The sequence below is a fragment of the Enterobacteriaceae bacterium ESL0689 genome, assembly GCA_029433525.1.
GTDB lineage: Bacteria > Pseudomonadota > Gammaproteobacteria > Enterobacterales > Enterobacteriaceae > JAQTIF01.
Genome location: JAQTIF010000001.1, coordinates 1 through 230,686, shown reverse-complemented (window position 1 = coordinate 230,686; position 230,686 = coordinate 1). Strand labels below are relative to the sequence as shown.

Annotated in this window: 228 protein-coding genes, 5 tRNA genes, 3 rRNA genes and 8 pseudogenes; 126 read left to right on the top strand and 118 right to left on the bottom strand. The window is 48.9% G+C overall.

Annotated elements, in window-relative coordinates; genetic code table 11:
- Window positions 1-341: 341 nt before the first annotated feature.
- Together PT300_01220 and PT300_01215 are read left to right on the top strand one after the other, a co-directional pair.
- A tRNA-Leu gene (locus tag PT300_01220) sits at window positions 342-426 on the top strand.
- A 200-nt stretch (window positions 427-626) separates the two neighbouring features.
- Entirely contained in the window at window positions 627-1,895 is a 1,269-nt protein-coding gene (locus tag PT300_01215) for an integrase arm-type DNA-binding domain-containing protein (GenBank protein MDF7679314.1), read from the top strand.
- Between the two features lie 52 nt (window positions 1,896-1,947).
- Here the strand turns inward: PT300_01215 and PT300_01210 are convergent, their stop codons facing one another.
- The 3 genes from PT300_01210 to PT300_01200 form a co-directional block, all read right to left on the bottom strand.
- Window positions 1,948-2,187 carry a hypothetical protein gene (locus PT300_01210; protein ID MDF7679313.1) on the bottom strand — a complete coding sequence of 80 codons (240 nt, stop codon included), beginning with the start codon at window positions 2,185-2,187 and terminating at the stop codon, window positions 1,948-1,950.
- A 182-nt stretch (window positions 2,188-2,369) separates the two neighbouring features.
- Window positions 2,370-3,602 (bottom strand): DNA (cytosine-5-)-methyltransferase, encoded by a 1,233-nt coding sequence (dcm, locus tag PT300_01205; GenBank protein ID MDF7679312.1) that lies wholly within the window; start codon window positions 3,600-3,602, stop codon window positions 2,370-2,372.
- Between the two features lie 80 nt (window positions 3,603-3,682).
- Window positions 3,683-4,402, bottom strand: coding sequence for an Eco47II family restriction endonuclease (locus tag PT300_01200; protein ID MDF7679311.1), 720 nt, complete (start codon window positions 4,400-4,402; stop codon window positions 3,683-3,685).
- A gap of 1,150 nt (window positions 4,403-5,552) precedes the next feature.
- Between PT300_01200 and PT300_01195 the strand changes: the two genes are divergently transcribed.
- On the top strand, window positions 5,553-7,379 hold the full coding sequence (locus tag PT300_01195; GenBank protein MDF7679310.1) for an ATP-binding protein: 1,827 nt from the start codon (window positions 5,553-5,555) through the stop codon (window positions 7,377-7,379).
- A gap of 185 nt (window positions 7,380-7,564) precedes the next feature.
- Here the strand turns inward: PT300_01195 and PT300_01190 are convergent, their stop codons facing one another.
- Both PT300_01190 and PT300_01185 read right to left on the bottom strand, forming a co-directional pair.
- Entirely contained in the window at window positions 7,565-8,146 is a 582-nt protein-coding gene (locus PT300_01190) for an inovirus Gp2 family protein (GenBank protein ID MDF7679309.1), read from the bottom strand.
- Window positions 8,147-8,926: 780 nt separating this feature from the next.
- Complete coding sequence (locus tag PT300_01185) at window positions 8,927-9,136, bottom strand: AlpA family transcriptional regulator (protein ID MDF7679308.1); 210 nt, start codon at window positions 9,134-9,136, stop codon at window positions 8,927-8,929.
- Window positions 9,137-9,708: 572 nt separating this feature from the next.
- Between PT300_01185 and PT300_01180 the strand changes: the two genes are divergently transcribed.
- From PT300_01180 to PT300_01080, 21 genes and pseudogenes are all read left to right on the top strand, one after another.
- Window positions 9,709-10,530, top strand: coding sequence for a hypothetical protein (locus tag PT300_01180; protein MDF7679307.1), 822 nt, complete (start codon window positions 9,709-9,711; stop codon window positions 10,528-10,530).
- A 73-nt stretch (window positions 10,531-10,603) separates the two neighbouring features.
- Window positions 10,604-11,485: a 50S ribosome-binding GTPase gene (locus tag PT300_01175; GenBank protein ID MDF7679306.1), complete on the top strand. Its 882-nt coding sequence runs from the start codon at window positions 10,604-10,606 to the stop codon at window positions 11,483-11,485.
- Window positions 11,486-11,792: 307 nt separating this feature from the next.
- The gene (locus PT300_01170; GenBank protein MDF7679305.1) at window positions 11,793-12,344 is read left to right on the top strand and encodes a hypothetical protein; all 552 of its coding nucleotides are present in this window, start codon (window positions 11,793-11,795) and stop codon (window positions 12,342-12,344) included.
- 3 nt (window positions 12,345-12,347) lie between these two features.
- Window positions 12,348-12,863 carry a hypothetical protein gene (locus PT300_01165; protein MDF7679304.1) on the top strand — a complete coding sequence of 172 codons (516 nt, stop codon included), beginning with the start codon at window positions 12,348-12,350 and terminating at the stop codon, window positions 12,861-12,863.
- A gap of 156 nt (window positions 12,864-13,019) precedes the next feature.
- Window positions 13,020-13,361, top strand: coding sequence for a TA system toxin CbtA family protein (locus tag PT300_01160; protein ID MDF7679303.1), 342 nt, complete (start codon window positions 13,020-13,022; stop codon window positions 13,359-13,361).
- Between the two features lie 114 nt (window positions 13,362-13,475).
- Window positions 13,476-14,309 carry a DUF4942 domain-containing protein gene (locus PT300_01155; GenBank protein MDF7679302.1) on the top strand — a complete coding sequence of 278 codons (834 nt, stop codon included), beginning with the start codon at window positions 13,476-13,478 and terminating at the stop codon, window positions 14,307-14,309.
- A gap of 76 nt (window positions 14,310-14,385) precedes the next feature.
- Window positions 14,386-14,634, top strand: coding sequence for a ribbon-helix-helix domain-containing protein (locus PT300_01150; protein ID MDF7679301.1), 249 nt, complete (start codon window positions 14,386-14,388; stop codon window positions 14,632-14,634).
- Window positions 14,635-14,637: 3 nt separating this feature from the next.
- Entirely contained in the window at window positions 14,638-14,913 is a 276-nt protein-coding gene (locus tag PT300_01145) for a type II toxin-antitoxin system RelE/ParE family toxin (protein ID MDF7679300.1), read from the top strand.
- Between the two features lie 118 nt (window positions 14,914-15,031).
- Window positions 15,032-15,820, top strand: a complete 789-nt coding sequence (locus tag PT300_01140; protein MDF7679299.1) for a helix-turn-helix domain-containing protein — start codon at window positions 15,032-15,034, stop codon at window positions 15,818-15,820.
- 294 nt (window positions 15,821-16,114) lie between these two features.
- Window positions 16,115-16,195: pseudogene (locus PT300_01135) on the top strand (DUF4102 domain-containing protein).
- Complete coding sequence (locus tag PT300_01130; GenBank protein MDF7679298.1) at window positions 16,179-17,732, top strand: hypothetical protein; 1,554 nt, start codon at window positions 16,179-16,181, stop codon at window positions 17,730-17,732. Before PT300_01135 ends, PT300_01130 begins: the two are co-directional and overlap by 17 nt.
- Window positions 17,729-18,148 carry a DUF935 family protein gene (locus tag PT300_01125; protein ID MDF7679297.1) on the top strand — a complete coding sequence of 140 codons (420 nt, stop codon included), beginning with the start codon at window positions 17,729-17,731 and terminating at the stop codon, window positions 18,146-18,148. Before PT300_01130 ends, PT300_01125 begins: the two co-directional genes overlap by 4 nt.
- Window positions 18,135-19,499 (top strand): PBECR2 nuclease fold domain-containing protein, encoded by a 1,365-nt coding sequence (locus PT300_01120; protein ID MDF7679296.1) that lies wholly within the window; start codon window positions 18,135-18,137, stop codon window positions 19,497-19,499. The genes PT300_01125 and PT300_01120 overlap by 14 nt, the downstream gene beginning before the upstream one ends.
- Before the next feature lie 14 nt (window positions 19,500-19,513).
- A complete protein-coding gene (locus PT300_01115; protein MDF7679295.1) occupies window positions 19,514-20,005 on the top strand; it encodes a phage virion morphogenesis protein in 492 nt (163 codons plus the stop codon).
- 226 nt (window positions 20,006-20,231) lie between these two features.
- A complete protein-coding gene (locus PT300_01110) occupies window positions 20,232-20,891 on the top strand; it encodes a hypothetical protein (GenBank protein ID MDF7679294.1) in 660 nt (219 codons plus the stop codon).
- Window positions 20,892-21,042: 151 nt separating this feature from the next.
- Window positions 21,043-21,285, top strand: coding sequence for a YhdT family protein (locus PT300_01105; protein MDF7679293.1), 243 nt, complete (start codon window positions 21,043-21,045; stop codon window positions 21,283-21,285).
- Window positions 21,275-22,726, top strand: a complete 1,452-nt coding sequence (gene panF / locus PT300_01100) for a sodium/pantothenate symporter (protein ID MDF7679292.1) — start codon at window positions 21,275-21,277, stop codon at window positions 22,724-22,726. The genes PT300_01105 and panF overlap by 11 nt, the downstream gene beginning before the upstream one ends.
- Window positions 22,727-22,737: 11 nt before the next feature.
- Complete coding sequence (gene prmA, locus PT300_01095) at window positions 22,738-23,619, top strand: 50S ribosomal protein L11 methyltransferase (protein ID MDF7679291.1); 882 nt, start codon at window positions 22,738-22,740, stop codon at window positions 23,617-23,619.
- 345 nt (window positions 23,620-23,964) lie between these two features.
- Window positions 23,965-24,930, top strand: a complete 966-nt coding sequence (dusB, locus tag PT300_01090; protein MDF7679290.1) for a tRNA dihydrouridine synthase DusB — start codon at window positions 23,965-23,967, stop codon at window positions 24,928-24,930.
- A gap of 23 nt (window positions 24,931-24,953) precedes the next feature.
- Entirely contained in the window at window positions 24,954-25,250 is a 297-nt protein-coding gene (gene fis / locus PT300_01085; protein ID MDF7679289.1) for a DNA-binding transcriptional regulator Fis, read from the top strand.
- A 188-nt stretch (window positions 25,251-25,438) separates the two neighbouring features.
- Window positions 25,439-26,086, top strand: a complete 648-nt coding sequence (locus PT300_01080; protein MDF7679288.1) for an HAD-IB family hydrolase — start codon at window positions 25,439-25,441, stop codon at window positions 26,084-26,086.
- A 226-nt stretch (window positions 26,087-26,312) separates the two neighbouring features.
- On the opposite strand, the gene accC is transcribed toward PT300_01080, so the two are convergent.
- The 3 genes from accC to aroQ are packed head-to-tail and all read right to left on the bottom strand — an operon-like array spanning window position 26,313 to window position 28,610.
- A complete protein-coding gene (accC, locus tag PT300_01075) occupies window positions 26,313-27,662 on the bottom strand; it encodes an acetyl-CoA carboxylase biotin carboxylase subunit (protein ID MDF7679287.1) in 1,350 nt (449 codons plus the stop codon).
- 10 nt (window positions 27,663-27,672) lie between these two features.
- Complete coding sequence (gene accB, locus PT300_01070) at window positions 27,673-28,134, bottom strand: acetyl-CoA carboxylase biotin carboxyl carrier protein (protein MDF7679286.1); 462 nt, start codon at window positions 28,132-28,134, stop codon at window positions 27,673-27,675.
- Between the two features lie 23 nt (window positions 28,135-28,157).
- Complete coding sequence (aroQ, locus tag PT300_01065) at window positions 28,158-28,610, bottom strand: type II 3-dehydroquinate dehydratase (GenBank protein ID MDF7679285.1); 453 nt, start codon at window positions 28,608-28,610, stop codon at window positions 28,158-28,160.
- Window positions 28,611-29,345: 735 nt separating this feature from the next.
- Here aroQ and mreB point away from each other — a divergent pair.
- The 7 genes from mreB (at window position 29,346) to tldD (ending at window position 39,476) form a co-directional block, all read left to right on the top strand.
- Complete coding sequence (gene mreB, locus PT300_01060) at window positions 29,346-30,389, top strand: rod shape-determining protein MreB (protein MDF7679284.1); 1,044 nt, start codon at window positions 29,346-29,348, stop codon at window positions 30,387-30,389.
- 70 nt (window positions 30,390-30,459) lie between these two features.
- Window positions 30,460-31,446 (top strand): rod shape-determining protein MreC, encoded by a 987-nt coding sequence (mreC, locus tag PT300_01055; protein MDF7679283.1) that lies wholly within the window; start codon window positions 30,460-30,462, stop codon window positions 31,444-31,446.
- A complete protein-coding gene (gene mreD / locus PT300_01050) occupies window positions 31,446-31,934 on the top strand; it encodes a rod shape-determining protein MreD (GenBank protein MDF7679282.1) in 489 nt (162 codons plus the stop codon). Before mreC ends, mreD begins: the two co-directional genes overlap by 1 nt.
- 8 nt (window positions 31,935-31,942) lie before the next feature.
- Window positions 31,943-32,524, top strand: a complete 582-nt coding sequence (locus tag PT300_01045) for a Maf family protein (GenBank protein MDF7679281.1) — start codon at window positions 31,943-31,945, stop codon at window positions 32,522-32,524.
- A 2-nt stretch (window positions 32,525-32,526) separates the two neighbouring features.
- Window positions 32,527-33,996 (top strand): ribonuclease G, encoded by a 1,470-nt coding sequence (gene rng / locus PT300_01040; GenBank protein MDF7679280.1) that lies wholly within the window; start codon window positions 32,527-32,529, stop codon window positions 33,994-33,996.
- A gap of 94 nt (window positions 33,997-34,090) precedes the next feature.
- On the top strand, window positions 34,091-37,864 hold the full coding sequence (gene yhdP, locus PT300_01035; GenBank protein MDF7679279.1) for an AsmA2 domain-containing protein YhdP: 3,774 nt from the start codon (window positions 34,091-34,093) through the stop codon (window positions 37,862-37,864).
- A 166-nt stretch (window positions 37,865-38,030) separates the two neighbouring features.
- Window positions 38,031-39,476 carry a metalloprotease TldD gene (tldD, locus tag PT300_01030; GenBank protein MDF7679278.1) on the top strand — a complete coding sequence of 482 codons (1,446 nt, stop codon included), beginning with the start codon at window positions 38,031-38,033 and terminating at the stop codon, window positions 39,474-39,476.
- 81 nt (window positions 39,477-39,557) lie between these two features.
- On the opposite strand, the gene argR is transcribed toward tldD, so the two are convergent.
- Window positions 39,558-40,028, bottom strand: coding sequence for a transcriptional regulator ArgR (gene argR, locus PT300_01025; protein MDF7679277.1), 471 nt, complete (start codon window positions 40,026-40,028; stop codon window positions 39,558-39,560).
- A gap of 386 nt (window positions 40,029-40,414) precedes the next feature.
- On the opposite strand from argR, the gene mdh reads away from it, so the two are divergent.
- Window positions 40,415-41,353 carry a malate dehydrogenase gene (gene mdh, locus PT300_01020; protein ID MDF7679276.1) on the top strand — a complete coding sequence of 313 codons (939 nt, stop codon included), beginning with the start codon at window positions 40,415-40,417 and terminating at the stop codon, window positions 41,351-41,353.
- Window positions 41,354-41,400: 47 nt separating this feature from the next.
- Here mdh and degS read toward each other — a convergent pair whose 3' ends face one another.
- Together degS and zapG are read right to left on the bottom strand one after the other, a co-directional pair.
- Entirely contained in the window at window positions 41,401-42,462 is a 1,062-nt protein-coding gene (gene degS / locus PT300_01015; protein MDF7679275.1) for an outer membrane-stress sensor serine endopeptidase DegS, read from the bottom strand.
- Window positions 42,463-42,596: 134 nt separating this feature from the next.
- Window positions 42,597-42,995 carry a Z-ring associated protein ZapG gene (gene zapG / locus PT300_01010; GenBank protein MDF7679274.1) on the bottom strand — a complete coding sequence of 133 codons (399 nt, stop codon included), beginning with the start codon at window positions 42,993-42,995 and terminating at the stop codon, window positions 42,597-42,599.
- 411 nt (window positions 42,996-43,406) lie between these two features.
- Here zapG and rplM point away from each other — a divergent pair, with 411 nt between their 5' ends.
- The 4 genes from rplM to sspB all read left to right on the top strand — a co-directional run bounded on the left by rplM (window position 43,407) and on the right by sspB (window position 45,672).
- The gene (rplM, locus tag PT300_01005; GenBank protein ID MDF7679273.1) at window positions 43,407-43,835 is read left to right on the top strand and encodes a 50S ribosomal protein L13; all 429 of its coding nucleotides are present in this window, start codon (window positions 43,407-43,409) and stop codon (window positions 43,833-43,835) included.
- 15 nt (window positions 43,836-43,850) lie between these two features.
- A complete protein-coding gene (gene rpsI / locus PT300_01000) occupies window positions 43,851-44,243 on the top strand; it encodes a 30S ribosomal protein S9 (protein MDF7679272.1) in 393 nt (130 codons plus the stop codon).
- Between the two features lie 307 nt (window positions 44,244-44,550).
- On the top strand, window positions 44,551-45,189 hold the full coding sequence (gene sspA, locus PT300_00995; GenBank protein ID MDF7679271.1) for a stringent starvation protein SspA: 639 nt from the start codon (window positions 44,551-44,553) through the stop codon (window positions 45,187-45,189).
- 3 nt (window positions 45,190-45,192) lie between these two features.
- Window positions 45,193-45,672, top strand: a complete 480-nt coding sequence (sspB, locus tag PT300_00990) for a ClpXP protease specificity-enhancing factor (GenBank protein MDF7679270.1) — start codon at window positions 45,193-45,195, stop codon at window positions 45,670-45,672.
- 55 nt (window positions 45,673-45,727) lie between these two features.
- Here the strand turns inward: sspB and PT300_00985 are convergent, their stop codons facing one another.
- Together PT300_00985 and gltB are read right to left on the bottom strand one after the other, a co-directional pair.
- Window positions 45,728-47,146, bottom strand: coding sequence for an FAD-dependent oxidoreductase (locus PT300_00985; GenBank protein MDF7679269.1), 1,419 nt, complete (start codon window positions 47,144-47,146; stop codon window positions 45,728-45,730).
- 9 nt (window positions 47,147-47,155) lie between these two features.
- Complete coding sequence (gene gltB, locus PT300_00980; GenBank protein MDF7679268.1) at window positions 47,156-51,616, bottom strand: glutamate synthase large subunit; 4,461 nt, start codon at window positions 51,614-51,616, stop codon at window positions 47,156-47,158.
- 789 nt (window positions 51,617-52,405) lie between these two features.
- Here gltB and arcB point away from each other — a divergent pair.
- The gene (gene arcB / locus PT300_00975; GenBank protein ID MDF7679267.1) at window positions 52,406-54,757 is read left to right on the top strand and encodes an aerobic respiration two-component sensor histidine kinase ArcB; all 2,352 of its coding nucleotides are present in this window, start codon (window positions 52,406-52,408) and stop codon (window positions 54,755-54,757) included.
- A gap of 371 nt (window positions 54,758-55,128) precedes the next feature.
- Here the strand turns inward: arcB and npr are convergent, their stop codons facing one another.
- From npr to PT300_00925, 10 genes are all read right to left on the bottom strand, one after another.
- Window positions 55,129-55,401, bottom strand: coding sequence for a PTS phosphocarrier protein NPr (gene npr / locus PT300_00970; protein MDF7679266.1), 273 nt, complete (start codon window positions 55,399-55,401; stop codon window positions 55,129-55,131).
- The gene (gene rapZ / locus PT300_00965; protein MDF7679265.1) at window positions 55,398-56,252 is read right to left on the bottom strand and encodes an RNase adapter RapZ; all 855 of its coding nucleotides are present in this window, start codon (window positions 56,250-56,252) and stop codon (window positions 55,398-55,400) included. Before rapZ ends, npr begins: the two co-directional genes overlap by 4 nt.
- 44 nt (window positions 56,253-56,296) lie before the next feature.
- Window positions 56,297-56,785 carry a PTS IIA-like nitrogen regulatory protein PtsN gene (gene ptsN, locus PT300_00960; GenBank protein MDF7679264.1) on the bottom strand — a complete coding sequence of 163 codons (489 nt, stop codon included), beginning with the start codon at window positions 56,783-56,785 and terminating at the stop codon, window positions 56,297-56,299.
- Window positions 56,786-56,870: 85 nt separating this feature from the next.
- Window positions 56,871-58,304 (bottom strand): RNA polymerase factor sigma-54, encoded by a 1,434-nt coding sequence (gene rpoN, locus PT300_00955; GenBank protein MDF7679263.1) that lies wholly within the window; start codon window positions 58,302-58,304, stop codon window positions 56,871-56,873.
- A gap of 47 nt (window positions 58,305-58,351) precedes the next feature.
- On the bottom strand, window positions 58,352-59,077 hold the full coding sequence (gene lptB / locus PT300_00950) for an LPS export ABC transporter ATP-binding protein (protein ID MDF7679262.1): 726 nt from the start codon (window positions 59,075-59,077) through the stop codon (window positions 58,352-58,354).
- 6 nt (window positions 59,078-59,083) lie between these two features.
- Window positions 59,084-59,629: a lipopolysaccharide ABC transporter substrate-binding protein LptA gene (gene lptA / locus PT300_00945; GenBank protein ID MDF7679261.1), complete on the bottom strand. Its 546-nt coding sequence runs from the start codon at window positions 59,627-59,629 to the stop codon at window positions 59,084-59,086.
- On the bottom strand, window positions 59,598-60,173 hold the full coding sequence (gene lptC, locus PT300_00940; GenBank protein MDF7679260.1) for an LPS export ABC transporter periplasmic protein LptC: 576 nt from the start codon (window positions 60,171-60,173) through the stop codon (window positions 59,598-59,600). The genes lptA and lptC overlap by 32 nt, the downstream gene beginning before the upstream one ends.
- Window positions 60,170-60,736 (bottom strand): 3-deoxy-manno-octulosonate-8-phosphatase KdsC, encoded by a 567-nt coding sequence (gene kdsC / locus PT300_00935; GenBank protein ID MDF7679259.1) that lies wholly within the window; start codon window positions 60,734-60,736, stop codon window positions 60,170-60,172. Before kdsC ends, lptC begins: the two co-directional genes overlap by 4 nt.
- Window positions 60,737-60,750: 14 nt before the next feature.
- Window positions 60,751-61,737 carry an arabinose-5-phosphate isomerase KdsD gene (gene kdsD, locus PT300_00930; GenBank protein ID MDF7679258.1) on the bottom strand — a complete coding sequence of 329 codons (987 nt, stop codon included), beginning with the start codon at window positions 61,735-61,737 and terminating at the stop codon, window positions 60,751-60,753.
- Window positions 61,738-61,756: 19 nt separating this feature from the next.
- Window positions 61,757-62,731, bottom strand: coding sequence for a calcium/sodium antiporter (locus PT300_00925; protein ID MDF7679257.1), 975 nt, complete (start codon window positions 62,729-62,731; stop codon window positions 61,757-61,759).
- A gap of 333 nt (window positions 62,732-63,064) precedes the next feature.
- Between PT300_00925 and mlaF the strand changes: the two genes are divergently transcribed.
- The 7 genes and pseudogenes from mlaF to murA all read left to right on the top strand — a co-directional run bounded on the left by mlaF (window position 63,065) and on the right by murA (window position 67,876).
- Window positions 63,065-63,877, top strand: coding sequence for a phospholipid ABC transporter ATP-binding protein MlaF (mlaF, locus tag PT300_00920; protein ID MDF7679256.1), 813 nt, complete (start codon window positions 63,065-63,067; stop codon window positions 63,875-63,877).
- A 6-nt stretch (window positions 63,878-63,883) separates the two neighbouring features.
- Complete coding sequence (gene mlaE / locus PT300_00915; GenBank protein ID MDF7679255.1) at window positions 63,884-64,666, top strand: lipid asymmetry maintenance ABC transporter permease subunit MlaE; 783 nt, start codon at window positions 63,884-63,886, stop codon at window positions 64,664-64,666.
- Between the two features lie 4 nt (window positions 64,667-64,670).
- Window positions 64,671-65,150: pseudogene (gene mlaD / locus PT300_00910) on the top strand (outer membrane lipid asymmetry maintenance protein MlaD).
- A gap of 94 nt (window positions 65,151-65,244) precedes the next feature.
- Window positions 65,245-65,880, top strand: a complete 636-nt coding sequence (gene mlaC, locus PT300_00905) for a phospholipid-binding protein MlaC (GenBank protein ID MDF7679254.1) — start codon at window positions 65,245-65,247, stop codon at window positions 65,878-65,880.
- Complete coding sequence (mlaB, locus tag PT300_00900; GenBank protein MDF7679253.1) at window positions 65,880-66,170, top strand: lipid asymmetry maintenance protein MlaB; 291 nt, start codon at window positions 65,880-65,882, stop codon at window positions 66,168-66,170. The genes mlaC and mlaB overlap by 1 nt, the downstream gene beginning before the upstream one ends.
- A gap of 136 nt (window positions 66,171-66,306) precedes the next feature.
- On the top strand, window positions 66,307-66,561 hold the full coding sequence (gene ibaG / locus PT300_00895) for a BolA family iron metabolism protein IbaG (protein MDF7679252.1): 255 nt from the start codon (window positions 66,307-66,309) through the stop codon (window positions 66,559-66,561).
- Window positions 66,562-66,616: 55 nt separating this feature from the next.
- On the top strand, window positions 66,617-67,876 hold the full coding sequence (gene murA, locus PT300_00890) for a UDP-N-acetylglucosamine 1-carboxyvinyltransferase (GenBank protein ID MDF7679251.1): 1,260 nt from the start codon (window positions 66,617-66,619) through the stop codon (window positions 67,874-67,876).
- 182 nt (window positions 67,877-68,058) lie between these two features.
- On the opposite strand, the gene sfsB is transcribed toward murA, so the two are convergent.
- Together sfsB and ispB are read right to left on the bottom strand one after the other, a co-directional pair.
- The gene (gene sfsB, locus PT300_00885) at window positions 68,059-68,325 is read right to left on the bottom strand and encodes a DNA-binding transcriptional regulator SfsB (protein ID MDF7679250.1); all 267 of its coding nucleotides are present in this window, start codon (window positions 68,323-68,325) and stop codon (window positions 68,059-68,061) included.
- A gap of 198 nt (window positions 68,326-68,523) precedes the next feature.
- Window positions 68,524-69,495, bottom strand: coding sequence for an octaprenyl diphosphate synthase (gene ispB, locus PT300_00880; GenBank protein MDF7679249.1), 972 nt, complete (start codon window positions 69,493-69,495; stop codon window positions 68,524-68,526).
- Window positions 69,496-69,759: 264 nt separating this feature from the next.
- On the opposite strand from ispB, the gene rplU reads away from it, so the two are divergent.
- From rplU to cgtA, 4 genes are all read left to right on the top strand, one after another.
- Entirely contained in the window at window positions 69,760-70,071 is a 312-nt protein-coding gene (rplU, locus tag PT300_00875; protein MDF7679248.1) for a 50S ribosomal protein L21, read from the top strand.
- A 19-nt stretch (window positions 70,072-70,090) separates the two neighbouring features.
- A complete protein-coding gene (gene rpmA / locus PT300_00870; protein MDF7679247.1) occupies window positions 70,091-70,348 on the top strand; it encodes a 50S ribosomal protein L27 in 258 nt (85 codons plus the stop codon).
- 94 nt (window positions 70,349-70,442) lie between these two features.
- Window positions 70,443-71,420, top strand: a complete 978-nt coding sequence (locus PT300_00865; protein ID MDF7679246.1) for a DMT family transporter — start codon at window positions 70,443-70,445, stop codon at window positions 71,418-71,420.
- The gene (gene cgtA / locus PT300_00860) at window positions 71,417-72,580 is read left to right on the top strand and encodes an Obg family GTPase CgtA (protein MDF7679245.1); all 1,164 of its coding nucleotides are present in this window, start codon (window positions 71,417-71,419) and stop codon (window positions 72,578-72,580) included. The genes PT300_00865 and cgtA overlap by 4 nt, the downstream gene beginning before the upstream one ends.
- 53 nt (window positions 72,581-72,633) lie before the next feature.
- On the opposite strand, the gene dacB is transcribed toward cgtA, so the two are convergent.
- Window positions 72,634-74,067 carry a serine-type D-Ala-D-Ala carboxypeptidase gene (gene dacB / locus PT300_00855; GenBank protein MDF7679244.1) on the bottom strand — a complete coding sequence of 478 codons (1,434 nt, stop codon included), beginning with the start codon at window positions 74,065-74,067 and terminating at the stop codon, window positions 72,634-72,636.
- A 236-nt stretch (window positions 74,068-74,303) separates the two neighbouring features.
- Here dacB and greA point away from each other — a divergent pair, with 236 nt between their 5' ends.
- Window positions 74,304-74,780 carry a transcription elongation factor GreA gene (gene greA, locus PT300_00850; protein ID MDF7679243.1) on the top strand — a complete coding sequence of 159 codons (477 nt, stop codon included), beginning with the start codon at window positions 74,304-74,306 and terminating at the stop codon, window positions 74,778-74,780.
- A 147-nt stretch (window positions 74,781-74,927) separates the two neighbouring features.
- On the opposite strand, the gene yhbY is transcribed toward greA, so the two are convergent.
- Entirely contained in the window at window positions 74,928-75,221 is a 294-nt protein-coding gene (yhbY, locus tag PT300_00845) for a ribosome assembly RNA-binding protein YhbY (GenBank protein ID MDF7679242.1), read from the bottom strand.
- A gap of 123 nt (window positions 75,222-75,344) precedes the next feature.
- On the opposite strand from yhbY, the gene rlmE reads away from it, so the two are divergent.
- From rlmE to PT300_00815, 6 genes are all read left to right on the top strand, one after another.
- Window positions 75,345-75,974 (top strand): 23S rRNA (uridine(2552)-2'-O)-methyltransferase RlmE, encoded by a 630-nt coding sequence (rlmE, locus tag PT300_00840; GenBank protein MDF7679241.1) that lies wholly within the window; start codon window positions 75,345-75,347, stop codon window positions 75,972-75,974.
- A gap of 99 nt (window positions 75,975-76,073) precedes the next feature.
- Window positions 76,074-77,990 (top strand): ATP-dependent zinc metalloprotease FtsH, encoded by a 1,917-nt coding sequence (gene ftsH, locus PT300_00835; protein ID MDF7679240.1) that lies wholly within the window; start codon window positions 76,074-76,076, stop codon window positions 77,988-77,990.
- A gap of 102 nt (window positions 77,991-78,092) precedes the next feature.
- Window positions 78,093-78,941, top strand: a complete 849-nt coding sequence (gene folP, locus PT300_00830) for a dihydropteroate synthase (GenBank protein ID MDF7679239.1) — start codon at window positions 78,093-78,095, stop codon at window positions 78,939-78,941.
- Window positions 78,934-80,283, top strand: coding sequence for a phosphoglucosamine mutase (gene glmM / locus PT300_00825; GenBank protein ID MDF7679238.1), 1,350 nt, complete (start codon window positions 78,934-78,936; stop codon window positions 80,281-80,283). The genes folP and glmM overlap by 8 nt, the downstream gene beginning before the upstream one ends.
- 193 nt (window positions 80,284-80,476) lie before the next feature.
- A complete protein-coding gene (gene secG, locus PT300_00820; GenBank protein ID MDF7679237.1) occupies window positions 80,477-80,806 on the top strand; it encodes a preprotein translocase subunit SecG in 330 nt (109 codons plus the stop codon).
- 13 nt (window positions 80,807-80,819) lie between these two features.
- A tRNA-Leu gene (locus PT300_00815) sits at window positions 80,820-80,906 on the top strand.
- Window positions 80,907-81,136: 230 nt separating this feature from the next.
- On the opposite strand, the gene PT300_00810 is transcribed toward PT300_00815, so the two are convergent.
- Window positions 81,137-81,997, bottom strand: a complete 861-nt coding sequence (locus PT300_00810; protein MDF7679236.1) for a glycosyltransferase family A protein — start codon at window positions 81,995-81,997, stop codon at window positions 81,137-81,139.
- A 697-nt stretch (window positions 81,998-82,694) separates the two neighbouring features.
- Here PT300_00810 and eutS point away from each other — a divergent pair.
- The 17 genes from eutS to eutR all read left to right on the top strand — a co-directional run bounded on the left by eutS (window position 82,695) and on the right by eutR (window position 97,491).
- Window positions 82,695-83,030: an ethanolamine utilization microcompartment protein EutS gene (gene eutS, locus PT300_00805; protein MDF7679235.1), complete on the top strand. Its 336-nt coding sequence runs from the start codon at window positions 82,695-82,697 to the stop codon at window positions 83,028-83,030.
- A gap of 12 nt (window positions 83,031-83,042) precedes the next feature.
- Complete coding sequence (eutP, locus tag PT300_00800) at window positions 83,043-83,522, top strand: ethanolamine utilization acetate kinase EutP (GenBank protein MDF7679234.1); 480 nt, start codon at window positions 83,043-83,045, stop codon at window positions 83,520-83,522.
- Entirely contained in the window at window positions 83,500-84,195 is a 696-nt protein-coding gene (gene eutQ / locus PT300_00795) for an ethanolamine utilization acetate kinase EutQ (GenBank protein MDF7679233.1), read from the top strand. The genes eutP and eutQ overlap by 23 nt, the downstream gene beginning before the upstream one ends.
- Window positions 84,196-84,204: 9 nt before the next feature.
- A complete protein-coding gene (gene eutT / locus PT300_00790; protein MDF7679232.1) occupies window positions 84,205-85,008 on the top strand; it encodes an ethanolamine utilization cob(I)yrinic acid a,c-diamide adenosyltransferase EutT in 804 nt (267 codons plus the stop codon).
- Window positions 85,005-85,994: a phosphate acetyltransferase gene (pta, locus tag PT300_00785; GenBank protein MDF7679231.1), complete on the top strand. Its 990-nt coding sequence runs from the start codon at window positions 85,005-85,007 to the stop codon at window positions 85,992-85,994. The genes eutT and pta overlap by 4 nt, the downstream gene beginning before the upstream one ends.
- A 67-nt stretch (window positions 85,995-86,061) precedes the next feature.
- Window positions 86,062-86,352: an ethanolamine utilization microcompartment protein EutM gene (eutM, locus tag PT300_00780; protein MDF7679230.1), complete on the top strand. Its 291-nt coding sequence runs from the start codon at window positions 86,062-86,064 to the stop codon at window positions 86,350-86,352.
- 70 nt (window positions 86,353-86,422) lie between these two features.
- Window positions 86,423-86,713 carry an ethanolamine utilization microcompartment protein EutN gene (gene eutN, locus PT300_00775; GenBank protein ID MDF7679229.1) on the top strand — a complete coding sequence of 97 codons (291 nt, stop codon included), beginning with the start codon at window positions 86,423-86,425 and terminating at the stop codon, window positions 86,711-86,713.
- 11 nt (window positions 86,714-86,724) lie between these two features.
- Window positions 86,725-88,128, top strand: coding sequence for an aldehyde dehydrogenase EutE (locus PT300_00770; GenBank protein ID MDF7679228.1), 1,404 nt, complete (start codon window positions 86,725-86,727; stop codon window positions 88,126-88,128).
- 14 nt (window positions 88,129-88,142) lie between these two features.
- A complete protein-coding gene (gene eutJ / locus PT300_00765; protein MDF7679227.1) occupies window positions 88,143-88,982 on the top strand; it encodes an ethanolamine utilization protein EutJ in 840 nt (279 codons plus the stop codon).
- Entirely contained in the window at window positions 88,972-90,159 is a 1,188-nt protein-coding gene (gene eutG / locus PT300_00760) for an ethanolamine utilization ethanol dehydrogenase EutG (GenBank protein MDF7679226.1), read from the top strand. Before eutJ ends, eutG begins: the two co-directional genes overlap by 11 nt.
- A 32-nt stretch (window positions 90,160-90,191) precedes the next feature.
- Entirely contained in the window at window positions 90,192-91,427 is a 1,236-nt protein-coding gene (gene eutH, locus PT300_00755) for an ethanolamine utilization protein EutH (protein ID MDF7679225.1), read from the top strand.
- Entirely contained in the window at window positions 91,424-92,827 is a 1,404-nt protein-coding gene (gene eutA / locus PT300_00750) for an ethanolamine ammonia-lyase reactivating factor EutA (protein MDF7679224.1), read from the top strand. The genes eutH and eutA overlap by 4 nt, the downstream gene beginning before the upstream one ends.
- A gap of 11 nt (window positions 92,828-92,838) precedes the next feature.
- Window positions 92,839-94,200 (top strand): ethanolamine ammonia-lyase subunit EutB, encoded by a 1,362-nt coding sequence (locus PT300_00745; GenBank protein MDF7679223.1) that lies wholly within the window; start codon window positions 92,839-92,841, stop codon window positions 94,198-94,200.
- A 20-nt stretch (window positions 94,201-94,220) separates the two neighbouring features.
- Window positions 94,221-95,144, top strand: a complete 924-nt coding sequence (gene eutC / locus PT300_00740) for an ethanolamine ammonia-lyase subunit EutC (protein MDF7679222.1) — start codon at window positions 94,221-94,223, stop codon at window positions 95,142-95,144.
- Between the two features lie 9 nt (window positions 95,145-95,153).
- On the top strand, window positions 95,154-95,813 hold the full coding sequence (gene eutL, locus PT300_00735; protein ID MDF7679221.1) for an ethanolamine utilization microcompartment protein EutL: 660 nt from the start codon (window positions 95,154-95,156) through the stop codon (window positions 95,811-95,813).
- Between the two features lie 11 nt (window positions 95,814-95,824).
- A complete protein-coding gene (locus PT300_00730) occupies window positions 95,825-96,391 on the top strand; it encodes an ethanolamine utilization microcompartment protein EutK (GenBank protein MDF7679220.1) in 567 nt (188 codons plus the stop codon).
- A 47-nt stretch (window positions 96,392-96,438) separates the two neighbouring features.
- Entirely contained in the window at window positions 96,439-97,491 is a 1,053-nt protein-coding gene (eutR, locus tag PT300_00725) for an HTH-type transcriptional regulator EutR (GenBank protein ID MDF7679219.1), read from the top strand.
- A 254-nt stretch (window positions 97,492-97,745) separates the two neighbouring features.
- Here the strand turns inward: eutR and PT300_00720 are convergent.
- The 8 genes and pseudogenes from PT300_00720 to yqjA all read right to left on the bottom strand — a co-directional run bounded on the left by PT300_00720 (window position 97,746) and on the right by yqjA (window position 102,600).
- Window positions 97,746-98,129, bottom strand: a pseudogene (locus PT300_00720) (DUF805 domain-containing protein).
- Between the two features lie 547 nt (window positions 98,130-98,676).
- Window positions 98,677-99,063 (bottom strand): DUF805 domain-containing protein, encoded by a 387-nt coding sequence (locus tag PT300_00715; protein MDF7679218.1) that lies wholly within the window; start codon window positions 99,061-99,063, stop codon window positions 98,677-98,679.
- A gap of 533 nt (window positions 99,064-99,596) precedes the next feature.
- Window positions 99,597-99,983, bottom strand: coding sequence for a DUF805 domain-containing protein (locus PT300_00710; GenBank protein MDF7679217.1), 387 nt, complete (start codon window positions 99,981-99,983; stop codon window positions 99,597-99,599).
- Window positions 99,984-100,159: 176 nt separating this feature from the next.
- Entirely contained in the window at window positions 100,160-100,447 is a 288-nt protein-coding gene (locus tag PT300_00705) for a YqjK-like family protein (protein MDF7679216.1), read from the bottom strand.
- The gene (locus PT300_00700) at window positions 100,444-100,842 is read right to left on the bottom strand and encodes a phage holin family protein (GenBank protein MDF7679215.1); all 399 of its coding nucleotides are present in this window, start codon (window positions 100,840-100,842) and stop codon (window positions 100,444-100,446) included. Before PT300_00700 ends, PT300_00705 begins: the two co-directional genes overlap by 4 nt.
- A 2-nt stretch (window positions 100,843-100,844) precedes the next feature.
- Window positions 100,845-101,150: a YqjD family protein gene (locus PT300_00695; GenBank protein ID MDF7679214.1), complete on the bottom strand. Its 306-nt coding sequence runs from the start codon at window positions 101,148-101,150 to the stop codon at window positions 100,845-100,847.
- Between the two features lie 45 nt (window positions 101,151-101,195).
- Window positions 101,196-101,507, bottom strand: a complete 312-nt coding sequence (locus PT300_00690; GenBank protein MDF7679213.1) for a DUF1090 domain-containing protein — start codon at window positions 101,505-101,507, stop codon at window positions 101,196-101,198.
- A 430-nt stretch (window positions 101,508-101,937) separates the two neighbouring features.
- Window positions 101,938-102,600, bottom strand: coding sequence for a DedA family general envelope maintenance protein YqjA (yqjA, locus tag PT300_00685; GenBank protein MDF7679212.1), 663 nt, complete (start codon window positions 102,598-102,600; stop codon window positions 101,938-101,940).
- Window positions 102,601-103,194: 594 nt separating this feature from the next.
- On the opposite strand from yqjA, the gene rlmG reads away from it, so the two are divergent.
- On the top strand, window positions 103,195-104,325 hold the full coding sequence (gene rlmG / locus PT300_00680; protein ID MDF7679211.1) for a 23S rRNA (guanine(1835)-N(2))-methyltransferase RlmG: 1,131 nt from the start codon (window positions 103,195-103,197) through the stop codon (window positions 104,323-104,325).
- A gap of 203 nt (window positions 104,326-104,528) precedes the next feature.
- Here the strand turns inward: rlmG and PT300_00675 are convergent, their stop codons facing one another.
- Together PT300_00675 and PT300_00670 are read right to left on the bottom strand one after the other, a co-directional pair.
- Complete coding sequence (locus PT300_00675) at window positions 104,529-105,857, bottom strand: OprD family outer membrane porin (GenBank protein MDF7679210.1); 1,329 nt, start codon at window positions 105,855-105,857, stop codon at window positions 104,529-104,531.
- A gap of 59 nt (window positions 105,858-105,916) precedes the next feature.
- Window positions 105,917-106,693, bottom strand: a complete 777-nt coding sequence (locus PT300_00670) for a phosphoglycerate mutase family protein (protein MDF7679209.1) — start codon at window positions 106,691-106,693, stop codon at window positions 105,917-105,919.
- A 481-nt stretch (window positions 106,694-107,174) separates the two neighbouring features.
- Here PT300_00670 and surE point away from each other — a divergent pair, with 481 nt between their 5' ends.
- Window positions 107,175-108,053 carry a 5'/3'-nucleotidase SurE gene (gene surE / locus PT300_00665; protein MDF7679208.1) on the top strand — a complete coding sequence of 293 codons (879 nt, stop codon included), beginning with the start codon at window positions 107,175-107,177 and terminating at the stop codon, window positions 108,051-108,053.
- Window positions 108,054-108,227: 174 nt separating this feature from the next.
- Here surE and PT300_00660 read toward each other — a convergent pair whose 3' ends face one another.
- A complete protein-coding gene (locus PT300_00660; GenBank protein ID MDF7679207.1) occupies window positions 108,228-109,349 on the bottom strand; it encodes a cupin domain-containing protein in 1,122 nt (373 codons plus the stop codon).
- Between the two features lie 449 nt (window positions 109,350-109,798).
- On the opposite strand from PT300_00660, the gene PT300_00655 reads away from it, so the two are divergent.
- The 4 genes from PT300_00655 (at window position 109,799) to rrf (ending at window position 114,901) form a co-directional block, all read left to right on the top strand.
- Window positions 109,799-111,339, top strand: a 16S ribosomal RNA gene (locus tag PT300_00655).
- 84 nt (window positions 111,340-111,423) lie between these two features.
- Window positions 111,424-111,499 (top strand) — tRNA-Glu (locus tag PT300_00650).
- A 182-nt stretch (window positions 111,500-111,681) separates the two neighbouring features.
- Window positions 111,682-114,684, top strand: a 23S ribosomal RNA gene (locus PT300_00645).
- Window positions 114,685-114,785: 101 nt separating this feature from the next.
- A 5S ribosomal RNA gene (gene rrf / locus PT300_00640) occupies window positions 114,786-114,901 on the top strand.
- The 16S, 23S and 5S rRNA genes sit together here with 1 tRNA gene alongside, the layout of an rRNA operon.
- A gap of 126 nt (window positions 114,902-115,027) precedes the next feature.
- Here rrf and PT300_00635 read toward each other — a convergent pair.
- From PT300_00635 to PT300_00600, 8 genes and pseudogenes are all read right to left on the bottom strand, one after another.
- Window positions 115,028-115,147 (bottom strand): annotated as a pseudogene (locus PT300_00635) (tRNA (adenosine(37)-N6)-threonylcarbamoyltransferase complex transferase subunit TsaD).
- Between the two features lie 679 nt (window positions 115,148-115,826).
- On the bottom strand, window positions 115,827-116,786 hold the full coding sequence (gene yjiA, locus PT300_00630) for a GTPase (GenBank protein ID MDF7679206.1): 960 nt from the start codon (window positions 116,784-116,786) through the stop codon (window positions 115,827-115,829).
- 11 nt (window positions 116,787-116,797) lie between these two features.
- A complete protein-coding gene (locus tag PT300_00625) occupies window positions 116,798-117,001 on the bottom strand; it encodes a YbdD/YjiX family protein (GenBank protein ID MDF7679205.1) in 204 nt (67 codons plus the stop codon).
- Window positions 117,002-117,227: 226 nt separating this feature from the next.
- Window positions 117,228-119,378, bottom strand: a complete 2,151-nt coding sequence (locus tag PT300_00620) for a carbon starvation CstA family protein (GenBank protein ID MDF7679204.1) — start codon at window positions 119,376-119,378, stop codon at window positions 117,228-117,230.
- A 324-nt stretch (window positions 119,379-119,702) separates the two neighbouring features.
- On the bottom strand, window positions 119,703-120,440 hold the full coding sequence (gene dnaC, locus PT300_00615; GenBank protein ID MDF7679203.1) for a DNA replication protein DnaC: 738 nt from the start codon (window positions 120,438-120,440) through the stop codon (window positions 119,703-119,705).
- A 2-nt stretch (window positions 120,441-120,442) separates the two neighbouring features.
- On the bottom strand, window positions 120,443-120,982 hold the full coding sequence (gene dnaT, locus PT300_00610; GenBank protein MDF7679202.1) for a primosomal protein DnaT: 540 nt from the start codon (window positions 120,980-120,982) through the stop codon (window positions 120,443-120,445).
- An 83-nt stretch (window positions 120,983-121,065) separates the two neighbouring features.
- A complete protein-coding gene (locus PT300_00605; protein ID MDF7679201.1) occupies window positions 121,066-121,539 on the bottom strand; it encodes a threonine/serine exporter in 474 nt (157 codons plus the stop codon).
- Window positions 121,530-122,306, bottom strand: a complete 777-nt coding sequence (locus PT300_00600; protein ID MDF7679200.1) for a threonine/serine exporter ThrE family protein — start codon at window positions 122,304-122,306, stop codon at window positions 121,530-121,532. Before PT300_00600 ends, PT300_00605 begins: the two co-directional genes overlap by 10 nt.
- A 439-nt stretch (window positions 122,307-122,745) precedes the next feature.
- Here PT300_00600 and PT300_00595 point away from each other — a divergent pair, with 439 nt between their 5' ends.
- Window positions 122,746-123,429, top strand: coding sequence for a LuxR C-terminal-related transcriptional regulator (locus tag PT300_00595; GenBank protein MDF7679199.1), 684 nt, complete (start codon window positions 122,746-122,748; stop codon window positions 123,427-123,429).
- A 90-nt stretch (window positions 123,430-123,519) separates the two neighbouring features.
- Here PT300_00595 and PT300_00590 read toward each other — a convergent pair whose 3' ends face one another.
- The 4 genes from PT300_00590 to rsmC all read right to left on the bottom strand — a co-directional run bounded on the left by PT300_00590 (window position 123,520) and on the right by rsmC (window position 126,517).
- Window positions 123,520-124,572, bottom strand: a complete 1,053-nt coding sequence (locus tag PT300_00590) for a GGDEF domain-containing protein (protein ID MDF7679198.1) — start codon at window positions 124,570-124,572, stop codon at window positions 123,520-123,522.
- A 569-nt stretch (window positions 124,573-125,141) separates the two neighbouring features.
- A tRNA-Leu gene (locus PT300_00585) sits at window positions 125,142-125,228 on the bottom strand.
- 28 nt (window positions 125,229-125,256) lie between these two features.
- A tRNA-Leu gene (locus tag PT300_00580) sits at window positions 125,257-125,343 on the bottom strand.
- A gap of 145 nt (window positions 125,344-125,488) precedes the next feature.
- The gene (gene rsmC, locus PT300_00575; protein ID MDF7679197.1) at window positions 125,489-126,517 is read right to left on the bottom strand and encodes a 16S rRNA (guanine(1207)-N(2))-methyltransferase RsmC; all 1,029 of its coding nucleotides are present in this window, start codon (window positions 126,515-126,517) and stop codon (window positions 125,489-125,491) included.
- A gap of 121 nt (window positions 126,518-126,638) precedes the next feature.
- On the opposite strand from rsmC, the gene PT300_00570 reads away from it, so the two are divergent.
- The 17 genes from PT300_00570 (at window position 126,639) to PT300_00490 (ending at window position 142,268) form a co-directional block, all read left to right on the top strand.
- Window positions 126,639-127,052, top strand: a complete 414-nt coding sequence (locus PT300_00570) for a DNA polymerase III subunit psi (GenBank protein ID MDF7679196.1) — start codon at window positions 126,639-126,641, stop codon at window positions 127,050-127,052.
- The gene (rimI, locus tag PT300_00565) at window positions 127,021-127,467 is read left to right on the top strand and encodes a ribosomal protein S18-alanine N-acetyltransferase (GenBank protein MDF7679195.1); all 447 of its coding nucleotides are present in this window, start codon (window positions 127,021-127,023) and stop codon (window positions 127,465-127,467) included. Before PT300_00570 ends, rimI begins: the two co-directional genes overlap by 32 nt.
- Window positions 127,468-127,497: 30 nt before the next feature.
- Window positions 127,498-128,178, top strand: coding sequence for a pyrimidine 5'-nucleotidase (gene yjjG / locus PT300_00560; GenBank protein ID MDF7679194.1), 681 nt, complete (start codon window positions 127,498-127,500; stop codon window positions 128,176-128,178).
- Between the two features lie 130 nt (window positions 128,179-128,308).
- Window positions 128,309-129,898 carry a peptide chain release factor 3 gene (gene prfC, locus PT300_00555; protein MDF7679193.1) on the top strand — a complete coding sequence of 530 codons (1,590 nt, stop codon included), beginning with the start codon at window positions 128,309-128,311 and terminating at the stop codon, window positions 129,896-129,898.
- 59 nt (window positions 129,899-129,957) lie between these two features.
- Entirely contained in the window at window positions 129,958-130,737 is a 780-nt protein-coding gene (locus tag PT300_00550; protein ID MDF7679192.1) for a TatD family hydrolase, read from the top strand.
- A 380-nt stretch (window positions 130,738-131,117) separates the two neighbouring features.
- Complete coding sequence (gene deoC / locus PT300_00545; protein MDF7679191.1) at window positions 131,118-131,897, top strand: deoxyribose-phosphate aldolase; 780 nt, start codon at window positions 131,118-131,120, stop codon at window positions 131,895-131,897.
- A gap of 57 nt (window positions 131,898-131,954) precedes the next feature.
- Entirely contained in the window at window positions 131,955-133,277 is a 1,323-nt protein-coding gene (gene deoA / locus PT300_00540) for a thymidine phosphorylase (GenBank protein MDF7679190.1), read from the top strand.
- A 63-nt stretch (window positions 133,278-133,340) separates the two neighbouring features.
- Window positions 133,341-134,564, top strand: a complete 1,224-nt coding sequence (deoB, locus tag PT300_00535; protein MDF7679189.1) for a phosphopentomutase — start codon at window positions 133,341-133,343, stop codon at window positions 134,562-134,564.
- A gap of 55 nt (window positions 134,565-134,619) precedes the next feature.
- On the top strand, window positions 134,620-135,339 hold the full coding sequence (deoD, locus tag PT300_00530; protein ID MDF7679188.1) for a purine-nucleoside phosphorylase: 720 nt from the start codon (window positions 134,620-134,622) through the stop codon (window positions 135,337-135,339).
- Window positions 135,340-135,818: 479 nt separating this feature from the next.
- Window positions 135,819-136,727: a sulfate adenylyltransferase subunit CysD gene (cysD, locus tag PT300_00525; protein MDF7679187.1), complete on the top strand. Its 909-nt coding sequence runs from the start codon at window positions 135,819-135,821 to the stop codon at window positions 136,725-136,727.
- A gap of 9 nt (window positions 136,728-136,736) precedes the next feature.
- Window positions 136,737-138,161 (top strand): sulfate adenylyltransferase subunit CysN, encoded by a 1,425-nt coding sequence (cysN, locus tag PT300_00520; protein MDF7679186.1) that lies wholly within the window; start codon window positions 136,737-136,739, stop codon window positions 138,159-138,161.
- Window positions 138,161-138,766: an adenylyl-sulfate kinase gene (gene cysC, locus PT300_00515; protein MDF7679185.1), complete on the top strand. Its 606-nt coding sequence runs from the start codon at window positions 138,161-138,163 to the stop codon at window positions 138,764-138,766. The genes cysN and cysC overlap by 1 nt, the downstream gene beginning before the upstream one ends.
- Window positions 138,767-138,961: 195 nt before the next feature.
- Window positions 138,962-139,285 carry a cell division protein FtsB gene (ftsB, locus tag PT300_00510; protein ID MDF7679184.1) on the top strand — a complete coding sequence of 108 codons (324 nt, stop codon included), beginning with the start codon at window positions 138,962-138,964 and terminating at the stop codon, window positions 139,283-139,285.
- Between the two features lie 19 nt (window positions 139,286-139,304).
- Complete coding sequence (gene ispD / locus PT300_00505) at window positions 139,305-140,018, top strand: 2-C-methyl-D-erythritol 4-phosphate cytidylyltransferase (protein ID MDF7679183.1); 714 nt, start codon at window positions 139,305-139,307, stop codon at window positions 140,016-140,018.
- Complete coding sequence (ispF, locus tag PT300_00500; GenBank protein MDF7679182.1) at window positions 140,018-140,497, top strand: 2-C-methyl-D-erythritol 2,4-cyclodiphosphate synthase; 480 nt, start codon at window positions 140,018-140,020, stop codon at window positions 140,495-140,497. The genes ispD and ispF overlap by 1 nt, the downstream gene beginning before the upstream one ends.
- The gene (gene truD / locus PT300_00495) at window positions 140,494-141,543 is read left to right on the top strand and encodes a tRNA pseudouridine(13) synthase TruD (protein ID MDF7679181.1); all 1,050 of its coding nucleotides are present in this window, start codon (window positions 140,494-140,496) and stop codon (window positions 141,541-141,543) included. The genes ispF and truD overlap by 4 nt, the downstream gene beginning before the upstream one ends.
- Window positions 141,544-141,641: 98 nt before the next feature.
- The gene (locus PT300_00490) at window positions 141,642-142,268 is read left to right on the top strand and encodes a protein-L-isoaspartate(D-aspartate) O-methyltransferase (protein ID MDF7679180.1); all 627 of its coding nucleotides are present in this window, start codon (window positions 141,642-141,644) and stop codon (window positions 142,266-142,268) included.
- A 109-nt stretch (window positions 142,269-142,377) separates the two neighbouring features.
- On the opposite strand, the gene PT300_00485 is transcribed toward PT300_00490, so the two are convergent.
- A complete protein-coding gene (locus PT300_00485; GenBank protein ID MDF7679179.1) occupies window positions 142,378-142,512 on the bottom strand; it encodes a peptidase in 135 nt (44 codons plus the stop codon).
- Between PT300_00485 and nlpD the strand changes: the two genes are divergently transcribed.
- Window positions 142,454-143,569 carry a murein hydrolase activator NlpD gene (nlpD, locus tag PT300_00480; protein ID MDF7679178.1) on the top strand — a complete coding sequence of 372 codons (1,116 nt, stop codon included), beginning with the start codon at window positions 142,454-142,456 and terminating at the stop codon, window positions 143,567-143,569. The genes PT300_00485 and nlpD overlap by 59 nt on opposite strands.
- 156 nt (window positions 143,570-143,725) lie before the next feature.
- Window positions 143,726-144,718, top strand: coding sequence for an RNA polymerase sigma factor RpoS (gene rpoS / locus PT300_00475; GenBank protein ID MDF7679177.1), 993 nt, complete (start codon window positions 143,726-143,728; stop codon window positions 144,716-144,718).
- Window positions 144,719-144,929: 211 nt separating this feature from the next.
- Here the strand turns inward: rpoS and mutS are convergent, their stop codons facing one another.
- The 7 genes from mutS to PT300_00440 form a co-directional block, all read right to left on the bottom strand.
- On the bottom strand, window positions 144,930-147,497 hold the full coding sequence (gene mutS, locus PT300_00470) for a DNA mismatch repair protein MutS (protein MDF7679176.1): 2,568 nt from the start codon (window positions 147,495-147,497) through the stop codon (window positions 144,930-144,932).
- 767 nt (window positions 147,498-148,264) lie between these two features.
- The gene (locus PT300_00465) at window positions 148,265-148,612 is read right to left on the bottom strand and encodes a DUF1493 family protein (GenBank protein MDF7679175.1); all 348 of its coding nucleotides are present in this window, start codon (window positions 148,610-148,612) and stop codon (window positions 148,265-148,267) included.
- Window positions 148,597-149,046 carry a hypothetical protein gene (locus PT300_00460; GenBank protein ID MDF7679174.1) on the bottom strand — a complete coding sequence of 150 codons (450 nt, stop codon included), beginning with the start codon at window positions 149,044-149,046 and terminating at the stop codon, window positions 148,597-148,599. Before PT300_00460 ends, PT300_00465 begins: the two co-directional genes overlap by 16 nt.
- Before the next feature lie 156 nt (window positions 149,047-149,202).
- On the bottom strand, window positions 149,203-149,535 hold the full coding sequence (locus PT300_00455) for a DUF1493 family protein (GenBank protein MDF7679173.1): 333 nt from the start codon (window positions 149,533-149,535) through the stop codon (window positions 149,203-149,205).
- Window positions 149,536-149,608: 73 nt separating this feature from the next.
- Window positions 149,609-150,100, bottom strand: coding sequence for a type VI secretion system tube protein TssD (tssD, locus tag PT300_00450; GenBank protein ID MDF7679172.1), 492 nt, complete (start codon window positions 150,098-150,100; stop codon window positions 149,609-149,611).
- Between the two features lies 1 nt (window position 150,101).
- Window positions 150,102-150,371 carry a hypothetical protein gene (locus PT300_00445; protein ID MDF7679171.1) on the bottom strand — a complete coding sequence of 90 codons (270 nt, stop codon included), beginning with the start codon at window positions 150,369-150,371 and terminating at the stop codon, window positions 150,102-150,104.
- Window positions 150,349-150,867 (bottom strand): DUF2778 domain-containing protein, encoded by a 519-nt coding sequence (locus tag PT300_00440; protein MDF7679170.1) that lies wholly within the window; start codon window positions 150,865-150,867, stop codon window positions 150,349-150,351. Before PT300_00440 ends, PT300_00445 begins: the two co-directional genes overlap by 23 nt.
- A 930-nt stretch (window positions 150,868-151,797) precedes the next feature.
- Between PT300_00440 and PT300_00435 the strand changes: the two genes are divergently transcribed.
- From PT300_00435 to PT300_00415, 5 genes are all read left to right on the top strand, one after another.
- Window positions 151,798-152,184, top strand: coding sequence for an ectoine synthase (locus tag PT300_00435; protein MDF7679169.1), 387 nt, complete (start codon window positions 151,798-151,800; stop codon window positions 152,182-152,184).
- Window positions 152,185-152,220: 36 nt separating this feature from the next.
- Complete coding sequence (locus PT300_00430) at window positions 152,221-153,849, top strand: electron-transfer flavoprotein:ubiquinone oxidoreductase (protein ID MDF7679168.1); 1,629 nt, start codon at window positions 152,221-152,223, stop codon at window positions 153,847-153,849.
- Between the two features lie 16 nt (window positions 153,850-153,865).
- Entirely contained in the window at window positions 153,866-154,579 is a 714-nt protein-coding gene (locus PT300_00425; protein ID MDF7679167.1) for a hypothetical protein, read from the top strand.
- Window positions 154,576-155,508: an electron transfer flavoprotein subunit alpha/FixB family protein gene (locus PT300_00420; protein MDF7679166.1), complete on the top strand. Its 933-nt coding sequence runs from the start codon at window positions 154,576-154,578 to the stop codon at window positions 155,506-155,508. The genes PT300_00425 and PT300_00420 overlap by 4 nt, the downstream gene beginning before the upstream one ends.
- Before the next feature lie 664 nt (window positions 155,509-156,172).
- On the top strand, window positions 156,173-156,904 hold the full coding sequence (locus PT300_00415) for a response regulator transcription factor (protein ID MDF7679165.1): 732 nt from the start codon (window positions 156,173-156,175) through the stop codon (window positions 156,902-156,904).
- On the opposite strand, the gene PT300_00410 is transcribed toward PT300_00415, so the two are convergent.
- The 4 genes from PT300_00410 to PT300_00395 all read right to left on the bottom strand — a co-directional run bounded on the left by PT300_00410 (window position 156,871) and on the right by PT300_00395 (window position 161,661).
- Window positions 156,871-157,854, bottom strand: a complete 984-nt coding sequence (locus tag PT300_00410; GenBank protein ID MDF7679164.1) for a UbiD family decarboxylase — start codon at window positions 157,852-157,854, stop codon at window positions 156,871-156,873. The genes PT300_00415 and PT300_00410 overlap by 34 nt on opposite strands.
- Window positions 157,829-158,287 (bottom strand): hypothetical protein, encoded by a 459-nt coding sequence (locus tag PT300_00405; GenBank protein ID MDF7679163.1) that lies wholly within the window; start codon window positions 158,285-158,287, stop codon window positions 157,829-157,831. Before PT300_00405 ends, PT300_00410 begins: the two co-directional genes overlap by 26 nt.
- On the bottom strand, window positions 158,274-160,697 hold the full coding sequence (locus tag PT300_00400) for an MMPL family transporter (protein ID MDF7679162.1): 2,424 nt from the start codon (window positions 160,695-160,697) through the stop codon (window positions 158,274-158,276). Before PT300_00400 ends, PT300_00405 begins: the two co-directional genes overlap by 14 nt.
- A 79-nt stretch (window positions 160,698-160,776) precedes the next feature.
- Window positions 160,777-161,661, bottom strand: a complete 885-nt coding sequence (locus PT300_00395) for an outer membrane lipoprotein-sorting protein (GenBank protein ID MDF7679161.1) — start codon at window positions 161,659-161,661, stop codon at window positions 160,777-160,779.
- Between the two features lie 420 nt (window positions 161,662-162,081).
- Here PT300_00395 and PT300_00390 point away from each other — a divergent pair, with 420 nt between their 5' ends.
- The 4 genes from PT300_00390 to PT300_00375 are packed head-to-tail and all read left to right on the top strand — an operon-like array spanning window position 162,082 to window position 165,656.
- A complete protein-coding gene (locus PT300_00390; protein MDF7679160.1) occupies window positions 162,082-162,732 on the top strand; it encodes a hypothetical protein in 651 nt (216 codons plus the stop codon).
- Window positions 162,729-163,523 (top strand): tryptophan synthase subunit alpha, encoded by a 795-nt coding sequence (trpA, locus tag PT300_00385; protein MDF7679159.1) that lies wholly within the window; start codon window positions 162,729-162,731, stop codon window positions 163,521-163,523. The genes PT300_00390 and trpA overlap by 4 nt, the downstream gene beginning before the upstream one ends.
- Entirely contained in the window at window positions 163,516-164,370 is an 855-nt protein-coding gene (locus PT300_00380; GenBank protein ID MDF7679158.1) for an AfsA-related hotdog domain-containing protein, read from the top strand. Before trpA ends, PT300_00380 begins: the two co-directional genes overlap by 8 nt.
- Window positions 164,367-165,656: an NAD(P)/FAD-dependent oxidoreductase gene (locus PT300_00375; protein ID MDF7679157.1), complete on the top strand. Its 1,290-nt coding sequence runs from the start codon at window positions 164,367-164,369 to the stop codon at window positions 165,654-165,656. Before PT300_00380 ends, PT300_00375 begins: the two co-directional genes overlap by 4 nt.
- 125 nt (window positions 165,657-165,781) lie before the next feature.
- Here the strand turns inward: PT300_00375 and PT300_00370 are convergent, their stop codons facing one another.
- The 7 genes from PT300_00370 to PT300_00340 are packed head-to-tail and all read right to left on the bottom strand — an operon-like array spanning window position 165,782 to window position 172,377.
- Window positions 165,782-166,528: a transglutaminase family protein gene (locus PT300_00370; protein ID MDF7679156.1), complete on the bottom strand. Its 747-nt coding sequence runs from the start codon at window positions 166,526-166,528 to the stop codon at window positions 165,782-165,784.
- A 16-nt stretch (window positions 166,529-166,544) separates the two neighbouring features.
- Window positions 166,545-167,843 carry a HAMP domain-containing sensor histidine kinase gene (locus tag PT300_00365; GenBank protein ID MDF7679155.1) on the bottom strand — a complete coding sequence of 433 codons (1,299 nt, stop codon included), beginning with the start codon at window positions 167,841-167,843 and terminating at the stop codon, window positions 166,545-166,547.
- Window positions 167,844-168,104: a hypothetical protein gene (locus tag PT300_00360; protein ID MDF7679154.1), complete on the bottom strand. Its 261-nt coding sequence runs from the start codon at window positions 168,102-168,104 to the stop codon at window positions 167,844-167,846. It abuts the gene before it with no gap.
- 17 nt (window positions 168,105-168,121) lie between these two features.
- Complete coding sequence (locus tag PT300_00355; GenBank protein MDF7679153.1) at window positions 168,122-169,441, bottom strand: hypothetical protein; 1,320 nt, start codon at window positions 169,439-169,441, stop codon at window positions 168,122-168,124.
- Window positions 169,441-170,226 (bottom strand): outer membrane lipoprotein-sorting protein, encoded by a 786-nt coding sequence (locus PT300_00350; protein ID MDF7679152.1) that lies wholly within the window; start codon window positions 170,224-170,226, stop codon window positions 169,441-169,443. Before PT300_00350 ends, PT300_00355 begins: the two co-directional genes overlap by 1 nt.
- Window positions 170,227-170,242: 16 nt before the next feature.
- Window positions 170,243-171,631, bottom strand: a complete 1,389-nt coding sequence (locus PT300_00345) for an FtsX-like permease family protein (GenBank protein ID MDF7679151.1) — start codon at window positions 171,629-171,631, stop codon at window positions 170,243-170,245.
- Window positions 171,628-172,377: an ABC transporter ATP-binding protein gene (locus PT300_00340; GenBank protein MDF7679150.1), complete on the bottom strand. Its 750-nt coding sequence runs from the start codon at window positions 172,375-172,377 to the stop codon at window positions 171,628-171,630. Before PT300_00340 ends, PT300_00345 begins: the two co-directional genes overlap by 4 nt.
- A gap of 458 nt (window positions 172,378-172,835) precedes the next feature.
- On the opposite strand from PT300_00340, the gene PT300_00335 reads away from it, so the two are divergent.
- From PT300_00335 to PT300_00260, 16 genes are all read left to right on the top strand, one after another.
- On the top strand, window positions 172,836-173,765 hold the full coding sequence (locus PT300_00335; GenBank protein ID MDF7679149.1) for a beta-ketoacyl synthase N-terminal-like domain-containing protein: 930 nt from the start codon (window positions 172,836-172,838) through the stop codon (window positions 173,763-173,765).
- 19 nt (window positions 173,766-173,784) lie between these two features.
- A complete protein-coding gene (locus tag PT300_00330) occupies window positions 173,785-174,981 on the top strand; it encodes a beta-ketoacyl-[acyl-carrier-protein] synthase family protein (protein MDF7679148.1) in 1,197 nt (398 codons plus the stop codon).
- A 7-nt stretch (window positions 174,982-174,988) separates the two neighbouring features.
- A complete protein-coding gene (locus PT300_00325) occupies window positions 174,989-176,140 on the top strand; it encodes an acyl-CoA dehydrogenase family protein (protein MDF7679147.1) in 1,152 nt (383 codons plus the stop codon).
- A gap of 2 nt (window positions 176,141-176,142) precedes the next feature.
- On the top strand, window positions 176,143-177,645 hold the full coding sequence (locus tag PT300_00320; GenBank protein MDF7679146.1) for an AMP-binding protein: 1,503 nt from the start codon (window positions 176,143-176,145) through the stop codon (window positions 177,643-177,645).
- 41 nt (window positions 177,646-177,686) lie between these two features.
- On the top strand, window positions 177,687-177,947 hold the full coding sequence (locus PT300_00315) for an acyl carrier protein (GenBank protein ID MDF7679145.1): 261 nt from the start codon (window positions 177,687-177,689) through the stop codon (window positions 177,945-177,947).
- 30 nt (window positions 177,948-177,977) lie between these two features.
- Window positions 177,978-179,030 (top strand): anthranilate phosphoribosyltransferase, encoded by a 1,053-nt coding sequence (trpD, locus tag PT300_00310; GenBank protein MDF7679144.1) that lies wholly within the window; start codon window positions 177,978-177,980, stop codon window positions 179,028-179,030.
- Complete coding sequence (locus PT300_00305; GenBank protein MDF7679143.1) at window positions 179,027-179,743, top strand: hypothetical protein; 717 nt, start codon at window positions 179,027-179,029, stop codon at window positions 179,741-179,743. The genes trpD and PT300_00305 overlap by 4 nt, the downstream gene beginning before the upstream one ends.
- On the top strand, window positions 179,731-180,471 hold the full coding sequence (locus PT300_00300; protein ID MDF7679142.1) for a MipA/OmpV family protein: 741 nt from the start codon (window positions 179,731-179,733) through the stop codon (window positions 180,469-180,471). The genes PT300_00305 and PT300_00300 overlap by 13 nt, the downstream gene beginning before the upstream one ends.
- Window positions 180,472-181,496: 1,025 nt before the next feature.
- Window positions 181,497-182,156 (top strand): hypothetical protein, encoded by a 660-nt coding sequence (locus PT300_00295; GenBank protein MDF7679141.1) that lies wholly within the window; start codon window positions 181,497-181,499, stop codon window positions 182,154-182,156.
- 215 nt (window positions 182,157-182,371) lie between these two features.
- Window positions 182,372-183,745, top strand: a complete 1,374-nt coding sequence (locus PT300_00290; protein ID MDF7679140.1) for a serine/threonine-protein kinase — start codon at window positions 182,372-182,374, stop codon at window positions 183,743-183,745.
- A 207-nt stretch (window positions 183,746-183,952) separates the two neighbouring features.
- Window positions 183,953-187,177: a molybdopterin-dependent oxidoreductase gene (locus PT300_00285; GenBank protein MDF7679139.1), complete on the top strand. Its 3,225-nt coding sequence runs from the start codon at window positions 183,953-183,955 to the stop codon at window positions 187,175-187,177.
- A gap of 2 nt (window positions 187,178-187,179) precedes the next feature.
- A complete protein-coding gene (locus tag PT300_00280) occupies window positions 187,180-187,635 on the top strand; it encodes a (2Fe-2S)-binding protein (GenBank protein ID MDF7679138.1) in 456 nt (151 codons plus the stop codon).
- A gap of 57 nt (window positions 187,636-187,692) precedes the next feature.
- Window positions 187,693-188,298, top strand: coding sequence for an NTP transferase domain-containing protein (locus tag PT300_00275; GenBank protein ID MDF7679137.1), 606 nt, complete (start codon window positions 187,693-187,695; stop codon window positions 188,296-188,298).
- A 340-nt stretch (window positions 188,299-188,638) separates the two neighbouring features.
- Window positions 188,639-189,364 carry a hypothetical protein gene (locus PT300_00270; protein MDF7679136.1) on the top strand — a complete coding sequence of 242 codons (726 nt, stop codon included), beginning with the start codon at window positions 188,639-188,641 and terminating at the stop codon, window positions 189,362-189,364.
- 458 nt (window positions 189,365-189,822) lie between these two features.
- The gene (locus PT300_00265) at window positions 189,823-189,957 is read left to right on the top strand and encodes a hypothetical protein (protein MDF7679135.1); all 135 of its coding nucleotides are present in this window, start codon (window positions 189,823-189,825) and stop codon (window positions 189,955-189,957) included.
- Window positions 189,958-189,966: 9 nt separating this feature from the next.
- Entirely contained in the window at window positions 189,967-190,128 is a 162-nt protein-coding gene (locus tag PT300_00260; GenBank protein MDF7679134.1) for a hypothetical protein, read from the top strand.
- 94 nt (window positions 190,129-190,222) lie between these two features.
- Here the strand turns inward: PT300_00260 and htpG are convergent, their stop codons facing one another.
- From htpG to PT300_00245, 3 genes are all read right to left on the bottom strand, one after another.
- Complete coding sequence (gene htpG / locus PT300_00255) at window positions 190,223-192,097, bottom strand: molecular chaperone HtpG (GenBank protein MDF7679133.1); 1,875 nt, start codon at window positions 192,095-192,097, stop codon at window positions 190,223-190,225.
- Window positions 192,098-192,440: 343 nt separating this feature from the next.
- Complete coding sequence (locus PT300_00250; GenBank protein ID MDF7679132.1) at window positions 192,441-193,364, bottom strand: IS5 family transposase; 924 nt, start codon at window positions 193,362-193,364, stop codon at window positions 192,441-192,443.
- Window positions 193,365-193,428: 64 nt separating this feature from the next.
- Window positions 193,429-194,183 (bottom strand): IS5 family transposase gene (locus PT300_00245; GenBank protein MDF7679131.1). Its coding sequence is split into 2 segments (ribosomal slippage): window positions 193,429-193,830 and window positions 193,833-194,183, totalling 753 coding nucleotides; the frame shifts between segments, so codons are not numbered across the junction.
- Window positions 194,184-194,475: 292 nt separating this feature from the next.
- On the opposite strand from PT300_00245, the gene PT300_00240 reads away from it, so the two are divergent.
- Both PT300_00240 and PT300_00235 read left to right on the top strand, forming a co-directional pair.
- On the top strand, window positions 194,476-194,814 hold the full coding sequence (locus PT300_00240) for a hypothetical protein (protein MDF7679130.1): 339 nt from the start codon (window positions 194,476-194,478) through the stop codon (window positions 194,812-194,814).
- Window positions 194,801-195,028: an antitoxin VbhA family protein gene (locus PT300_00235; protein ID MDF7679129.1), complete on the top strand. Its 228-nt coding sequence runs from the start codon at window positions 194,801-194,803 to the stop codon at window positions 195,026-195,028. Before PT300_00240 ends, PT300_00235 begins: the two co-directional genes overlap by 14 nt.
- Window positions 195,029-195,230: 202 nt before the next feature.
- On the opposite strand, the gene PT300_00230 is transcribed toward PT300_00235, so the two are convergent.
- The 5 genes from PT300_00230 to PT300_00210 all read right to left on the bottom strand — a co-directional run bounded on the left by PT300_00230 (window position 195,231) and on the right by PT300_00210 (window position 200,046).
- Window positions 195,231-196,217, bottom strand: coding sequence for an aldo/keto reductase (locus tag PT300_00230; protein ID MDF7679128.1), 987 nt, complete (start codon window positions 196,215-196,217; stop codon window positions 195,231-195,233).
- 25 nt (window positions 196,218-196,242) lie between these two features.
- On the bottom strand, window positions 196,243-197,271 hold the full coding sequence (locus PT300_00225; protein ID MDF7679127.1) for an alpha/beta hydrolase: 1,029 nt from the start codon (window positions 197,269-197,271) through the stop codon (window positions 196,243-196,245).
- A gap of 16 nt (window positions 197,272-197,287) precedes the next feature.
- Complete coding sequence (locus tag PT300_00220; protein MDF7679126.1) at window positions 197,288-198,334, bottom strand: NAD(P)-dependent alcohol dehydrogenase; 1,047 nt, start codon at window positions 198,332-198,334, stop codon at window positions 197,288-197,290.
- Window positions 198,335-198,350: 16 nt separating this feature from the next.
- Window positions 198,351-199,568 (bottom strand): MFS transporter, encoded by a 1,218-nt coding sequence (locus tag PT300_00215; GenBank protein ID MDF7679125.1) that lies wholly within the window; start codon window positions 199,566-199,568, stop codon window positions 198,351-198,353.
- Between the two features lie 127 nt (window positions 199,569-199,695).
- Complete coding sequence (locus PT300_00210) at window positions 199,696-200,046, bottom strand: cyclophilin-like fold protein (protein MDF7679124.1); 351 nt, start codon at window positions 200,044-200,046, stop codon at window positions 199,696-199,698.
- Window positions 200,047-200,273: 227 nt separating this feature from the next.
- On the opposite strand from PT300_00210, the gene PT300_00205 reads away from it, so the two are divergent.
- A complete protein-coding gene (locus PT300_00205; GenBank protein ID MDF7679123.1) occupies window positions 200,274-201,173 on the top strand; it encodes a LysR family transcriptional regulator in 900 nt (299 codons plus the stop codon).
- A 140-nt stretch (window positions 201,174-201,313) separates the two neighbouring features.
- Here PT300_00205 and PT300_00200 read toward each other — a convergent pair whose 3' ends face one another.
- From PT300_00200 to PT300_00005, 40 genes and pseudogenes are all read right to left on the bottom strand, one after another.
- A complete protein-coding gene (locus PT300_00200; protein MDF7679122.1) occupies window positions 201,314-201,526 on the bottom strand; it encodes a hypothetical protein in 213 nt (70 codons plus the stop codon).
- Window positions 201,527-201,595: 69 nt separating this feature from the next.
- A pseudogene (gene trbL / locus PT300_00195) lies at window positions 201,596-202,990 on the bottom strand (P-type conjugative transfer protein TrbL).
- A gap of 245 nt (window positions 202,991-203,235) precedes the next feature.
- Window positions 203,236-204,159, bottom strand: a pseudogene (locus PT300_00190) (IS5 family transposase).
- A 1,088-nt stretch (window positions 204,160-205,247) separates the two neighbouring features.
- Entirely contained in the window at window positions 205,248-205,991 is a 744-nt protein-coding gene (locus tag PT300_00185) for a hypothetical protein (GenBank protein ID MDF7679121.1), read from the bottom strand.
- A gap of 61 nt (window positions 205,992-206,052) precedes the next feature.
- Window positions 206,053-206,625 carry a BRO family protein gene (locus PT300_00180; protein ID MDF7679120.1) on the bottom strand — a complete coding sequence of 191 codons (573 nt, stop codon included), beginning with the start codon at window positions 206,623-206,625 and terminating at the stop codon, window positions 206,053-206,055.
- 521 nt (window positions 206,626-207,146) lie between these two features.
- The gene (locus PT300_00175) at window positions 207,147-208,190 is read right to left on the bottom strand and encodes an acyltransferase (GenBank protein ID MDF7679119.1); all 1,044 of its coding nucleotides are present in this window, start codon (window positions 208,188-208,190) and stop codon (window positions 207,147-207,149) included.
- A gap of 33 nt (window positions 208,191-208,223) precedes the next feature.
- Window positions 208,224-208,442 carry a hypothetical protein gene (locus PT300_00170; protein MDF7679118.1) on the bottom strand — a complete coding sequence of 73 codons (219 nt, stop codon included), beginning with the start codon at window positions 208,440-208,442 and terminating at the stop codon, window positions 208,224-208,226.
- A gap of 2 nt (window positions 208,443-208,444) precedes the next feature.
- Entirely contained in the window at window positions 208,445-209,629 is a 1,185-nt protein-coding gene (locus tag PT300_00165) for a hypothetical protein (protein MDF7679117.1), read from the bottom strand.
- Window positions 209,616-210,272: a DUF2612 domain-containing protein gene (locus tag PT300_00160; protein MDF7679116.1), complete on the bottom strand. Its 657-nt coding sequence runs from the start codon at window positions 210,270-210,272 to the stop codon at window positions 209,616-209,618. Before PT300_00160 ends, PT300_00165 begins: the two co-directional genes overlap by 14 nt.
- On the bottom strand, window positions 210,265-211,389 hold the full coding sequence (locus PT300_00155) for a baseplate J/gp47 family protein (protein ID MDF7679115.1): 1,125 nt from the start codon (window positions 211,387-211,389) through the stop codon (window positions 210,265-210,267). Before PT300_00155 ends, PT300_00160 begins: the two co-directional genes overlap by 8 nt.
- A gap of 105 nt (window positions 211,390-211,494) precedes the next feature.
- Window positions 211,495-211,734, bottom strand: coding sequence for a hypothetical protein (locus tag PT300_00150; protein MDF7679114.1), 240 nt, complete (start codon window positions 211,732-211,734; stop codon window positions 211,495-211,497).
- Window positions 211,734-211,979, bottom strand: a complete 246-nt coding sequence (locus tag PT300_00145) for a hypothetical protein (GenBank protein MDF7679113.1) — start codon at window positions 211,977-211,979, stop codon at window positions 211,734-211,736. Before PT300_00145 ends, PT300_00150 begins: the two co-directional genes overlap by 1 nt.
- A complete protein-coding gene (locus tag PT300_00140; protein ID MDF7679112.1) occupies window positions 211,966-212,394 on the bottom strand; it encodes a Gp138 family membrane-puncturing spike protein in 429 nt (142 codons plus the stop codon). The genes PT300_00145 and PT300_00140 overlap by 14 nt, the downstream gene beginning before the upstream one ends.
- Window positions 212,394-213,224 (bottom strand): hypothetical protein, encoded by an 831-nt coding sequence (locus PT300_00135; protein MDF7679111.1) that lies wholly within the window; start codon window positions 213,222-213,224, stop codon window positions 212,394-212,396. The genes PT300_00140 and PT300_00135 overlap by 1 nt, the downstream gene beginning before the upstream one ends.
- Complete coding sequence (locus PT300_00130) at window positions 213,193-213,537, bottom strand: hypothetical protein (protein ID MDF7679110.1); 345 nt, start codon at window positions 213,535-213,537, stop codon at window positions 213,193-213,195. The genes PT300_00135 and PT300_00130 overlap by 32 nt, the downstream gene beginning before the upstream one ends.
- Before the next feature lie 3 nt (window positions 213,538-213,540).
- Window positions 213,541-213,771 carry a hypothetical protein gene (locus tag PT300_00125; GenBank protein MDF7679109.1) on the bottom strand — a complete coding sequence of 77 codons (231 nt, stop codon included), beginning with the start codon at window positions 213,769-213,771 and terminating at the stop codon, window positions 213,541-213,543.
- Window positions 213,768-213,977 carry a hypothetical protein gene (locus PT300_00120; GenBank protein ID MDF7679108.1) on the bottom strand — a complete coding sequence of 70 codons (210 nt, stop codon included), beginning with the start codon at window positions 213,975-213,977 and terminating at the stop codon, window positions 213,768-213,770. The genes PT300_00125 and PT300_00120 overlap by 4 nt, the downstream gene beginning before the upstream one ends.
- Before the next feature lie 4 nt (window positions 213,978-213,981).
- The gene (locus tag PT300_00115) at window positions 213,982-214,290 is read right to left on the bottom strand and encodes a hypothetical protein (GenBank protein ID MDF7679107.1); all 309 of its coding nucleotides are present in this window, start codon (window positions 214,288-214,290) and stop codon (window positions 213,982-213,984) included.
- A 31-nt stretch (window positions 214,291-214,321) separates the two neighbouring features.
- Window positions 214,322-216,121, bottom strand: a complete 1,800-nt coding sequence (locus PT300_00110) for a hypothetical protein (protein MDF7679106.1) — start codon at window positions 216,119-216,121, stop codon at window positions 214,322-214,324.
- Between the two features lie 144 nt (window positions 216,122-216,265).
- On the bottom strand, window positions 216,266-216,661 hold the full coding sequence (locus tag PT300_00105; protein MDF7679105.1) for a putative phage tail assembly chaperone: 396 nt from the start codon (window positions 216,659-216,661) through the stop codon (window positions 216,266-216,268).
- Entirely contained in the window at window positions 216,654-217,091 is a 438-nt protein-coding gene (locus PT300_00100) for a DUF3277 family protein (protein ID MDF7679104.1), read from the bottom strand. Before PT300_00100 ends, PT300_00105 begins: the two co-directional genes overlap by 8 nt.
- A 12-nt stretch (window positions 217,092-217,103) precedes the next feature.
- Window positions 217,104-218,615, bottom strand: coding sequence for a DUF3383 domain-containing protein (locus tag PT300_00095; GenBank protein ID MDF7679103.1), 1,512 nt, complete (start codon window positions 218,613-218,615; stop codon window positions 217,104-217,106).
- 2 nt (window positions 218,616-218,617) lie between these two features.
- Entirely contained in the window at window positions 218,618-219,112 is a 495-nt protein-coding gene (locus PT300_00090; protein ID MDF7679102.1) for a hypothetical protein, read from the bottom strand.
- Window positions 219,036-219,371 (bottom strand): hypothetical protein, encoded by a 336-nt coding sequence (locus tag PT300_00085; protein MDF7679101.1) that lies wholly within the window; start codon window positions 219,369-219,371, stop codon window positions 219,036-219,038. Before PT300_00085 ends, PT300_00090 begins: the two co-directional genes overlap by 77 nt.
- A complete protein-coding gene (locus PT300_00080; protein MDF7679100.1) occupies window positions 219,371-219,835 on the bottom strand; it encodes a hypothetical protein in 465 nt (154 codons plus the stop codon). Before PT300_00080 ends, PT300_00085 begins: the two co-directional genes overlap by 1 nt.
- Window positions 219,835-220,197: a DUF4054 domain-containing protein gene (locus PT300_00075; GenBank protein ID MDF7679099.1), complete on the bottom strand. Its 363-nt coding sequence runs from the start codon at window positions 220,195-220,197 to the stop codon at window positions 219,835-219,837. The genes PT300_00080 and PT300_00075 overlap by 1 nt, the downstream gene beginning before the upstream one ends.
- A gap of 14 nt (window positions 220,198-220,211) precedes the next feature.
- On the bottom strand, window positions 220,212-221,180 hold the full coding sequence (locus PT300_00070; protein MDF7679098.1) for a DUF2184 domain-containing protein: 969 nt from the start codon (window positions 221,178-221,180) through the stop codon (window positions 220,212-220,214).
- Between the two features lie 3 nt (window positions 221,181-221,183).
- On the bottom strand, window positions 221,184-221,675 hold the full coding sequence (locus PT300_00065; protein MDF7679097.1) for a hypothetical protein: 492 nt from the start codon (window positions 221,673-221,675) through the stop codon (window positions 221,184-221,186).
- Between the two features lie 2 nt (window positions 221,676-221,677).
- A complete protein-coding gene (locus PT300_00060) occupies window positions 221,678-222,862 on the bottom strand; it encodes a DUF2213 domain-containing protein (GenBank protein MDF7679096.1) in 1,185 nt (394 codons plus the stop codon).
- Window positions 222,829-223,506, bottom strand: a complete 678-nt coding sequence (locus tag PT300_00055) for a phage minor head protein (protein ID MDF7679095.1) — start codon at window positions 223,504-223,506, stop codon at window positions 222,829-222,831. Before PT300_00055 ends, PT300_00060 begins: the two co-directional genes overlap by 34 nt.
- 83 nt (window positions 223,507-223,589) lie before the next feature.
- Window positions 223,590-224,980 (bottom strand): annotated as a pseudogene (locus PT300_00050) (DUF1073 domain-containing protein).
- Complete coding sequence (gene terL, locus PT300_00045) at window positions 224,980-226,398, bottom strand: phage terminase large subunit (GenBank protein MDF7679094.1); 1,419 nt, start codon at window positions 226,396-226,398, stop codon at window positions 224,980-224,982. Before terL ends, PT300_00050 begins: the two are co-directional and overlap by 1 nt.
- Window positions 226,364-227,350 (bottom strand): terminase small subunit, encoded by a 987-nt coding sequence (locus PT300_00040; GenBank protein MDF7679093.1) that lies wholly within the window; start codon window positions 227,348-227,350, stop codon window positions 226,364-226,366. The genes terL and PT300_00040 overlap by 35 nt, the downstream gene beginning before the upstream one ends.
- Before the next feature lie 28 nt (window positions 227,351-227,378).
- Entirely contained in the window at window positions 227,379-227,597 is a 219-nt protein-coding gene (locus PT300_00035) for a hypothetical protein (protein MDF7679092.1), read from the bottom strand.
- A 49-nt stretch (window positions 227,598-227,646) separates the two neighbouring features.
- Window positions 227,647-228,174 carry a hypothetical protein gene (locus PT300_00030; protein MDF7679091.1) on the bottom strand — a complete coding sequence of 176 codons (528 nt, stop codon included), beginning with the start codon at window positions 228,172-228,174 and terminating at the stop codon, window positions 227,647-227,649.
- A gap of 249 nt (window positions 228,175-228,423) precedes the next feature.
- Entirely contained in the window at window positions 228,424-228,651 is a 228-nt protein-coding gene (locus tag PT300_00025) for a P22AR C-terminal domain-containing protein (GenBank protein MDF7679090.1), read from the bottom strand.
- A gap of 112 nt (window positions 228,652-228,763) precedes the next feature.
- A pseudogene (locus PT300_00020) lies at window positions 228,764-229,081 on the bottom strand (antA/AntB antirepressor family protein).
- Between the two features lie 457 nt (window positions 229,082-229,538).
- Window positions 229,539-229,967, bottom strand: a complete 429-nt coding sequence (locus tag PT300_00015) for a lysis protein (GenBank protein MDF7679089.1) — start codon at window positions 229,965-229,967, stop codon at window positions 229,539-229,541.
- Window positions 229,968-230,006: 39 nt separating this feature from the next.
- Complete coding sequence (locus tag PT300_00010) at window positions 230,007-230,207, bottom strand: hypothetical protein (protein ID MDF7679088.1); 201 nt, start codon at window positions 230,205-230,207, stop codon at window positions 230,007-230,009.
- A gap of 18 nt (window positions 230,208-230,225) precedes the next feature.
- Window positions 230,226-230,684 carry a lysozyme gene (locus tag PT300_00005; GenBank protein MDF7679087.1) on the bottom strand — a complete coding sequence of 153 codons (459 nt, stop codon included), beginning with the start codon at window positions 230,682-230,684 and terminating at the stop codon, window positions 230,226-230,228.
- Window positions 230,685-230,686 lie beyond the last annotated feature (2 nt).

Genomic DNA, 230,686 nt, shown 5'->3' with positions numbered 1-230,686 from the left:
TTCTCATGTCATACGCAAACGTTATCGTAGTGGTACAATTTAGTAATATTTTTATAAAAATGACAAGCTGTTTCTTACGTGAACAGCGGATGTGTCGATATAAATGGCTAAGAAGTATCTGATGTACGATGTTTACTGCTATTGATGAGACCGGATCAAAATCATGTTGCGTGTGAATATGTGTGCCGGAGGAGGTCGCTGAAAAGCCAAAACCGGGCTGTCAGCCCCTCAGGGAAAACATGACGCTGCTTTTTTAGACACTTAATACAACTTCTTCTTCCGGCCACTTGCATGGCAGCCAGCGACAGGTATAATCCACAGCGTTTCCGTACCCCTTCTGTGCCGAAGTGGCGAAATCGGTAGACGCAGTTGATTCAAAATCAACCGTAGCAATACGTGCCGGTTCGAGTCCGGCCTTCGGCACCATAAGTATGTAAATGGATCTCAATTGAGGTCTTTTTTTATGTCTAAAATCCGCGCCACACAAGGCTTTCCACGATTTTCTCCTCAACTGAAGTCAACCTAACTCAACCCACATCAACAAGCTTGTGAGTATACTAATGAGTATATTTGTCGATTCGATATTGCTTGTATACTCACGATGTACCAATGGAAGGAGAACCATTATGGCTCTAACGGATACTAAAGTTCGTTCTGCGAAACCTGAGGAGAAAGAGTATTCACTTGTTGACGGCGACGGCATGCTCTTGCTTGTAAAACCTAACGGCTCCAAGTATTGGCGATTTCGTTTCCGTTTTGGTGGTAAACAACATTTAATGGCGTTCGGCGTTTACCCAGATGTTTCGCTGGCTGATGCCAGGAAGAAAAGGGAAGAGGCCAGAAAGTTGGTAGCTGCTGGTATCGATCCTCGTGAGCATAAACGAGCTGTGAAAGAAGAGCAGGCGAAAGAGATTATTACTTTCGAGAAGGTTGCCAGAGAGTGGCTCACTACCAATCAGAAATGGTCTGAAGACCATGCGAAGCGTGTGCAGAAAAGCCTGGAGGACAATATTTTTCCAACGATTGGCGCACGTAATATTGCAGAGCTGGGTACCCGCGATCTGTTAATTCCTATTAAAGCCGTGGAGATGTCTGGACGTCTTGAGGTGGCTTCACGCCTTCAACAGCGCACCACTGCTATCATGCGTTATGCAGTGCAAAGCGGTCTAATAGAATACAATCCGGCGCAAGAGATGGCGGGGGCGGTAGCTTCCAGTAATCGGAAGCATCGTCCGGCGCTGGAGTTAAAGCGCATCCCTGAATTACTTCAAAAAATAGATGACTACACCGGTAGGCCGCTAACCCGTTGGGCAACCGAACTCACTCTACTTATCTTTATTCGATCCAGTGAAATGCGTTTTGCTCGCTGGTCAGAGATCGATTTTAAAACGTCAATGTGGACCATTCCGCCTGTGCGAGAACCTATTCCTGGAGTGAAACATTCTCAGCGAGGATCAAAGATGCGTACACCTCATCTGGTGCCGCTTTCAAAGCAGGCGCTGGCGATCCTGAAGCAGATAAAACAGTTCTGCGGAGAACACGAGCTGATTTTTATTGGCGATCACGATCCGCGTAAACCCATGAGTGAGAACACGGTGAATAGTGCGCTGCGGGTGATGGGCTATGACACTAAAGTTGAGGTTTGTGGTCACGGTTTTCGTACGATGGCTTGTAGTTCATTAATTGAGTCAGGCCTATGGTCGAAGGATGCGGTAGAACGGCAGATGAGTCATATGGAACGCAATTCGGTGAGGGCGGCGTATATCCATAAAGCGGAACATCTGGATGAGCGCAAGTTGATGCTGCAATGGTGGGCTGACTTTCTTGATGCTAACCGAGAGGAAACAATTAGCCCGTTTGATTATGCAAAAATCAATAACCCGATAATTGATTGAATGCCAGCAAGCAGCCTCAGTATATAGCCAACGTTAATTTCATCGCGATGAATCAACGAGATTTAGAACTCCATGTATTAAAGAATATAGACTTTCTCTTTTCTGAAGTGCTTTTTACCTTGTCTTGGATATCAAGGTATTTACTCGTAAAGTCTGCCTGCGTCTGGTTCGACAATGTTTTAGCCGCATCGTTAAAATAGGAAAAGCTTTCGAGGACATTTTTCAAAAGCATCACATCGCGGAATGCCGTTACAACCGCCAGTTGTGCCTCTTCATCCGGTAAACCGTCCACGCTTTCTACTGTTGGGGTCAGCGTTAACAGGCGATGATAATCATTGAAGTACTTGGTGCGTGAAGATTATAAATTTGAAATTTATTTCGGATATCTATCGTAAGAACAATTTAGGAATGAATCTAATGAACCCAGTATAAGGTAAGAATGTAAGGGTAGGCTATGAAGCCTACCCTGTATGGTTATTTTTTATTTATTTTTTCTAAAAGATGTACAACGGATTTACCAACGGCAAATGATAGATTAACAGGAACAGCATTCCCTATTTGCTTATATTTCGCTGACATTGGACCTTCAAATACCCAGTCATCGGGGAAGGTCTGTATTCTTGCGTACTCACGCACTGTTAATGGTCGTGTTTCTTCCGGGTGACAACGCTCTGTTTGTTTCTGTGCTGGGGCACATGTTAAAGTGAGGCTTGGTTCATCCCAAGACAAGCGACGAGCCATACCAGTTTTACCACCGCCTAAATAAAAACTCTTGAGCATGTATTCTTTTTGGATATCTTCTGGAAGGTCTCTCCAGTACCCACCCGGAGGAACCATGCTTAGAATCTCGGCTTTTCTTTTAGGGTATTTTTGCCCCTCAGATTCTGGCACATCGGTATCGTACAGCTCTCCCTTTTTTAAGGCATCTTTAAGAGTTAAGATTTTATTGTAAGATGAAGGCCACTCATAATCTATGTCATTAGCAAGATCATTTCTTACAGCCACTATAATCAAACGCTCGCGTTTTTGTGGCACTTTATAGAAAATAGCCTTAAGTACCCTTGGCTCAAATAAAGTGTAGCCCAAGTCTGTGATAATATTTTTTATAGTATCTAAAGTTCGCCCATCATCATGATTTAGCAATCCACGTACATTCTCTGCTAAAAGAACTTTCGGATTGATTTCTTTCACGGCTCTGGCGAACTCAAAGAAAAGGGTACCTCGTGTATCTTCAAAACCAAGTTTTTTGCCTGCATAAGAGAATGCTTGGCAAGGGAAACCGCCAGCCAGTACGTCAACGGTATCCCTATAAGGGGTGAAATCTACTTGACTCACATCACCTTCAACCACATTCCATTCAGGTCTATTTTTCCGTAGCGTCTTACAAGCATGGGAATCAATTTCATTTAGTAAAACAGATTTTAAACCTGCTTTTTCCAAACCTAAAGCCATACCTCCTGCGCCAGCAAATAATTCTAATATAGTATAATTATTATTGCAGGTTTTAGGCTCATCAGACCACTGACTTTTAAATAAAAACTGAGCTTGCTCAAAATGTTTAAGTTGATCTTTTCTATAAAAACGATAGTTGTTCTCGTCATTTCGTTGAGAAATTAATTTTCCAGCAGTGTCCCAACGCCTTAAAGTTTCTTTTGACACACCCAAAATGTCTGCAACTTCTGAAAGTGAAAACTCTTCCTTTAACATACTTAGTAACCATGCCAACATTAGTCATGGTTACTACTGTATGGATTTACACTGGCGTTGTCAAACGTTGATCATGGTTATCAGCCGTAAGCGAGACCAAAATACTTAATAAAAGAATCTTTATCAGTGATGGAGAAGCCTTTCTGCCCGAGACGTTCGTTCAAAACATACTCAATTGCGTGAGGAAGAGCATTATAAAGTTCTTGCAGAGCATCCGGTCTGCCCGTTACGAGCTCATAGAAGCTCGCGCCATCAATGATTCGAATGTTAGGATTCGAAGGGCATAGAGTACCGCTGCCTTTATTGGAGGGGGTAAAAGGGATGTTAGACCTGACAGGTTTGCGAGGGATTATATTAACAAAGTAAGCGCAGTAATCCTTAAAACGGCTATGTTTAGGTGATACCAGTTCATCTAAGCCTTTATACTTGTCAGCTAAGTCCCCGCCAGTAACCGTTGAGTATTTATTCTTCACCTCGGCAATGATTCTTCTCTCTTCGTTGAGGAGATCAACGATGCCCCCAATTCCCATGTCCTGCCATCCATCAACATGGCCGAGGATTTTTTGGTGAAACGTACCAACATGATTCTGAATGGTTTTCTGACGTTGCCGTGCAAGTTCGGAGTTTCGCCACTCTTCATGGGATGAGAAACCCGGAGCTTCAAAAAGCGCGCCAAAAGGGTCAATCACATTGCTGTTAAAAGTCTTCTCAGCAGCGTCTTTTTTCTTTTTAGCTTTAGTTAATAAGGTTTCAACTTCGCTAAAAAGATCTTCATCACTGATATATTCAAGTAATTCCATGGCTTTCTCTCCATCATTCTTTATAATTCAATGACCTGTTTGTGTAGTAACCTTTGGAAACTATTGCTGTTACGGCTAATTACGCAGCAGCTCTCAAAAACATCATTGGAGCAAGTCTTCCCATCATAACGATTGCGGACATAGATGAGAACGATCAATAGGCATTTAAATGATAGAAAGGGCGGATGTTTGCTGCGGCGGGCTCTGAATGGCTTGTGCTAAGGATTCTAACAATATCAACTTGTTACAAGAATAGAGGTTTTACCCGACTGCCCACAGTATTAGATACAACCTCAGTTATTAATGTCGGTTTGAGACCCTGACCCCAAATATGCTCCAGTCATAATCAGGAATTACCGGCTTCAGTCTGGCTGCGTATTCTGGCAACCGGCAGATTTCTTGGCAAATTCGGACGGGGTCATCCATCCCAGTGCAGAAGTGGGACGCTCCTGATTGTAGTGCATGTGCCAGGCTTCGATTTTGCACCGTGCACCCTCCAGGGACATAAACCAGTTCTCGTTCAGACATTCCTGCCGTAGCCTGTCGTTGAACGACTTCACCGTGGCATTGTTCGTAGGTGTTCCCGGTCGTGAGAAGTTTATACGGATCCTTCGTTCATACACCCACTTGTCCAGCATATTTCCTGCAAATTTAGATCCATTATCGGTTTTCAGCAATTGGGGTAAAGGAAGTTATGAGCGCAATGGTGTTCAGCATCTCTGCAACCTTCGTTGAGCGCAGATTCTGGCTCACGCAGATCCCCAGACATTCCCATGTGTAGAGATCAATGATCGTCAGTAGACGTAACCGACGCCCGTCAAATAAGGCGTAAGAGACACAGTCCATGCCAAGACATGATTCGGATATCGGCGATGCGTTGCTGCCAGAAACGGGCGTATGTATAACTCATTAAAATGGACCCCGATGGGTTATCGTTCATAACCACTACCGGTGCCGTTAAAAAACTTTCGTAAAGCCTGTCGTTGCAATGCCATACCAGATTGCCTGGTATCGAACGAAAACCACGGCTCCCTGCGATATTAGCCAATGAGTTCCGAAGATAAATCAAACCATCATCAATAAAAATATTCACCTGCCCGGTAAAATAGCAGTTAGTTCAACTGAGCGGTTCCATCAAAAGGGAAAAGACATGCGACTGAAAAGTATGGCAGTTAAAAATTTTCGCTGTTATGCAAACGAAGTAAGCGTTGAGTTTGATGACCTGACTACCTTTGTCGGACGTAACGACATTGGCAAATCGACAATTCTTGAAGCGCTGGAGATCTTCTTCAACAACAGATTGGTATCTATCGAAAAAGGCGATGCATGTATTCACAGCGGGCAGGACAATGTGGAGATCACCTGCGAATTTATCGAACTTCCGCCTTCCCTCACGCTTGATTCTGGCGCGGAAACTGCCCTCCAGGAAGAGTTTCTGCTGACGGGAAACGGCTCACTGAAAATCCGTAAGATCTTTAACTGCTGTAACAAAAAGCCGACTGCCGAGATTTTTGTCATTGCAAACCATCCCACGGCCGCTGGTTTTGAGAACCTTCTGGAACTGAAGGAAAAAGAACTTCAGGCCATGGTGAAAGAGCTTGACCTCGATGTTTCGCTTAAGGGGAATCCCGGAATGCGAAAAGCCATATGGGCGGTCTCAACAGATCTGCAATTGATGGAAACGCTACTTCCCGTCAGCAAAGCCAAAGAGGACACAAAGCGTATCTGGGAGCAAATCGAGAGCTGGTTACCCATGTTTGCACTTTTCCAGAGCGACAGAAGCAGCCGGGATTCCGACGATGAAGTACAAAGCCCGATGAAAGCCGCCATTACGGCTGCACTGGCGGAAGTCCAGGACGACATCGCCAGGATCCAGTTGAAGGTTCAGCAAAAGGCAGAAGAGATTGCCCTAAACACACATGAAGCGCTGAAGAGCATTGAGCCAGGCCTGGCAAGCGAGCTAACCCCTGAATTTACCCCTCCCACACCGGCAAAATGGCAGGGACTGTTCTCTGTTGGTCTGAACACTGACGGAGGAATCCCGCTGAATAAGCGTGGCAGTGGTGTCCGTCGTCTGGTGCTGGTGAGCTTTTTTAAAGCCGAAGCGGAACGACGTCTGAAATCCAGTAATCGTCGCAGTATCATCTACGCCATTGAAGAGCCCGAAACCTCGCAGCACCCTAATTACCAGCGGATCCTGATTGAGTCATTTAAATCGCTGTCCCTCGAAACCGGCTGCCAGGTTATCCTTACCACGCACAGTCCTGGATTTGCTGCAGAGCTGCCGGGTGAAAGCATTCGCTTTGTCTCCCGTGATGCCGCTACCGGGCAACCGACCATTCAGGCTGGTGCTGATGTTTTCGGCATCGTCACGGATACGCTGGGCGTCACACCAGACAACCGGGTCAGACTGCTGTTCTGTGTCGAAGGACCAACCGATGTCGCCGCCTTTAAGGCTCTCAGTAAAGCGTTGCACGCAGAAGACAACACGCTTCCCGATCTGGAGAATGATGAACGTGTGGCGTTTATCGTACTGGGTGGCGGAACGCTCAAGCACTGGGTCAATGAAAATTATCTACGCGCCCTGAATCGCAGGGAAATTCATATCTACGATCGTGATGTTCCTGCTTATGCCGAAGCAGTCAATGCCGTTAATGCACGTGCCAACGGATGCTGGGCAGCACAGACGCTGAAACATGAAGTCGAAAGTTATCTTCATCCCGAAGCCATTCACGAAGCGTTTGGGGTGATGATCGCTGTCACCGACCATCCTGTCGGTGGTAAAGCTACCCCTAAAGTGTTTGCAGAAGCCTATTCGCTGGCTCAGGGCTTTGATGGTGTGATGAAAGATAACCTTGCCAAGGCACGTCTGGCAGAACGGGCGTTTCCTTTGATGACTGCCGCCCATATACACGAACGCGATCCTGAGGGAGAAGTTGTCGGATGGATGCGGAGGATACGTGACATGCTTCAGTGATGCCGAGACACCCAGATAGCGCTTTCTGTTCTACGATTGGCTGCATCCAGCGATAACCCGGATAGCACACTGCACCACCCCGATCCTTTCCCGGGACAAACGGTGTGCCTCCCAACATGGAGAATGATTAACTGGTAACGTCTTCATCCATTTGATTAAATGTCTCCATTCAGTGTAGAACTGGTTCACCTGACACTTCCCCCGAATGAACGTTCTTCCTTGCTGTAAACTTTGGTACGCTCTTTGGCAAAGTATTCCAGGTGGCTCCGTAAATTCAGAAACTGTTGCCCATAGCGATCCACACGAAGACGCTCCAGATAATGTGGCTTATTGATGAAGGAAACCAGCGTCCTGTACTCAGGAAATTCGAGCAGCCCCAGAGCACTTAGCCATGCCTCGCAGATGTAACTCCCGAGGTTATGGTCTTCTTTCGAATAATTCCCTAATCCATTAAACGTATCTTTGTTGACGAATATCGCCATGTGGTAATGGGATTTGCCGCTGGTTCCCACCTCACGTACCCAGACGTGTCTTAGGTCAGTTGGGCAAACCTGATGGCCTTCCCGCTTGCGTCGTTTCTGATGGGCTGTGATACGGGCTCTCAGCGACCCAGTTACTCGTTCCATCAATCCTGAACTCAGATCAGGGGCACTAGCAATACTGTCGCTTGTATCACGATGCTCAGGCAGTCTGAGTACGAAGGTGAATACGGATGTCCTGGCATGGGCTGTTATAGCGAAGTTGATAATATCCGTAATACGATTCATATAGCCCGGATTGATTTCCCCAAATTTAAGGTTAGTCATAAGTATTACTCCTTTTGCGTTTTTCTCAGGCGAGCGAAGCCTCTGCCAGAGCGAATGGCAGTAATGAATACGTTGGTTTTTTGATATTTATGCCTTTCCTAGGTAGGGGGTGTTATTTTTCCGTTATTATCCCATGGCGGTTATAACTGATGGTGCACAGCAATGGTTTCTATTTTTGAAGTGTGTCTTTCATTTTTTTTGATATTTAAATATTTTTTTTGAGAGTATTTTAATATATCAAAGTTGAATTAATGTATGTATCTAAAATAAATAAAGTCCTTACATTAATTCAGTTGCTTTACGCTAAATTAGTCATGGCTACATATTTAACGCTAAAATAAAATGCACTCTCTAAAATACATTGTCAATCACTTTTTATATCCGCCCACATATCTACCTGCATATGCCATTAGCTTGCTTGACTATGATTTAATATATTAAATCCCCTTATGTATGAATCTCTTTGTATATATTAATCACTTTATATGTTAATTCCTTTGTATATATAATATATATACTGTGCAATGGGTGGTGATTGATATATACCAAAGCCTTTTCTTATGCGGGGTTTTATATTACAGGTGTTCAGAATTTACTCCAGGATTAGCAATTCAGAACATAAATGAGAATCTGATAATCAGGACATTCGGAAGTGCTCATGGACAACGTCTTTTTTATCCATTTTTGCTTCTGCCAGGCCACCAGGAGCTAAGCCTTGCTTCCATTCTTTTACAACCATGCTCAGTTACCCCGGGAGTCTGCTATGCGCTGCTGCACCCAGGCTTCCACTTCGCTCTTTAGCCAGCGAGAGCTGCGACCCAGTTTGATTGGCTTAGGGAACAGACCTTCACTGATGAGTTTGTAGAACCATTTGTCTGTCATTTCGGTATAGGTGGTGATGAATGCCATATCGACAAGCTGGTCGTTCAGCAGAGCTGGTGATGTATTCATGTGGATATCTCCTTTACGTTGAATGTGAAAAGGAGGAATGACTGGTTTTCATTGTTGTGTGGCAGCCTTCCTCAGGGGATGGAAGGCCGTGTAAAAAATTAATGAAGCTGGTTGTTACCCACTTTCCTCCGTCGCGTAAGAGATGGATAAAACGTCACTTCTTTGACCCGGAGCAGATGACATGCCATAGCGATCCATTGGGTATGGCAGGCAGCGTCTGAGAAGATTGTTGTCGCAGTAATTTTTAACTAACTTCCGGTTCCGTGAGATTCTCAAGGTAAAAAGTACCTTCTGACTAGAGGGGGACTGGTAGATTTCTGAAACGACCGCATTTTAGTTAGCGCTATGAATTTTAACGTTAAAACAAAAAGTAACCTACTTTTATAAGTCACTTTTAAATTTAAGCAAATGCGATAAATGCCCTAAAATTATTAAATTTAGGGTACTTCTAATTTTTTAATTATTATCAAATTAAGGTAAATTAGTTGTGCGATGGTGATGGGGGAACTTCCGGAGCAGGAAGGTAAACCAAAAGGCAAATGCAGAGAAATCAGGAACAGCCTGGGGGATGTATGGCGTATAAATACAAAGCAACGATGTACTATTCTGATGAGGAGACTGAAGCGTTTCTTCGTGACAAAGCTGTGAAGTCGAATGGGAAAAAAAGTACGTCTCATTATCTTTACTCTCTGGTCACAAAAGAGAGAGAAAATCTGATGGCTAATAATGACATCAAAAATAAACCCGTTCCGGTTCGGCTTTTTCCCGAACATGTTAATTCAAAAGAATTTAGTGTGAATGGTTCGGTTGAGTTTTTCGGGCTGTCTGATGTATTTCACCCTCATAAAGGAGAAAGTTCTCTGATACGGAAAAACCAAAAAGCTTTGATGGAAACAATTGACGATAAAATTCTTGAACACGTTGCTAATCATTTTAGCAACCATGGTCACGAAGTTAACGATAAGTCGTTTCGGATTGTGCTGAAGACATATGTGGCGTGTTATTACTGTAATATTAACATTGTACCCGGATTGTACTCCGGAACGTTTACTGCTACGTGCAGGATGATCACTGTCAGCAGGAATGAATGGGACAAATATGGCGGGGTGCTGGATTTTGAAAACGTACGCTATATAAAATACGAAGCTGTAGCTAAAGCAGAGCGAAGAATACCCAGAGGCCTCTGTAAGATCGCTGAATCACTCAGGACGGATACAACCGGGGCTTTTTTTATACCGGTGCTAACTTTACAAAAAAACTTTCCTGGGGAGACGTTAGCTGAACCTGTGATGATCAAAGGTGTTGATCTTTCTTTTGGTAAAGAACGTCTGAAGTTTAAAACCATGAATGAAAGTCAGAAGAAAAGGCATCTGATGAAACCTCAATACAATTGATTGAGTTGTAAATTATTTCAGGCCTATATTACTCCTGTGATATTGAAAAAAATTCTTTTATCACAGGTGAAATATGAACAATGAATCCTCTAAAATAATGCCACTACAGCAACTCCTTTCGCAGTTGCCTGCTGATGCGACAGAAAAGATATGCCGTCAACTCAGCCGTATCATAAGTTATGAACCCTGTATCGGACTGATGGGAAAAAGTGGCGCAGGGAAATCCAGCCTCTGCAATACACTGTTCAGTCCACCTCCCGCCAGGGTTGATGCCATCAGCAGCTGCACCCGCACCGTTCAGCGCTATAGGGTCACTCACGGCACACATACGCTGACCCTGGTAGATTTTCCTGGTATTGGCGAAACTCCTGAGCTGGACAGTCTTTACCGTCGCCTGTATCAGGCATGGTCCGGCAGACTGGACCTGATTGTCTGGGTACTCAAAGCCGATGAGCGGGCCTGGAACGAGGATATACGCTGTTACCGCGAGTTACTCCGCAGCGGAGCAGTACCGGAGCGCTTTATGTTTGTACTCAGCCAGGCGGACAAAATGGAGCCCTGCCGGGAATGGGATGGGCAGAATCACCGGCCCTCGCAGCAGCAGCAACATAACCTGCAGGCCAAAACCCGACTAGCCGAAACCCTTTTCGTTACTGCCCACCCGGTCGTTGCCGTCTCTGCTGCAGAGCACTACAACCTGCATCACTGGGTGGAGGCCCTGATACTGGCGTTACCGGTACACAGCGGCAGCGCTGTTTCCCGACATCTTCACCCCGAACTTCGGACCGACACGGTTAGGGAGACAGCGCGTGAGGGATTTGTCCGCGTGACCGGGGAGATATTTGATGAAGCTGTGAACACCCTGAAGACTTCCGGGATGCTGGTTCGCTATCTCCACCAGCTCCGCCACCGGTTGCTGACTATTGCCCGCGCCGTCTGGCATCTCCTGTTCTGATTTTATCGTGTCTTTTATCGGCACATGTTCGATCTGTTTCGACGATCGAAATGAAAGCCAGTAATAGATATTGGCTATCAAATAAACTTTATTGATCGTCGTATTCGATATAAAATAACGATCGGTAATCAATTATCGATCTGAATTAACGATTATCACGCCAGAAAGTTAGGCAGTACGATCTGCGCTGAAAATAACTCGCAGCCTCTTCCTTAACCATTCCAGTAAGTTGTTTATAAAGGAGTCTTTCCATGTTTTTGTTCGTCACTGTCTTCAATGAGGAAATAACATTCCGGGGGGAAATGGGATGAAATCCTATCCGTTGCTTCGTGCAGACCTGTTCGCTTGGTGCCTGGCGGTTGTTCTCCCGATCCTCTGGTTTGTCCTGGTTCTGAATTTTCCGCAGGCTCTCGCGCTTGTCATTTATTTGGTCATTGCCTTGGTCTGGGTGTTGCTGGACCGTACTAACCTGGTGAAACAGGGCATTTCGCCGCCATCCTTTATCTGGTTCTGGTTCCCGGTGGTGTATCTCCGTCAGCGTGACCAGATGCAGGATAAACCCTGGCGACTGATGCAGGTCTGGTTGTTATGTACTGCCCTGTCGTTTGCGGGATTAGATCTCCTTAACCGGCAGTCAGGTACGGAAAATCTGGCGCAGAATGCCTGTGCCGTCGTGACGAAAATCCTGCATAAAGAGGGGAGTGATGAGCGCTGTATCCGCGTGACGGATATGCATGAAGAGGTCAGCGGTCGTTTCTGGCAGGCGCAGGCATTGCTGAATACCGGTGTAAAGGAGCCCGTGACCATTGAGGTCAGGGGCCGGGATATTTATGTCGTTTTACCCGAAGCGGGGGAGTAAAAGATGGAACGTGTCAAAAGTATTACTTGTAATTTGCTGTTAAACATAGTGATTTTATTTGCGGTCACGTCAGAAGTGTCTGCCGCCACATCGGACAAGTTGCGTCAGGCGCATTATCAGCGCTGTGCCAAACCGGTGTTTTACGCGCAGACCACAAACCACAAAAAGGAGGTGGAGATTTGTATTGTCACCCCGTCGGTTTCATATTCGTTCGGTAAGGTGGGGGCAAAAAGCAAAGAGATGGATATCACCGTCCCGGCGCAGGCAACCACTTACGCGTACCAGAGCAATCATGTCATCAGTATTCAGGATTTTACGGTCAGAAATGGGGATACAACCTATCAGGTTTCAGCGGGTTCGAATGATTCAGGGGAGCCTTTTGCATCGCTTTACGTATATAAAGGCACTCCGGAGACTGGAAAGCTGCTGGCCGAAATCAAACTCGACCCGAATACGGTAGCCAACAATATCAGCCATTCTCTGGCGAATGATGGGGTCGTTCAGGCAGACAGCCTGTGATAATCCGGACCTCTCTGGACAGTTATTCCTAGCTCGTCCGGTTACAAAGGAATGATCCCGAACCCAGGCTCACATAACCGACGCCTCTCTCTTCATCGTCATTTACCCCACTCAACACTGACCGATTTTAGCCTCACCCTTAACGAGAACAACCCCATGAAAACTTTACCTGCATCAACTCTGCGGGCGGCTAAGCCATGCCCGACGCCCGTAGTTGTCTGGCAAACGCTACTTACGCGCCTGCTGGAGCAACACTATGGCCTGACGCTGAACGACACGCCGTTCAGTGATGAGAACGTTATTCAGGAGCATATCAACGCCGGTATTACGCTGGCTGATGCCGTTAACTTTCTGGTGGAAAAGTACGAACTGGTTCGTATCGATCGCAGAGGATTTAGCAGGCAGGAACAATCGCCTTATCTGCGGGCTGTAGACATTTTGCGGGCGCGACAGGCAACGGGTCTGTTGCGGCGAAGTCATCATCCTTCGACGCGCTGAATCTTGCGAGCCTCCTTCCCGAATTACATTCCCGATCTGTCTTCCTTATTTACTCATTGCATAATGCGCCCGCCACTCCCGGCAGGCGCGTTTGCTTTTATACGGACAAAAATCATGCAAACAGAAGCTGAAGTTTTAACCGACCATAATGAGCTGATTTGTTCAACCAGTATTGAACGCATTGTTACAGGACGTGATGCTGCGCTGAGCCTGATAGAAATCCTGATCCAGGAGCTTGATGATATCTCACGGCTAACCTCCAGCATCGGTGGTGATGTGGCGGAGCATTGGGCGATGCGACAGGGCCATTCCTTTGACTGCTGGCTGATGCAACCAGTAGATAAAGCGATGCCGGTGATTACCCACAATATCGATCGCAGTATCTGGCGCGATCTCATGCTGAAGTCCGGGATGTTGACCTTGATGGATGCCGAAGCCCGCAGCCAGTGGGCTAAAAACCTCGAAGAGGGCGATCTTCCGGCCATCAGTGAAGCCAACATCCTGAGTACCTTTGAACAACTCCACCACAATAAACAGGATGTTTTCGAACGTGGGATTATCAACGTATTCAAAGGACTAAGCTGGGACTATAAAACCAACAATCCCTGTTGTTTCGGTAAGAAGATCATCATCAACAATCTGGTGAAGCACGACCGATGGGGCTACAGCCTGAATTGGGGTTGGCGGCGCGATCAGTTAGCCGATCTGGAACGGATGCTCTACTTGCTGGATGGTAAAACCATTCCTGATAACCGGCATGATGTCTCCATTCGGTTTATGGACTTTGTGCGCGATAATCCGCATCAGCAGGTTTTCGAAGACGATTTTTTCACCATTCGCTACTTTCAGAAGGGCAGTGGGCATATCACTTTTAAACGCCGGGATCTGGTGGAGAAGATGAATGATATCGTGGCGAAGCACTTTCCGGGGATGTTGCCTGCGAAATGAGATGTGATGTTTTTATAGGCACCTCTATGCTAATCTTAATAGGAGTTATTAAATGTTATTAACGGAGATAATCCCTATGGGTTCGCTTACTAAACAAACCATCAGCGCACAGATACCCGTTGAATTGGCTGCTGCTGTTGAGAATCTAGCAATTGAGTTAGATCGTTCTAAAAGCTGGATTATTAAGGAAGCGTTGACCAGTATGCTGGCCGAAAGAGAACGGCGTCACCAGAGCATCCAGGCCGGTCTTGCCGATGTGGATGCCGGGCGCGTGGTGAGCCACTCGGACATGGTGGATTTTGCTAATCGCTTAAAGAAATCCTGATAAATGGAAATTTACTGGACGCTTAAAGCTCAGGATGACCTGGAGCGTATCTACCGTTTCGCCCTTCAGTATAGCCGCCAGCACGCCGATGACGTTTTGGATCGTCTGATTACTGGTTGTGCTGGTCTTACAGCGCATCCGGCAATTGGCGTACAGCAGACTCGGTATGAACCTCGGGAAGTCCGAAAAGTATTATTCGATGATTACGAGGTTCACTACGAAATTCGTGACAATGACATATATATCGTGGATCTATGGCATACCAGAGAAGAACGATGAAAAGATGCTCTTCACATTAGCGAGTATTTGCCACTGACTAAAAACTCATTTTTGTGTTTTTTACTCTTTATTGTGTTTTAATGATATCCATTACTTCTTGGTAAGTGGGGAGGGCATCATGCAAAACAAAATCAAAGAACTTCGTACTCAACTATCAATCACTCAGCGTGAATTGGCGGATATGGTTGGTACCAGCCAACAGCAGATCCAGCGTATAGAGACAGGGAAAGTTGCGGCCAAGTTAGGACTGGCGCAGGCGATAAGCGCTGTTTTAAAGAAACCATTGAATGCAGTTTTTCCTGGTAACGATACTTTATTGCAAAAAGTGCGTAATCAAAGTAGCCGTAGTGATGATGATCTGGAAAGCATCGCCGCTAGTGGTATTGAAATGGATGGCTGCATTTGGACGGTGAAACTCTGGTTACGAGGGCAGCAAGATTATTTGCTGTTACCCATTTCCCCGGCTGATAAGCGTCGTTTTTACTCATACTTTCAGGAAAAAGCAGCGCCTGATTATGAGCATTTCTTTGTTTTCGACTCTGAACAGCATCGTTATGCCTTAAATGCCCGAGAGGTGATTTTCCACCAATTCTTGTTTGATGGTTTTCCACCTATCCCTGATGAAGAGGCAAATGAAGAAAGATATGGGAATGTCCATATCACCATGGTGAATGGTGGTCCGGTTATTGAGCTTTACTGTGAGCCAGATGAGTCTGAGGACGAAAGTGATGGCGATATCGGTCAGTTGAATGCATTTTTTGACATTCTTGAATCAGAGCCGGAATCAACCGAGCGGTATCAGTTAACCGACATAGATGGGGAAGATGCTTTTATCCGTATTGGTTCTATTGCTATGGTGCGAGTCGCGCTTGACGCGTTAGAACCTGTGGAAGATGATGAGGAGTAATTTTAAGGTACACGAACTTTCAGAGAATCGCGTTGAGTATACATGTGAGTATATATGGCGGTTCTCTTATTTTTTAATTTCAATTATTTCAGTTGGTTACGTCGAGAATCGCGGTGCGGCCTTCGCACCATAAGTAAGTAGATAGACGTCCAGTGACGTCTTTTTTTATGTCTTAAATCCAGTCCCTACAAGGATTTGCGGTGTATTGAGGTGTTTTAACGTCCATTGCAATCCTCACCCACAAGGGGGCATAATCGGGGGCACGTCACTTCGATTAGGATTTGTGCCCCCAAAATGAAACTCAATGCCCGCCAGATAGAGACTGCAAAACCAAAGGATAAAGCCTATAAGATGGCTGATGGTATGGGGCTGTATTCTCGCTATCCCCAAAGGTCGTCGTACCGGCATTACATTTGCCTGGGGGCTGAACTCCACCCTGATTGCTGGCGCACAGAAAACAGCAGGCGGCGACAATGTCTACTATATCGGCGATACCAAAGAGAAAGGGTTGGAATTTATTGGTTATGTGGCTAAATTCGCCAGAGTTATTGCTGAGCAGCAGGCACAGGAAGTCTCTGCAATTGAAGAGTTTTTATTTGAAGATCAGGATGAAAAGGGAAACACCCGACAAATAACCTCTTACCGTGTGCGTTTTGCCAGTGGATTCCAGGTTGTTGCACTGTCGTCCCGTCCGGCCAATATTCGTGGTCTGCAGGGCGTGGTCATTATTGATGAGGCGGCGTTTCATCAGGACGTGCAGGGCGTACTGGACGCCGCAACAGCGCTGCTGATCTGGGGTGGGCGGATTGTGGTAATCAGCTCTGAAAACGGTAAAAATAACCCATTTCATCAGTTTTGCAACGATATTGAGGCTGGTCGTTACGGTAACGACGCGGTGGTGTTGCGGATCACTTTTGATGATGCAGTAACAAATGGCCTGTATGAGCGGGTCTGCGCCATGAAAGGTGAGCCAGCGACAATTGCAGGTAAAGAGGCCTGGTATAACCGAATCCGTAACGCCTACGGCCCCCGTAAAGCAGCAATGCGTGAGGAGCTGGACGCCATTCCCCGTGACGGTAACGGGATCTGTATTCCTGGTGTCTGGATCGAGCGGGCTATGCCCGAATCCCGCCCGGTCATTCGCCTCGCTCTCGAAGACGACTTTATTAATCTGACAGAAGCAGAACGAGCAGCGTGGGGCAGTGACTGGATTGAGCGTGAACTGCAACCGGTCATGATACAGACACTCAATCCGACATTGCGGCATGTTTTCGGCATGGATTTCGCTCGTCATCGCCACTTTTCGGCAGTTGTTCCTGTAGCGCTTACACAAAACCTTGCCCGCGATGTGCCATTTATTCTGGAGCTGAACAATGTCCCGTCAGCACTCCAGCAGCAGATCCTGTTCTGGCTCATTGACCACCTCCCTCGTCAGTCGGGTGGTGCAATAGATGCAACAGGTCCTGGAATGGTACTGGCAGAATATGTCGCTGATCGTTACGGTCGCCCACGTATTGCAGAAATTACACTGAATCGCCAGTGGTATGGCGTCTGGATGCCGAAATTTACCGGTCTGTTTGAGGATGGACTGATTACATTGCCACGAGATGAAAATGTGGCGCAGGATCTGCGGGTAGTGGAAATGATTGACGGTGTTCCTATGGTCGCCAGGCTGGAGAAAAAAGATCTGAAAGACCCGGAACTGGTACGCCACGGTGATACTGCAATTGCGGGTTGTCTGGCAAATTATGCCGCCCTCAATCTAGCCTGCGAGATAGCATTTCAGTCCACTGGCAAACGTGACATTTTCCGCGTACTGACTGGTTTTGACAGTACCAGCAGTGCTGGCGAACTGACTAACACCGGGTTTGGCACGGTACGGGGTATAAACGATTTTGGAGGCTATCTGTGAGCATTCTGGGGACACTCAAATCAGCACTGAACCGTAAACTCCCCCGGCCACAGCTCGGCCGGGAGCTGGCCAGTACCGGTGACGATCGTGATATCACCCGCCCGTGGACGCCAGTCACTCAGTTTGGCACGGCCTCTTTTGCTGAAGCAGCACCGAAGACTGACACCGATCCGGTGGCACAAATGTTGGAACGTCTGAACAACGAATTACAGCCAGCAACCGACAGCTGGATAGAGCAAATCCATAACCTGGTTAATCGGGTGCAGTCCCTGGAACAACTGCGTGATGAACTGATCACGCTGCTGCCGGAAATGACGCTGGATGATTATGCGGCAGCGCTGGCACAGGCCCTGTCTGCTGCACAGCTGGCCGGGCGTACTGATATCACCGGGGAGGCGGCACGTGACCACCGCTGATCTGAACTATGGCTCTCTGCCGTTCTCCGAACAGATCGAATTTTTCCGCCGCAAACTGGCACTGCCCACTACCGGCTGGACGGATATCTACAACGCCGAACATGACTGGGCGTTTGTGGTGGCCGGTGCTAACCGTAATGACTTGGTCACCGATTTGCAGCAGGCGGTAGATAATTTTATTGCTGAGGGACGTACTCTGGAGGAGTTCCGACAGCAGTTTTCTACTATCGTGGATAAATATGGCTGGAGCTATAACGGTGGGTTTGGCTGGCGTACTCGTGTGATTTATGACACCAATTTACGCAGTAGCTATCAGGCTGGTCGTTACGCGCAGCTGCTGGTATCCCGTGACACGTTGCCCTACTGGGAATATATCCACAGTGATGCTGTCGAACATCCGCGCGAACTACATCTGTTCTGGGATGGCCTGCTGCTGCGCTGGAATAATCCGTGGTGGGAAGCACATTTTCCGCCTAATGCGTGGGGCTGCCAGTGTACTGTTCGCGGTCGCTCAGAGGCGTGGCTGAAACGTCATAATCGTAAAATTGATACCGCTCCGGAAACCGTACTGGAAGAGCGAACTATCGGTCAGCGTAGCGTTAACGGCCCCCGCAGTGTACAGGTGCCGGAGGGGATTGACCCCTCATTTGAGCACGCGCCTGGGCGCTCAAGACTAAACAGTCAGGTTCCAGCGCCCCGTGGTGCTGAGCCGCTCAGTGGTAATCTGTCCAGCCTGAGCAGTACTGGCGTGCCGGGAGTTCCTTATCAGCTACCCGTTGATGCATTGCCCCCGCCACGCACAGCCAGCGCAGATCGCCTGTTGCCAACCGGATTAACCGACCGGGAATACGCTACCCGGTTTTTGTCAGAGTTCGGGGCGACACTGGATCAGCCGGTGGTTTACCGGGATGTGGTGGGTGAGCCGCTGGTTATTGGCTCGGAGCTGTTCACAGCCCGTAAAACAGGCCAGCTTAAAATCAGTAAACGCGGGCGCGAGCGATTTCTGGCACTGCTGGCCGACACCATCCGTCAGCCTGACGAAATCTGGACGCGGCTGGAATGGAATATGGTACTTAAAAAGGCGATTATCCGCCGCCGCTATATCGCCCGGTTTGATGTTGAGGGAAAAAGCACACCGGCACTGGCTGTGTTTGAATCAGGTACAGATGGCTGGTCAGGTGTTACTACCTTTGCCCCTGACAGGAAGGATACCTGGAGTCGTTACGGATGGGTATCCGGGTTTACCGGCGATCAGCTGAGAAATAACCCCGACCGCCGCCACAGCCGGGATACGTTGCGCGTGGGAGTGGAGGTCCTGGCGGAGACTGCCCGCGCAATCCGTTTAACCTGATAATAGGACAAAAAATGAGTGGAGTCACGATAACCGTGGCGTTCAGTGCCCAGGCCGCACTGGACAGCCTGGCAAAAATGGCTCGTCAGTTATCCAGTCCCACGGTACTACTGAGTGAACTGGGTGAGGAGTTACTGGATATCCACGCCGAACGTTTTCGCAATCAAACCGCGCCGGATGGTACGCCGTGGGCAGCACTGCAACCCTGGTATAAAGAACAGAAATCACGTAATCAGGAAAAAATCCTGACGCTGGACGGTTATCTGAGTAGCACGCTGCGCTGGCAAATCAACACAGGTACGCTGTTGTTTGGCACAGATCGCCCTTACGGTGCTATTCACCAGTTTGGCGGAACTATCAAGCCGAAAACCGCTGGTGCGCTTAACGTAGGGGGACGTCTGGTGAAACAGGTAACTATCCCGGCACGCCCCTGGCTAGGAGTCACTGGCCGGGATGAAAAACGTTTGCTGGATATTGCCCGTGACTGGCTGAGTACAGAAAAATAATAAACCGCCTGCAGGCCATTCTGTGCGTTTTCGCCAGGTAAAAGCAGTAAACTGTCGCTACTGGGGACCGCAGGGCTATTATAATAGTTTTTAATACGCTTCCCGGCGCTGTTTCGATCCTTTCCCGCTTCACAATTGCGTTTTATTATCTGCCCGTGGGCAGATTACCCTCAGACCACTCATCCGCATAATGAGCATTATTGATCAACCAGAAATAATGCTCGCTATGACTATGCATACCCCAGCAGCCACACTCCCGGTTTTTGCGCCTGGTACTCACACTGCAATGGATGGCAGGACAATTACGTTCAGCGCTGAAAACTGTATCGACCTGGCTGCCAGCTACGATCCGGCTCTGGCTGAAGCGCCATTCGTTATCGGTCATCCACAGTTGACCGCGCCAGCCTGGGGCTGGGCCGCGCGTTTCGAGTTTCGCGATGGCCTCCTCTGGGCTGCGCCAAAACAGGTCAATCCGGCATTTGCCGAGGCGTTTAATGCTGGCAGCTATAAAAAACGCTCGTTGTCATTTTATCTGCCGGATTCCCCTGGTAACCCCAAACCCGGTCACTACTATCCCCGTCATGTTGGTTTTCTCGGTGCGGTACCACCGGGCGTAAAAGGACTGCCTGATGTGCAGTTTGCTGAAGCAGGCGGCGAGAACGGCCCGCTGGAATTTGCCCTGCCGTGGGAGAGTGACAATCTGGCCAGCCTGTTCCAGGCACTGCGTGACTGGCTGATTCAGGAAAAAAATATCGAGCAGGCTGACAAAATTATTCCCCGCTGGCGTATCCAGTCGATCCTCGACTCTGTCACCGGGAGCAACTCATTAAAAGAGCGGCTGATCGCGTGGCGGCAAGGGCTACAGATAGCGTCAAAGGCTCCGTAGCTATCCGCGCAGTCAGGATTGTTGATATAAAATACAACACGGTATTTCAGCGTCATAACCCAGATATTTTTTCCATCAGATTATTTTCTCTGTTAAACAAGTTACCGTAGAATCGTCGGTTTATGCATCCCCATAAAGGAAGCCATTTTCCGTGGATATTCGATTTATTCAGGCACACAAAGAAGCGCGTTGGGCGCTATGGCTAACACTGCTTTATCTCGCCGCCTGGCTGGTGGCGGCTTATCTTCCCGATAATCAACCGGGTATCACCGGCCTGCCTCACTGGTTTGAGCTGGCTTGTTTGCTGATACCGCTGCTATTTATCCTGTTGTGCTGGACGATGGTGCGTTTTTTCTTTCGCGATATCTCGCTGGAGGAGAATGATGCAGCTTGAAATTATCGCCGTGCTAATCGCCTATCTCTGCGCGGTTTTCGGCCTGTCGGTTTATGCCATGCGTCAACGTACCCACGGGCATTTCCTGAGTGAATATTTCCTCGGCAGTCGCTCCATGGGTGGGATCGTACTGGCGATGACGCTCACCACTACTTATATCAGTGCCAGTTCGTTTATCGGTGGGCCAGGGGCGGCCTATAAATATGGACTGGGCTGGGTGCTGCTGGCCATGATCCAGTTGCCGACTATCTGGCTGTCTTTAGGGGTGTTGGGGAAAAAATTCGCCATTCTTTCCCGTCGCTATAACGCCATTACGCTCAATGATATGCTTCAGGCACGCTATCAGAATCGGGCAGTGGTCTGGGTAGCCAGCATCAGTTTGCTGATCGCTTTCATCGGCGCTATTGCGGTTCAGTTTATCGGCGGTGCCCGCTTGCTGGAGACAGCGGCAGGTATTCGGTATGAGAACGGATTGTTGATCTTCGGCATCACTATCGCGCTGTATACCGCCTTTGGCGGTTTCCGTGCCAGCGTGCTAAATGACACCATGCAGGGCGTGGTGATGTTGATTGGCACGGTGGTTCTCCTTGCGGGTATCGTACATGCGGCTGGTGGCCTGTCTCATGCCGTAGAGACGCTACAGCAAATCAATCCACAACTGGTATCACCACAAGGCGCTGATGGCCTCCTTACTCCCACCTTTATGACCTCCTTCTGGGTTCTGGTGTGCTTCGGCGTTATTGGTTTACCCCATACTGCAGTACGTTGTATTTCCTATAAAGACAGTAAAGCTGTTCATCGCGGGATCATCATCGGCACTATCGTGGTGGGGTTGTTAATGTTCGGTATGCATCTGGCGGGTGCCCTGGGGCGGGCGGTTGTGCCTGATCTAACGATCCCCGATCAGGTGATCCCAACGTTAATGATACGTGTTCTGCCCCCCTGGGCTGCAGGTCTGTTTCTGGCAGCGCCGATGGCAGCCATTATGTCGAATGTAAACGCCCATTTATTACAGGCATCGGCAACGATCATTAAAGATCTCTGGCTGAATATCCAGCCGGAGCAAAAAAATAATGAGCAGAAACTAAAGTGGATTTCAACCATCACGACACTGTTACTGGGGATCTTGATGATGCTCGCGGCATGGCGGCCACCAGAAATGATCATCTGGCTCAATTTACTGGCTTTCGGTGGCCTGGAAGCGGTATTTTTATGGCCACTGGTATTAGGTTTATACTGGGAGCGTGCCAATGCCGCTGGCGCACTCAGCGCGATGTTAACCGGCGGTGTGTTATATACCGTGCTGGCGACGTTTAATATTCAGTATCTGGGTTTTCATCCGATCATTCCTGCCCTGTTACTCAGTCTGCTGGCGTTTGTTGCAGGTAACCGTTTTGGTCATTCTGCTGCGCCATCTTCCATACTGACGACGAATAAATAGAGAATTTTGCTATGCCGTGGATCCAACTCAAACTCAATACCACCCGTGAATATGCGGATAATCTTAGCGATGCATTAATGGAGGCAGGTGCTGTTGCTATCACTTTTCAGGATAGTCAGGATACGCCGGTCTTCGAACCGCTACCAGGCGAAACACGCCTGTGGGGAGAAACGACGGTGATTGGCCTGTTCGATGCGGAAAGCGATATGCATGACGTTATCGCCATGCTGGAACAACATCCGTTACTGGAGCGTGATTTCGCCTGTAAAATTGAGCAGTTAGAAGATAAAGACTGGGAACGTGAATGGATGGATAATTTTCATCCCATGCGTTTTGGCGCACGACTGTGGGTTTGCCCGGGCTGGTGCGAGGTTCCCGATAAAAACGCCGTCAATGTCATGCTTGATCCTGGACTGGCGTTTGGCACCGGGACACATCCGACAACTTCACTCTGCCTGCAATGGCTGGATAGTCTGGACTTGACCGGCAAGACGATTATCGATTTTGGTTGTGGTTCTGGCATTCTGGCGATTGCCGCCCTGAAACTGGGGGCGGCGCGGGCGATTGGTATCGATATCGACCCCCAGGCCATTCAGGCAAGTCGCGATAACGCTGATCGCAATGGTGTTTCGGATCGTCTGACGCTCTATTTATCCCCTGACCAGCCTGACACGCTCAGCGCCGATATCGTGGTCGCCAATATTCTTGCTGGCCCATTACGTGAGTTAGCCCCGTTAATCAGCGTATTGCCTGTTTCCGGTGGCCTGCTGGGCCTGTCTGGGATTCTCGCCACGCAGGCAGAAAATGTCTGTGCCGCTTATGCCGATCACTTTATCCTTGACCCGATCGTGGAAAAAGAAGAGTGGTGCCGGATCACCGGTCAAAGGCGATAATCATCACATGCGGCGCTAAGCCGCATGTGACTTTCATCATGTCTGAAAACAGAAAAGAGGGTGCAGAATGTACTTATTTTTCACGCTAAAACCAGCATATTATATCGTATTGACCCCTTTTCATCTCAGATAAAATCGAAAAAGTGGACGATTTTATCGATAAATTCAGAATAAATTAAAAACAATAACACATTGATTAATATGTTTATTTTATCAATAACGCCGCTGAATTTTCCAAATTTATCACTCATAACAGAAGATTGTTCAAAGTTTGTCCTTTCATCTCGGATAAAAAATGCGTAATATACGCCGCCTTGCAGTCACAGTATGGTCATTTCTTAATTCATGCATATTGGACACTATCAGCTTAGAAATTGCCTGCTGGCAGCCCCTATGGCGGGGATTACTGACAGGCCATTCCGCACCCTGTGTTATAAGATGGGCGCGGCGTTGACTGTTTCTGAGATGCTGTCGGCTAACCCGCAACTTCGGGAAAGCGATAAGTCTCGTTTGCGGATGGTGCATGTCGATGAGCCCGGTATTCGTACCGTTCAAATTGCCGGTAGCATACCGGAAGAGATGGCCGCAGTCGCCCGCATTAATGTGGAAAGTGGTGCCCAGATTATTGATATTAATATGGGATGCCCGGCGAAAAAGGTGAATCGTAAGCTCGCGGGTTCAGCGCTCTTGCAATACCCCGAACAGGTGAAATTAATCCTGACGGCGGTCGTCAAGGCGGTGAATGTTCCGGTGACGCTCAAGATTCGCACCGGCTGGGAGCCGGCGCACCGTAACTGTGTAGAAATTGCCCAGCTGGCCGAAGCGTGTGGTATTCAGGCGTTGACGGTTCACGGACGCACCCGCGCCTGTTTGTTCAACGGAGACGCTGAATATGACAGCATTCGGGCAGTTAAGCAGAAAGTTTCCATTCCGGTTATCGCGAATGGTGACATTACTGACCCGCTAAAAGCCAGAGCTGTACTAGACTATACAGGGGCTGATGCCTTGATGATAGGCCGTGCAGCTCAGGGAAGACCCTGGATCTTTCGGGAAATCCAGCATTATCTGGACACTGGGGAGCGACTTCCTCCGCTGCCGCTGGCAGAGGTGAAGCGCTTGCTTTGTGCACACATTCGGGAATTGCATGACTTTTATGGCCAGGCAAAAGGATACCGGATTGCCCGCAAACACGTCGCCTGGTATCTCCAGGAGCACGCCCCCGATGACCAGTTTCGGCGCTCATTCAACGCTATAGAAAATGCCAGCGAACAGCTGGAGGCGTTGGAAGCATACTTCGAAAATCTTACGTAAAGAAATAAAGAGCTGACAGAACTATGTTCGAACAACGCGTAAATTCTGACGTACTGACCGTTTCTACCGTTAACTCTCAGGACCAGGTAACTCAAAAACCCCTACGTGACTCGGTTAAACAGGCACTGAAGAACTATTTTGCTCAATTAAATGGTCAGGATGTGAATGATCTTTATGAGCTGGTACTGGCTGAAGTTGAACAGCCCCTGTTGGACATGGTGATGCAATACACCCGTGGCAACCAGACCCGTGCTGCCCTGATGATGGGTATCAACCGTGGCACACTGCGTAAAAAACTGAAAAAATATGGCATGAACTGATCGTTATCAGTTAACCATTGAGGATCAATGCGCTTTTTCTGTAAAAAGCGCATTTTTTGTTCATTCATATCCCCACGACCTGATCCACCAAAAATCTGCCAGCATTCGCGTAATGACAGCAGGCGGTTAGTGATATAATGTTACGCTTTAACCATGTCCACAATGCCTGGCTGAGACCACAGATCATCATGAGCAATTCCCTACACCCAATACTTTCTGTATTCGATTTCGACGGCACGCTCACCCGACATGACAGTTTTATTCCCTTCCTCTATTTTGCCTTTGGCAAGCGTATCTTTGTACGCCGTATGATGACGATGGTCTACCCGACATGGCATTGCATGCGCCACAAGATGACGCGGGATGAGTTAAAAGAGAGACTAATTACCACTTTTTTGCGTGATGTTGAAGAGCAGTGGGTGGCCGAAAAAGCGCGCCTGTTTTGTCAGTCGCACTGGCAGCAGTTAATGCGTCCTTCTGGCCTGGTGGCGGTGGCAAATGAAATCACATCGGGGGCGGAGGTCACTTTATGTTCTGCATCACCGGAAATTGTGCTCAAACCCTTTGCCGACAAACTGGCGATCAATCTGCTTGGCACGCGGCTGGAAACGATCGAAGGAAGACTTACCGGCCGTATCAGTGGCGAGAATTGCCGCTGCCAGCAGAAAATTAACCGGCTGGAAAAAAAGTATGGCTCACTCAGTGATTATCATCTACGGGCATGGGGAGATACGCGGGGTGATTATGAACTCCTGGCGGCAGCGGCTGAACCACACTGGCGACATTTTCACGCAGGCTGGCAACGGGGAAAATGTCCACCGGAACTGAGTCGATAAGCTGAGGGGAAGCCCATTCCCGCGCCTGAGCCGTAAAACCGGGGATGGTAATAAATACGTCACGCGTCCGGCCAGCGCGCTCGGTAACTCCTGAAAAACCTGATCAAGGCGATCATCCGGGCCAGTATTTGATGATCAGCCGATAAAAAAACGCCGGATTTTAAAAAATCCGGCGTTAAGTTATTTTACTATTCTGATGTCAGCGCGATCGCCTGTGTGATAGCAATCACTTCTCCTGCATACCGAGTTTTTTCTCCAGATAGTGAATATTGGTGCCACCATGCTGGAAGTTTTCGTCGTTCATGATGCGGATCTGAAGATCAATGTTGGTACTGATGCCATCAATAATAAGTTCCTGAAGCGCATTTTTCATCCGTGCTATCGCGACGTCACGGTTTTCACCATAACAAATCAGTTTACCAATCATGGAGTCATAGTAAGGCGGAACCGTGTAGCCCACGTAAATATGGGACTCCCAGCGTACACCAAACCCTCCTGGTGCATGAAAGCGGGTAATTTTGCCGGGACTTGGCAGGAAAGTATGGGGATCTTCGGCGTTGATACGGCATTCTACCGCGTGCCCATGTACCTGAATATCTTCTTGCTTAATCGACAGCGGCTGGCCTGCGGCAATGCGCAATTGCTCTTTGATCAGATCAACGCCGGTGATCATTTCGGTGATCGGGTGCTCTACCTGAATACGGGTATTCATTTCAATGAAATAGAATTCACCGTTTTCAAACAGAAACTCAAATGTCCCCGCACCACGATAACCAATATCGACGCAAGCCTTAGCGCAGCGCTCGCCAATGTAGCGGCGCATTTCTGGTGTAATGCCCGGCGCGGGTGCCTCTTCGACGACTTTTTGATGGCGGCGCTGCATGGAGCAATCACGTTCTGCCAGATAGATAGCGTTACCCTGACCGTCTGCCAGCACCTGGACCTCAATATGGCGCGGATTTTCGAGGTATTTTTCCATGTAAACCATATCATTGCCGAAAGCCGCTTTCGCTTCGGCCTGGGTCATTGATATGGCTTGTTCCAGTTCGGCATCGCTACGCACGACACGCATCCCGCGGCCACCACCGCCCCCAGACGCCTTGATAATAACCGGGTAACCGATGCGTTTCGCATGGGCGCGGTTAATGTCCATATCGTCACCTAATGGGCCATCCGAACCCGGTACACAAGGCACCCCGGCTTTTTTCATCGCGTTAATAGCTGAAACTTTATCGCCCATCAGATGGATGGTCTCGGCTTTCGGGCCGATAAAGATAAAACCTGAACGCTCGACCTGTTCAGCAAAATTGGCATTCTCCGAGAGAAAACCGTATCCCGGGTGAATAGCGGCCGCGCCCGTGATTTCAGCGGCGCTGATGAGGGCGGGAATGTTCAGGTAACTTTTCGCCGAGGGTGGCGGGCCAATACAGACCGTCTCGTCCGCCAGCAATACGTGTTTTAAATCGCGATCCGCCGTAGAGTGCACAGCAACGGTTTTGATGCCCAGTTCTTTACAGGCACGCAGGATGCGCAGTGCAATCTCGCCACGGTTAGCGATAACAATTTTATCCAGCATGTTTGCCTCGTTATTCGATGACGACCAGAGGTTCATCAAACTCTACGGGTTGGCCATTTTCGATCAGGATAGCTTTCACCACACCGGCTTTGTCAGTTTCGATTTGGTTCATCATTTTCATCGCTTCAACGATACATAACGTATCACCGACTTCCACTTTCTGGCCGACTTCAACAAACGCTTTCGCGTCCGGACTCGGCGTGCGATAGAACGTACCAACCATCGGGGAACGTACCATATGACCACTGATTTCTGCTTTTTCTGCCTCTGCTGCCGGAGTGGCGGGTGCCGCTGCTGCCGGTGTCTGAACTGGGGCAACAGGTGCCGCATAAGCTTGTTGCATGACCGGATAGCTCGCAACGGGGGCAGTACGGCTGATGCGTACAGACTCTTCTCCTTCAGAAATTTCCAGTTCGGAGATGCCTGATTCTTCAACCAGCTCGATCAGTTTTTTTATCTTACGAATATCCATGAGTGGGTTCCGTACTCTTTTGTTTAATATAATTGTGACAGACGTTGTACTGCTGTCTGTAAAGCGTATGAATAACCGTCCGCTCCCAATCCGCAGATGACGCCTGAGGCGATATCCGACAGATAAGAGTGGTGGCGGAAGGGTTCGCGTGCGTGGATGTTACTTAAGTGGATCTCAATAAATGGAATACTCACAGCCAGTAACGCATCACGGATGGCGACGCTGGTGTGTGTCAATCCGCCCGGATTAATCAGGATATAGTCTATGGTATCTTTAGCCTGATGAATTCGGTCGATAAGTGCAAACTCCGCGTTAGATTGCAGGTGATCCAGCATGACGTTAAGCGCCGTCGCTTCTTGATTCAGGCGATCAATAATCTCAGCGAGGGTCAGGGAACCATACTTTTCAGGTTCGCGCGTCCCCAGCATGTTAAGATTAGGGCCGTTTAAAAGCAAAATGCGAAACTTATCAGCCATTGTGTAGCTATCTCCTGCCATTATCAGGTAAAAAAATAAAATATACCTTTGGGGCACGCTTGTCACCTCTCCTGAAACAGAAAAGCCGATCCAGGAAATTCAGCGGCGCACATTATAACGATTTCGTAGCAATTGGCAGCTAAATAGTCATTTTATTCTGAAAGATTGTTCACTACTACTGCGAAAAGTGCGATACCGGATAAATCCGCAGGCAACGGATACCGCGGGAACCTCTGATCGCAGCGATAAATTATTCTGGAACTTATCACGGTAAACCTTTGTCATTTTATCGGTGGCCCGACAATCTGGCGTCAATAACGCCTGCTGAGCCAGGCGCTAAGTCAGGGGCAGATGCTGTCATCATGTCGTGACCTTAAAGCGTGAATTAACACAAGGTGAAAAAATATTTGCAAAGATATGTGGTTTAATCTGCCGTTTAGCGTTATTTCACGTAGAATAACAGAGAAAATCGTGGATGACAGGCGGGTTGGGCTGCCTGTCGGATGATCACCATGTAAACGCCAGTGAATGACCTTTGATGGGTTATCAATACAAATTCGGAGTGCTCTTAATGATTCCGCTACTGAATAGCCCAATAAAGTTTGTAGCGAAGGAAATGAGCTGCACTAATTTTCACCGTGGCAGATGATTTTTGCGCCTTGTTGCTGCTGCGTGTGGTTGGTAAAGTAAGCGGACTTTTTATTTCCGCCCCAGCTTTCAGGATTATCCCTTAGTATGTTAAAAAAATTTCGTGGCATGTTTTCCAATGACCTGTCTATTGACCTGGGTACTGCGAATACCCTTATTTATGTAAAAGGGCAAGGCATCGTATTGAATGAACCTTCTGTGGTTGCTATCCGTCAGGATCGTGCGGGTTCGCCGAAAAGCGTTGCTGCTGTGGGCCATGAAGCAAAACAGATGCTTGGACGTACACCAGGCAATATCGCGGCGATCCGTCCGATGAAAGACGGTGTGATTGCTGACTTTTTTGTGACCGAAAAAATGCTTCAGCACTTTATCAAGCAGGTGCATAGCAATAGTTTTATGCGTCCAAGTCCCCGTGTCCTTGTGTGTGTGCCGGTGGGTGCCACTCAGGTTGAGCGTCGCGCGATCCGTGAATCAGCGCAAGGGGCAGGGGCGCGGGACGTTTTTCTGATTGAAGAGCCGATGGCGGCTGCAATTGGTGCGGGACTGCCGGTTTCTGAAGCCACCGGGTCTATGGTGGTCGATATCGGTGGCGGCACCACGGAAGTGGCGGTGATCTCCCTGAATGGTGTGGTCTACTCCTCTTCGGTACGTATCGGTGGTGACCGTTTTGACGAAGCGGTGATTAATTACGTCCGTCGTAATTATGGCTCACTTATCGGTGAAGCAACGGCGGAACGTATCAAACATGAGATTGGCTCTGCCTATCCGGGTGATGAAGTCTTTGAGATCGAAGTGCGCGGGCGCAACCTGGCTGAAGGGGTTCCTCGCGGTTTTACACTGAACTCGAACGAAATTCTGGAAGCACTGCAGGAACCGCTGACCGGTATTGTGAGTGCGGTGATGGTTGCGCTAGAGCAGTGCCCGCCAGAACTGGCTTCTGATATTTCTGAACGCGGTATGGTTCTCACTGGCGGTGGGGCGCTGTTGCGTAATCTTGATCGCCTGTTGATGGAAGAGACGGGTATTCCTGTTGTCGTGGCAGATGACCCACTGACCTGTGTTGCGCGTGGTGGTGGTAAGGCGCTGGAAATGATCGATATGCATGGCGGCGATTTATTTAGCGAAGAGTAGTCAGTCAAAGATGAAGGGTAGCCCTAAAAGCTACCCGTAATTTTCACTGACACGAGAATACGCATAACTTATGAAGCCCATTTTTAGCCGTGGTCCATCACTACAGATCCGCCTTATTCTGGCGATTATAGTGGCGATTGCTGTGATTATTGCTGACAGCCGTCTGGGAATGTTCAGCCAAATCCGCACGTATATGGATACTGCTGTTAGTCCTTTTTATTTTCTCGCCAATGGCCCTCGTGAGCTACTCGATAAAGCCTCGCAAACGCTGGCATCGCATGAACAACTGGAACGTGAAAATCGTGCCTTGCATAAAGAATTGCTGCTGAAAAATAGTGAATTACTGATGTCAGAGCAGTACAAGCAAGAGAACGTGCGATTACGCGAACTGCTGGGCTCGCCACTGCGTCAGGATGAGCAGAAAATGGTCACCCAGGTGATTTCACGGGCGAACGATCCCTATAGTAATCAGGTGGTCATTGATAAAGGCAGCATCAACGGTGTGTATGAAGGCCAGCCTGTCATTAGTGATAAAGGTGTTGTCGGGCAGGTGGTAGCTGTTGCGAAAATGACCAGTCGCGTCCTGCTTATCTGCGACACCACACATGCGTTGCCGATTCAGGTATTGCGTAATGATATTCGTGTTATCGCTGCGGGAAGTGGCTGTAGCGATGATTTGCTACTGGAGCACCTGCCTGCTAACACCGATATTCGGGTCGGCGATGTGCTGGTGACTTCCGGGCTCGGTGGTCGTTTTCCGGAGGGGTATCCTGTCGCAGTCGTGTCTGCGGTGAAACTGGATGCCCAGCGTGCCTATACAGTTATTCAGGCGCGCCCAATGGCCGGTTTACAGCGTTTACGTTATTTGCTGTTACTGTGGAGTGTTGATCGTAACGGTGCCAGGCCGATGGCACCCGCAGACGTTCATAGGGTTGCTAATGAGCGCCTGATGCAGATGATGCCACAAGTGCTGCCAGCGCCTGATGAAACAGGGCCGCACATGCCAGCATCTGAAACCAATATGATACCCTCTACTTCTGCCGGAGGGGCACCCTAATGGCAAGTTATCGTAGCCAGGGAGGCTGGCTTATCTGGCTTTCATTTATTATTGCATTCGTACTGCAGGTGATGCCCTGGCCAGCTGATTTCACGGTTTTTCGACCTGACTGGGTATTTCTGATCCTGCTTTACTGGATCCTCGCTTTACCGCACCGAATTAATGTCGGAATGGGCTTTTTCATGGGCGCTATTCTCGATCTGATCAGCGGTTCGACCCTTGGGGTGCGTGCCTTGTCATTCAGTATCGTTGCCTATCTGGTTGCCCTGAAGCATCAGTTGTTCCGCAATCTGGCACTCTGGCAGCAGGCACTGGTGGTCATGATGTTATCGTTGATCATGAATCTGGTTATTTTCTGGGCGGGATTTTTAGTGGCGAATGCGACGTTTCGTCCGGAAGTGTTCTGGAGTAGTGTCATCAACGGTGTGCTCTGGCCGTGGTTATTTTTACTGATGCATAAGATTTGTCAGAAAATTACGGTGCAATAAAATTGATGATGATCACGCTCTACCTCGCTTCTGGCTCGCCTCGTCGGCGGGAGTTACTGACTCAGTTAGGGTGTTGTTTTGAGCGCCTGGTGATTGATGTTAAAGAGCAGCGTCAGCCGCTGGAGCCAGCGAGGGATTATGTCGTGCGTCTGGCGCGTGAAAAAGCACAGACGGGGGTGATGCTGGCCGAACGTGACTTACCCGTACTGGGTGCCGATACCATTGTGGTGATTGAGGGTGATGTGCTGGAAAAGCCGGGTGATGCGGCGCGGGCGGCAGAAATGTTACGTCGGCTTTCCGGCAAGACACATCAGGTAATGACGGCGGTCGCTCTGGCAGATAGACAGCAGATGCTGGATTGTCTGGTGGTCACTGAGGTGACGTTTCGCTCGCTGACTGAACAGGAGATCGCTGAATATATCGCCACGGGCGAACCCATGGATAAAGCCGGAAGCTATGGTATCCAGGGAGCAGGTGGCCGTTTCGTCAGTAAGATTGATGGTAGTTATCACGCAGTCGTTGGCTTGCCACTGGCAGAGACAGAAGCGTTATTGCGCCAGTTTCATTCATTGCGTGCAGAAAAGGGATAATGATGACGGCTGAATTATTAGTGAATGTAACCCCATCAGAGACGCGCGTGGCCTATATTTATGGCGGTATTCTGCAGGAAATTCATATTGAGCGCGAATCACGCCGGGGGCTGGTAGGCAATATCTACAAAGGCCGGGTCAGCCGTGTCCTGCCGGGAATGCAGGCGGCTTTTGTCGATATTGGTCTCGATAAGGCGGCGTTTCTGCATGCGTCCGATATTATGCCGCATACGGAGTGTGTTGCCGGAGAAGAGCGCAAGCAGTTTGTGGTGCGCAATATTTCTGAGCTGGTTCGTCAGGGGCAGGATCTGGTGGTACAGGTAGTAAAAGATCCGCTCGGCACGAAAGGGGCGCGTCTGACAACGGATATTACCTTACCTTCCCGCTATCTGGTATTTATGCCCGGAGCCTCTCATGTTGGCGTATCACAACGAATTGAAAGTGAAGCGGAACGTCAACGGCTGAAAAAAGTGGTGGCAGATTATTGTGATGAACAGGGCGGGTTTATCATCCGTACTGCCGCTGAGGGTGTCCATGAGCGGGAACTGGCTTCTGATACGGCTTATCTGAAGCGTGTCTGGACAAAAGTGATGGAGCGTAAACGACGCCATAAGACCCGCTGTCAGCTTTATGGCGAACTGGCGTTAGCGCAGCGGGTATTGCGTGATTTTTCTGATGCCCATTTTGATCGCATTCGTATCGATTCACGTCTGACCTACGAAGCATTGATTGAGTTTACCGCTGAATATATGCCGGAAGTGACCAGTAAGCTGGAGTATCACAATGGACATCAGCCCATTTTTGATCTCTATGATATTGAAAATGAAATTCAGCGCGCTCTGGAACGAAAAGTTGAGCTAAAGTCGGGGGGGTATCTGGTTATCGATCAAACGGAGGCCATGACGACCATCGATATCAATACCGGGGCGTTTGTCGGACACCGTAATCTCGATGATACTATTTTTAATACCAATATTGAGGCTACTCAGGCGATAGCCCGTCAGTTACGACTGCGTAATCTGGGGGGAATTATTATTATTGATTTTATCGATATGAATAATGAAGATCATCGCCGTCGGGTATTACATTCCCTCGAACAGGCACTGAGCAAAGATCGGGTAAAAACCAGTATTAATGGTTTTTCTCAGCTTGGTCTGGTGGAGATGACCCGTAAACGTACCCGTGAAAGCGTAGAACATGTACTCTGTAACGAGTGCCCTGTTTGCCACGGCAGGGGAACGGTGAAGTCCGTTGAAACGGTGTGCTATGAAATTATGCGCGAAATTGTGCGTGTCCATCATGCTTATGACTCGGATCACTTTCTGGTCTATGCTTCTCCTGCTGTTGCTGAAACCCTGAAGGGGGAAGAGTCGCATGCCCTGGCAGAGGTGGAAATTTTTGTCGGTAAACAGGTTAAGGTGCAAATTGCCCCCCTGTATAATCAAGAGCAATTTGATGTCGTTATGATGTAGTCATCATGTCGTTGCTCTGGTATTGGGTCACATAGCAGCGTTGTCTCTGGCATAAAGGCGACAAGAGGCAATCTGGCGAGGCAAGGAGAGAAGCGTGAGGCGACTGGGCAGAATATTATTACTGGCCACAGTAACGTTAACCGTGATTGTTGCACTGCTGATGAGTGCTCTGCACCTCATATTGCCGCAGCTGGACACATGGCGTCCACAACTGCTGGCAACGATCTCCGGACGTTCGGGGATGCCTGTCAACGCATCACAGCTGAAGGCCCACTGGGAAAACGCGGGCCCTGTCCTTGATGTTCACGATGTGACAGTTGGCCTGGAAGAAGGGGGGCAGCTTTCGGCTAAACGGGTCACTCTGGCACTGGATATCTGGCAAAGCTTGCTACATATGCGCTGGCAATTTCGTGACCTCACCTTCTGGCAGCTTAATGCTCATATTAATACCCCCATGCAGGTCAGTGATAGCAATAATGATCTGGAAACGGATCAGATCAGTGATCTTTTTCTACGTCAGTTTCATCGTTTTACCTTGCGTGATAGCCAGTTGAGTTTTCTGACACTCTCCGGTCAACGTGCGGAGTTAACCGTGCCACAGCTGCGGTGGCTGAATGGTGACAAACGTCATCGTGCAGAAGGTGAGCTAAGCCTTACCAGCTTCAATGGTCAGCATGGCACCATGCAGGTGCGGATGGATCTGCGTGACGAAAATGGGCTGTTGAACGAGGGAAACATCTGGCTACAGGCGAACGATATTGATGTTAAGCCATGGCTGAACCGCTGGACTCAGGATCATATCGCGTTACAGAACGCACGCTTTAGCCTTGAAGGCTGGCTGACGATCGACAAAGGAGATATTGCCAGTGGTGACCTTCTGCTGAAACAAGGCGGCGCCAGCTGGCGGGGAGACCATCAGATTCATCAGTTATCGGTCGATAATCTGATAGCCCATATTTTTCGCGCCGGTCAGGGCTGGGGCGTACGAATCCCCGATACCCGAATTACGCTGGATGGTGATGGCTGGCCGCAGGGGGCATTAGTGATCGCATGGCTCCCTTCCGGGGAGAGCGGCACGGCGGTTTCTCATGATGAGTTACGGGTTCGTGCCAGCCATCTTGAACTGAACCGACTGAGCAGTTTGCAACCGATTGCCGATAAGCTGCTGCCTGAGTTGAGTCAGATCTGGCGTACCACGCAGCCGGGAGGAAAAATAGATCTGCTGGCGATGGATATTCCCCTGCAGGCACCGCAGGCGCTCCGTTTTCAGGGACGCTGGCATGATTTCTCCTGGCAGCAATGGAAGCTGTTACCTGGCGCTGAACATGTTTCAGGAGAGATTGCCGGAAGCCTGGAAAGCGGCACTCTGCATGTCAGCATGAGTGATGCGAAAATGCCTTATGCCACGGTTTTCCGTGCGCCACTGGAAATTGCCAGCGGTGATGCCACGCTGAACTGGGTGAAAAATGAACATGGCTTTATGCTTGATGGACGCAATATCGATATTCAGGCGACGGGCGTGCGAACCCATGGTGGATTCCGTTATTTACAACCGGTGGGGGATGCGCCGTGGCTGAGCATTCTGGCCGGTATTAGCACCAATGATGGCGGTCAGGCATGGCGTTATTTTCCGGAAAATTTAATGGGCAAAGAGCTGGTTGATTATCTCAGTAGCGCGATCAAAGGCGGCCAGTCTACCGATGCTACCCTGGTTTACGGTGGCAACCCGCAGCAGTTTCCCTATCTGCATAATGAAGGCCAGTTTGAAGTCGCTGTGCCCTTATCAAATGGGACTTTTGCTTTTCAGCCGGACTGGCCAGCATTAACTGATCTGAATATCAATCTGGATTTCGTTAACAACGGCATGTGGATAAAAGCGGATAAGGTGATGCTGGGCAATGTCAGTGCCCATCATCTTAATCTGGCGCTTCCGGATTATGCGCAAGGAAAACTGTTTATTGATGCCGATATACAGGGAGCCGGAAAGGATGTGGGCTCTTACTTTCAGCAGACACCGCTGAAAACTTCACTCGGCGCGGCGCTTAATGAACTGCAGCTGGATGGCGATGTGAATGCTCGCTTACATCTTGATATTCCAACCAATGGTCAGTTGACGACCGCGACAGGTGATGTCGACCTGCAAAATAACACGTTGTTTATCAAACCGGTTGATATCACGCTGAAAAACCTCAGCGGTAAATTTCGTTTTACCAATGGTGAGCTACAAAGTGAAACGATGAGCGCCAGCTGGTTTAATCAACCGCTGCAGCTTGATTTTTCTACCACCGAAGGTGAGAAATCCTATCAGGTTAATGTCGCCATGAATGCTGACTGGCAACCATCGCATACCGGTCTGTTACCCAAAGAGATCAATCATACGGTCAACGGTCATCTCTTATGGGATGGTAACGTGGCGATTGCGCTACCGTATCACGGTGATATGAGCTACGTGATCGATATTAATGGTGATCTGAAAAATGTAAGCAGTCACTTACCTTCTCCGTTGAATAAACGGGCAGGCCAGCCTTTGCCGATCAAAATCAATGTTACCGGCGGGGAGAAAAAGTTTAATTTAACTGCAACGATGGGGAGCGAAACGCACATTAACAGCCGCTGGTTGCTGAAGCACAGGCTGATGCTGGAAAGGGCGATTGTCACCGCAGGGAGTAAAAAGCAAGCGCCATTACCGGCGGCGGGTATTGAAATCAATATGCCGCCAATCGACGGTATGGCATGGCTGCCACTATTGCAGCAGAGTGCGGCCAGTAACACTGACAGCAAAGTTATCTTTCCGCAACGTATCACTTTCCATACCCCGTTACTGACACTTGGCGGACAACACTGGAATAATCTGCGACTGGTGAGTCAGGAAGAGAACAGCGACCTGCGCATTACTGCCCGTGCGCAGGAGATGAATGCGGAGCTGACAATACGTCAACATGCCCCCTGGCTGGCGGTGATTCACTATCTGTATTATAACCCGACGTCATTACAAGACAGTGATAAGAACACGGATCATACTGCGGAAAGCCACATCAGTTTTCATGGCTGGCCGGATCTACAACTCCGCTGCGCCGAATGCTGGCTATGGGGACAAAAATATGGGCGCATCGAGGGCGATTTTTCGATTAAAGGCGATACCCTGGCGTTGAGCAATGGGCTGATAGATACCGGATTTGGCCGCCTGAGTGCCGAGGGGGAATGGTCTAATGTGCCGGGTCATCAGCGTACCGCTTTGAAAGGAAAACTCTATGGCAGTAAAACGGATACGCTGGCGAGCTTCTTCGCGATATCTGCACCGGTAAAAGGTGCCCCATTCGATATCCGTTATGATTTAAGCTGGCGTGCGCCGCCGTGGCAACCGGATATCCGATCGCTCAATGGGATACTACAAAGCCATCTTGGCAAAGGGGAGTTTACTGACTTCAGCAGTGGGCATGCCGGGCAGCTACTGCGTTTGTTAAGTGCCGACGCCCTGTTGCGCAAACTGCGTTTCGATTTTAATGATACCTTTAGCGAAGGTTTCTATTTCGATTCGATTCACAGTACCGCCCACCTGAAAGAAGGTGTGATGAATACCGATGACACGCTGGTGGACGGCCTGGAGGCCGATATTGCCATTAAAGGCACGATTGATCTTGCGCGCAGTCAGCTTGACTTACAGGCGGTGGTCGCGCCAGAGATCTCAGCGACTGTCGGGGTGGCAACGGCTTTTGTTATTAATCCAATAGCAGGGGCGGCCGTTTTTGCTGCCAGCAAGGTACTGGGGCCATTGTGGCATAAAGTTTCTATCTTGCGCTATCACATTACCGGGCCGCTTGATCAGCCACGGATTAATGAGCTGCCGCCTCAGTCGAATGGTGCTTGACGGGGGCTGCAAACCCGGTATATCTGTTATTCTCCAGACGGCTGGGGTGCAGAAATACCGTTGACAGGTCAGCGGCGATGTTATCATGTGCTGCCGTGATGCAACCTGAATAATTCTAACCTTTTCCTTTCCGCTGGATAAGCGGTCATTAATGAGTAGCATAACAATGAGTCTGAAGCGGGTAAGCGAACAATTACTGGCGGTAAATGGCCTGAATCATCAGGATCTGTTTGCCATTCTTGGGCAACTGACCGAGCGTCGTGTGGATTATGGCGATCTCTATTTCCAGTCGCGATATCACGAATCCTGGGGGCTGGAAGACAGCATCATTAAAGAAGGTTCGTACAACATTGATCAGGGTGTTGGGGTACGTGCTGTCAGCGGAGAGAAAACCGGTTTTGCTTACGCGGATCAAATCAGCCTCCAGGCGCTCGAACAGAGTGCTCAGGCGGCACGCACGATTGTCCGGGATAAGGGTGAGGGACTGGTACACGCCCTGGGCCCGGTAGAACATAACCTGTTGTATAGCCATAGCGATCCCTTATCCAGCATGAGTCGTGAAGAAAAACTGGATATCTTACGCCGTGTGGATAAGGTCGCTCGCGCCGCTGATCAGCGCGTCCAGCGTGTTTCTGCCAGTCTGAGTGGCATTTATGAGTTAATACTGGTGGCGGCAACAGATGGCACCCTGGCGGCTGATATTCGGCCACTGGTACGCTTGTCTATCAGTGTGCTGGTGGAAGAGAAAGGTAAGCGTGAACACGGTTCCAGTGGGGGAGGCGGTCGCTTTGGTTATGATTATTTCCTTATGCCTGAAAATGGAGAGGTTCGTGCCGATGCCTGGGCGAAAGAAGCCGTGCGTATCGCGCTGGTCAATTTGTCTGCTGTAGCCGCACCCGCAGGTACGCTGCCAGTGGTGCTCGGTGCTGGCTGGCCAGGGGTATTACTGCATGAAGCGGTTGGTCACGGCCTCGAAGGTGATTTCAACCGTCGTGGCACATCCGTATTCAGTGGTCATATGGGTGAGCAGGTGACCTCTGCGCTGTGTACCATCGTCGATGATGGTACGATAGCGGATCGTCGTGGCTCGCTGGCCATTGATGATGAAGGCACACCGGGACAATATAACGTATTGATTGAAAATGGCATTCTCAAAGGTTATATGCAGGATAAGCTCAATGCGCGTTTAATGGGTGTCGCGCCAACAGGGAATGGCCGCCGTGAGTCTTATGCCCATTTACCGATGCCACGAATGACAAATACCTATATGCTGGGCGGGAAATCTACGCCGCAGGAGATTATTGAATCGGTGGATTATGGCATCTATGCGCCCAACTTTGCCGGTGGTCAGGTCGATATTACCTCCGGGAAGTTTGTATTCTCGACCGCAGAAGCCTATCTGATCGAAAAAGGCCGCATCACGACGGCGGTAAAAGGCGCGACACTGATTGGCTCCGGCATTGAAACCATGCAACAGGTTTCGATGGTGGGTAATGATCTGATGCTGGATAAAGGGGTCGGGATGTGCGGCAAAGAGGGACAGAGTGTCCCGGTGGGCGTGGGTCAGCCGACACTGAAGGTAGATAAGCTTACGATTGGCGGAACAGCCTGACCCAGCGATCCATTTTGCTTCCCGCCGCCATTTTCTGAATCAAAAGCTGCGCCCTCTGGTGGTCACCAGAGGGCGAGGCATTCAGAGCTCCTGATCAAACAGGACAAGGATCGTGTCGTACAGATCTTTGACAGTATAATCCTGAGTGGGTGTGGTAAAGATGGTATCATCGCCAGCAATGCTGCCAAGAATACCTTCGGCTTTACCCAGCGAGTCAAGAAGACGCGCAATGAGCTGGGCAGCGCCTGGGCTGGTATGGATCACCACCACCGCATGGTTATAGTCGATATCCAGCACCAGATTTCGCAGCGGACTTGATGTCGTCGGGACACCGGGTTCAGCCGGCAGGCAATAGACCATTTCCATTTTGGCATTACGGGTACGTACTGCGCCCGATTTGGTGAGCATACGAGATATCTTGGATTGATTGATATTATCGAACCCTTGTTCCTGCAATGCCTGAACGATCTCGCTTTGGGAGCTGAATTTTTCTTCTTTAAGCAGTAGTTTAAATGCTTTAACCAGCTTTTCTTGCTTTGTCGAACTGCGCATAGGTTATCCGGATAATAAGAATAAAAACATTATCATAATGCATAAAAATGAATTTTTATGCAATGCCTGCTGACAGGCTCGTGGTTTATAATATTGTTAATTAAGTTTTTTTAGATAATTATTCTGATACGAACCCTGTGCTTATCACAGTATATAAAAAATGCTAAGGGTAAATTAAGTGCCATTATAGGGTATTGTTTGGTGGAATGAACCGGTTGCCCTGGAACGAATAATAGGGGTTGATACTCCGTTTTATTGGGCGATTAATTGCAGGGGAAACAGGTTGCTGAGATCTTGACCTCCCTGATCCTGTTGTTCGGACATATACGCTAAGATTTTGCCCCGGGGGAGTAAACGACAATATTACTCATAATAAGGAGCTTAGAATGAAAGTTGCAGTCCTTGGCGCGGCTGGCGGGATTGGTCAGGCACTTGCCCTGTTACTTAAGACCCAATTACCTTCAGGCTCAGAACTTTCGCTATACGATATCGCACCGATCACGCCAGGCATCGCGGTGGATCTTAGCCATATTCCTGGTGATGTAAAAATCAGGGGGTTTTGCGGTGAAGATGCCACTCCGGCACTGGCAGGCGCTGATGTGGTATTGATTTCTGCGGGTATCGCCCGCAAGCCGGGTATGGATCGTGCTGATCTCTTTAATATCAACGCTGGGATCGTTAAGAATCTGATACAACAGATTGCAAAAACCTGTCCACAAGCCTGTATTGCTGTCATTACCAACCCAGTGAATACGATGGTAGCTATTGCCGCAGAGGTGTTGAAGAAAGCGGGGGTTTACAACAAAAATAAACTGTTTGGTGTCACGACATTAGACGTGATTCGTGCGCAAACATTTGTTGCTGAGCTGAAAGGACGACCAGCTAATAGTATCTCTGTGCCCGTGATTGGCGGCCATTCCGGGGTGACGATTCTGCCATTATTATCCCAGGTGGCCGGAGTGAGTTTCAGTGAACAGGAAGTGGCTGATTTGACGAAGCGGATTCAGAATGCCGGTACTGAGGTGGTGGAGGCCAAAGCAGGAGGGGGATCGGCAACATTGTCGATGGCACAGGCGGCAGCTCACTTTACTTTATCTTTAGTACAGGCACTGCAGGGGAAGAAAGGCGTTATCGAGTATGCCTATGTGGAAGGTGATGGGCGCTACGCACGTTTCTTCTCACAACCCTTATTGTTAGGGAAAAAGGGGATAGAAGAGCGCCGACCGATTGGCAAACTTAGCGCCTTTGAGCAACAGGCGCTGGAAAATATGCAGGATACCCTGCAAAAAGACATCGCGATGGGTGAAAAATTTATTGACCAATAAGGTGTATTCAATCAACAACCGGCGTTTTTCTTCGGTTGTTGATTGAGTTAATTGGTCATCGGGTACTCCTGAACCGTGACATGGAGCAGGATTTTTTTGTCGTTGCGAATGATGACTATCGGAATTTCTGAACCAGGACGAATTTCTGCCACCTGATCCATCGTTTCGAGGGCAGAAACGGCGGGCTTGTTATTGACTGAAATAATCACATCGCTGGCGCGGATACCGGCGTGAGCCGCGGGCCCATCGGGGGTGACATCATTGACGACAATCCCCTGCAATGGGTTAATGCCACTGTTTCCCTGTATATGCTGCGGTATCATCTCGCGTCCACTGATACCGATATAGCCACGAATAACCCGCCCGTCGCGAATTAGTTTGTTCATGATTTTGGTCGCCAGCTGGAAGGGAATAGCAAAGCCGATACCTTCTGGTGTTTCGCCGTCATTGCTTTTATCAAAGGAGAGCGTGTTGATTCCCATCAGTTCACCGAGTGAATTGATCAATGCACCGCCGGAATTACCGTGGTTAATTGAGGCATCTGTTTGCAGGAAATTTTGTCGCCCGGTGGTGTTCAGACCGGAACGACCCGTGGCGCTGATGATCCCCTGAGTGATTGTCTGTCCGAGATTATAGGGATTACCAATCGCCAGGACGACATCGCCAATACGAGGTATTCGCGCCGGATTAATCGGAATAACGGGTAAACTGGTATTCGCGTTAATTTTTAATACCGCCAGATCAGTCAGGGTATCTGAACCGACCAGCAGCGCTTCAAAGATATGACCGTCTTGCAGGGCAACGATAATTTGATCTGCATCGTTAATCACATGTTTATTGGTCAGAATGTATCCACGCTGATCCATAATCACACCTGAACCGAGCGTCAATTGATTGTGACTGGTGCCGGAAAGCGCCCGGTTATAAACGTTGACGACCGCAGGTGCTGCGCGATGAACGGCTGTGTTATAGCTTACGGGAGACTCATGGGTACTATCATAGCTGACGGGCTGTGACGAACCTGATTGATACAATGAGGGGATCGCCGCCAGAAGCACCATGCCAGCAAGCAAACCGATGAGCGCAGAACGTAAAAGCTTTCCAGGCATGATCGAGATATCGTTGATGAATAAATGCCAGACAGCATAACATGAGTTACGCTGTCATCGTACTGCCAGCGCGCTCTGATCGTATCACGGGCGCAGCCTTGCGCCCGAATGACAGGTGGGCAGATCGTGAATGATCAGTCGCGTTTGGCATCGCCACGTAACAAGCCTGATGCGCCTTCAGAATAGTCGCGAGGCATCTGTACCGGGGCTTGATCGTTCCCTGCTTCTGAGTCTGCCAGATGGTGACGGAATGGATTGGCATCCGCCATTGTCTCAGGTAATAAATTACTGGAGCTTTTTGCCATATGTTGATACAGCTGGCGATAGTCATCGGCCATATTATCCAGCAGTTCTGCGCTACGGGCAAAATGACTGATCAACTCTTTACGATAACCTTCAAGCTCGTTTTTGTTCTTTTCCAGTTCACACTGTAGCGCCTGTTGCTGGCGTAGTTTTCGATTACCGAAACGCATAGCGACGGCACCGATAATGATACCGACAACTAACCCGGCTAGCGCATATTCCCAGGTCATGTCATTCTCCTGTTGTTTTGTGGTTTTGTAGGGTGCGGCTGTAAACTGTTGGCCAGCGTTGATAGTGTCACTATACCCTAAATCATTCAAGTTGCGTCGGGTAAAATGCGGCTCACACCGGTGTTGTCACGATATCCTGATTACAGGGCGGCTGTCACAATCAGCCGAAAAAGTCGGTCTTTGTGATGATTATAGTGAGATACACATATTGCATAAAGATGTCGATCTTTATCCCTGACTTCTCTATAATCTTGCGACCCCGCGTTACGAGAAGGTTTTTTCCCAAACTTTCTATGTGTCGGCATTGGCTATTCGAAGGGGTAGGTTTGCCGGACTCTGTCGTGTGAACCTCAATTGACTCAGCGTTTGGGTGTTCACCAACGTGTAACTTATTATTTGGGTAAGCTTTTAATGAAAACTTTTACAGCTAAACCAGAAACCGTAAAACGCGACTGGTATGTTGTTGACGCGACTGGTAAAACACTAGGGCGTCTTGCCACTGAACTGGCTCGTCGTCTGCGTGGCAAACATAAAGCAGAATATACGCCGCATGTTGATACCGGCGATTATATTATTGTATTAAATGCGGAAAAGATCGCGGTTACCGGCAACAAGCGTGAAGATAAGATGTATTATCACCACACTGGCCATATCGGTGGTATCAAAGAAGCGACTTTTGCAGAGATGATTGCCCGCCGTCCTGAGCGTGTGATTGAAATCGCGGTTAAAGGCATGTTGCCAAAAGGGCCCCTGGGTCGTGCTATGTATCGTAAACTGAAAGTTTACGCAGGTAATGAGCACAACCATGCGGCACAGCAACCGCAAGTTCTTGACATCTAATCGGGATTACAGGCAATGGCTGAAAATCAATACTACGGCACTGGTCGCCGCAAAAGTTCTACCGCTCGTGTGTTTATTAAACCGGGCAATGGTAAAATCGTTATTAACCAGCGTTCGCTGGAGCAGTACTTTGGTCGTGAAACGGCGCGTATGGTCGTTCGTCAGCCACTGGAACTGATCGAAATGGTCGAAAAGCTGGATTTGTACATCACGGTAAAAGGTGGTGGTATCTCTGGTCAGGCAGGGGCGATTCGTCACGGAATTACTCGCGCTTTGATGGCATATGATGAGTCTCTGCGTAGCGAACTGCGCAAAGCGGGCTTTGTTACTCGTGATGCTCGTCAGGTTGAACGTAAGAAAGTCGGTCTGCGTAAAGCTCGCCGTCGTCCACAGTTCTCCAAACGTTAATTTTTTTATCTCGATAAAATGGTTAGCGAAAAAACCCGCTCTGGCGGGTTTTTTTATGGGTGAATCACTGTTATTTATAATAAAACTGTCTGTTATTACTACATTTTTAGTATTTCCGTCATCCCTTCACCACAATGCTGCCCGGATCTGGTAAACTAACCGCTAATTTTATTGATGCTCAATGGCGGATGATCGTTTTTTTTGGTCGCAAGCAGAGTGATCTTCCGTGAATGGGTTTTTTTATATCTGATCAGCCACCTGTGTGGCGGGTAACGGTACAAAATTTTAAATATACCTGGAGGTTTTCATGGCTGTCGCTGCCAACAAACGTTCGGTAATGACGCTATTTTCTGGTCCGGTTGATATCTATAGTCATCAGGTTCGTATCGTGCTGGCAGAAAAAGGTGTTAGTTTTGAGATAGAACATGTGGAGAAGGGAAACCTGCCGCAGGATCTGATTGACCTCAATCCGAATCAAAGCGTGCCAACTCTGGTGGATCGCGAGCTCACGTTATGGGAGTCCCGTATCATCATGGAGTATCTGGATGAGCGTTTCCCGCATCCCCCTCTGATGCCTGTTTATCCTGTGGCACGCGGAGAAAGCCGACTGTATATGCAGCGTATCGAAAAAGACTGGTATTCGCTGATGAGTGTCATTGAGAATGGAACCTCCGCACAGGCCGATGCGGCACGTAAACAGTTACGTGAAGAGCTGCAGGCGATTGCGCCTATTTTTACCCAGAAACCCTATTTCCTGAGTGATGAATTTAGTCTGGTTGATTGCTATCTTGCACCATTACTGTGGCGTTTGCCGGTTCTCGGCATTGAAATAACGGGCGCTGGCGTGAAAGAGCTGAAAGGTTATATGACTCGCGTATTTGAACGTGAGGCTTTCCTTGCTTCTTTAACTGAAGCCGAGCGAGAAATGCGTCTTGGCAGGGGTTAATGAATGGATGCACAGTTAATACCGCGTCGTCCCTATTTACTCAGGGCGTTCTATGAATGGTTGATGGATAACCGGCTCACGCCACACCTGGTTGTGGATGTGACACAGCCCAATGTGCAGGTTCCGATGGAATATGCGAGCAATGGGCAAATTGTACTCAATATTGCGCCGGGTGCAGTGGCCAACCTGAAGCTGATGAATGAGCTGGTGTGTTTCGATACCCGTTTTGGCGGCATTCCGCGTAGTGTCTATGTTCCTATGGCCGCGGTGCTGGCGATTTATGCCCGTGAAAACGGTGCCGGGATGATGTTTGAGCCGGAAGCGGCCTATGATGAGGCGCTCGCTTCATTCGAGGATGATAGCTCACCGTCAGAGGGAGAAAGCGAAACCGTAATCTCGGTGATTGAAGGCGATAAGCCCGATGATCCTGATGATACACCGCCACCACGTGGTGGACGCCCCTCACTGCGTGTCGTGAAGTAAAAACGATCGTGGTGTCTTTTTCTGGCCCGGATAACGTGTTATCCGGGCCAATGTTTTATATTTCCAGGTAGTTCAGGATGCCGTGAGCCGCTTTGCGTCCTTCGGCAATCGCGGTGACGACCAAATCGGAACCACGCACGATATCACCGCCAGCAAATATTTGCCGGTTGCTGGTCTGGAAGGGGTTTTCGCTGTTTTCTGGTGCGATAATATGTCCCTGTTGATCCAGATCCACATGGTATTCGTCCAGCCACGCCATATTGTGCGGCCGGAAGCCAAATGCCATGACAATGGCATCGGCTGGGATCACATGTTCAGAACCCGCAATGATTTCTGCACGCCGACGACCTTTTGCATCAGGTAAGCCCAGTTCAGTCCGTGCCATTTTTATGCCGCATACGTGGCCGCTGGCATTGATTTCAACCGCCAGTGGCTGAACATTAAACTGAAACTCGGCTCCTTCATCGCGGGCATTTTTGACTTCCCGTTTAGAACCTGGCATGTTTTCTTCATCACGGCGATAGGCGCAAATAACCCGCGATGCCCCCTGACGTATTGAGGTACGAACGCAATCCATTGCCGTATCCCCGCCACCAAGCACCACCACCTGCTTACCTGCCATATTGATATAGGGTTGATCGGCTGTTTCACTGAATCCCATCAGTTGTCGGGTGTTGGCGATTAAAAACGGTAAAGCATCAAAAACACCGCTGGCGTCTTCATTAGTCAGTCCGCCGTGCATAGACTGATAGGTTCCGACGCCAAGAAAGAGTGCGTCGTACTCTTTTAGCAGCGCATCAGGCAAAATATCACGACCCACTTCGCAATTGAGTCTGAACTCAATCCCCATGCTGGTGAAAATCTCGCGGCGGCGAGTCATGATATTTTTTTCCAGCTTGAACGCCGGAATACCGAAAGTCAGCAAACCGCCTATTTCCGGATGACGATCGAAGACAACCGTTTTAACCCCATTACGGGTCAGTACATCAGCACAGGCTAACCCCGCCGGGCCTGCGCCGATAATAGCGACTTTTTTACCCGTTGCTGTCACACCAGCAAGGTTGGGACGCCAGCCCATTTCGAATGCTTTGTCATTGATATAACGTTCAATATTGCCAATCGTGACAGCGCCAAACTCGTCGCTCAGCGTGCAGGAACCTTCACACAGCCGATCCTGTGGACAAACACGTCCGCAAATTTCCGGCAATGTATTGGTCTGATGTGACAGCTCGGCAGCCTCAAAAATACGTCCTTCATTGGCCAGCTTCAGCCAGCCGGGGATGTAGTTATGAACCGGGCATTTCCATTCACAATAGGGGTTGCCACAGGAGAGACAACGATCGGCCTGGGCTTTGGCCTGGCCTTCTGAGAATGATTCATAAATTTCTGTAAATTCTACTTTTCTGCTCTTCAGCGGTTTTTTGGGCGGATCAACACGCTGTAAGTCGATAAATTGATATACGTTCTGGCTCATCTGAGTTCCTTACTGCGCCTGTATACGCAGCTCTGCAGAGCTACGACTACGATGACCTAATAGCGCTTTGACATCGCTGGATTTGGGTTTGATCAGGGCGAATTTTGTGGAAAAATCCGGCCAGTTAGCGAGGATCTCTTCACCACGGGACGAACCCGTAAGCTGTACGTGTTCTGTGATCAGCCCCCGCAGATGCTCTTCATGGATCGCGAGCGTGGCAATATCCAGAACCTCGACTAATTCAGGATTGACCCGTTTGCGGAAATCACCATCTTCATTCAGCACATAGGCAAATCCACCCGTCATTCCGGCACCAAAATTAACACCGGTTTTACCGAGAACACAGACAATGCCTCCTGTCATATATTCACAGCCGTTATCACCAATGCCTTCTACCACCGTGATGGCACCGGAATTACGTACGGCAAAACGTTCACCTGCCCGACCGGCGGCATATAAGCGGCCACCCGTTGCGCCATACAGGCAGGTGTTACCAATAATGCTGGCCTCATGGCTGCAGAAGGAGGAACCCACCGGCGGACGAATGGCGATCAGGCCACCCGTCATGCCTTTACCGACGTAGTCATTGGCGTCGCCGATCAGATGTAATTCTACACCGCCAGCATTCCACACCCCGAAGCTTTGCCCGGCAGTACCGGTAAAATGCACGATAACAGGATCTGCCGCCAGCCCCTGATCACCGTGGGTGCGGGCGATATAGCCAGAAAGTGATGCCCCTACTGAACGGTCAGTATTGCGGATATCGAACCAGAATGTTTTGCTCTGTCGGCGATCAACGAAGGGTTTCGCTTGCTGCAAAAGTTGTGCATTCAGTTCGCCTTTATCAAACGGCGGATTGCTTTCTGTACAGTACAAGGTCTGGCCGGGTTCAGGCGCCACCGTTTCCAGCAGTGGGCTGAGATCCAGCTTTTGCTGTTTCGCGGTGAAACCGTCCAGTGTTTTGAGCAAGTCAGTGCGACCAATCAGATCCACCAGACGTGTCACTCCCAGTTGCGCCATGATTTCACGAGTTTCGCGGGCGAGAAATTCAAAGTAATGGCTGACTTTAAATGGCAAACCGTGATAGTGCTCATTGCGCAGCTTTTCATCCTGGGTTGCGACACCGGTAGCGCAGTTATTGAGATGACAAATTCGCAGATACTTGCAACCGAGCGCAATCATCGGGCCAGTGCCAAAGCCAAAACTTTCTGCCCCCAGGATCGCCGCTTTAATGATATCAAGACCGGTTTTCAGGCCACCATCCACTTGCAGGCGTACTTTATGCCGCAGCCCATTGGCGACCAGTGCTTGTTGTGTTTCAACAAGTCCCAGCTCCCACGGACATCCTGCGTACTTCACTGAGGTCAGCGGGCTGGCACCAGTGCCACCGTCATAGCCAGAGATAGTGATAAGATCAGCATACGCTTTGGCGACACCGGTCGCGATTGTCCCGACTCCGGGTTCGGAAACCAGCTTGACAGAGATCATGGCGGCTGGGTTGACCTGCTTGAGATCAAAAATAAGTTGTGCCAGATCCTCGATAGAGTAAATATCGTGGTGCGGTGGCGGGGAAATCAAGGTCACTCCAGGCACGGAATAGCGGAGTTTAGCGATATAAGGCGTCACTTTATCGCCCGGTAATTGCCCACCTTCGCCCGGCTTGGCACCCTGCGCGACTTTGATTTGAATAACATCGGCGTTCACCAGGAAAGCGGGCGTGACACCGAATCGACCCGAAGCAACCTGTTTTATCCGCGATACTTTTTTGGTGCCATAGCGCGCCGGATCTTCACCGCCCTCACCGGAGTTAGAAAATCCCCCGAGACTATTCATAGCCTCGGCCAGTGATTCATGTGCTTCCGGACTTAATGCACCAATCGACATCGCGGCGGTATCAAAACGTTTGAATAATTCCTGCGCTGACTCCACCTGGTCGATATCGATCGCCTCATCGCCGGGGTTCAGCACCAGTAAATCGCGTAACATGGCGGGTAAGCGCTCATTAACGTGTTGCGCGTAGCGCTGATAGTCCTGGTACTCACCGCTTTGCACGGCTTTTTGCAGAGTACGTACAATATCCGGGTTGTAGGCGTGATACTCACCACCGTACACATATTTTAATAACCCTCCCTGCGACAAAGGGTGGCGTACCCGCCAGGCGCGTCGGGAGAGATTAAGCAGATCCTGCTGAAAATCCTCAAATCCAGCGCCGCCAATACGGCTGACGACGCCCTGAAAGCACAAATCGGAAACTTCACGATGCAAACCGACCGCTTCGAACAGCTTAGAGCAACGATAGGAGGAAATCGTCGATATGCCCATTTTGGACATGATCTTATACAGACCTTTGTTGATACCGTTGCGGTAATTCAGCATCACGGTACGATAATCTTTATTAATCGCCTTGCTATCGACCAGTTTCGCCAGTGTCTCATAAGCCAGGTAAGGGTAGATGGCTGTCGCACCAAAACCCAATAACACGGCGAAGTGGTGTGGATCGCGGGCACTGGCGGTTTCGACAATGATATTGGCGTCACAACGCAGGTTTTTATCGACCAGCCGCGTCTGAATAGCGCCGACCGCCATCGGAGCCGGAACCGGCAGCCGATCGCTGGAGATGTTACGATCAGACAGCACCAGCAGAACCGTGCCGTTACGCACCATTTCTTCGGCCGTATCACACAGTGCTTTTACGGTTTCGGCGAGGGTGGTCTCGCTGGCGTCAAAGGTAATATCCAGGCGATCAGCACGGTAATAGACCTCTTCGATAGTGGTCAATTGCTTGAAATCGGAATACAGCAAAACCGGTGATTTGAAGCTCAGACGATGCGCCTGGCCCTCTGCTTCACAGAACACATTCATTTCCCGGCCGATACTGGTAGCCAGTGACATCACATGGGCCTCACGCAGCGGATCGATCGGCGGGTTGGTTACCTGAGCAAACTGCTGACGGAAGTAATCATAAATGATCCGTGGTTGACTGGAGAGCACCGCAAAAGGGGTGTCATCTCCCATGGAACCTACCGCTTCCTGACCGTTTTCGCCCAGCACACGCAGTACCGAATCCAGCTCTTCCGTGCTGTAGTTAAATTGTTTCTGGTAACTGGCGAGGGTATCGTCATCCAGCTGGCGATGACCGATCTCTTCATCTGGCAGATCTTCGAGTGGTATCAGGCGACGAACATTCTTCTCCATCCACTCTTTATAAGGATGGCGGCTTTTCAGGTCGTCATCGGTTTCTGTGGAGTGCAAAATGCGGCCAACACGGGTGTCGATGACCATCAGTTCTCCTGGCCCGACACGACCTTTCTCAATCACTTCATCAGGCTGATAATCCCAGATACCAATTTCAGAGGCACAGGTGATCAGTTTATCTTTGGTGATGACATAACGCGCTGGCCGTAATCCATTACGGTCAAGATTACAGGCAGCAAAGCGACCATCGGACATCACGATCCCTGCCGGGCCATCCCACGGCTCCATATGCATGGAGTTAAAATCAAAGAAAGCACGTAGTTCCGGGTCCATATCAGGGTTATTCTGCCAGGCAGGAGGAACCAGCAAGCGCATGGCTCGTATAATATCCATACCGCCTGCCAGAAGAAGATCCAGCATGTTATCCATTGAGCTGGAATCCGAACCGGTTTCATTGATAAATGGCGCGGCATCATGCAGATCCGGAATTAACGGCGTCTGGAATTTATAGGTTCGTGCGCGTGCCCACTGTCGGTTACCGGTGATGGTGTTAATTTCGCCGTTATGTGCCAGATAACGGAAGGGCTGAGCCAGGGGCCAGCGTGGTACGGTATTAGTAGAAAAACGCTGGTGAAACAGGCAGATCGCAGACTCCAGACGCAGATCAGCCAGATCGAGATAAAAACGTGGTAAGTCGGCGGGCATACACAGGCCCTTATAGACATTAACCAGGTTTGACAGACTGCATACATAGAAATCTTTATCGTCCAGCAGGCGTTTTTCTATTCGGCGGCGAGCAACAAATAAACGGCGCTCCATATCACGTGGTCGCCAGCCTGCCGGGGCGTTAATAAAAATTTGCTCAATCTGTGGCTGTGAGGAGAGGGCGATTTCACCCAGCACATCGGCGTTGATCGGGACTTCACGCCAGCCAACGATAGACAGGGTTTCTCGTTGCAATTCTTCTTCAATAATACGGCGAGCGGTGGCTGCCAGTTCAGGATCTTTATTCAGAAACAGCATCCCGACAGCGTAATTTTTGGCTAAGCGCCAGCCATGATCTTGCGCGATGAGATGGAAGAAACGATCAGGTTTCTGCAACAGCAAGCCACAACCATCGCCGGTTTTACCATCTGCCAGGATCGCACCACGGTGTTGCATACGAGACAGCGCGTGTATTGCAGTGCGAACGACTTTATGACTGGGTTCGCCTTCTATGTGGGCGATCAGGCCGAAACCACAGTTATCTCTCTCAAGAGATTTATCATACAGCATATTCGTAGACCTCCCCAGGTTTCGATAGGCTTCCTCTTTGACAGTGATTGTATCCGGGCGCAGAAAGAACGTAGCGACAGGCTGAGCTGTGCATTCATCTCTCTGGCATCCTTTTTTATATCAATCAGCAAGTTTAATAGCTTGCTGTCAGAGGAAATTTTAATAACGGCATAAAATAATGAGCAGAGTACCCATTGAGAAAGCTTCCAGTACAGAGTCAAGTTATCGGGAATCCATACTGACGTCAAATGGTCGCTTTATTGATAAAAACCGGACAATCATGAATTTAACCGGAAATGTGGGAGGAGGGTGGAGTGGTGGTACGGTGTGGATAGCAAATCATTACATATAAATACTGATTATATCAATTTTATTAGGTTATTTATCTAAAAAATAAATTAATTATGGAATATAAAACCAGTGATTATTTTAAACAATATAAAAGCACTTCCCAGGTGAGATATAAGAAAAAGTCATCACAATCTTTGTTAGTAAAGACGGGTTTATTTTTGATGACGATCAGTCAGTCCATCAGCCGGTTAATTTAGCGCCTGGTGGGCCAGGCGCTTATTCAGCTTATGGTGAGCGGCGTCTAAAATAAATCAATATATTAGCGGCAGATTTGGCAGCAGCAGAGTAAAAAGATGTATAAACTGACGTTACATTGAGATGTCGTGAGTGGTGTTCACTGCCAGTGAGATTCAAATCCATGCCTGTTTTTTGTGCAGTTTACCATCTGTGGCGCAATAAGAATCATGGCGTGACACTACGGGCGTAAAGGAATCCTTTATGAAGCAAGTCAGATTGTTGGCACAGTACTATGTTGATCTGATGACAAAGCTTGGGCTGGTGCGTTTTTCTATGTTACTGGCGCTGGCGCTGGTGGTACTGGCCATTATTGTCCAGATGGCAGTGACGATGGTGCTGCATGGCAAGGTTGATAGTATCGATATGATTCGTTCTATTTTCTTTGGCTTATTGATCACGCCCTGGGTCATTTACTTTTTATCGGTGGTAGTTGAGCAACTGGAGGAGGCTCGACAGCATCTTGCCCGGGTGGTGGAAAAACTGGAAGAGATGCGTAAGCGCGATAACCAGCTCAATGTTCAGCTTAAATATAATATCGCACAGCTTAATCAGGAGATGAGTGATCGTGAAAAAGCGGAGGCTGAAAGAGAAGCCACGCTGAATCAACTGCAGAGTGAGATCAAAGAGCGTGAAAAAACACAAATTAAGCTGGAGCAACAATCTTCCTTTCTGCGTTCTTTTCTCGATGCGTCTCCCGATTTGGTTTTCTACCGTAATGAATTAAGTGAATTTTCTGGCTGTAATCGAGCCGTCGAACGGTTAACCGGAAAAAGCCGGAAGCAGCTTATGCACCTTAAGCCAGAGGATATTTACAGCCAGGAGGTGGCGGAGAAAGTGCTGGAAACTGACCAGAAAGTTTTTCGCTATAACATATCGCTCACTTATGAACAGTGGATAGAGGGCCCGAAGGGATCGAAGAGCTGCTTTGAAATCCGCAAAATTCCATACTATGACTGGATTGGTGAGTGTCGTGGTTTGATGGGGTTTGGTCGTGATATCACCGAACGTAAGCGTTATCATGAGGCGCTGGAACGCGCCAGTCGCGATAAGACCACTTTCATCTCGACGATTAGCCATGAACTGCGTACCCCACTGAATGGTATCGTCGGGCTAAGCCGCATTTTGCTGGATACTGAACTCAGTAGTGAGCAAAAGAAATACCTCCAGACCATTCATATATCAGCGGTCACTCTTGGTAATATCTTCAATGATATCATTGATATGGATAAGCTTGAACGACGTAAAGTGCAACTGGATAACCAGCCGGTTAACTTTACCGATTTTCTTACCGATCTGGAAAATCTTGCGGGTCTGCAGGCACAGCAAAAAAGGTTGTCTTTTGTGATGCAACCCATACAGCCCTTACCACATAAAGTGATGACCGATGCCACCCGTCTGCGGCAAATCTTATGGAACCTGATCGGTAATGCGGTGAAATTTACGCCGCAAGGCGGAAAAGTGACGGTCAGCGTTAGCTATGATAACCAACATGGTCAATTACATTTCGTGATTGAAGATTCTGGCATCGGCATTCCAGTCGATGAACAGGAAAAGATATTCTCGATGTATTATCAGGTAAAAGACAGCGAGGGGAGAAAATCCGCGACCGGAACCGGCATCGGCCTGGCGGTATCGCGACGGCTGGCTCGTAATATGGGCGGCGATATTGATGTGAGCAGCCAGCCCGGTCATGGATCGACATTTATCCTGACGGTTGATGCGCCAGCGGTGGTAGAGGAAGTCGAGACAGTGCCAGAGGACGAGGTTACTCCTCTCCCCGCGCTGCATGTATTATTGGTTGAAGATATTGAGCTTAATGTCCTGGTTGCGTGTTCAGTGCTGGAGAAACTAGGGAACAGCGTGGATGTCGCCATGAGCGGTAAGGAAGCGCTGAAGATGTTCAGACCAGGTGAATATGATCTGGTGTTACTGGATATTCAGCTACCGGATATGACAGGGCTGGATATTGCTCGCTATCTGAAACAACACTTTGCCGCTGATAAGTTACCGCCACTGGTCGCGCTGACCGCTAATGTACCGAAGGATAAAAAAGAGTATCTCGATGCCGGGATGAGTGATGTATTGAATAAACCGCTCTCGGTGTCCGCGTTAACGACAATTATCAAAAAATTCTGGGATGTGGCTGACACCCCCGCCGGGTTAAAGGATAACACCTCCGGTATAACAGCCAGTCAGTCGGCGGCGGCACTGAATATTCCGATGCTTGAGCAGTATATCGATCTGGTCGGGCCAAAACTTATCCATGATGGCCTGGTGGTGTTTGAGAAGATGATGCCTGATTATCTGTCGGTACTGGAATCCCATCTGGTGGCACATGATGATAAAGGTATTGCTGATAGCGGACATAAAATTAAAGGTGCCGCAGGCTCTATCGGCCTGAGTCATATTCAGCAACTGGGGCAACTGATCCAGAATGCTGACCTGCCAGCGTGGGCAGATAAAGTACCTCAATGGGTTGAAGAGATAAAATCGACGTGGCAGCAGGATGTGGCGACATTAAAGAGGTGGGTTGCTACCGCAGAGAAAAAATGACCCCGGATAAACCGGGGTGCGCGAATACAGCGCCAACACCAGGGAATATATTTTTGCCACATTTTATGGCGATGTTGTACTGTGAGCCTGACAACTAAAAGACGGTAAGTCTTGTTCCATGAGAGCGGTTTTACTTGCCTTTTGCCCCTGAACAAAACCCAGGATCTTTGCGTAGCGTATTGCATATATACTGCGATTTCTCCGCACTATCAGTGTTCAAACACAGACGGAGGACGCTTTATGAAGCACGCTGTTAGCTAGCTATACATTAATATAGCAAATATTAAATTATTTGTTATGTGAATTAGTAAAAATATGAAGAAATATGTGGAAATTTCTTGTTTGGCTCGGCAGAACAGGATGGTAATACGCTAATCTTCACCAAAACCGGTATGAAATAGCGTAATAACGGCAGCCAGTGCTTCGGTTTCCTGTCGGCCACTGGCCTCGATTTCTATCTGTTGCCCTTTGGCAGAATCGAGCATCAGCAAGGCAATGATGCTATCCGTTTCGGCTTGTATGCCTGCCTGGTTGCGTAATAAAACGCTGGCATCATAATTTTGCATAATATCGAACAACTTCATCGCCGCGCGGGCATGGAAACCTGATTTATTGGTAATTTCAACACGCTGTCTGATCGTCATGAGGGATGCTTTTCCAGCGTGCGATGGCGTGACTGTACATTTTTACTGCGTGAACGGAAATAATCAGCAAGCTGTTCAGCAATATAGACAGAACGGTGTTTGCCACCGGTACAGCCAATCGCGACAGTTAAATAGCTACGGTTATTGGTTTCCAGCATCGGTAACCATAATTCAAGATAGTTACGGGTCTGGTAAATAAAATTGTGAACTTCGGTATGTCGGCTAAGAAAATCGGCGACCGGTTGATCCAGCCCGGTCATCGGACGTAACTGTGGGTCCCAGTGTGGATTGGGTAAAAAACGGACATCGAAAACATAATCAGCATCAATCGGGATACCATGCTTAAAGCCGAAAGATTCGAACACGATAGTCAATTCCCGTTCGTGTTTACCGGACAGACGGATACGCAACATCTCAGCCAGTTCATGTACTGACATCTCTGAAGTATCAATGATCAGATCCGCGCGCGATCGGAGCGGTTCCAGCAGATGACTCTCTTCATCAATCGCGTGCTCAAGTGAGAGGTTTTTATTTGACAGCGGGTGCAAACGGCGGGTGTCACTGTAACGACGGATTAGTGTGCTGCGGTTAGCATCGAGAAACAGCAGCTGTGGAGAAAAGGTCGCAGGGAGCTTGCTCATCGCCTGCTCAAACAGTTCGGGTGATTCTGGCATGTTACGGACATCAATACTGACGGCAGCAGGAACATCCCTGTCCGCCAGGGTTGTGGCCAGATCAGGTAACAGAATGACGGGCAGATTATCGACACAGTAGAACCCCATATCCTCAAGGGCCCGCAGGGCGACAGATTTACCAGAACCTGATCGACCACTGACAATCATCAGTACCATGTATTGTTCTCCTTAACCACGATAGAAGGGAAGCATTTCCTCGGTTATGTCTCATTGCTGTTTCCTGCAGCAATGATGATCTCATATAATTCGCCATCGCTTTGCGCAGCGCGCAGACGGCGGCAAATATTTTTATCAGTCAGTTGCTGGGTCACCAGCGAAAGTGTATGCCGATGGGCCTGGACCCGATCGACAGGAACCAGAAGCGCAAACAGCAGATCGACGGCCTGGTTGTCGAGCGCATCAAAAGCGATCGGCGTTGCTAACTGAATAAAAACACCGATAGTTCGCAGTGTATCCTCATCCAGTTTACCATGTGGAATGGCAATACCGTTACCAATGCCCGTGGTTCCCATTCTTTCACGGCTGAGGAGCGCTTCAAATACCACTTGTGGCGACAAGTTTAGCTGTTTTGCTGCCAGCCCACTGATAATTTCCAGTGTCCGTTTTTTGCTCTGGCAGTGAACCTGGCTGAGGGTACATTCTCTGCTCAGAATGTGACTGAGTTGCAGGGGGGAATCGTTATTTATCATCATTTCACCTGGGTCTTATCACCTGTCAACGTCAGCAGGTTGCTGAATTTTATCATGATGGTTGTGCCGGGACTTCATTCCTGCTCTAGCGTAGTTTTTTTCGCTGGTTAGAGGGAGGAATAGATAACGACTCCCGGTATTTGGCAATCGTGCGACGTGCGACGATGATCCCCTTTTCAGACAATAAGTGGGTGAGTTTACTGTCACTGAGGGGTTTTGTCGGATTCTCAGCGGTGATTAATTTTCTGATCAGCGCACGGATGGCGGTTGACGACACCTCCCCACCATTTTCAGTATTCACATGGCTGGAGAAGAAATACTTTAACTCAAAAATACCACGCGGACTATGCAGATATTTCTGGCTGGTCACCCGGGAGATAGTCGACTCATGCATATCGATGGCCTGAGCGACATCAGCCAGCACCATTGGTTTCATAAACTCTTCGCCGTGCCCGAAGAAGGCCTGTTGTTGCTCGACAATATAGCGACTGACACGCAGCAGGGTATCATTGCGGGCTTCCAGACTCTTGATCAGCCAGCGTGCCTCCTGCAAATTATGGCGAATAAACTGACTATCGGTATCATGACGGGCCCCCTTGTTCATGGCGGCATACTGTTGGTTAATGGTCAGATGAGGCACGCTATCGGCATTTAACTCAACCCCCCAGTGATCGCCTATTTTACGCACCAGGACATCAGGAATAACATATTCAGCTCTGTTGCTTTGAATCGATTGACCCGGGCGGGGATCGAGCGACTGGATCAGTTTGCAGGCCGCTTTCAGCCCCTCTTCTTTGAGTCGGGTGACGCGCATCAGGGTGCGGAAATCATGATGCGCCAGCAGATCAAGATGATCAGCGATAATAAGGCGGGCTTCTTCCAGCCACGGTGTCTGCTGGTCATATTGTGAAAGCTGTACCAGCAAGCAATCGCGCAAATCCTTTGCGGCGACACCGACAGGATCGAAGCGCTGAACTCGCTTGAGTACCACTTCTATCTCTTCGGGGTCGATATCGTCATCATGCATGCATTCGACAATCTCTTGTAGCGAGATAGTGAGGTAGCCATTGTCATCGACGGCGTCAATGATCGCGGCGGCGATAGCGCGATCTGTCTCGGTGAAGGGGGCTAGATTGAGTTGCCACATCAGATAATCCTGCAGCGTTTGCGTAGTCTCTCCCTGATAGACGGGTAACTCATCGTACTGATAATCCACGCTGTTTCCTGATGGCGTCCCGGCGGTATAGACTTCGTCCCAGCTCGCATCAAGGGGTAAGTCTTCAGGTAATTCTTGTTTCTCAAATGCTTCTACGATCTCCAGCGAATCAGGGTCCTCAGGCTCGCTGGCTTCTACTTCATCATGAATATCGGTTTGCTCAAGCAATGGGTTACTTTCCAGTGCTTGCTGGAGTTCCTGGCGCAGCTCTAACGTTGATAGTTGCAGTAAACGTATCGCTTGCTGCAACTGTGGTGTCATAGCAAGCTGTTGGCTGAGCTTTAATTGCAATCCTTGTTTTATATTCAGGACTCCTCTCTCCGGTGAAAATGACAGTCACGTTTACCTTGTCAGAGTCTGAAATCTTCCCCAAGGTATACGCGCTTAACTTGTTCATTGCTCAGTATCTCTTGCGGTGTACCATGAGCGATGAGATGTCCGGCATTGACTATATAGGCGCGTTCGCAGACCGCCAGGGTTTCTCTCACATTATGATCCGTTATCAGTACACCCAGCCCACTATCCCGCAGATGCTCAATAATATGTTTGATATCGATAACAGAAATGGGATCAACACCGGCAAATGGCTCATCAAGTAAGATAAATTTTGGATTTGCCGCCAGTGCACGGGCAATTTCGACCCGACGACGTTCACCACCGGAAAGTGACTGGCTAAGATGGTCACGCAAATGATCGATGTGAAACTCCTCCATTAACTCCTGCGCACGATCAGCGCGCTGTTCACGGCTGAGATCATCGCGGATCTGTAAAATAGCCATCAGATTATCGTACACGCTCAGACGCTGAAAAATAGATTTTTCTTGCGGTAAATAGCCGATCCCGCGCCGGGCCCGGGCGTGTAATGGCAACAGACTGATATCTTCATCATCGATGATAATATTACCCGCGTCGCGTGGCACAATGCCAACAACCATATAGAACGTGGTTGTTTTTCCTGCACCATTGGGGCCGAGCAGACCGACAATTTCACCTGATTTGACGGTCAGGCTGACATTCTCGACAACCCGGCGACCTTTATAGGCTTTGGCGAGATTTTTGACAGTTAATATAGCCATAGCAAATTAGTGACCTTTCTGGGGATGCTGCGCGGTTTTGTCCTGGAGTTGCCCGGGAACCAGCACCGTTTTCACGCGTTGTCCTTTGCTGCTGAATGCCTGCATTTTTTGCTCTTTGACCAGGTAGGTAATTTTATCCCCCTGGATATTGCTATCAAGCTGATCAAGATAGGCATTGCCGAGAAGCACGACGAAATCATTTTGTAATTCATAATGCATTTTATCAGCGCGTCCCTTGACTGGTTTACCGTTATCCTGCATCTGATAGAAGGTGGCAGGATGACCATAGCCGTCAATCACCTCTTTGCCTTGATCACCGCCAGGACGGGTCACCACGACTTTATCGGCATTGACTTTGATCGTCCCCTGGGTGACGACCACATTGCCGGTAAATGTTACAACGTTGCCTTGCATATCCAGCGATTGTTGATCCGATTCGATATGAATCGGTTGTTCGGTATCACCCGTGATGGCCAGCACTGGCCAGCCAGCAGTCAGCAAGGCGCTGGCAAGTACCACTTTAAGGCTGAGTTTGTGTATTCTGAATTTCATAGGAAGTTTTCACTTTTTCAATCAGCTCGGCCGTTTTGCTGCGTAAATTTCCACGCATTTTCAGGCCACTGGAATTAAATGTTGTTCCATATAATGTGACGACATCATCGGAGGTCACATCAAATGTCACCAGATTTATCAAGGCATTATCGGTTGTTATTTTGCGCAGTTGAGAATCGATAGTCAGTGCTTTCACCTCAACATGCCCGTAAAGATACAGCATACGATCTTTGGTCAATTTGGCTTTATCTGCTCTGACAGACCAGTCGGGTTCTTTATTGACGTTATACAAGGTCATTATCGGATGTGTGAACCACGACAGTTCCTGTGCAGAGAAATAAGCCACATGATCCGCAACCAGACGATAACTCAGAGCGCCTTCCGGATTATAAACAACGGTATCGGTGTGTTCGCTGGTATACGTCGGAGCATCTGACTGGATCTGAAGTTGAAAGGGCGCATTCGTCTCTGTCAGATTCAGACCAACCAGAATCAGCGCCACCAGCGATAATAAAATAATAACCCAGCGTCTGGTTTTACTCATATTGATAGCCCTGTGGCCTCATCCAGTTTGCCCTGTGCTAATAATAACAAATCACACACTTCGCGTACCGCTCCACGACCCCCATTAATATGGGTGACATAATCGGCGCGTGGTAACAGTAGCGGGTGTGCGTCTGCGACGGCAACGCTCAGTCCGGTTTCTGCCATGACGGGCCAGTCGATCAGATCATCACCAATATACGCCGCTTCTTGCGGAGAAAGCGCAAGGGTCTTTAATAAGTCGTGAAAAGCCTGGCGTTTATCAGACTGCCCCTGATACAGATGACGAATGCCCAGCGTCTGGCAGCGGTCTTCAATCAGTCTGCCGCTTCTGCCGGTAATAATGGCCACTTCAATACCGGATGTCAGTGCGCAACGGAGTCCGTAACCATCACGGACATGAAATGCTTTCAGTTCTTCTCCTTGATTCCCCATATAGATGAGGCCATCGGACAGGACGCCGTCAACATCGAGAATCAATAGACGGATCTTCAGGGCGCGCGCGAAGACATCAGCACTGACGGGCCCATAACAGGTCACCCAGGGGGCACCAGCATTATTCATCATCTTATCCTTATTTATACTACACCTGCGCGCAGGAGATCATGCATATGTACCACACCTGACAGACGGTCACCCTCGGCGACTAACACACAGGTGATGTGGCGGGATTGCATCAGATTCAGCGCATCAACGGCGAGCAGAGTGGGTTGTATGCGAACGCCTCCCGGCGTCATGACATCGGCTATACGGGCATGACGCATATCAATGTTGGTGTCGAAAACACGACGTAAGTCGCCATCAGTAAAAATCCCGATAATATTCATATCATCATCGCAGATGGCCGTCATACCTAAATTTTTACGGGTGATCTCCAGCAGCGCATCACGCAGAGTCGCCTGGGTATCGACATGAGGGATTTCATCACCGGTATGCATAATATCATTGACCCGCAGCAGTAACTTTCGCCCCAGTGCGCCGCCGGGGTGAGACAGGGCGAAATCTTCAGCGGTGAAGCCGCGTGCTTCCAGTAACGCAACCGCCAGTGCGTCCCCCATGACCAGCGCAGCCGTCGTACTGGAAGTCGGTGCTAATCCTAACGGGCACGCTTCTTTGGGGACTTTTACGCACAGGTGAATATCTGCCGCACGTGCCATACTGCTTTCAGTACGTCCGGTAATACAGATGAGCGGAATATGCTGGCGCTTTAATACCGGAATCAACGCCAGAATCTCGTTCGATTCGCCGGAATTGGATAGTGCGATAACAATATCTTTCGGCGTGACCATGCCTAAGTCACCGTGGGAAGCTTCGCCGGGATGAACGAAAAATGAAGGCGTTCCTGTGCTGGCAAAAGTCGCCGCCATTTTTCGCCCAATATGACCCGATTTTCCCATCCCCATGATGACCGTTTTGCCATGACAGTGGTAGATTCGATCGCAGGCACGGGTGAAGTTATCATCAATATATTGATCGAGTTGCGCCAGACTTTCACGTTCAATTTTCAGCACTTCTCGCCCTGCCTGCTGAAAATCAAAGCGCGGTGATAACTCTTTGTTTGACATTGTATTATCCTTGATTCATTCAACGAATGAGCGGTGCTGCCCAGTACAACATTGCTAGCCAAATCACAAAACCGCCAATCAGTAATGCGCCAGCGAGACGGCCTGGTGGTTGTTTGCGACGCCAGCATAGCAGGATGAATATCACGCTGACCAATAGCATAACCGTGTAATCACGGATAAATGCTTCGGGTGCGAATGTACCAGGAGAAATTAATGCCGGTAAACCGAGAACCAGAGCAATATTAATAATATTCGCCCCAATAATGTTACCGATAGCGATATCATATTCCCCTTTTCGCGCCCCTGCTATTGTCGTCGCCAGTTCTGGTAAGCTGGTGCCAATTGCCACTATCGTCAGGCCAACGGTCAGTTCACTGATCATAAAATAGTTTGCCAGTACGGTCACATTATCTACCACCATTTTTGTCGCGACTGGCATGATTATCAGGGCGGCCCCCAGCCAGAGTAGTGCGACAGAAAGCGACCCCTCCCGGGGAAGTTCTGCTATCTGTTCCTCAGTCAGGCGATCGCTCGTCTGATATTTTGTCTGACCGGCGAGTTTTATCGCAGACAGCAGCCACAGGATGGCGATGGCCAGTAAACACAAGCCATCTGTGAGCGACAATTGCTCATCATACAGGACAAAACCGGCCAGCAAACTGGCCAGTAACATGAATAATAATTCGCGACGCAGAATATCAGAATGTACGGTAAGCGGGTGAAGTAAGGCTGCACAACCGAGAATCAATAAAATATTGGTAATATTTGATCCCATCGCGGTGCCGATCGCAAGATCGATCTGCCCATGTAAAGAGGCGGCCGCAGAGATGATAATGGCGGGCAGACTGGTACCGATACTGACGACGGTCATACCAATAATTAAAGAGGGAATGCCGATCATACGACAAAGTATTGCCGAGGCGTAAACCAGGCGGTCAGCACTGTAGGCTACCAGCAATAAGCCAATTATTAACAGAGCTGTCGCTAAAAGCATTTAACGTCCTTTTTTCAGGTATAATCATTGTTTTGCTGCGCTGATTTATGGGTAGCGTCATCTGTCTTTAATTTTGACTTTATGTTTGTCAAAAGTAAAACAAATGCCAGCTTTCGCTAACTTCAACAGCTAATATTCTGTAAAAATACGACTTTTGTCCTCAGATTAAACAAGGCATCATGCTTAATGCCTGACCAATCAGGCTATTTTACTTGCCATTTTGGTGGTAGGAAGTGTCCGAAATTCCTTGTACGCTGCGGTTTCTCCGTGCTGTCCGTATCCAGACAGGATGTGCCGGAAACGCCTGATAGGATATACAGTAAGGATGATTTTATGAGTCAAACTTTGATGAATTTAGTCGAAGTCAGCAATATGACCTTTTCGCGCGCTGAACGAGTGATCTTCGACGATATTTCGCTCGCTGTGCCACGCGGTAAAATCACGGCAATCATGGGACCATCGGGGATTGGAAAAACCACATTATTGCGTCTGATAGGTGGACAAATTACCCCCGATAAAGGCGAGATCCTGTTTGATGGTGAAAACGTGCCACAGATGTCACGCTCGCGTTTATATACTGTGCGTAAACGGATGAGCATGTTATTTCAGTCGGGGGCGCTATTTACCGATATGGACGTTTTCAGCAATGTCGCTTATCCACTGCGTGAACATACCCGATTGCCTGATGCATTACTACAGACAACGGTGATGATGAAGCTCGAAGCTGTCGGTCTGCGGGGTGCCGCCAGATTAATGCCTGCCGAACTCTCTGGCGGTATGGCACGCCGTGCAGCACTGGCACGGGCGATTGCGCTGGAACCTGATCTGATTATGTTCGATGAGCCTTTTGTCGGCCAGGACCCGATCACTATGGGGGTGTTAGTCAAACTGATTTCAGAGCTGAATAACACACTGGGTGTCACCTGTATCGTGGTATCACATGATGTACCCGAAGTACTGAGTATCGCCGATAATGCCTATATTATCGCCGACAAAAAAGTGGTCGCTCACGGCAGTGCCCAGTCATTGCGCGAAAACAGTGATCCCCGGGTTCGCCAGTTCATTAATGGTATTGCCGACGGCCCGGTGCCGTTTCGCTATCCGGCGGATGACTATTATCATGATTTATTAGGCATAGGGAGTTAGCAATTCATGTTGTTAAATACGCTGGCTGCATTCGGGCATCAGGGGATGAAAACGACGGCAGCATTTGGGCGCGCCGGATTGATGCTTTTCAACGCCCTGGCTGGCAAACCGGCATTGCGCAGGCATGCCCCCCTGCTGATACAACAGCTTTATAATGTTGGCGTGTTATCGATGCTGATTATCATCGTATCGGGCTTGTTTATCGGCATGGTGCTGGGGCTACAGGGGTATATGATATTAACTACCTATGGCGCAGAGAGCAGTCTGGGAATGCTGGTCGCGCTGGCTTTACTGCGTGAGTTAGGGCCGGTGGTCGCCGCATTATTGTTTGCCGGACGCGCAGGGTCGGCATTAACGGCTGAAATTGGCCTGATGCGGGCGACGGAACAGCTTTCCAGTATGGAGATGATGGCGGTCGATCCCTTACGTCGTGTTATCTCTCCCCGCTTTTGGGCCGGGGTTATCTCATTGCCATTATTGACGATTATTTTTGTCGCTGTCGGGATCTGGGGAGGCGCGCTGATTGGTGTTGACTGGAAGGGCATCGACAGTGGTTTTTTCTGGGCCGCGATGCAAAATGCGGTTGAATGGCGACTGGATCTGGTGAACTGTCTGATTAAGAGCCTGGTATTTGCCATCACAGTGACCTGGATTGCGTTATTTAATGGTTATGATGCGATCCCGACTTCAGCCGGAATTAGTCGGGCAACAACACGCACGGTGGTGCATGCGTCACTGGCGGTACTGGCGCTGGATTTTGTGTTAACTGCACTGATGTTTGGGAATTGAATTCATGCAAACGAAAAAAAGTGAAATCTGGGTGGGACTGTTTTTACTGATTGCCTTACTGGCGGCGCTGTTTGTCTGCCTGAAAGCGGCCAATATAACCTCTTTACATACTGAGCCGACATATCGTGTCTATGCGACCTTTGATAATATCGGTGGTTTAAAGGTGCGCTCGCCGGTACGTGTTGGTGGTGTGGTGATTGGCCGGGTGGCGGATATTACTCTCGATACAAAAACTTATCTGCCACGGGTAACGCTGGATATCGATAAAAATTACAACCATATTCCTGATTCCAGCTCTCTGGCGATACGAACTTCGGGTTTGTTGGGAGAGCAATATCTGGCGCTGAATATCGGTTTTGATGACCCTGATTTAGGGACGGCAACCCTGAAAGAGGGCGGCACAATTCAGGACACCAAATCGGCGTTAGTGCTGGAAGATCTGATTGGTCAGTTCCTTTATAGCAGTAAGGGTAGTGACAATAAAAAGGATGCTGGCGATCCTGCCGTAGCCGAAAATCATGCTGATGTGCGGTAATTTGTCACTATAAACAACGGATTAATATCAAGAGAAATATATTATGTTTAAACAGTTACTGATGATCGCCATGCTGGTCATTGCGCCGTTAGCGACGGTGAGTGCAGAAGAACAATCGAATCCCTATACGCTGATGGATAATGCGGCGCAGAAAACGTTTGATCGTCTGAAAAACGAACAGCCTAAAATTCATGCTAACCCCGATTATTTGCGTGACATAGTTGATCAGGAACTACTGCCCTATGTACATGTAAAATACGCCGGTGCCCTGGTACTGGGGCGTTATTACAAAGAGGCCACCCCGGCACAGCGGGATGCTTACTTCAGTGCTTTTCATGCGTATCTGACGCAGGCCTATGGGCAGGCATTAGCCATGTATCATGGACAAACGTATCAGATTGCCCCGGAAAAACCGCTGGGAGAGGCGACGATTATCCCTATTCGTGTGACGATTATCGATCCCAATGGGCGTCCACCGGTACGTCTGGACTTTCAGTGGCGTAAAAATAGCCAGAACGGAACCTGGCAGGCTTACGATATGATTGCTGAAGGTGTGAGTATGATAACCACCAAGCAGAATGAATGGAGCGACCTGCTACGTACTAAAGGTATTGATGGGCTGACTGCGCAACTAAAAGAGATTGCTAAACAGCCCATTACACTGGAACAGAACAAATAATGGTCGGACAACTGAACTGGGTTCACGATCAAGGACGCCTTATCTTACAGGGAGAGCTGGATCAGAACCTGTTAGTTCCCTTGTGGGAAGCCAGAGAGCAGGCAACGGATGGCGTATCGGTCATTGACCTGAGCGGATTAACGCGCATAGACACGGCCGGACTGGCATTGCTGGTACATTTCATCGTCTTAATTCGTCGTCAGGGTAGAGAGGTGAAATTTACCGGTAAGAGTGAAAAAATGCAGACACTGATTGATCTCTACCATCTTCCTGCTGATTTGATTCCTTAATATTTCAGTACGTTATTGTTAAAGTAACCCTCAAAGCCCCGTCAGGATGATTGCCGGGGTTTTTTGCTGGTTTAAGACCGCGCGACTTTCCTCTAAGATGTGGGGCTATTTTCATCAGCAGATAAAATTCGATCCTATGGAAAATAATGAAATTCAGACCGTATTAATGAATGCCCTGCCGCTTCAGGAAGTCCACGTCTCAGGCGATGGTAGTCATTTTCAGGTTATTGCAGTGGGTGATATGTTCGCCGACATGAGCCGGGTGAAGAAGCAGCAGGCGATCTATGCACCATTAATGGAATATATTGCTGATAACCGTATTCATGCCTTATCGATCAAAGCATTTACCCCGCAGGAATGGGCGCGGGATCGCAAATTACAGGGTTTTTAAATTGCCGGAGCGATCTCCCGCAATAACGATGAATTTTTAATAGAGAACAGAATCAATGGATAAATTCCGTGTTCAGGGGCCAACTCGCCTTCAGGGTGAGGTGACTATTTCGGGTGCTAAAAATGCCGCTCTGCCTATCCTGTTTGCCACATTACTCGCAGATGAGCCTGTGGAAATCCAGAATGTCCCCAAACTTAAGGATATCGACACCACGATGAAGCTACTGAGCCAGCTGGGTGCCAAAGTGAAGCGCAATGGTTCAGTATGGATTGATGCCAGCCAGGTCAATGTATTCTGTGCACCCTACGATCTGGTAAAAACGATGCGTGCATCTATCTGGGCACTGGGCCCACTGGTCGCCCGCTTTGGTCAGGGGCAGGTGTCACTGCCTGGAGGGTGCGCGATTGGCGCTCGCCCGGTTGATCTGCATATCAGTGGCCTCGAACAACTTGGTGCAGAAATTAAGCTGGAAGAAGGGTATGTGAAAGCCTTTGTCAACGGACGTCTTAAAGGCGCACATATCGTTATGGATAAGGTTAGCGTGGGGGCAACGGTCACGATTATGAGTGCCGCGACCTTAGCGCAAGGCCATACCACGATTGAAAATGCCGCGCGGGAACCGGAAATTATCGATACGGCGAACTTTCTCAATACCCTGGGTGCGAAGATTACAGGTCAGGGGACAGATCGCATTACGATTGAAGGTGTCGAACGGTTGGGCGGTGGCGTTTATCGGGTTCTGCCAGATCGTATTGAAACCGGTACTTTTCTGGTGGCGGCGGCCATTTCGGGTGGCAAAGTGCTTTGTCGCCATGCGCAGCCCGATACGCTGGATGTCGTGCTGGCGAAGCTACGTGAAGCGGGAGCGGACATTGCCACCGGACAGGACTGGATTAGCCTCGATATGCATGGCAATCGTCCGCAGGCTGTCAATGTGCGTACTGCACCGCATCCGGGTTTTCCCACCGATATGCAAGCGCAATTTACTCTGCTCAATCTCGTCGCCGAAGGTACTGGCGTGATTACTGAAACGATTTTCGAAAACCGGTTTATGCATATACCGGAACTGATCCGCATGGGCGCACATGCAGAAATTGAAAGCAATACGGCAATTTGTCATGGCGTCCCCCGGCTTTCTGGCGCGCAAGTCATGGCGACCGATTTGCGGGCATCAGCAAGCCTGGTACTGGCGGGATGTATCGCTGAGGGAACGACGATAGTTGATCGTATTTATCATATTGATCGTGGTTATGAGCATATTGAGGATAAATTACGCGCCCTGGGTGCACAGATTGAACGTGTAGCGGGCGAATAAATAGTCGCCTTTGTGAAGTGCGATAACAGATATTTATCCACCGATTGCCCGCTGTCGTCTTTCTGAGGATCTGACTAGCAACACCAGGATCGTGAGAGCTGGAAATCCCCGGTCATATAGCTATCTATGTGACCGGGGGATTCAGGATGCCAGTAATAACAGAATATACTGGCGGTGTTATATCACTTTTTTTTGGGGCGAATTTTCTGTGTTCTGTCAATAAACTGGCGGGTAACAGGATCATAGTAACGTGATGGCCAGATAGTCCACGGGGTCGTTTCCAGTGCGTTAGCAATGATTAATTCGCCTTTTGGCCACGGTCTGGTTAATGCATTGGCCAGAGTTGAAGAACTTAAGCCGTTTCGGCGTGATTCTGCGGCAAGTGATGTTCCTTTTTTATGCAATCCGGCAATGATATCCGCTGGATGCCAGTCGATAAGCTCATCCATAACTTCTCCCGGTGATAAATATTCCAACTTGTTCCTGGAGTGAGATTAGATAGAATAAATATTCTGGAATCTTCCTTTAAGTTCCAGTAAAGGCATAATATATTTAATATGTATAATAATGCAATGGTTATTAATCAGAATCGGTAAATTTTTTTCTGGAGCATTCCCGCATTTCTGCGGGAACGATGAGAGAAAGGGTTAATGATCGCGCTGTACTGCGATATGGGCGAGTTCAATCAGTGCTTCACGCCAGGGGGAGTCCGCTAACACCCGCAGGGAAGCGATGGCTTTATCGGCTTCTTCTTCTGCGCGTTGACGTGTCCACGTCAGCGAGCCACAATCTTCCATCATCTGTAAAACTTCCTTCAGCAAATGGCGGCCATTACCCTGCTCAATGGCACTGCGGATCATCGCGGCCTGTTCCGCTGTACCGTGATGCATCGCATGGAGTAATGGTAGTGTGGGCTTACCTTCGCTCAGATCATCACCGGTATTTTTACCGAGGCGGCTACCGTCTGAACTGTAATCCAGTAAGTCGTCAATAAGCTGAAATGCGGTTCCTAAGTAGCGGCCGTAATCCTGCAATGCTTTTTCTTGTTCGGCGGTACAACCGGCCAGAATACCAGCACATTGTGATGCGGCTTCAAACAAGCGGGCAGTTTTGCTGTAAATAACCCGCATATAGTTCTCTTCTGTAATATCCGGATCATGGACATTCATTAACTGCAGCACTTCACCTTCCGCAATGACATTAACCGCTTCTGACATCACCTCCAGTACCGGTAATGATCCGAGATGGGTCATCATCTGGAATGAGCGGGTATAGATAAAGTCGCCAACCAGCACGCTGGCCGCGTTGCCAAACGCGGCATTCGCGGTGGCTTTTCCGCGACGCATATCGGATTCATCGACAACATCGTCATGCAGCAACGTCGCGGTATGGATAAATTCAATCAGTGCGGCAAGGGTAGTGTGAGCCTTCCCACTGTAGCCGACAGCCCGGGCAGCAAGCACAGCAATCAATGGGCGAATACGCTTACCTCCCCCACTGATGATATAATATCCTAACTGATTGATAAGCTGGACATCTGAGTTAAGCTGTTCAAGGATTAGTGCATTAACATCCGCCATATCCTGCGCAGTCAATTCATTGATTTGTTCTAAATTCATCGCAAAAACCAGGTTACATGTCCTATTACCGCAAATCCAGGTCGGTTTACAGAAGGATTAAGAGCGTAATGAAAAAGAGGTTATGATTGTACTGGAAAATTACCATAGATAAACGCTGGCGTGATAATTGTATTTTTTTTCTGCGTTGATGATGGATCGCACTTGTCAAAGGCGGATGTTTTGCGTAATATTCGCGCCCTATTATGAATATTTTATAGTGCACTCTGAATCATACAAAAGAGGTGCACGGAAGCGGAGTTTTATATGTACGCGGTTTTCCAAAGTGGTGGTAAACAACACCGAGTAAGCGAAGGTCAGACCATTCGCCTGGAAAAGCTGGACATCGCAACTGGCGAATCTGTTGAGTTTGCTGAAGTTCTGATGATCGCAAATGGTGAAGAAATTAAAATCGGCGCACCTTTTGTTGAAGGCGGCGTGATCAAGGCTGAAGTTGTTGCTCACGGTCGCGGCGAAAAGATTAAAATTGTTAAGTTTCGTCGTCGTAAACACTATCGTAAGCAGCAGGGTCATCGTCAGTGGTTCACTGATGTGAAGATTACTGGTATTAGCGCCTGAGATTAGCGGAGAGATTTAAATGGCACATAAAAAGGCTGGTGGCTCAACTCGTAACGGTCGCGACTCGCAAGCGAAACGTCTTGGTGTTAAGCGGTTTGGTGGTGAAGCTGTTTTAGCGGGCACCATTATTGTTCGTCAGCGTGGTACTAAATTCCACCCGGGAACGAATGTCGGTTGTGGTCGTGATCATACCTTGTTTGCTAAAGCAGACGGTAAAGTAAAATTCGAAGTAAAAGGCGAGAAAAATCGTAAATATATCAGTATTATTACTGAATAATTTTTCATCGTCCGGTAATGGATTGAAGCCCTGCAACCTGTTGCGGGGCTTTTTACATTAAAATTCCGGATATTTTTCTGCAGGGAACAGGGGTATGAAACAGCAGGCCAGTATCGGTATTCTTCTCGCGCTTATCACCGCGATGTTCTGGGGAGCATTACCGATTGCCATGAAGCAGATACTTGACGTGATGACACCATCAACAGTGGTGTTTTATCGTTTTTTGATGGCCAGTATTGGGCTGGGTACTATTCTGGTTATCAAAGGTAAACTACCGCCGCTGGCGCTGTTTAGTAAACCGCGCTGGTTTATGTTGCTGGCTATTGCCACGGGCGGGTTATTTGGTAATTTCCTCCTGTTTAGCTCCTCCCTGCAATATCTCAGTCCCACAGCTGCTCAGGTGATCGGCCAGTTGTCTCCGGTCGGTATGATGGTCGCCAGTGTCCTTATTCTCAAAGAGAAAATGCGCGCGACACAACTTGTGGGAGCACTGATGTTAATTTGTGGGCTGGTGATGTTTTTTAACACCAGTCTGATTGAAATTTTTACTCGTCTGACGGATTACACATGGGGTGTTATCTTCGGTATAGGTGCGGCCGCAGTATGGGTGAGCTATGGTGTTGCACAGAAGGTTTTATTACGCCGCCTGGCATCGCAACAAATCCTCTTTTTGCTCTACACTTTATGTGCGATAGCGTTATTTCCACTGGCAACAGTGTCGCAGGTATGGGCGTTAAATAGCTGGCAATGGGTATGTTTAATTTTCTGTGGATTAAATACCCTGGTGGCCTATGGCGCACTCGCTGAAGCGATGGCTCGCTGGCAGGCTGCACAGGTGAGTGCCTTAATCACCTTAACGCCGTTGTTCACGCTGCTTTTTTCAGATTTATTATCACTGGCCTGGCCTGACATTTTCGCCAGACCAATGCTAAACCTGTTAAGTTATCTCGGTGCGTTTGTCGTGGTTGCGGGTGCGATGTATTCTGCCATTGGTCATCGTTTTTTCAGGCGCCAGCGTAAAGCCGTTGTGCCATGTTCCGCTCAGGCGAATGATTTACGGAGAGTAAAATGAAGTTTGTTGATGAAGCAACAATCCTGGTTGTCGCGGGCGATGGCGGTAATGGGTGTGTCAGTTTTCGCCGCGAAAAATATATCCCCAAAGGGGGGCCGGATGGCGGTGATGGTGGTGATGGGGGCGATGTCTGGCTGCAAGCCGATGAAAACCTCAATACCCTGATTGACTATCGTTTTGAAAAAGCGTTCCGTGCAGAGCGTGGACAGAATGGTCAAAGTCGTGACTGTACCGGTAAGCGCGGAAAAGATATTTCGGTAAAAGTCCCGGTAGGAACCCGTGTTATCGATCAGGGAACCGGTGAAGTCATGGGTGACATGACCCGGCATGGTCAACGTTTGCTGGTGGCCAAAGGTGGCTGGCATGGACTGGGCAATACCCGTTTTAAATCATCCGTTAATCGTACACCACGACAAAAAACGATGGGGACACCCGGTGATAAGCGCGATCTGCAACTGGAGCTGATGTTACTGGCAGATGTTGGAATGCTAGGGATGCCGAACGCCGGAAAATCAACGTTTATTCGCGCCGTTTCGGCAGCAAAGCCTAAAGTAGCCGATTATCCGTTTACTACCCTGGTACCGAGTCTGGGTGTCGTGCGAATGGATAACGAAAAAAGTTTCGTTATTGCTGATATTCCGGGGCTTATCGCCGGTGCCGCAGAAGGTGCAGGACTGGGGATCCGTTTCCTGAAACATCTTGAGCGTTGCCGTGTGCTTTTGCATCTTATTGATATTGAGCCGATGGATGGTTCTGACCCAGTAGAAAACGCACGTATTATTATCAGTGAACTGGAAAAATACAGCGAGAAACTGGCTGAAAAACCACGCTGGCTGGTCTTCAATAAGGCGGATTTGCTGGATAAATCAGAAGTGGAAGCAAAAGCGAAATCTATCGCTGAAGCACTGGGCTGGGAAGATAAATACTATCTGATTTCAGCGGCCAGCCAGCAGGGTGTGCAATCACTGTGCTGGGATGTGATGACCTTCATTAGCGAAAATCCGCTTGTGTCAGAGGAAGAGGAAAAACAGTCGGAAAAAGTGGAATTTATGTGGGACGACTATCATCGTCAACAGCTTGATGGCGTCGATGACGACGCGCTGGATGATGACTGGGATGAGGATGACGAAGAAGGCGTTGAGTTTATCTATAAGCGTTGACTCAGACTTCTTCTCATTTACTCAGGGTGCCGCAGCAACGCGGCACTCTAACCTTAATGATTCTGATACAAATCTTTATAGAGGCGGCTTTCAAAACGCGCCAGTGGAACCCGACGATTACGTTGATCGCTGGGGGAAACAGCATAACCAGACAAATATTGCACAAAAGCAAATTGCTGACCGCTGGCGGTGGTCATAAAACCTGCCAGATTATAGACGCCCTGTAACGATCCTGTTTTGGCTGATACTTTCCCATCCACATCGGCCAGGTGCAGACCGGCACGGTATTGTAGCGAACCATCGTGGCCTGCCAGGGGCAGCATGGTGATAAAATGGAGTTCGCTATCATGTTGAGCAATATATTGCAGCACTTGCATCATCATTGCTGGTGTAATCAGGTTATGGCGTGACAGACCTGAACCATCGGCAATGAAGGCATTCCCCAAATCAATCCCCGTCTGCTGACGCAGGATCTGTCTGACTGCATCGGAACCGGCACGCCAGGTTCCAGGAACACCAAAGCGAACATGACCGAGGGTACGAAAAAGAGCATCGGCGATCATATTGTCAGATTTCTTTAACATCACGCGCAAGAGATCGCGCAATGGCAAGGATTGGGTGGACGCCAAAACTTTCCATGGTGGGTTGACTTGCGTCTGACGTAATAACTTACCGCTAAAGGTGATTTTGGCCTGAGACAGTTCTGATTTCAGGATCATTCCGGCATAGCTGGCACCATCCTGAACAGCAAAGGCGAGAGGTAAGGGTTCGCTACGCTGTGGCAGGCAGCCGGTCAATGTATAGCTATTGAGATAACCTGGCACCACATCAAGCTCACAATATTGTGTCTCTGCAGCGCCTTGAGCCAGCGTCCGGACCTGGCTAAACAGCGTCACGGGATAATAAGAAGCGACGCGCACAGAGGCCAGTTCGCCAGGTTTTTGAGCGCTGTATAGCGAAACAGAAAAGCAATTGCGATCGATGATCGCTGCCGCAGGTGGCGCACTAAAACATTGGGTCAGATCGTTCCACGGCCAGCCAGGCGCTTTATCGTGGCTGGCGAATACCGAAGTATCAACCAGTAAGTTTCCTTCGATATGCTGAATGCCCGACTTTTTCAGTGAGGCCACCAGATTACGAATATCCTGACGTTTGAGCGTCGGATCGCCGCTCAAACGCGCAATCAGATCACCTTTTAGTACGCCGTCATTAATATTCCCTTTGCTCTCTAGGGTGGTAACGAAATAAAAGTCCGGCCCGAGTTGTAGCAGTGCTGCCAGCGCGGTGATGACTTTCTGCGTACTGGCGGGTAGAGCCATTTCCTGGCTATGATAGTCTATCTCCGGCGTTCGGGCACCGACCTTCTGTGCGATAAAAGCCAGATTCGCTCCCGCAGGGAGTTGGTCAATGTATTGATCGATGTTCGCCGCGTGTGTATTAAGCGTTATAATGGTGGTTAATGCTATGATAAATCTGGAAAATCGCATAATTTCGAGCTAACAACCTGAAACGGGAGCGTCATACTAAAGCGCGATACCCTGTAAAGTAAACGATGACCCACTGTGATCTTCAGAGTAAAATGGGGATCAAATTAAAAATTACTACTGACCTGGGAAGAAATTTCCGGGATTGTTTTCTTTTTTGCGTCGATCCTGTCTGGATCTCGAGCGGTTATGTCGCAGTCATTCCCGCTCAGTGAAGGAACGATAAATGAGGTATAACCATGCAATCAATTCCGATGACCTTACGTGGCGCTGAAAAATTGCGCGAAGAACTGGATCACCTTAAGTCTGTACGTCGTCCAGCGATTATTGCTGCTATTGCTGAAGCGCGTGAGCATGGTGATTTAAAAGAAAATGCAGAATATCATGCGGCTCGTGAACAACAGGGTTTTTGTGAAGGGCGAATTAAAGATATCGAAGCGAAACTCTCAAACGCGCAAATTATTGATATTACTAAGCTGCCGAACAATGGCCGGGTGATTTTTGGCGCCACTGTCAGTATATTGAATCTCGAGACGGATGAAGAGCAAACTTATCGTATTGTGGGTGATGATGAAGCTGATTTTAAACATAATCTGATTTCTGTGAACTCGCCGATTGCCCGTGGACTGATAGGGAAAGAACAGGAAGATGTTGTCACTATTCATACCCCTGGTGGCGATGTTGAGTATGAAATTACGCAGGTCGAATATCTTTAATTGCGACTGCCTGGTTGAATTGTAAAGAAAAGAAAAAGGCCGCCTGGCGGCCTTTTATCATTATTCAGGGCATGGCATGTTGCGCATCTGTTCGGCAGAAAAATTCTTTTGGCATAAAATAGAGTTATGTCAAAATTCAGAATGTTTTTAGCGTGGCAGAGTGATTTTACGTTCTTTAGCCGGACGGTACAGAACCAGCGTTTTACCGATGACCTGTACATTGCTGGCACCCGTTTCGTGTATGATAGTTTCCACGATCAGGTTTTTCGCTTCTCGATCTTCTGATGCGATTTTGACTTTGATCAGTTCGTGGTGTTCTAACGCTTGTTCGATCTCGGCCAGTACGCCCTCAGTCAAGCCATTGTTACCAAGCAGAACGACCGGCTTGAGTGAATGTGCCAGACCTTTCAGGTGCTGTTTTTGTTTAGTACTCAGATTCATCGTATTTTTTGCTTATATTGGGATTGAAAATGGTCCATTCTACCGCCATCTTCCCTGTATCGCCAAATTGCCGTGCCGATTCTTTCGTCACAAAATATGATGAGTTTGCAATGGGAATGTTAAATGACAGGTAAAAAGCGTTCAGCCAGCTCAAGTCGCTGGCTTCATGAACACTTTAGCGATAAATATGTACAACAGGCACAGAAGCAGGGATTGCGTTCTCGCGCCTGGTTTAAACTGGATGAAATACAACAAAGTGACAAAATCTTCAGACCGGGAATGACGGTGGTTGATCTCGGTGCGGCACCTGGTGGCTGGTCACAATATGCGGTGACTCAGATTGGTAGTGGTGGTCGTATCATTGCTTGTGATCTTTTACCTATGGATCCTATCGTTGGTGTGGATTTTCTTCAGGGTGATTTTCGTGATGAACTTGTCCTGAAAGCGTTACTTGAGCGCGTCAGTGACAGTCGGGTGCAGGTCGTGATGTCTGATATGGCACCTAATATGTGTGGAACCCCGGCAGTGGATATTCCACGGGCTATGTATCTGGTAGAACTGGCGTTCGAAATGGCACGTAATGTTTTAGCGCCAGGAGGCAGTTTTGTAGTAAAGGTGTTTCAGGGGGAAGGTTTCGATGAGTATCTAAAAGGAATCCGCGCCCTGTTTACGAAGGTTAAAATTCGTAAGCCAGACTCTTCGCGCGCGCGTTCGCGTGAAGTATATATTGTAGCGACCGGGCGTAAATCATAACCGGGGTCTTGCAAACGAAAGTTTAAAAGAGACTGGATATAGAGTATCCTGACGCTGTTTTTAACACAGTTGTAATAAGAGGTTAATCCCTTGAGTGACATGGCGAAAAACCTAATTCTCTGGCTGGTCATTGCCGTCGTGCTGATGTCAGTATTCCAGAGCTTTGGGCCCAGCGAGTCTAATAGCCGGAAGGTCGATTATTCTACTTTCCTGCAAGAGGTCAACCAGGATCAAGTTAGCGAAGCGCGTATCAACGGGCGTGAGATTAACGTTACCCGGAAAGACAGTAACCGTTACACGACTTACATTCCGATTAAAGATCCGAAGCTACTCGATAACCTGTTGACGAAAAACGTCAAAGTGGTGGGTGAGCCGCCAGAAGAACACAGCATATTGACTTCTATTTTTATCTCCTGGTTCCCGATGCTATTGCTGATTGGGGTCTGGGTCTTCTTTATGCGCCAGATGCAGGGCGGTGGTAAGGGGGCGATGTCCTTTGGGAAAAGCAAAGCGCGGATGTTGACCGAAGATCAGATTAAAACCACATTTGCCGATGTCGCGGGTTGTGATGAAGCGAAAGAAGAAGTGGGAGAACTGGTTGAATACCTGCGTGAACCGGGCCGTTTCCAGAAGTTAGGCGGTAAAATTCCGAAAGGCGTATTGATGGTAGGCCCGCCAGGTACCGGGAAAACATTGCTGGCGAAAGCGATTGCCGGTGAAGCGAAAGTGCCATTCTTTACCATTTCTGGTTCTGATTTTGTCGAGATGTTTGTCGGTGTCGGGGCATCCCGTGTGCGCGACATGTTTGAGCAGGCTAAGAAAGCCGCACCCTGCATTATTTTTATCGATGAAATCGATGCCGTAGGCCGTCAGCGTGGTGCTGGTCTCGGTGGTGGACATGATGAACGTGAACAGACGCTCAATCAGATGCTGGTTGAAATGGATGGTTTCGAAGGAAACGAAGGTATCATTGTTATTGCCGCCACAAACCGTCCGGATGTGCTCGATCCCGCCTTATTACGTCCTGGTCGTTTTGACCGCCAGGTTGTGGTGGGGCTGCCCGATGTCCGTGGCCGTGAACAAATTCTCAAAGTCCATATGCGCCGTGTACCGTTAGCGACAGATATTGATGCGGCGATTATTGCCCGTGGTACGCCTGGTTTTTCTGGTGCTGATCTGGCTAATCTGGTCAACGAAGCTGCCCTGTTTGCTGCGCGTGGTAATAAGCGCGTGGTATCGATGGTCGAGTTCGAAAAAGCGAAAGATAAAATCATGATGGGTGCGGAGCGGCGCTCAATGGTGATGACCGAAGCGCAGAAAGAATCTACCGCTTACCATGAAGCGGGACATGCCATTATTGGTCGTCTGGTACCGGAACATGATCCGGTGCATAAAGTGACGATTATTCCGCGTGGCCGCGCACTGGGTGTGACATTCTTCCTGCCAGAAGGTGATGCGATTAGTGCCAGCCGTCAGAAACTGGAAAGTCAGATTTCAACGCTTTATGGCGGTCGTCTGGCCGAAGAGATTATCTACGGTGTCGAGCATGTTTCCACTGGGGCGTCGAACGATATTAAAGTGGCGACTAACCTGGCGCGTAATATGGTAACCCAGTGGGGATTTTCTGAAAAACTTGGCCCGTTATTGTATGCCGAAGAAGAGGGTGAGGTTTTCCTGGGGCGTAGCGTCGCAAAAGCGAAACATATGTCTGATGAGACAGCACGGATTATCGATCAGGAAGTCAAATCCGTGATTGAGCGTAATTACGCGCGTGCGCGTCAGATCCTCAACGACAATATGGATATTTTGCATGCGATGAAAGATGCGCTCATGAAATATGAAACGATTGATGCGCCGCAAATTGATGATTTAATGGCGCGTCGTGAAGTTCGTCCCCCCGCAGGCTGGGAAGAATCTGATAACAGCAATAGCACGGGTCATAATGGTACTCCGGGAGCATCGAGTTCCGTTAATGAACCGCAAGCTTCCAATACGAGTAATACTCTATCGTCGTAACCAAGAGATTGCGTTAACGATAATAGATTTCGAAAGCCCTGGGATATCCGTTATCTCAGGGTTTTATTTCATTTAACTTTTTCCTGATTCAGGAATATCATGATGAAGCTGACTGCTCAGGGTGTGATCCTCGATCTTTCTTATCCCCAGGTGATGGGGATCCTCAATGTAACCCCAGACTCCTTTTCCGATGGTGGCCAGCATAATTCACTGGCAGACGCTATCAGACATGCTAATCAGATGATAAATGCTGGTGCGACAATCATTGACGTTGGTGGTGAATCGACCCGACCGGGAGCGTCGGAAGTCAGTGTTGAAGAAGAACTGGAGCGCGTGATCCCTGTAGTGGAAGCACTTGCGCAACGTTTTGAAGTCTGGATTTCCGTTGACACATCAAAGCCAGCGGTGATTCGTGAGTCAGCGCGGGCGGGGGCACATATTATTAATGATATCCGCTCGTTGACGGAGCCTGGTGCGCTGGAAGCGGCTGTACAGGCTGACCTGCCAGTATGCTTAATGCATATGCAAGGTCAACCCAGAACTATGCAGGAGGCACCGAAATATGACAATATTATTGCTGATGTTAATCGTTTTTTCATTCATCATATTACCCGTTGTGAACAAGCCGGCATCACAAAAGATAAATTGTTGCTCGATCCGGGATTTGGTTTCGGCAAAAATCTTACCCATAATTATGAGCTGCTTGCCCGGCTTGCTGAGTTTCACCATTTTGGGCTCCCACTGTTAGTGGGGATGTCACGTAAATCGATGATTGGTCAACTGCTCAATGTCGGACCCGGGGAGCGCCTCAGTGGCAGTCTGGCATGCGCTGTCATTGCCGCGATGCAAGGCGCGCAGATTATTCGTGTCCATGATGTCAAAGAAACGGCAGAGGCGTTACGTGTCGTAGAAGCGACGCTGAATGCAAGGGAAAACAAACGTTATGAATAATCGAAAATATTTTGGTACAGATGGTATTCGTGGCCGGGTAGGTGAGATGCCAATCACCCCGGAATTTGTACTCAAACTGGGCTGGGCGGCGGGCAAAGTCCTGGCTCGTCATGGTTCGCGCAAAATTATCATCGGAAAAGATACCCGTATCTCTGGCTATATGCTGGAGTCGGCGCTGGAAGCGGGGCTGGCGGCAGCCGGACTGTCGGCGGCCTTTACAGGCCCCATGCCAACGCCCGCAATAGCTTACCTGACCCGGGCTTTTCGGGCTGAGGCCGGGATTGTCATATCGGCCTCGCATAATCCATTTTATGATAATGGCATCAAGTTTTTCTCTACTGAAGGCACAAAGTTACCCGATCATGTCGAAGAAGCGATTGAAGCTGAAATGGCGAAAGATCTGACTTGTGTTGATTCCGCTGAACTAGGTAAGGCGAGCCGCATTGTCGATGCGGCGGGTCGTTATATTGAATTTTGCAAAGGCACGTTTCCGAGCGAGTTGAGCCTTAACGCGCTGAAAGTGGTTGTTGACTGTGCGAATGGTGCAACTTATCACATCGCGCCGAATGTATTCCGCGAGCTGGGTGCTCAGGTTATCGCGATGAGCTGTGAACCCAATGGTCTGAATATCAATGAAGAAGTGGGTGCCACCGATGTCCGAGCTTTGCAGGCACGGGTGGTCGCAGAAAAAGCAGATTTGGGTATCGCGTATGATGGCGATGGTGATCGCGTGATTATGGTCGATCATCTGGGTAATAAAGTCGATGGTGATCAGATCCTCTATATCATCGCCCATGAAGCATTACGACATGGACAGTTGCGGGGAGGCGTGGTAGGGACACTGATGAGCAATATGGGGCTTGAGCTGTCGCTGAAACAACTGGGCATTCCGTTTGCCAGGGCGAAAGTCGGCGATCGCTATGTTCTGGAGATGATGCAGGAAAAAGGCTGGCGTATTGGTGCAGAAAATTCTGGTCATGTTATTTTGCTGGATAAAACCACGACTGGAGATGGCATTGTTGCCAGTCTGCAAGTGGTGGCGGCAATGGTACGTAACCAGCTCAGTCTGAATGTATTGTGTCGCGACATGAAAATGTTGCCGCAAACGCTGGTCAATGTCCGTTTTACCGAAGATTGTGGTAACCCTCTGGCGCATGAAAATGTCCAGGCAGTGACCGCTGAGGTAGAGGCGGCCTTAGGCGAGCGTGGTCGTGTCTTGTTGCGTAAATCAGGTACTGAGCCACTTATTCGGGTCATGGTTGAAGGTGAGGATCAAGAGCAGGTGCATGATTTCGCTCATCGTATCGCAGAGGCGGTTAAACAGCTGGGGCTTAAGGGATAAAAAGAACGCAGAGACGCTCTTTTTGCTGTTTTTTTATGCGGTTGATACAATGTGTTAAGTTTGCGCTTGCGAAGGTTATTCGCTTTAGTTAGTATTCACACCCGCTTCAGTGGGAAACGGGAACGTCGAAATATCCCGCTTTACTGGTTGACGTAACGGGTGTGCGGTAAATCTGCAAATATACAGGTTAATTATGCAAGATGCTCTTTTAGTAGTTTTCCTTATTGTATCAATCTGCCTTATTGGGCTGATTTTGCTACAACAAGGTAAAGGCGCTGATATGGGAGCCTCCTTTGGCGCTGGTGCATCAGGTACGTTGTTTGGTTCCAGCGGTTCGGGTAACTTCATGACCCGTATGACGGCAGTCCTGGCAGCTCTGTTTTTTATTATTAGCCTGGTGCTGGGTAATTTAAACGGCAACAAAACCAGTAAAGGAAGTGAGTGGGATAATCTGAGCGCGCCGAAAGCGGAGCAAACTCAATCTGCGACACCGGCACAGCCGGCCAGCGATATCCCGCGTTAATAAGTTTATCTATGCCGTGGTGGTGGAATTGGTAGACACGCTACCTTGAGGTGGTAGTGCCCGATTGGGCTTACGGGTTCAAGTCCCGTCCTCGGTACCAGTATTTGAACAATGGACGCCTTTTGGCGTCCATTGTTGTATCTGGCTCTTCATCAGCCGTGATCTGCCTTGCGTTTAGGCGCTCAATTTTATCGTGGACAGGCAGAAAACCGCTCTTTTTCACTGATCTCTTTCCGTTTATTTCTCACGCGCTATTGATGACGCAGTAACTGAAACGTCTGGCGGTTCAGGTTATTAGCACTGATTCTGCCAGCAGAACAGCGCAGCTGGTTATTTTGCAGCAAAAGGATTTAGCCAGCGCCACCACCAGAGAAGACGCCATAAACGATTTACTTTTGGCAATTTAACCGGTTTCCGGTTATTTCTTGATAATGTTATCCAGTCAAAATTTAAAAAAATTCGGCTATGTCCATATTCTTCGCCAAATAAGGCACACTCATCATGTTTACGTTGATCCACCGAAGTATTGAAAGTCAAATCTCTTTTAAGACTGTGATAGGCTTTTTTGCGATCCAGATCACGCTCATAGCACCAGACAGATGCAGGAAGATATCGCTGTTGTGAACCATGATATTTATGAAATTTCACAAATCGATAATCCTCCCCACCGTAATGACCACAATACTCTTCATCATAACCCCAGAAACGCATAAATCGCGCCCGACTCATAAAGAATGCATTGGCATGACCTTTATAGATTTCTCCCTGCTGATTTTTACGGCGAAATTTATAAAACCTTCTGCCTGGTTGCGAAGTATTAATAAGGTATTGTAATGTTTCCGGGGGATAGCCATGATCAAGGTCTGTGATAAGTATTTTGTCTGATTTCGCATAAGTCACGCCTAAGTTGCGGGCACCTCCTTGATTCCACGGAATATCAGTGGTGATTTTTAACCACTGGTAATTTAAATTTAATGCCGGGATCTCATATTCTAATGGTGAACAATCATCGATAATAATAAACTCAATAGCATCAAGAATATCGCTTGGGTATTTTTCATATTCATGAAGTAATGATAAAACAGAATCGATAGATTGCTGGTTACAATAAAAATGAGTAACATAGGAAAGTTTGATATGCGATTTATCAAAAGTGTTGCGCAACGAGATAAGTTCTTTTGGTGATGTCATCATTTTTTCAATTCAATTACTCGTGAAAAGATCTGAAGTTAATACTAAGTCACGTACTGTCAATAAGAATAACATGTATTGAGTAAAGTATTATATCAAAAATGGTTACATAGGGAATAGTATAACATAGCTATAGCACTGGTGAATAGAGTAGGAGACTATTAGCAAAGCAGAAGATGTTTTTTCATGATGTTAACCAAAAGCTAATATTTTTTCCAGTAAGTCATTTAAAATGCTAGGTTGTTTTATGTGCAGATAATGGAAAATAGTGATAACGATGTTCTCAGAGGAAGGTGGGATCGTCAGAATAAGAATGGTTGAGAGGGGAAGAACAGCCATATTATTCGGTAATTGATGGTAATCTAATATATAAGATTGTTTTATGCTAATAAACTATTTATACTTAATAAGTTAATAAGTTTTTTATAGAAAACAAGTTTAATTAATATTAAGTAGGCTATATTTTATTCAGGCTAAGTAAGGTTCTTTTTTATCTGAATGAATCTATATGCTGGATCACTATTTTAACAATCAGTATAATCTTTTTTCACTTCATTCAAGTCATCAGCATAACTTTAAATATTTATGCATTCTTCGTGATCTACTTCAAAATTTTGCACAGCATGCCGAAATTTGTTATTTATTTTAGTAAAAGGTTGTCACGATAAGAGATAGTTTCACTATGAGGCGGTAGGTAATGGATAAAGAACGCATCATTCAGGAGTTTGTGCCAGGAAAACAAGTCACTTTGGCTCATCTTATTGCACATCCCGGGGAAGAACTCGCGAAAAAGATTGGCGTCCCTGATGCGGGTGCTATTGGCATTATGACATTAACGCCTGGCGAAACGGCAATGATTGCGGGAGATCTGGCCATGAAAGCGGCTGATGTCCATATCGGTTTTCTCGATAGATTTAGCGGTGCATTAGTGATCTATGGTTCTGTCGGTGCAGTAGAAGAAGCGTTATCACAGACAGTCAGTGGGCTCGGACATCTATTAAATTTTACTTTATGCGATCTCACGAAAAGCTAAGCCGGAATAACCATGAAACGTATTGCCTTTGTCGGTACAGTAGGTGCTGGAAAAACAACGCTTTTTAATGCATTACAAGGAAATTATACCCTTGCTAAAAAAACACAGGCGGTAGAGTTTAATGATAATGGCGATATAGATACACCGGGTGAATATTTCAGCCATCCCCGCTGGTATCACGCTTTAATCACGACGCTACAGGATGTTGATACGCTGATTTATGTACATGCGGCAAATGATAAAGAAAGTCATTTGCCAGCAGGATTGCTGGATATCGGTGCCAGTAAACGACATATCGCCGTTATTAGTAAAACAGACATGCCTGATGCCGATGTTGCTGCCACTCGACAGTTACTCTATGACATGGGATTTCAGGAACCTATTTTCGCGATTAATAGCCAGGATCCGCAAAGTGTGCAGCAATTGATGGATTATCTGGCAGTACTCACCCAACAGGAGGAAGGGGCAGGTGAAGAAACTCATTACAGCTAACGATATTCGTGCAGCCCATGCACGTGGTGAACAGGAAATGTCAGTTGTTCTGCGCACCAGTATCATTACTCCGGAAGCGCGCGAAGTGGCGGAGCTACTGGGATTCACTATTCACGAATGCGATGAGTCTGCGCCATCAACTGCGACTGCGGCGCAAGACAGCAAAACAGACGCACAACGTATCCGTGAAACCATCATCGCACAGTTGCCTGAAGGCAAGTTTACCGAAAGCCTGGTGGCACAACTGATGGATAAAGTGATGCAGGAGAAAAAATCACTTGAACAGCAAGGTGATATGAAACCGAGCTTTCAATCTGTCACCGGTAAAGGTGGGGTAAAAGTGATTGATGGCAGTAGCGTTAAATTTGGTCGTTTTGAAGGCGCGCAGCCGCATTGTGTGGGGCTGACAGATGTGGTCACGGACCAGGATGGCAGCAGTATGGCTGCAGGTTTTATGCAGTGGGAGAACGCCTTTTTCCCGTGGACGCTGAATTACGACGAAATAGATATGGTACTCGAGGGTGAATTACATGTGCGCCATAACGGAGAGACCATGATTGCCAAAGCGGGCGATGTCATGTTTATTCCGAAAGGCTCCAGTATTGAATTTGGCACACCGTCGAAAGTACGTTTTTTATATGTTGCCTGGCCTGCGAACTGGCAATCCTGCTAAGGCGGTCGTATGAAGGATTTCATTACCGAAACATGGCTCAGAGCGAATCATACGCTTAGCGAAGGGTCTGAGATCCATCTCCCGGCTGACGCTCGCCTGACACCTTCCGCCAGGGAGTTGCTGGAAAGCCGTCATCTGCGCGTCAAGTTTCTTGATGAACAAGGAAGAATGTTTATTGATGATGAGCAGCATCATCCTCATCCGGTACACGGTTTGACCAGTAGCGATACGCACCCTAAAGCTTGCTGCGAATTGTGCCGCCAGGAAGTGGTGAAGAAACCTGACACGCTGACCCATCTGACGGCCAGTAAAATGGTGGCCAAAAGTGATCCGCGCCTCGGCTTTCGTGCCGCTCTTGACAGTACTATTGCTATGGCGGTGTGGCTACAAGTCGAACTGGATGAAACCTGGCAACCGTGGCTGGAGGATGTGCGTTCTCGTTTGGGAAATATTATGCGTGCAGATGCGGTCAATGAGCCTTTATCAGAGCAGTCTATCGTCGGGCTGAGTGAGGATGATCTCCATCGGCTTTCCCATCAGCCTCTGCGCTATCTCGATCACGATCATCTGGTGCCGGAAGCGCGTCATGGCCGTGTTGCTGCATTGCTTAACCTGTTACGTGTAAAAGTGCGTGAAACGGAAACGATCGCCGCTCAGGTCTTTATCAATGCCAGTTTTGAAGTTCTGCGGCCAGATATTTTGCAAGCGCTTAACCGTCTTTCCAGCACGGTTTATGTGATGATGATCTTAAGTGTCGCTAAGCACCCTCTCACCGTCAGCCAGATTCAGCAACGATTAGGGAGTGAAAAGTGATCATTGAACGAGCGAGAGAACTGGCATTACGTGCGCCTGCACGCGTGGTTTTTCCCGATGCGCTGGATATCCGGGTGCTGAAAGCCGCACATTATCTGCAACAAAATGGTCTGGCACATCCTATCCTGGTGGCCAGCCCGTTTGCGCTACGGCAGTTTGCGCTTAGCCATCATATTGCGCTGGATGGTATACAGGTCATCGACCCACAAAGCCATCTGCCATTGCGTGAAGAGTTTGCCCGTCGCTGGCATGAACGCGCGGGTGAGAAAACCCCAGCCGATGCGCTGGAAAAATTAAACGACCCGCTGATGTTTGCGGCCGCGATGGTGAGTGCTGGCAATGCGGATGTCTGTATTGCTGGTAACCTCTCCTCAACCGCCAATGTCTTGCGAGCTGGATTACATATCATCGGATTACAGCCGGGATGTAAAACACTGTCGTCAATTTTTCTGATGTTGCCACAGCATGGTGGTCAGGCGCTGGGTTTCTCGGATTGCAGTGTGGTACCGCAGCCGACGGTGGCACAGCTGGCTGATATTGCGATTGCCAGTGCCGACACCTGGCAGGCGATCACTGGTGAAGTACCTCGTGTTGCGATGCTGTCATTTTCCACCAAAGGCAGCGCCCGTCACCCTTGTGTCGCTAATGTTCAGCAGGCGACTGACATGGTACGCGAACGTGCACCACAGTTGATCGTCGATGGTGAACTGCAATTCGACGCCGCGTTCGTCCCGGATGTTGCGGCACAAAAAGCACCGGGCAGTCCGTTGCAGGGGCAGGCGAACGTCATGATTTTTCCGTCGCTGGAGGCGGGAAACATTGGTTATAAAATCGCTCAGCGTCTGGGTGGCTATCGTGCTATTGGGCCTCTGGTTCAGGGGCTTGCTGCACCACTCCATGATCTTTCCAGAGGCTGTAGCGCAGAAGATATTATTGAACTGGCGTTGGTGGCAGCAGTGCCGCGTCAGACTAACGCGAGCCATTAATATGACTCGCACACACTGGTTGTAACGGTCCCGTTCTGGACCCCTTTGACTGAATGAGGAAAACACAATGGAAGCATTAGGAATGATTGAAACCCGGGGCCTTGTTGCACTGATTGAGGCCTCTGATGCGATGGTGAAAGCTGCGCGCGTGAAGCTGGTTGGCGTGAAGCAAATTGGCGGTGGCTTGGTTACCGCGATGGTTCGTGGTGATGTGGCAGCCTGTAAAGCCGCGACCGATGCGGGTGCGGCTGCTGCACAGCGTATTGGTGAGCTGGTTTCTGTCCATGTTATCCCGCGTCCGCATGGTGATCTGGAAGAAGTTTTCCCGATCAGCTTTAAAGGTGACAGCAACCTTTAATGAAAAGTGTGGGTCGGATAGCACGTCCGACCCACGGAATGACAGCAACGCTTAACCCAGAGAGGCGGGGATGAAACTGGCCGTCGTCACAGGACAAATCGTCTGTACCGTCCGTCATCAGGGCCTGGTGCATGACAAATTGCTGATGGTAGAAATGATTAATGCTCAGGGAAAGCCGGACGGACAATGTGCCGTGGCAATCGACAGCATTGGGGCGGGCACAGGAGAGTGGGTCCTGTTAGTGAGTGGCAGTTCCGCACGTCATGCTTCTTACGGTGGTGAACCTTCTCCCATTGACTTGTGTGTGATTGGCATTGTCGATGAAGTGGTGGCTGGTAATAAAGTAGTATTTCATAAATAGGGTATGAGAGCATGAATCAACAGGATATTGAACAGGTTGTCAAAGCAGTCTTGCTAAAGATGAAGGAAGGCAGTCAGCCGGGTAATACCGTTCATGAAATGGGTGTTTTCACCTCCCTGGATGACGCCGTCGCGGCAGCCAAAGCTGCGCAGAAGGAGTTGAAGAGCGTCGCGATGCGCCAGCGTGTTATTCACGCGATTCGTGAAGCAGGTGAAAAACACGCCAGGGAATTAGCGGAACTTGCCGTATCAGAAACCGGCATGGGTCGCGTTGAAGACAAACTCGCGAAAAATATTGCTCAGTCACGGGGTACACCAGGTGTAGAGTGCCTCTCTCCCCAGGTACTGACAGGGGATAATGGTCTGACACTGATCGAAAATGCACCGTGGGGTGTCGTGGCATCAGTGACACCATCAACAAATCCGGCGGCGACGGTCATTAATAATGCGATTAGTATGATTGCAGCCGGTAACAGTGTTATTTTCGCTCCCCATCCAGCAGCAAAACACGTATCACATCGGGTAATCGGTCTGCTCAACCAGGCGATTGTTGCGGCCGGTGGCCCGGAAAATCTGTTGGTGACTGTGGCTAATCCGAATATCGAAACAGCGCAACGTCTGTTCCAGTACCCCGGTATCGGTTTGCTGGTCGTCACAGGCGGTGAGGCTGTCGTCGACTCAGCACGTAAACACACCAACAAACGTCTGATTGCTGCCGGAGCCGGTAATCCTCCTGTGGTCGTTGATGAAACCGCTGATTTGCCTCGTGCCGCACAATCTATTGTTAAAGGTGCTTCTTTCGATAACAACATCATTTGTGCTGATGAGAAAGTGCTGATTGTGGTTGATAGTGTTGCCGATGAACTGATGCGCCTGATGGAAGGTCAGCATGCGGTCAAACTGACGGCGGCACAAGCTGAACAGCTTCAGCCGATGTTGCTGAAGAAGATTGATGAACATGGTAAAGGAACGGTTAGCCGGGACTGGGTAGGACGTGATGCCAGCAAAATTGCTGCGGCGATTGGCCTGAAAGTACCGGAACAGACACGTCTGTTGTTCGTCGAAGTCCCCGCTACTCATCCATTTGCTGTGACCGAAATGATGATGCCGGTGCTACCAGTGGTGCGTGCGGCCAACGTTGACGAAGCGATCGCGCTGGCAGTTAAGCTGGAAAACGGTTGTCACCACACCGCGGCGATGCATTCACGCAATGTTGAAAATATGAATCAGATGGCGAATGCGGTAGATACCACGATTTTCGTTAAAAACGGCCCCTGCATTGCCGGGCTTGGGCTGGGTGGTGAAGGCTGGACCACGATGACTATCTCGACGCCAACCGGTGAAGGGGTAACCAGCGCCCGCACATTTGTGCGTTTGCGGCGTTGTGTACTGGTTGATGCATTTCGCATTGTGTAGGGAGTCAGAAAACGATGATGCATGATGCACAACAGTGGCTCACGCCGAGACTGCAAAAATCAGCTGATCTGTGTAATCAATCGCCAGTTAGCAGTGAATCACCGCTGTGGCTGGGAATTGACTTAGGTACCTGCAATGTCGTGTCGATGGTTATCGACCAGGAGAGCCAGCCCGTCGCGGTCTGTCTGGACAGGGCAGATGTTGTGCGTGATGGTATTGTCTGGGATTTTTTCGGTGCGGTCACCCTTGTGCGTCATCATCTCGATACTCTCGAACAGCAGCTTGGCCACCGCTTTACTCATGCCGCGACCTCGTTTCCACCGGGAACGGATCCCCGTATTTCGATCAATGTCCTTGAGTCTGCTGGGCTGACGGTCAGTCATGTCCTTGATGAACCGACAGCGGTCGCCGATTTACTGGAACTGGATAATGCGGGAGTCGTGGATATTGGTGGCGGAACCACGGGCATTGCCATTGTTAAGCAGGGCAAGGTGACCTATTCGGCGGACGAAGCCACCGGTGGCCACCATATTTCTTTGACCCTGGCCGGGAGCCGTGGTGTTCAGTTAGAAGAAGCAGAACTGTATAAACGCAGTCATGCGCAAGAGATCTGGCCGGTAGTGAAGCCGGTTTATGAAAAGATGGCAGATATTGTTGCCTGTCATATTGCTGATCACGCGATCACCAGTTTATGGCTGGCGGGCGGCTCCTGTATGCAGCCGGGAGTGGGCGAATTATTTCGTCAGCGCTTCCCGCAATTGCAGGTATATCTGCCACAGCACAGTTTGTTTATGACGCCGTTGGCGATAGCCAATAGCGGGAAAGAAAAGGCGGAGGGAATCCATGCAAGTTGATCTGCAGACAGCGCTCTTTCAGGCGTTTGATACCCTGAATTTACAGCGGGTGAAAACATTCAGTGTACCACCGGTAACGCTGTCTGGTTTAGGCGCGATAAGCACTTGCGGGCGAGAAGCTCAGGCACGTGGTGTTAAGCATTTATTTGTCATGGTTGACAGTTTTCTGCATCAGGCTGGCATGACTGCGCCGCTGGAGCGTAGCCTGGCAGCCAGTGGTGTCGCGGTAACCATCTGGCCTTGCCCGGTGGGAGAACCCTGTATTACCGACGTATGTGCGGCGGTGGCTCAGGCGCGGGAATCACAATCTGACGGTGTGCTGGCATTGGGTGGGGGTTCAGTCCTGGATGTGGCAAAAGCGGTTGCTTTGCTGGTGGCTAACCCGGATGAAGTGCTGGGTAACGTCACCGAGCAGAGTGTGTTGCGTCCACGGCTGCCATTGATTGCCGTACCGACAACGGCTGGAACGGGATCGGAAACGACGAACGTGGCCGTGATTATCGATACCGCCAATGGACGTAAACATGTTCTGGCTCATGCCTCATTAATGCCCGATGTAGCGATCCTTGACGCCGAATTGACGGTCGGAGTTCCTCCGCATGTGACGGCGATGACCGGTATTGATGCACTGACGCACTCCATCGAAGCCTATAGCGCACTCAATGCCACCCCTTTTACTGATAGCCTGGCGATAGGGGCAATAACCTTGATCGGCAAATGGTTACCGAAGGCGGTGGGTTATGGTCATGATCTCGCCGCACGGGAAAATATGTTACTGGCTTCCTGTATGGCCGGGATGGCATTTTCTAACGCCGGGCTGGGTTTGTGTCATGCAATGGCTCATCAGCTGGGGGCAGGATTACATGTTCCTCATGGTCAGGCGAATGCCATGTTGTTGCCAACCGTCATGGGCTTTAATCGTATGGTTCGGCATGAGCGTTTCCGGGATATAGGGCTGGCACTGGCTGGCAGACATATTGACGATGCTGACACTATCACGGTGGTGAGCGATTTGATCGCCGAGGTGGACTTGACTAAACGCCCAGCAGATGCGGGAGCAAAGCCTGAATATTACGGCACATGGGCACAGGCCGCGCTGGAAGATATTTGTCTGCGCAGCAATCCACGAACCGCCCGCCAGGAACAGATTATCGAGTTGTATACCGCGGCACAATAAATTATGTCATTCCGGTGACAGGGAGAGAAAGTATGGGCATTAATCAAATCATCATGTATATCATGATGTTCTTTATGTTAATTGCCGCCGTAGACAGGATCCTGTCGCAATTCGGTGGTTCAGCACGTTTCCTTGGTAAGATCGGTAAGAGTATTGAAGGCTCCGGTGGCCAGTTCGAAGAGGGCTTTATGGCGATGGGAGCGCTGGGTCTGGCGATGGTGGGTATGACCGCGCTGGCCCCCGTGCTGGCACATCTTCTTGGCCCTGTCATTATTCCGCTGTATGAGATGCTGGGGGCTAACCCATCCATGTTTGCCGGGACTCTGCTGGCATGTGATATGGGCGGCTTCTTCCTCGCCAAAGAGCTGGCGGGTGGCGATATCGCCGCATGGCTCTATTCCGGTCTTATTCTGGGGGCGATGATGGGGCCAACGATCGTGTTCTCTATCCCTGTCGCGCTGGGTATTATCGAGCCTTCTGATCGCCGCTATCTTGCGATTGGCGTCCTCGCCGGAATTGTTACCATCCCGATCGGCTGTATCGCTGGCGGATTAATCGCTATGTATACTGGCGTCGAGGTTAACGGACAGCCCGTCGATTTCACGCTGTCGATGATCCTGGTGAACATGATCCCGGTGATTATTGTGGCGGTACTGGTGGCGCTGGGGCTGAAGTTTATGCCTGAGAAAATGATCAATGGCTTCCAGATTTTCGCCAAATTCCTGGTTGCATTGATCACACTGGGTCTGGCAGCAGCAGTGATCAAGTACCTGTTAGGCTGGGATCTTATCCCTGGTCTTGACCCGATCTTCATGTCGGAAGGCGATAAGCCCGGTGAAACCATGCGTGCTATCGAGGTTATCGGCTCTATCTCCTGTGTGCTTCTCGGTGCCTATCCGATGGTATTGCTGTTAACCCGCTGGTTTGAAAAACCGCTGATGCACGTCGGTGGATTACTGAAAATCAACAACATTGCCGCTGGTGGTATCGTTGCGACTCTGGCCAATAACATTCCGATGTTTGGCATGATGAAGCAGATGGATACCCGTGGCAAAGTGATTAACTGTGCCTTCGCCGTATCAGCCGCTTTTGCCTTCGGTGACCATTTAGGTTTTGCCGCCGCTAACATGAATGCCATGATCTTCCCGATGATTGTCGGCAAGTTGATCGGTGGTGTGACAGCGATTGGCGTAGCCATCATGATGGTGCCAAAAGAAGAAGTGACGACGAACGTCGCGCTTGAAAAAGAAGCGGAGGCTCGCCCGTGAATACTCGCCAGCTACTCAGCGTTGGTATTGATATTGGCACCACCACCACACAGGTGATCTTCTCGCGCCTCGAACTGGTGAACCGTGCGGCAGTATCGCAGGTGCCACGTTATGAATTCGTGAAACGTGAAATTAGCTGGCAAAGCCCGGTGTTCTTTACGCCTGTCGATATACAGGGTGGGTTAAAAGAGGCTGAACTCAAAGCGCTGATCCTGGCGCAGTATCAGGCCGCGGGTATCGCACCGGAATCGGTGGACTCGGGGGCGATCATCATTACCGGTGAAAGCGCTAAAACCCGTAATGCCCGCCCGGCCGTGATGACACTTTCCCAGTCACTGGGTGATTTTGTTGTCGCCAGCGCCGGGCCAAACCTGGAATCGGTGATCGCGGGTTATGGTGCCGGAGCGCAGACGTTGTCAGCACAAAACATGTCGAAGGTACTGAATATCGATATTGGTGGCGGCACCTCTAACTATGCGCTGTTTGATGCGGGTAAGGTCAGTGGTACGGCTTGCCTCAATGTGGGGGGGCGCTTACTGGAAACCGACAGTCAGGGGCATGTGGTTTATGCCCACGCGCCTGGACAGATGATTGTTGATGAGGTTTTCAGCGTCGGAACCGATGCCCGTCAGCTGACGCCAGCACAGTTACTGCAGGTGGCGCGGCGGATGGCCGATCTTATCGTCGAAGTTATCGAAGGCACACTTTCCCCCCTGGCGCAGAAACTAATGCAAACCGGCTTACTGCCAGCCGGCGTAAAACCGGATGTGATCACCCTGTCTGGGGGGGTGGGGGAGTGTTATCGCAATCAACCCGCTGATCCTTTTTGCTTTTCTGATCTCGGGCCGCTATTAGCCACGACGCTGCATGAGCATCCACGTCTGCGTGCCATGAACGTGCAATTTCCGGCACAGACCGTGCGTGCCACCGTCATTGGTGCCGGGGCGCATACCTTATCGTTATCAGGAAGCACCATCTGGCTGGACAGTGTGACGTTGCCGTTACGCAATCTCCCGGTCGCGATAGCGCAGGATGACAGCGATCTGGTCGAAGGCTGGTATCAGGCACTGATGCAGCTTGATTTAGATCCACGTACTGACGCCTATGTCCTCGCGCTACCGGCGGCGTTACCGGTACGTTATGCCACTGTGCTCACTGTTATTGATGCGCTACTTGCTTTCGTGGCACGGTTTCCAAACCCACATCCTTTACTGGTGGTGGCGGAACAGGACTTTGGTAAAACACTGGGCATGTTGTTACGCCCGCAATTACAACAACTCTCGCTGGCGGTGATCGATGAGGTTGTCGTCCATGCGGGAGACTATATCGACATTGGTGCACCTCTTTTCAGTGGAACAGTGGTGCCGGTGACGGTGAAATCACTTGCATTTCCTTCCTGAGGGAACGACTTATGAAATTAAAGACCACATTGTTTGGCAATGTTTATCAATTTAAGGATGTTAAAGAGGTGCTGGCAAAAGCCAACGAGCATCGTTCGGGAGATGTACTGGCAGGCGTTGCGGCACAAAGCTCACAGGAGCGTGTTGCGGCGAAACAAGTGTTGTCAGAAATGACGATAGCGGATATTCGCAACAATCCGGTTATTGCTTATGAAGATGACTGCATCACTCGCCTGATTCAGGATGACATTAACGAAACATCTTATAATGGTGTCAAGAACTGGACTATCAGCGAACTGCGAGAATATATCCTGAGTGATGAGACCACCAATGAAGATATCTCTTTCCTGCGTAAGGGGTTAACCTCTGAAGTGGTGGCTGCGGTGGCTAAGATTTGCTCTAATGCGGATCTTATCTATGGGGCTAAAAAAATGCCGATCGTGAAAAGAGCCAATACCACGATCGGTATTCCCGGAACCTTTAGCTGCCGTTTACAGCCGAATGATACCCGTGATGATGTACAAAGCATCGCCGCGCAAATTTATGAAGGGCTCTCTTACGGTGTCGGTGATGCGGTGATTGGTGTCAACCCGGTCACCGATGATGTGGAGAACTTAACCCGCGTCCTCGATACCGTTTATGGCATTATCGATAAATTTAAAATCCCGACTCAGGGATGTGTGCTGGCCCACGTGACCACGCAGATGGAAGCTATCCGCCGTGGTGCGCATGGTGGCCTGATTTTCCAGAGTATTTGTGGTAGTGAAAAAGGGCTCAGAGAGTTCGGTGTGGAATTGGCGATGCTGGATGATGCCAGAGCTGTTGGTGCGGAATATAACCGTATCGCCGGAGAAAACTGCCTTTATTTTGAAACCGGGCAGGGTTCTGCGCTTTCCGCCGGGGCGAACTTCGGCGCGGATCAGGTAACAATGGAAGCGCGTAACTACGGTCTGGCGCGCCATTATGATCCGTTCCTGGTCAATACCGTCGTAGGTTTTATTGGACCGGAATATCTCTATAACGACCGCCAGATTATCCGTGCCGGTCTGGAAGATCACTTCATGGGCAAGCTGAGCGGCATCTCTATGGGCTGTGACTGCTGCTATACCAACCACGCGGATGCTGACCAGAATCTGAACGAAAACCTGATGATTCTGCTGGCAACGGCCGGTTGCAACTACATTATGGGCATGCCACTTGGCGACGATATTATGCTCAACTATCAGACTACCGCTTTCCACGATACGGCTACTGTACGCCAGTTATTGAATTTGCGTCCATCGCCTGAGTTTGAACGCTGGCTGGAGAAGATGGGCATTATGTCAAATGGTCGTCTGACCAAACAGGCGGGTGATCCGTCACTGTTCTTTTGATGACGCGGGGATGATAAATAATGGATCAAAAACAGATTGAAGATATTGTACGCAATGTGATGGCGTCGATGGGACAATCACCAGCGCAGAGTTCCGCAGAGCCGACAACATCCTGTGAGAAAAAACAGTGTGCCGCCCCTGCTGCTTCCGCTTCGGCTGCGGGTAGTTCTGCGGTTGAAAGTTGTTCTTTAGATTTAGGCTCCGCAGAGGCAAAAGCCTGGATTGGTGTCGAAAATCCACATCGTGCCGAAGTATTAACCGAGTTGCGCCGTTCTACGGCAGCGCGTGTTTGTACCGGTCGTGCCGGGCCGCGTCCACGTACTCAGGCATTGTTACGTTTTCTCGCCGATCACTCGCGTTCGAAAGATACCGTGCTAAAAGAAGTGCCGGCAGAGTGGATCAAAGCCCAGGGATTGCTGGAAGTACAGTCAGAAATTAATAGCAAAAATCTCTACCTGACCCGTCCTGACATGGGGCGCAGCCTGAGTAAGGAAGCGATCGAAACATTAAAATCGCAATGCACCATGAATCCGGATGTCCAGGTCGTGATATCTGATGGTCTGTCTACCGATGCGATTACAGCGAATTATGAAGAAATTCTGCCTCCTCTGCTGGCGGGTCTGAAACAAACCGGACTGAAAGTGGGTAAGCCGTTTTTCGTTCGCTATGGCCGGGTGAAAATTGAGGACCAGATCGGTGAGATCCTCGGTGCGAAAGTGGTGATCCTGTTGGTCGGTGAACGTCCAGGGCTGGGACAATCGGAAAGCTTGTCCTGCTATGCCGTGTACTCACCTCAAGTCGCGACGACAGTGGAAGCAGATCGTACCTGCATTTCCAACATCCACCGTGGCGGTACGCCACCGGTAGAAGCGGCAGGCGTTATTGTGGATTTGGCCAAACGGATGCTGGAACAGAAAGCGTCCGGCATTAATATGACCCGTTAAGGAGACATCATGCCAGCTTTAGATTTAATTCGTCCTTCAGTGAGCGCAATGCGTGTGATTGCCTCTGTAAATGACGGATTTGCTCGTGAACTTAAATTGCCGTCGCATATTCGCAGCCTCGGCCTGATTACTGCAGATTCTGATGATGTCACCTATATTGCCGCCGATGAAGCGACAAAACAGGCGATGGTTGAAGTGGTGTATGGTCGTTCTCTGTATGCGGGAGCATCGCACTCGCCGTCACCAACATCAGGTGAAGTGTTGATTATGTTAGGTGGTCCTAATCCGGCAGAAGTGCGTGCTGGTCTGGATGCGATGGTGGCTCATATTGAAGCGGGTGCCGCATTTCAGTGGGCGAACGATGCGGAAGATACCGCATTTCTGGCGCATGTGGTTTCACGTACCGGATCTTATCTCTCTTCCGCTTCCGGTATTGCGCTGGGCGATCCGATCGCTTATCTGGTTGCGCCGCCACTGGAAGCAACCTATGGCATTGATGCCGCAATGAAAGCAGCGGATGTGCAGCTGGTAAGCTATGTGCCACCACCGTCAGAAACGAACTACTCGGCAGCCTTTTTAACCGGTAGTCAGGCCGCCTGTAAAGCAGCCTGCAATGCCTTTACTGATGCTGTTCTGGACATCGCACGTAATCCTGTACAGCGTGCGTAACGGAGGTCGCAATGATCAATGCACTGGGATTACTGGAAGTAGATGGAATGGTCGCGGCTGTGGATGCCTCCGATGCGATGCTGAAAGCAGCCAGTGTGCGCCTGCTCAGCTATGAAGTGCTCGATCCGGGACGGTTGACGCTAATAGTAGAAGGTGACCTGGCGGCATGTCGCGCGGCACTGGATGCGGGATCGGCCGCAGCACAACGTACCGGCCGGGTTATTAGTCGCGTAGAGATTGGTCGCCCGGAAGATGACACCCAGTGGCTGATCGGCGGTTTTCAGCGTGAGTCAAAGCAGCCAGAGCCGGAGAAACAACCGGATACTGCCCTCGTTAGTCCGATGCTGGGCTCCAGTAGTGCGACACCGGAGCCCAGCACGATAACCGAGGAAAGTGGCATGCCTGAATCACATGAAGCGTTACTGGCATTGCTGGCATCAGTACGACAGGGTATGACGGCAGGCGAGGTATCAGCCCACTTTGGCTGGTCACTGGAGCACGCTAAAAATATCCTGAAACAGCTTTTCACAGATGGAGTATTGCGCAAACGCAGTAGTCGTTATCGTTTAAGAAATTAATGAACCGGAGAGCCGGATGTCTGGCCAGGCATCCGGCGTAATAGATTGTGAACAAGACATGCACAGTAAATTTGCACCATCTTTATCATCAGACATTACCTGAAAATGTAAAACTGACACCTAAGATAGAAGGAGATAATGTTCATCAGCGAAAAACGACGGATGTCTATGAACATGCGCTGACAATTACCGCCTGGCAGCAGCTGTATGATCAGCTACATCCTGGCAATTTTAATGGTGAATTCACGGAAATTCTGCTTGATGGTATTCAGATTTTCCGTGAGTTTACCAGTCTGGCTCTACGCCAGTCCTGTCTGGTATGGCCGAATTCCTTCTGGTTTGGTATTCCGGCAACCTGCAGCCAGTCAGGTGTTATTAACTCTCAGTGTCTTGGTCGTACTGAAATCGCAGTCCGGCCGGGCGGAACGGAATTCGAACTGAATACACCGGATGATTACACTATCCTGGGGGTCGTGATCTCAAAGGATGTGTTTTTCGGTGACACGACCTTTTTGCACCATCCGGAAAATGTGCAGCGTATGTTACACAACCAGTCAGTACTGGCGGTGCAAGAGCAGCATAAAGCAGAACTGTGGGGCTTTATTCAGCAGGTGTTAACTTCATTCAGTAAATATCCCGCCACGCTTCAGCAACCCGCAGTACGTAAAGAGCTGAGTGATAATCTGCTTATGGCGATGGGTGAAATGCTGAAAAACGCGCAGCCAAATACCGTTTCAGAAAGTGTCAGCTATCAAAGTTACAGACGATTGTTATTACGAGCCAGAGAGTATGTGCTGGAAAATATGGCTGAACCGATAACCGTGCTCGATTTATGCAATTATCTTTATGTCAGTCGTCGGACTTTGCAAAATGCTTTTCATACGATTCTTGGCATAAGCCCCAATTTATGGCTGAAGAGGATTCGGCTAAATGCAGTACGCCGGGAGTTGATTAGCCCGTGGTCACAACGTACTACGGTCAGGGATGCAGCAATGCAATGGGGATTCTGGCATCTTGGTCAGTTTGCTTCTGATTACCAGAAGTTGTTTGCTGAAAAGCCTTCACTAACACTGCAACAACGCCGCTTGCAGTTGCTGTAAAATACAGTCTCAATATTCAGCCGCTACTATGACCTTATTTTTCAGAAGTAAAATAAGATCATTGATGAAACGGCTAACGCGGATAAGCCATGCTGAAAATGAGACAGAAATAATAATCACGAAATTGGTTAACAATAATCTCCCTGAGATACTCTGCTATGTACGCACTGATTCAGTCAATGAAACATCTGCCAGTGATTGCGGTATGATGCATTTCCTTTATAGTGAACGGTATCAGTTACCGTCTACTATCATTAATATTGACGAGGATCAGAGCCGAAATCATTACCGCCTCGTGTACCCGGCAGACAATAGAATATAAACAGCACGAGGCCACCAAATGGTATAAGGTTTAAAAGTAGCTACCACGCCGAACGATCAATATTATGTAAACGACGAAATGAGACCGCCAGATTAGGAAAAAAGTTGATCAGCATATAAATGGAAAGTAATCCTTTACCGGTAAAAACCGCGCCATAGGGCGTATTCATGATTGGTACCCTGCCAGCTTTTACATCAATGATTCCAATAATGATACCGATAATCGACGCTATTAGTACATACATCCAGTATTCCATGCGGCTTGCGCGACCACTAAAACCAAAATAATTCAAGAGCACCTTTAAATACCAATGCATTTTTTCTTTATCCTTATTGTTGATAACCCGTTATCGGGAATGTCTCCCGTCAGAGTTACTTTACTTGCCATTTTTCCCCAAGGTGAGGAGTGAAATTATCGGCTGCCCAGATTCGTTGCGGTTTACCCACATAGTCTGTGGTGCAATATTATAATACCTGATGAAACAGGCATCAGGCTATTCCTGAGGTATCATTTTTTTCATTCATTGCCAGCTATTCCAGACAGCTATGGCACCATTTTGTCCAGCGCAGTAAAAAGCGAGAGCAATACTATCGTCATATTAGATTACTGAATATGATTTTGTCAGATATAAGTTAAAAATAATAATGACCCTATTTTTTAGAAGAAAAATAGGGTCATTAATGAATGTGATGTTTCTGATAAGTTATTTTTGAATAAATTTGAAACAGTAAATACAAAATTAATTAACAATAAATTTCTGAGATATTCGTTTATGTATACTGATTTAGTTAACAGAATATCTGACAGTGATTGATTCCTTTTATGGTAAAAAGGTATCAGTCACTGTCATTAACATTCATGACTCAGACCTTGGGATCAGGGCCAAAACGATTGTCGCCTTGTGTACCAGGCAGGCAATAGAATACAAGCAGGACAATACCGCCAACGAGTGGTACGAGGGATATCAGTAGCCACCACGCTGAATGATCAGTATCATGTAAACGGCGAAATGATAGCGCCAGATTAGGTAAGAAGGTTAACAAGATGTAAATTGAAAGTAGTGGACCCCACGAAAACCTCGTACCATAAAGCGTATCAGTGAGCGGCTGCCAGTCGAACAATGTAATATCAAGGATCATGATAATGATAGAGATAATCGTTGTTATCAGTGTATACATCCAGTATTCCATGCGGCTTGCGCGACCACTGAATACGGCATAATTCCTGAGTGCTTTAAAATACCAATGCATTTTTCTTTATCCTTATTATTAATAACCCGTTATCGGGAATGTCTCCCGTCAGAGTTACTTTACTTGCCATTTTTCCCCAAGGCGAGGAGTGAAATTCTCGGCTGCCCAGATTCGTTGCGGTTTACCCACATAGCCTGTGGTGCAATATTATAATACCTGATGAAACAGGCATCAGGCTATCCCTGAGGTATCATTTTTTTCATTCATTGCCAGCTATGGCACCGTTTTGTCCAGCGCAGTAAAAAGCGAGAGCAATACTATCGTCATATTAGATTACTGAATATGATTTTGTCAGATATAAGTTAAAAATAATAATGACCCTATTTTTTAGAAGAAAAATAGGGTCATTAATGAATGTGATGTTTCTGATAAGTTATTTTTGAATAAATTTGAAACAGTAAATACAAAATTAATTAACAATAAATTTCTGAGATATTCGTTTATGTATACTGATTCAGTTAACAGAATATCTGACAGTGATTGATTCCTTTTATGGTAAAAAGGTATCAGTCACTGTCATTAACATTCATGACTCAGACCTTGGGATCAGGGCCAAAACGATTGTCGCCTTGTGTACCAGGCAGGCAATAGAATACAAGCAGGACAATACCGCCAACGAGTGGTACGAGGGATATCAGTAGCCACCACGCTGAATGATCAGTATCATGTAAACGGCGAAATGATAGCGCCAGATTAGGTAAGAAGGTTAACAAGATGTAAATTGAAAGTAGTGGACCCCACGAAAACATCGTACCATAAAGCGTATCAGTGAGCGGCTGCCAGTCGAACAATGTAGTATCAAGGATCATGATAATAATAGAGATAATCGTTGTTATCAGTGTATACATCCAGAATTCCATACGACTTGCGCGACCACTGAATCCAATATAATTCCTAAGTACCTTCAAATACCAATTCATTTGTTTTATCCTTATTTTTGATGACCCGTTATCAGGAATTTTCCTGTCAGGGTGATTTTATTTGCCATTTTTGTCCGGACAGTGCGTGAAATGGTTACCTGTCCGGGTACGTTGCGCTTTCTCCATATCATCTGTGATGAAACACAACCATAAAAGCTGATGGGATAAGTAGCAGGCTATCCCTGACGTATCAGCTTTTTCACTATTCGCCAGCTACTCCAGACAGCTACCCCCCGTTTTGTCCAGCGAAGTAAAAAGCGGGGATGACGGATTGACCATATGGCCATGACACTACTCCCCGCTATCACCCATAAGCGAAAACGCTGAAGCATCTGCCAGCGATGATTTAATCTTGCTGTCGCGGCCAGCCAGTCACGATGACAGGCCGTTAAATCCAGCCGTTGTTGCTGGATTTGGTATAAAAGATACGCCTTGCGTTGCTCACGAGTCTGCGGATGACTCATTGCTGTTCACTCTTCAGTAAAGCGCGATCTTTAGCCAGCTCAGTGCGTGTCAGGCGTAAAAACGTCGAACGACGCGCTTTGCGTAGCGTCCATATCGCACATATTAAAGCAGCAAGTAATAACACAGCGGTGGCCGCTATGGCTGCATATAACCGATATGACGGATCGATAACCCAGATAATTAACACTAATAAGCTCATCAGACCGAACATAGTAAATAGCAGTGTCAATCCCAGCATCAGCAACAACTGGAGGACATGGACTTTCTCATCCTCCAGTTCCACGACGGCCAGACGCAAACGTGTTTCCACCATTTCAACCAGTAATGTCAGTATCCGCTGGCCAATAGCGAAAATGCTTTTGTCTGAACCTGGTGTCTGTTGACAATTTCTCATAATTAACGGCGTGTCAACAGAATACCCAATAGCAGCCCGGCGGTTGCGCCAATACCGATGCCTGTCCACGGATTTTCATGGACATATTCGTCGGCGCGAGCTGCCTGTTCACGGGTTTTTTTGAGCAGTGCATCACCCGTTTCACCCAGACGGAGACGCGTCTCTTTCAGTGTGTTTTCCGCTTTGCTACGCAGCTTATCCATTTCTTCTTTCGATTTATCTGTGGAAGTATTCAGCACCTCTTCCAGGGTATCCGCCAGATTTTTCAGCTCTGCACGTAAACTGTCAGTGACGTTATCTTTAGGCATTTTTCTCTCCGCTAATGTAGTTACATTAATGTAATCAGTATGTTGTTAGTCATCATATGACTCAGATTTTTTCAGTTCCTGCTGTGCTTCATTGAGTTTACGCTGATGTTTAGTTATTTCCTGTTGATGTTTAGTCATTTTTTGCTGATGTTCGGCTTTAAGCGCCCCGTGATGACAATGAGCTTTCATTTCGCGTAAGGCAATATTCAGCCCATCAATACGTTTCTGGTTATCATGTTCTTTTGCATACCTGATTTCTCGCTGGATATTCTGCTCTTTTTCCTGACAAGACGAAGTAGCAAAAACAGAGGAACTCAGTGAAGTTAAAATCAGAATTAAAGCAATATGATATTTCATGGATACAACCTTTCATCAGGTGAAAGCAATGGCAGGAAAAATCTGGCTGAGCAATGACATCCCGATAGCTTTTGTGCTCTTAATCATAGCCATGAAAATGAGAAACCACCAGATTGCGTGGTACTACTCAGGATAGAAGGTAATTATCCAGCCTGAGTGACTTTTCCCGCCGAGACTCACCCCATGCTGCCAGTATGTTTTTCATCCTTCAGTAAAGCAAGGATAGCGCCCCATTGCAAGGCGTGATACAGGACTTCTTTGGCGATGATGCTTGTAAAGTAAATATGATTAACCTCAGTCTGATATCAGACGGAAAATCATCGGGTATGCTGGCACTATGAATAAGCCATGCGGGTTCATGCTGTTGCGGCATAAGCCTTATCAGTAACCAGCCCGTCATAGTGCACAGAAAGCCGCTGAGCCGTCATCCTCAATGGCGATCCCGGTATTTTTTCTTCCATAAAACGACTAATGATCCAAGAAAACCAAAAACCAGCAATATAACTGGCAGTAACATCAGGCCAGACATCAGTTGCTCTTCATATTTCTGGAATATCGGGGATATTCCCAGCAGGTAACCCAGCGAAGTTAAAATCAGAACCCATAGCAAGCCGCTTATCCAGTTAAAAAACTGAAAGCGAGCGTTATTCAGCCCGGAAAGCCCGGCAATGGTTGGTAACAGTGTCCTAACAAAGGCAATAAAACGGCCTATCAGTAAGGCGGAGAGACCATGCTTATGGAATAAATTATGCGCTCGCTGGTGATATTGCGATGGCAGATGTGAGAGCCATTTTTGTACAATGCGCGTGTTTCCTAACCAGCGCCCCTGGATGTAACTGAGCCAGCATCCCAGGCTGGCTGATACCGCCAGTAATAGCACAGTTTGTGGAAAACCCATCGCACCTTTGGCAATCAGGACACCTGTGAGGACTAACAAACTATCCCCTGGTAAAAAAGCAGCAGGAAGCAGGCCGTTTTCAAGGAATAAAATACTAAATAATATGAAATATAATGTGCCTAGTACGGCCGGATTGGCGAGGGTTTCATAATCCTGGCTCCACATGGCATTCAATAATTGGGTTAATAGTTCCATTTACGGTTCCTGGTACATCAATTTTTATTAGATTATGGTCTCTATCAATAAGTATTGACCAATCCCTGCTTAGAGTCTGGCCCATTAGGCTATTCTAGCCTTGGGCAGTGCCCGAAATCCTTACGTACCAGGTGTACGCTGCGGTTTCTCCGCGCTGCCCATGTCCAGACTGGCTGCGTCAATAACGCCTGGCGAGCCAGGCGGCTCTTAGAGAGTGTATGAATAAAAAAATTCTCACTTTCAGAATAAAAAATGCTGTTAATTGTAACAAAAAAAATCAATTTTCGGTAAAAGAATTATAGCTTGTTAATCAATGATTTTGCTGTTTATACAGAGCAGTAGCGAGCCTTTTTACACTGGCTGACACTATAGATACTGGCTTACTTAGCGCCTGGCCCATCGGCCTATTTTTCTTGCCATTTTGATCCTGATACGTATGGCTCCTGACTGAAATATGATCGCATTTATCTTGCTGATAACCGCTGATTTTCTGATGCACTCAATGAGAGGCATTATTACTGATAAGTGAAAAAAGTTTACTTATCCGGATAATTGAGCGATAACACGCGCGAATCCTGATATTGCGGAGGGGGCATGGGGCAGACAGAGTTAAATGGCGAACAATTCACTTTAGAGCGGTTTCCGCCTGGTGTACACGAGGAGAGTCTTCAGGCATGGGATGCGGCGGATCAATACCTGCTTAGTCAGGCAGATAATATTGATGGCCTGACATTGATCTTTAATGATAATTTCGGTGCGCTGGCCTGTGCGTTAGCGAAAAAGAACCCGATCAGCATCAGCGATTCCTATATCTCCCAACTGGCAACCGGCCATAATTTACGAATGAATGGGATTGCTGAACAAGATGTGCATTTGCTGGACAGCCTGGAAACATTACCGTCTGCACCAGCGCTGGTACTGATTAAAGTACCGAAACAGTTGGCCCTGCTGGAGCAGCAATTACGTGCCCTGCGTAGCGTAGTCACGGCAAAAACCCGCATTATTGCTGCAGCGAAAGCGCGCGATGTGCACCACTCTACGCTGGCATTATTTGAGCGGATCCTGGGTACAACGACAACTTCTCTGGCATGGAAAAAAGCACGACTCATTTATTGTACATATACTGCGCCTGTACTTGCTGATGCTCCCTTGATGGAACAATGGCAACTGGATGGCACGCCGTGGATAATTCACAATCATGCTAATGTTTTCTCGCGAAGTCGTCTGGATATTGGCGCGCGTTTCTTTCTTGCGCATATACCTCAGGGTATTAAGGGTGAAATAGTGGATCTTGGTTGTGGCAATGGTGTGATAGGGCTGAAGGCACTGGCTCTGAATCCTGATGCCAGGGTGATGTTTACTGATGAATCGTATATGGCGATGGCATCCAGTCGACGAAATGTTGAGGTTAACTTACCGAATGCGATTGAACGCTGTGAATTTATGGTTAATCATGCGCTATCAGGAATAGAAGCCGATAGATTTACCGCTGTTCTCTGCAATCCACCGTTTCATCAGCAACATGCGATTACTGATCATATCGCGATACAGATGTTTAATGATGCGCATCGTAGCCTGCAATATGGTGGTTCATTGTATGTTGTTGGCAATCGCCATCTTGATTATTTTCGTAAACTGAAACGTATATTTCGTAACTGTACAACCGTAGCGGTTAATAATAAATTCGTCATATTGAAAGCAGTAAAAGTGCGTAAACAACATTAACCAACAGGATATATCATATCCATGCCGCCAGCGCGATATGTTAGATCCTATTCCATCAGGCTATTTCTGGCTCTGGACAGTGCTTTGAATCCTCACGTGCTACCTGTACGTGGCGGTTTCTCTGCGCTGTCCGAGTCCAGACTGGCTGCGTCAATAACGCCTGGTGGGCCAGGCGCTTATTTTGTTGGCAGCATGATGATTGCTTAGAATAATTTGAATTTATATTCAATGATGACTTCAGCACCCATAAAGTGGGCACGAATATAATCGCCATCGTTTAATATCGGTGTTTTTCCTTGCATACGATAAGACCAGCCTGGCCCGAACATTGCCCAGACATTCAGATTTTTCAGTGAAGGATGTGTTGGTGTCCAGCGACTGAAGACGTTGATTTCACCCGTGCGTACATGATTACCACGATAGTTAAATTGTGCGATGTTACCGATCAGACCGACAGTCAGGTCTGGCGTCAACTTATAATCGGATATATTCGCAAGAAATAGCTCACCATCGCGCATATAGTCGCTACCAGCGTAGGCCATTGAATTGAAAGTACCTCGCGAATTTTTACTCAGATGACGGGGGAAGAAACCGACTTCATTCGCTTTTTCTGCATCGGTATACCCGATGCCAAACTTGGTACTCCAGTTCTCATCCTGCCATTTTGCATCTATCGTATAATGCCAGGCATTGTTATCAAAATCGCGTTTACTGGCCGTCATTGCTTTATATTCACTCAGAGCATGAGTTGCATAAATTTGTGTGCCAATAGTTAATTGCTGTAATGGTTTTATATGAGTGAATAATAAATGGCGACGAAGATAATTATCACTTTCACCATAGCCATATTGAAGATTTAATATATCGTTTTTCCATTGAGCTTCGCTACTGGTGATATGATTAATATAGTGGCCATCATTAGTCTGAAAACGTTGTTTATCAGGTGAGTTACGTCCCATAGAGCTTTCAACATAAGCACCACGTAGGGTGAACTCATTATAATTGATACCACCACTCCAGCCGAGATAAGTTGTTGGCGACAAGCGAGTAGAATTAGAAAGCGGCCCCAGGCTTTTTATTGTATGCCAGCCCCAGCGAGCATTAAGATCAGCATCGCCGAGCTTATATTTTACTTTAATGTTCCGCTGACCAAGTTTAGAATAGCCAGAGGCGTTGCTTTTTTTATTACCGGTGCCGTCATTGTAAAGTATACCACGAGAATTAAAATAATCACTGGCACCTAATTTTATTGCGCTATAATAAGTAGCATCAATGCCAATAATATCAGAAAAGTAACCAGATTGATAATCTACAGCAACACCCTGTCCCCATGCACTATGAACTGTATTGCGTTCTAATTCATCTTCTTTTAGATATTTCCAGTAGTTCTTTAATGATAGCGTCATATGCGACTGACTAAAAAAAGGGTCAGCAAGTAACGTATCAACAGGATCCGTTGATGATAGACTATCTGCGGACCAGGCGCTAACTGGAAGCGTTAAAAGCATGATAGTAATAATATTGCGTTTCATTATTACTTCCTCGTAAATGAGATGCCAACTCAATGGTTGAGATACCTGTATGGATAATGCTATTTTTCGAGTTTCTGTTTTCCGGCAATAACATATTTCATTGAGCCGATTTCACTGACGGTATATTTACCATTTTTATAGCTGATCTTTACGACAGCTGCGTTTGGCAATGGTTTATTTTTTGCTACATCATCAGTTAAATCAGATATCATGATTTGCATAGCCATGCCAGAAGATATCGCGAGAACATTTTTATCGCCACGCAATTTAGCATTGTCAACAATAGTTTTTAGTGCTGCCTGAGTTCGTTCTTTGACCTGTTGATAATTTTCGGCTATGCCTTTTGGATCAGCGGCAGCCAGTGCGTTCGTCATATCCACGATGGATAAGTTGCCGGCATTCATCTGGCTGTACATCTCTTCAGCATTTTTTAACCCCAGCTTTTCAGCACCTGCTATTACCATATTTTTATTAAAATCGCCTTCAAACCCGCCAAAGAAAACCTCCCGCAGACCCGTTAACTCATTAAGCTTATAATCATTAATCCCGGCCTGCTTCAGAATGACAGCCATCGTTTCCCGCTGCCGGCCGGCATCACTGGAATAAAAATTATCAAACTTAATTCCTTTCAGACCTTCACCAAGACAACGTGCAATATGGACACCGTCCTCAGTAAGCGGAGAATCAACCCAACCCTGAACCCGATCAAACGTATTCAATAACGTTTTACCATGACGGGCAAAATAAATATCAACACTCTGGTTTTCACGAAGCTCTGCGGCTGAACAGGTCGCGGTGCTGGCGAATAGTATGATTGCGGCTAGCCATTTTTTCATTTTTTTCTCGCTTTTTTAAGATCAAAAAAAACCCACGTCAGACACCCAAGTTAAGCATGAATCAGGTCATGCTACTGAGATATACAACGCAGGTTTTGCCTGTATTGAAACAGTCACAATCCAATGTGCTCCGACTTTTTCACGTTGGATGAATAAAAACAAGCGGAATTTATCTTAAGATCAATATTTGTGATCGAACTCATATCATAACAGTAAGTACAGGAATAATAGATGTGACAGATAACGATGATGAGTAAAGAAAATGATGAAATAGTATTGATGTTTTTTTTGACTTTAATCACATAACAGGCAAACAGATACTGGATTATTTGTCTTATAGAGGATAGTTTATTTACATTCTAGGATTGTTACTGGAATACAGGCAAAACCTAAAACACTGTTGCTCAGTAAAATGGCATACAGGGTTTTGGGTTTTTTTGTATCCCAAGAAAAACTTCTGATTGTTGTTCAAGGAGCCATGATGAAAATCAAAATACTTGCTGCCATGATGACTGTGCTGAGTGCATCTGCATATTCTGCGGAAAAACCCCTGAAGATTTTGCTGGTAAATGACGACGGTTGCCAGTCTGTTGGTACTACTTCGTTACAGGATAAACTAACTGCCAAAGGATATGATGTATGGATGGTCGCGCCAGCGCTCAATCAGAGTGGGGTGGGTTCAGCGATTACTTTCAAACCAGGAAAAACATTTGATGTTAAAAAAATCGCCGATAAACGCTATTGTTTCCCTGGTACGCCAGCAGATGCGGTAGATTTTGGTCTGCAGGGCATCCTGAAAGATGCGCCACCGGATCTGGTCATATCCGGCGTCAATGATGGCCCTAATACGGGCATGGCTCAGGTCAATTCTGGTACTGTCAGTGCCGCCGCTCGTGCATTACGCTATGGTTTCCCGGCGATTGCCGCCAGTATAGGCTGCCTTTTCACCGAGGAAGAGATAAAAAACAAATGGCCAAGTACACATAAATATTGGCCAAATGCTGTGGATTACGTGGTAACGGTCGTGGATAAGCTAAATGCCACTCGTCAGCCAGGTGAATTGTTGTTGCCGAAAGGTTCTGGTCTGAGTATTAATTATCCACCACTACCCGCGACCCAAATCAAAGGCATTCATTATATTGAGAATGAACAGTTCCCTGTTCCACAGATTAGTTATGAGTTATTGCCAGATGGTACAGCAAAGCAATCAATGACGGCAGCATCGCTGATGCCATCGACAGGTGATAACGACAGTGGCTGGCTAAATAAAGGCTATATTACCTATACACTGTTTGATGGAACATGGAATGCACCACAGTACCAGGCGCAATATGAAAAACGGCTAGGACATAACCAATAACCGCGAGTTGAACCTTTCTCCGGTTACCCTCGGTCAGGAATGAGAGAGAATACAAAACCTCCTGTCCTGTTGGAAAAGAGAAAGCACCGAAGATATGATTGTTCGGTGCTTTTTATTTCAGCTGAGCCCCCGCTCATTTGCAGGTTACCTGGGCCTTAGCAAACAGCGATACAATTACTCTTTAAAAAACCAATAACCTTGATTAATTAATTGTGTAAGTTCGCTAATAAATGCTGAATTTTGCAAACCTGTCTTGAGTTCATCCTGCCCTAGCGTGGTATAACGGCACAAGGCATCAAGTGCGACCAGATCTGTATTATCCAGTTGTTCACTATGAACAAAGAAGTCATCCCCAATGCGTAGTACCCGCAGACCGCTTAGCCGAACCAGTTTTTCACCACTCTTTAATGCATCAATGATTTCTGCTTCTGTAAAAGGTGGATCTGCTGGGGCGATATCCAGCTCATGACGTGGGGTGGTAATAAAACTACCAAACCACTGTTTAAAATCTTCTGGCTGGCGAATCATATCGATCATCATCGTGCGTAAGCGCTCAAGCTCATACTCTTCGAGCTGAGCGGGATGTTCACGGCAAGTTAAATCCGGGTCGCTGTAGTGACTACCACCGAGATCATTCTCTAATGCATAGTCAGCAAAGCTACTGATCAAATCACGCCCGTTCGGTCCCCGGAAACCGACAGAGTAACTCAATGCTGTTTCAAGGGTAATACCATCATGAGGAAATCCGGGCGGAATATAGAGAATATCGCCAGCGGTCAGTTCTTCATCGATAATGGACGGGAAAGGATCAACATGCAGGAGTGCCGGATGAGGACAGAACTGGCGCATCGGTAACTTATCTCCAACACGCCAGCGACGACGCCCCATTCCCTGAATGATAAAAACATCATATTGATCGATATGAGGACCAACACCACCATCAGGCACGGAGAACGAGATCATCAGATCATCTAAACGCCAGTCAGGAAGAACCCTGAAGGGACGCAGGAGCTCAGCGGAAGGCATATGCCAGTGATTCACCGCTTGTACCAGTAGTGACCAGTTTGTCTCTCCCAGCTGATCAAAATGTTCAAAGGGACCATTACTGGCCTGCCAGCTATCATTCACTTTACTCACCAGACGACTATCGATTTCTGACTCTAAAGCTAAACCCGCCAGTTCGTCTGGCGTGATCGGATCGATGAAATCAGTGAGCGCATTTTTTAAAACGACGGGCTGTTTTTGCCAGTATTTCTCTAAAAACTCGGGCCAATTAATATTGAGTTGATATGCCATAAAATTCACACCAGTCATGTAAAAACGAAATAATTATAGAAGAATAAGTAAATAGTATTTTGTCATGAGTCAATAGTAGCGCTTAACCGACAACCATTGGAAAAAATAATCAATGTTCAAATAGTGTGCATCTGATATGTCTATTGTATTTTAACGCTTGTCATCTCAATAAAACCTTTTATAATGCGCCCCCACTGACCCGGAATAACGGAGCGAATCCACCGGGAATCAGGCAGGGGAAGTGAAAAAAACACTTGACTCTGAAGCGCATGAGAGTATTATATGCGCCCGCTTCATTGAAGTACCGCTCTTTAACAATCAGTCAGACAATCTGTGTGGGCACTCAGGAAGACAGAGCCTGACCGTCGGTGACGGTCAAGCAAATTTAAAAAGTCTCTGAGTGAACACGTAATTCATTTACGAAGTTTAATTCACGAGCGATCAGACCTGAATTGAAGAGTTTGATCATGGCTCAGATTGAACGCTGGCGGCAGGCCTAACACATGCAAGTCGAACGGTAACAGGAAGCAGCTTGCTGCTTTGCTGACGAGTGGCGGACGGGTGAGTAAAGTCTGGGAAACTGCCTGGTGGAGGGGGATAACTACTGGAAACGGTAGCTAATACCGCATAATGTCGGAAGACCAAAGTGGGGGCCATCTTATGGCCTCACGCCACCGGATGTGCCCAGACGGGATTAGCTTGCAGGTGAGGTAATGGCTCACCTGGGCGACGATCCCTAGCTGGTCTGAGAGGATGACCAGCCACACTGGAACTGAGACACGGTCCAGACTCCTGCGGGAGGCAGCAGTGGGGAATATTGCACAATGGGGGAAACCCTGATGCAGCCATGCCGCGTGTATGAAGAAGGCCTTCGGGTTGTAAAGTACTTTCAGCGGTGAGGAAGGATGGAAGTTTAATACACTTTCATTTTGACGTTATCCGCAGAAGAAGCACCGGCAAACTCCGTGCCAGCAGCCGCGGTAATACGGAGGGTGCGAGCGTTAATCGGAATAACTGGGCGTAAAGGGCACGCAGGCGGTGTGTTAAGTCAGATGTGAAATCCCCGGGCTTAACCCGGGAACAGCATTTGAAACTGACAGGCTGGAGTCTCGTAGAGGGGGGTGGAATTCCAGGTGTAGCGGTGAAATGCGTAGAGATCTGGAGGAATACCGGTGGCGAAGGCGGCTGGACGAAGACTGACGCTGAGGTGCGAAAGCGTGGGGAGCAAACAGGATTAGATACCCTGGTAGTCCACGCTGTAAACGATGTCGATTTGGAGGTTGTTCCCGTTGAGGAGTGGCTTTCGAAGCAAACGCGATAAATCGACCGCCTGGGGAGTACGGCCGCAAGGTTAAAACTCAAATGAATTGACGGGGGCCCGCACAAGCGGTGGAGCATGTGGTTTAATTCGATGCAACGCGAAGAACCTTACCTGGTCTTGACATCCACAGAACCTTCCAGAGATGGAGGGGTGCCTTCGGGAGCTGTGAGACAGGTGCTGCATGGCTGTCGTCAGCTCGTGTTGTGAAATGTTGGGTTAAGTCCCGCAACGAGCGCAACCCTTATCCTCTGTTGCCAGCGGTTTGGCCGGGAACTCAGGGGAGACTGCCAGTGAAAAGCTGGAGGAAGGTGGGGATGACGTCAAGTCATCATGGCCCTTACGACCAGGGCTACACACGTGCTACAATGGCGCATACAAAGGGAGGCGAGCCTGCGAGGGTGAGCGGAACTCATAAAGTGCGTCGTAGTCCGGACTGGAGTCTGCAACCCGACTCCACGAAGACGGAATCGCTAGTAATCGTGGATCAGAATGCCACGGTGAATACGTTCCCGGGCCTTGTACACACCGCCCGTCACACCATGGGAGTGGGTTGCAAAAGAAGCAGGTAGTTTAACCGAAAGGGGGGCGCCTGCCACTTTGTGATTCATGACTGGGGTGAAGTCGTAACAAGGTAACCGTAGGGGAACCTGCGGTTGGATCACCTCCTTAAACTGAGGGTTCTGGATTTCTGAAGTGTTCACACAGATTGTCTGACGAGAGATTGAGCAAGGCGTCTTGCGAACGAGACAGAGAGTCCCCTTCGTCTAGAGGCCTAGGACATCGCCCTTTCACGGCGGTAACGGGGGTTCGAATCCCCCAGGGGACGCCACTTGCGGGTTGTGGGTGAAAGGCACAGCCGGACTGTATTTCAGAGATGGCCGGGAGGTCATTTGTGAAATATATTGCTCTTTAACAAACTGGATCAAGCTGAAAATTGAAAGAGGACACACGAAGAAGTGTGTCCGGGTCTCTCAAAGCGAAGCGACCGGAAGAGACATCTTCGGGTTGTGAGGTTAAGTGACTAAGCGTACACGGTGGATGCCCTGGCAGTCAGAGGCGATGAAGGACGTGCAAATCTGCGAAAAGCGCCGGCGAGGTGATATGGGTCTGTGACCCGGCGATGTCCGAATGGGGAAACCCGGTGTGAGTAATCACATCATCGTTAACTGAATTCATAGGTTAACGAGGCGAACCGGGGGAACTGAAACATCTCAGTACCCCGAGGAAAAGAAATCAACCGAGATTCCCCGAGTAGCGGCGAGCGAAAGGGGAGGAGCCCGGAGTCATAATCAGCATGGGTGTTAGTGGAACGGTCTGGAAAGTCCGGCAAAAGAGGGTGACAGCCCCGTACACGAAAGCGCGCATGCTGTGGACTCGAAGAGTAGGGCGGGACACGAGAAATCCTGTCTGAAGAAGGGGGGACCATCCTCCAAGGCTAAATACTCCTGACTGACCGATAGTGAACCAGTACCGTGAGGGAAAGGCGAAAAGAACCCCGGCGAGGGGAGTGAAAGAGAACCTGAAACCGTGTACGTACAAGCAGTGGAAGCCCCACCACTAAGCCAGTGGTGAGATTCCACGAGGCATCCTTTGCTGTAAGGCAGGGCAGGCGGGGCGTGAGCGACGCCCAGCCGCCAAAAGAAGCAGAGGGGGCTTAGTGGTGGGGTGACTGCGTACCTTTTGTATAATGGGTCAGCGACTTGTATTCTGTAGCGAGGTTAACCGAATAGGGGAGCCGCAGGGAAACCGAGTCTTAACTGGGCGACTAGTTGCAGGGTACAGACCCGAAACCCGGTGATCTAGCCATGGGCAGGTTGAAGGTTGGGTAACACTAACTGGAGGACCGAACCGACTGATGTTGAAAAATCAGCGGATGACCTGTGGCTGGGGGTGAAAGGCCAATCAAACCGGGAGATAGCTGGTTCTCCCCGAAAGCTATTTAGGTAGCGCCTCGTGGGTTCATCTCCGGGGTAGAGCACTGTTTCGGCAAGGGGGTCATCCCGACTTACCAACCCGATGCAAACTGCGAATACCGGAGAATGATACCACGGGAGACACACGGCGGGTGCTAACGTTCGTCGTGGAGAGGGAAACAACCCAGACCGCCAGCTAAGGTCCCGAAGTCATGGTTAAGTGGGAAACGAAGTGGGAAGGCTTAGACAGCCAGGATGTTGGCTTAGAAGCAGCCATCATTAAAAGAAAGCGTAATAGCTCACTGGTCGAGTCGGCCTGCGCGGAAGATGTAACGGGGCTAAACCATGCACCGAAGCTGCGGCAGCGGCGCAAGCTGCTGGGTAGGGGAGCGTTCTGTAAGCTGAAGAAGGTGTGCTGAGAGGCATGCTGGAGGTATCAGAAGTGCGAATGCTGACATAAGTAACGATAATGCGGGTGAAAAACCCGCACGCCGGAAGACCAAGGGTTCCTGTCCAACGTTAATCGGGGCAGGGTGAGTCGACCCCTAAGGTGAGGCCGAAAGGCGTAGCTGATGGGAAACGGGTTAATATTCCCGTACTTTATGTTACTGCGAAGGGGGGACGGAGAAGGCTATGTTATCCGGGTGACGGAAGTCCCGGTTTAAGCGTGCAGGTGGGTGTTTCAGGCAAATCCGGAACACCATAACACTGAGGCGTGATGACGAGGCACTGAGGTGCCGAAGTAACAGAAGCCCTGCTTCCAGGAAAAGCCTCTAAGCGACAGGTAACATGAAATCGTACCCGAAACCGACACAGGTGGTCAGGTAGAGCATACCAAGGCGCTTGAGAGAACCCGGGTGAAGGAACTAGGCAAAATGGTGCCGTAACTTCGGGAGAAGGCACGCTGACGCAAGGTGAAGCGCTTAACGCGTGGAGCTGAGGTCAGTCGCAGAGACCAGCTGGCTGCAACTGTTTATTAAAAACACAGCACTGTGCAAACACGTAAGTGGAAGTATACGGTGTGACGCCTGCCCGGTGCCGGAAGGTTAAATGATGCTGTAATCTGAAAGGAGAAGCAGCTGACTGAAGCCCCGGTAAACGGCGGCCGTAACTATAACGGTCCTAAGGTAGCGAAATTCCTTGTCGGGTAAGTTCCGACCTGCACGAATGGCGTAATGATGGCCAGGCTGTCTCCACCCGGGACTCAGTGAAATTGAACTCGCTGTGAAGATGCAGTGTACCCGCGGCAAGACGGAAAGACCCCGTGAACCTTTACTACAGCTTGACACTGAACCTTGAGCCTTGATGTGCAGGATAGGCGGGAGGCGAAGAAGTGTGGACGCCAGTCTGCATGGAGCCGCTGTTGAAATACCGCCCTTTAATGTTTGATGTTCTAACGCGGGCCCCTGAGCGGGGTTGCGGACAGTGTCTGGCGGGTAGTTTGACTGGGGCGGTCTCCTCCCAAAGAGTAACGGAGGAGCACGAAGGTCAGCTAATCCTGGTCGGACATCAGGAGGATAGTGCAATGGCAGAAGCTGGCCTGACTGCGAGCGTGACGGTGCGAGCAGGTGCGAAAGCAGGTCATAGTGATCCGGTGGTTCTGAATGGAAGGGCCATCGCTCAACGGATAAAAGGTACTCCGGGGATAACAGGCTGATACCGCCCAAGAGTTCATATCGACGGCGGTGTTTGGCACCTCGATGTCGGCTCATCACATCCTGGGGCTGAAGCGGGTCCCAAGGGTATGGCTGTTCGCCATTTAAAGTGGTACGCGAGCTGGGTTTAGAACGTCGTGAGACAGTTCGGTCCCTATCTGCCGTGGGCGCTGGATAACTGAGGGGGGCTGCTCCCAGTACGAGAGGACCGGAGTGGACGCATCACTGGTGTACGGGTTGTCATGCCAATGGCACAGCCCGGTAGCTAAATGCGGAAGAGATAAGTGCTGAAAGCATCTAAGCCCGAAACTTGCCCTGAGATGAGTTATCCCTGATATGAAAGTATCCTGAAGGGACGTTGAAGACGACGACGTTGATAGGTCAGGTGTGTAAGCGTGGTGACACGTTGAGCTGACTGATACTAATGACCCGTGAGGCTTAACCTTACAACGCCGAAGGTGTTTTATCGGAAGCGTGGAGCGGAGAGAGAGAGAAAGATTTTCAGCGAGGTCCGGAAGAAGAGCGAGGAAGGATTAGAAAGAATCAGCCTGGCGGTGACAGCGCGGTGGTCCCACCTGACCCCATGCCGAACTCAGAAGTGAAACGCCGAAGCGCCGATGGTAGTGTGGGGACTCCCCATGCGAGAGCAGGGAGCTGCCAGGCTTTAAAACAGCGGAAAGGACCCGGTCGGAAGACCGGGTCTTTTTTGTATGTGTCTTACAGGGGATTATGAGGATTTATTCCCTGCCAGCCAGTGCGGTTAACTGACGGGCAGTGTTATTTATTCTTTCAGGGTAATGATACGGCAGGCAGTTCAGCCAGCGGCCAGCGCGGGCGGACGGTAACAGTGGGGGCGGCGTTAACACCGCTATTCAGGCGTATCATACCGGCATAGGCAATCACATTTCCCATAACACACCAGCTGCAGTTTCTCCGCGCTGTCCGTATCCAGGCTGGCTGCGTCAATAATGCCTGGTGGGCCAGGCGCTAAATCTGCGCGTTAACGATATTATCTGATTTAAAAAAGCCTCTTTTGTATTAATAATATGAAGTGGCAGAAATGATCATGATTTTTTACCAGATTGTATTCAGTTGTATTTTTGTGTGATTGATACATAAGGAATGAGATTTTCCCTGGTGTTTTTATAAAAAAATATCGAGTATTATTATTTTAAATAATGTAATAATGGTAATATTATTAAGTAGTACGATGAGCGATAGATGAAATTACTGGCAAAATGTTATTTTTTACGTCGACCTGTAATTTATCTGCAGGCGCGTTCTACTTTTTTTCTGTTACTATTTTGGCCTGTTATTATCTGGTTTTTTTTCAGAGGATGTCTCTGGGTTGCAGAGATTGTTATGTATCTGACAGGAAAACCTTTAAAAAAATCAGTTATCCTCTATATTCAGAAAGTCATAACACTTGATATGCTTATACATATTTTTGTTAGCTGGATAGCTCTACTGCTTATCTTATTTGTTCTGGCCATAAGTGTTAGCTGGTTACTGCAACGATTAATACCGCATAATGATTAGCTGTTCAACTAACGGATATATTTTTTTGTCACGATGTAACCAGTGTATTTTATTTGCGCAAATCAGTAAATGCGGCACGGATCTCGTTTTCTGGTAAATTTATACCGATAAATACCAGTGTACTGTGAGGGGGAGTCTCACCCCACGGACGATCCCAGTCGGCACTATATAAACGCTGAACCCCCTGAAATAGCAAGCGATTAGGTTCATCAGTAATCCATAATATTCCTTTGTAACGCATAAGTTGATCCGCGAACGAGAGTAACAGATTTTCCATAACCTGCGATATCTCATGGAGATTGACCGGATAGTCCAGCTCGACCACGATGGACGAGACGTCATTATTTTGTTTTTCAGTAATAAAATGGAAACGTGGTTGATGGCTAATGATATTCTCTTCCAGCATGAAGCCACGAGTATTAAATAGCTGGTTTAGATCGATCTCTCCATGCGTGACGGTGTAAACCGGGGCGCGTGCATTGATTCGCGCCAGACGTTCATACAATGATGTATTGTCTGCCGTAATATCAGTTTTGGTGAGCAGTATACGGTCTGCATAACCTATCTGCGATTGAGCAACAGTAAACTTATCCATCTGTGAGTGAGCATGAACGGCATCCACAAGCACAATAACACCATCCAGTAGATAGCGTTCACAAAGGATATCATGGCTAAAAAAAGTCTGAATAATCGGGCCAGGATCAGCCATGCCAGTACACTCAATCACCAGTCGATCAAAGATAATCTCTTGCCGATCATAACTATCGAGTAAATCGAGTAGCGCATTTTCCAGCTCACTGGAACGGGTACAGCAAATACAGCCATTAGTCAATGTTTTGATCTGTGTGGCACGATCGCCAAGAAGTTGATCATCCACTGCGGCTTCGCCAAATTCATTTTCAATGACAGCAATTCTCAATCCATGTTGTTCACTGAGAATATGGTGTAGCAGTGTTGTTTTTCCGGCACCAAGAAAACCGGTCAATAAAGTGACAGCGATGGGGGTCATTTTTTTCTCCTTTAACAGCAACGCATACCACCTTTACCATCACCGCCATAGCGGGATTGCTGACGTTCACGAAAAAATTCTTCATAAGTCATGTAGGGTTTATCTGGATGGTTGGCTTGCATATGGGCAACGTAATTATCGTAATCCGGGATCCCAATTAGCATCTTTGCTGCCTGACCGAGATATTTTTTTGCTTGTCCTAAATTACCAAACATTATGCTATCTCTGATAGAGCAAACCCGACGATGTAATGCTGCCGGGTTTGGTGTTATTTAACAGGGCGAACTTAGCGCCTGGCCCATTTGGCCCTGGGTAGTGTTCGAAATCCTCACGTACGACCTGTACGCTGCGGTTTCTCCGCGCTATCCGTGTCCAGACTGGCTGCGTCGATAACGCCTGCTGAACCTGGCTCTTATGCTTTGTGTTCGCCCGTAAGATCACTTAGTGATGTGAAGAGGTCTTTACTCCTCCTTCCGGTACAGGAACATAGGGTGTTTCTTTATCGGTCCGGACCTTGCTGTTACGCACATTCAACCATGTCTTAAAGCCATAGAAGATGATGCTATAGACCACGAACAGGAACAGAATACTCAACCCTGCATTAGTATAGTTATTTATGACAATATGGTGCATGTTGGTAATCTGTTGTGTCGTTAATTCACTACCGGATGCGATTTTATCTTTATATTGCTGAGCCATAAAGAAGAAACCTTCCATCTGTGGATTACTGCTGAACAGTTTCAGTCCCAGCGCCCAGGTTGTACATAGCAACAACCATACTGCGGGAATAATCGTAACCCAGACGTATTTCGTGCGTTGCATTTTGATCAAGACGACTGTACATAATACCAACGCAACGGCAGCCAGCATCTGGTTAGAGATACCAAACAGCGGCCACAAGCTCTTGACGCCACCCAGTGGATCGACAACGCCCTGGTATAACAGATATCCCCACATTCCGACACAACCCGCAGTACCAATAACAGCAGCGATCAGCGAGTCCGTTTTCTTCAGTAACGGTATGAAGTTACCCAGTAAATCCTGGAGCATAAAGCGACCAGAACGGGTACCTGCATCCAGTGCTGTAAGGATAAAGAGTGCTTCGAACAGGATGCCGAAATGATACCAGAAGCCCATATCCGCGACCGGAATAATCTTATGGAATACGTGTGCGATCCCGACGGCCAGGGTAGGTGCGCCACCCGCACGGTTCAATACGGAGGGTTCCCCGATATCTTTTGCCGTTTGCAGAATCTGATCAGGGGAAATAACAAAGCCCCAGGAACTCACCGTTGCTGCGGCATGTACGGTGACTTCTTTCAGTTGTGAGGCGATCATGGCAGCATTTTCACCCCCCATTTCATGCAGATTTGGCATCACGATACCTAAACCGGCCGGTGGCGTATTCATCGCGAAGTAGAGGCCTGGTTCAATGATAGATGCAGCTACCAGCGCCATTATAGCGACAAAAGACTCCATCAACATCGCACCATAGCCAATAAAACGAGCATCAGTTTCATTGGCCAGCAGCTTGGGTGTCGTACCGGAGGAGATCAAAGCGTGGAAGCCTGATACCGCACCGCAGGCGATGGTGATAAATAAGAACGGAAACAGCGCTCCCTTCCATAGTGGACCAGAACCATCAATATATTGCGTAATAGCGGGCATTTTTAAATCCGGATTGAGGATCACAATGCCTAATGCCAGGCCGACAATAACGCCAATTTTCAGGAAAGTGGCCAGATAGTCACGAGGAGCCAGAATTAACCATACCGGTAGCAAAGCGGAGATAAATGCATAACCGATCAAGGTGAAGGTAATCGTGGTATCTTTAAAGGTTAATGCAGGTCCCCAGTATGGATCGTGAGCGATTACTCCACCGAAATAAATGGCTGCGACCAGTAATACGATCCCAATGACCGAAACTTCACCCACACGTCCCGGGCGAATGTAACGCATATAGATCCCCATAAACAACGCGATGGGCACTGTCGAACAGACAGTAAAAACACCCCACGGGCTTTCAGCCAGCGCTTTTACGACAATCAGAGCCAGAACGGCAAGGATGATGATCATTATCATGAAACAGCCGAATAGGGCGATAGAACCGGGTATGGGCCCCATTTCTTCTTTGATCATTTCTCCCAGCGATGAACCATTACGACGTGAGGAGATGAACAGCACCATAAAGTCCTGGACTGCGCCAGCCAGCACCACACCTGACAATAACCATAACGTACCAGGAAGATAACCCATTTGCGCCGCCAGTACCGGGCCAACCAACGGGCCTGCACCTGCAATAGCCGCAAAGTGGTGGCCGAATAGCACGTAACGGTTAGTCGGCACGTAGTTCAGGCCATCGTTATTAATGACCGCAGGTGTCGCTCGCGTAGGGTCAAGTTGCATCACCTTTTGCGCGATATACAGACTATAGTAGCGGTAAGCCACCAGATAAACAGAGACCGATGCGACGACGATCCACAGCGCACTGATATGTTCACCGCGACGTAGAGCGAGGACGGCGAGACAACATGCCCCGATGATCCCAAGGATTATCCAGGGGATTTGCTTGAGTATCTTTTTCTTATCCATAGTAAAACCTGGTTTTTAGATTATAAATTGGCCGCAACCGTCAAGGTTGCATCAGGATTGAGGAGACCTTGATGACTTTATCACTCACCATTCTGCCAGAGTCAGATATGGACAAAATGAAGTAAATGCGTGAGTGGTTCTATATAAAGATAAGCGGTCATCTGACAGGATAAGTGGTCAGTAAGCGGATAGACTGGAAAGAAAAATATGATTGCGATCACAATATTCTTTCCGGAGTCACGGTGTCTGCCTGGCGATAATAATATTAAACAGAACGCTGATTATCTTTTTTATAAATAAAATCATATCGATAATCGTTCGAACTCAATACTCTTTGCCCGTCACCCGGTGACGGTAACTATCCCAGTTGAAAATAACCCACAGACTATTGCCAAGACGCATACGATCCATCACCCGCTCACCAAGCAGTTTATTCATTTCGTTTATATTGCTATTGGTCAGCATACCGGTCGGGCGTTTTGAAGATGAACGACGATCAACAATCTGATTGATAATCACTTTTTCATAGCGTGATTCTGTCTGCATGCCGATTTCATCGATCACCAGCAGGTCGACGTTGCTTAAATCGTTAAGAAGCTGTTCTTCGCTGGTTTCCCGATGACCGAAAGTATTTTTCATGGCCGACATAATATCGGCGACGGTAATGATAAGCACAGACTTGCCCTGGAGCAGGAGTGCGTTACAGATGGCGGCGGCAAGGTGATTTTTGCCGGTACCAGGCTTACCGGAAAAGATAAAGCTGGCGATATTACCATCGAACTCGTCGACATACTGACGCGCTTTCGATAATGCATTCATCTGACCTTCACTGGTAACCTGATAGTTATCAAACGAACAGTTTTGATGTAATGGACGAATACCAGAACGATTAAAAGTCCGTTGCATTTTCATTGCACGATTTTCACGCGCAAGTGCGGCGGATCGCAACTGGCCTTGCTCTTTTTGCCAGGCGAGCCACTCTTCGCTGGTTTTGAAGGCGGGCGTGATATTTTCCGGCATCATTTTCTGCAGACGTTTTATCAGATTAGTTATATTTTCCATACTTATCCTCTGAAACCTTGCGGGATCTGGCTATCTGGTTCGCTGATACTGTTGACGTCACGTTGTTGTGAGCCTCCATGACTGGCCCGACTGATCTGAACACTGCGAGCCAGCTTTTGCTGCCACTGCACGTGATGAAAAACTTTGCCTTCTGCCTGCCAGTAAGCGACAAACGCTGCTCGCTCTGCAGGAGTAACCGGATAAGTGAGCGCTATGCCCCAAATGGCAGCCAGGTGCTGGAAATCAGCATCAGGTTGCCAGTCCGCATACATGGCGAATTTACCCGCAGGCGTCGTAGCGGGTGCATTGATTGGATCGTCAAAAAATTGTCTGTCGAGCGTAATATCGCTACAAGGACGAGCCAGTTTCTCTTCCAGCGCCAGCAGTTGCGCCAGACGTTCCGCCGTGAGTGCATAAAATACTGGGTTATTGTTAGCAAAAACGGCTACTGTGCCATTGGTTGCTTTGGCCAGAACGGAAGCATGATCCTGAATGAAGTCATCCAGACTGCTGAAATTGGTCGTTAATACTTGCGAGGACATAATACAATCTTAACCCTGAGCAACAATAGATAAGGAGGATCGTACACATAGTAGCATAGCCAGCGACTCGCAAGGAGTGGTGCTTATACCCGTGGACGTTTACGATACAACCAGAGCCCTGGAATAGAAAGCCCGATAGAAAGTGCACAAACGATAGACGTCGCTTTAAGGAAATTACTGAGTAGCATGATCATCAATGTTTCTGAGTAGCCAAAGTGGCTGATTTTAACCGCTGAGATCATCGCGGTATAAGCAGAAATACCGGGAAACATCGGGATGACTGCAGCGACAGTAAAAATCTTCGGGTGTGCCAGATACCAGCGAGACCACTGGATCCCAATGCAACCCACCAGCAAGGAGGCGAGAAAAGTCGCCCACTCAATGTTAAATCCGGCTGTCATCATCGCCATGCGCGATCCATGACCGATAGCGCCCAGTAGCGCACACCAGCGTAACGCACGCGGCGGGACGTTAAATACCATAGCAAAGCCAGTTGCAGGAATGGCTGATAGCAGCATATCCTGAAACAATGCCTGTAAAAAGGAAATTATGCCCATCCGCGTAATCCCCAGATCGTCATGGCCATAACGACACCAATACATGTTGCGAGCGTCAACAGACTGGCAATGGCCCAGCGAGCCAGACCGGTATTAATATGCCCTTTAAACATATCGGCAACGGCATTAATTAATGGGAAACCCGGTACTAATAGCAAGACACTGGCCGCCATAGAAACGGTTGATGTACTAGAAAATACCGGTATACGCAGCATCATACCGGAAAGCGTGGTAGCAACAAATGCCGTAATACAGAAATTGATCTGCGGATGCATTGAACGATGGCTCAAAATCTGGCGAACATACATGGCGACACTACTGGCGCAGAGGGTAACCAACGCGCCATCCCAGCCGCCATTATTGAGTTTACAGAAGCAGGCACAAGAGAGGCCAACCGCAGGAACCAGCAGCCAGCGTGGATAACGTAACGGTTTGATCTGGGCAAAACGCTTTTGCACATCTTTATAATCGAGCAGTTTATGTTCGGTCATAATGACAATATGCTGTATTTCGACGACAACATGCATATTAATACCGCGATCGTTGCTCTCACGCGTTGAGGTCAGACACTCATCACCTTTGATTGTTGTCAGGATAATGGCATTTGAGGTAATGGCACTTTCGACGCGATCCATCCCTAATGCGCATCCCAGCCGACGAGGGAGTTCTTCTACCAGGGCACTTTCTGCACCGTGCTGTAATAAAAAAATCCCACATTGAATGCATAATCGTGTAATGGCGTGTTGCTCTGCTTGATGGGTATGCATAGAAACCTGTTTGTTGTTATTTTTTCCGTCGTTACTTTACTCTGTATTCCTCTTTTTTCCGAGGAAATAAGTGTCTGTAGTGGACAAAAATTTCTTAATTATTAGCTGGCTGAATGATATCCTGTTATTGTATAACTGCCGGTTTATATATCAATAAGCATGCCATATTGCGCAATCTGTTTTTTACTATTTCTAATAATTAATTTAATGAGATTTAATTTAAAATCTATTATTGTTGATGTTAATATTAATTATTATAGTGATATTACACTCATCTTCTGTCAGAACGATGTTCTGTTCTTCAGAACATAATTTAGTACAAGATGGAGTGGCAAACTGAGTGGTTCATTTGATAATCTGGAAGACGAGTTGATTGGGGATTATGGTGACTCATTGATACATACCAGATTGAGAATCTTCTACAGGAAGCGGGGGATTTATGTTATCGGGATACGGCAAGCACGGTATTATTATCAGTAAAACGCAGATTATGCAGTTGGGTTTAAAAGAAATTGTTAAGGAGTATCTTCCTGGCTATGATTTTAGTTTCTCTTGCTCGCAGGAAGCACTCACCCTGCTTCAGTTACGTCGGGCGACATTAGTCATTGCTGATTTGTCAGGTGAAACCGGGAAATTATATAGCATTTATCAGGCCTGTTATTGTCTGATGGAGCAGTATAAAGATATCCACTGGATTTATCTGATCGACGGTTCCTGTGATACTCAGGCGAAGGATCTTTTGACCTGTGCGAATAGTATATTACTCTCGGTGAATGAACCGGCGATGAAACTTGGCACAGCTATCCGTACCCGCTTTTCGCCAGCGGAAAGCGTCAGTCAGATTAGTAAAATCGAAAATATTCGGGGAAATGAGCGGGTGTTAACATTACCTGAACGCAAGGTTTTACGACTTCTGGCAAAAGGCTGGAGCATTAATCAGATCGCTTCATTACTGCTGAAGAGCAATAAAACGATCAGCGCACAAAAAAATAGTGCTTTGCGCCGTTTATCCTTACGCAGTAATGCAGAAATGTATGCCTGGATGAACAGCGATCAAGGCATGAAAGAGTTGAATATCAATGTATCATGGAGCGGAAAACAACGCTGGGAAAATAACGATTAAGCCGCAAACCAATAGATAGAAATTAATGTATCTCATTGAACTGTATGATATTAATAATGATTATTGTACTATTTTATTTACATTAAAGCGTTATTCATTCACGGACAGAATAATATTACGCCCCTGTTTTTTCGCTTCGTAAAGTGCGCTATCGGCTCTTTTTAAGGCACTGTTAAGATCAGCATGAGTGAGTGCCGTCATACCAATACTGATCGTCACATGGGTTGCGACACTGTCATTAAACATATGGGGAATTTTTAAATCGTAGACTTTTCTGCGGATACGCCCTGCGGTCAGCATGGCTGTTTCTGCGGTACAATTTGTCAGCAATACCATAAACTCTTCACCACCAAAACGCACTACAATGTCACGAGATCGCACGGCATTACGAATAGCAACAGAAACGCGGATCAATGCCTGATCTCCCATCATATGACCATAATTATCGTTATAGGATTTAAAATGGTCAATATCTATCAGTAATACATGATGGTCATTATCGTTGACCGCCAGAATATTCTCCAGCTGATACTGTAAGCCACGTCGATTATATAATCCAGTGAGCGGATCAAGCATACTAAGATTATTTAAATTGTTACGTTCTGATACCAGTTTATCGACCAGACTTTGCGTGAAATTCTCACTATTTTTCTGAATGATATTCTGAAAAGTAATTCCCATGACCGCGAGTATAAAATAGTAAGACATCCGTAACCATTGCTCACCATCGGCCAGGATCTGGCACATAATAAATGACGGGAGAGCGTATAATGTAAAAGCCAGTATATTATTGGTGAACGAAATGGCACCAATAAATAACATGCTGAATAAAGCGATAAGTAAAAAATTAAAAGAGGGTTGTGAGACGATAAAAAATTTCTCTGCGATATACCATGCCCATAACACACCGAAGACTAAAGCAATAAATAAAATATTTATCTTATGTTGTGAAAATTTCCAGTGCCATATTCCTGAAAGCGTACTGATGAACGTAATCAGCAAACAGGGTAAGTTCATCCTGACATCCGGAAACAGCGGACTAATCAATGAGAAGAGAGCAGAGATGAAGTTTAATGTCAAAAAGATTAATAAAGAATACTGATACTTTTTTCTATAATGTTTTTGCCAGGATTGTGCAGTCATGTAGATATATCGTTGTTAGCTATTAAATTCAAAAGCAATATATGCTAATAATTAGTTAGTATATACTATGTATTGTTAACTATAATAGCTGTATTAGTATATTAATGTTTCGCTTAATTTATCATTTTTATCAGTATGTGTCACCCGCATGAAACAAAAACTCACTGATCTTGAGAGCGTTAAATAAGAGCCTATCCCATTAGGCGTTATTGGCGCAGCCAGTTTGGACACGGACAGCGCGGAGAAACCGCAGCGTACACGGAGTACGTGAGGATTTCGAGCACTGCCCAGGGACAAAATGGCCAGTAAAATAGCCTAATGGGATAGGCTCTAAGAACCTGGCCAGATATCACTGGCTAAGCCACCCTGAGCACCCGCAGCGTATACCTGGCATTTTACGATTGGTCGATAGGGTGTAGCAGCAGATGGTTTATCGCTGATGGGATAAGGAAAAACAAGATAAAAATATGATAATGAGGCGCTAAGTCGGATAGCAAAAGAAATTCAGGATATTTGAATACAGGATAACCAGGCTGAGATATTCCTTAGTAATTAAAATATCACTTCGCTGGTGCGAGGAGGGGGACTTGAACCCCCACATCCGAAAGGACACTAACACCTGAAGCTAGCGCGTCTACCAATTCCGCCATCTTCGCACAGGGCGAGTAACATCGTTGTGATTTATGGTGCGAGGGGGGGGACTTGAACCCCCACGTCCGAAAGGACACTAACACCTGAAGCTAGCGCGTCTACCAATTCCGCCACCTTCGCATGCCATCGACACTGTCTTTATAAAGTGTCGTTATCACGGAGGCGCATTCTAGAGGTTTTCAGCTATACGTCAACAGTTAATTGTATCGTCGGACAGAAATTGTTGTAAAAATGTTCGAATCCAGCGCTGAGCGTATTAACACTGCTATCTACGACGCCGGTGATACATCACGGCACGATAGACTTTAAAGCGTCCTGTCCGGGCAATGACTTCATGACTACCAAATACCTCATCCAGCATATCCGGGTAGGGCAGGAAGGCATTGGCGACAATCCGCAATTCACCGCCGTGATTCAGATGATGTGCCGCACCGTGAATCAGAGCTTGTGCCGCCACCTGACTGGTTTGTAGTCCATCGTGAAAAGGCGGGTTGGATAAAATAATGTCAAAACTGCCTTTAACTTCAGAGAATACATCACTGGCGAAAACGTCCCCTGCCATGCCGTTTGCCGCCAGTGTAGCACGGCTGGCTTCTACTGCCGGGGCACTGGTATCACAGAGTGTTAAATCAACCCTGGGGGAATGGCTAGCGATAACAGCTGCCAGGACACCGGTTCCACAACCGACATCCAGTACGCTCCCCTGTACCGGCGATGTAAAGGTCGAAAGCAGTAACTGGCTGCCGGTATCCAGTCCATCACGACTAAATACACCCGGTAATGTTTTTATTATCAGGTTATCTAGCGGGTACGCATTCCAGAAAGTGTCTGGATCAAAATGTGGCTGCTGTGTGAGACAGCCATAATACAATCCGCAGCGGCGTGCGCTGTCTATTTTGTTCAGCGGTGCATAGTGTGTCAGTATCTGCTCAGCGCTGCGTACACCACTGCGATTTTCGCCAACGATAAAAATATCACTGCCCACAGGGAGTAATGAAAGCAGATTGATTAACTGGAAGTGTGCTTCCGGTTTATTCTTTGGCCAGTAATAAATCAATGTATTGCTATCCGCAATATCGCTGGCTTCAGCTACCAGACTAAAGCTGGCACGATCGCCCATTTGACGATTCAGTCTCTGCCAGTGATGGAATTGCTGGCTATGGACACGACTGGCGGCGGTTTTGATATGCGCCGGGAGGTCATCCTGTAAATCACCGGCAAACAGAACACGTGCGGATGCAAAATCGTCACGATGGCGTAGCAAGACTTCACTGGCCGGACTAAAAGCAGACATGAAACACTCCTTCATTGAAAACGAGAGTGATTATACACATTATCTCTGTGGCTGCCTCGTTGTTGGCAGCGATAAGAGAGATTTGCTATATTGCCAGCCTGATTAAAAGGAGCGTTGCACTATGACTTCCCGCCGGGACTGGCAATTACAACAGCTAGGGATTATTCGGTGGTCGCTGCGTCGTCCGGCAGTATTGCAGGGTGAAATTGCCCACTCGCTTCCGGAGCAAACTCGTCTGTTGATGGTGGCGGAAAATCTACCGTCATTAACTGAACCGCTGATCAGTGACATTTTACGTGCTCTGAATGTGACTGCCGCGCAGGTACTGCAACTGACGCCAACTCAGGTCGTCATGTTACAGGCAGATCGTGACTGCAATAGCTGGTGTCTGGGCACAGATATCTCCTTACCGCTGATGGGGGCGAGGATCTCAACTCCCACTTTTAATGAACTCCAGACCAGCGCGCTGGCACGTATGGCGCTCTGGCAACAAATTTGTACTCATGAACATCATTTCTACCCTCAGGGCAACTGATTTATCCCATGCCTGGCAAATAGAGCAACGCGCCCACGCTTTCCCGTGGAGTGAAAAAACATTTGCCAGCAATCAGGGCGATCACTATCTGAATTTCCGGCTGGAAGTGGATGGCGTCATGGCCGCCTTCGCAATTACACAAGTTGTCGCTGATGAGGCGACATTATTCAACATTGCGGTAGATCCGGCTTTTCAGCGTCGGGGCTTAGGACGGGCACTGCTGGAGCATGTGATTGCTGAAGTGGAAAAACGGCATATTGTGACCTTATGGCTGGAAGTCCGGGCCTCTAACCAGGCGGCGATAACGCTGTATAACAGCGCAGGTTTTCATCATGTCACCTTTCGTCGCGATTACTATCCTGCGGTCAATGGTCGTGAGGATGCGATAATTATGGCACTGCCGGTCAGTATGTAATCGGCGTGCATCCTCTAATAAGGTCGTATCATGATGTGGGATTGGATTTTTTTTGACGCCGATGAAACGCTGTTTACGTTCGATTCCTTTAGCGGTTTACAGCAGATGTTTCAGGGTTATAACGTCATTTTCACGGCGGAAGATTTTCAGGAATATCAGCTTATCAACAAACCGCTGTGGGTTGATTATCAAAACGGCGTTATCACCGCTTTACAGCTACAACATCGGCGTTTTTCCGCATGGGCTGAGCGCCTCCATGTGCCACCCACTGAACTGAATGACGCGTTCATCAACACCATGGCTGAAATCTGCCAGCCGCTGCCTGGTGCGCTATCACTCCTGAATGCGCTACAGGGTAAAGTGAAACTGGCCATTATCACTAATGGATTCACCGCATTGCAGCAGAAACGGCTGCACCGTACCGGGCTGGATCATCACTTTGATTTTTTGGTCATCTCTGAAGAAGTGGGTATCGCCAAGCCGGATGCCCGTATTTTTCATTATGCCTTAGCACAGGCAAACCATCCTGATCGTTTCCGGGTGCTGATGGTTGGGGATTCTGCCGAATCGGATATTGCTGGCGGAATGAATGCCGGGATCGCCACTTGCTGGCTGAATCATCGGCATGAGGCGCTACCTGCGGATATTCGTCCGGACTGGACGGTAAACTCATTAAGCGAGCTGGAACAGTTACTGTGTCAACAGATCTGATCCGCGCCTGGGGTTAACAGAGAAAATCGCCGCCAGTACGGTTATGCTATGCTCAGGAAGCAGCAAAATGTACAATCATTGGCATGAATTTTTCTTTGTACACCCCCTTGTACATACTGGAATAAAAAACATGACAATGAGCTCTTGTCCTGCAGAGGTCAGCAAAAGAAGAACCTTTGCAATTATCTCACACCCGGATGCCGGTAAAACCACGATCACCGAGAAGGTGCTACTGTTCGGACAAGCGATCCAGACGGCGGGTACGGTAAAAGGGCGTGGTTCCAGTCACCATGCCAAATCAGACTGGATGGAAATGGAAAAACAGCGTGGTATCTCGATCACCACTTCAGTGATGCAGTTTCCCTATAAAGCGTGCCTGATTAACTTACTGGACACCCCAGGGCATGAAGACTTTTCTGAAGACACTTACCGTACATTAACGGCTGTAGACTGTTGTCTGATGGTGATTGATGCCGCGAAAGGGGTAGAAGATCGTACCCGTAAGCTGATGGAGGTAACCCGCCTGCGTGATACCCCAATCCTCACTTTTATGAACAAACTTGACCGGGATATCCGCGATCCGCTGACGCTACTGGATGAAGTTGAAAATGAGCTATCGATTGCCTGTGCGCCGATCACCTGGCCGATTGGCTGCGGTAAACTGTTTAAGGGCGTCTATCATCTGTATAAAGATGAGGCTTACCTCTATCAGAGTGGACAAGGCCACACGATTCAGGAAGTCAGGGTTATTAAGGGGCTCGATAACCCACAACTGGACGAGGCCGTGGGCAAAGCGTTAGCGCAACAGTTACGTGACGAACTGGAGCTGGTGCAGGGAGCATCGAATACCTTTGATAAAGAGCTGTTTCTCGCCGGAGAAATCACGCCGGTATTTTTCGGTACTGCGTTAGGTAACTTTGGTGTTGACCATATGCTTGATGGTCTGGTCGAGTGGGCACCAGCACCGATGCCACGAAAAACTGACGCGCGCGTGGTGGTTGCAGAAGAAGAAAAATTCAGCGGTTTCGTCTTTAAAATTCAGGCCAATATGGATCCGAAACACCGTGACCGTATTGCTTTTATGCGTGTGGTATCCGGTAAATATGAAAAGGGTATGAAATTGCGCCAGGTACGTACCGGTAAAGATGTGGTCATTTCGGATGCCCTGACCTTTATGGCTGGCGATCGGGCACACATTGAAGAAGCGTGGCCAGGCGATATCATCGGCTTACACAACCACGGCACTATTCAGATTGGTGATACTTTCACCCAGGGCGAAATGATCAAATTTACCGGGATCCCGAACTTTGCGCCAGAACTGTTCCGCCGCATTCGCCTGAAAGATCCGCTCAAACAGAAACAACTGCTCAAAGGGCTGGTACAGCTATCTGAAGAGGGGGCGGTGCAGGTTTTTCGTCCTCTGGCGAATAATGATCTGATCGTGGGTGCTGTGGGGATATTGCAGTTTGACGTGGTTGTGGCGCGCCTGAAGAGTGAATATAACGTTGAGGCCATTTACGAAGCGGTGAATGTGGCGACTGCCCGCTGGGTGGACGCCAGCGATATCAAGAAACTGGATGAGTTTAAGCGGAAAAACGAGGTACAACTGGCGCTTGATGGCGGCGATAACCTGACCTATATCGCCCCGACCATGGTCAACCTCAACTTGACTCAGGAACGTTATCCTGACGTGACGTTCCGTAAAACGCGCGAACATTAATCTTTTGATGTCACACAACGGGAGTCAACCGCACTCAAAAGCGATAATGAGGATTTGTCATTATGTGGCCATTTATCGATACTCATTGTCATTTTGATTTTCCGCCGTTCACCGGGCATGAAACAGAAAGCCTTGCCCGGGCGGCGGAAAAGGGGGTGAGGCAGATTATCGTGCCCGCTATCGAAGCGGACAACTTCGCCAGAGTGCTGGCGCTGGCAGAGCGTCATGATGCTATCTATGCCGCTCTCGGATTACATCCGATAATAATTGAACATCATGATGAACAGAGCCTTGAGCAGCTTGCCACTTATGTGCAACATCGCCACTACAAGCTGGTTGCGATAGGCGAAATAGGGCTCGATCTCTATCGTCAAAATCCACAATTTGACCGTCAGCAAGCGCTGCTGGAGGCACAACTACAACTGGCAAAACGCTATGATCTGCCAGTTATTCTGCACTCCCGGCGCACTCACGATAAACTGGCGATGTTGCTAAGAAAGTATGCATTGCCCAGAACGGGCGTCGTACATGGTTTCGCCGGCAGCCTGCAACAGGCGCAGCGTTTTGTGCAATTGGGCTACAAAATAGGGGTTGGCGGAACCATCACCTATCAACGCGCCAGTAAAACCCGTCACGTCATGGCCACGTTGCCATTATCGGCATTAGTACTGGAAACCGATGCCCCTGATATGCCACTGAATGGCTATCAGGGGCAACCTAACCGGCCAGAGCGGATTGCGCAGGTTTTTGCTGCACTCTGTCAGTTGCGCCCGGAACCACAGCACGTGATTGCCCATACCTTATACCAAAATAGCCAGCAATTGTTTCGGCTTCAGTAATCTTGCTCTTGATTTTTCCTGTCAATAGTCGCCTGTAGAATCCTGAATCGTGCGTTATGAGCCGTTGATTCTTTCTTCCGGGCGACTATTATTTCAGCCTGAAGGATATTTTTTGTCCGTTAAATGTTACTATTATAACATTTCTCGTGCATGGAATTGCCCACTGACCCCACGCGATAATTTGTGCTGCCATACAAAAATAACGAGATTTTTTCCTGCCTCATGATGTATATTCACGCTATTCGGGTGTTATACAGAACATGTCGATTTTTCTAACTGTGATACATGTCGAAATGTGAGAAGATAAAAATGTTATAATAATCACATGTCTGTGTAATGAATAATATGTTAAGTCGGCACAGAAGCCGTCGGAGTATAAAATGACTGATTTATCCGCAAGCAGCCTGCGTGCTTTACAACTCATGGATCTGACTACCCTGAATGAGGATGACACCGACGAAAAGGTGATTAAGCTCTGCCATCAGGCGAAAACGCCGGTCGGCAATACCGCCGCCATCTGCATCTATCCACGTTTTATTCCCATTGCGCGTAAAACCCTCAACCAACAGGGTACGCCAGATATTCATATCGCCACCGTCACTAATTTTCCGCATGGTAATGATGATATTGATATCGCGCTGGCAGAAACACGCGCGGCCATTGCTTACGGCGCCGATGAAGTGGATGTCGTCTTTCCGTATCGCGCACTGATCGCGGGTAACGAAAAAGTCGGGTTTGAACTGGTGAAAGCCTGTAAGGAAGCCTGTGCCGCCGCTAATGTATTGCTGAAAGTGATCATCGAAACCGGCGAACTGAAAACAGAAGCCCTGATTCGGAAAGCATCGGAAATTGCCATCAAGGCAGGTGCCGATTTTATTAAAACCTCGACTGGTAAAGTTCCGGTCAACGCAACGCCGGAAAGCGCGCGTATTATGCTGGAAGTGATCCGTGATATGGGTGTGGCGAAAACGGTGGGCTTTAAACCGGCAGGGGGAGTACGTACCGCAGAAGATGCGCAGCATTATCTGGCGATTGCCGATGAACTGTTTGGCGCAGAGTGGGCCGACTCCCGCCACTACCGCTTTGGCGCTTCCAGCTTACTGGCAAGCTTGCTGAAAGCATTGGGTCATGGTGATGGTAAAAGCTCCAGTCATTACTAATTCTCTTTGCTGCGGCAGATAATCTGCCGCACTTCACTTTGATACCTGGGAGGGACTTTGTTTCTCGCACAAGAAATTATCCGTAAAAAACGTGATGGTCATCCATTAAGCGATGATGAAATCCGTTTTTTCATTAATGGGATCCGTGATAACACTATCTCGGAAGGACAAATCGCTGCACTGGCGATGACTATCTTCTTTCATGATATGTCGATGCCAGAACGTGTTTCTCTGACGATGGCAATGCGTGATTCGGGTACTGTTCTGAACTGGAAAGGACTCAATCTCCACGGCCCGATCGTCGATAAGCACTCTACCGGTGGGGTGGGTGATGTCACATCACTGATGCTGGGACCGATGGTGGCAGCTTGTGGCGGGTATGTACCGATGATCTCCGGGCGTGGCCTTGGTCATACCGGTGGTACTCTCGACAAACTGGAAGCGATACCCGGTTTTGACATCTTCCCGAATGATGACCGTTTCCGTACCATCATCAAAGAGGTGGGCGTGGCGATTATCGGCCAGACCAGCTCGCTGGCACCGGCTGACAAACGCTTCTATGCCACCCGTGACATTACCGCAACCGTTGACTCCATCCCCCTGATCACCGCTTCGATTCTGGCGAAAAAGCTGGCGGAAGGTCTTGATGCTCTGGTCATGGATGTGAAAACAGGCAGCGGCGCTTTTATGCCGACCTATGAACTTTCTACCGCGCTGGCGGAAGCGATCGTTGGTGTGGCGAATGGATCGGGCGTGCGCACCACCGCGCTGCTAACCGACATGAATCAAGTGCTGGCATCCAGCGCCGGGAATGCGGTTGAAGTCCGCGAGGCTGTGCAATTCCTGACCGGAGAATATCGCAATCCACGACTGTTTGACGTCACGATGGCATTGTGTGTCGAAATGTTAATCTCTGGCAAACTGGCGCGCGACGAAGCAGAAGCGCGACAGAAGTTGCAGGCGGTACTGGACAATGGCCAGGCGGCAGAGCGTTTTGGCCGGATGGTCGCAGCGCAAAACGGGCCGAATGATTTTATCGATAATTATGATAAATATTTACCGGCTGCCCCTCTGCATCGGGCCGTTTATGCTAAAGGCGAAGGCTTTGTATCTGAAATGGATACCCGCGCGTTAGGCATGGCGGTGGTATCAATGGGTGGAGGACGCCGTCAGGCATCTGATCCGATTGACTACAGCGTTGGCTTAACGGATGTGGTTTGCCTTGGGGATCGTGTTGATAGTCAACGGCCATTAGCCATGATCCATGCCAGAGATGAAGCGAGCTGGCAGGAAGCGGCCAAAGCAGTACAGGCAGCGATGACACTGGCCAATACGGCAGCGGAAAAAACGCCGACAGTTTATCGTCGGATAACCGAATAACCGTATGTCATATGACAGACGGGATCGCTTTTTTATAGCGTCAAAAAGTATGGAGGCTCCACTATGAAGCGTGCATTTATTATGGTTCTGGACTCTTTCGGCATAGGCGCAGCGGAAGACGCCGCTCGTTTTGGCGATCAGGGCTCAGACACACTGGGACACATTGCAGAAGAGTGTGCCAAAGGAAACGCCAGTCATGGACGGCAGGGGCCGCTGAATTTGCCTAATCTCACTCGCCTCGGACTGGCAAAAGCACACGAAGGATCTACCGGCACCATCCCGCCAGGCATGGATGGTCAGGCTGATATCGTCGGTGCTTATGGATGGGCACAGGAAATATCTTCTGGTAAAGATACACCATCAGGCCACTGGGAAATTGCGGGTGTACCGGTGCTGTTTGACTGGGGCTATTTCGATGATACTGAAAATAGTTTTCCCCAGGAATTACTGGATACGCTGGTTAAGCGTGCAAAATTACCGGGCTATCTCGGGAATTGCCACTCGTCCGGTACGGTCATTTTGGATAAGCTTGGCGAAGAGCATATGAGAACCGGCAAACCGATTTTCTATACCTCGGCTGACTCCGTATTCCAGATTGCCTGTCACGAACAGACTTATGGCCTTGATAAACTGTATGAACTGTGCGAAATCGCGCGTGAAGAGTTAACAAAAGGTGGCTACAATATCGGCCGGGTCATTGCGCGTCCGTTTATTGGCGATAAAGCGGGGCATTTCCAGCGTACCGGCAATCGCCATGATCTGGCAGTAGAACCGCCTTCAGCGACCATCCTGCAGAAACTGGTGGATGAGAAAGGTGGCCACGTGGTGTCCGTCGGTAAAATTGCGGATATCTATGCCAACTGTGGGATCACTAAAAAGGTCAAAGCCACGGGGCTGGATGCGCTATTTGATGCCACCATCAAAGAGATAAAAGAGGCGGGAGACAAAACCATAGTCTTCACTAACTTCGTCGATTTTGACTCTTCCTGGGGACACCGCCGTGATGTTTCAGGTTATGCTGCCGGACTGGAACTGTTTGATCGCCGCCTGCCGGAACTTATGGAACTGGTCGGAGAAGACGACATTCTGATCCTCACCGCGGATCACGGATGTGACCCGACATGGAGCGGCACTGACCATACCCGTGAACACATTCCGGTGCTGGTGTATGGCCCCAAAGTGAAACCAGGATCACTGGGTCACCGTACCACCTTTGCGGATATCGGCCAGACCCTGGCGAAATATTTCGCCACCTCCGATATGGAATATGGTAAAGCCATGTTCTGACAATCCTGGGCGGGGCTTTCCCCGCCCTTTATCGTTAAAACAACAGGATAAAATAATGGCAACTCCTCACATTAATGCTGAAATGGGTGATTTCGCCGATGTTGTGCTGATGCCGGGTGATCCTCTGCGGGCTAAATACATTGCGGAAACTTTTCTGAAAGAGGCACGGGAAGTCAACCATGTGCGCGGGATGCTGGGTTTCACCGGCACCTATAAAGGCCGCAAAATTTCGGTGATGGGACATGGTATGGGCATACCTTCCTGCTCTATTTATACCAAAGAACTCATCACTGAATTTGGCGTGAAGAAGATTATCCGTGTTGGTTCCTGTGGCGCAGTCCGTCCTGATGTAAAAGTCCGTGATGTGGTCATCGGCATGGGTGCTTGTACTGACTCTAAAGTTAATCGCCTGCGCTTTAAAGATCACGACTTTGCCGCGATTGCTGATTTCGGCATGGTACGTGATGCTGTCGATGCGGCAAAAGCATTGGGTATTGAAACACGAGTCGGTAATCTGTTCTCGGCGGATCTGTTTTACACACCGGACCCCTCCATGTTCGACGTGATGGAAAAATATGGCATTCTGGGCATCGAGATGGAAGCGGCGGGTATCTATGGTGTGGCGGCAGAGTACGGAGCGAAAGCGCTGGCTATCTGCACCATCTCTGATCATCTCCGCACGCATGAAGAAACCACCGCTGAGGAACGACAGACTACCTTTAATGATATGATTAACATCGCGCTCGAATCCGTCCTGCTGGGGGATAAAGCCTGATTGAAGCCGCTCTCTGGGGGTAGAGAGAGCGGTTATGTCACAATTAAGAGCCTGGCCCATTAGGCTATTTTACTTGCCATTTTGTCCCTGGGCAGTGCTCGAAATCCTCACGTACTCCGTGTACGCTGCGGTTTCTCCGCGCTGTCCGTGTCCAGACTCTAACGCGTTTAAAATACAGCGGCCTTTTTTGAGATCATAATGATTAACCGTAAAGGCCTCTAAGTATTTTTCCGGTGGTTATTCTTTTGGGTAACAACTCATTCCAATTCGTCATTTCATTTGATCTGCATAGCATCCTATAGTCACAGCTCATCTATCCTGCTATCAGTCAGTTATGCTCTGGTGAATAATAATATTCATTAACATATATAGAACTTTGATAGTGAATCTATCTTCATACCTGGCGATTTTCCCCGGCTGTCGGAGTCCGGACGGCCTGCACGAATAATGCCTGGTGGTCAGGCGCTTGAGGAAAAGTTATGGATCGAAAACGGCTGACGCATTTGCGGCAACTGGAGGCGGAAAGCATCTTTATTATTCGCGAGGTCGCGGCCGGGTTTGCTAATCCAACGATGTTGTACTCCATCGGCAAAGATTCCAGTGTGATGTTACATCTGGCACGTAAAGCATTTTATCCCGGAACGCTGCCTTTCCCCTTGTTGCACGTTGATACCGGGTGGAAATTTCGCGAAATGTATGAATTTCGTGATCGCACGGCCAGGGATTATGGTTGTGAGTTGCTGGTATATAAAAACCCGCAAGGCGTAGCAATGGGAATAAACCCCTTTGTTCACGGTAGCGCTAAACATACTGATATTATGAAAACCGAAGGGCTTAAGCAGGCGCTGGAAAAATACGGCTTTGATGCTGCGTTTGGTGGTGCCCGACGCGATGAAGAAAAATCCCGGGCGAAAGAACGGATTTACTCTTTTCGCGACCGTTTTCATCGCTGGGACCCGAAAAATCAGCGCCCGGAATTATGGCATAACTATAACGGTCAGATTAATAAAGGCGAAAGCATCCGTGTATTCCCGCTGTCTAACTGGACCGAGCTGGATATCTGGCAATACATCTATCTGGAAAATATCGCCATTGTCCCGCTGTATCTGGCAGCTGAACGTCCGGTGATTGAGCGGGAAGGAATGTTGATCATGGTGGATGATGATCGTATCGAGTTACGGCCCGGTGAAGTTATCAGCAAAAAGAAGGTTCGTTTTCGTACCCTCGGCTGCTGGCCGCTCACCGGAGCCATAGAGTCTGATGCCCAATCCCTGCCGGAAATTATTGAAGAAATGTTGATCTCGACGACCAGTGAACGCCAGGGACGAATGATTGATCGTGATCAGTCTGGTTCTATGGAGCTAAAAAAACGTCAGGGCTACTTCTAAGGAATCGTCATGAATACAACGATTGTCCAGCAAATAGCACAGGAAGGCGGTGTGGAAGCATATCTGCGTGCCCAGCAAGACAAAAGCCTGTTACGCTTCCTGACCTGTGGTAGCGTTGATGATGGAAAAAGTACCTTGATTGGTCGTTTGCTACATGATACCCGCCAGATTTATGAAGATCAGCTTTTATCGCTGCATAATGATAGTAAGCGCCATGGTACTCAGGGCGAAAAACTGGATCTGGCGCTGCTGGTGGATGGTCTGCAGGCCGAACGTGAGCAGGGAATTACCATCGATGTGGCTTATCGCTATTTCTCTACCGGGAAACGTAAATTTATTATTGCGGACACCCCAGGACATGAGCAGTACACCCGCAATATGGCCACTGGCGCGTCTACCTGTGAACTGGCTATTTTATTGATTGATGCGCGAAAAGGTGTGCTCGATCAGACCCGTCGCCACAGTTTCATTTCGACATTACTGGGCATTAAACACCTGGTTGTGGCGATTAACAAAATGGATCTGGTTAATTTCAGTGAAGATATTTTTAACACTATTCGCCAGCAGTACCAGACATTCGCCCATCAGTTGCCTGGCGATAATCTGGATATTCATTTTATCCCGCTGTCAGCGCTGGAGGGGGACAACGTCGCGTCCCGCAGCGCACATATGCCGTGGTATCGCGGACAAACATTGCTGGAATTACTGAATAGCATTGAAATATATCGTACCACTGACAATCAGCCGTTACGGTTTCCGGTGCAGTATGTCAATCGGCCCAACCTCGATTTTCGTGGCTTTTCTGGCACGGTGGCTTCCGGTGTGGTCAGGGTTGGGCAAGCGGTAAAAGTGTTGCCGTCGGGTACTGAATCCTGTGTTACCCGCATTGTGACGTTTGACGGTGATTTACAACAAGCGGGCGTGGATGAAGCGATTACGCTTGTTCTGCAGGATGAGATCGATATCAGCCGTGGCGACCTACTGGTAGATGCACAGGAGACGTTAGCCGCCGTACATGGTGCACGTGTCGATGTCGTATGGATGGCCAGTCAGCCGCTGACCGCGGGTCAGAGTTACGATATCAAAATCGCCGGTAAGAAAACCCGCGCCAGCGTCGACAAGGTTATCTATCAGGTTGATATTAATAATCTGACGCATTGTGCCGCAGCGTCCCTGCCACTGAACGGTATCGGTCTGGTTGATTTGATTTTCGACGAACCGCTGGTGGTCGACAAATATCAAGATAATCCGGTAACTGGTGGCCTTATCTTTATCGATCGGCTGTCCAATGCCACTGTCGGGGCAGGAATGATACGCGAGCCGCAGGAACAAAATTCGCCACGCCAGGTGAGTGAATTTGAACGCGAGCTAAATCAACTGATCCGTAAACACTTCCCACACTGGCATGCCCGTGATGTGTCAGGAGGTAAATAGTGGTCTTGTGTGATGAAAATATCGTCTGGCATAGCCATCCGATCACCCAACAACAACGTGAGCAACATCATGGTCATCGCGGTGTGGTATTGTGGTTTACCGGCTTATCGGGGAGCGGCAAATCCACGGTAGCCGGAGCGCTGGAAGAAGCTTTATATCAACGTGCGATCAGTACCTATTTACTGGATGGCGATAATCTGCGTCATGGTTTATGCAGTGATCTTGGTTTTAGTGATGCTGATCGCCAGCAGAACATTCGTCGGGCAGGAGAAGTGGCGAAATTAATGGCAGATGCCGGGCTGGTTGTGCTGACGGCTTTTATTTCCCCCCACCGTCGCGAGCGACAATATGTGCGTGAACGGCTGGGGGAGGGGCATTTTATTGAAATTTTTGTCGATACGCCGTTGGCGGTTTGTGAGGCGCGGGACCCAAAAGGACTCTATAAAAAAGCGCGTGCTGGTCAATTAGATCATTTTACCGGCATTGATTCACAATATGAGCCTCCCGAAGAGGCAGAAATCCATCTGGATGGGGAACAACCGGTCACAATATTAGTGCGCCAGTTATTAGATCTCCTCAGCGAACGAAATATTATTCGTTCCTGACACCAGGATAAAATTACGGATAGGCTCTTCTCTCTGGCTATCAGCTTTGTTGATCGCCGATCCCCGTATATGCGGCATAGTTATTACCAGTGCTTTTTTGCCGAAGCAAACGGGTCTGGGTATCGGTGGCAAAAATGTGTTACATTCCTGGCGACAGAAAGCACATCTTGATGGCGGCGTTTTTCAGGGGGTGAGATGGGGAAGTTAACATTTTTACTATTGGCTTTGCTGATTTGGTTACAGTATTCTCTATGGTTCGGTAAAAATGGTCTGCATGACTATCGTCGGGTATATGATGACGTTGCTGCACAGCAAGCGACGAACAATAAATTAAAGGCACGTAACGAACAGTTATTCGCGGAAATTGACGATCTGAACGGCGGTCAGGAAGCGATCGAAGAGCGTGCGCGCAATGAATTAAGTATGATCCGACCGGGCGAAACATTTTATCGTCTGATCCCCGATGCGTCTAAACGTACTCCGCCGGAAACGACACAAAATACACAGAATAATCAATAAACAAACGCAGGATGATGTCATGGCAGCCACATTAGCTGGCATTTATGCCGTAGTACCGGCAGCTGGTCTCGGTCGTCGTATGCAAGCAGCATGCCCGAAACAATATCTCTCAATCGGTAATAAAACCCTTCTCGAACACTCCGTGGCAGCATTACTGGCAAACGTCAATATTCAGCGCATCGTGATCGTGGTGACGCCAGGCGACACCCGCTTTCACCAGCTGCCACTGGCTCATCATGCACAAATCACGGTTGTTGAGGGTGGGGCTGAGCGGGCTGATTCAGTGCTGGCCGGTTTGCAGGCACTGCCCAAAGAGGCTGAATGGGTTGTGGTGCATGATGCGGCGCGTCCATGTCTGCAACAGGACGATCTCAATCGTTTGCTGGCATTGCGTCAAACCAGTCAGACGGGAGGCATTCTTGCCACCCCTGTTCGCGATACCATGAAACACGCGGAGCCGGGTAAACCGATCATTGCACACACGGTCGATCGCAGGGATCTGTGGCATGCGCTGACGCCGCAATTTTTCCCGCGTCAGCTGCTGATCAACTGTCTGAGGCGAGCACTGAAAGAGCGCGTCACTATCACCGATGAAGCGTCGGCAATGGAGCATTGTGGTTTCCATCCTGCACTGATCGTCGGTCGGGCTGATAATATTAAAGTGACCTGTCCGGAAGATCTGCCGCTGGCAGAGTTTTACCTTACCCGTTCCCGCTATCTGGAGAAAGTTTAATGCGAATTGGACACGGTTTTGATGTACACGCTTTTGGTGGCGAAGGCCCGATCATGATAGGTGGGGTGCGTATTCCCTATGATAAAGGATTAGTGGCGCACTCTGATGGGGATGTGGCTCTGCATGCGTTGACGGATGCACTGCTGGGTGCCGCTGGACTGGGAGATATCGGTAAACTTTTCCCGGATACGGATCCCGCTTTCAAAGGCGCAGACAGCCGCGAATTATTGCGTCAAGCCTGGCGCCAGGTTCAGTCCAGAGGTTATATTGCTGGAAATGTGGATATGACGATTATTGCCCAGGCACCCAAAATGCTGCCGCATATTCCCCGTATGCGCATGGTTATCGCTGAGGATTTGCGTTGTCACGTCGATGATATCAACGTAAAAGCGACCACCACTGAAAAACTGGGTTTTGTCGGCCGTGGTGAAGGTATTGCCTGTGAAGCCGTGGTGTTACTGCGTAAGGTTCAGTCGTGATCGCTTTTAATGATCTGACCTGGCTGCATGGTCAGCCCCGCGCATCGGGCAAATTAAAAACCTGTCCGGAAGATTTTATTGTCGTTGAAGATCTTGGTTTTAAGCCGGATGGCGCGGGTGAACATCTGCTGGTACGGATACTGAAAAAAGAGTGTAATACCCGTTTTGTTGCCGACGCGCTGGCAAAATTCCTGAAAATTCCGGCCCGTGAAGTCAGTTTCGCTGGCCAAAAAGATAAACATGCTGTCGCTGAACAGTGGCTGTGTGCCCGTCTTCCGGGTAAAGCAATGCCTGATTTGCACACCTTTCAACTGCCGGGGTGTCAGGTGCTGGAGTATACACGTCATCAACGTAAACTGCGCCCTGGCACCCTGAAAGGTAATCAGTTTGATTTAATTTTACGCGAGATCAGCGATCGTGATGATGTTGAACAACGCTTACAGGCGATCAGCAAACAAGGAGTGCCAAACTATTTTGGCGCTCAGCGTTTTGGTCTCGGTGGTAGTAATTTGCTGGCGGCGCGCCACTGGGCAGAGCATCCCGCAGCGGGGCGTGATCGCAATAAACGAAGCTTTTGGTTATCGGCAGCGCGTAGTAGCTTGTTTAATCAACAAGTCAGTATTAGATTAAGAAAACCAGATTTTAATCGGATTGTTGATGGCGACGTACTACAATTAGCCGGGCGCGGAAGTTGGTTTGTTGCGATATGTGAAGAGCGCGACCCGCTACAGGCAAGGGTGGATAACCGTGAGCTGATGATTACAGCGGCACTACCCGGTAGCGGTGAGTGGGGCAGTCAGCGCGATGCGTTGATGGCTGAGCGTTCAGCACTAGCCGATGAACTGCCACTGCAGGAACTGTTAATGCGTGAAAAAGTGGTTGCAGCACGCCGGGCTATGCTGCTCTATCCACAACAGATGTACTGGAACTGGTGGGATGACGCCACCGTTGAAGTACGTTTCTGGTTGCCAGCGGGCAGCTTCGCGACCAGCGTGGTAAGGGAACTTATCAATATAACGAATGATTATGCGACTATTGCCAAATAACGATAACAGGTTTCACAGGCTGGGCAGGCATATTCTGCGATCGGTTTTTGATTCGTCTGTCAGGCCTGGCGGCGGGTGACTGACAGGTAGAATACATCATGGTAAATAAGCGTATCGAAAGCCTGCTGAATCAGCTACGTACTCAGGGAATTACTGATGAGCGAGTACTGGAAGCGCTCTCTCTTGTGCCGCGCGAAAAGTTCGTTGATGAAGCCTTTGAACATAAAGCATGGGATAACACAGCCTTACCTATTGGTCTGGGGCAAACGATCTCGCAGCCCTATATTGTCGCCAGAATGACGGCATTACTGATGCTGAAACCGGAATCGCGGGTGCTGGAAATTGGCACCGGATCAGGCTATCAGACAGCAATTCTGGCTCATCTGGTTGATCATGTTTGCTCGGTTGAGCGAATTAAATCCTTACAATGGCAAGCGCGTCGCCGTCTGAAGCAACTGGACTTACATAATATTTCAACACGTCATGGTGATGGCTGGGAGGGCTGGCAGGCTCGCGCGCCCTTTGATGCTATCATTGTGACTGCCGCCCCGGCAGAAATACCGGCAGCGTTGCTGGCACAATTGGCTGAAGGGGGAACGCTGGTTCTGCCTGTTGGTGATGAGCATCAGCTACTGAAACGGATCCGCCGTCGCGGCAGTGAGTTTCTGATTGATACTATCGAGACAGTGCGCTTTGTTCCTCTGTTACAAGGAGAACTAACATGATAGTAAAATTAATAAAGTTTGTTAGTTTGATTCAGGTTATAAGGAGGACACATTGCTGGTCTTCAGATCGGATTGATCTGGCCAGCAAACGATTGTCCATTCATCTATTTCAGGGAGATAAATAAATGGGCGCAGGAAGCCTGAATGTTAGTGTAAGCCGCATAATATTATTGTCACTGTCCTCACTGTGGCTGGTGGGATGTCCCAGTAATAATCCACCCGCACCGATTAGCCAGGTGAACAGAGGTGCGGCACCACCTGTCCGTTCCGGAATGCTGATCACACCACCGCCGACAGACCGATCTCCGACCGTTGCCCCGTCTCCCGGCGTGCGGGAGGTAAAAAAAGCAACACCGAATCAGAAACAACCGCTAACTCAGCAACCTGTGGCGACCGTCCACAGTAAACCTCAACCCTTCATTACGCCCGCCAGCAGTAAGCCAGTGGTACAAACGATCAACGGTAAAATCGTGTATAACCGCAAATATGACGATATTCCGAAGGGTAGCTATGCCGGAGGCAGTCACTATACCGTCAAACATGGCGATACCCTGTTTTATATCGCATGGGTGACAGGCAATGATTTTCGTGATCTGGCACAACGTAATAATATTTCTGAGCCTTATGACTTACAGGTAGGTCAGGTTATACAGGTGGGTAATCCGTCAGCTCAGTCGATAACCGCTGATAATACGACGACACAGAAAAATCGTGACGTCCCTGTCATCGCGGATTCGATACAAAAATCAGCAGCAGTGGTTGCACAGCAACCAATTATTACGTATTCTGAGTCATCGGGTAAACAGAATGATAATAATATGTTTACAAAAGGTGAATCTGCTACAACGGCAACAACCGTTTCACCGGTGGCCGCCCCGACAGCGAGCCGCCCTCAGCCGACAGCCAGCAGCGTGTCAACCAGTGTACCGATCACCGGATGGCGCTGGCCGACGGAGGGCAAGATTATCGAAAACTTTAGTGGCACAGAAGGTGGCAACAAAGGTATCGATATAGTGGGTCGTAAAGGGCAGTCAATTACCGCAACCGCAGATGGCCGTGTGGTCTATGCCGGTAACGCGCTGCGTGGTTACGGTAATCTTATTATTATCAAACATAACGATGATTACCTGAGTGCCTACGCTCATAACGATACGATGCTGGTCCGGGAGCAGCAGGAAGTCAAAGCGGGGCAGAAAATCGCTACTATGGGTAGCACCGGAACCAGTTCAACACGATTGCATTTTGAAATTCGTTACAAGGGGAAATCTGTCAACCCGTTGCAATATTTACCGCAGCGATAGTTTGACGAAGTACGGATAAGTGTCATATCAGTTGATCGATGTCAGAATGCCTGTTATCGCCGTGATAGCCGGAGAGAAGCAGGTTTTTTCTGACATTGTGTAGGTGATGTACAGCGCAGGTACTTCGTTGAGGGATCACCGTAAGGAACCATCTTAATGAGTCAGAATACGCTGAAGTTTCATGATTTAAATGAAGATGTGGAATTTGATGAGAATGCAGTCGGGGCTTTCGATGAGAAAGCCTTAACAGAGGAAGAACTCAGTGATAACGATCTGGCTGAAGAAGATCTTCTGTCGCAAGGCGCTACACAGCGTGTCCTGGATGCGACGCAGCTCTATCTTGGTGAGATTGGTTATTCTCCGCTATTGACAGCCGAAGAAGAAGTCTATTTTGCGCGTCGCGCCTTGCGGGGTGATATGGCTTCGCGCTGTCGGATGATTGAAAGTAACCTGCGTCTGGTGGTCAAAATTGCCCGTCGTTACAGTAATCGTGGTCTGGCACTGTTAGATCTGATTGAGGAAGGAAATTTAGGATTAATTCGTGCGGTGGAGAAGTTTGATCCCGAGCGAGGGTTCCGTTTCTCAACTTATGCAACATGGTGGATCCGCCAGACGATTGAACGGGCGATTATGAATCAAACCCGCACGATTCGTTTACCTATTCATATTGTTAAAGAGCTGAATGTCTATCTGCGTACTGCCCGTGAGCTATCACATAAGCTGGATCACGAACCGAGCGCGGAAGAGATCGCAGAACAACTGGACAGACCCGTAGACGACGTGAGTCGTATGTTGCGCCTCAATGAGCGCATCACTTCGGTAGATACCCCGCTGGGGGGTGACTCAGAAAAAGCGTTGCTCGATATCCTGCCTGATGAACGGGAGAACGGCCCGGAAGACAGAACGCAGGATGACGATATGAAACACAGCATTGTAAAATGGTTGTTCGAACTCAATGCGAAACAGCGTGAAGTTCTGGCCCGACGTTTTGGCTTGTTAGGCTATGAAGCGGCTACCCTGGAAGATGTCGGCCGTGAAATTAGTTTGACGCGTGAGCGCGTGCGTCAGATTCAGGTTGAGGGTTTGCGCCGACTGAAAGAGATCCTGCAGGAGCAAGGTCTGAATATTGAAGCGTTATTTCGCGAGTAAGATCTTTATCAATAAAAGACTCAATATTGTGATTGAGTCTTTTATTTTTTCATTCCTGTTTTTCTGACGAGTCTTGTTTATTGCCCATAAACAATCATCGTCAGCAACCCAATAAAAGCCACAGCGTCAGACGCTGTCTGATATATCACTCTTCCCCCGCGTTAACGCGGGGGAAGAGATGATCTCAATATAAATATCGCCAGAATCGGGTCTACAGCATCCTTTTTAACTGGTAGAGCCATTCCAGGGCCTGACGGGGAGTTAATGCATCCGGATCGAGATCGGTCAGCGCTTCTATGGCCGGAGAAACCTCCTCTGCTACGGAGAGCAACGACATCTGTGTACCATCGGTCTGTGTGGCGGCGGCGTGGGGGGAGAGCTTTTCCAGCTCACGCAACTTCTGCCGCGCACGCTTAATCACCTCTTTAGGAACCCCCGCCAGCGCGGCAACAGCCAGGCCATAACTCTTACTGGCTGCGCCATCCTGCACACTGTGCATAAAAGCGATCGTATCGCCATGTTCCAGTGCATCAAGATGAACGTTAGCGACGCCAGCCATGGTGTCGGGTAACTGGGTCAGCTCAAAATAGTGCGTCGCGAACAGGGTCAGCGCTTTCACTTTATTTGCCAGATTTTCCGCGCAGGCCCATGCCAGAGAGAGGCCATCATAGGTTGAGGTTCCACGACCAATCTCATCCATCAGCACCAGGCTCTGTTCTGTGGCGTTATGCAGAATATTCGCCGTTTCCGTCATTTCCACCATAAAAGTAGAGCGGCCGCTGGCTAAATCATCTGCCGCGCCGATACGGGTAAAAATACGATCAACCGGGCCGATCTCGGCTTTTTCTGCCGGAACATAACTCCCGATACCGGCGAGCAGCACGATCAGCGCAGTCTGGCGCATATAGGTGCTTTTTCCCCCCATATTGGGGCCGGTAATGATCAACATCCGGCGTTGCGCGGTGAGATCCAGCGGATTGGCAATAAAGGGTTCTTTCAGTACCTGCTCAACGACGGGATGGCGACCTTCATGAATACGAATAAGCGGTTTCTCGCTAAAGGTCGGACAGCAGTAGTGGAGGGTTTCCGCGCGTTCGGCAAGATTCACTAGTACATCCAGCTCTGCCAGCGCACTGGCACTTTTTTGCAAGTCAGCCAGGTGTGGCAGCAGGAGGTCGAACAGTTGATCGTAAAGCTGTTTCTCCAGTGCCAGCGCTTTCCCTTTTGAAGTCAGCACTTTATCTTCGTATTCTTTCAGTTCCGGAATAATATAACGTTCCGCGTTTTTTAATGTCTGGCGGCGAACATAGTGGATTGGCGCGTGCTGGCTCTGGCCACGGCTGATTTGAATATAGTAGCCGTGGACGGCATTGTAGCCCACTTTCAGCGTATCCAGCCCCAGACGTTCGCGTTCGCGAATTTCCAGTTTATCGAGATAATCGGTGGCTCCCTCGGCCAGCGAGCGCCACTCATCCAGTTCTGCATGATAGCCTGTGGCAATCACACCACCATCGCGCACCAGTACAGGTGGCGTTTCGATAATCGCCCGTTCCAGCAGCTCACGCAGCGCACTGAATTCTCCCACATTATCGCGCAACTGTTGGACGGGTTCGGCATTGATTTCGGCCAGTATGGTATGCAGTTCTGGCAGCTGCTGAAAAGCGTGGCGCATACGGGCAAGATCACGCGGACGCGCCGTGCGCAGAGCCAGTCGTGCCAGAATTCGCTCCAGATCGCCCACCTGGCGCAACAGAGGTTGCAACCGGGCATAATGTTCCTGTAACGCGCCAATGGTTTGCTGACGGACGGTGAGAATAGTGATATCCCGTATTGGCATATGCAGCCAGCGCTTGAGCATACGGCTGCCCATCGGGGTAACGGTGCCATCAATGACGGAAACCAGGGTATTATCAGAACCCCCCGCCAGATTACAGGTGATCTCAAGGTTACGGCGAGTGGCCGCGTCCATGATAATGCTATCCTGCTGGCGATCCATTGTGATAGCACGAATATGAGGCAATGAAGTCCGCTGTGTATCTTTGACATACTGTAGCAGGCAACCTGCGGCACAGAGTCCGCGAGTCGCGTTTTCAACGCCAAAACCGACGAGGTCGCGGGTGGAAAACTGTAAATTAAGCTGTTGACGTGCGGTTTCGATTTCAAATTCCCATAGCGGACGACGACGCAAGCCACGGTAATTTTCGATCAGTGAAAAATCGGTGAAATCTTCGGCATAGAGCAGCTCGGCCGGATGGGTGCGCTGCAATTCTGCCGCCATACTTTCACGGTCGGCAGGCTCGCTCAGACGAAAACGACCGGAGCTGATATCGAGCGTCGCATAGCCAAAACCTTTACTGTCCTGCCAGATAGCGGCCAGTAAATTGTCCTGACGCTCCTGCAGTAACGCTTCATCACTGATGGTGCCGGGAGTCACAATACGGACAACTTTACGCTCGACAGGCCCTTTTGTGGTCGCCGGATCGCCGATTTGTTCGCAAATGGCGACCGACTGCCCCTGGTTAACGAGACGGGCAAGGTAGTTTTCCACAGCATGATAAGGGATTCCGGCCATAGGGATAGGCTCGCCTGCAGAAGCACCGCGTTTGGTTAGCGAGATATCCAGCAGTTGTGAGGCACGTTTCGCATCATCATAAAATAGTTCGTAAAAATCCCCCATGCGATAAAACAACAGAATATCCGGATGCTGTGCCTTCATCCTGAGATACTGCTGCATCATTGGTGTGTGATCGGATAGATCCTTGTCAATAGACTCATTCATATTGATTTTACTCATTTTTTAAGTCTTTCAGGTACTCAGTTTGCCTGGGGGAACGCCCCGTAAAGCCCTATAGTAAGGCAGCGTCGCTTCCTGACTCAATTCAGGGCGGAAGTCGTATCTTATCACTGATAATCACAGAGGTTCATCCGATGGCCCAGGAGCCAAATGGCTTTGTTGAATAATAGTGAACCATGCTGTTTTATCACACCTGTTTTGGTCATAAATGCTGGTCTCTACTGCGAGAAGCTTCCGACCCTGACCTTAACCTTCTGATTTTACGTTGAGGAAGACCGATGTTTTTGTAGGCACGCAGCATAATATCTATTTATTCAACAAAGCCGAGCCAAATCAGTGCCACGAAGCACAACTTTATCATTCAATGGCAAATATTATTAGCCGTTAAGCAATCGGCAATGAGTAGCAGAGCGCTGAAATAGGTTATCAGATCGACGATGGTAAATGTTTCAGATTTTACCTGCATTGAACAAGCATGCGAGTGTGCTCGCAGATTGGTTGAAACATTGTAAATAAATCAATTTGAGTTCTCCGTACTTTTTGTGTTCTTTTGGGGGGAGAGCTCAAGGTTAAATAACGCCAGTGAGTTAGCTCAGGCATCCCAGCTGATTGCAGGAATATACTTGTAAAGCGCTTCACTGGCAGTGATATAGCTGGAGTCGATGGAGATATACTTACGCACCGCCATTCTAAACCACAAGGGGCGTATTTATAAAGCAGTCGCCTGGTATACTGGCTACCTCTGTTTATACTCAATCACAAAGCCATTTTCCGGCTTTCGCTGACTCGGCAAACATAGCCACGGTTAAAGGTTTACGAGTTCGCTCTACATCTTCCCGTTTTAATTTAAACCACCGTGTAAGTAGCGGTGTATTCTCCCAGGGAAAATAATACGACCATTTAACTTCTGATAAATCTACATTAAATTTTTTTTCAAATCTATCCAAAGCTTCATGCAGATCATCACCGGGAGACTCAAATAAATCAGAGTCAAGCTCTAAAGGAATTTCTTTCCAGTTGCTATCTAAATATCCTGGGATCTCTTCTCTGAAGAGTGCTAACACTTCTTGCTGAATTATGTCCATCAAAAGGATGTCCATTGTATACGATCTTTAGGGCGTGCTATTAGGTTGTATTTTGCCTGAGTTTTCCTTGATACTTGGTAAATTGAATTCACAAGACCGATCCAACCTAACCACGAAACATATCGTGCTATGACGGCGGCAATATTATTTGTTTTTCGCATTCTTACACCAACGGGTGTAGGAACTCTAATACCAAATGGCGTTCGTGCATTTCGTAAAAGCATTCTCCCATACCTGGAATTAACACTTGTCCCTTTGATTGCCTCTCCCGATTTCGTTCTGGTTTTTAACCATGGTTGCCCAGCGAGGATAGCAGTACCTGACTCAATGCCAATCCCAGGTTCATCACAAAATTGTTCAAGAAAAATGACATCAAATAGTTCACCTACTGACAGGTTTGATTGCCCGTGATAAAAGTAGGTTCCGTTGAGATCTTCTGTTGTATCCATTCAATTACCTATTTGCAGGAATATACTTGTAAAGCGCTTCACTGGCAGTGATATAGCCGGAGTCGATAGGGGTATACTTACGCATAACCGTTCTAAACCACCAGGGTCGTCTGTAGAATGATACTTATAAAGTATACTGGCTACCTCTGTTTATACTCAATCATAAAGCCATTTTCCGGCTTTCGCTGACTCGGCAAACATAGCTACGGTTAAAGGTTTACGATTTTTTTCTACATCTTCTCGTTTCATCTTGAACCACCTTGCCAATAGTGGCGTGTTTTCCCAGGGGAAGTAGCAATACCAATCTACATTTGATAAATCAATGTTAAATTCTTTTCTATATTTTTCGATAGCATCATAAAGGTCATCTCGTGGCTCATTGAACAAATCAGAATGGAACTCCAAAGGAATTTCTTTCCAGTTGCTATCTAAATATCCTGGGATCTCTTCTCTGAATAGTTTCAGAACTTTGTCTTGAACGGTTTTCATTTAAAAGATCTCCAGTATAATTGGTATTATATATACATTCACTTTTCAACTAAAAGGCCCCGCAGGGCCTTGTTTATGCTGTTGCTCTTTCGTTCCAGGCATCAGTATACTGAATATTGCCATCAACAATTCGCCAGGTAATTCTTTCATACTGTAAGCTGACACTTTCCACATGGTTCATTTTATCATTGCCAGCTAATTTAACATTCGGTACACCACAATTAACACCAGTAATTTTTACATTTTCCATTAAGACAGTGTAGTAACAAACTTCCTGCCCGGCATCACTGATATGATAAAAATGAATCTCTGCACTTTTTAAAGTCTGTCCAGTAGCTGCTGCTTTATAGAGATATGGTGTTGAGCTATCAACTTCTTTTTCAATCATCATTGAAGAGTGTTGACGAGTACCTGTAATTTTACCATTAGCATTGTCTACTGGTAGGTTAATCCCGTGGCTTAATCCGATAATCTCTATACTACCTTCACGATCCTGAACATCAACAGAACCTTTAATGTCTGCACCACCATCATCTTTAAGCCACATATACGGAGGAATTGGCATGTTATTTGTTCCTTATTTTGTTGATTAATTTCATTGCAACTAAATAGATTAAAGTTGTTAGAGAAAAAACTATTATTATGGATACATAAAAATAAAGGTCATAGTAATTGTCAGCACCTATTTCTCCTGAACCATAAATAAGATGACCAAGCCAGGAATAGAAATTGTCACTTATCCAATTCTCAGGAGCTCCTAAGGTGCGAGCTATAACCAGAGACAAAAGAATATAAAATATAACTTTCGCAATTCTACGGGCAAGTATTTGAGCCATTGGCTACTACCTCAACCCAACCACGAGCCATAAGTGATCGCATACAAGGGACTTGTATTGGAGCCGTTCTTAAAAGTGCATTTCTGATGAGAGCATAGTCAGAGTTATGTGCGATTGTTATACACCCCTCAGATACTCTCCCTGGATGAAGCCTAAACAATCCACGATGAACATCATTAATCCAGGTCCCATCATCAATATCCCAATCATCTTTGTATAGAGCAAACCACTCATCCCGCCCAAATTCAGCACCATAGTAAAATTTATTGTATAGATCTTGTGCCTTAGCTTTAACCCAGGAGCCTAGCCCACCTGCTCCTCTCTCCACTATCCAGTACTTTCCCGGTGGTAGTGGTCCGTCACTCGGAATAGCACCGCAGGCTCCTTTATTCCGGTATACTCCTTTACCAGAGAAAGCCATAAAGACACCTACACCATACAGATTGAAAGGTGCATAATCTGCCCCGTTCAATATCAATTTTCCGTGTAAGGCCATACTCTTTTTCCTTATACTGTTGTAAATCTCTGTAAATAGTATATCTATTGACTAAAGATGCGTAAATAACACAATTTGTGTTTTTTGCTCCGGGAAAAGTTAGTTATCTGCTTTTATCAAACAGCACTCACATTTCTAAAAATGTATACCATCAATAAGAGTCTGGCCCATCAGGCTATTTTAGTTGCCATTTTGGCCCTGGGCTGTGCCCGAAATAGCTGTACGCTGCAGTTTCTCCGTGCTGTTCGTGTCCAGACTGGCTGCGCCAATATCACTATCGAAATAAATCAACCCTTCTCAAAGATCGAAGCATCTACGTGCAAAACATTCGTCCATTGACGTCCTGCTGTTAAATGCTTCTCTGATATAGTGCCTCAATGACTCACCGTCGTGACAAGCACCTATGTCCCTTCTTGAATTGGCGGAGTATCAGCACGAAATGAGATGCGGCGATAGCGGTGATGGGTTGTTGTTCGTCCATGCTGCGCGTGGCATATGACAAGTGGAGTCAGAAAAATACACTATACGTCCAATGCCACAAGGCCATCCAGAAAAACAATCCTGGCATTTTGCCCTGCACGTTGAGCAGATAATAGCGCGCCATTTCGCACCACTCACCGAATTCATTTTTAATATTTCACGACACAAATTTCTACTGATCCCAACTATTAATGAGAAAATTCTCAATGGTGTCCATTCATCCGATAATTTATCATTTGATATGGTGTGATAGCAGTTTTATTTTATTCTAATGAAATAAAAATTCAATCTTATATATTTTTGCAAATAAAATGTGATTTTCATGCTTTATAGATATAATTTTTAATATTACAACATCACATCTTTCGATATAAATTTGATATAAAGAGTAACGTGTTCAGCTAATTTAAATTAATGCTGGCATTAACTTTAATATATAAGGATGAAAAAATGATAGTTCGTTCATTAGATGACTTGATTAATACAGACCGTGATATTTCCTGGGGCGCAGGGAAAAGCCGTCGTTATCTGATTGAAAAAGATGGCTTAGGTTACTCAGTGACCGAAACGATTATTGATGCAGGCTCAGAATCAGTACTTGAATACAAAAACCATCTGGAAAGCTGCTACTGTATCGAAGGAGAAGGCTGGATCAAAAATATCGCCACAGGCGAACGCCATGAAATTTATCCTGGTGTGCTGTATTCACTCAATGAACATGACAAACATGTCCTGGCGGGCACCACCCGTATGAAATTACTCTGTGTTTTCCTGCCCGCACTGATTGGCCCTGAAGCGCATAATCTGCATGCGGATGGTAGCAGTTCCAGTTATTAATATTTCGACATATCATTACCGCACAGGATCACTTTTATGCAGCAAAGTATGCATGTTGATGTGCTGATTATTGGTGCCGGTGTCACAGGTCTGACTGCGGCATTAAGGTTATTACAACAAGCAGCACAATATCAGCAAACCTTATCCGTCTGCATATTAGAAAAAGCGGAACAGATCAGCGGGCATATAATATCCGGTGCGGTTATGGATATGCGGGCATTAGATGAGCTATGGCCCGGCTGGGAACAGGAGATCGTGAGTGAACCGGTTGCCGATAAAGAGGAACAATTACATGTGCTGATCAATGAGCGACATGCCATGACAATACCTCAATTGATGATCCCTGACGTGTTCTCTCATCATGGCAGTCGGTTAATTCATTTATCGGTATTGTGTCGCTGGCTGGCAGAGAAAGTCACGGCGTTAGGCGGTGATATTCTGACCGGTGTATGTGGTCGCCAGTTGCTTTTTGATGAACAGGGAAAAGTTTGTGGCGTAGAGAGCGGGGACTATGGCCGGGATCCGCAGGGGCAACCCGGGAGTACATTTGTTGCCGGTATGCATTTTCTGGCACGTCAGATATTACTGACCGAAGGAGCAAGGGGTTCTCTGTCGCGTCAGGCCATTGAGCATTTCGATTTAGCGAAGGGATGTCGGCCGCAGCATTATTCTTTGGGCTTAAAAGAAGTCTGGAAAATCGATCCGACCGTACATTGTCAGGGACGGGTAGAGCACTTTATTGGCTGGCCACTACATCAGCAACAGGTCAGTGGTGGGATGTTTGCTTATCATCTTCCGCAACAGCGTCTGGCCCTTGGCCTGGCTGCGGATCTGGATTACCACAATCCCCATTTCAACCCTTACCTCAGTTTTCAGCGCGCAAAACATCATCCGCGTCTCAAGCAGCTGTTAGCAGGCGGAACCCGGCTGAGTTACGGAGCACGAGCAATAACCAAAGGGGGATTGCCAGCATTGCCGAAAATGACCTTTGCTGGCGGCATGTTACTGGGATGTGCTGCCGGAACACTCAATCCAGCACGGATGAAGGGCATTCATACGGCAATGAAAAGTGCGATGCTGGCGGCAGATGTGCTGTATCCCTGGTTGCAGCAACCGGCTGATGATCAGCAACTGGAACAGGCGTTTTACACCTCGCTACATCACTCCTGGCTATGGGATGAGTTAACTGCCAGTCAAGATTTTACGCCGGCGATACAACGCTACGGTACGATTGCCGGAGCCGTCGTGTGGTGGACGGCAGGGCGACCTGGCCTGCGGCGTCTCCCCTGGCGTTTTCCTCCGGCATTAGCTGATTATCAGAACTCGCGGGCCGATTCGGTAACCCCGGTGTTTACCGCGGTGCCGGCTGATAATGAATTAAGTTTCGATTATGCCTCTTCGCTTTATTTGAGCAGAATTGAGTCCCGGGCATCTCAGCCTTGTCATCTGCAACACCAGCAGCTCACCCCACAACAGTGCGAACTGGCTATCAACTACTGTCCTGGCAATGTATTCAGCTGGCAGCACAGTGATCATGGTCAGGTATTTACGATCAATAGTCAGAATTGTCTGCATTGTAAAACCTGCGATATCAAAGACCCGGAGCAAACACTACGCTGGACGCCCCCCGAAGGAGGAAGTGGTCCACGTTATCAGGAAATGTAAGGCGGAGGGAGTGACGATGAAAATATTAGTGGGTATCTGTGAGGCGTCCGAATGGGACGAGGCCTGCGGCAGTGCGGTCGTGCGCGAAGGAAAACTGGAAGATTTTTGTGCGGTGGCACTTGAGCAGGCATTACGTATCAGGGAACAACAGGGCGAAGGTCAGGTTTTAGCGTTTGCGATGGGAACTTCGCCGGAAGCACTTCTACGTCAGGCGCTGGCGCTGGGGGCTGATCGCGCGCTGGGCATCAAGATGACTGACGCCTGTGAACCTTTAGCAGTAGCAAAGCAAATAGCCAGACTGGCGCAGCAAGAGCAGGTTGATCTGGTGTTGCTGGGTAAACAAACCGCCGACTGGCAAGGCGGCGCGATGACCGGAATGGTAGCGGGTTTTCTCGGCTGGCCGCAGATACAGCCAGTCAGTGATTTGCGCTGGGAGCAACAGCAACTGCATCTGCAATGTTATGGCGAACAGTACCAGTTACATTCGGTCACTTCGCTCCCGGCCGTCCTCGGCGTGGAACTTGGTCTGGCGGAACCCCGATTTGCATCATTGCCTGCTATTTTGCGGTCGCGTAAACAGGCACTGGAGTGGTTGACCCCAGAAACCGCACCACAGGTAACGCAGGCTTATCTGTCACTTGAGCCACAGATTACCCGTCGTAACGCACAGCAGTTGCATTCAGTGGATGATTTGGTCGCACTGCTAAATTATGAGGTAGAGATAAATTGAAAACGATAAATAGTGCGATCATTTTACGGCAGGAAGATACCGCTGGGAGTGCGCTAACAACGTTGTTGCAATCATTAGCCTGCTGGTCTGATACTGTCAGTGTGGTTATTCTGGCTGAAGAGACTGCGCCACAAGCGTTAACCTTACCGGTCGGCTTGATGAACGTTATCTGGTTTGATCAGCGTCATGCCTGTGATGATCTGGCGTGCATGGCGGATTCATTACTGCCTGCGCTGAAAGATGTCAGCCATCTGTTATTTCTGGAAGGGAAAGCAATACGTCCGCTGGCAGCCAGAATCGCCGCAATCCATGATTGTGATATGATCACTGATATTACTCATATTTTATCTTCTGATAGCTGTCAGCGACCGGTATTTGCTGGCCAGGCCTTGCTGACCGTCCAGTCGTTGACAGAACACCATGTGTGGACACTACGTCGCCAGGCATTTGAGGGCACGGGGGGTGACATGGCCACCATGAGCTATGCGGTGACAGATTGTCCGGCAGTGGCTGGTAAAGTACAAAAAGTTAGCACCGTGCGTCATATCAGTGAAAACTGTCGCCCGCGCTTATCTCAGGCAGAGATTGTTGTCGGGGGAGGACGCGGTGTTAGCAAGCCACAATGGCCGCTGCTGGGTGAGCTTGCTGATAAGCTGGGGGCGGCATTAGGGGGAACGCGCGCCCTGGTCGATGCTGGTTTTTTCACCGAACAGGATCAGATCGGGCAAACGGGCGAACAGATTTCACCACGGGTATATCTGGCGTGTGGCATTTCCGGTGCGATACAACATGTCGCCGGAATCAGCAATAGCAATATTATTATCGCTATTAATAGCGATCCACAGGCACCAATAATAAAAAAATATGCCGATCATTATCTGGTGGGTGATCTTGCAGAGGTACTTCCTCTGTTATTAGCAAAGCTATAACGGGTTATTGAGGATAAAGGATTAGCGCGCATTTTATATTTTCGTTTTAACTCTGTCGGGGCTGTTGTATCACAGACAGTTTTGTCTGTGTGTGTTAGTCTGTCGATTCGCTGCTAAAAAATATCCTGTCAGCCCCCTCTCTTTTATGTTGTTGATATCTAATGGTATATTTTTATATGAAAACAAGCGGTGTTCTGGCGCCACGGCCTTTCCGCTGAGTCATTCGTAAGGAGTTTTGCGCGTGGGGGATTTCACTTCATTCGTTTTCGAGTGATAATATAGCCTTTTTCATATTAAAATATGTACTGTAGATAAATTTAGCATAATAAATGCCAGTATATATTGATAAAACGGCGGATATTTTCTTCTATTCTGATAGCTTCTCTGATAGCTTCGTTTACTATGCGAACTACTAATAGTAGAGTTTAGTGAAGATTGCGATGGTATTGCGTGTTACGCACTATCATAATAATCATCCTAAGAGCCTATCCCTGTAGGCGTTATTGACGTAGCCAGTTTGGACCGGACAGCGCGGAAAAACCGCAGCGTACACGGAGTACGTGAGGATTTCGAGCACTGCCCAGGATCAAAATGGCAAGTAAAATAGTCTAATGGGTCAGGCTCTAAATCAAATCAGACATACACAGCGATAAGGATATGTGGCATGAGAGTTTTGATGATTGACGACGATGTAGAGTTAGGCAAAACCATGAGGCCAGTGCTGCATATGTACGCTATCGATCTTGATGTCGTACATGCACCTGAGGAAGGTTTAGAGTGTATACAATCAAATAGTTATGATCTGATATTGCTTGATGTTATGTTGCCGCGTATCAATGGCCTGGAAATTTGTCGCACTATCCGCAGTTTACCTGCGCCATTGTGTGACATCCCAGTGATTATGATTTCGGCCAGAACCGAGCTGGTAGATCTGGTGGTTGGGCTGGAGACGGGGGCCGATGATTACGTTGCTAAACCTTTCGAACCTCGTGAACTGATTGCGCGCATTAATGCCGTGCGGCGGCGATTTAACGACATTAAAGCCGAATCGCCTGTTGCAGTGAAAAGTTGCGATCAAATCCTGCTAAAAATCAACAACGATACCTTACGTATCGATATCCCGCGAGCTCAGGCGTTTGTCAATGATAGTATTCTTGATATCACCTCTATGGAGTTTGAAATTTTGCTGGCACTGGGTAAAACGCCAAGTGAAGTTTTAAGCCGGGAAGAGTTATTGCAAAGATGCAATGCCAGTAACGCTATCTATTCGCGAGGGATCGTGGCATTGATTTATCGTCTGAGAAATAAAATTCGGGCCGCCGGCGCACAGGTCGATTTTATTCGCACCGTGCGCAGCCGGGGCTATGCTGTTGTCGGGTATGTTAATTCGCTGTAGGCACGTTGAAAATTTGTTGATAGTTCATCAGGAATTGTGGCATTAATCCATACTTTTTGTGCCAGAGATTGGGATGATTGCCGCCATTTCTTTGCCTTTTGTGAAGGGTCCATCTCCAGCTGCGCAAAGCAAGCCAGAGGATGGCAATCCGCTTCCAGCCGACAGCGGGTGGTGATTGCCCACAACACATCTTCATCAGCGTGTAGATTAATATCCTGATCGACAAATATGACCAGCTTGGTAAAGGGATTGAGTGTCATAATCCCGGTCGCAATTTGTTGCATATGTGAAGGTTGATTAAAACCGGGATACAGGGCGATATACAGTAATAACATACCGCCACCCGCATGGGCGTAACGCAGATCAGCAATACCCTGAGTGAGCGCCTCCGGCAATCCCAGCAAGGCATTAAACGCACCGGCAATGCCTAACTGTACCGCTTGTTCACGTCCCGGGCCAATGAGTGCCGGATAACTGGCACTATGACGAATATGGATATGGCTGAGGGTAAATACCGCCAGATGGCTGTTGGCCTTACCGGGATAACCGGCAAATTCAGGCATACTGTAACGTCGTCCTGTCTGGCGTTCATCAGCCAGCTCGCTGCCCAGACTTCCTTCGAGAATAATTTCACTGTCAGCCAGACAGTCAACATCCTGGGTGAGACAAGGCGTCAGCCGAATCGGCATTCCCGCCAGGGCACCGGCAAAAGCCAGTTTGCTTAATCCTGTCGGCAGTGTCGCGGTACTGAGTGATGAGGCAATGACCGCTGCCGGAGGCATACCCATATTAATACTGATGGCCAGCGGGCGTCCCTGCTGCAAGCTCTGCTGATGCAGGATAGCCAGTTGTCGACCCGCTAAAATGGATACCCCCATCTGACGCTCATCAAGTAGCCATAAACGGTGTGCCGAGAGTGAACACTCACCATGTTGATTGCGCGCGTAGATAAATCCCTGGGTAATATAGGCACCTGCATCGTCGGGGGTTATGTGTCAGTACCGGGAGACGTTTCAGAGTGCAGTCGTATGCGTTTCCCGGCGGCATATCATGGCGACTCATCGTCTCCGGTGATACGGTATGTGCCAAAAGCTGGCGCAGTGATGCCTGAGTTAAATATCGCGGCAGGTGCGGGATCCTTTCCCGCACCCGCTGTTCATCACCGAAACAGCCCATTAACACCGGCAGTTTCTCTTCACTGATCATATAGCGCACAACCGGCTCTGCGCTTGCCCGTCCGCATGCGGGCGGTCCGGCATAACGCCGGACGTAATCAGCGACAATCGTATCCCGTGGCGTTGTTATCATGCGTTCGACGACCGGTACGCCCCTCAGAAAAGCCCGCAGTGAGGTGGGATGTTCTTGTTGATTAAGCTGTGGCATGTGAGGTCTCTTTAAGCTGCACATGACGGGCTGGAAGTAACATCATCATGGCAGGCATCAGGATGATATCGACCAGCAGCGCGAAAATAACCCCGGTCATCATCAGGCTGCCAAAGCTACGGATATTACTCATATGTGAAAGCAGGAATACGGAGAAGCTAAACATCACCACGATGGAGGTCATCATTAAAGCGTTACCGACCTCCTCCAGGGTGACGCGCAGCGCATCCTGTGCTTTCGGGTGTAAGATGAGATTATGGCGATAGGTATAAAACATATGTAATGTCTCATCGACGATCAGACCGGTAAGGATACCGCCAATCAGAATAGTGAAGGTATCCATCGGAATATCGGCTATCGCCATGATCCCCAGTACGAAGACATACGGCAAAACGTTAGGGATCATACTGATGAATCCCATCCTATAACTGCGCAGGCAATAACACATCAGCACGCCGATAATCGCCAGGGTAATAAGATAGCTGCTGACCATATTGTCGAGGACGGCTCTGGACGTATTCGCCAGTAAGTTAATCAGACCAGTAACGTTGACGGTGGCCATATTCGCCAGCTCCTGATTGAAGATCTGGTCAACCTGCTCTGATACGCCACTGTAGCGCGTTGCTTCCAGCCAGGGCACCAGGAAGGTCACACGCCCCTGGCTATAGTCGATACTGGCATAGCGCATGATGGTCGAGTTACCTTCTCCTTCCAGCAGTAAGAACTGTTCCCAGATTTGTTCCTGTGAGGGGATGGTGCGTTGTCGCTGATCGCCATCATGCAGCGCCACATTCACCTCATCCATAAAGGAGACCAGGCTGGTATGACGGCCAATAGGAATATCGACTTCGTCATACACACGTTTTACCGCGCGTTGTATCGCTTTCAGCAGCGGTTCACTGCGAAAATCGTAGCCCTTTTGTGGCATGATAATCAGCTCCATATTCACCGTACCGTTGAAATGACTATCGATAAACTCTGTTGACTGACGCACGGCGTTATCCGGAGGCAACCATAACAGTGAATTGTGGGAGAAACGCAATTGTGGCAACTGAGAAATGACGGCGATAACGACCAGGCTGAATGCGGCGATGGTTTTCCGTGGGTGATTAATGCCGAGGCTGCCGATGGCAACGACCCAGCGCCGGGAGGTGGCTACGTTAGTGCGTTCACTATTAATATAACGTGCTGGCAGGAAAGCCAGTGCCTGAGCTCCCCAGAACAGAGCAAAAAAGTAGCTGCCAACGGTGACCAGCATCCCGAAAATACCCAGCGCGGCGATAGGTGCCAGATCGGAAGATAAAAAGCCCAGTAAACCATCGGCACTGGTCAGGATACTGAACAGGATCGGATGGTGGGTGTGTTTCATAGCGTGGGACAGCAAGGAACTACGCGATACACCGGGCTTACAGAGCTCAATACTGGCCAGCATAAAATGGATATACACGCAAAGCATGATGGTCAATGCCATCGGGATCAGAAACTGTGTCGGTGGGGTAATCGCAACACCGCATATTGCCATTAAAGCCAGCATGGTCAAGACACTGCAACCAAAAGCCAGTAGTGCGCCAATGGTGATGATCACGCTGCGGAAAATAACCGCAATCGACAACATAGCGATCAGAATACAGGCGATGGTAAAGCGGGGCATATCCTGTGAGATAATCTGGACAATTTCATTACTGACGATCGGCGCGCCGGCAGTATGAATAACAAATCCCTCGCTATTAAAGCGCTGAGTGATCTCGGCGACTTTATGTGCCATCTCTGAATATTCTGACGAAGCAAGAAATTCGCGCTTAACATTTTGCTGGCTATCGGAACGACAGGTTTTGCCCACCGAAGGATCGGCAACACAGTCATGTTGGTTCGGGGTGTAGCGGTAAGGCTCAATGATAATGGCCGCTGTTTTACCGGATTTGTCGATCACGAAATTCTGATAGAGAGGGGTAGAAAGTACTCGCTGTTTCAGTGCCGCGGGATCTTTCCCTTCAAGCAGCACGTTACGCATCAGCTCTTCGAGATACAGACCGCCATTCTCATATTCAATAAACGGAATATTATACAGGCTGAATATTTCCGAAATATAAGGCACCTCTTTCTGTAAAGTCAGATGCAGTGTGGCGAGCTTTTTAATAAAGGGGGTGCTGAATACATCATCACCTGTCACGGTAATGACTATACGATTATCCTGGCCAAATTGCTTACGGAGCTGGTAATATTTCAATAATGCTGGATCTTCATCATACATAAACGCTTCTATACGGCCGTCGCGTTGCAACTGAGGCAAACCATAGCCGACGAAGCCAGCGACCAGTAACAATAACAAAAACGCACTTTTCAGACGATTGAGAAAAACCCAATTAAGAAACGCAGTCATCGTGCGATCGATAAAATTAATTATCCACATTACATTATCAATCCTTAATCAGAAGGACTCCGCGCCAGGCGCGGAGATAGTACGCAGATTCAGGCAGAGAAAACACGCATTATGGCAATGTTTCTAAATGGTAGTTAGGAGAGCGATACTCGCGCCAGGTCGATTGCTCATTACCCAGGTCCTGGACGTCATACCAGCTTTCTGGCAGAGAAAGATTGAAGCTCTCACCATAAACCTGAAATGCTGATTGAGAAACTTTACGACCATCTTTCAGTGTCGATATCTGATATTTTTCAGCAACGAATATCCCGTCGACCCAACGTTGATTAGAGGTTTCGAAAATCCGTTGTTCATTCGGTGCTTCGGCATTAAATATGCTATAAACGGGCAGGAAAGTGCCTTTCTCAACCCAGATCTCACCATCTTTCAGGCCGAGGCGCAGCAATTCCTGTTCGTTATTCGGTTCGACATGGATTTTGTAAACCGGCAAGCCCTGATATTCGCCTTCACTCAATAACTGGCAATCATAATCACGCGCCATGCGCGTCATCATTTCGCCGATGTTCATATCAGAACCATACAGGCGGCTACTGAGGTCTTTCGACTGTACTTCTAATAGTTTCTGGCTGGCAGGCAGATAGCGCCAGATACGATCTTTTTGGTCATCTTCTGTATAATCAAGAACATAAGATTCAGCGTTGGCCAGTTCAGGCGGGGCGACGACACGGCTACGCAAGATACGGTTAATGCCGTTGTTCTTGTGGGTGGCAGTAATCGTGCGTGATTTGACATTGCCATGTTCATCCGTAATGTCCATTTTGATCATCCGCCAGCTATTATATCCGTGATAACGGTGCTGAACACCGAGCAAGACATCATTACAGCTTTTAACTTCCGGTAAGGGGGCAGCGAATAACTCAGTATTAAGCATGAAAATACTGGCCAGTAATGTTGTGCTGCATAATGAAAACAGGCGGGGTTTGCATTCCGTCACGATAATATTTCTCCTGTCGTAAGAATATTTTTTATCATTTTTAATCTGGCAATGATATGTTGGCCAGAAATAAATCGCCGAAAGATATATTTCACCAGCGCTAACAAAGGCGTGATAACTACTGATTGCCAGACTAACAATCCTGATAAGATAAAACAAATGAATAAATCTGCAATTCATTTCTTATTTGCGCCATAACTCAATATATATGTGATTTTTATTTATATTTATCACAAAAAATGATAACTGGTGCCAGGCAGCGATGATTAATATTTAAAAGCTTATGAGGATATTTAGATGTATTTTGTGATGAATTGTTATTCTTGAATCTCTAAATACAGATAATGATTTACTCAGTGTTATTTATCGGAGGTATGCTAATAGTTCAGGAGTATCAGGTGATTCTACAGGAAGCGGAAAATGAAAATAAAAATATGTGGTGCCACCCAACAAAGTGAGATCGCGATTGCTAATCAGGTTGCCGTTGATTATATCGGCCTGTGGACGGGGGTAGAACAGCATCCGCGTACACTATCCGAACAGCGTCTGACTCAGCTGGTAAAAGCCTGTCATGGTCCGCAACCTGTAGCCGTTTGCGTCAAGCCGATCTTTCCACTATTGGGCGAAATGTTGCAGCGCTGCGCTATCTCATGGCTGCAGTTACACGGTTTCACCCCGCCGGGTGATGTTGCGCGGTTAAAGCAGCAGCAATTAAAGATTATTAAGACCTTACATGTGAGTGATAACGGCGACTGCCCGGAGTTGCGTTGGTTAGCGGATTACGATGCGGCGGGTGTGGATGTCTACCTGATAGATCGTTTTGTCGATCGTCAGCAAATTGGCAGTACCGGTCAGTCATTACCTCGTTCGGTTATTGATCCGCTGCTGGTTCGTCTGGCAGGACGACGCATCTGGCTGGCGGGGGGGATCACGGCAGCGAATATCGATCAATTCGCTGCGATCCCCGGCATTGAAGCGCTGGATATCGATAGCGCAGCGCGTAGTCATGGAATGATTGGCGAGCCGCTACGTGAGCTGATGAAAGCGCCTGGTATCCGGGAGGGAAAATGACCACACATTTACAGCCATTGTCGCCCCTGCGTCAGCGTGCTCTTTGTCTGTTGATTATGGCAGGCGACGGGGGACTTGCTCAAACGCGGGAGCTACTAGCCTGTTGTGTTGACAATGGTGTCGATGCTGTAGAGCTTTGTGCGCCGTTTCCTGATGCGTTTACCGACGGTGAAACGGTACGCCAGGCGCATCACAGAGCCCTGGCGCAAGGTGTGGTATGGCAGGATCTGTTACCCTTGATTGCCGAGTTTTCTTCTCGTCTTCATATTATTGCGCTGCTTGATTATAGCCACGTTTTTGCCCGTCAGAATGTCACTCATATTCTGCAAAGTTTCCGCGAAGCGGGGGCGGCCGCTGTCTTGCCCCATGGTTTGCCTCCTCGCCCCCGCTGCGCTTTTTATCACGCCGCTGCCGATGCCATGTTGCCGATCATCGGCACATTGTATCCACAAAGTCGTGATGCAGTGCATAACGAAGTATTACAGCAATCAGGAGGCTTTATTTATCTGGTTTCTCATTTTGGCCGTTCCGGAAGTGCCGCGCCAGAACCACAGTTGATCCGCGATGAAATAGCCCGCCTGAAAACGGAAAGCCGCCTGCCGATAGCACTGGGCTTTGGTCTGAAGAGCGCGGCAGATGTTGCGGCAGCGTTTGATCTCGGGGCAGACATCGCGATTGTTGGCAGCCAGGCGTGTGCCGTGGTTGCTGATGCCCTGGCACAGGGAGAGTGCGCGACAACTGCGCTAGCCACCTATATCCATCTGTTACATCAAGGAGATAAGCATGACTGAAACATCCAGGTTGCGCCAGCGAGCAGAGAATCAGGTGCTAACCGAATTACGTTTCACTGAGGGTGAAGGTGCCGCCCGGTTGCTGATTGATCAACAACACCGATTTTTTTTCGATCATCCCCAGGATCATGTTCCTGGACTGTTACTGCTGGAAGGTGGCCATCAACTGGCTGAACGGTTACTGCCGCCGGGAGAATGGCTGGCGAGCGAAATGCAGGCACGTTTCATCCGATATTGCCTGTTTGATAGCCCGGTCGGGTTGCGCGGCACATGTCAGCCACAGGGTGAGGGATGGCAATGTGAGATTGCTGTCACACAAAATTCGCAGGATCGCGCCAGTATGCAGTGGTTTTTTATTCCGTTGCCCGCCACGCAGGTAACACAGTTACACAGTACCGCAGAGTGTCCTGTTGAGAGCGCCAAAGTCAATAAAAAGCGTCCGGAAAATGTGATGATTGGCCAGCCTTATCCATTCGAAACAACAGGATATGAATGTCATGCGCTGTTGCCACATCCGGACAACCTACTGGCCGACAGTCATCATCAGACACATCCGTTGTATCTGTTAGAAGCATTCATGCAGCTACAGCGCAGCCTTAACTATGATCAGCCCGTTCGGTTACGCGATATTTTAATGGGCGTCAGTATGCAGACTTTTCTACCGCTGGCGGCAGGCAGCGCTTTTCATTTGCAGATGGAGCCACAACAGGATAATGGCGAGGCTCGCCACTTTAATCGTGGTGCAGATTTATGGGCGGCGGGGCAGCGTTTTGCTCGTTGTGAAATGCTTAGTGGCCGGATCCAGCGTAACAAACAGACAATAACACAAGGGAGTTCGGCTGAATGAAAACAGTTCATATTATCGGTGCCGGCATTGCCGGATTGGGGGCGGCGCATTTTTTAGCGGCGAAAGGTATTCCGAGTGTGGTTTATGAAGCTTCTGACCATATCGGGGGACGAGCCGCCGGGAGTATTGAAGAGGGGACCCTATTTGAAGTCGGGGGGAAGAATTTCTCTTCAGAATGGACACGTTTTAACGCACTGTTAAACGAGTTCAATATTCACGAGTACGATATGCAACATCCTGACTTTCATATCGTGCTGCGGGATAAACTGGTCAAGCTGGATAAACGCCGCACGTTAAGTGGTGACTTGCGCCTGGCAATGCAGTTAGGACTGCGCGGCTCACTGCAACTGAAAAATTTCCTCACTTATTCACGCGAACATGCGGATGAGCTGAACTATAGCGGGGGGCTCATTGAACAGGTTGAAGAGAAATGGGATCACCAATCGGTCGCGGCACAGTTTGCCCCTTCGCTGGTGGCAGGGCCGATGCGCATGTTCTCGATTATTATGGGAGCCGCGGAACCGGAAGAAGTTTATCCATCGCTGTTAACGCTATTTACCTCCGGTTTTGGTAAGGGACAACACTTTGCGATTCAGGGCGGGATCCAGCGTTTTCACCAGGGGCTGGCCGATAACAAAAATATTCGCCTTGGTGAGCGGGTTTCGCGTATTGAGATAAGCCAGGGCAAAGTTACGGGATTAGTGGTCAATGGGGCCGAAGGTCAACAGAGAATTGATACAGATGCTGTGATTTCAGCCGTACCGGCACATATTTTCAAACAGCTACTGGTATTACCTGAGCAGGCTCAGACGGCCATTGATAAAATCCGTTATTTCCCGCTGGCGATGATCAATGCGCGTTATGATCGCCCGGTGTTCCGTGATGGGATCAACTCAATCATGTTTGAGCCTGGCTCAATCCTTGGGCACTGCTCGGCTAACCGACTCTACCAGCCTGAACTGGTACGCTTCACGCTCTCCGGGGCAGCGGCGCGTAAAGTATTACATCGCACGGATGAGCAACTTATTAAGCTGGCTGAAGAGGCATTTTCCCGACACTTACCCATTGAAGGCCAGCTTGTGACTGCGCGTGTAACACGTCATCTGGGCGGAATTTGTGCCTATGCACCTTATTTTACCCGTGTTAAAGCAGAAATACTGGCAGGTATCGAACCAATTAACGGGCTGGCTATTGCGGGTGACTACCTGGAAGGACACACTATGGAAGGGTGCTTACATTCGGCTGAGCTGGCGGTACAACGGATCAGCCGTTATCTGGAGAGTTAAGTGGCCTGTGCGGGTTATCATAAGGGCCCTGCGGGGTCCTTATCGGTTGCTTTAAAACAGGATTAATCCTTGTAGCTATTGCCGATTGTTTCGCCTTCTGTCACAGAATATTGTTAATTTCTCACTTATGTACGCCGCGTATGCGTGGTTTTCTCCGAAGCATTCAGTGATAAAGGTGCTGACGGGGTTTGCGCCTCGTCGTGAGTCATATCGTTTATCAGTGAGTGTTTGCGATAACGTCGGCCTTCGATACTGAACATTCCGGGATGATGTTCACGCAAACCAGCAAGTAACCACTCGCAAGGTAAATCATCAAAACTGCCATGCTGATTGACAAACTCCATGTACTTATTCCCTGATTCGTCAAAAGGATGGTGTATGCTGTCATGATAACCATCGAACTCTAACGGCGTCATTTTATATAACCGGCAGAGTTGCCAGTTAAATACCGGGGTGGCTTTTAGCCAGTTATCCCCTTCAAGGCAAAGCTCCACCAGACAGTGGAAATGAAAAATATCGCCGCCAACATATTCACGCAGACGCGGAGAACTGAGATGGTTGCGCACATCGGCAAACCACAACCGCGCAGGGACACCGATAGCACGCAGGGTAGCGCAGTAGAGCAATGATTTATGGATACACATACCACTGCCTGCTTTCACAACGCTACTGGCACGAAAACCGTTACTGTCCATTGCCGCATCATAAACGTCATAACGGATTTTATCACGCACCCCATAATAGAGTGCGATAGCCTGTGCGCGTTTATCATCCATATCGGGCGGCACTATTTGTCTGATAAAGTGCTGAACAGCTTCGGTGTTGTAATCCAGAAAAGATGTTGCCGCCAGATATTGAGGGGATGCCGGCATAACAATCCTCCTTTGCTCAGGTTGATATAGAAGAGGTGGGTGGGGTAAACGCATCGGGAAAAGAAACCACAACCGAGGTTCCCTGTCCCTTGACGCTGTCGATCACTAAATTTCCGTGTAATCCGTCAACGATGGTTTTACAGATATAGAGACCCAGCCCATAGCCGCCGGATTCACGCTGACGTGACTGGTCAGCGCGCCAGAAAGGTTCAGTAAGAAAAGGGATCTGATCCTTATCAATGCCAATACCTTGATCGGCTACGGTGATCCGCAGTCCGTTTTTATCATCATCAATCGTAATGGTGACAGGTTTTGACTGGCCATAGAAGACCGCGTTACTGATCAGATTACGCATTAACACCATCATCATGGTGGAATGGCTATAAAACACCGGATTAACAGTATTAATTATCAGCTTAATGATGCTGTTACTGTTCTTCTGTTCCGCAACGACTTCGTTGAAAAAACTCACCAGATCGATGCTACACAGACTGATATTGCCCTCACCAACATGCGTTTTCTCGGTGTATAAAATGGCATCCAGGATCCGTTCCACATTAACGATATCTCCGAGGATCGCCAGTCGCAAAGGTTCATCAGTGATAAGATCCTTACGTACTTTCAGATGCGCCAGTGGCGTGCGTAATTCGTGCGGGATCGCCAGCAGCATGTGACGGCGCGCTTCATGAATATGATTGATATGATGCAGCATTTTATTGAAGCTATCCGCCAGACTGTGGTACTCACCATAGGTTCGTTCAAGCGGGATTCGGTACTTGAGATCGCCTTTATTCGCATGCATCACGCCGCGTCGCAGTTCGATAAAGGGGCGGGTTAACAAATGGATAGAGTAGAAATTGGCAAGTAATATCACAATAATCGCCGCTGCGACCCACCAGAGCAGCTTTATGGCATGGGAAGACAATGAATGGCCGATCATCGGCAAAATAATAAAATTCCCTTCATTGTATGCCGCAGCCACGTACTGATCGTCATTAGTGCTCATGGCAACGCCGTCAGGATCATGCAACGCCGTTTCTAACAAAGGGAGATAAGTACGGTATACATTGGAGTACATTTTATCTTGCGGGATTATCTCCATCTGTACGCCATCAACAGATATTTGAGTGAGTTGATCGGGTGTTTTGCCGGATACCAGATTAGAAAACAGTGTTTTAGCCAGATATCTTCGTGGGTGTTCATCGGCAACACGCTGCAGAGAAAATACTAATACGATAACCAGAGCGCAGGTCGATACCATCGTATTGAGCAATAACATGGAAAAGATGGTTCGGGAAGAAAACCATTTATACATTTAGAGCAATCCTTTATTTGGCGATAGAGACAGCTTGCCGCGTAGCATATAACCGTGAGCGCGAACGGTATAGATAAAATCTTCATCCATCGTAATATGGTGGATTTTGCAACGGAGACGATAAATCAGCATATCAAATATCAGCTTCAGATCCTGAGAAGGCGTATGGCAAAATGACAGATTAATATGATGGCGTATCATCTCTTGCTGAAGCAGATAAGCGTGTTCAACGTCATCATCAATCAATAATCTCTTCACCATACGTTATCCCCATACAATTAAAGCGTCATAATGAACGACAGCATCCAGCCGTCTTTACGACCGGCAGTACCGTAAATAGTATTGCTGCTACCAAAATAGTGATAACCCTGTAAATCAAGACGCATATTGGGCTGGATGGGCGCGCTAAGCGTCAGCTGGCCAAAACCGCTGCCATCCATCGGTGTTACGGTCGTGATGAATGAAAGATCGTTGTCTCCCCAGAAATCATTCCAGGCCAGTCGGCCAAAGTATTGCTGCCTGGCTAACGGTTCCTGTCGGATTGACGCCAGCTGTGCGATACGGCGCGCCTGACGATTGCCGCCGGCAACCGCGTTGCGCCAGGCCGCGAGCTGTGACTGCTTAATCCCCGCCTCATTAATGTGATATTCAACGCTAATGGCAATATCCTCATTCCCCACAAAACTTTCAGGGACTGACCATGTCACACCGCTGGCAAGCTGATGGTAGATTCGCCTGTCGCCTGCCTGTGATCGCCGGGCCTCGTCAGTCAGATTTTTCCGGCGTTGCGCAAACCATTCGTTGTACAGCACGACATTGTCCAGCATGGCCACGCTCACCTCATTTCCCAGACTGGGCTGATCTCTCTCATATAATGAGCTCAGGGTCAGCGACAGATTGTTCCAGGAGGCAGGTGAGGGGGCATATTTTACAAAAGCCGCGTCTCTGTTATTGGTGCGATCCAGACCGAGCCCGACAATGTTGCTGTTACTGGCAGCCGTGTCAGAATGGACATGTAAGTCGGGGCGATAGCCAAAACTCAGTACACTTTCTTCACTTAACCACACGCCTTCCAGCGCGACAACGCCAAGACGATCTTCACGTCGGTTAGCGGTATCAAGACTCTCAAAGATCACCTGACTGTTATTCTTAAACCAATCTGTGGGATTGAAGCCGCTGGCGACACCATTACGGATATTGGTACGTCCGGCCACCCATCGCCAGGAAGAGGAGGGGGTATAACTGAAAGCAAGTGATTGCACATCCAGACGGATATTATTCTGTACCTGATAATCTTCCCGACTATTGCCCTGGGTGCGCAGCCGGGTATTCAGCTCAATGCCAAAGGGACCACTGAGGTCCCCCTGACCATATAAACGGGCGGCGAGCCGCCCGCTGGTGATAGCGCTATCATGAGGTTGCCAGTCTGCCATAGCCTGACTTTTCAGTTCCAGACTAAACGCCCCTAACGGATGGTGAGTCGCGTTATCCAGAGGTTCTGGCGTCGAGTCAGGCAACAACGGAACATTGTCGTTGGCCTGTACCATCAGGCTGGCTAACAGACAACTCAGATAAAGGGGCGATCGTGTCAAACCCATTAGCCCTCCTGCAATGTGAAATGAGACAACCACTCTTTGTTAAACCAGGATAACGGCAGATCTTTTTCCCGGTAATCACTCATCTGCATCAGCGTCACTTTATTGGGATTAAAGCCATCACCGATCACCACTTCGGTAGGCCGAACCGTACCAAAGACCGGCTGCCAGTTGCGATACCATGCTACTTTCAGCAACTTGCCACTGTTGCCATAGAATTTCCCTTTCAGCGGACGATCATTTTCTTTATCCACCCACAGTTCTACCTTTTTATAGGGCGCAAAGTCGTTAGTCGAACTCAGCTGCAGCTTCCATGCTGGACGCAGATTACGATCACCGTCGGTGATCGACTCTTCGCCATCCAGGGTTGCCGCATAATCCAGGGTAAAGTTCGAGGTGATGACGTCACCATTTGAGGCATTACCCAGCAAGCGCTGGCGTGGGGACATGCGCACTGAGGCTTTGGATTTAGGATCATAGAACCACAGGATATTATCGTTACGTAGTAATAATTTCCCCCGATCATGATTGGGTTCATTGATATGTACGATGGTCAGGAATTGCCCATTGGCGTTATGTCGGGAATGCGTGGTGACCCGATTCTGATCAGTCAACCGGTTATTTTCATACAACTTCAGTGACACATTAACCACAAATGAGGTTTGTGGATTACGGATCACATCTGAACGTTGCAGAATATCCTGGGCCTGATCAGCCTGGGTAGCCAGGCTGGTGAATGAAGCAAATACACAAGCCAGATGTAAAAATTTCAGCGTTATCTTGCGCATGACGAATCTCTCTTTCTCAGACATGATGGATGGCAGAAATGATATTCATGCGTGAGGCTTTATACGTTGGCCAGATTGCGGCAAAGACGGAAAGCACAAGCAGAAAAGCCATAATACCCAGCACCAGTGGTGGATTTTCCAGGATCATCAGCTTGATCGTCAGTGGCGTAGCGTTGCTCGGTGGTGTCCAGTGTAGCTGCATTTTGTTGATAATACTGCTGAAGATCAGCGTCATGACCAATGCGGTAATCACACCAAACAGCCCCATCAACGCGCTTTCCGCGAGGAACATACGCATAATAAAGCTGCGCCGGAAACCCATCGCACGGATAGTACCAATTTCACTCACTCGCTCCATCACAGTCAGATTGATGGTATTGGTAATGGTGAAAATAATGACAATCCCGAGGAACAGAGAGACGACACCAAAAATAAAGGAGAACATTTTAAAAATTCGTTCAAAAGAGGGATCAACCTCGCTGAACCCCAACACTTCCAGTGGCAAACCGCTGGCATCCAGCTTTTGCTGAATCAGCACTTTGGCCTGTTCCACCCGACCAGGATCACGCAACTGTACCAGCATAACCGTCGCTCGCGGCTGATCGCCATACAGCAGTTCACGTGCCAGATCAAAATTCATCATCACAAAGGCGTTATCCATCGCCCGGTTGGATTGTGACTGAGCCTTATTAACATACACGCTGACGATATTAGGTGCGCCTTCGGTGCTGGCAGCCAGCAGATTTAGCTGTGGCCCTCTGGTCACATCCGTTTGTTGATTGAGCTGCGCTTTATCTTCGTTAGACATCAGATGATTAACGTCGATCTGCTCATCGGAAATGGTTTTATTCAGGCGCGGTGGATCTTCACAATCAGGAATATTCAGGGTTTTGCACAGGCCAAGCTGGCGAGCCATACCGATACCGATAACGGCACCATCCTGCTGACCTTCCCGTAGTCCGGTAGGGGGGGTAACGACCTGAACGTTCCAGCCATCCCACGTCCGCATCTTATCGATGTCCTGTGGCACAATCCCGCGGCCAATGAATGTTTTGCTATTATCGGTAGCTACCACACCGGCAATGCCTGCCAGGGAAATTTGTGGCGTGATAATGGTGATCTGCTCACGTAGTTGCGGATCACTGAGTAGCAACCGCGAGACCGCCTGATAATCATTGATGGTGTAGCTATCAGGATCGGCCGCACCGTATTGCAGATAACCTTTCTGATAGATCTGCAATTGTCCCTGATCCTGAATCAGCCCTGTCTGCACGCCATAAAAGACGGAGGTGACAAATCCGCCAAACAGCATCATCGCCAGACCGCCAATACCGATAGAGATAGTGGTAATAAATGTACGATGGCCGTTCTTCAGTAAATTACGTAGTGCGATTAGCCAGATCATTGCAGACCTCCGATATCCTGCAGTTCCCCATCAACAATATGAATTAATCGCCCTGATTCATTGAGCAGGCTTTCATTATGAGTACAAATAACAAAACTGGTATCAAACTGGCTGCGCATATCCAGCATCAGATGGATGATTTCATCTGAGGTGGCAGAATCCAGATTTGCGGTGGGTTCATCGGCAATGACCAACGCCGGAGTGGTCACCAGCGCACGGGCGATGGCGACACGCTGACGCTGACCCCCGCTGATCTCACCCAATCGACGATTGGTGTAGTCTTTCAGTCCGACAGACTCCAGGTAATATTCCGCTTTTTCACGCCGTTCCTGACGTGACAGGTGATGACGTAATAACGGAAATTCAACATTCTCCCGTACCGAAAGTACCGGGATCAGGTTGAACGACTGAAAAATAAAGCCAATATGCTTAGAACGGAAATCAGCCGCCTGATTATCGTCCATTGTCAGGACATCCTGACCGAGAATGGTAATACTACCTTCATCAGGCCTGTCCAGCATGCCGAGCATATTTAAAAAGGTAGATTTTCCACTGCCCGAAGGACCATAGACAAAGGTTAATTCTCCTGTAGGTATTGAACAGCTGGCGTTTTTTATTGCAGTAAACTGATAGCCGTCCATATTATATTTTTTTACGATGGAATTGAATATTGCAATATTTCCATCAGCTGACCCAGCACTAGTGCGTTGTGCCATTTCTGGTGATGAGGATTTTACTGAACTCATCGTACTTTTCCTTTGCAGTTTGGGATACGCTATATTAAAAAGCGCAGTACACAGTATTACAATGAATGCTCAATGATGTTAAATATTAAAATAATAGCATGATAAACCTTCGCTACATCGCATATCATCTTGTTTTTTATAAATTATATTGTGAATAAGAAGTTCTTTTGCTGGCGATTTTTTATCTTCCTTGTCATATATTAAGTATCTTTTATCACTTTTTGTCATCGAAAAACAAATCAGTATTGTTTTTTTACAATAATCATGGTTGATCGTGACGATGCTACAGGCTATGGCGGAATGTAATTTATTTATTCATCTGCGTTATCTTTTGTGATTGTTGAGTATGCAATTAAATACACCGTGATGTTTATTTTAATTACACTGGTTAAAACGCGGATACATAAAATAGCAATAACACTAATCATAACCTTTAACTATGGTGGCTGAATTTAATCATGACGGAAAGGATAGTTATTACGGGTGCGATAAGCCTGTTACCAGAGCCATTATCGCATAAGGAAACGTGCGATCGCCCCAGGGAGATAAAGCATCGGCGTCAGACGGCGGCGTCTGCGCAATTATTACAGCTATGCCAGCAGTTATTTCATGACGCGGGATTAGACAATATCAGCACGGCCGGTGAAGAAACCGGTCTGGTTTCCGGCGCCTGTTACGGCTGCATGAGTGTGACGCAGAACATTTTGACCACGTTGCGCGAGAAAGGCCCACGCGCGGTTGATGCCATCGAATTTGCCAAAGCGACACATAGCTTTCCTCTGTCGGCGATCAGTATTGAATTTTCTCTGTTAGGGCCTGCGGCGGCGGTTGTCTCTGGCGAACTGGCCGCGATGGATGCATTGATGATGGCCAGGGACTGGTTGTTAGCAGAACGTTGTCAGCGTGTGATAGTTGTGGGTTATGAGTCTTTCTCTCCTTTGTTGCAGGCACATCGGCAACAGACGAGCGGTGATGGTCATGATAGCGACCATATGAATGTACTCTTGCTGGAAACCGAAAGCAGCGCTCGGGCGCGCGATGCCAGGGTACTGGCAGAAGTGCTGGGACTGAAGCGTTTTTCAGGATCGCACGCCAGCATGGTACAACGATGGGTGAATGAGCTACAGCACGCGGGAGCAGGCAGTGAAGCCTGCCGCATCCTTTCCATTAGCGCACCACAATCTGCTGCCGAGTCGCTGCAGCAGGATATTGACCGCCATTATGCTCCCTCTCCTGACGCTATCCACTGCGGATCACGCCAGCTATCAGGCACGACAACGATTATGCAGCTGGCAGAAATGATACGGGCATCATTAAGTGGCGAGTGGATTCTGAATACCTTTGCGGCAGCAGAAGGCGCAATGATTCATTTGCGTCTGAATCGCTGAACAGATGATGAAAAGACGGATGAAAGAAAAAACGGTAGCAGTAATGGGGCTGGGAACATTAACCCGTGACACAGTTGGCCTTCCGGCGCTATGGCAATATTTGCTGGCGGGTGGCGCTTTGCCTGCGGCTCCGAAACATTTTGACAGTACAGATTTTCGTGCGCAAAGCGCTTATACCGTCGATCCCCAGGCGTTATGGCAACAGTCGCTGCAAGCATCCTGGCCTCTGGATGAAGCCGATTATCAGCGTTTACCTTGCGCCGGTTATGGCTGGCTGGCGGCTCAGGAAGCGTTGCAACAGGCGGGAATCACCCCAGAAATGCGGGCGCAAATGGGCATCAGTATGGCCACCACCAGCGGTGGCACGATGGATCGATTCGCCGCGAGTCAGAGCGCAGAAGAGGCGCAATATGCCACCTTAGACGGCGCGGCGACGTTATTAGCGCGGTTATTAGATGCGGGTGGACCCGTCAGTGTCTTTTCCTGCGCCTGTGTCAGTAGTGTGGCTGCATTCAGCCATGCTTTTGAACGCATCCGGCAGGGAGATATGCCATTGATGCTGGTCGGCGGATGTGATCAGGTCCGTGAGGCTGATTTTGCTGGTTTTAATGCGCTGCGGGCGATTGCGCACGATGCCTGTCGCCCGTTTGACAGTCAGCGTAAAGGCATGGTGATGGGGGACGGTGCCGCGATGATGGTGCTGGAGGATCTGGATCATGCGCGGGCACGGGGTGCCACCCCGCTGGCTATTTTTCGCAGTTGTGGACTGGCGGCGGACGGGCACCATTTGACGGCACCGATTCCGGATGGCCTGGTGCGAGCGATGCGTCAGGCATTGCGTTCTGTCGGTGATGAACGTCCAGGCTACATCAATTGTCATGGCACGGGCACCCAGGCGAATGACAGCAATGAATTGCAAGCGATGCAGCAGGTCTTTGGCCAGACACCACAGTCGATAGTCATCAGTTCCACCAAAAGCGGAACCGGCCATTTACTGGGCAGTGCTGGTGCGCTGGAGGCGGTGCTGTCGATCCAGATCCTGCGTGAACAGTGTGTCCCGCCGATGGCTACGTGTCAGTCGCCGGTTGCGGAAATGAATTTTCGTATTCCCGATACCACCCATCCCTTACCACTCAACACCCCGATGGTGATGAGTAATTCGCTGGGATTTGGCGGCCTTAATGGCAGCCTGATTTTTTCACATTACCAGGAGTGATCACCCGATGGCAGAGACATCAATGACCGAAGAGCAATTTTCGGCTTTATTAGACGGTATGACTGAGTGGAGCCAGCGTATTAATCAGGGATGGCTGGCAGATGATTTACAAGGCAAATTTGGTCAGCAACGCTGGGAATTACTGAAATCCGGTGGTCTGACCGGCCTGCTGAATAGCCAGCAAGCGGGAGGAGTGGGACTGAATGCCATGCAGGCTGCGCGTTTCATGTCCTGTTTTGGTGAACTCTGTCTGGATGGTGGACTGAGTTTTGCGCTGTGCACTCACCTGTGTAGCACCAGCCTGCCACTGGAACGATTTGGTTCTCCGGCACTGCGCGAACGTCTGTTACCGAAGATTATCGCCGGGGAACTGATTGGCGCTCACGCGATTACCGAACCTGAAAGCGGCTCTGACGCCTTTGCGATGCGTACTGAAGCCGTCGCACATGAGGGTGGCTGGTTACTCAATGGCACCAAGATCTTTGTTTCTAATGGCCCGATAGCGGATCATGTGGTGGTGTATGCCTGTACTGACCGCAGCCGTGGCACGCTGGGGGGATTTAGCGCTTTTCTGGTGGACGTCAAAAGCCCGGGTGTCGTCATCGGCCCGGCAAGTCACAAGATGGGATTAAAAACTTCGCCCCTCAGTGATATGTACCTGACCAACGTTTTTGTCAGTCCGGAACAGTTGTTAGGGAAAGTCGGCATGGGCTTTGCCATTCTCGATTTTGTCATGAAATGGGAAGTGTTGTGTGTCTTTGCCTGTCAGGTCGGTGAAATGAAACGCCGCCTGGCACAGTGCCTGAAACAGGCAAAAACCAGAACCCAGTTTGGCAAACCGATAAGCCATAACCAGGCGATTTCCCACCGGATGGTTAACATGTACCTGCAGGTAGAAACCGCACAATACTGGTTGCACCGGGCGGCTCAGGCGTTGCATACCGGCAAAAATACCGCAGGTGATATTGCGGCGGCCAAATTGGTGATCAGCGAAAGCAATGTGGCGACGGCGATGGATGCTGTCACCCTGTTTGGCGGTGCGGGTTATATGGCGGAGATGGGGATTGAAAAGCAGCTGCGTGATGCCGTAGGCAGCGTGATTTACTCCGGAACGTCAGACATTCAGCGTAATCGCCTGGCCACGATGCTGGGGTTATAACGATGAGTGAATTTTTACCACAACAATTAGCGGCCTGGGTTCTGGAGGCGGAAGATCCGCAGGCAACTGCAGTTATCTGTGCTGAAAAAGAGTACAGCTACCAGCAACTTGCTGATGGTGCATGCTCACTGGCCGCGGCATTACCGCCGTTATCAGTGGAAAATCCCCGCTGCGTTCTGATCATGAAAAAAAGCATCGCCGCGTTACAGGCCACCCTCGGGGTACTGAGTATGGGGGGATGTTATGTGCCCCTGGATGCCGCTTACCCGGCTGAGCGATTAAAGCCCATTCTGCAGACTCTTCAGCCTGCGGTGGTGATTGTGGATGCGCAGACGGTAGCACAGGTACAGCCACTGGCCAGCGAACTGGGTTTAGCGCTGATTAACATGAGCGAACAGCCACCTTGCTGGCGTGCCAGCAAACAGCCGATCCAGCAACCCCTGGCCGCTATCCTGCATACATCAGGCTCTACCGGTCAGCCGAAATCAGTACATATTGGCGCAGCGCAGATCCACGCCTTTACCGAATGGGTGGCTGACACGTTCGGGATCACACCGTGGGATCGCCTGCTCAATCATGCACCGCTGGCGTTTGATCTGACGTTCCTCGATCTTTTCGCGGTATTCCGTTGTGGGGCGACGCTGGTATTTACCCAGGAAAATGAAGCGAACAGTGGCGCGCGGCTTAGCCAGTTCGTACTGCATCAACAGGCAACGCTCTGGCACTCAACGCCGACATCACTCCGTCTGTTACTGGCACATGATCCCGAGGCACGCTATCCGGCAATGCGCACGGTTCTGTTTGCTGGAGAGCCGATGCCCGGTGAGTTGCTGAGCCAATTGATGACGCTATTTCCGCACGCTGAGTTTTATAACATCTACGGTAGCAGTGAAACCAATGACACGTTTTATTATCACTGCCCCAAAACGCCCATCACGGGTACGGTGCCGCTGGGCTATCCACTGGCATATACCGAGTGGCGATTACTGGATGAACATCAGCAACCGGTCACCACACAACAGGAAGGTGAGCTGTGGGTGCATTGTCCGACGCTGATGGAAGGCTATGGTGATGAAGCGCTGAATCAGCAAGTATTCCGGCAGTTTGCGGGTAAGCGTTTTTTCTGTACCCGCGATCGGGTTCGCATTGATAACGAGGGAATATTCCATTTTCTTGGCCGTAGCGACTGGATCGTTAAATTAAATGGGTTCCGTGTTGACCTGCTGGATGTGGAACAGAACGCGCTGCGTTGCAGCTGGGTTGATGAGGCTGTCGCTTTTGTCGCCGAACATGATGGCGAACGCCAGCTAGAGTTAGCGATATACGGTGCCGCCGTGCAGAGTATGTTGCAATTACGCCAGCATATGGCGCGCTATCTGCCCCCTTACGCGCTTCCCCGACGTTACCATTTATGCTCCCAGCCGCTGGCGAAAAACAGCAATGGCAAGCTGTGTCGTCGCAGCGTGGAAAAACAGATTAATCAACAACAAACAGCAGAAAATTAATACAGCTTTCTATGGTGAGTTATTTAAAAGGAGTATGAGATATGAATGTAAAAGCGATTATTGCCCAGTTTTTAAGTGAAGAGTTTGCCCCGGATATTCAGCCAGAAGAGTTTGCTGAAAACATGAATCTGGTGGATTTCGGCATTATTGACAGTCTGGGTGTGCTCAAGCTGGTGGCGTGGCTGGAGAGCGATTTTGGTATCGTGGTGCAGCCGGAAGAGCTGAATGTCGAACTGTTCAGCTCATTAGGAGCGATTACGGAATTTGTTGAGAGCAAGCTCAAACTAACCGTCAATACCTGATCAGCTTTCTGCTAACGAAAGGAGGTGCATATGGTGGACCGGCAAGCATTTCTTACCGCGTTAACACGCCAGCAAACGCTCAATATGCAGGAGATGATCACCTTCTGGCAGCAGGTCGATCATGGGGAGCAATCCCCGCAGGTCGTGCTGGCAGTATTGAGCGCACTTTCAAGCCGACCCCTCGAGGTGGATGTTGCGTTGTCTTTCCTGCGTTATCTGCAACAAGCCTATCCGAAGACAGTGCTTCAGAGCACATGCAGTGCGGTCAATATTGTTGGTACTGGCGGTGGTATTAGCACCTTTAACATCTCTACGACAGCCGCATTTGTTGCCGCCGCCGCGGGGGTTAAGGTGCTGAAAAGCGGTTCCCGTGCTTACAGCAGCCAGACAGGATCTCAGGATGTGCTGGAGCGTCTTGGTATCAGGGTTCCTGGCAATGATGAAATCCTCGAAGAGATGTTACAGACGCTGGGGATTGGTTTTGTTCCGATTGCCCGTTATCCGGCGATTTGCAGCAAACTGGTGACCTTGTGTCAGCCATTGCCCTTTAAACTGGTCGGTCAGGTGATCAATCGTCTGGGGCCATTGCTCTGTCCGTTTGCGCTGAAAGGGCAAGTCATCGGTGTTTCGGACCCGGCATTATTGCAAACCCTTGCATGTACTGCGCGTGAAATGGGCATGGATAATCTGCTGTTTACGCACTCGCTGGCAGGGGCTGATGAGATGTTACCGTTTGGCAGTAATCCTTGCTGGTGGGTGCGCTCGCGGGGAGATTTACAATGGAATGAAACGGTCGATACGGTAGGAATACCTCCCCGCAAGGGAGATATCACGAAACTACAAGGTGGCAACGCGGCTGAAAATGCGGATCGATTACAGCGAATTCTGGCAGGCAATGATTGTGATGAAGCACTGGACGCGGTAGCATTGAACGCGGGGACTACGCTGTGGGTCGCTGGCAAGGTTGATTCATTGCTGGCAGGACGCAATCTGGCCTGGGAGATCCTGCACGCCGGGCTGGGGCTGGAAGTTCTACAGCGTACTCAGCAGTTTTGTCGTCAGCTCCGGAGGGTGACAGCATGAGCGCCTTCATTCAGGCATTACGCTCAGCGCCAGCGCCACTGATTGCTGAAGTCAAACCCTTCTCCCCGGAGTGTGGCGATCTGCTACGCGGACGTGATCCTCTGGCGATCGCAGGTCGCTATGTGGCGCACGGCGTCTCCTGTCTTTCTGTCACTACGGGACGCTGGCATCATGGTAATCTGGCGATGCTCGAAAGTATTGCCAGGGAAACGGCGGTGCCCGTTTTGCGTAAAGACTTTATTACTCGTCAGGCACAGTTAGCAGAAAGTCGCGATGCGGGTGCGTCGGCGGTATTATTCAGTACCCAGTTGTTAAGGCAGCAGGAGTTATTGCAGCTGGCATCTCAGGCGTTAGCATCAGGATTAACGCCTTTCATTGAGGCCGATGCGATTACTCAACTGCAAGGGTTATCTTTGCCAGCCGGATGCATCCTGGCAATTTGTAATCGTGATATTCGCCAGCAGGAAAAAGATAATGGTTCAGTTTATAATAGTATTGCGCTTTATCAGTCTGCACGAGCCTGTCACCCTGCTTTACTGATCAGTGCCAGTGCCATGCGTCAGCCGCAGGAGGCAGTAACCGCATTACAGGCAGGCTTTGACGCGGTGTTAATTGGTACGGCACTGCTATTGCATGAGTCAATAGATCAGAGTATCGCATCATTTATTCATGCCTTATCCCGGAATAAAAAGGATCTTTTATGCAGCAATTGAAAATATTGTCATTAGGTTTACTGTGTACCACAATGATGGCACAGGCAGATGAGTTTTCACTTGGCGCTGCCGCAATGGTGGCTTCAAGTCCTTATAAAGAAACATCAGCGAAAGTGCTTCCGATACCGATGTTGGGTTATGATGGTGAGTATGGCTACTTCCGGGGGCTCGGCGGTGGGATATATCTCTGGAATGATCAGTCTCAGAGCCTGAGTATCGATGCCAGTTATATGCCATTAGGTTTTGATCCGGATGACAGCGATAGCCATGCCATGAAACGCTTAGATAAACGTCATCCCACACTGATGGCGGGAGCCAGTTACCGTTATAAACACCCGGTTTTAGGGCAATTTCGTCTGGGTATTTCCGGCGATACGCTCAATAACAGTAATGGTATATTAGGTGATATTAGCTATTTGTATCCGATCGCTTTCGGTGACTGGCGTCTGACACCCGGTGTTGGCGTCAACTGGGCGAGTTCGAATCATAACGATTACTACTATGGCGTAAGCAGACATGAATCGGCGCGCAGTGGACTGGCACGATACCAGCCGGGTAGCAGCTGGACGCCCTATATTGAGATGTCTGTTAATTATCATATCGATGAAGCATGGCGTGTTTCGTTTTTAGTCCGTGGCATCGCCTTATCGAGTGAAGTACGCGATAGCCCGATGGTTAATAAAGATTTTACCGGTATGCTAATGACCGGCGTCAGCTATCTGTTCTGAGTTGTTATGATGTCGTATTATCGCTGGCAGGGATATCGGCCAGCGATATTTTCACGATCATCGCGATGCCTGTATGCAATGATCATCTCTTTTTTTATTGTTGTTCTTACCCTATTTGTTACCACAAAATAGCATTAACCAATTCATTATTTCAGAAAGTTATATGATAGTAATATTTATTTACTGGTAATCTTTTCATTCTGTGCAATAGTGAGCTCAATGCCACCTTGTTGTTTTGTTCAGAAACATACTAACATAATGACGATTATCACAAATACGATGAAAAAACGATAATTTTTAATCCCGGTGTTCTATGTTATCGTTAGTTGATCCTCTATTATCTACATTACATTTTATAAAGAAGCGTCATCCGGGAATTTTACTGAAAAAATATGATAAAGATTAATCCGAAAAAAATCTGATATAGCAATAAATCCTGGCGATCAGGTGAGATTATGTATTTTAATTAATAGACGCAATCAATAACATGAGATGATCATCCTTCCTTAATGGATCCGCCTGTGGCGATGATTCGTGCGGTAGCTATTCTTATCGAAAAATATTTTTGAATACAAACGGATAAGATCATGTTATTGGGAAGTATATGAAAAACAGCTAATTATTATGTACACAGTAGGACTGGCCAGCCCTCGCCAGTGAAATAGCAAGTAACGGGCTATTCGCTTGCTACGACGAAAAATTAGCAGCATGAAACTCACTCATCATCTTTTTATGTACTATCTTTACTCTGCGGTTTCCCGGCGCTGTCGGAGTCCGCAGTGGCAGCGTCTGACAGGTCAGGCTCTGACTTTCGTTAATGCGCAGTCCGTATTCAAACTCCTTGTGCCAGGAATATCTTATGGTGCAGATTTTTAATTATTTCCGATATCCGTACTTCAGGACAATTCACTTTTCATTACTGGGGAAGAGTCAATATATTTTTAGTCATCGTTGCTAATTTCATAGTGAAATTAGGCAATGAAAACCATGAAATTGTATCTATACTAACTTCATAGGGTGATATTATGTCAGATGATGCTATTAATATTAATGAAAAGTATTTCAGGCAGATTGAAAATATTCTTTTGAAAATAGAGTCGGCGTACCAGAATAAATTTGTGACACAGGGATCATTAATCAATAAGCAATTTTACGCTGAGCGTGACGCTTTATTTTCACAATTAAAGCCTTTGCTGAAAATAATTGTAGAAAATTTTATTAAACTCAATAAATATCATGATGTAAAACAGCCGGTGAAGCTTGCTGTAAAACCAACGGCTCATCCGTGGGATTATACTGGCAAGGCAACAAGAGCAGATGGTGCAACGGATATAAACAGTGCAGAAAAAGCGACCGCATTTATGAATATGGGCGGATGGGTAGCACTGGATATCTCATTCACTGATACCAGTAACGATATTTACCATGCCTGTACGACTGGTCGGGAGCGGGAGTGTGGACAGGTTGCACTCAAAAAATACAGTGAGTTTGTTGATGGCGATAAGAGAGATATCACGGATAAATCAAGCGCTGCAACGATTTGTGTTGCCGCGGGTGTACCGGCTTATGGTGAGGAGACGTTTGTTTGCGGCCTGGTTGTTACGATGGCAGATTCATTGAAAATCAATATGATGGGCAAAAGAACGGGGAATACCTTAAACCGGTTAATTTATCGTGGTGACTGATGCGTGTTTCAGACGATTAGCAGAATTGAAAGCCTGTCCCATCGGACTGTTTTATCTGCCATTTTGGCTCTGGGCAGCGCCCGAAAGTCTCACGTACTCTCTGTACGCTGCCATTTCTCCGCGCTGCCCATGTCCAGACTGTCTGTATCGGCTATATGCAGAACCGATTTTATTGTCAATTTGCCGGATAATACCTTCAGAAAGTGAGTCTTAACATGACAAATCACCAGCCTAACCACGCTGTCCTGAACGCGCTGCCGATCGGATATCGTTTTAATGAATTTGAAATTCAGGAAATGATTGGTGGTGGTGACTTTGGCATTGTCTATCGCGCCTGGGATCACCAACTGGAGCGTACCATTGCGATTAAAGAGTTTATGCCATCACTGATGACAGTACGTAATGAAGATATGGCACTGGTATTGCGTAACGAACGTTTCAGTCAGGCTTTCTCCGCTGGATTAAACAGCTTCATTCAGGAAGCGCGCATACTGGCGTGCTTTAACCATCCTAATCTGTTACACGTGCTGCGTTTTTGGACACAAAATAACACCGCTTATATGGCTACTCTGTTTTACAGCGGCACGATATTAAGTCGTCTGCGTGAACAACAACCGTATCTTATTAATGAAGCATGGATCCGCCATATATTGCCGATGCTGTTAGGCGCAATAAAAACGTTGCATGATACCGGTTATCTGCATCGTGATATTTCGCCAGATAATATCCAGATTCAGGATAACGGCCTGCCAGTATTATTTGACTTTGGTTCGGCACGAAGAACCATCAGCCATCTCTCTGATGGCACAGAAACCATGCTGCGCCCGGGGTATGCGCCTGTTGAACAGTACAGTGACGATAATGAAAGTGAACAGGGCGCATGGACCGATATTTATGCGGTCGGTGCGGTTCTGCATACCCTGATCGTAGGATCACCGCCACCGGTGAGTGTCGTGCGTGGCATTCAGGATAACTATCAGCTACTGGTAGAACGTAAACCGCCAGGTTATTCACTGTCGTTGCTTCAGGCCGTGGATAACGCTCTGGCGCTGCATATGGAAGATCGTCCGCAATCGATCGAAGCATTTGCCAAACTGATCAACACGCCAATTTACGGTATTGACGATGTGTTATCGATAAAAAAAGCGGAAACGACACCGCCGTTAGTACAAGATCAAGATCCTGCGCTGGCAACACATGGCTGGCAACGTTATAAAGTCCCGGGGATGGTAACGGCGGTGATACTGACCGGAATGGTTGCCAGTGGCATGAGATTTAATCACAGCATGAGCGGTCCCCGGCTTCCGGCCATCCCTAAGGTATCATTATCAACGGCGGACCCTCCCGCCGCACCAGCCATCGCTTTGCCATCCGAGCCGATAGCTCAGGTTTATATACGAATGGAAAAAGGAGAAACACTGAGGCTGAACGGCGAGCCTCATGACCTGCAGCCAGAGAGTAATGGCTTTATTTCACTGCAACTGCCACCCGGTGATTATGAAATCACCCTGCAAGGCAATGATCACATTCGGCAACAGACGTTAAATATTACCCGGGCAGGCACATGGCTTATTAACCCGACAGATTAATCACCCGCAGCACGGGTATTATCATACTGAGATACAGCCTCTCTTTTTGATAATCAGCGGCGGTACTATCCGCGTTTTATTCTGTAAATCGATCATTATTTTTAGAGATATCTCTCATAACGCAGTTCTGAACACCCTTTTTCCGACAGGTGGCATAACCATTGCTTTATTCCGTTATCTTTCTTTGTGTATGGAGACGGAATAACTATGGATACATTGCTTGTTGGCACTGAGGTGGCCCGCGTGGATGGGCTGGCTAAAGTGATGGGGAAAGCAATCTATGGCGATGACATCAAAATGGATAACATGTTGTACGGTGTATGCCGTTACGTGGATATCGCCGCCGGGCGTATTGATGCGCTTGATCTGTCAGAAGCAGAAAATGTCCCCGGCGTGGTGCATATTGCCACCTGGAATGATATTCCGGGTCAGCGCAAGCTAGGGGCGATTGTTGCCGATCACCCGCCGATTATCGACGATGAAATCGCCTATCGCGGGGATGTGGTGGCGGTTGTGGCGGCAGAATCCTATGAAGCCGCCTGCATTGCCGTCGATAAAATCAAAATAACCTACACCCCCTGGGAGCCGATTACCTCCACGGAGGAAGCCATAAAACCTGGGGCACGCCTGATTCACAGTGATCTTGAGAGCAATATTGTCAATCGTCACCACACGGTGAAAGGCGATATTGACGCTGGATTCGCTGCCTCCACACGGATTTTCGAACGGGAATACGAAGTCGGCTTTCAGGAGCATGGCTATATTGAGCCGGAATCGATTACCACCTACCTCGATAATAACCAACAGATCATGACCGTTGAGGGGTCGATTCAGAACGCTCATCGTACTCGCGCGGTGGTGGCCAAATATCTCAACTTACCGCAATCGAAAGTCAACATTAAACGCTCGGTATTGGGGGGCTCCTTTGGCGGAAAAGATGACATTATTGATAACGTCTCCTGTCGTGCGGCGCTGCTAACACACCTCACCGGTCGCCCGGTCAAGATCTCCTATAACCGCGAACAATCGATGCGTGAAAGCTACAAACGCCATCCTTATAAAATGAAATACCGTATTGGTGTGGATGATGATGCGCGTATTCAGGCCATTAAGGTAGAGATACTCGCGGACAGTGGTAGCTACTGCGGACAGACGGTCTTTGTCACCTGGCGCAGCTCTGTCCAGGCGGCGGGGCCTTACAACATTCCTAATGTCCGTGTCGATTTGATCGGCGTCTATACCAACAACAACTATACCTCCGCTTACCGTGGTTATGGTGCCCCGCAGGTGATCTTTGCCAATGAATCGCTGATGGATGACGTAGCGGGTGAACTGGGGCTATCGCCGGTTGAATTTCGCTTGCGTAATATTCTCAAACAGGGCGATACCAGTATGGCGGGGCAGGTTTTCAGTGAACACACCGTTTCAGCCCAGGAGGTACTGGAGAAGGCGCTGCACAAAGCGGATTATGAGGCCAAACGGGAACACTATAAGCGGCTTAACGCCGAAGGTGGCCCGATCCGTTACGGTATCGGCTTCGCCCTGAGCCATCGTGGCTGCTCACTGGGGGCGGAAGGGCTGGATGCCTCCTCTGCGCTGATTCAGGTCAATGCCGACGCCAGCGTCAACATTTCTACTTCGGTGTCCGAGAATGGTCAGGGACTCCAGACCACCATGTCGATGCTGGCTGCCGAAGCGTTTGGTATCGCGCTCGATCGCGTGATGTTCAGTGAACCCGACACGGCGATGATCGCTGATGGCGGTTCGACGGTGGCTTCCCGTGGCACGCTGATGGGGGGACAAGCGATCCTCAGCGCTGCCAATAAAATCAAGCAACGCATGGCGGATGCTATCCGGGAAACGCTGCAGGTGGACAGTATTGACGATATCAGCTGGCAACATGGCAAGGTATTCAACCGCCATAATCTGGAACTTAGCCTCAGTTTCCAGCAGGTGTGTGATATGACCCGCGCGACGGGAGCCAACCTCTCTGCTTATGGCTGGCATGTCGCACCGAAAATTCACTGGGATGAGGAAAAAGGCTGTGGCAGCCCCTATTTTACCTGGGTTTACGGCTGTCAGGTGGCTGATGTTGCGGTGGATATGCGCACGGGCAAAATCAGCGTCAATAACGTTGTGGCAACCCACGACGTCGGCAAAGTGATTAATCGGGTCGGTTTTAACGGCCAGGTATACGGTGGCGTATTACAGGGGATGATTGGTTACGGCATGCTGGAAGATTTCAACATTGAGCAGGGTGTCGTGAAATCGGAAAATTTCGATACCTACCTGTTGCCGACCATTAAGGATATGCCTCACATCGACATCATTGCGGTCGAAAACTATGACAAAGCCGGGCCGATGGGGGCAAAAGTGATCGGCGAGCCGGTATTAGAACTGGGGGCTGCCGCACTCAACAATGCGGTCAGTTTTGCCATTGGGCGTCCTAACCGCACTCAGCCGCTGACCCTTGAACAGGTACGACTCGGTTATAACCTCAGAAAACCGGAACGCCAGAGTGAACAGATGCTGGAGTCGGAGGATAAAAAGCAGGTTCTGCGCCTTAACACCCTGTCATTAAGTATCCCGCAAACCCTGCAACAGGCATTAACGCTGATGGCGGAAAAGAAAGGGGCGATGCCTGTGGCTGGCGGCACAGATGTACTGGTACAGGCGCGGATGATGTCAGGTGAGGTGACGCTGATCAATATTGCCGGACTCGCTGAACTAAAAGAGATCTTTGATATTGAGGGCGGACTCTCCATTGGTGCGGGCGTCTGCTTTACCGATCTGGTCAGGCACCCACTGGTTCAGCAACGCTATCCGCTTCTGGTCACCGCCGGTAAAACGGTTGGTTCTCTGCAACTGCGTAACCGCGCAACGCTGGGGGGCAATATCGTCAATGCCGCGCCCTGTGCCGACGGCATGCCGCCATTGATTATTTATGACGCAGAGGTCGAACTGCGCAGCGTGCGTGGATCGCGCCGGATGCCGGTCAGTGAATTTGTCACTGGCGGTTATCGCACATGTATTGCACCGGATGAACTGGTGACGCGCTTTATTCTCCCGGTACCGATGCAGCAGCCACTGATCAATCGCTATTTGCAGCTTGGCCGACGCAATGCGCTGAATATTACCCGTCAGAGTTTAACCGGACAGTTCATGGTCGATAAAGGGGTGGTTCGCCTGTGTCGGCTGGTGGATGGTGCGCTGTTCTCGCAACCCCAGCGTTTACATGAGGTGGAACAGGCGATTATCGATAAACCGTTAAATGACGAAACCATCGACTATGCGGCTGCAATACTGCACGACAAGGTAGAAAAAGCGATCGGTAGCCGCTGGTCAGCCCCTTATAAAGTACCGGTATTTATCGATATGTTCCGGCAGATGTTGCAGGAAGTGATGGCAGAGCAGAAAAATAAGGAAGCATGAGCATGAATCATATTGAGCTAAAAGTAAACGGCATTCGCATTGCCCGCGATGTCGATGATAATACCCGGCTGATCGATTTTCTGCGAGAGGATCTGAAACTCACTGGCACCAAAGAGGGCTGCTCAGTGGGTGAGTGTGGTGCCTGTACCGTGATCCTCGATGGCAAATCGGTCTGCTCCTGTTTGTTACTGGCCGCCCAGTGTCACGGTGCCGAGGTAATGACTGTCGAAGCACTCCAGCACGATCCGATCGGTAAAAAATTACAACATGCTTTTGTGCGTCACGGCGGGGTACAGTGCGGTTTTTGTACGCCAGGCATATTGATGAGCGCGAAAGCGCTACTGGATACTAACCCGTCACCGAGTGACGATGAGCTAAAAGAAGCGCTGGAGGGCAATATCTGTCGCTGTACCGGTTATCAGCCGATCATTACTTCGATTAAAGCTGTCCTGAAATAGTGAATATTGATAACACCTGCCGTTGATAAGTGGCGGCAGAAAAGCAGGATAATCATAATGAGCAATGTCGTGTATAAAGAGTGCATCATGCTGGCGGCTGGACTCTCCAGCCGCATGGGCAAATGGAAAATGATGATGCCCTGGGGCGAAGGAACGATTCTGGATAGTGCGCTGGCCAGTGCGCTCACCTTTTGTGATCGGGTCATTCTGGTTACCGGATTTCGTGGTGATGAACTGGCTGCCTGTTATTGCGATCATCCCGCGATTGAGGTGGTATTTAATCCACATTATCAACGTGGCATGTTCTCCTCGGTGCAGTGTGGTGTCAGCCATATTCATACCTCCCGCTTCTTTCTGGCACTGGGGGACATGCCGGAGGTCACGGCCGGGATTTATCAGCGACTGTGGAACAGTACCGATGCACAAACCTGTGCGATTCCGGCTTACGAAAAGGGAAAAGGCCATCCGGTTCTGCTGGTGCAACCGGCGGCGGATCTGATCCGCTCTGCCCCAGAGGGCACAACGTTGCGTGATGTGATCGATCAGATGGCGACACGTATTGTCCCGGTGAATGTCGAAGGCATCCGCTGGGATATCGATACGCCGCAGCAGTATCAGCAGCTGGCCCGAAGGTATCATAAAGCGCCAACGGTTATGGAGTAACTGAGCCACTAAACACTTAGAGCCTGGTCCATCAGGCTATTTGACTTGCCATTTCGCAATAATTAGCTGGGGGGAAGTAATATCTTCCTCAGAAATCTGAAATATCCTCTAATCTGATGTAATAAAAAACAATATCGATTGCAAAGGAGCTACAGATGAGTTTTTATAGACGACCTGTGACTTTGATTTTATCGCTCTGGCGAATCAGCTCGACTGTCTACGTGATTTCCGCCATACGGGAATTGTTTACTTTGATGGCACGCAAAGCTTACTGATACGTCCTTCACGTCGAATAGCCCATCGCAATCAAAGTGGCGTTACTCACGTTATCGTTGCCAAAGTGCCTATTGTCACCGCTTATCACGCCTCTCAGGCAACGGTCAGAGCGTTACAATTCCCGGCTTTGGGTAATGAGACTACCTCAACACTTATCGCCTGTGGCGCGGCAGTGGTCACTGCATATTTAGCTTTTGGTGCGACTCTCGCAGTACCGTTAACTGCTGGCGCGTCCGGAGTGGTTGCGGCGGTGATCGCTGCAGGGACCGCGGCTACATTCTTACAATGTATTATAGGGATTGGTCGTCTGGTGACTATTGGTATAGGTAACGAAGAGTCCATTGCCTGGCTTGATACTTATGACTGGTATATCGCGACAACAACTGCACTCGATGTTATCTCATTAGCAGGAGCTGGAGCTGGGTTAAAGAACACTCTTGAAACATATCAATTAATGAAAAAGGCATCATCTAATGGTGCAGTTAACTGGCTTAAGTCATTAAGCCGAGCTGAACGCAAACGCATTACCGTCGGAATTATTCGCGCACAAAATCCAGGGATCTCAAACAGTGGTATTAAAGCCGCTATGAAAGCGCAGATTTATCCCAGGCATTATCCGTCAGACGCACTGCAGCACTCTTTACAGCGTGAACTGTACAGTGCTATCACTAACAGCTCAGCATTTGTCGACAGTGCCCTGAGCGGCACAATACGCCATCCGCAAAATATCAGTCAGTCGGGTCAGTATGTTATTAGTGTGATCCAGTCATTTGCCACCAGCGTTAATTAACCATGTGGTTGCCAAAAATCCATAATAGCCTGACGCTGATGGCGATGACTGAAAAGAGAATCAGGGCGCGAGACCCTCAGCGATTAGAAGCGGCAAAAATGTATTTAATCAAACGGACTGGCATACCTGTTGGCGGGTATGTATTCGCGACCCCGCTCGTTTTTAGCTGCTTTTTTAGTGGGCTAAGAGCCTATCCCATTAGGCGTTATTGGCGCAGCCAGTTTGGACACGGACAGCGCGGAGAAACCGCAGCGTACACGGAGTACGTGAGGATTTCGAGCACTGCCCAGGGCCAAAATGGCCAGTAAAATAGCCTAATGGGATAGGCTCTAAGTTATGCCATATTACAGGTGCCCTTATGGGTAACCTTTTTTTCCTGGCTGGCCTTACCGCGATATAAAGTTTTTATTGCTATTTTTCCAGCGGCGGCCCTTTATTCTGTATTACTCGTTTTTTCAATGCTATTGATCGTTCGCGGTTATCAGTTAGCACTGAAATTCTATCTCGCCATGATTTTTCTGACCTTACTACTGGCCACGAGTAGTCTGATCTACTTCCTGATTGATAGCTTATTCTTTGCTGGTGATAAGTGATTTATCATCATGGCGCTGGTCAGTATCGTATTCAGCCTCGTCAGCATCAGACTGATTAACAGTGCCATGTTCCGCAAAACTATCACATATTGTTTGTATAATCGGATCTGGCGCTGGCAACTGGATTATGCCAAACAACGTCTGCGCGAAATAGTGGTGAAAAAACGCTGATGACCCCGGCCAGGCTCTTAGCATCGGGCAATATTGTCAGCGTTCAGCAAGGGCATTCGCCTTCCCCTGGGGGAAGGCGAACAGACGGGCGAGATCAGGCGATCAGCAACTGATTCAGACGGCGAATAAACTGGTTCGGATCTTCCAGTGTGCCACGTTCGGCCAGCATAGCCTGATCCAATAGTAACTCCACCCACTCTTTGAACTGCGCTTCATCGGTGGTCTCTGCAGTACGCTTAACCAGCGTATGCTCCGGATTGAGTTCAAAAATATATTTTACGGCGGGAACGGCTTGTCCGGCAGCGGCAAACAACTTTGCCATCTGAGTGCTCATTTCATCGGCATCTGTGGTGACAATCGCTGGTGTATCAGTCAGACGATGCGTCAGACGTACCGCTTTCACCCGATCCCCCAGCAACGTTTTTACCCGTTCAACAAACGGCTCAAGGGCTTTTTCTGCCTCTTTGGTCGTTTCGTCCACTTCATCTGCCAGCTTATCCAGGGATTCATCCGCTTTCGCTACTGACTGGAACGCCTTACCATCAAACTCGGTCAGGTAGCTCATCATCCACTCATCGATGCGATCAGAAAGCAGCAGGACTTCGATACCTTTTTTACGCAATAACTCGAGGTGTGGGCTGCTTTTCGCCGCCGCATAGCTATCTGCGGTGATGTAGTAAATCTTCTCCTGCCCCTCTTTCATACGTGAGATGTACTCTTCCAGCGAGACCGTCTGAGCCGGGGAATCGGTATGCGTGGTAGCAAAACGTAACAATCTGGCGATAGCCTGCTGGTTAGCATGATCTTCCGCCGGGCCCTCTTTCAGTACCTGGCCAAATTGCTGCCAGAAAGTTTGATATTTTTCGCTATCTTCTTTCGCCAGTTTCTCCAGCATTTGCAACACACGCTTGGTTAACGCATTGCGCAGATTATGCGTCACGCTGCTATCCTGCAGAATTTCACGTGATACATTGAGCGGCAAATCGCTGGAATCCACCAGCCCACGCACAAAACGCAAGTAATTTGGCATGAATTGTTCTGCATCATCCATGATAAAGACACGCTGGACATACAACTTCAACCCGTGTTTATGATCACGGTTCCACATATCCCACGGTGCCTGAGACGGGATATACAACAGGCTGGTATACTCCTGTTTTCCTTCTACCCGATTATGGCTCCAGGTCAGCGGATCACTGTAATCATGGGCAATATGCTTATAAAACTCGGTGTACTCATCATCGCTGATGTCTGATTTATTCCGCGTCCATAATGCCTGAGCCTTATTAATTTTTTCCCAGGAGATAACGGTTTCACCGTCTTTTTCTTCCTGTTTTTCAATTTCAACCGGCAGGGCGATATGGTCAGAATATTTGCTGATGATCGTGCGCACACGCCAGTCATTGAGAAAATCGTCTTCACCTTCACGCAGATGGAGTGTGATTTCTGTTCCGCGATCGGCTTTGTTAATATCCGCTACGGTATAATCACCTTCACCGGTTGACTCCCAGAAAACCCCATTTTCTGCGCTCTCACCCGCTGCCCGGGTACGAACCGTGACTTTATCGGCGACAATAAACGCAGAATAGAAACCGACACCGAACTGGCCGATAAGCTGGCTGTCTTTTGCCTGATCAGAACCCATCGCTTCCAGAAAGGATTTAGTACCGGACTTCGCAATCGTACCAAGATGATCGATCACCTCATCGCGGCTCATCCCGATACCATTATCAGAGATAGTCAGGGTGCGCTTGTCTTTATCAAACGAAACCCGCACCCGCAGCTCACCATCGCCTTCATAAAGATCCGGTTGTGACAACGCGCGAAAACGGAGTTTATCGGCTGCATCGGAAGCATTAGAGATAAGCTCACGCAGGAAAATTTCTTTATTCGAATAGAGAGAATGGATCATCAGATGCAGAAGTTGCTTCACTTCTGACTGAAAACCACGCGTTTCTTGTCCTTTCATCTGGCTTACCCTCAATAAATAGACACCATGTTTATGGTTAATAAAACCGTTGCACTGAAAATGGGGACGCACGGGAAAATTTTCAAGCGACGATGTCCACTTCTGACAGTCACGGCTAAACGCCTGGCCTATCAGGCTATTTTACTGGCCGGGGAGTGCCTGAAATCTGTAGATGATGGTTTCTCCGCACCGTCCATGTCCAGACTGGCTGCGTCAATAACGCCTGGTGGGCCAGGCTCTTATCTTTTTTACTGCTATTCTGGCCTGAAAAGATTCACCAGGAGACTTTGTTGAATAAATCAGAGGCAGTCGATGGAGTCTATGGTTCCCTCGGATACATCCGTTATGCGATCCGGACACTATGCGGCATACCCAACGACGTCATTCGATTCAGCGCTTTGATCATCGCCATCGCTTCACCCACCTGCGCATCATAGTCTCGCAGGCTCAGATGAACACCCAGCAACGTTTTGACGCGGTACATCGCTGTTTCTGCCAGTGAACGCCGGTGATAGCCCACTTTCTTTTTCCAGACATCATTACTGCCGCTCAGATGCTGATTGGCCACCGCGTGGTTACGTTCATGATACTTCCCGGACCAGTATTGCGCGCCACTTCGTGGCGGGATCAGTGGCCTGATTTTTTTCCTCAACAAGGCATCGTGGCAGTAATGCGTGTCGTAAGCACCGTCTGCCGAAGCTTCCCTGATTTTCCTGTGGGTCTGGTTTATCAAACCCTCCAGTGCCTGCGCATCCGTCGTTCCGCTGAGCGATAAGTCAGCACAGATTATCTTCTGCGTCGCTCTGTCTGCGGCCAGATGAAGCCTGCGCCACACTCTGCGCTTGTCAGTCCCGTGCTGCCGGACTTTCCATTCACCTTCACCAGCGACTTTCAGGCCCGTACTGTCAATGACGAGGTGTGAGATCTCGCCACGGGCTGGCGTTTTTATGCTGATGTTAACGGTGCTGTCCCGCTTGCTGAGCAGAGAGTAGTCCGGGCAGCGCAGCGGCAGAGCCATCAGCTTAAAAATCGAGTCAACGAAGCCCTGTAAAGCCCGGAGCGACAGGTTGAACACGCGTTTCATCATCAGTACCGTGGTAATTGCCATATCGGTGTAGTGAAGTGGCCGGCCTCGCCCCTCAGGCTTTGCACTGTCAGTCCATGCAGCAATGGCAGCCTCATCAAGCCAGATCGTCAGTGAGCCACGTTGTCTGAGTGCGTTATTGTAGGCATTCCAGTTGGTTATTTTAAACTTTTGCTTTGCCATAGTGACCAGATATTGAAATGACTGTAGCTATCAGATCCGCCAGTCACCTGAAAGTTCGATTTATTCAACAAAGCCAATTTTCGACCTTCTTCTCCCAGCGCGTCAGGATACGACGGTAGCGATTCATCCAGCTGTGTGTTCTCTCTACCACCCAGCGGTGAGCCTTAAAATCTGTGGCTTTTATTGCTTCGGACTCATCTTTCCGTGACTGAATATGGGGTTCATAGCGACGACTTTTCAGATACAAATCCAGCCATTCCGCTTCATAGCCTTTGTCCATGCACAACCTGAGCCTCTTTCCCGGTCTGCCCGTCTGAAGGGCGTCAAGCGTATCCGCAACCAGCTTTATGTCGTGCGTATTTGCACCAGCGACTACCAGCGAGAGGGGAAGCCCGTTCGCATCAGTCATCAGGCTACGCTTTACGCCCTGTTTCCCCCGGTCTGTAGGGTTCCGTCCTGTTTTTTTGAACCAGCGAGCGGGGATTTCGTCATGCAGCCATCCATCGAGAGCCATGACCAGTCAATGGCATCCAGTTGTTCGCAGGCAAGCAACCCGTTCTGCCAGAAGCGTTCAAATACTCCGGCATCCCGCCACTCCTGAAATCGGCGGTGAGCAGAGCCTGGCGAGCATATATCGGTGGCATTCAGGGCATTCCACTGGCAACCTGTTCTGAGTACGAAGAAAATAGCGTTCATTGCAGCGCGATTATCAACCCGCTTTCGGTGCGTACCCAACGGGTGCTGAGTTTTATGTTCCGGAATGAGTGGAGCCATTTTCACCCAGAGTTCATCACTGCTCTGCCACTTGTTGGCCGGCATGCTTCGCCCTCAAAAATTACCATTATTTATTAGCTGACAACTCCTTTTGGGATAGGTTCTTAATTACTCTACATTAGCTTATGCTTTCATGCTCTCATTTCCAATAGGGGCAATGATTTGTGCAATTACGGTCTATATATACATATTTTTGCGAGATGTATTCCCAGCAAAAATAGTAATATCCTCTATGATTTCAGTGTATATTGGAAGCTTGGCTCAACATCATATACAGGTGAACAATCTTCCTGAAAAAATAATATTAATTGGACTCATAATTATGGTCCCCTATAACATGGTCAATCTAGCCAGTTCATTAGTTATTAAAAGGAAATTTAATTTTAATCGTTTAGTATCAGGCTTATCCCTTTTTACTGTGTCAGTTGCTCTTTTTATTATTAGCATGACAGCAATGAAATATATTGAAAGATTTCAAGAAAAGTTTATTTTTCTCGATGCAAGAACATCTACGATATGTGGTGGCTCAGAAAGCAAATCTCTTTATATTGAAAAAAATGAAAATCAGTGTTATAAAATATCAGGAAATAAATTCTCGGAGTTAAGACTAACTCTTGTAGATAAAAATATCTCGAATATAAATAATAAAGGCACTTCAACTTATGAACAAAAATAACCCTGCTAATTCATTTTCTATAGAAGCAAGGAAAGAAGCTTTTCGGAGAGCTGAAGCCAGTCTTTTTTTATCAAGTAAAGATCCCAAAGGCTCCTCATTTTTTAATGAAATAAAAAGTAAGGTAATCAATGGAGAGCTAACCTATGAAGAGGCAAAGAGAGAAGTATTAAATTATCACATTGAACGATCTAAAAATCAAATTAAAAAAGGCTAACATCCAGTTAGCTGTATTAGCTCAGGCTCGAACTGACAGTTTGCGTAGGCAAAATGCAACCAAATCTGACAGTCTGCTTTGAGCGAAAAGTGGACATCCAAGAATTGATGAAAAGTACAACATCTTCAGGTAATAAATAAATTTCGCCGAAATAATGTAATTACCGACCCGAAGGCCGGTAATTGTTAACACTGATAACCTTTTACCACGCGTAAGCTTCAGGTGCCTCTCCGCCTGGCCCCGGCCAGATGGTATCCAGTCTTTTGAGCGTATCATCTGAAAGAGACAGCGTCAGGGCATTGAGATTCTGACGGAGCTGTTCAACTGTACGCGGACCACTGAGCACGGCGCTAACCACCGGGTTCTGCAGTAGCCAGGCCAGCGCGACGTCTGATGGCGCTTCCCCCAGCTCATCACACAGTGTTTCCCAGGCCTCCAGTTGTGGCCGCAGGCGGTTGATTTGTGCCTGCAGCTGCGGTGATGCCCGGCGGCCACCGGCAATTTTCTTCAGAACACCGCCCAGCATCCCCATCCCGACCGGGCTCCAGGGGATCAGGCCAATGTCGTAATGACGCAGCGCCGGAATGACTTCCAGCTCAATCGTGCGCTGGGTCAGATTGTACAGGCTCTGTTCCGATGCCAGCCCCAGCAGGTTGCGCGCGTCAGCCTTGCACTGTGCAGTGGCAATATCCCAGCCAGCAAAGTTACTGCTGCCAACGTAGCTGATTTTACCCTCACGGATCAGCTGTTCCATGGCCTGCCAGATCTCCTCCCAGGGCGTGTTCCGGTCGATATGGTGCATCTGATAGAGATCGATATGGTCCGTTTTCAGCCTTTTCAGGCTGGCCTCACAGGCCCGGCGGATATGGTAGGCAGACAGGTATTTGTCGTTCGGCCCCGTGTCCATCGGCTGGTAAACTTTCGTGGCCAGCACTATCCGGTCACGCTGACCACTACGCGCCAGCCAGTTACCGATGATTTCTTCGGATGTTCCGTAACCCTTTGCCATATCCGGCGACTGCGGCCCGCCATAGACGTCAGCGGTATCGAAAAAGTTGATACCTGCATCCACGGCTTCATCCATGATACTAAAGCTGGCCGACTCATCCGTCAGCTCACCGAAATTCATGGTACCGAGACCGATGTGGCTCACCCGCAGACCGGTACGCCCCAGATGTTTGTAGTTCATGTCAAATGCTCCTTAACTGAACGTGTTATTGCAGATTCTTACGGAAAAAGTCTGTCAGCTTGTCAAAAGGGATTACGTCGGTACGGTCATACAGATCGACATGCCCTGCGCCCGGTACGACATACAGTTCTTTAGGCTGACCGGCGCGTTTGAAAGCGTCCTCGCTGAACTCTTTTGAGTGTGCCTGATCGCCGGTAATAAACAGCATCGGGCGCGGAGAGATGGTTTCAATATCGTTGAACGGATAGAAGTTCATAAACTTGCCAATACTGCTCAGCATCGGTTTCGTCGTCAGTTCTTCTTTCTGACCCTGTGGGGTGTAGCCGCCGCGTTCGGTGCGGTAGAAATCAAAGAACTCGCGCTGAATATCCGGTGTGGAGTCATCCAGTTTGTTCACGGTGCCAGGGATATAAGCCGTCTCGCCGCCCTTAAACTCGGCTAACCGTTGCTCAATGGCTGACTGGATAAAGGCCTTACGTTGTTCTCCCGTCTGGGAATGATTAAGGCCATTACGGAATGCGCTCCCCATGTCATACATGCTGACCGTGGCAATGGCTTTCATACGCGGGTCAATCTTGGCGGCACTGATAACAAAACTTCCGCTGCCGCAGATACCCAGCACGCCAATGTTTTCTGGATCGACAAACGGCTGTGTACTCAGATAATCAACCGCCGCGCTGAAATCATCTGTGTAGATTTCCGGTGAAATCAGGTGCCCCGGTTTGCCCTCGCTTTCTCCCCAAAAAGAGAGATCGATAGCCAGCGTGACAAACCCCTGCTCCGCCAGCTTCTGCGCATAGAGATTCGAACTCTGTTCCTTAACGGCTCCCATCGGGTGACCAACGACGATCGCCGGGTGTCGGGTATTCTGGTTCATCTTTTTCGGGATAAACAGGTTACCAACCACGGCCATCTGATACTGGTTTTTAAAGGTGACTTTTTGCTGCGTCACCTTATCGCTTTTATAAAAATTATCGGCTCCACGGGACATATCCGCCGCAGAGGAAGCAAATGCACTGATCAACAGCCCCAGCGCTAACATAAATTTTTTCATGATGGTCTCCTTATCATTAAGCCAGGGTGGCGTTATCAATGACAAACCGGTAATGCACATCGCCCCTGAGCATGCGCTCATAGGCATCGTTAATCTGGTCGGCGCGGATAAGCTCAATGTCGGCGACAATGCCGTGTTGGGCGCAGAAATCGAGCATCTCCTGCGTTTCAGGAATGCCGCCAATCATCGACCCGGCAATCGATCTGCGCTTCATGATGAGGCTGAACACCTCTGGCGCGTCATGCGGCGTGGCTGGCGCACCCACCATGGTCATCGTGCCATCACGTTTCAGCAGCGCAGTGAACACGTCGAGGTTATGCGGCGCAGCAACGGTGTTGAGGATAAAATCGAAGCTCCTGGCATGGGCTTCCATTTCGCTGGCATGACGGGAGACCACCACCTCATCTGCACCAAGCGCTCTGGCGGCGTCACGTTTGGACTCAGACGTGGTAAAGGCCACGACATGCGCGCCCATGGCGTGCGCAAGCTTGATCCCCATATGCCCCAGTCCACCGATACCGACCACGCCGACCTTTTTGCCGGGGCCCGCCTGCCAGTGACGCAGCGGTGAGTACGTTGTGATCCCCGCGCACAGCAGCGGTGCCACGGCGGCCAGCTGCGCTTCCGGGTGAGTGACGCGCAGGACATAGCGCTCATGCACCACAATCTGCTGCGAATATCCGCCCAGCGTGTGGCCCGGCGCATCCGGCGTCGGGAAATTGTATGTCCCTGTCATATGGTCGCAGTAGTTCTCCAGTCCTTCGTCACAGTCACTGCAGTGCCGGCAGCTGTCGACAATGCAGCCGACCCCCACCAGGTCCCCTGCACAAAAACCGGAGACGTGATCGCCAACGGCCACTACACGACCGACAATTTCATGTCCCGGTACGCAGGGATAGAGCGTCCCGGCCCATTCAGCGCGTACCTGGTGGATATCCGAATGGCAGACTCCGCAGTACGCGATATTAATCTGCACATCATGGGCCCCGGGGGCGCGACGGGTGATATCTATCGGCTCCAGCGGCAGTGTGCCCGCATGGGCACCGTAAGCTTTAACTGTCATGGCATTACTCCTGGGTTTAGGAATGATCTGCGGCAGAAGTGTCTGCCCGCGAGGTCAGAAAGATCAGTACGGTTGCGATAATCAGCATCGCGGCGCTGGCCAGGAAGGTGCTCTGGTAGCCGTGATGGTCGAAAAGCAGGCCGCCCACCGTCGAACCGAGAGCAATGGACAGCTGCACCATCGCCACCATCAGTCCGCCGCCAGCTTCGGCATTCTGAGGGAAGGTACGCGGAACCCATGCCCACCATCCCACTGGTGCGGCAGTGGAAATCAGCCCCCACACTCCGAGCAGCGCCGTCACGATGGCTACCTGACTGCCGAAGGCAATCAGTGCCAGCGCGGTGATGGCCATCAGTACCGGGATGGCCATCAGGGTCGTGTAGAACCCGCGTTTTAACCCCCGGCCAATCAGAGTAGTGCCGATGAAACCCGCGACACCAATAACCAGCAGGACCAGGGTCACCGTTGCGGCATCCACCCGCGTCACCGTCTCAAGGAAAGGCCTGATGTAGGTAAAGAGCGTGAATTGCCCCATAAAGAAGATCCCCACACCCAGCATGCCCAGCGTGACCACCCGGCGACGAAACAGCGTGAAAACGTTGCGGGAAGCCGCCGCCTGACGGGTGACCGGCATGGAAGGCAGACTGAGTAATTGCCAGACAAATGCGATGATGGCGACCGGCACCAGGCAGAAGAAGGCCCCCCGCCAGCCAACAACCGATCCGAGCCAGCTGCCCAGAGGGGCAGCCACGACGGTAGCCAGAGCATTGCCGCTGTTGAAAATAGCCAGCGCCAGCGGAACACGATGGACCGGGACCAGACGCATTGCCGTCGCGGCCGACATCGACCAGAACCCGCCGACCACAATGCCAATCAGGGCCCTGCCCGCCATATAGGTCAGGTAATTGGGTGCCATCGCAATAACAGCACCGGAAATTGCCATAATGCAGGTCAGGCCGAGCAGCAGCGTTTTACGGTTAAGCGTGCCTGCCAGCACGGAAATAAACAGGCTGGTTACTACTGCAAATGCCCCGGAAATAGCGATGCCCTGTCCGGCCATGCCTTCGGTGACACGAAGGGTCTGCGCCATCGGTGTCAGCAGGCTGACCGGCATGAATTCGGAGGCGATCAGGGCGAAGACGCACAGCGTCATGGCAAAGACACCACTCCAGTGCGCAGGCTGTTTCCCGCTTCCGGTGTTTTTTTTTCTGTTTTCGTCTGTCTTATTACTCATTCAGGGATTTCTTTTCAGTAGATAACATGTTGTCTGTGCCCCGGAGCCTTCAGCGCTGCAGGAAGAGCTGAAACGGCATACAGGGACGGGATAAGAGGGATAATCGCGGTACGGGAGGTGCTGCGGGTCAGTTGGCGACTCTGATCTGCACCGCAAGAGGTCCGTGGCGCTGCAGGACCGGCAGTCCGGAATCCACTTTCCCTAACGGGATCAGTGAACGGGCGTAAGCCCTGCCCCGGGCAAAAATTGCCAGGTTGCCCCAGGGCGCGTAGTAAGTGATATCTCCGGCTTCCGGCGTCATGCCGTCCGGTGCCTGCACCGTGGAAAGCCTGCGCGGCAGGTCGCTTATACGCTCAATATCGTCATAGTCTTCCAGCGTCAGGCTGAGGGGAAGCAAAGACGCAAAGTCCCGGCCTGTCGGCGTATCAAAGAGGGTGGCGGTGGCGGTTTCTCCCTCCACAATGATCTCAATTTTCATAAGCGTCTCCTGCGCCACTCCCCGGTCGTTGTCACCCGCCATAGCGGACTGCGTGACGAAAAGCAGGCCGGCAAGGAACAGCAGTGATGTTCTGCGGCAAGCGTTTTGCATAAGGGTTAGCGTTGACTTTTTCATCGCATTATTATTACCAATATGCAGCGGGTTAACTAGCTAATGAATACTTAATACCCTTATAAATAAAATTTATAAATGGACCGGAAACGAGCATGGCCAGACGCAATCTCAACGACTTACTCTCTTTCGTCACCGTGGCGCGTGAGGGCAGCTTTACGCGCGCTGCCGCCCTGCTCGGCGTGACCCAGCCCGCACTGAGCCAGGCGATTTCCGGGCTGGAAGAACGGATGCAAATCCGCCTGCTGACAAGGACCACGCGCAGTGTGTCAGTGACGGCTGCCGGGGAGCGCCTGCTTCAGTCTGTGGGACATCGTATTGATGAGATTGAAGCCGAGCTGGACATGCTGACGGCACTGCGTGATAAACCTGCCGGGACCGTCCGTATTACATGTGGACCTCATGTTCTGAAGACCACACTGCTGCCAAAGCTGACGCCACTGTTACGCGAATATCCTGATATTCATATTGAGTTTGACGCCAACCACGGGTTCCGGGACATCGTGGCGGATCGTTTTGATGCCGGCGTGCGGCTCGGAGACACTATCGACAAAGATATGATAGCCGTACCCATTGGCCCGAAACTGCGCATGGCGGCTGTAGCTTCCCCTGAGTATTTCGCCCGGTGCGCCGCCCCTCAGACGCCACGCGATCTGATGCAACACTGCTGTATTAATGAGCGCATGGTTCAATCGGGGAAAATTTACACCTGGGAGTTTGAGCAGGAAAACGGTAAATTTCACGTTCGGGTTGAAGGGCAACTGACGTTTAACACATCGGAACACGTCGTTGACGCAGCTCTTGCCGGACTGGGCATTGCCTTTTTACCTGAAGAGGAGTTCGGCACACATCTGCAGGAAGGAAAACTGATCCGCGTGCTTGAAGAATGGTGCCGTCCTTTTCCCGGCTACTATCTTTATTATCCCAGCCGTAAACAGCCTTCCCCAGCGTTTTCACTCGTTGTGGATGCGTTGCGTATTAACCGGAAAATTTAACGCTGAATTATCGGGCCAATATTTCAGGAACGGACGTGAACGTCCGCTTTTGGCACAGAGCGGACTGTCAGCTTAGGTTAAGCCCTATGCAGTAAAAGTGTAAGATCAAGTTTGAGCTAATACAAGTTAGCCTCTTTTCACTAGTGAGCCATTTTATAGTCCCTTAATGCATTTTTAAGTAACTCAGTTTGCTCATCAGCATCATCATAATTATAAATTCCGGTAGCAGAATAATACTCTTCGATGCATAGAATATTTATCAATGGTTCACAAATCTCTTTAATAAACTCCTTGTTGTTATCGGCAAAAATAATTTTTATTCCTTCCAAAACAAAGCTATTATAATCAGCCATTATCCACCTCCTTACAGGTGTTTAGTGGAAGCGTCAGTTAACGTTACCGCGCTAACTGACGCGTCTAAATCAAGATTTTTTACTGCCAGTTAAACTATCACCCTCAAACTCATCCTGTTCGTGGTTACTCTGACGATCGGCGGTGTGTTTACGTATTTGATTCGCTATTTCCCCACCAACGCTCTGTTGTGATTGGATAGAATTAGTACTTCCCTTCATCATCTGATACTCCGCAGCTCCATTAGACAGCCCGCTCGCCATGTGAGAAGCCATGCGGCCAGCTCGTGAGAATGATGAAGCAAACCCCTGGCTTCCTCCGCTGACGCTACCTGTATTGCTCCCTGCATAAGAACCACCGGAACCGCCTGATGGTTGTCCTCCAGAAGTATCTACGGAACCGGTATCTTCCCCGCCGCCAAATCCTCCACCTGAGCCACCTTTATAACCAGAACCAGATTCTTCGGCCATCGCCGCTTGGGCAGATTCAAATGCTGCTTTTAGAGCGGAAGCACCACCACTGACTTGAGCTGTAGCGCTCATTGCCATTGCCCCAGCGCCACTGATTGCAGTAGTAGCAGCGCCAGTAATCATACCTGCTCCAAAACCACCGATCCCTTGTAAGGATGCTCCTCCAACAACGCCTGATAACAACAACGGTAATTTATTCGTCAATACTAAAAGAATAATTGACGCCAGAAGTAAAACAATAAGACTATTAAGATCAGGAATATCATTTTTAATAATAGAAAAATACTGATCTATAAATGACTGCCCAATCCCAATGATTAATGTCATCGTAAATAACTGAATACCAATCGATAATACTGTGCGTAAGTAATTTATTGCAATATCAGAAGTCCATTTCGAGCCACCAAACCCAAGCAAAATAACTCCTGCATAACACAACACCCATGCAGAAACTAACATTATTAGCATATTTATCGCGATAAGCGCCATTACTACTAATACTATTATCGCGACGGTTATCATAATGGTCGAAATCATTGGAGACCAAATTTATTCTGCTGAACTGACCTTTGTTAATATCACAAAAGCCATATCAACTATGCTGGAGGGTGAAATACCAGTACTTATTCCTAAAGCATTTGCTGCAAGTTGTCTCATTGAGTTAATTATAGATTGTGATATGGCTGGGCCGTTGATTAAAAGATAATAAAAAAAACCAATCACGGCAAAAAAACGAACTATTTCTGCAAGTGCACTGATTAAACCTTCCCCTTGCATCGCCAACATACCAAATGTCCAAACCATACTTATTAATACCAGCCCCCAGAAGAGCCAATTTGCATAATCACCAATTACTAATGACCATGTGCTGGCTACTTGCTGAAACTTATCTAATAACGTATCAAGTAATCCGCTACTATCTAATTGACCAGCATAAGCATTTACAGAAAACAAAAAAATCATTCCCAAAAAAGTGAGTTTGCTTACTATTCTCATAATTACCATTCTCGCTTAGGGCTAGGGTTGTTATTACTGCACAGGGCACATTTATCGTAGTTATGTTCGTTCAATTTATTCTCTGGCGTCGATAAACAATCTTCATCTTTTTTATCGCAAGAGCATAGAATCAATGGAATGATTAGAATAAAAATGACCAAAAGTTTATCTTTCATTCAGCTACCGGCTTTGTTGAATAAATCAGAGGCAGTCGATGGAGTCTATGGTTCCCTCGGATACATCCGTTATGCGATCCGGACACTATGCGGCATACCCAACGACGTCATTCGATTCAGCGCTTTGATCATCGCCATCGCTTCACCCACCTGCGCATCATAGTCTCGCAGGCTCAGATGACCACCCAGCAACGTTTTGACGCGGTACATCGCTGTTTCTGCCAGTGAACGCCGGTGATAGCCCACTTTCTTTTTCCAGACATCATTACTGCCGCTCAGATGCTGATTGGCCACCGCGTGGTTACGTTCATGATACTTCCCGGACCAGTATTACGCGCCACTTCGTGGCGGGATCAGTGGCCTGATTTTTTTCCTCAACAAGGCATCGTGGCAGTAATGTGTGTCGTAAGCACCGTCTGCCGAAGCTTCCCTGATTTTCCTGTGGGTCTGGTTTATCAAACCCTCCAGTGCCTGCGCATCCGTCGTTCCGCTGAGCGATAAGTCAGCACAGATTATCTTCTGCGTCGCTCTGTCTGCGGCCAGATGAAGCCTGCGCCACACTCTGCGCTTGTCAGTCCCGTGCTGCCGGACTTTCCATTCACCTTCACCAGCGACTTTCAGGCCAGTACTGTCAATGACGAGGTGTGAGATTTCACCACGGGCTGGCGTTTTTATGCTGATGTTAACAGTCCTGGCACGTTTGCTGACCAGAGAGTAGTCCGGACAACGCAGCGGCAGAGCCATCAGCTTAAAAATCGAGTCAACGAAGCCCTGTAAAGCCCGGAGCGGCAGGTTGAACACACGTTTCATCATCAGTACCGTGGTAATTGCCATATCGGTGTAGTGAAGTGGCCGGCCTCGCCTCTCAGGCTTTGCACTGTCAGTCCATGCAGCAATGGCAGCCTCATCAAGCCAGATCGTCAGTGAGCCACGTTGTCCGAGTGCGTTATTGTAGGCATTCCAGTTGGTTATTTTAAACTTTTGCTTTGCCATAGTGACCAGATATTGAAATGACTGTAGCTATCAGATCCGCCAGTCACCTGAAAGTTCGATTTATTCAACAAAGCCATAGTTAGTCTGCTCTATTTTCCTTAGGGAAGGCTTAAGCGCTTAAAGCTACTGATTTTTGTTGACCTAACAACTATGATTAACCTATTGAATTTAAGAAAAAATCATAAGTGCGGTTAATATGTTAGAGCGGATTTGTAGTATAAGACGTGCTTTCAGTTATTGCTTTTAAGACCACAGGAAAGCTCAGCTGCTTGACGCTATTTTCTGAGTTCATTCCGACTAAGTAACTCACATCAAGCCGGCTTGAATCGCTAGCACTTCTGTCACCTTTTCTAGTTGGCATACTGGACCAGCTTTCGCTCCGCGCTCAAAGCTAACTGTCAATTTAGCAGGGTATTGGATGCTTTTTTGTCAGACATGGCTAAGTAAAATGCAAGTGGTTAGTCAAGAATGCAAATACCGAAATGGACTACTAAAAGTGTTTGAATGTATGCTTTTGTAGTGACATCTTTTCGACCCATCCGTGCAGGCAAGCACTGGATTGTCAACATCCGTAACCAGAAGCCATCAAAGTAATAATATTGCTCAAAAGACAAGATAGAGGGGAGCTTCAAGGTAAGACATGCTGTTAGCATACCCTTGCATTGGGCCACAAACAATCTCACTGTACCTGCCACAATTTTGCCACACTCACAACGCGCAAAAATGCACATTCGTGTTAAGAAAAGCAAAACAATGCAACAGTAATTATATGATTTCATTGGAAAATATGGTGCCGATAATAGGAGTCGAACCTACGACCTTCGCATTACGAATTAGTAGATTCACATTTAACTAACTGTTTTACATACACATTGCCGCATTCACACCGCATAACATGATGGCACATAACGTAAGAAATGGGATGGTGCTTTACCATGTATGGCACAAATATGGCACAAGCTACCAGCCCACTCAACCAGGTTCATCCCCGCTCACGCAGGGGAACACCTTATCTCAAATTGATATGACCTGTACCATAAAAACCCGCCTCGGCGGGTTTGGTTAAGGTGTCACTGAAATTGTGATTATCAGGCCACATCCGCTCCAATAATAAGGTGACTAAGTGCTTTCACGCCCTCAGCATTATAGCGGAATGCCTCTACCTGTTTGCTGGAGTGCGCTGACTTATCGAGAAAGAACTTTCCGTTCTGTTCAGTTTTAAGGTTGTTCGCGTTAGCGACGCGTCCGATCTTCTGAGCAGATACACCAAGCATTGCACCAACTTCGCCAGCGGTGTAGTAATGCTCTTCGATTACGGGTAATGGTATTGCGTCATAACCAATCAGCGGATTAATCAATGAAGCCGCCAGTGTTTGGTGCGCTACTGGGTCGAGGCGTGGAAGAAGAGCCATAATCTCACGGGTGCTAGCGATGTTTTTTTCCAGTGCCTGAGCTTTTAACTGATCCGCTTTTGCCAGTCGGTACTCAGTAATGCCAGACTGGTTTTTCTGTATTGCGGGGGGAGCCTGCATATCTTCCAGTTTATCTACCAGTGAGCGCCGAACGGCTTTCGATTCGCGAGCAGCAACGCGGAGGGCCTGCTTGATGGACATTTCAATGACTTCAATTTCTGCGCCGTTTTTTTGACCTACAAAATTTTTGTAGGTCTCGCCATCAAGCTCATCCTTGATTCGCTCAACAAAAACATTGTTACGAACCGGACTTTCACCACACCGCCTGCGGGTCTGATTAACCATTTCGAGTAATGACTGACTATCAATGATTTTATCAGTGACAACAGATCGCACATTTGCTACAGTTTGTTTAGTCATATACGTTCCTACACGTTGTTAGACTTCAGTAGACCGCCAGCACCCACTGGCGGTTTTTCTTTTATAAAATCCGTGCTACTTCCCCTTTCTGTAATTGCTTTTCTGCTTCTTCCTGCACATACATCATGAAAATAGCACTATCTTTGAAGCGATCACAAAGACGCGTTGCAAGGGGGGATTCAATTGCGCGTAACGCCGGGTAAATTTGGTTCTTCCAGGCTTCATACATAACTTCATAGTGTTTAGCTAAAGCATTGGCGTTGTATGCGTGTTTTTCACGAATTGATGGATCATCCTTCGCAGGAAGATTGATTGCTACTTCGCGATCAAGAATATCAAGAACCCAGCGGCGAAACTCTTTGGCAACCGGAGTGCGGGCAAACATAGCGATCAGATGTGCGCCACGCAGAGAAAAAATACGAACAACTTTGGTGAGATTTCCCGAGACGGTCAATTTGACTGTCTCGGACATTCCAGCGGTAAACTCATCGGAGTATCTGGAATAAATTCGGCTTACCGAGCTTTCCGTTTTGTATTGCAACGCTTGTGCAATCTCAACGGCAGTGAGCCAGATTTGATTATTACGATTGATTATATTGAAATTGACATTGTGAAAAACGAGTGAGGTTGTCATGAGTTGTATCCTTACTGATTTGTTCAGAAAACCCTGTATTCAGCAGGGTTGGTCAGGCACTTGAACACCGCAGTAAGACGGCCTGCAACCTTAGCCCTTCGGCTATTTTTCGGTATGCACGCTACCCGACCATTATTCAATGAAATCTGGATACAAAAAAACCGCATATCTTTCGGGCGCGGATTCCGCTTACTGAGGTGTGTTCAGCACCTGTGGTCACTATAGAGCATAGATTGGAACAGTGTCAACCAGTCGCTCTGAATGCAATAAAAAACCCCGTCGCTTAGAACGGGGTTGGTACACTTAATAAATCACCCCGCATTCGCGGGGAACACCTGTTCCCAGTTCGACATAATTTCGCCGGATACGGTTCATCCCCGCTCGCGCGGGGAACACACCTTCCTCCACAATACTCTAATGAACAATTACGGTTCATCCCCGCTCACGCGGGGAACACTCTATTTGACTTAAAGCAGGTTTATTCATATCAAAAACAGTACCGATTATCAAGACGATTCAAACTACGCCTCAGTTCCTGAACTCAATTTTTTCTTCACTTTCCTGCCTAACGCTATACCGGGTTTCTCAATTAAAAAATAGGAGAGTGCCGCTAGTACGATTGTTCCCGAAATATATCCTGTAAACGCTAACAGATTAAACGAACTACTTAAATCAACCGCCTTATTAGTCAATCCTAAAATAATTGGGTGTGTTAAGTATATGGAGTAGCTTATCAACCCTAGGGAGACCGGCACTTTTGATTTCAATTTAACTTTAGCTGTAAAAAGCAGAAAAAAAATAATTCCAGTAAAAAAACTGCCGATATAGCTATACGCACTCTCACCTAATCCCCTATCAATATCGTAAACCAAAAACGAAATTACGGGAAAAAACACAACGAACAGCAAGCCCCACACTACTGAATATTGCCTCGCCTGTCTATTTTTATTTAAAGTGGCGTCCCTCCAGACACTACCAAAAAACATCAGAGATAACGATACAACGATACCAACCGGAACAGGAATGGCAGTCAGGTAACGGATAATTGAAGCAAAAACACTTACAAACAAAAACAGGATAGAGATATAAAATCTAAATTTTATTTCAAATAATACCCCCGCGACTGCGAATATAGTGCAAACAAAATAGAAGGCAAGCTCAACGAGTAGCGTCCAATAAACGCCCAACGCATCCGGATAGCCTAATAATTTTTGCAACATCGTTAAATTAGCTAAAGCCATATCACCAGAAATTGGTGATTCGGTAAAAAAATACGCCAATATAACCGCTAAAAATATAGACAACCAATAGGCTGGATATAATCTAAAAAATCTGGAGATAATAAAGTCTCGTATTCCCCCTGCTCTTTGCTTCAGACTAAACGGAATAACAAAACCGCTTAACAGAAAAAACACCACTACGCCAAACTGGCCCGGCGTAAAAAAATCGAATATCCAGTATCTGTGCACGGGCGTGCGTTCAGCGTAGTGAGAAAAAACAACCGTCGAGGCAGCGATACCTCGTAACGCGTCTAAATAGACCAGTCTGGATTTATCGGGGTACATACGCTACACTCAAATTAGGTATTTTGAGCGATTTTAACCCGTTACGATTGAATTGTCAGTCGTTTCAGGTATCCAGGCTGGACGTCCGTCTTTGGAGCCAATCGTCAGCCCGTCTGGCGGTTGTGATTGATACTCCTCGTATTCCTGTTCCGTTACTGCGACCACGTCAGCGGGGAAACTACTACCCCGCTGATAATCGTCGATCAACGATTCAAAATAAAAACCCCGTGTTTCTGCTGAAAAAAAAATCATTATTAACTCCCTATCGCAAACCACGACATTGAAAATTTAGAATCTGAACCGTTTAGCGCCACGTCAAAACCTGACGACGTATCGTTAAAATACGTTGCTGTTACAGAGGCGTACGCGCCAACTGTTATCTGAATACTAAAACAGCCTATTGGGAACGTGGTGGGAAACGTAACGTGTCGGGTGTTCTTATCGACAGTAAATCGTCCCCACTGCGTTATTATTCCTGTGGTCGGGTCTTTAACCCAGCCGTTTTGAGATACGTATCCGACCGGCTTTCTCGCAAAATTCTGATCCACCCACTCCTGCGTAGCACGGGTATTGATATTGTTAGTGAGACTTGTAACCTGAGCGCTTGTCCAGTCTTTAGCATTCTGCTCAGCCTGGTTTGCTCTGTTCTGTGCGTCAGTCTGGGTAGACAGATCCCCTGTATAGCCCTCGTGATAAATCCGGTATCGTTTTCCGGCAAGTGAATGCCCGCCAATAGCTAAGGAGTTATCGGTATCCAGTCCGAAAAAGGTGGCAAAGTCCCCCTCCCGGTGAAACATCATTGCCGCAGATGCCGATTTGTTACCACCGTTACTCACCTCAAGGGAGGGCTTATTCCTGTCGCCAGTCGCACCCGGGAGATCCGGGGTATTGTTTGACATAAACGCAGTCGTCAGGTTATTTGCGGACGGATAGCGGCCATTTACCGTCATTACCTGACCGTTAGCGGTGCCCAGTGCCGTTGCAGGAAGATACAATCCGTCCGATTCCTGCTTTGAATAGCTGTAACCGGCGGTTTGGTAATTTCCCTTTGGCTGAAACCGGGTATCGGATTCCGTTCTGGTGTAATAGTTTTTTAACCCCAGAAACCTGTCAAAGGTCGACCAGGATGCCTGCGATTTATCCGGTTGTTCCCCCTTCGTTTCTTTCACAGAGACATAAATAACGTTTCCGAACTGAACGATGGCAGTTTTTGGATAGGAAAGTGAAGCGTCCCATTCGGCGACCCCGCGTTGCGTCAGGTACATCAGCCATTCATCGACACGCTTACCCACTGCGTTAAACCACTCTAACGGTGGTTTGCCCGCTGTTCTGTCCAGCGTTACTCCCCATCCCCTCAGGACATCGGGGAACGCTTCGATTTCTCCCGTTTTAGCGTCCTGCGCAAATATTTTTAAATCGGGTTTTTTAATAACTGACATTCATTAACCTCGTAAATTTTCCATCGTTAAAACCAAATGCGAGCGGATTTTGAATGCAGCCAAATGGCTGCGCATCGGTAATAATGAGATATTTATAACTGACACCCACCGGTCTCGATAAGATGTCGAGATTTTTCAGAGCATGGATACGAAAAGGTGTTAAATAACCGGCAGGGATAACGACATTCATCGACATATCATAATTATCGATAATGAAAGCCTGCTCGCCCAGTAAATGACGTAATGAATACGTAATACCGGCAATATCAGGCTGCTGATAGTTTTTGATGATTTTTGCTTTGATAAGAAACCGATATTCGTCATCATTCAGTACAGAAGATGCCTTTAAAGCGTCACCGTAGCGGTAGAACACACCGGTATTAAACCCAAGTGCCGCCTCAACTTCCGACCAGCCAAAATACTCTTTGGGGATAATGGACTTCATCACCCGGTCAATCCCAGCGTGCCGCCCGACTAAATCCAGCGCATAGCCGGTGGCGGTATTAACATCCAGCAGGGTGGAAAGCTGAATTGCGGATCCAAACACTTTTTTAGTTTCAGAAAGCAAAAGCCCGACGGTTTGTCGGGCCTTCGGTTTTCCTCTGTACTGCCAGATTAAAAAATCTTCCCGCGATTTACTCAATCAGTACCTCCACATTTTCAGGCGTGATCCTGGCGCACTGGCGAACGCCGATAAGCGCTGTATCTGAACCGTTAACCCGTATGGATTTGATATAAAAACCCGGCACAGAATTAACCTGGCAGGTCAGCCGCATGGCGTAAACGTTCTCGCCTATGGTGAATTCCGTTGCGGCCAGCGCGGCTTTGATACCGTCTGTATCTATATCGTTAAAACCGGACGTGCGCTCCAGCACCAGTCTGATGCTGATGTCGATAATCTCTGCGCGATCAAAATAGACGGTGCGCGGTAGATCCGCATACTGAAGTACATACGCCACATTACCCATCAGACCACAGCCACCCATTTTCTTTTTAAGAATGGTTCGCGCGATATCGGAATCGCTGCCGCCGATAACCACTGCATTCAGCGTATGTCCCGGAACACCGTTACCATCGGTCTGACTGGTGTAGTTCTCATATACGCGCGCCTGTTTTACATCCGCAATATCAAGAAGTGCCCCCTCAAGACCCTGGCGATCATCGTGGTTATTAATGGAATGTGAACGCATAAAGCGGATAAGCAGGTTGCCGTCTGTTTCCTCAAACGCCCCCGGTATTGCGGCCGATGTGGTAGTGACCTTCTCAACGCCAACCGTGACTGTTTCCATTGTCAGCTCAGAACCACTGGAAAGAGAATATCCTCCCAGCTCAACACTGCGAATGCCCGCCCGCGCTGAACCGTTGGTGTTCAGGCTGATAGCCGTCAGCGTAAGCCATTTAACGCGATTGCTGTCGACCAGTACCGCGCCTGCCGGGATCGGGATATTCGGCCTGCCCGTGAATACCACGTCATGGATATAACTATAATCCGCACCACGACGGACGACCCCCGCGTACATGCTGCGCTGTTCAAGCCAGGTTCCTGTGGCCTTGTACGGATCCAGCATCTGTACAATCATGGCAATAGCCTGGTTGACGTTGGCTATTTCCTGTGAGAACAGCCCGATCATCTGACCGTCCGGGGTATCGCTATCGAGATTAATATCATCGCCATAGATACGCCTGAAGCCCTCGATCAAGCGTTGATGCACATCGGCGAGCTGGTCAATTATAATGCCGGTATCAGTTATCCGGAGCATGGGTTACCACCTGGTTGTTCTCGCCATAGATGTCGTTATAGCTCACCTGCACGCTCATGCGTCGGGTATCGGGATCAAGACCGATTGCAAAAGCAGTGATTTCTGTTACTCCAGCCGTGCTGAGTACAGTATTTTTAACGCAGATTCCATCTGAATCAGGTCCGGGTTTTTCTGCAGCCAGTCGAACCACTTAAGTCCATGCTCGCGGTTTAAAAACCAGTCACCATAAAGCGACAAAAGGCGGGTTTCTACTGACTGGGCTATCGCCTGTGATTCAGTTGCATAATCCCCGCGCCCGTTGCCAAACATCCAGTCGTGATTACTGTCCAGTCGTCGGGTTCTCATCAGCAAGGTGCTCCTGTATTGCCGCTACCGGTCTGTACGCCTGTGTGCGTGTGTGTATCACCAATATTTTTGCCGTTGTGAGTCATCATGCCACCACTGGATTCGCTATCGCCCGTAACCGAATGGTTACCGTTAATCAATGAATTTCCGGTCTGCACCCGGTTCCCCGTGTGCTCAATATCACCCTGAATGGTTATTTTTCCCGGCGTGATACGAATGAATGTTGCGCCATCATCGGTCTGCATCGACAGTGCATCCGTTGAATACGCCGGGATTTTTTTTGGGTCGGCTGCTGCCCTGCGGCAGAAAAAATGCGTCTGAGTAATCATGAAAGCGGGTATCGAGTGGCGCGGACTGTTGGCCGGATACAAACCAGCCATCGATGCAGCGCTCGGAAAATATCGCTAAGCCCTCGTCACCGGGTTTCAGGGGAACTGTCACACAGAATCCTCCACCCCGATAAAAACCAACAGGCACATCCACCAGCGGTGGCAATGCCAGTTGCACGCCGTCACGCATAACCTGGTCGATCATAAGCTGTAGCGTTGCAGTATGACCGTTGCACGCAATTACCGTAGCGGGAAGCGCGGTGTGAATATCACGTCGCTGGTTGTCTGCGTTCTGACTGAGCACATCCAGCAAACTGGGATTTTTTTCCATCAGGTACCTGCCTTTTTAAATCGCCCGCCGACGCACAGTAGCTTTGTGTACCAGTCATTTCCCAGCAGATCGCCGGTATGGGTCAGTTCAGTGATTTTATAATCACCGTTGTACTCGGGGATGATGGACACGACGCGCACCAGCCCACCGATACACAATGCGGGATTACACAGGCAGGTTATCTGCAACCCGTCGTCGGTTTTTTCCGGGCTGTTAATCATTCCGGTTTCCTGCGACAACACAAATCCGTCGTTATCAGACGCCACCTTATCCTTTGGTAAAACAGTCAATTGTCCGTCCTGTACTGACCAGTCGGCATTATTGTTTTTACCGATCTTATGCAGGGTATCGCGTGCGTTTCCTGTCAGCACTTTTCCACGCGGCAGGATCCGGTCTTCAGGCAGATCAACAACGCCGCTTTCCAGCCCCATCGACCTGGATGCTTCCGCCAGAATGTCTTTGTCACTGGCTCCGGCCTGAAGCGTTTTATTCAGCCCCGCTTTTGTACAGGCCGCGTGGCCATCACCGCAGGTCATTTCGGTAATGAAGTCAACGCCATCCCGCAGGGTGACCGTATTGGTAATATCACCGGTATAAATCAGACGTAACTCATCCTCGCGATAGGCCACGGACAACGACAGCCGGTCATAAACCTTACTGGCGATTAAATTGCGGTTTGAAGCGTTGAGATTCCAGATCCGAATAACGGCCGGATTAGGCTCACTGGTTAATGTTTTTTCTACCGAGAACGCAACCCGCAGGCTGGTTATTTCGATGGATTCACTGGCGTTGCCAATATTAAGCCGTAGCGTTCGTCCGAATTGCCTCACGCCATACCTCCGTTTCGACTGCGTAGAGCATCAGTCTGTTGCCCAGCTCGCCGCGCTGTAGCGAATTGATTCCGAGACCCGAGCCGTCAGCCAGCACCAGGACGAAGGGTAATTTACGCTCCAGCAGTGCCGGAGCGTTAACCGTTAATCCCTGCAGACGGGTTATTTGTTCGCCGGTGTTCGTATTCAGTAAATCGAACTGCCAGCCGTTTAAGACAGGATTGAAATACAGTGTCAGTCTCAGGTTCATGCCGAATAGCGAAAATGACTGCTCCTGTATTTCACCCGTTGAAACCGGGATTTCGTATATCATGCGTTAACCCCCCATCATTGATTTAAGCTCTTTGCCGATCATCTTAATTCCCGATTGACTGACTTCTTTCGGTTGTGTTTTGCCAAGGTTCTTTTTGGCAGGTGACGATGATTTCACATCCGGATGGATACCCCGGGCCTTCTGTGACTCAACGATAAATATTTCCCGTAGCGTTAGCGTAAACTCCGCCGAACCGTCGTACATCTGCGTAACACTGAGACTCAGGATCATCATGTTGTGGTACTGGCGGATCCCTGTCTGAACGGTGATTGTCTCGCCGCTTTTTGCAGGGTCAGCAGGTCTTCATACGCTTTTCCTACCCGGTCGAGCGTAGCCGAGGTGTCATTAGCAAGCCCCGCCGCTTCCGGATACCAGGGAGCCAAAACCCGGCTTACCTGCTCTTTTGCTCCGTCTGCCATCGTCAGAAACTGATTCGCCATTGCCTCAGTCTGGCGGGTATATGCGGTGATTTCGAGGGGGCGGGTAGGCTTCATAAAATGACGTGTCGTAACCGGTCAGATTTTTGAATTGTTGCGGTGGCGAGTAGCCAACCATCACACCAGACACGGTGATTTCTTTTGGTTCGAGAACGGCGTGATCGGCAATGCTGGCTCCTGATTCAACCGGGTTCTCAGTCAGGCGCAACGTGGATCCATGCCCTTCCACGGTTACGCAGTCCAGAATAAAATCGCCAATTGAGCGCGTGATGACCGTCGCCCGACGTGAGGTGTTAAATCCGCTAAGAATATCCATAGGACTCCGGAAATGAAAAATATAAGAGGGCTTAACGATTAACCCCTCCCTCCAGGTTTCTGGCCGTCTGCTTCAGCGATTTTTCCAGCCCTTTAGCTGACAGGTCTGCAGCCTGCACCGGATCTGTGCTGGCAATGTGCTGGGTTACCTGGATGTCATTTTTGATGCTGGTCTGCCTGCTGTTATTGGTCGTGGCGTTCGTCACACCGTTACCTATCATTGCGTTACCCGCGACCGGAGAGGGTGATTGTGTGATGGATTTTATGGTCTGATCGAGGTCGATCGCCTTCCCTTTAACATCAACATCGCCGTCGCCAAGCCCTACCATGTCTTTGGCTCCGTCCCATAATCCCTTCAGCTTGCCGACCGTATCATCATACTTCTTCGTGACCCAGTTAAAGGCTTCCTCAAACGGTTTCTTAATCATATCGGTCACCAGTCTGAAGGTGTCGCCGATTTTTTTGGTAAAACTGTCGGTATCACTGCCCCAGATATCGAACAGGCCCTTAATTAACTCCCAGCCCTGCTGAAATGGTAAGGTAAGAAGCCCAGACACCCGGGCGAACGCCGCGCCGAGCGCTTTAACGGTCTTCCCGGCGCCTTCCTCGCTCATCCCCAGTGATTTGAGGATGTTCTTTACCCCGTCGCTGAAGAACGTCTTAATCTTCTCCCATGTCTCCTGGACGGTTTTCCAGAAGTCGCCGAAGGACGATTCACCCGTTTTCAGCCACCGGTACAGATCGTACAGCACATACCCCAGTCCCACCACCAGTCCGATAACCAGTCCAATGGGGTTCATCAGCAGCGCACGACCGAGCCAGATAAACGCCTTACCTGCCGTTCCCACAAGTTTAATAACTTGGCTGAACGGAGAGGTCAGCAGCGCCAGCGCACGACCAAACATTCCTGTACCTTTGATAACGGACAGGAACAGATTAGTGCCGAACGCTGCTGCAAACATGGAGCCCAGGAGTTTCAGCGAGGTTTTAAACTCACCGGATAAATTGGCCCACCAGTCTTTTACGCGCTTAATCCAGGCAATACAGCTTCCCCAGAATTCGCCGAACTGTGATTCTCCCCCATCCAGATAGACCATCAAGTCGTCAATGATGAGCATTAAACCGACAATTGCAGCAACTATCCAGGTAATCGGGTTCATCAGCATCGTGCGGTTGAGGATGGCGAACGCCGCCGTCAGCATGACAAGCGCACCTTTCCAGCCGATGGTGTTTTTAACCACCGAACCGATCGCCCTGCCGGTATTCACAATCACCTGTATCGCGCGCGCGCCAAACTGGATAGTTTTCGTTAGCCCGCCCGCAACCAGCTCTTTACTGGCACTGAGCCAGTTGTTAAAACCATTCACCGCATTCGTCAGTTGGGGCAGCAGGTTGAGCGCGATTTTGGTTTTAACTGACTCTATCGATACCCCGGTGCGTTTCATTGCGGCCTGGTACTCGTCAGCCTGCTGTAGCTCTGCCTGTGAGATGTTGAAGAGCAAGCCTTTCTCTTTTGACAGCGTACGCGCACCACCCACGGCCTGATCAATAAAGCCCAGTACCCGCCCGGATACATAGCCAATCAGAGCCCCCACACCCGCCGCCAGCATCTTCAGCTTACCGACCGATTTCTCCGCCTCCTTCGCCTTGCGTGTGGCCTCTTCCGTTGTCCGTATCGAATGATCGCCGATATCGTCCAGATTCCGGTTTACCCGGTTTGCCTCGCTGGCAATCTGCGCCGCTGCCACACCCAGAGCGACAACCACGTCATTTATTTTTGCCGCCTGCGTCGTATCAACGCCGATAGCGACCAGCAGTTCCTCGATCTCCATCGTCCGACCTCTGTTGCGCCAGCAAACGCTCAACATATGCCTCGTGGAAATCCAGCACATCCTCGAGCGTGGCCGTGGTGCGTAAATCATGCCCGGTGTAGATACCTTCCATCACCGGGAGCATTTTTATCCAGTCAACATCACTTACCGGGCCGTCAGCGTCACCGAGTCTGGCATACTTATCGCAGAGGCGACCCCATCGGGCAAAAAATCAGCAAAGTGGAACATTATCCCCTCAATAATGAGCGGAATGTAATGTGAGCGGTGAGCATTGAAATGACGGTTAAACACATCGGTACGGTTGAGCGTGACCGGCTGGTCGTTCTCATCGCGTACCGTAACGTATTTAATGATAAATGCCTCAACACCCTGCATTTCTGCTGAGCCGATATTCGACACGATGCCGCCAATATCGATTTCAACCTTCGAATCCTGCATGGAGATACATCCCTTAAGCAGCGCCAGCAGTTTCATTGCCTGGTTTTTGGCCTCGATAAAATTGGCCTGGCGATGTTCATAGATCACATCATCTTTATTCATTTAATGCCCCTTTTGCTAATCGGGTAACAATACGTTCGAACTGGATAATCCAGGTGTTGGGGTTATGCGCAGTACCACGGGCATGGGTCGGCGGCGTGGTAAAAAATCCCGCCTGTCCGACCAGTTCGTCCCCGTTCCAGGTATCCTTAAAGTACATCTCAATCGGAGTGGGTGCCGACTGGCTGTTGAGGATTTGATTACGCAAATCGCACAGGAATTTGTTGTCAGCGGAATGCTGTAACAGCTTAAAGGTGAGAATACCGGACTCGTTGCCGGTAAACACAAATACCCCGCGCCCTCCGGCACCGATGGTATACGCGCCATCATCCCCGACGGGTGCCAGAGAAAACGAGTCGCTGGACTCGTCCCACGCAGTAATTTCGTAACCGTTCAGCGACAGGATGCTGCGGTCATGTCTGTAAAGGCCCATTTTTTTTTATCCTTAACGGTTAAACTGAATAAGCAGGTCAGCAGAATGACCCGCTCCCGCCAGTTTGATGGCGCACATAACCGGCATCATTTTGCGGGCCTCGCGATCGGCATCAGACTGCAGGTCGAAACTGTCGGAGTAGAAATAGAAGCCTTCGTCGAGCCGGTCGCCCCACGTCAGCGCACCCACGTCATTACCCCGCCACAGACCACCTGCCAGAAACCCGTTGCGCACGAACTCAGCACCAATGATATTCAGGGAGCCAATCAGCATCGCCTGGCCCTTGTCGGTTTGCGGCACTTTGCTCGGGTTACCCTGCAGCGCGGTAAATGCCTGTTTCTGGCAGGCGTCAAGAAACGCATCGAGCCCCATCACTTCATCGATGAACGTGCCACCCAGCATCTGCCCTTCAGCCAGCATGTTGATGCCGTCATAGTCGGTATAAAAATTGATGCCCAGTCGCTGGCATTTCGCCGCTTCGGTTAATGTGATGCGGTCATCCGAGCGCACGCTGGTCTGCTGCTTGAACTTGACGGTTTTAGCGGTGTTCTGTCCCTGCCAGAGCGTTGAAACGGCAATCGCCAGCAGCTCTGCTGCAGCATGGTTATCACCGGTTTTGTTGTACTGCACCATCAGGCGACCACTGTTTTTGTCGTACAGTTTTTTGAGCATATTCGCGTTGTTCCACTCGATTTGCTCATCACGCACTGCGGTGTACGCCAGCACTTTCAAATCCGCCGCAGCAATCCAGGAATGCGCGTCGTCCAGTTGCTCATCTGTCAGTGCATCAGCGAAATAGGCCCCGTACCAGTTCTGGTAAAGGTTCTGCAACTTATGCATCGCTTCGGATGGCAGTTCGGCGTTGACTGTCTGTGCCGCCTGCCCGGTGATTACCGTCGCCTGCCCGTCTTCCAGCTTCAGCAGACTGCCGATATAAGAACCGGTTCCGGGGTCGGTGGCATAACCAATACGGGTTGCGGGATAGGCTCCGGCAGTCTGCGCCTGAATAATAAGGCGGTTACCGACACCATCCCACAACGCGCCGATGTTGCCTGATTCCGGGAGCTGGTCGTCAATCACAGCGGCCACATCGCTGAAATCAATCGCTGTGCTAAAATCCAGCCCGCTCAGCGTGGTGGCGACACCGCCGATATTCAGCGTCATAGCGCCGTCGGTGATGGCTTTGAATGTGTTAATGCCAGCGGAAATCGTTGAGCCTTTGAGCGCGTTTGCGGTGGCAGCAATTTCCTGTGTTTCAGCGGCGAACCGGCCAATCATGGCGCGTTTCGGTTTCGGGCGGGCGCTGAACAGCGAAAGCGCCGCTTTGTAAGCCTCTGACTTCGAACCAAACTGACTGGCTACATCCTCAGGGCCGGATACAAACACATAGCGGGTTGTGGCATCCTGGAACGGTTCGCCAACGTCTGAAGTAAAAATGGTAACCATACTCAAATCCCGGCGCTGTGCTGCGGTAGCCTGCGGCAGGATCTGTGCGTTGATTACCTCCTTAATGGGTAAGCTCATTGCTAATCCTCATAAAGAATAATATCCACCGTCTCACCACGGTTAAGCGGTGCGGCAATACGATGGATATGAGAGAGTGTTAAATCGATTTGCGCCCGTTGCTCCTTGCCACCGGCAATCGCCGTCGGCAGATTGCGGATCTGTGGCTTACGGACAATTCCAGCGGGGATCTGTTTGAATTGTTGCTGAGCGTAATGGGTACTGAGTGATGACGACAGTTTTTCGATAATCAGGCAGGCGTTAGGTCCAAAGGCGTTAACCGATATCAGTGTTTCACGGGTTGAGGTAATGATCTCGGCTTCGGTTACCCCGTCAAAGCGGCGCTCTTCACCGATGAGATCAGACGTCACGCTGCTGACAGAAATAAAGTAATCCAGCGCCGAAATATCGGTTTCCTCGTTTCCGTCAATCACCCGGTCTTCAGGTAACTGTAAAACCGCCGCTATCGTCTGCCTGACTGCCTTCATATCGAGTTGCGAAAGCGTCGTAATAGCCATAATCATTCCATAATGATTTACTGATAATGCGCCAGCGCAGACCATTCCATGAGAACAACTCTTTATTCTCAACAGGTGCCTGCGTCATCACGCGCACCGTCGGGTTATAGCGATCACCCTCAGGCAGGATCTGCAGGTCATCGTTGCTGGCAGGCTGCACAATGCAGATAAGTTTCCGCATGGTGCCGGATGCTGCGGTAAATTCACACTCCTGACCAAAGAACGGATCAGAGAATATTTCGTCGGCAAAATCGTCCATTATTTATCGCGTACCTCATAAGTGATGGATTGCAGTAAATTCCCGGTATCGATTAGCGGTCTGGAGGACCCTTTTCTGGCGATGGTTTTCGGGTCCAGCGGTGGTGCAATTCCCGACTGGATTTTGCGTTTAACCTCGCCAGCAAGTTTTTCACCCACCAGCGCAAACGCCGCTTCCGTTTGTCCGTCTTCGAAAATCGCTTCCTGAAGACGTTTAGCCAGAAACCGTGAGGCCTGTTCCTTATTCTCACGGAGGGTAGAGCGCAGAAACGAACGCTCAGGAATATGACCTGGCACGCCGAACTCATGCGCGGCGGCAATCGTGGCCGTGCTGAGACCATCATCACGCCCTGTATTGCTGGCTGCTGGTACGCCAATAACCACTTTCGTCCGTCCCAGCGCACGAATACGGGCCTCCAGTGCCCTAAGTCCCGCGCCTTTAAATTTTCCCGAATTTTTAATCATCACCGTATCGCCAGTACATGCACACCCACCAGCTTACGCAGCCGGATATATTCCTGCCCGTAACTGCTGGAGGCGTAGCCGTCGTGATTAACCCCGAAACCAGCGTCAGGTGCGGAATAACCCAGCGACAAGCCGCCTGCACTTTTGCTGGTAACGGCCATAACCGGTTTTCCATTTGCATTGCCTGAGCCGGTTAACACGCCAGAGGCATAAAGCAGATGCGCCGCCATGGCGTGCTGGCCCTGTTCATAGAGCTTTCGCCACACCCTGCGGCTCATCTGGTTTGCAGCATCCTGCAGGGCGCCTGCAATACGCTCTGGCGATATAGCGGTGAATTCAGGGTAACGTGCGGTAAATTCCATGCTACCCCCCGTGATTACTCTGCTGGCGAGGATTTATAGTCAACGTAAACAGCCGACTGTGGCTGTTTCCACATTGCACCACCGAATGCCGAGCGATAGCCGCACTCGTAGGTCAGCAGATCACGCGGTCGTACAGCCAGCAGTTCTGGCATATGCACTTCCATTTCAACGTAATCCGCTTCATACGTGTAGATAGCCATGCGGGTTTTACCCGTCTTGATGCCAACCGCATAATTGCTGGGTACTTTGACAAAAGTGATACTGAAATTATCGTTGCCGGAAGCCTTACGCAGCGCCGCCATGATGCGGTCCATTGCCGCAATCGGCAGCAGGTCGGTACCGACAACAATCGGGTTTGGATCGAATTTCTGCATCGCCAGCATGAAGTCGCTGGCATCCATTGCGATATGCGTTGGCTGGATGCGGTAACCGGATTTTCGCCAGGCTACGTTGTAAGCATCCAAAACCAGCTTAACAAACTCATCCGATGTCATTTCAGCAATGGTTTTGCCGGAAGCGTCGATAATAATTTGTACACCCGTGCCCGTCAGTAAACCTTCCTGGCCCTTCACACCCTGATGCCCGACATAACCCGCGTACTGGATAGTCGACAGGGCGTTAGCGTACAAATCATCCTGTTTCTTGGATTGCAGGTTAATATTGAGCCTGGCAATCTTCTCCAGTTCCTGCTGTGTCCAGGTAGCTGCTTTAGCCCACTGGCCGACAGGTGCTTTCAGCCATTCGATATCACTGTCAATGGTTTTCAGGCTGTTGGTTTTGTTACCGATGATGCCGTCTTTAACCGATCCGACTACTTTCGAGACACCAAAATCCACATATTCCCGGGAAAAATCGAGCCCCTCTTTAACGGGAAGCGCTTCGCCAATGTTGATCTCCGGTAGTTCTTTTTCCTGCAGCTCCATATCGCGCTCGGTTAGCGCTTCCTGCAGCACTTCTTCGAAATCTGCTGATTCCATAGGCATTGGTTATGCTCCTTCCGTCTGCTGAACTGCCTGTTGTACATAGCCCAGGGTGATGGCCACGCAGTTATTACCTGCACTCACATCCTCCACCCAGTAACCCAGATCGATATTGCCGGTTGCTTCGGTAGTCACCTTCCCGGCATCGGCACCCGTCGCGACGATATAGGCGGTATCGCCACGGGTAAAATCAGCGTCATCGACCGTCAGCGCGCCGACACAGTCACCGTGCGAGAAATGCCCCACGTTGACCTGTTTGTTATGCGGCGCACCGTCGCCATAGATATCGCGCACCACAATCCCGTGGATACGGGTATCGTCAGCAAGAGGCATGACGCCACCCTCGGGGTTGACCGCTACGAACGTGCCATAGGGCAACTTCGTTTCGGTCAGGTTCTCTTCGCCCCAGACTTTGTCGTTTGAGCTGGAGGCTCGTTTAATCGAGCCCGGTTTGATGGTGCCTTCGGCACCGTCCCAGTCAGTAAACCCGAATGCCATAATTATTTTCCTCCAAGGCGTTGCGTTGCGGTTTTTTTCGAAGCTGGCTTGTTGTCTTTCAGTAACTGAGCGCCAATCTCGCTACGTGGTTTTGACGTGGCCTGAATGGCCGCGTATGCCGCGCGGACTTCGCTGTCGGTCATTTTTTTGACCTGCGCGTCATTAAACGCCCGGGTACTTACCAGCACAGCGGCACGAACATCACGCGCGGATTTAGCATCACTGAAACTAATTTTCGGGAAACGGACTTTCGCATCGGTCAGGGTCGCTTCGGTTTCCGCGTCGGCTTTCAGATCGGCGAGTTCTTTTTCCAGTTTTTCCACCTTCGCTTTCAGGTCTGCGTTTTCGGTTTCCAGTGCAGCGATTTTCGCGTCCTTATCATCACCACCACCAGCTGCGGGATTGTCGTCGGTTGTCACCGGCGCACCCGTCACGCTCTCCAGTTGTGCTTTAAGTTCCGCCAGTTGCGCCAGCACTTCCTGAGCCTTCTCCGTTGCTTCTTCCGTTCCCTGTCCCTGGAGTTCTTCCAGCGCCTTTTCCAGCGCGGCGATCATGCCGACCAGTTCATCTGCAGTCAGGGCGGCGCCTTCCGCATCCTTCAGTTTTTTGCCCTTCAGGAATTTCAGGGCGTCAGTTAATGTTTTGAACATCGTCTTACCTTTTTTGTCGTTTAACTTACACTGAGGTCCGTAACGCCCCTCTGCCACGCCCGCGACGTGATTGCCACGGATGTTGATGTGGTAAAGCTTTCCGCCCCGCTCGACGAGTGTTGCCGGTTCATACCCGACCGACACCTCCCGGATACCGGTTGCCTCCAGCGCCTCTATGGCTGTCGCGTCAGTGAGGTAAACATCGCAAACTACGGTATCCCCTTCTATGTGGGTGTTAGCAATATGCCCAACTGCTTTATCCCTATGGTCCACAGCGGTCACTTCTCCATCATCAGGATGGGTCAGCGTGAAGGGGAGGCCATTAAATGAAGCGAGGGTTTCGGGCTTTGACAGCTCGTCGAGGGTGCGGATAACGGTAACTTTTTTGCCGGCATCGCTGCCAGTTAATCCCAGTTCGTGGCCGTAATACTCAACCGGCCCGCACGGGTTATCGTCGCAGTGGTAATAACATACCCCTGCGGTGTTCGTTTCCAGGCCATGAATTAATCCCATGAGACGTATGGAAGGGCGACGCAACGACACTGATAATCCTCACCAGGTTTACCCTCGTATGCGCCGATACTTTTTCTCTTCTTCCAGGTTTTGCCGCCATCAGCGGAGTAGACTGTCGGGTCGGAGTATTTGCAGAGCATATTGTTCAGCACCCGATGACTGTGGCGTTCACGTTCGTCACCTGCCCCACCCCATTCATACAAATCAAGACCCAGCGCCACACTGCGCGCTTCTGTCAGGTCGGCATTGAGTTTTGCAGTCTGATCCCGGGCAATGAATTTCGCCCGGCTTTTTGTAACGTTGCCCCGCTCCCGGATAGTATCGATGAGGTTTTCATGCCTGCCACCCGCGGCGAGATTGCCAAAAACTTTCTCGCCGATATCGTTGATAAAATCGGTCTGAATAGACTTAATCAGGGCGACATTCTCCCGCACCGCCTTGTCCATCTGCGCTTTGATGGCCCCGTCGCCCAGCATCCCGGAAAGGTCAATTCCGAACGCAGCGTTATAGATGCGTTGCGTCCGCACCTTATTCTGGGTATTCGCCCGCGTTACCAGCCCCACAGATAATCGACTGGCAATTTCAGCAATGGATATGCCCGCCAGGCGCTGAATAACTTTTGATAACCGGGTGGTGATAATGAGAGGGGGGTGTAGCGGGTGCATCATTGAGCGCGGGGCTTGCCAGTTCGTCGATAACTATCCGCACCATGCCGTCGATAAACTCAGTCAGGCGGTCGCGGTACCAGATTTCACAGCGCTTGTCCGGCTTGAGTGGCCGCATTCTCCGCCGTCGCGGTTTCCGCTGGCCCTGCCTGCGCTCCAGTAGTTGTTGAAGTTCCATAGCTGCTCCATGAATCAGAATCTGCGCCTGCGCTGACGATGCCCTTTATTTCCTCTTCCGTGACGGTTTTCAGCACGCCACGATTGATCATCTCCCGGATAGCAACCTCGTCAGTCAGAATTGACGATGTGACCAGCGTGTTAAACCCGGTGGCGTACTGGCTAAACCGGGTTGCCTCATCAGCTTCGTTAATGCTGTCGATTGTCGGGTATTCATAGGTCAGACTTTCCGTGATGGCGAGTTTGTCCAGAATGAACTGATCGGCGAAATCCTGCATGGGGCGCAGACGCGATTCCTGCAGGCCGTTAATGGTTTCGTAATAGGATTTATTGTCTTCCTCGCCGCTACTGAACCCGCTGGCCGATTCACCGAATAGCACCGTTATCGGTCGGTCCAGGGCACCAGACAGCACTATCGCCATTTTGCTAATCACGTCAGAGAGGCCGGTGAATTGCGCGTTCTTCTGCTCATATCGCCCTTGCGTCTGTGCGTCTCCCGCATCAATCAACAGCAGCCCGGTAGAGGATTTGGTTTCCTTCATCACCCTGGCGTACTCGCGCACCTGTCCTTCCTGACCCGCTGCGATCTGGTTATTCATGCCGGGAATAAACAGCACATCGACATTCGCTTCCTGAATGGTGTCGCCGGTGCTCAGGATTGCAGTGTCGAACGTTTTAACATGCTCGTAAGGCGCCTGAAGGTCTGACGTGCCAAACTGCGCGCGATCCTTAATGCTGTGATTGCCCAGCTTCGTCCGGCAGCAGCGGGAGTGGTGAAACCTGAGTTGCTTTGTCCCGACATCAAGTTGATACGTCAGCGGTTCACCAAAACAGTCAGAGCGGATATCAGTGATGACGGTCCTGTCTGGCGTGTACTCACCTTTCCGGAACACCAGGAACTTAACGATATCTTCGTTCTGCAGATTAAGGGGCGAGGCGATCTGGTCGTCAGCACAATCTGTGATAGCCACAATTAGCGAGTCACCCAGCAAGGACGCCCAGCCAGAGCACTATGGAATACCTCGTTCAGCTTCAATTCTTTTTCTGCATCGGTAATTCGCTGGATCAGAGCGCTATCAACATCACCCGAAAATTTCCGGGGCAGCTTCAGCATGTCATCGGCCGTTTTGTTGATGTACTTCTTCACCACCCACGATTTCTTATTCATCGCGAGCAGTTCTTTATCCGACACATCGGGTTTACTGCTGCTGTACCGCACCGCGCCGATCTTCTCGCCGAGCGAGGTCATTAAACTAACCAGACCATCATTCAGACGGCCAACAAAGTTCTTTTTCGCCATTACAGGATATCCAGTGGACTGAGGGTTTTTCTCTGGTACAAATAACGTAGCGCCTGCGTCATGGCGTCAACGGTGTCATCGTGCCCGGCAAACGGGAATGTCGTGATTTCTTCCACCGTTTCGGTGATCCACGGTGCAATATCAGGGTGTGGCAGCCAGACATTGCCCGCCTCCCATTCTGCGGTACATGCGTGGGCCCGTGCGATTTTACTGCCATCCGGCTCTACCGGAATTAATCCTGATATGATCGATTTCAGTGAGTCAATAACTGCCGGACCGTTGGCTTTATTCTCCACCAACTTGCGCCGCGCCTGCGGGTATTTCTCAACCAGTAACTTCACGGCTTTGAGGGTTTCGGTAAAGCTCATGCGCTTGCGGGTCTGATATAGCAGATAAGCATTAGCGCCTTTCTTACCCCATACCTGACCCACAACATAATCCGTACCGTTGCTGTCCTTAAACGTCATATCCCAGCTGTGAATCACTTCATCAAAGGCATCAGGCAGATCTTTCGGCAGGTAGTACCGGGCAAATTCTTCATGGAATATCTGCCCGTCTCCGGGTTTTGGTTTCTGCTGATACATCGCAGACCAGAAATAATCCCCGAGAATGGCTTTTGTTTCCAGCAATTTATCCAGCGGGTGCAGTTCAGGCACCAGCGCTTCGCCCTGCTCATTGATCGCAGGGAACGCCAGAACCTTAGCGCGTGGCGTGATTTCTACTACACGACCGGATAAGTCATCCGTCGCCCAGCGGGTCGCCATGATAATTTCACCACTGTTTTTCGACAGGCGGGTTTTAAACGTGGAAACGTACCAGTTCCAGACAGATTTTTTTGTTGTCGGGCTCAGCGCTTCCTTAGCGTTTTTTATCGGGTCATCGATGATACCAAGATCGATTTTCTTACCCGTTAACGGTCCGCCTACGCCAGCACAGACATATGTCCCTTTATGGTTGGCAATGCCGAATTCGTCAGTGTTGCGCTTTACGGCGACACCATCGTCGGGTTTGTTACCCAGCCATGCGCCCGGGAATATGTTGCGGTATTCCGGCGTGGACATAATGCGCTGAACGTCGGCATTCATGTCCCCCGCCAGATCAGCAGAGTACGACAGCGCACCCACACGCATTTCGGGATATTTGCCAAAGAAATACGCTGGCAGATAACGCGAAACAATATCCGATTTACCATGCTGCGGCGGCGCACCGAGGATCAGTATCGGGCGCACCCCGTCCAGCATATCCAGCAGGAACTGATCCAGAGCATCACAAACCGTCTGTGAGAACTGGCTGGTGATGTATTCGGGGTTAATGTACTGAATGAAGTCGTGGAGGCTTGCCCGGGCGCTGCGCCGCTTGAGTAGTTCCTTAGCTGCTGCCTGTTTACTTACCGCCGATAATTGCGGCGAGTTGCTCATCAGTGAGATCCTCCACACTTACAGAGTGACTATGCTGGATAGGCTCACCATTCGGCCCACTCAGTTCGGTTTTTGTTTTCAGCATGCCGAGGTGTTGGGCCACCATCTTCATGGCGTCATCCTGATTACGGGTGATGATCTCAAGGCCTGATTTCCCCTCTTTAATCCCGGCGAATAACCTCCGCTCCGCACCAGTTAAATCACGCGTATCGTGGAATACAGTGCGACCAATGCCGACGCCATTGCAACGCGGGCAATCAGGGTTAGGATCCACCGTGCCGTCGTAGCCGTAACCGCCCGTGTCCTGCAGTGCCTTGACACCTTCCATCCCAGCAACTTTCTCCTCGGCTTCCTTAAATTCAACAACGTCGCGCCACTGGTAGTTAAAACCGATCCCCCAGCAGTAACGGCAACAGCCACGATGATGTTCAGTCAGTTGCGTAGCGTCTGCCGTTGCAATATCCCACCACCACTTCAACACTTCGTCCTGCGTTATCCTCACTCTTCGCGAGCGTTCGTCCAGAGCATCGCGGATTGCCTGGCTGACCTTAGCATTCCTTAGCAATCGAGAGGCGTTAACGTATGCCGTGTTACCTTCGCCTTTATAGCCAGCGCGCCGATAAGCAGCCGTACGATTGAGGTCGACTAGATATTCTTCAACAAACCTGACCTGCATATCGTTTAGTCCGTAATTGCGCAGGTTGAAGGGTGGCGCACTTTCCGGTGTATCGTTCTGCGCATCAATTGGCATTTGCTCATGCTGCGCAGTTATGGGGACTTGTTCAGCCTGCGCATTGCGCACTTTCTTCTGCGCAGTTGGCTTTTTGATATAACGCCGCGCAGATGTGTAATTCAGTCCCTGCGCTGCACACCAGTCTTTCGGGGATATTCCTGTTTTGGCGTGCTCGGCGAGGAACTGGTCTTGCAGTGCTCCCCAGTCCGGTTTTGCCATGATGTTGTCCTGTGTTCACGCTATATTATCATTTATGCGCGTTGGGCATCCCCAACCTTCTCTTGCCCGCCCATTGTTTTGCGACATTCAGGCAATCCTCAAAAATTTTCCCTTTTGAACTCAGGTGGGATTTTCTGTGGTAGTAATCAATAGCTGCGTCAGCACCAGATAACGCCGTGTTCTGGTCGTATCCCAGCCTCACCAGCTCTGCAGTGACGTTTTTGTGAATAAATTCCTGTCTGTTCACGCTGGTTCTCCCTCGGGAAAATCACCCAGATCGGGGATAGCAATTTGAGTCAGCTGTAGGGCGATCCTGGTTGCCTCCCGGATTTTTTGATATCGCGCTTGCGTTGCGCCATCAGCACGCTCCCTCTCTGTCCTCGGTGCTCAAACGACAGACGATCAAACGTGGCAATCTGATTGTGGATTTGCTGACCAGTCATATTAATGAGCTGGTTAGCGTCAAGCGTGCCAATACTCACCACTGATTCTTTTTCAACCAAATCCAGCAGCCAGATCCGGAGATCTTTGGCTACGTTTGTGCGAGACATCATTCCTATTAAATGCGCTCCACGAGGAGAGAATAAACGCACATCAATTTCACGTAAGCTATTGTTTATCCCATCCTTCCTCACTTTGGTCACAACAGACATACTCTCTGAAAACTCATCCTCGTGACGTTTGAAAATATTAGAAACTTTATTCGGACTGGCATAACCCAGCAGGTCAGCCAGCGCATCAGTGGTAAACCAGATCTTTCCATCCCCGTTGTCAAACGGGATTACAGTGTGGTTTTTAAACGTTAGAGCAGATTTCATATTCATAGTGACGCACCTTTTAGAAACGAGCCTCGTTGCCCAGAAACGACGCCCACAGAGAGGTCACCACCAATAACGGCGTTCCTCCGAGGCTCGTTTCCAGAAAGCTCTGTGTGATTTATGCGCCGGGCAAGGCGCGGTGGATTGCAGATATAAAAAAGCCCCGCGATTGCGAGGCTCGTTGTCAGAGTTGATATCCGTCCCCTGACGGACGGGGTTTTACGGCACACCGGGAAACGGCGAGGCTTCCCACCTCTACTGTGCTGGTAGTGCGGTTTTCCGCAGTTTCGGTAAAACCCGCCGCCAGTTTTCATCTGATACACAGTGAGGATGCGGAACAATCGCGCGCGTTTCTCGTTCGAGAACTTTTCTTCCGGCTTCCAGAGTCCGTTGGTACTCAAATGCCATAGAGTAGAAGCTCGGCGCGTATTCAGATTTGAGGGTTCTCATTGCAGGATAGGCCAGCTCGATATTCTTCCGCATATATTCGGCGGCATTCCATATCCAGCAAAGGGAGCAAAGCTCTTTCGCGAGTCAGGGTGATTGTCATTGGTTCGTCTTCCAGTGCCGCGGGCTGGCTGGCTGGCTGCTGATGGAGTTTCTTTTCACACTCGATAAAATAGCGACGGATTTGACGTCCCTTTTCGTTGCGCTCAACCATCGCCAGCTCTTTGGCTGTATCCAGGGTAAGATGATATTCCTTACGACGACGTCCTACAGTTTTCGCCAATTTTGGCGAAAATACGATGTAGTCTAAGTTTGCAGTGAAGCCATACTCTGAAATCCGTTCCCGAATCCAATTAGAAAAATCCCTACCGACTTCAAGAAAGACATGTAAATCACGAGCATTGCAAAGTAAAGCAGATTCGTTAGAAATAGAACCACTGAACACAGGAATGAGTTGGTTATTCATTTTTATGCCCTATCAGATATTTTGAATTCCACAGATGTGGTGACCGGGCGCTCAAAACCGCTGATAGACGGCGGACATATTCCCATTGCTGGTATTGTATTAGCCACACGCCCGGTCATAAATCATGAAATCTGGACATAAAAAACCACAAACTATCGGGCGTGGGAACCGCTATCAGAGGTGTTTTGAGCACCGGGTATTACTATAAAATATAAACTGAGATATCGTCAATCAATATGGTGTCAGGAGGGTAGAAACGGCCCAAAAGTTACCGCGGACTTATTCCCCTTTCGGGTGTTGTATTCGTCGCCCTCCCGACTCTGGTCGGGGTGTGACCGCGCGGTGCGTTCACTAAATGACAGGCATAAAAAATCCAACACTGACGGGGTTGGTTCTGACCGCTAATGGGAGGTTTCTACGCCTCACAGATAAACAATAAAGGAAACAGGCTAGTCTGTCAATTCAGGCACTGCGTATTGACGTACTCCTGCAACGCTCTCAGGGCTGTCTGGTCTCGGATAATTCCGGCCCGGATAGCGAGAACGTTTTCTGCAGCAGACTCAGAGAGTTCGACGGTGGTAGTAGTGTCCACGCCGGGGGTGCTGGTGGTTTGGGCAGTGGCTGGCACGGTGGTGCATTTACCTGCGACCCGCACCCGGCCACCAGCAGCCAGACGCTGGCGCAGAGAATCGTTTTCAGCGTTTGCAATGGCTAACTCCTGTGTATATTTCGCGTCAAGTGCCGCTGCGTCACGCTCGCGTCGCGCCATATCGGTGATGGTATTGTTCGCCAGCCTGAGGTTGTTTTCTGCTGTGTTTGCACGTTCCCGTTCATTTGTGTATTTGCCGTGGTAGTGAACAGCCGAACAGACAGCCACACCACACACGGCCACGATTGCCAGTTGATAACGCCAGTTCACGACTATTTACTCACCCAGTTCGAGGACAGAATCCCCTGACTCGGAATAGGCAACCAGCCCGGAATACTCAGGAACGATACCCCCGTCCGTTGATTCAAATTCTGGGATAACAGTATCTGTGATTGTGTAGGCGGGCTGGCTGTTCTCCTCAGCAAATTTAGCCAGTTCTCTGATTTGTTTGATAGTCAGTGTTAGAGGTTCCACAATTTTCTCCTGTTTTCATGGTTACGAATATTTTTGCTCAAATAACTTGCGCTCTGCCTCACGCCGTTTAGTCAGTCCGGCCAGCACACGACCGCCTGATTTATTCCAGCGGGCAAATTCACGCGCAGCACCTGCGTAATCCCCCTGATTCAGACGTTTCAGTAGCGTGGAGGACGAGAACGAGCGCTGCCCGACGTTATAGGTGAACGACACCAGCGCGTCGAACTGGTTCTGATTCAGCCGTACCCGCACCAGTTTATTAACCGCCTGCTCAAACTGCACCACACCGCAGCGTAATAACCGCTCAGCTGTTTCCTGGTCAATCCTCAGTCCGGGTTTGATCGGTTTGCCGTCTACCGATTGTGTCCAGCCGTAGCCAATTGTCCATGGCGCGTGTCCTGTTCCAGGGTCAGGATACGCGAACAGACGACAACCCTCAAACTGTTTAATCAGTCCGAGTCCGTTTTCTGATATTTGCACGA

What these genes read in the sequence shown, in the direction of transcription:
- PT300_01215 (MDF7679314.1), top strand. Translation starts at nt 627, where the DNA reads ATGGCTCTAACGGATACTAAAGTTCGTTCTGCGAAACCTGAGGAGAAA.
- dcm (MDF7679312.1), bottom strand. Translation starts at nt 3,602, where the DNA reads ATGTTAAAGGAAGAGTTTTCACTTTCAGAAGTTGCAGACATTTTGGGT.
- PT300_01200 (MDF7679311.1), bottom strand. Translation starts at nt 4,402, where the DNA reads ATGGAATTACTTGAATATATCAGTGATGAAGATCTTTTTAGCGAAGTT.
- PT300_01195 (MDF7679310.1), top strand. Translation starts at nt 5,553, where the DNA reads ATGCGACTGAAAAGTATGGCAGTTAAAAATTTTCGCTGTTATGCAAAC.
- PT300_01190 (MDF7679309.1), bottom strand. Translation starts at nt 8,146, where the DNA reads ATGAATCGTATTACGGATATTATCAACTTCGCTATAACAGCCCATGCC.
- PT300_01185 (MDF7679308.1), bottom strand. Translation starts at nt 9,136, where the DNA reads ATGAATACATCACCAGCTCTGCTGAACGACCAGCTTGTCGATATGGCA.
- PT300_01180 (MDF7679307.1), top strand. Translation starts at nt 9,709, where the DNA reads ATGGCGTATAAATACAAAGCAACGATGTACTATTCTGATGAGGAGACT.
- PT300_01175 (MDF7679306.1), top strand. Translation starts at nt 10,604, where the DNA reads ATGAACAATGAATCCTCTAAAATAATGCCACTACAGCAACTCCTTTCG.
- PT300_01170 (MDF7679305.1), top strand. Translation starts at nt 11,793, where the DNA reads ATGAAATCCTATCCGTTGCTTCGTGCAGACCTGTTCGCTTGGTGCCTG.
- PT300_01165 (MDF7679304.1), top strand. Translation starts at nt 12,348, where the DNA reads ATGGAACGTGTCAAAAGTATTACTTGTAATTTGCTGTTAAACATAGTG.
- PT300_01160 (MDF7679303.1), top strand. Translation starts at nt 13,020, where the DNA reads ATGAAAACTTTACCTGCATCAACTCTGCGGGCGGCTAAGCCATGCCCG.
- PT300_01155 (MDF7679302.1), top strand. Translation starts at nt 13,476, where the DNA reads ATGCAAACAGAAGCTGAAGTTTTAACCGACCATAATGAGCTGATTTGT.
- PT300_01150 (MDF7679301.1), top strand. Translation starts at nt 14,386, where the DNA reads ATGGGTTCGCTTACTAAACAAACCATCAGCGCACAGATACCCGTTGAA.
- PT300_01145 (MDF7679300.1), top strand. Translation starts at nt 14,638, where the DNA reads ATGGAAATTTACTGGACGCTTAAAGCTCAGGATGACCTGGAGCGTATC.
- PT300_01140 (MDF7679299.1), top strand. Translation starts at nt 15,032, where the DNA reads ATGCAAAACAAAATCAAAGAACTTCGTACTCAACTATCAATCACTCAG.
- PT300_01130 (MDF7679298.1), top strand. Translation starts at nt 16,179, where the DNA reads ATGGTATGGGGCTGTATTCTCGCTATCCCCAAAGGTCGTCGTACCGGC.
- PT300_01115 (MDF7679295.1), top strand. Translation starts at nt 19,514, where the DNA reads ATGAGTGGAGTCACGATAACCGTGGCGTTCAGTGCCCAGGCCGCACTG.
- PT300_01110 (MDF7679294.1), top strand. Translation starts at nt 20,232, where the DNA reads ATGACTATGCATACCCCAGCAGCCACACTCCCGGTTTTTGCGCCTGGT.
- panF (MDF7679292.1), top strand. Translation starts at nt 21,275, where the DNA reads ATGCAGCTTGAAATTATCGCCGTGCTAATCGCCTATCTCTGCGCGGTT.
- prmA (MDF7679291.1), top strand. Translation starts at nt 22,738, where the DNA reads ATGCCGTGGATCCAACTCAAACTCAATACCACCCGTGAATATGCGGAT.
- dusB (MDF7679290.1), top strand. Translation starts at nt 23,965, where the DNA reads ATGCATATTGGACACTATCAGCTTAGAAATTGCCTGCTGGCAGCCCCT.
- fis (MDF7679289.1), top strand. Translation starts at nt 24,954, where the DNA reads ATGTTCGAACAACGCGTAAATTCTGACGTACTGACCGTTTCTACCGTT.
- PT300_01080 (MDF7679288.1), top strand. Translation starts at nt 25,439, where the DNA reads ATGAGCAATTCCCTACACCCAATACTTTCTGTATTCGATTTCGACGGC.
- accC (MDF7679287.1), bottom strand. Translation starts at nt 27,662, where the DNA reads ATGCTGGATAAAATTGTTATCGCTAACCGTGGCGAGATTGCACTGCGC.
- accB (MDF7679286.1), bottom strand. Translation starts at nt 28,134, where the DNA reads ATGGATATTCGTAAGATAAAAAAACTGATCGAGCTGGTTGAAGAATCA.
- aroQ (MDF7679285.1), bottom strand. Translation starts at nt 28,610, where the DNA reads ATGGCTGATAAGTTTCGCATTTTGCTTTTAAACGGCCCTAATCTTAAC.
- mreB (MDF7679284.1), top strand. Translation starts at nt 29,346, where the DNA reads ATGTTAAAAAAATTTCGTGGCATGTTTTCCAATGACCTGTCTATTGAC.
- mreC (MDF7679283.1), top strand. Translation starts at nt 30,460, where the DNA reads ATGAAGCCCATTTTTAGCCGTGGTCCATCACTACAGATCCGCCTTATT.
- mreD (MDF7679282.1), top strand. Translation starts at nt 31,446, where the DNA reads ATGGCAAGTTATCGTAGCCAGGGAGGCTGGCTTATCTGGCTTTCATTT.
- PT300_01045 (MDF7679281.1), top strand. Translation starts at nt 31,943, where the DNA reads ATGATCACGCTCTACCTCGCTTCTGGCTCGCCTCGTCGGCGGGAGTTA.
- rng (MDF7679280.1), top strand. Translation starts at nt 32,527, where the DNA reads ATGACGGCTGAATTATTAGTGAATGTAACCCCATCAGAGACGCGCGTG.
- tldD (MDF7679278.1), top strand. Translation starts at nt 38,031, where the DNA reads ATGAGTCTGAAGCGGGTAAGCGAACAATTACTGGCGGTAAATGGCCTG.
- argR (MDF7679277.1), bottom strand. Translation starts at nt 40,028, where the DNA reads ATGCGCAGTTCGACAAAGCAAGAAAAGCTGGTTAAAGCATTTAAACTA.
- mdh (MDF7679276.1), top strand. Translation starts at nt 40,415, where the DNA reads ATGAAAGTTGCAGTCCTTGGCGCGGCTGGCGGGATTGGTCAGGCACTT.
- degS (MDF7679275.1), bottom strand. Translation starts at nt 42,462, where the DNA reads ATGCCTGGAAAGCTTTTACGTTCTGCGCTCATCGGTTTGCTTGCTGGC.
- zapG (MDF7679274.1), bottom strand. Translation starts at nt 42,995, where the DNA reads ATGACCTGGGAATATGCGCTAGCCGGGTTAGTTGTCGGTATCATTATC.
- rplM (MDF7679273.1), top strand. Translation starts at nt 43,407, where the DNA reads ATGAAAACTTTTACAGCTAAACCAGAAACCGTAAAACGCGACTGGTAT.
- rpsI (MDF7679272.1), top strand. Translation starts at nt 43,851, where the DNA reads ATGGCTGAAAATCAATACTACGGCACTGGTCGCCGCAAAAGTTCTACC.
- sspA (MDF7679271.1), top strand. Translation starts at nt 44,551, where the DNA reads ATGGCTGTCGCTGCCAACAAACGTTCGGTAATGACGCTATTTTCTGGT.
- sspB (MDF7679270.1), top strand. Translation starts at nt 45,193, where the DNA reads ATGGATGCACAGTTAATACCGCGTCGTCCCTATTTACTCAGGGCGTTC.
- PT300_00985 (MDF7679269.1), bottom strand. Translation starts at nt 47,146, where the DNA reads ATGAGCCAGAACGTATATCAATTTATCGACTTACAGCGTGTTGATCCG.
- gltB (MDF7679268.1), bottom strand. Translation starts at nt 51,616, where the DNA reads ATGCTGTATGATAAATCTCTTGAGAGAGATAACTGTGGTTTCGGCCTG.
- arcB (MDF7679267.1), top strand. Translation starts at nt 52,406, where the DNA reads ATGAAGCAAGTCAGATTGTTGGCACAGTACTATGTTGATCTGATGACA.
- npr (MDF7679266.1), bottom strand. Translation starts at nt 55,401, where the DNA reads ATGACGATCAGACAGCGTGTTGAAATTACCAATAAATCAGGTTTCCAT.
- rapZ (MDF7679265.1), bottom strand. Translation starts at nt 56,252, where the DNA reads ATGGTACTGATGATTGTCAGTGGTCGATCAGGTTCTGGTAAATCTGTC.
- ptsN (MDF7679264.1), bottom strand. Translation starts at nt 56,785, where the DNA reads ATGATAAATAACGATTCCCCCCTGCAACTCAGTCACATTCTGAGCAGA.
- lptB (MDF7679262.1), bottom strand. Translation starts at nt 59,077, where the DNA reads ATGGCTATATTAACTGTCAAAAATCTCGCCAAAGCCTATAAAGGTCGC.
- lptA (MDF7679261.1), bottom strand. Translation starts at nt 59,629, where the DNA reads ATGAAATTCAGAATACACAAACTCAGCCTTAAAGTGGTACTTGCCAGC.
- lptC (MDF7679260.1), bottom strand. Translation starts at nt 60,173, where the DNA reads ATGAGTAAAACCAGACGCTGGGTTATTATTTTATTATCGCTGGTGGCG.
- kdsC (MDF7679259.1), bottom strand. Translation starts at nt 60,736, where the DNA reads ATGAATAATGCTGGTGCCCCCTGGGTGACCTGTTATGGGCCCGTCAGT.
- kdsD (MDF7679258.1), bottom strand. Translation starts at nt 61,737, where the DNA reads ATGTCAAACAAAGAGTTATCACCGCGCTTTGATTTTCAGCAGGCAGGG.
- PT300_00925 (MDF7679257.1), bottom strand. Translation starts at nt 62,731, where the DNA reads ATGCTTTTAGCGACAGCTCTGTTAATAATTGGCTTATTGCTGGTAGCC.
- mlaF (MDF7679256.1), top strand. Translation starts at nt 63,065, where the DNA reads ATGAGTCAAACTTTGATGAATTTAGTCGAAGTCAGCAATATGACCTTT.
- mlaE (MDF7679255.1), top strand. Translation starts at nt 63,884, where the DNA reads ATGTTGTTAAATACGCTGGCTGCATTCGGGCATCAGGGGATGAAAACG.
- mlaC (MDF7679254.1), top strand. Translation starts at nt 65,245, where the DNA reads ATGTTTAAACAGTTACTGATGATCGCCATGCTGGTCATTGCGCCGTTA.
- mlaB (MDF7679253.1), top strand. Translation starts at nt 65,880, where the DNA reads ATGGTCGGACAACTGAACTGGGTTCACGATCAAGGACGCCTTATCTTA.
- ibaG (MDF7679252.1), top strand. Translation starts at nt 66,307, where the DNA reads ATGGAAAATAATGAAATTCAGACCGTATTAATGAATGCCCTGCCGCTT.
- murA (MDF7679251.1), top strand. Translation starts at nt 66,617, where the DNA reads ATGGATAAATTCCGTGTTCAGGGGCCAACTCGCCTTCAGGGTGAGGTG.
- sfsB (MDF7679250.1), bottom strand. Translation starts at nt 68,325, where the DNA reads ATGGATGAGCTTATCGACTGGCATCCAGCGGATATCATTGCCGGATTG.
- ispB (MDF7679249.1), bottom strand. Translation starts at nt 69,495, where the DNA reads ATGAATTTAGAACAAATCAATGAATTGACTGCGCAGGATATGGCGGAT.
- rplU (MDF7679248.1), top strand. Translation starts at nt 69,760, where the DNA reads ATGTACGCGGTTTTCCAAAGTGGTGGTAAACAACACCGAGTAAGCGAA.
- rpmA (MDF7679247.1), top strand. Translation starts at nt 70,091, where the DNA reads ATGGCACATAAAAAGGCTGGTGGCTCAACTCGTAACGGTCGCGACTCG.
- PT300_00865 (MDF7679246.1), top strand. Translation starts at nt 70,443, where the DNA reads ATGAAACAGCAGGCCAGTATCGGTATTCTTCTCGCGCTTATCACCGCG.
- cgtA (MDF7679245.1), top strand. Translation starts at nt 71,417, where the DNA reads ATGAAGTTTGTTGATGAAGCAACAATCCTGGTTGTCGCGGGCGATGGC.
- dacB (MDF7679244.1), bottom strand. Translation starts at nt 74,067, where the DNA reads ATGCGATTTTCCAGATTTATCATAGCATTAACCACCATTATAACGCTT.
- greA (MDF7679243.1), top strand. Translation starts at nt 74,304, where the DNA reads ATGCAATCAATTCCGATGACCTTACGTGGCGCTGAAAAATTGCGCGAA.
- yhbY (MDF7679242.1), bottom strand. Translation starts at nt 75,221, where the DNA reads ATGAATCTGAGTACTAAACAAAAACAGCACCTGAAAGGTCTGGCACAT.
- rlmE (MDF7679241.1), top strand. Translation starts at nt 75,345, where the DNA reads ATGACAGGTAAAAAGCGTTCAGCCAGCTCAAGTCGCTGGCTTCATGAA.
- ftsH (MDF7679240.1), top strand. Translation starts at nt 76,074, where the DNA reads ATGGCGAAAAACCTAATTCTCTGGCTGGTCATTGCCGTCGTGCTGATG.
- folP (MDF7679239.1), top strand. Translation starts at nt 78,093, where the DNA reads ATGAAGCTGACTGCTCAGGGTGTGATCCTCGATCTTTCTTATCCCCAG.
- glmM (MDF7679238.1), top strand. Translation starts at nt 78,934, where the DNA reads ATGAATAATCGAAAATATTTTGGTACAGATGGTATTCGTGGCCGGGTA.
- secG (MDF7679237.1), top strand. Translation starts at nt 80,477, where the DNA reads ATGCAAGATGCTCTTTTAGTAGTTTTCCTTATTGTATCAATCTGCCTT.
- PT300_00810 (MDF7679236.1), bottom strand. Translation starts at nt 81,997, where the DNA reads ATGACATCACCAAAAGAACTTATCTCGTTGCGCAACACTTTTGATAAA.
- eutS (MDF7679235.1), top strand. Translation starts at nt 82,695, where the DNA reads ATGGATAAAGAACGCATCATTCAGGAGTTTGTGCCAGGAAAACAAGTC.
- eutP (MDF7679234.1), top strand. Translation starts at nt 83,043, where the DNA reads ATGAAACGTATTGCCTTTGTCGGTACAGTAGGTGCTGGAAAAACAACG.
- eutT (MDF7679232.1), top strand. Translation starts at nt 84,205, where the DNA reads ATGAAGGATTTCATTACCGAAACATGGCTCAGAGCGAATCATACGCTT.
- eutM (MDF7679230.1), top strand. Translation starts at nt 86,062, where the DNA reads ATGGAAGCATTAGGAATGATTGAAACCCGGGGCCTTGTTGCACTGATT.
- eutN (MDF7679229.1), top strand. Translation starts at nt 86,423, where the DNA reads ATGAAACTGGCCGTCGTCACAGGACAAATCGTCTGTACCGTCCGTCAT.
- PT300_00770 (MDF7679228.1), top strand. Translation starts at nt 86,725, where the DNA reads ATGAATCAACAGGATATTGAACAGGTTGTCAAAGCAGTCTTGCTAAAG.
- eutJ (MDF7679227.1), top strand. Translation starts at nt 88,143, where the DNA reads ATGATGCATGATGCACAACAGTGGCTCACGCCGAGACTGCAAAAATCA.
- eutG (MDF7679226.1), top strand. Translation starts at nt 88,972, where the DNA reads ATGCAAGTTGATCTGCAGACAGCGCTCTTTCAGGCGTTTGATACCCTG.
- eutH (MDF7679225.1), top strand. Translation starts at nt 90,192, where the DNA reads ATGGGCATTAATCAAATCATCATGTATATCATGATGTTCTTTATGTTA.
- PT300_00745 (MDF7679223.1), top strand. Translation starts at nt 92,839, where the DNA reads ATGAAATTAAAGACCACATTGTTTGGCAATGTTTATCAATTTAAGGAT.
- eutC (MDF7679222.1), top strand. Translation starts at nt 94,221, where the DNA reads ATGGATCAAAAACAGATTGAAGATATTGTACGCAATGTGATGGCGTCG.
- eutL (MDF7679221.1), top strand. Translation starts at nt 95,154, where the DNA reads ATGCCAGCTTTAGATTTAATTCGTCCTTCAGTGAGCGCAATGCGTGTG.
- PT300_00730 (MDF7679220.1), top strand. Translation starts at nt 95,825, where the DNA reads ATGATCAATGCACTGGGATTACTGGAAGTAGATGGAATGGTCGCGGCT.
- PT300_00715 (MDF7679218.1), bottom strand. Translation starts at nt 99,063, where the DNA reads ATGCATTGGTATTTTAAAGCACTCAGGAATTATGCCGTATTCAGTGGT.
- PT300_00710 (MDF7679217.1), bottom strand. Translation starts at nt 99,983, where the DNA reads ATGAATTGGTATTTGAAGGTACTTAGGAATTATATTGGATTCAGTGGT.
- PT300_00705 (MDF7679216.1), bottom strand. Translation starts at nt 100,447, where the DNA reads ATGAGTCATCCGCAGACTCGTGAGCAACGCAAGGCGTATCTTTTATAC.
- PT300_00700 (MDF7679215.1), bottom strand. Translation starts at nt 100,842, where the DNA reads ATGAGAAATTGTCAACAGACACCAGGTTCAGACAAAAGCATTTTCGCT.
- PT300_00695 (MDF7679214.1), bottom strand. Translation starts at nt 101,150, where the DNA reads ATGCCTAAAGATAACGTCACTGACAGTTTACGTGCAGAGCTGAAAAAT.
- PT300_00690 (MDF7679213.1), bottom strand. Translation starts at nt 101,507, where the DNA reads ATGAAATATCATATTGCTTTAATTCTGATTTTAACTTCACTGAGTTCC.
- yqjA (MDF7679212.1), bottom strand. Translation starts at nt 102,600, where the DNA reads ATGGAACTATTAACCCAATTATTGAATGCCATGTGGAGCCAGGATTAT.
- rlmG (MDF7679211.1), top strand. Translation starts at nt 103,195, where the DNA reads ATGGGGCAGACAGAGTTAAATGGCGAACAATTCACTTTAGAGCGGTTT.
- PT300_00675 (MDF7679210.1), bottom strand. Translation starts at nt 105,857, where the DNA reads ATGAAACGCAATATTATTACTATCATGCTTTTAACGCTTCCAGTTAGC.
- PT300_00670 (MDF7679209.1), bottom strand. Translation starts at nt 106,693, where the DNA reads ATGAAAAAATGGCTAGCCGCAATCATACTATTCGCCAGCACCGCGACC.
- surE (MDF7679208.1), top strand. Translation starts at nt 107,175, where the DNA reads ATGAAAATCAAAATACTTGCTGCCATGATGACTGTGCTGAGTGCATCT.
- PT300_00660 (MDF7679207.1), bottom strand. Translation starts at nt 109,349, where the DNA reads ATGGCATATCAACTCAATATTAATTGGCCCGAGTTTTTAGAGAAATAC.
- yjiA (MDF7679206.1), bottom strand. Translation starts at nt 116,786, where the DNA reads ATGACCCCCATCGCTGTCACTTTATTGACCGGTTTTCTTGGTGCCGGA.
- PT300_00625 (MDF7679205.1), bottom strand. Translation starts at nt 117,001, where the DNA reads ATGTTTGGTAATTTAGGACAAGCAAAAAAATATCTCGGTCAGGCAGCA.
- PT300_00620 (MDF7679204.1), bottom strand. Translation starts at nt 119,378, where the DNA reads ATGGATAAGAAAAAGATACTCAAGCAAATCCCCTGGATAATCCTTGGG.
- dnaC (MDF7679203.1), bottom strand. Translation starts at nt 120,440, where the DNA reads ATGGAAAATATAACTAATCTGATAAAACGTCTGCAGAAAATGATGCCG.
- dnaT (MDF7679202.1), bottom strand. Translation starts at nt 120,982, where the DNA reads ATGTCCTCGCAAGTATTAACGACCAATTTCAGCAGTCTGGATGACTTC.
- PT300_00605 (MDF7679201.1), bottom strand. Translation starts at nt 121,539, where the DNA reads ATGGGCATAATTTCCTTTTTACAGGCATTGTTTCAGGATATGCTGCTA.
- PT300_00600 (MDF7679200.1), bottom strand. Translation starts at nt 122,306, where the DNA reads ATGCATACCCATCAAGCAGAGCAACACGCCATTACACGATTATGCATT.
- PT300_00595 (MDF7679199.1), top strand. Translation starts at nt 122,746, where the DNA reads ATGTTATCGGGATACGGCAAGCACGGTATTATTATCAGTAAAACGCAG.
- PT300_00590 (MDF7679198.1), bottom strand. Translation starts at nt 124,572, where the DNA reads ATGACTGCACAATCCTGGCAAAAACATTATAGAAAAAAGTATCAGTAT.
- rsmC (MDF7679197.1), bottom strand. Translation starts at nt 126,517, where the DNA reads ATGTCTGCTTTTAGTCCGGCCAGTGAAGTCTTGCTACGCCATCGTGAC.
- PT300_00570 (MDF7679196.1), top strand. Translation starts at nt 126,639, where the DNA reads ATGACTTCCCGCCGGGACTGGCAATTACAACAGCTAGGGATTATTCGG.
- rimI (MDF7679195.1), top strand. Translation starts at nt 127,021, where the DNA reads ATGAACATCATTTCTACCCTCAGGGCAACTGATTTATCCCATGCCTGG.
- yjjG (MDF7679194.1), top strand. Translation starts at nt 127,498, where the DNA reads ATGATGTGGGATTGGATTTTTTTTGACGCCGATGAAACGCTGTTTACG.
- prfC (MDF7679193.1), top strand. Translation starts at nt 128,309, where the DNA reads ATGACAATGAGCTCTTGTCCTGCAGAGGTCAGCAAAAGAAGAACCTTT.
- deoC (MDF7679191.1), top strand. Translation starts at nt 131,118, where the DNA reads ATGACTGATTTATCCGCAAGCAGCCTGCGTGCTTTACAACTCATGGAT.
- deoB (MDF7679189.1), top strand. Translation starts at nt 133,341, where the DNA reads ATGAAGCGTGCATTTATTATGGTTCTGGACTCTTTCGGCATAGGCGCA.
- deoD (MDF7679188.1), top strand. Translation starts at nt 134,620, where the DNA reads ATGGCAACTCCTCACATTAATGCTGAAATGGGTGATTTCGCCGATGTT.
- cysD (MDF7679187.1), top strand. Translation starts at nt 135,819, where the DNA reads ATGGATCGAAAACGGCTGACGCATTTGCGGCAACTGGAGGCGGAAAGC.
- cysN (MDF7679186.1), top strand. Translation starts at nt 136,737, where the DNA reads ATGAATACAACGATTGTCCAGCAAATAGCACAGGAAGGCGGTGTGGAA.
- ftsB (MDF7679184.1), top strand. Translation starts at nt 138,962, where the DNA reads ATGGGGAAGTTAACATTTTTACTATTGGCTTTGCTGATTTGGTTACAG.
- ispD (MDF7679183.1), top strand. Translation starts at nt 139,305, where the DNA reads ATGGCAGCCACATTAGCTGGCATTTATGCCGTAGTACCGGCAGCTGGT.
- ispF (MDF7679182.1), top strand. Translation starts at nt 140,018, where the DNA reads ATGCGAATTGGACACGGTTTTGATGTACACGCTTTTGGTGGCGAAGGC.
- PT300_00490 (MDF7679180.1), top strand. Translation starts at nt 141,642, where the DNA reads ATGGTAAATAAGCGTATCGAAAGCCTGCTGAATCAGCTACGTACTCAG.
- rpoS (MDF7679177.1), top strand. Translation starts at nt 143,726, where the DNA reads ATGAGTCAGAATACGCTGAAGTTTCATGATTTAAATGAAGATGTGGAA.
- mutS (MDF7679176.1), bottom strand. Translation starts at nt 147,497, where the DNA reads ATGAATGAGTCTATTGACAAGGATCTATCCGATCACACACCAATGATG.
- PT300_00465 (MDF7679175.1), bottom strand. Translation starts at nt 148,612, where the DNA reads ATGGACATCCTTTTGATGGACATAATTCAGCAAGAAGTGTTAGCACTC.
- PT300_00460 (MDF7679174.1), bottom strand. Translation starts at nt 149,046, where the DNA reads ATGGATACAACAGAAGATCTCAACGGAACCTACTTTTATCACGGGCAA.
- PT300_00455 (MDF7679173.1), bottom strand. Translation starts at nt 149,535, where the DNA reads ATGAAAACCGTTCAAGACAAAGTTCTGAAACTATTCAGAGAAGAGATC.
- tssD (MDF7679172.1), bottom strand. Translation starts at nt 150,100, where the DNA reads ATGCCAATTCCTCCGTATATGTGGCTTAAAGATGATGGTGGTGCAGAC.
- PT300_00445 (MDF7679171.1), bottom strand. Translation starts at nt 150,371, where the DNA reads ATGGCTCAAATACTTGCCCGTAGAATTGCGAAAGTTATATTTTATATT.
- PT300_00440 (MDF7679170.1), bottom strand. Translation starts at nt 150,867, where the DNA reads ATGGCCTTACACGGAAAATTGATATTGAACGGGGCAGATTATGCACCT.
- PT300_00435 (MDF7679169.1), top strand. Translation starts at nt 151,798, where the DNA reads ATGATAGTTCGTTCATTAGATGACTTGATTAATACAGACCGTGATATT.
- PT300_00430 (MDF7679168.1), top strand. Translation starts at nt 152,221, where the DNA reads ATGCAGCAAAGTATGCATGTTGATGTGCTGATTATTGGTGCCGGTGTC.
- PT300_00425 (MDF7679167.1), top strand. Translation starts at nt 153,866, where the DNA reads ATGAAAATATTAGTGGGTATCTGTGAGGCGTCCGAATGGGACGAGGCC.
- PT300_00415 (MDF7679165.1), top strand. Translation starts at nt 156,173, where the DNA reads ATGAGAGTTTTGATGATTGACGACGATGTAGAGTTAGGCAAAACCATG.
- PT300_00405 (MDF7679163.1), bottom strand. Translation starts at nt 158,287, where the DNA reads ATGCCACAGCTTAATCAACAAGAACATCCCACCTCACTGCGGGCTTTT.
- PT300_00400 (MDF7679162.1), bottom strand. Translation starts at nt 160,697, where the DNA reads ATGTGGATAATTAATTTTATCGATCGCACGATGACTGCGTTTCTTAAT.
- PT300_00390 (MDF7679160.1), top strand. Translation starts at nt 162,082, where the DNA reads ATGAAAATAAAAATATGTGGTGCCACCCAACAAAGTGAGATCGCGATT.
- trpA (MDF7679159.1), top strand. Translation starts at nt 162,729, where the DNA reads ATGACCACACATTTACAGCCATTGTCGCCCCTGCGTCAGCGTGCTCTT.
- PT300_00380 (MDF7679158.1), top strand. Translation starts at nt 163,516, where the DNA reads ATGACTGAAACATCCAGGTTGCGCCAGCGAGCAGAGAATCAGGTGCTA.
- PT300_00375 (MDF7679157.1), top strand. Translation starts at nt 164,367, where the DNA reads ATGAAAACAGTTCATATTATCGGTGCCGGCATTGCCGGATTGGGGGCG.
- PT300_00370 (MDF7679156.1), bottom strand. Translation starts at nt 166,528, where the DNA reads ATGCCGGCATCCCCTCAATATCTGGCGGCAACATCTTTTCTGGATTAC.
- PT300_00365 (MDF7679155.1), bottom strand. Translation starts at nt 167,843, where the DNA reads ATGTATAAATGGTTTTCTTCCCGAACCATCTTTTCCATGTTATTGCTC.
- PT300_00360 (MDF7679154.1), bottom strand. Translation starts at nt 168,104, where the DNA reads ATGGTGAAGAGATTATTGATTGATGATGACGTTGAACACGCTTATCTG.
- PT300_00355 (MDF7679153.1), bottom strand. Translation starts at nt 169,441, where the DNA reads ATGGGTTTGACACGATCGCCCCTTTATCTGAGTTGTCTGTTAGCCAGC.
- PT300_00350 (MDF7679152.1), bottom strand. Translation starts at nt 170,226, where the DNA reads ATGCGCAAGATAACGCTGAAATTTTTACATCTGGCTTGTGTATTTGCT.
- PT300_00345 (MDF7679151.1), bottom strand. Translation starts at nt 171,631, where the DNA reads ATGATCTGGCTAATCGCACTACGTAATTTACTGAAGAACGGCCATCGT.
- PT300_00340 (MDF7679150.1), bottom strand. Translation starts at nt 172,377, where the DNA reads ATGAGTTCAGTAAAATCCTCATCACCAGAAATGGCACAACGCACTAGT.
- PT300_00335 (MDF7679149.1), top strand. Translation starts at nt 172,836, where the DNA reads ATGACGGAAAGGATAGTTATTACGGGTGCGATAAGCCTGTTACCAGAG.
- PT300_00330 (MDF7679148.1), top strand. Translation starts at nt 173,785, where the DNA reads ATGAAAGAAAAAACGGTAGCAGTAATGGGGCTGGGAACATTAACCCGT.
- PT300_00325 (MDF7679147.1), top strand. Translation starts at nt 174,989, where the DNA reads ATGGCAGAGACATCAATGACCGAAGAGCAATTTTCGGCTTTATTAGAC.
- PT300_00320 (MDF7679146.1), top strand. Translation starts at nt 176,143, where the DNA reads ATGAGTGAATTTTTACCACAACAATTAGCGGCCTGGGTTCTGGAGGCG.
- PT300_00315 (MDF7679145.1), top strand. Translation starts at nt 177,687, where the DNA reads ATGAATGTAAAAGCGATTATTGCCCAGTTTTTAAGTGAAGAGTTTGCC.
- trpD (MDF7679144.1), top strand. Translation starts at nt 177,978, where the DNA reads ATGGTGGACCGGCAAGCATTTCTTACCGCGTTAACACGCCAGCAAACG.
- PT300_00305 (MDF7679143.1), top strand. Translation starts at nt 179,027, where the DNA reads ATGAGCGCCTTCATTCAGGCATTACGCTCAGCGCCAGCGCCACTGATT.
- PT300_00300 (MDF7679142.1), top strand. Translation starts at nt 179,731, where the DNA reads ATGCAGCAATTGAAAATATTGTCATTAGGTTTACTGTGTACCACAATG.
- PT300_00295 (MDF7679141.1), top strand. Translation starts at nt 181,497, where the DNA reads ATGTCAGATGATGCTATTAATATTAATGAAAAGTATTTCAGGCAGATT.
- PT300_00290 (MDF7679140.1), top strand. Translation starts at nt 182,372, where the DNA reads ATGACAAATCACCAGCCTAACCACGCTGTCCTGAACGCGCTGCCGATC.
- PT300_00285 (MDF7679139.1), top strand. Translation starts at nt 183,953, where the DNA reads ATGGATACATTGCTTGTTGGCACTGAGGTGGCCCGCGTGGATGGGCTG.
- PT300_00280 (MDF7679138.1), top strand. Translation starts at nt 187,180, where the DNA reads ATGAATCATATTGAGCTAAAAGTAAACGGCATTCGCATTGCCCGCGAT.
- PT300_00275 (MDF7679137.1), top strand. Translation starts at nt 187,693, where the DNA reads ATGAGCAATGTCGTGTATAAAGAGTGCATCATGCTGGCGGCTGGACTC.
- PT300_00265 (MDF7679135.1), top strand. Translation starts at nt 189,823, where the DNA reads ATGCTATTGATCGTTCGCGGTTATCAGTTAGCACTGAAATTCTATCTC.
- PT300_00260 (MDF7679134.1), top strand. Translation starts at nt 189,967, where the DNA reads ATGGCGCTGGTCAGTATCGTATTCAGCCTCGTCAGCATCAGACTGATT.
- htpG (MDF7679133.1), bottom strand. Translation starts at nt 192,097, where the DNA reads ATGAAAGGACAAGAAACGCGTGGTTTTCAGTCAGAAGTGAAGCAACTT.
- PT300_00250 (MDF7679132.1), bottom strand. Translation starts at nt 193,364, where the DNA reads ATGGCAAAGCAAAAGTTTAAAATAACCAACTGGAATGCCTACAATAAC.
- PT300_00240 (MDF7679130.1), top strand. Translation starts at nt 194,476, where the DNA reads ATGGTCAATCTAGCCAGTTCATTAGTTATTAAAAGGAAATTTAATTTT.
- PT300_00235 (MDF7679129.1), top strand. Translation starts at nt 194,801, where the DNA reads ATGAACAAAAATAACCCTGCTAATTCATTTTCTATAGAAGCAAGGAAA.
- PT300_00230 (MDF7679128.1), bottom strand. Translation starts at nt 196,217, where the DNA reads ATGAACTACAAACATCTGGGGCGTACCGGTCTGCGGGTGAGCCACATC.
- PT300_00225 (MDF7679127.1), bottom strand. Translation starts at nt 197,271, where the DNA reads ATGAAAAAATTTATGTTAGCGCTGGGGCTGTTGATCAGTGCATTTGCT.
- PT300_00220 (MDF7679126.1), bottom strand. Translation starts at nt 198,334, where the DNA reads ATGACAGTTAAAGCTTACGGTGCCCATGCGGGCACACTGCCGCTGGAG.
- PT300_00215 (MDF7679125.1), bottom strand. Translation starts at nt 199,568, where the DNA reads ATGAGTAATAAGACAGACGAAAACAGAAAAAAAAACACCGGAAGCGGG.
- PT300_00210 (MDF7679124.1), bottom strand. Translation starts at nt 200,046, where the DNA reads ATGAAAATTGAGATCATTGTGGAGGGAGAAACCGCCACCGCCACCCTC.
- PT300_00205 (MDF7679123.1), top strand. Translation starts at nt 200,274, where the DNA reads ATGGCCAGACGCAATCTCAACGACTTACTCTCTTTCGTCACCGTGGCG.
- PT300_00200 (MDF7679122.1), bottom strand. Translation starts at nt 201,526, where the DNA reads ATGGCTGATTATAATAGCTTTGTTTTGGAAGGAATAAAAATTATTTTT.
- PT300_00185 (MDF7679121.1), bottom strand. Translation starts at nt 205,991, where the DNA reads ATGACTAAACAAACTGTAGCAAATGTGCGATCTGTTGTCACTGATAAA.
- PT300_00180 (MDF7679120.1), bottom strand. Translation starts at nt 206,625, where the DNA reads ATGACAACCTCACTCGTTTTTCACAATGTCAATTTCAATATAATCAAT.
- PT300_00175 (MDF7679119.1), bottom strand. Translation starts at nt 208,190, where the DNA reads ATGTACCCCGATAAATCCAGACTGGTCTATTTAGACGCGTTACGAGGT.
- PT300_00170 (MDF7679118.1), bottom strand. Translation starts at nt 208,442, where the DNA reads ATGATTTTTTTTTCAGCAGAAACACGGGGTTTTTATTTTGAATCGTTG.
- PT300_00165 (MDF7679117.1), bottom strand. Translation starts at nt 209,629, where the DNA reads ATGTCAGTTATTAAAAAACCCGATTTAAAAATATTTGCGCAGGACGCT.
- PT300_00155 (MDF7679115.1), bottom strand. Translation starts at nt 211,389, where the DNA reads ATGCTCCGGATAACTGATACCGGCATTATAATTGACCAGCTCGCCGAT.
- PT300_00150 (MDF7679114.1), bottom strand. Translation starts at nt 211,734, where the DNA reads ATGAGAACCCGACGACTGGACAGTAATCACGACTGGATGTTTGGCAAC.
- PT300_00145 (MDF7679113.1), bottom strand. Translation starts at nt 211,979, where the DNA reads ATGCAGACCGATGATGGCGCAACATTCATTCGTATCACGCCGGGAAAA.
- PT300_00140 (MDF7679112.1), bottom strand. Translation starts at nt 212,394, where the DNA reads ATGGAAAAAAATCCCAGTTTGCTGGATGTGCTCAGTCAGAACGCAGAC.
- PT300_00130 (MDF7679110.1), bottom strand. Translation starts at nt 213,537, where the DNA reads ATGATATACGAAATCCCGGTTTCAACGGGTGAAATACAGGAGCAGTCA.
- PT300_00125 (MDF7679109.1), bottom strand. Translation starts at nt 213,771, where the DNA reads ATGATGATCCTGAGTCTCAGTGTTACGCAGATGTACGACGGTTCGGCG.
- PT300_00120 (MDF7679108.1), bottom strand. Translation starts at nt 213,977, where the DNA reads ATGGCGAATCAGTTTCTGACGATGGCAGACGGAGCAAAAGAGCAGGTA.
- PT300_00115 (MDF7679107.1), bottom strand. Translation starts at nt 214,290, where the DNA reads ATGGATATTCTTAGCGGATTTAACACCTCACGTCGGGCGACGGTCATC.
- PT300_00110 (MDF7679106.1), bottom strand. Translation starts at nt 216,121, where the DNA reads ATGGAGATCGAGGAACTGCTGGTCGCTATCGGCGTTGATACGACGCAG.
- PT300_00105 (MDF7679105.1), bottom strand. Translation starts at nt 216,661, where the DNA reads ATGAATAAAGATGATGTGATCTATGAACATCGCCAGGCCAATTTTATC.
- PT300_00100 (MDF7679104.1), bottom strand. Translation starts at nt 217,091, where the DNA reads ATGGGCCTTTACAGACATGACCGCAGCATCCTGTCGCTGAACGGTTAC.
- PT300_00095 (MDF7679103.1), bottom strand. Translation starts at nt 218,615, where the DNA reads ATGAGCTTACCCATTAAGGAGGTAATCAACGCACAGATCCTGCCGCAG.
- PT300_00090 (MDF7679102.1), bottom strand. Translation starts at nt 219,112, where the DNA reads ATGGCTATTACGACGCTTTCGCAACTCGATATGAAGGCAGTCAGGCAG.
- PT300_00085 (MDF7679101.1), bottom strand. Translation starts at nt 219,371, where the DNA reads ATGGACGATTTTGCCGACGAAATATTCTCTGATCCGTTCTTTGGTCAG.
- PT300_00080 (MDF7679100.1), bottom strand. Translation starts at nt 219,835, where the DNA reads ATGATTAAAAATTCGGGAAAATTTAAAGGCGCGGGACTTAGGGCACTG.
- PT300_00075 (MDF7679099.1), bottom strand. Translation starts at nt 220,197, where the DNA reads ATGGAATTTACCGCACGTTACCCTGAATTCACCGCTATATCGCCAGAG.
- PT300_00070 (MDF7679098.1), bottom strand. Translation starts at nt 221,180, where the DNA reads ATGCCTATGGAATCAGCAGATTTCGAAGAAGTGCTGCAGGAAGCGCTA.
- PT300_00065 (MDF7679097.1), bottom strand. Translation starts at nt 221,675, where the DNA reads ATGGCATTCGGGTTTACTGACTGGGACGGTGCCGAAGGCACCATCAAA.
- PT300_00055 (MDF7679095.1), bottom strand. Translation starts at nt 223,506, where the DNA reads ATGATGCACCCGCTACACCCCCCTCTCATTATCACCACCCGGTTATCA.
- terL (MDF7679094.1), bottom strand. Translation starts at nt 226,398, where the DNA reads ATGAGCAACTCGCCGCAATTATCGGCGGTAAGTAAACAGGCAGCAGCT.
- PT300_00040 (MDF7679093.1), bottom strand. Translation starts at nt 227,350, where the DNA reads ATGGCAAAACCGGACTGGGGAGCACTGCAAGACCAGTTCCTCGCCGAG.
- PT300_00030 (MDF7679091.1), bottom strand. Translation starts at nt 228,174, where the DNA reads ATGAATATGAAATCTGCTCTAACGTTTAAAAACCACACTGTAATCCCG.
- PT300_00025 (MDF7679090.1), bottom strand. Translation starts at nt 228,651, where the DNA reads ATGCGGAAGAATATCGAGCTGGCCTATCCTGCAATGAGAACCCTCAAA.